The organism is Streptomyces sp. TN58 (assembly GCF_001941845.1).
GTDB lineage: Bacteria > Actinomycetota > Actinomycetes > Streptomycetales > Streptomycetaceae > Streptomyces.
In genome coordinates, this window is the sequence record NZ_CP018870.1 from 564,168 (window position 1) to 786,596 (window position 222,429).

Below are 222,429 nucleotides of genomic sequence, written 5' to 3' on the forward strand. Positions count from 1 at the left end.
GTTGGACGGGGCCCGACGACGAGCGGCCGGCCGGCCGCCGACGGGCGCCCTGAGGAGGCGGGCGTGAACCGGAGTCCCAGGCCGCCGACGGGCCGCGCGCCCACCTTCCTGGCGATCTACCTCAACGACCACCTCACCGGTGCCGGCGGTGGCGTCGAGCTCCTCCGCCGGGCCGCCGCGGCCCATCAGGGCGGGGTCCTCGGCACCTCCCTGCGGTCGCTGGGCGAGCAGGCGGCACAGGACCGGCAGAGCCTGCTCACCCTGATGGCCGATCTCGACGTGCCCGTCATGCGGACGAGGGCCGCTCTCGGCCGGATCGCCGAGAAGATGGGCCGGCTCAAACTGAACGGCCGGGTGCTGTCCCGGTCCCCGCTCAGTGACGTGCTGGAACTCGAAGCGATACGTCTGGCCGTGGAGGCCAAGGCGGCCTGCTGGCGTTCGCTGCGGAGCCTGGCGCGCACCGACCCGCGGATCGACATCGCCCGGATCGAGGAGCTCATCGGCCGGGCCGAGCAGCAGATCCGCGCCCTGGAGGCGCTGCGCAGCGCCTGCGCCTCCCAGCTGTTCTCGCGGGAGGCGCGCGGCCGGGCCGCGACGCCCCACGCCGCGGAGGCCGTCTGGCGCCGCGGCCACCCGCGCGGGCTGCCCCGGACCCGCCCGACCTGACCGCTTCGGTGCTGTGTGTGACCCGCCTCAGGGCCGCCTGCGGGACCGCGCGAAGCGGCGGGTGGCCTTCGGGTCCGAGGCGAGCGGCGCGGTGTCCATGCCCGCGCCCGTGCGGAGGCCGTCGAGGAACTCCTCGACGGCCTCGACCGAGGTGTGGCGCGGCTCCCAGGCCAGTTCCCGGCGCGCCCGGGAGGAGTCCATCAGCGGGAGCCGGAGGACGGCGTCGAACAGGTCCGGCGAGGCGGGCACCAGGTGCAGCCGCCACGCTGCGGCGAGGGCGGCCCGCACGGGTGCCGTCGGGACCGGCAGGCTGCGCGCGTCGAGCATCCCGGACAGGACCTCGGCGTCCAGCGGAGGGTCCGCGGCCAGGTTGAAGGGCCCGCGGACGGGGAGGGCCGCGGCGGCCCGGTAGGCCTCGGCGGCGTCGTCGGTGTGCAGGGCCTGGAAGCGCAGCCCGGCCAGGTCGGGCACGGCGGGGAGCAGTTCGGGGCGCAGGAACCGGCTCGGGAGCAGCCGGCCCGCGAAGATGCGGCGCTGCTCGGAGGCGGACTGCCGTTTGAAGAGGAAGCCCGGCCGCATCCGCACGACCCGGATGTCGGGGTGGGTGCGCTCGAAGGTGTCGAGGACCCGTTCGAGATAGGCCTTCTCGCGGGTGTAGGCGGCCTGCGGCCAGCCGTGGGTGGGCCACGACTCGTCGACCGTGCGGTCCTTCGGTCCGGGTGAGTAGGCGCCGACCGACGACGCGTGGACGAGGGCGGGCACGCCTGCGGCGGCCACGGCGTCGAACACGCGGATGCTGCCCAGGATGTTGGTGCGCCAGGTCTCGGCGGGGTGGTGGGTGGGCTGGAACTTCCACGCGAGGTGGATGACGGCGTCGGCCCCGGTGAAGAGCGCGGCCAGGTCCGCGCCGCCCGGTTCCACATCCACGGCGTGCCAGCGTGTCTTCGGCGGCCGCCACAGGGGCATCCTGCGGGCCAGGCCGAGCACGGAGCCGACGGAGGGGTCGCCGGCGAGGGCGAGGACGACGCTGGTCCCGACGTTTCCCGTGGCCCCGACCACCACGACGCGGGTCCCCTCGTCTCGCCGTTCGGCTGCGCTTTCGGCGTTCCTGTCCGCCGGTGCGTGCTGCGTCATCGTGTCGGCTCCTCTGCGCGGAGGGCGGTCCGGGAGGCGTGTCCCGCCGGTCGTGCCGGGCGCATGCGATCGGGCGGATGAGCGGACGTGCCCGCGCGCGGCGCCCCCGGGGTCTCAGGGCGCCTACCCGTGCCGCCGCGCGGCATGCGCGGGCCGGCGCGGCCGCTCCGGCATCCTGGGCGTGAGCCGGTCTTTTGCGGGGAGGTGCCTGAGTGCCGTTCCGTCCCGCTCACGGGGCGGGCGCGGGCGACTGCACACGTACGGTCACAGAGAGGCGAGAGCCGTGAGCGAGAAGGACATCTGGGGATACCACGAGGACGCCGGCCACGTCAGCGGCATCGATCTCGTCGGTTACAAGGTCGAGGCCACCGACGGCCACATCGGGAAGGTCGACAAGCACTCCGCCGACTTCCGGGCGTCCCACATCGTCGTCGACACGGGCGTCTGGATCTTCGGCAAGCACGTCCTCCTGCCGGCGGGCACGATCGAACGCATCGACACGGCCGAGGAGAAGGTCTACCTGGGCCTGACCAAGGAGCAGATCAAGAACGCGCCCGACTACGACGAGGCCAAGTACGCGGGTGAGCCCAACTTCATGGACCGGTTCGGCCACTACTACGGCCAGTCCCACATGTAGGGGCGCACATGGGATACGTGAGCCCCGGCCGGGAGTACGCGCGCGACAGCCGCTACCTCACCACCCGGATCACCGCCGACGGGCGGGACGGGTACCCCGTGGAGCCCGGCCGCTACCGGCTGGTGGTGGCCCGGGCCTGCCCGTGGGCGAGCCGGGCCGTCATCGTGCGGCGCCTCCTCGGGCTGGAGGAGGCGCTGCCGATGGCCGTGGCGGCTCCGACGCACGACGACCGCAGCTGGAACTTCGACCTGGACCCGGGCGGCCGCGACCCCGTGCTCGGCATCGAGCGCCTCCAGGAGGCCTACCTCGCCCGCGACCCCGGCTACGACCGGGGCGTCACGGTACCGGCGATCGTCGACGTGCCGACCGGGCAGGTGGTCACCAACGACTTCGCGCGGATCACGCTCGACCTGTCGCTGGAGTGGACGGCGTACCACCGCAGGGGTGCCCCCGACCTCTACCCGCGGGCACTGCGGCCGGAGATCGACGCCGTCAACGAGGCGGTCTACGAGGACGTGAACAACGGCGTCTACCGGGCCGGCTTCGCCGGCTCCCAGGAGGCCTACACGTCGGCGTACGAGCGCCTGTTCGCACGCCTGGACCGGCTCGCCGAGCGGCTTGCCGCGTCCCGCTACCTGGTGGGCGACACCATCACCGAGGCGGACGTCCGGCTGTTCACCACCCTCGTGCGCTTCGACGCCGTCTACCACGGGCACTTCAAGTGCAACCGGCGCAAGCTGTCCGAGATGCCGGTCCTGTGGGCGTACGCCCGGGATCTGTTCCGGACACCCGGCTTCGGCGACACCGTGGACTTCGACCACATCAAGCGGCACTACTACCTCGTCCACGACGACATCAACCCGACCGGGATCGTGCCGGCCGGCCCGGACCTGTCGGGCTGGCTCGCGCCCCACGGGCGGGAGGCGCTCGGCGGACGGCCCTTCGGTGACGGCACCGCGCCCCCACCGGTAAGCGCCGGGGAGAGCGTGCCGGCCGGCCACACGCCGCTGCCCTCCTGACGCCTCACGGTGATCACCCGTTACCCTTCTGTTCGACCTGGCCTTCCTTTTCGATCTTGCCGGGCCCGCCTGTGGATCATGGAGGAAGTCACGTGCCCGAACCGCGTTCCGGCAGCCGTCCCACTCTGGAGGCCGTCGCGGCGCTCGCGGGCGTGTCGAGAGCCACGGTCTCCCGTGTGGTCAACGGCGGCGACGGGGTCCGCCCGCATCTGGCCGACCGGGTGCGCACGGCGATCCAGGAGCTGGGATACATCCCGAACCACGCGGCGCGCACCCTGGTCACGCGGCGCACCGGCGCCGTCGCGGTGATCATCCCCGAGCCCGAGGCCCGGGTCTTCTCCGACCCCTTCTTCTCCCGCCAGATACGGGGCATCAGCAAGGAGTTGACCGCTCACGACACCCAGCTGGTGCTGCTGCTGGTGGAGGACCACGGCGACTACGAGCGCATCGAGCGGTACCTGGCCGGCGGCCACGTCGACGGGGCGCTTGCCTTCTCCCTGCACACCGACGATCCGCTGCCCGCCATAGCCGGCCGCCTCGGCATGCCCACGGTCTACGGCGGCCGTCCCGGCTGGACCGCCGGGCCGGGCGAGCAGGACAGGGTGACGTACGTCGACGCGGACAACCGCGAGGGCGCCCGGGAGGCCGTACGGCACCTGCTGGCGCAGGGGCGGCGGCGGATCGCACACATCTGCGGCCCGCTCGACCAGACCTCGGCGGCCGACCGGCTGAGCGGCTACCGGGACGTGCTGCCGGCCGCCGGGCAGGAACTGGTCGCCCCGGGGGACTTCACCGCCGCGGGCGGGGCGCGCGCGATGGCCGAACTGCTGGACCGGGACCCCTCGATCGACGGGGTGTTCGCCGGAAACGACCTGATGGCGACCGGTGCGCTGCGCGTGCTGCGGGAGCGGGGCCGGACGGTTCCCGGTGACGTGGCGGTGGTGGGCTTCGACGACGCCGAGCCGGTGGCGGAGAGTGCCGACCCGCCGCTGACGACGGTGCGTCAGGACATCGAGGGCATGGGCCGGATGATGGCGCGGCTGCTGATGGAGCGGCTGGGCGGCGACCACGAGGGCCGCAGCGTACCGGGCCCGGTGATAACCGAGACGGCGCTGGTGCGGCGGGCGTCGGCCTGACGCGGGGCCCGCGCGGTGGGCGCGGGCCCCGGTCCCCGGTCCCGTCCGGTCAGTGCGCGGGGCACTGCTTCCAGGAGAAGTGGTAGACGCTGTTGATGCTGCCGTCCGTGGAGTCGAGTGCCATGAAGCTGGTCTTCGACGGGTCGGAGGTACCCACCTCCGCACGCAGTTCGGTGTTGATGTTGAAGTTGCGCTGCTCACCACAGGGCGACCAGACCAGGGCCTCGATGCCGGTGGTGTCGGTGGCCTGCCAGTTGTCGTCGAGGGCACCGTCGAACCGGTGGGTCCGGTAGGCGGTCTGGCTCATGCCCTGGAAGTAGTAGCTGGCCTTCTGCGTGCCGACCGCGCCCGGCTGGAGGCTGCCGAAGCCCCGGTAGTCGACCTGCGCGATGGCGTAGGTGTAGCCCTGCGGGACGTGCACGACGAGGGACAGCAGACAGTTCTTGCGGCCTTCGACGGCGGGGGCCCCGCCGCCCGCCTGGGCCAGGTACTCGCTGTAGGTGACGGTGAAGGCCGAGTTGTCCGGTGACACGGCGACGGCGGCGCTGCCGGGGCGGCAGCCCGATCCGTTGACCGTGGCGACGTCGACGGTCACCTGGTCGAGGGGGGCCGAGGGGGAGGCCCCTGCGGAGGGGCTGAGCGTGAGGAGCGTCGCGGTGGCGGCGGCTGCGGTGATTCCGGTACGGAGGGATCTGATCACACCGACATGGATAGCGGGCTCCTGCGGGCGGGGCGGGCCGACGGGTGCGCGGGCTCACCTCGACGGCCGAAACGATTCACCGCAGAAACGATAAATCGCCCTGTACCGAGCGGCCGAACGGCCCCAAGGCGCCCCCGGCGAGGGCCGATCAGGCCGGGTCACAGCCGCCTCCGATGACCTTTTGCCCTAATATCGCCGGGTTCCTTCAGGTCATCAGCGGGCTCGGCACCGGCCTCGGCGCGGGCCTCCTGCGGCGAGGAGTCCCATGTCCCGCGCATCCCGGCCGGCCGTCCTGTCGGTGCTGGCCCTCGCCGCCGCCCTGGCCGTGCCGGCGGCCGGGCCCGCACCGGCCCGTGCGGCGGTGCACCACGCCGGCGACGAGGCCGCGGTGCTGGGCGAGGACCACGCCCGCGCACACGCCCGGCTGCGCCAGGCCGCCCGGGGCACCCGGGGATATCCCCAGTCGAAGCGGACGGCCGGCCTGACGGCGCTGGAGAAGTCCCAGCGCGAGACCAACGCCCGCTTCGACGCCGCCCGGTTCGGCCGCTTCACGCAGTTCTTCCCCTCACCCGACTTCGGCGTCCACGTGGCCCTGCTGCCCACGGGCAAGGTGCTGCTGTTCTCCTTCGAACGCGTCGAGGCCGACCCCACGAAGGAGACCGGCCCGACGAACACCGTCGGCCGCGCCAACGCCGGCCGCGCCTGGCTCTGGGACCCCGCCCGGGGGACGGGGGCCCGCGCCTTCGAGAACGTACCGCCGCCGGTGGTGCTGATGCCCGACGGCACCTACTCCCCCCGCCCGGCGCCGTTCTTCTGCGCCGGGCACTCCTACCTGCCCAACGGGATGGTCGGCGTCTTCGGCGGCAACGTCGGCGGCAAGGGCGGCAGTGGAGCCAAGCTGTCCTTCGTCTTCGACCCGTGGACCGAGAAGTGGTTCCGCAACCGCGACATGTCCGTCGGCCGCTGGTACCCCTCCGTCGTGACCGGGGCCGACGGACGGCAGATCATCATGTCCGGCCAGTCCGAACGCGGCACGGGCACCCCCACCCCGGTGGTGGAGCGCTTCCCCGCGCTCGGGCAGCGCGTGCCCTGGCGGCCGTACGACATCCCGGCGGGCGTCCCCGCCGAGCGCCTCCGCACGGACGCCCCCTTCCGCAACGACTACCCGCACCTCTTCTCGCTGCGCGACGGGATGATCTACGGCCTCGGGCGCGACGCCGACCAGCAGTGGCGCTTCGACCCGGTCAGGGAGGTACGCGGCGACCTGCCCCGGCGGCCCGCGGACTTCCGCGGCTACGGCTCGGCGGTGCCGCTGCCGGCCGGGTTCCGGGGTCCGGACTCCGTGCTGGTCCTCGGCGGGGACCCGCGCGACCCGCACACCTACCGTCTGTCCGGCGGGCGCTGGACCACCGAGGCGCCCAGGGCCTTCGGCCGCACCCAGGACGGCACCCTGATCCTGCCGGACGGCACGCTGATCACCGTGAACGGCGCCCTGGACACCCGGGACTACGGCAACGGCCCGTTCAACCCGAAGGCGGACCTCAAGTACCGGCAGATCGAGCTGCGGGACGCGCACGGCCGGTGGAAGCTGGGGCCCGCCCAGCGGCTGCCGCGCGGCTACCACTCCAACGCCCTGATCCTGCCGGACGGCCGGATGATGGTCACCGGCGACGAACTCCAGCAGATCGCCAACGACCCCGACATCAGGGACGGGATGGACGGCAGCATCGAGCTGTACGAGCCGGCCTACCTGCACCGGGGCGCCCGGCCGGCTCTCGACCGGGTCCCGGCGGGCGACCTGCCGTACGGCGCGGCCTTCGAGGTGTCCAGCTCGACGGCGCGGGACGTGAAGCGAGCCGTCCTGCTGGCGCCGACCACCGTCACCCACTCGGTGAACACCAGCCAGCGCCACCTCGACCTGCGCCTCACCGGCGTCCGGGGCGACCGGATCGCGCTGCGGACCCCGCCGGGCGCCGCCGACGCCCCGCCCGGCTACTACATGCTCTTCCTGCTCGACGCGAAGGGGGTGCCCAGCACCGCCAAGTGGATCAAGCTCGGCTGACTTCGCAGGGCACCGCCTAACGCAGGCGCACCACGGCCGCGCGTCCGCCGGTGTGGACGAGGCCGGTGAAGGTGCCCCGGACCAGGGCGGCGTCGTACCGGCCCAGGGTGTGGCCCGAGCCGGACGCTTCGAGCTTCGCCGGGCCCTCCAGGGCGACGACCAGCAGGGTCTCACCGGGCTCGACGGCCACGGTGAGGCGGCCCCGGACGACGGCGGTCTCGGCCGTCGCCGCGCCCCGGCGGTACATCACGTTGAAGTTCACGACGGGGCCGCGGACGAGCCGGCAGTCGGTGGGCTCGTCGCCCGCGAAGTCCTGCGGCGCGAAGCGTTCGTCCAGGAGCCGGCGCTCGCCGCCCACCACGAGGTCCATGCCTGCGCCCTCGGCGAGCGTGAGCGTGCGGTCGATCCCGGTGAAGGCCGAGAAGGGGCCGTCGGCGGCCACCTCGGCCAGGCTCACCCGCCAGCGGAAGGAGTCCATGTCCGCTTCCGGGGGCCACGCGGCGATCTCCCGCGTCACTCCCCCGCCGTTCTTCCAGACCGTCGCGGGACGGTCGGCCGCGCGCAGGACGCGGACGTCGCCGGCGTTCACGCTCCCGTCCCGGCGCCGGTCGCGGTGCTCGCGCCGGCCCCGGGCCCGGCCAGCCGCTCGCGCAGTTCCCCGGCGTCGGCGAGGAACCACGTCTGGCGGCCCCGGTTGCACTCGCGGACGAAGTCCCGCAGCGCGGCGCTGGCCGCCGTGTGTCGGGAGATGTCGCCGAGGACGACGACGCCCACCCGGTACTGGACGAACTTCTGGATGATGTCGCCCGCGACCCTGGTGGTCAGCCGGAAGAACGACTCGTCGAGGCGTTCCACCGGAATGACGGCCCACTGGGCGCCCTGGTAGGAGGCGTTGCCGATGCAGTCCAGGGCCTGGCGTTCGCCCGCGATGGTCTCGCCCTCGGCCCCGCACATCAGTACGGGCACGTCGTTGATCGTCTGAAGAATGTCCACGGGGGTCGAGGCTAGCTCTTCTCCATCGAGGGGCGCAGGCGGGCCAGCAGGGCGTAGAGCGTGGCGCTCTCCGTCTCGTCGAGGGTGTCGAGCGCCCCGTGCGCCGCCTGCATCTCCTCGCGGACGCGGCGGATGACCTGCCGGCCCGCCTCCGTCGCCACCACGTTCTTGACGCGCCGGTCGGCGGGGTCCGGCTCCCGCCGCACCAGCTCGCGGGCCTCCAGCCGGTCCACGATCCCGGTCACGTTGGACGCGTCGCAGACCAGCAGGACGGCCAGGCCCCGCATGGGCACGGGGCCGTCCAGCTGGGCGAGCACCCGGGCCTGGGTGGGGGTGAGGCCGTGCTGGGCCGCGGCCGCGGCGAACTCGCGCCACTGGGCCGTGCCGATGGCGGCGAGCAGCTCCAGCAGCTGGACCTTCGTGGGGGCGTGTGTGGCGGTCTCGCTCATGCTCCGAGCCTACTCAGAATGCTTGACATTATCAATTGTTTACTTGACTACCTCAAATATCGACCTCTACCTTCGTTCGAGTTACTTGATGACGTCAACCATCGCCGTTCGGAAGCTCCGCAGAGCCGTGCAGCTCCGAAACCCGAAGAAGGTCCCCGCAGCCATGAGCACCCCCTCCCCAGCCGCCCCGGCCTCCGGACAGCGCAGCGAGACGGTCGTCGTCCTCGCCCTGAGCCTGGCCGCGATGGTCGTGTCGATGATGCAGACCCTGCCGGTCCCGATCCTCGGCCTGATCCGTGACGACCTGGGCGTCTCGACCGCCGCCGTGAGCTGGGTGACCACCGCCACCCTGCTGTCGGCGGCCGTCTTCACGCCGCTCCTCGGCCGGTTCGGCGACCAGCACGGCAAGAAGCCCACGCTGGTGGCCGTCCTCGGCGTGATGGTCGCCGGCTCCGTCCTCACGGCGGTCGCCTCCTCGCTCCCGCTCCTGATCGTGGGCCGCGTCCTCCAGGGCGCCGCCACCGCGATCTTCCCGCTGGCGCTGTCGGTGCTGCGCGAGGAAGTACGCCCACAGAAGCTGCCCGGTGCGATGGCGCTGGTCAGCGGCACGCTCGCGTTCGGCAGCGGCCTCGCGCTCGTCGCGACCGGGCTGCTCACCTCCGGGCCCGGCTCGGACTACCGCGACGCCTTCTGGATGGCGACCGGCCTCGCGGTCCTCGCCCTCCTCGCCGTGGCCGTGCTGGTCCCCGCCACCCGCACCAGGACCGGCGGGCGCACCGACGTCCTCGGCGCGCTGACCCTCGGTGCCGCGCTGCTGCTGCTCCTGCTGGCGATCTCGCAGGGTCACGAGTGGGGCTGGGCCTCCGGCCGCACGCTGGGCGGCTTCGCCGGCGCCGCCGTCATGGCCGCCGTGTGGGTCGTCACCGAGCTCAAGGTCCACGACCCGCTGGTCGACATGAAGATGTTCGTGCACCGCCCCGTCCTCATGGCCAACCTGTCCGGTCTCCTCGTCGGCTTCGGCATGTTCGCGAGCTTCCTCGGCGTCTCGTACCTCGTGCAGATGCCCGAGGCGCTCACCGGCTACGGATTCGACGCGTCGATCCTGCGCGCCTCCGTGGAGTTCCTGCTGCCGAGCGCGATCGTCTCCCTGCTCGCCTCGCCCCTGGGCGGCCGGATCGTGCGCCGCCGCGGGCCGCGAGTGGCACTGGGCACGGCTGCCGTGCTGGGCGCGCTCGGCTTCGCCTGGCTCGTCGTGGACCACGGCCACGCCTTCTCGGTGATCGGCTCCGGCCTGGTCGTCGGCGCGGCTGTCAGCTTCGGCTACGCCGCCATGCCCGCCGTGATCATGTCGAGCGTCCCGCCGCACCAGAGCGGCATCGCCAACGGCATCAACTCGATCTCCCGGTCGACGGGCAGTGCGATCGGCAGCGCCGTGGTGACCACGATCCTGGCGTCCCACACCATCGGGCACCTGCCCGCGGGGATTCCGCCGCTGCCCGCCGAGTCCGGCTTCACCCTCACCTTCGTGATCGGCGCCGTGGCCTTCGCCCTGGTCGGGGTCATCGGCTGGCTGGGTCTGCGCGGCGGACCCCGGCCGGCCGGTGCGGCGGCCGAGCGGCCCGCCGAGCCGGAGGAGGCCGCGGTCGCCGAGCCGTCGAAGGCCGACGCCGTCGGCTGACCGGTGCCCGCCCGGCCCGGCGGCCCGCCCCGCGTGTCGCTCGCGCCGGGCGGGCCGCCGCGCCTTGCATGGTGGGTGCATGAAGGCTACGGACGTCATCGCGGACGGGTTCGGTCGGATCCGGGAGGTGGTGCACGAGGCGGTGGGCGGGGCGCCGGCGGAGCTCCTGGACGCCCGCGTCGACCCGGAGGCGAACTCGATCACCTGGCTGGTCTGGCACCTGACCCGGATCCAGGACGACCACATCGCGTCCGCCGCGGGCCTGGAGCAGGTGTGGCTGACCGGTGGCTGGGCCGACCGGTTCGGCCTCCCGCTGCCCGCCGCGGCCACCGGCTACGGCCACTCCGCGCGGCAGGCGGGCACCGTCCGCGTGGCCTCGGGCGAGCTGCTGCTGGGGTACTTCGACGAGGTGCACCAGCAGACCCTGGGCTTCGTTCGGGGGCTTTCGGCCGCCGACCTGGACCGGGTGGTCGACGAGCGCTGGGATCCCCCCGTCACCCTCGGGGTGCGCCTGGTCAGCGTGCTCGCCGACGACCTCCAGCACGCCGGTCAGGCGGCCTACGTACGCGGCGTGCTGGAACGGGGCCGCGGATCCTGAGCCGCCCGAGGACACGGGAATCAGGACTCCAGGACTGAAGGACCGAGGGCCCTGCGGACTCGGAAGGGGTCGATCTCCATGCGGCCATGCGGCCCGTGGAGGCCGCGCAGACGTCCCGGCGGTCCCCCGTGCGGCGCAGTGGGGTGCGCGTGTCAGCCGCGGAACTCCTCCGTGCGGACGGGGGAGGCCGCGGCGAGCGCCCGGGTGACGCCTTCGACGCCGTCGCGCAGTCCGTAGACCGGGGTGCCGGGCTGCTGGCGCCAGGATTCGTCGAGGCCGCCCGCGTCGACGGTGTCGAAGCCCAGCTCCTCGATGAGGTCCTGTACGGCCTTCTTCGCGGTCTCGTCGTCGCCCGCGACGGGCAGCGCGATGCGGTCCGGTGCGCCGGCCGGGCGGTGCCGGTCGAGGATGTCCTGCGCGTAGGTGCCGTTGAAGGCCTTGACGACCGGGTGCCCGAGCTGCCGCTCGGTCCAGCGGCTCTCCGTCAGCCCGTCGTCCTCCACGCCGGAGATCCGGCCGTCGCGCCGGCGCGGGTAGTAGTTGCCGGTGTCGATGACGACGAGGCCGGGGGCGGCCCCGTCGAAGAGGTCCGCGGGCAGGTCGGGCACCTTCCCGAACGGGATCGTGACGACGGCGATCTCCGCGTCGCGCGCCGCCTCGGCCACGGGTACGGCGGTGGCACCGGTCTCCCGCGCGAGGGCGGTCAGGGTCTCGGGGCCGCGTGAGTTGGCCACCGCGACCTCGTGGCCGAGCGCGGTGAGCCGGCGCGTGAGGTTGCCGCCGATGTTGCCTGCGCCGATGATGCCGATCTTCATGAGCTCTCCAGTGCCTGCGGGTCGGTGTCCTGTTCGGCTCCAACTCCGCTCGACGGCACGGCATTCCGCTCCGGAGGACGCGAAAGGGCGGCCACCCGTTCGGGTGGCCGCCCCCTCGCGGGCGTCAGGCTCCGCTCGCGTCGAGCAGCTCCTCGCGCTCCACGATCTTCACGCGCGCACGGCCCTGGGGCTCGCCGAGGGCCTTCTCTGCCGCGTCCAGCCGGTACCAGCCCTCCCACGTCGTGTAGCGGACGCTGCGCTCGGCGAGGAAGGTCTCCACCGCGGCCGGCTCGGGGGACGCCGGCGTGCCCAGGCGGCCCTCGGCGTGGTCGGCGAGGAGGTTCGCGACGGTCTCGTTCGCGTCGCCCTTGGTGTGGCCGATCAGGCCGATCGGGCCGCGCCGGATCCAGCCGGTGACGTACGTCGACTGCATGTGGCCGCCGGCGTCGATGACGCGGCCGCCCTCGTCCGGGACCGTGCCGGACTCGACGTCCCAGGGGAGCTTGGGCAGCTCGTCGGAGAGGTAGCCGACCGCGCGGTACACGGACTGCACGTCCCAGTCGGTGAACCGGCCGGTGCCCTTGACGTTGCCGGTGCCGTCCAGCTCGGTGCGCTCGGTACGCAGACCCACGACCTTGCCGTCCTCGCCGAGGATCTCGGAGGGCGACTCGAAGAAGTGCAGGAACAGCTTGTGCGGCCGGTCGCCGATGTCGCGGATGGCCCAGTTCTCCAGGGTCTTGGCGACCATGTCGGTCTGCTTGTTCCCGCGCCGCTCGGCGATCGAGCCGTCGTCGTAGTCGATGTCCTCGGGGTTGACGATGACCTCGATGTTGGGCGAGTGGTCCAGCTCGCGCAGCTCCATGGGGCTGAACTTGGCCTGCGCCGGGCCGCGACGGCCGAAGACGTGCACTTCAAGGGCCTTGTTGGCCTTGAGGCCATCGTAGACGTTGGCCGGGATCTCGGTGGGCAGCAGCTCGTCGGCCGTCTTCGCGAGGATGCGCGCGACGTCCAGGGCGACGTTGCCGACGCCGAGCACGGCGACCTTCTCGGCCTCCAGCGGCCAGGTGCGGGGCACGTCCGGGTGGCCGTCGTACCAGGAGACGAAGTCGGCGGCGCCGTAGGAGCCGTCGAGGTCGACACCGGGGATGTCGAGGGAGCGGTCGGCCGTGGCGCCGGTGGAGAAGATCACGGCGTCGTAGAAGGAGCGCAGCTCGTCGAGGCTGATGTCGCCCGGGTAGTCGACGTTGCCGAAGAGGCGGACCTGCGGCTTGTCGAGCACCTGGTGCAGGGCGGTGATGATGCCCTTGATGCGCGGGTGGTCGGGGGCGACGCCGTAGCGGATCAGGCCGAAGGGGGCGGGCATGCGCTCGAAGATGTCTATGGACACACCGGGCTCGACGGCGGCCTCGGACTTCAGCAGCGCGTCGGCGGCGTAGATGCCGGCCGGGCCGGCTCCGACGATTGCTACCCGCAGAGGGCGAGGCATGGCAGGGGTTCCCTTCGAGCGACGGCAAGGTGGATCAAGGTGGATCAAAGGGAACCCTAAACGAAGGTAAGCCTAACCCAGCACCCGGTGTCGCTTTATGACCCCATAACCCAATCTTATGACTCCCCCAAGCCATCCTTGGGTCTCCAGGAACTCGCTGGTCAGTGCGTACGGCGACTGACAGACTGGGTCGGCTTGATCACTCCAGGAGGACGAATGGCTGACGAAGCAGGCACCCCGCAGGACGAGTCCCCGGCCGAAGCGGCCAAGCGCCGGTTCCGGGAGGCCCTGGAGCGCAACGCCGCGAAGGCGCACGCACAGCAGTCCCACCAGAACCGGGCCAAGGTCCAGGGCTCCAGCAGCGCCGCGAGCGGCAAGAACAAGAAGGTCCGCCGCAAGAGCGGCTGACCCTCCGGCGCCGGGAGCCCGGCCCGGGTGCCAGGGGCGCCCGGGCCGGATCCCGCCGGTCGGCCCGGCGGATCGTTGGGCCACTCGGGTGAGGGGGCATAACCCGCTGCACCGTCGGCAGTTGATCAGCGCGTCCCGCCGTGGGCAGCTATCTCACGCGACAGTGCGACCGAAGGATCCCCCAGATGCTCAAGAAGTTCATGGCCACCGCCGCCGCCACCGCCGCCGTGCTCGGCGCGGGTGCCGCCGTCGCCTCGCCCGCGATGGCGATCGGCAACGACAACGGCGTCAACACCGTGAACGGCAACGACTCGGCGCAGATCTACGGCAACCAGGAGACCCACGGCAAGATGAGCCCGCAGCTCGCCCCGATCCAGGGCTCGCTCAACAAGCTCTGCGTCGGCCTGCCGGCCAAGATCAACGCCCAGTCCCTGCTCGCGGTCATCGCCAACGTCGGCGTCCAGGACGTCAACGTCCTGTCCAACCCGCAGAACCAGCAGTGTGCCGAGAACTCCACCCAGGCCAAGGGCGACGAGTCCCTCTCGCACATCGCCAGCAACATCCCGGTCCTCTCCGGCAACCTCTCCGCCGGCAGCTGATCGATCTTCCGCGCCGGTGTCACGCGTCACGCGTGGCACCGGCGCTTTCACTTGGTCTAGACCTTGACAGGTTCAGACCATTCCGTTTCAGTGGGCGTCGTGGTCTCCACCCCAAGTCCCCCCACTGAAGGAGCAGTTACGTGATACGTGCGCTTCGACGCCGTACCCTCGGCCTGGTCGCGGCCGCGGCCGTCACGGCCGGCATCGCCCTCGCCCTCCCCTCGTCCCACGCCTCCGCGGCGGCTCCCTGCTCCTCCCCCTGGGCCTCGTCGGCCGTCTACACCAACGGCATGAGCGCCTCGTACGGCGGCCGCAACTGGCAGGCCAAGTGGTGGACCCAGGGCGAGACCCCCGGCAGCACCGGCCAGTGGGGCGTCTGGTCCGACCAGGGTGTCTGCGGCGGGGGCCAGGACCCGGACCCGGACCCCACGCCCGACCCGTCCGGATTCGTGGTCTCCGAGGCACAGTTCAACCAGATGTTCCCGAACCGGAACCCCTTCTACACCTACAACGGCCTGGTCGCGGCACTGTCCGCCTACCCCGGCTTCGCCAACACCGGAGACATCACCGTGAAGCGGCGCGAGGCCGCCGCCTTCCTCGCGAACGTCTCCCACGAGACCGGCGGCCTCGTCCACATCGTGGAGCAGAACACCGCCAACTACCCCCACTACTGCGACGCGGGCCGGCCGTACGGCTGTCCGGCCGGACAGGCCGCCTACTACGGCCGCGGCCCCATCCAGCTCAGCTGGAACTTCAACTACAAGGCGGCCGGTGACGCTCTCGGCATCAACCTCCTGGCCAACCCCTACCTCGTGGAGCGGGACCCGGCCGTCGCCATGAAGACGGCGCTGTGGTACTGGAACACCCAGAACGGCCCCGGCACGATGACCGCGCACGCCGCCATGGTGAACGGCGCGGGCTTCGGCGAGACGATCCGCTCGATCAACGGCTCCCTGGAGTGCAACGGCGGCAACCCCGCGCAGGTCCAGAGCCGCATCTCGAAGTACCAGAGCTTCACCCAGCTGCTCGGCGTCACCCCGGGCAACAACCTCAGCTGCTGACCGGCGGCCCGGCCGCGGTCACCGCGTGCGCAGCGCGGTGGCCAGCTGGGCCCGCGACCGCACGTCGAGCTTCTGGTAGATGCGGGTCAGCCGGGCCTCCACGGTCTTGACGCTGAGGAACAGCTTGGCCGCCGCCTCCTGGTTGCTGGCGCCCTGGCTGACCAGCAGCGCGAGGCGCGTCTCGGCGTCCGTCAGCGAACCCGCGGCCGTGGCCGCGGAAGTCCGGGAGCCTGCCCCGTCACCCGGGGCGGGCTCCCGCGCCAGTTCGCTCCAGGGCCCGGCTCCGGCTCGCTCGAACACCTCGGCCGCGGCCCGGAGCGCCGCGCGGGCCGGTGCCCGGCGCCGGCGGCGGCGCTCCACGCGGGCGAGGGCTAGCAGGGTGCGCCCGCGTTCCAGCGGCAGGCCGAGGGCTTCGAAGCGGTGCGCCGTGTCCTCCAGGAGCCGGACGGCCGCCTCCGCGTCGCCCTGGGCGGAGAGGCGGAGCGCGTCGGCCCGGTCGAGGGCGGCGACGACGCCGGTACGGCCGAGGCCGACGGCGACCGCACGGACGGACTCGATCAGCTCGGCGGCCTCACCGGGCGCGTCGGCGGCGATCAGGGCCTCGGCGAGTTCCCCGTGCCAGCGCAGGATCGAGGGGTCCACCACCTGCTGGGCGGCCTCCAGTTCGGCGACGCGGCGCAGGGTGGCGACCGCCTTCGCCGCCTCCCCGGTGGCCAGTTCGACGAGTCCGAGCGCGTGCAGGCTGCGGGAGAGGAAGACCTGGTCGTGTTCCTCCTGGGAGGCCTGGACACCGCGGCGCGCGTAACCCTCGGCGCGTGCGAAGCTGCCGCCCATGGTCTCGGCCGTCGCCGCGACGTACCAGGCGGGGCCGGGTGACAGGCCCGCCTCGATGGTCAGTTCCAGGGCGCGGCGGGCGTGCGCCGAGGCGGATTCGCACCGGCCGCTGCGCAGTTCCACCTCGGTGAGGCTGCGCAGGACCTCGAAGACGTCCTCGGCGGAGCCGGTGCGCCGGACGGCCGGCAGCAGCACCATCAGCTGACGGCGGGCGTCGTCGAGACGGTCGTCGAAGAGGGCGTGCCGTACGGCGAGGTACTGGGGCGCGTTGCGCATGCCGAGCGGCACCTCGGGCGCGGGCAGGGCGAGCGCCTCGGCGAGGATTTCCTCGGCTCCGGCGTCTCCGAGGATGCGGCCCATGCGGGCCCGTACGGTCAGGGCCATGGCCTCGGCGGTCTGGTCGCCGCCGAGGGCCGCGAGGGCGCCGGCCGCGGCCGCCGCGTCCCGGGAGCGTACGGGGTCCCCGTCGCTGAGGTTGTGCTTCCAGGCGACCCGGAGCTGGACGGCCGCCTGCAGGGCGGGATCGCCGGCCGCCTCGTCCATGGCGTACGCGAAGGTCTCGTCGAGGGCTCCGAGGGCCTGCCCGGCGGCGTCGATGACGGCGAGCCGGGCCCGCACCCGGTCGGCGGGCGAGGCGTCGCGGGCCAGGACGGCGCGGGTCGCGCGGCGGGCGAGGTCCGCGCGGCCGGCCCAGCCGGCGTCCTCGGCGGCGGTGACGAGGCGGGCCAGTTCCTCGCCGGGCAGCGAGGCCGGGGTGCGTTCGGCGGCGAGCAGGCCCAGTTCGGCGGCGAGGGCCCGCTGGCCGCGGCCTCGGCAGACCGCGGCGGCCTCGGTGATCTCGGCCGCGAGCCACTGGTCGGGGGTGTCGACGGCCAGCGCCCGGTGGCGTACGGCCTGGACGGGGTCGTCGACGGCGGAGGCCAGTGCCGCGTGCCCGGCGGCGCGCTCGGGCCAGCCGGCGTCGGCGGCGAGCGCGGCGGGCAGGGCTCCGGCGGTGAACTCGACGGTGCCGTCCTCGCCGACCCGGACGAGCGCGGCCCGCTCCGCTTCGGCCAGCTCGGCCTCGGCGTCGGGACGGCCGGCCCGCCGCAGCAGGGGGATGGTGGGGCGGGAGGCGAGGGCGGCGAGCAGCAGGGTGCGGCGGGCCTGGGCGGGGGCCGCGGCGAGGAGCCGGCGGGCGACCTCGCGGGCCTGTCCGGAGATGGGCAGGGGGTCGGCGTGGTGGGCGTTGCCGTCCCGGGCCTCGGCGGCTTCCGCGAGGGAGTGGCCGAGGGCGAGCGCGAGGCGCGGGTTCCCGCCGCTGGCCTGGTGGATGCGGCCGGCGAGGCGGGCGGGCAGGCCGTGGCGCAGCAGGAGTTCGGCGACCTCGTCGGCGCCGAGCGGCGGCACCCGTACGGCGGGGACGCCCGGTCCCCAGAGGGGTTCGCCGACCGGTGCTCCGCCCTGGACGCGCTCGGCGGCCAGGACCCGCACGCGGGGCGGGGTCAGGCGCAGGGCGAAGCGGAGCAGGTCGGTGCTCTCGGCGTCGAGCCACTGGGCGTTGTCGATCACGAGGAGGACGGGCTGGCGGACGGCGAGGGTGCGGAGCACCTCGACGACGGCCAGGCGGAGTGCGACGTGGTCGCGGCCGGCGCGGGGGGCGTCCGCCTCGCGGCGCAGGAGGGCGATGGCGGTGCGCTGGGGGCCGGAGAGTTCTTCGAGGGCGGCGGCGGGCACGGAGGCGAGGAGGGCGGCGGCCGAGGCCTCGGGTATCCACTGGTCGGCGGCCTCGGGAGCCAGGCGCAGCACGGACTCGCCGCGGGATCCGGCCGCGTCCGCGACGGCGCGGACCACTTCGGTCTTGCCGGCGCCGGCGGGTCCGGTCAGGAGTGCCCGGCCGTGCGCGGTCAGGGCACGGTCGACCGCCTTGATCAGTTCTCCGTGTCCGACACTTGTGTCAGCGTGCCCCGTCGCCGCCACCACGCACAGCCACCAGCCTTCCAGTCCCCAGCTCCTGTGCCCTTCCTGTGAGGAGCGAGAATACGAGGTCGGGCGGCTGGTGGACCCGCATTGTGACGCAGAAATCAGTCACAGGGCGCGGAAAACCCGGCGGACCTGCCGATACCCGGAGTATCGGCAGGCCCGGGGATTCTGTTGGTCCGTACTATCGCTCCGTCAGGCGGAGTTGTACCGGACCCCGAGTCGGCGGGAGCCGTCTCAGAAGGTGAGATTCCAGGAGTCGATCTTGCCGGTGTCGCCGCCGGCGTTGTCGTTGACCCGGAGCTTCCAGGTGCCGTTGGCCGCCTCGGAGGAGGCGTTGACGGTGTAGACCTGGTTGATGTTGTCGGTGCTGCCGCCGGAGCGGTTGTGCAGCGTGTAGACGGAGCCGTCCGGGGCGACCAGGTCGACCTTCAGGTCACCGATGTAGGTGTGCACGATCTTCACACCGACCTTGAGGGTGGCCGGGGCGTTGCCGGTCTTCCCGGTGACGGTGATCGGGCTCTCCACGGTGGTGTTGTCACCGATGGCGTAGTCCGTGGTGTTCTCAAGGGCCGGGGCGGGCGGGTTCGAGGTCACGGCGGCGACGGTCGCGGCGGCGTCGGCGAGGCCGGCGCCGCAGCCGCCGGTGCAGGTGCCGGCGAGCGGGCGGGCGTTGCTCTTGATCGCCGACTCGATCTGGGCCGGGGTCAGCGCGGAGTTCGCCGACTTCAGCAGCGCGGCGAGGCCCGCGACGTGCGGGGCGGCCATGCTGGTGCCCTGGTAGGGCTTGTAGTTCTCGGCGCCCGGGGTGGTGGTGCCCGCGTTCAGGGTCGAGAGGATGGCGTTCTCGGGGGTGGTGACGGTGCCGGGCGTGTCGGTGGCGCGGCGGGTCTCACCGCCCGGGGCGGCGATGTCGATGATCGCGCCGTAGTTCGAGTAGTAGGAGCGGTCGCCGGCGCGGTTGCTGGCGGCGACGTTGATGACGTTGTTGCAGCTGGCAGGCGAGTAGCCGGCCGCGTCGGCGTTGCTGTTGCCGGCGGCGACGACGACGGTCGTGCCACGGGCGACGGCCGCGTTGATCGCGTTCTGGTAGCTGGTGCCGCAGGCGCCGGGGCCGCCGAGGCTCATGTTGATGACCTTGGCCGGGGTGGCGTTGGCCGGCACGCCGGCGACGGAGCCGCCGGAGGCCCAGGTGATGGCGTCGACGATGTCCGAGGTGGAGCCACCGCACTTGCCGAGCACGCGGACGGGCTGGATCTTCGCGCCGTAGGCGATGCCCGAGATGCCCTTGGAGTTGTTCGTGGCCGCGGCGATGGTGCCGGCGACGTGGGTGCCGTGCCAGGACGAGCTGCTCGCCTTGGAGTTGAGGCCGCACTCGCCGTCGGTGGCGATCCAGTCGCCCTCGTCGGCGGGGTTGCCGTCGCGTCCGCCGCCGTCACGGGCGTAGGTGGCGCTGCTGATGAAGTCGTAGCCGGAGACGATGTTCGGCGCGAGGTCCGAGTGGGCGACGTAGCCGGTGTCGATCACGGCGACGGTGACGCCGGAGCCGGTGGTCTTGTCCCAGGCGGCCGGCACGTTCATGCCCGCGGTGGACTCGAAGAGGTCCCACTGCTTGGCGTAGTCGGTGTCGTTCGGGGTCACGGCCGTGGGGTAGGCGCGGGTGTCGGGCTCGACGTAGGCGACGTCCGGGTCGGCACGGAACTGGGCCATCACGTCGGCCGCCGCGGCGGGAGCGACGGTACCGCCGAGGTTGACCAGCGCGGCACCGGTGCCCAGGCGGCGGTCGAACTTCGCCTTCTTGCCGGCCTTCTTGCCCTTGGCGGCGGCGTCGTCGGCGGCGGCGGTGTTCGAGCTGGCCTCGGCGGCGGACGACTTGTAGCCGACGATGAGGTTCTCGACGGGCGCCGTCGGGGCGAGCGCGGCGGCCGGGGCCGCGGCGGGGCCCTCGGAGGCCACGGCCACGGAAGCGGTGGCGGTGCCGGCGAGCAGGGTGACGGACATGGCCACGACGGATATGAGCCTGCGTCTCGTTGCGTGCACGTGATCCCTTTCGAGGGCCGTTTCCGGGCAGGCCGGAGCGGCCGGTCGGTGCAGTGTGGGGGTGTTCGGCGGCCGCGGGGCCGGAAGCGAGTTGGTCGGTCTCGCCCCGGCTGCCGCCGCACGCCACGTTGTCCCGGCCGCAACGGCGAGGCAGGGGCAACGGCGGTCCCGGCGCGCTCCCCCGGCCGGTCGGCCTACACGCCATGTGGGGTTGGCGTGTGAACCGTCCGGCCCGGGAAGATCGCCGGTGGCCAGACAGTAGGCAACGCGGGGGTCGGCCGGATACGGGGAAAACCCTTGTCCACCCCCTGCGGCTCCCCCCGCGGGTCCCTCGGCAGGTGGTGTGACCAGGGCTTTCGCCGCAGCTGCCGGGCACCGGCCGCGAGGGTGGGACGGCAGGGTCGGGAGTGCTCAGAGCGCGTCGCGGTCCGGCGGGTAGAGCCTGCGGAAGTACGTCCAGCTCGTCTCGTTCGGCTCGCTCCACTTCCGTGGTGCGCGGGCGAACCGGGGGTGGTGGCCGGCGATGTACGCGCGGGTGCGTTCGGGGACCTGCTCGTAGGAGTCGAGCTTGCGGCCGCGGCAGTGGAAGACGAGTCCACCGGGGCGCGCCCCCTGCTCCATCCACGGCAGCCACGGAGACATACGGGTCCAGGACATCGTCGCCGGGACGCTCACCCGGTCGGTGCCCAGCACGGTAGCGGGTGCGAAGAACTGGAAGAGTTCCAGCGCCCGGTAGGTGTCGTCGGCCGAGTGGTCCGGGTACTGCTCGACCTTCAGCGGGGAGGGGTAGGCGAGCGGGATCTCCAGGCTGAAGCAGATCTGGTCGCCCAGTTCGGTCACGGGGATCGGGAAGGGGCGCCACTTCTGGTTGGCCGGGTCGTTCCAGACGTGGACCACGGGCTTGCCCTGCCAGGTCTCCATGATCTCCCGGGTGACCGGGTCGAGGTAGAACGCCGCCTCCCGGGACAGCAGCCGGTAGCCGCCGCCCTCCCCGTCGGCGGCGAGGCGGGAGACGTTGAGCCCTTCGAAGCCGAAGAGCCGCCGGTAGGGCTCGCCCGGGGCCCAGGAGTGGACGTCGCCGGTCCACCAGTAGGTGACCTCGCCGCCGTCGAGCCGGGCGCGGGTGCGGGCGAAGGCGTCCAGGAGCTCGGCGGGTGTCACCGGGGTCCCGGCGGGTCCCGCGGGGTGTGTCATGCGCCCACTGTGCCGGGTCGACGCGAGGCCGGACAAGCGGCTCCACGGACAACCATGGCCAGTTCACGACCGGTTGTGGCTCCCGGTCGGCGCTTCGGGGCCCTCCCGCCGCCGCACCCGTCCGGACGCGGTGGCGCCGTCCGGTGCCCGCGCCGCGGATGCCGGGTTGACGGCGGGGTCGCCACCGGCAACGGTGACCGCCATGGGGAAAGAACACCGGCTGCCCACTCTGCTGATCTGCCTGGTCCTGGGCGGGGTACTGGCCGCCGCGGTGCTCGGTGCCACGCGCGCCGCCGGACCGCACGCGGGAGCGGCGGCCGGCGCCCCCGCTCCGTCCGACTACGTGGACATACGCGATGTTCCGCCCGCCCCCGCCCCGGCTCCGGCCCGGCCCGCCGAGGCGGGCGGCGGATCGCCGGGGACGATGGCGGTGGATTGCGGCCGCAACGAGCAACGGCACTACAACGAGGACAACGTGGTGGTGTCGCCTGGCCTGCCGGCCGGCGCCCACCACACGCACTCCTACGTCGGCAACCTGTCCACGGACGCCACGTCCACCGAGGCCTCGCTGGCCCGCGCCGCCACCAGCTGTGCGGGCGGCGACCGGTCGGCGTACTACTGGCCCGTGCTGCGCCGGCTGGACCGGCCGGGCCTGCGCCCGTACGAGAGGGCCGCGGGGCACGGGAACAGCGGCGAGATCGTGCCCGAGTCCTCGGTCCGGCTGGAGTTCCGGGGCAATCCCGTCAGCAAGGTCGTGGCGATGCCGCCGTTCCTGCACGCGCTGACGGGCGACGCGGTCGCCCGGACCGCGGGCGCCGACGCCCGCGTCCGCGCACGCTGGGGGTGCTCCGGCTCACCCGACCGCACCACCACCAGCTACCCGCGCTGCCCCGAGGGCGACCTGGTCACCCGCAGCCTGGTCTTCCCCAGCTGCTGGAACGGGCTCGACACCACGAGCCCCGGGCACCGCTCGCACCTGCTGTTCCCCGGCGGCAACGGCGTCTGCCCCGCGAACACCTTCCCCGTACCCGAACTGCGCGTCTCGCTCTCCTACGAACTCCCCGCCGGGGTGCCCGTGGCCGTCGACTCCTTCCCCGAGCAGCGGCACAGCCCCACGACGGACCACGCGATGTTCGTGAACGCCATGACCGAGCGCCAGATGGCCGCGGTCGTCGACTGCCTCAACGAGGGCCGCTCCTGCCGGACTTGACCACCCGCCAGCCCGGGTGACGCAGATCACATGAACCGGATCGCCCCCGCCGGCGTGTTCCGACCGCACCACGCAAGCGAGGAAGACGGAGAGGGTGAGATGGCCGGACCACTGTGGCCCCGCACTCGGCGGGGGTCGACCGATGAGGCACTGATCAAGTCGGTGTACGAGGAGCACGGCCAGGCCCTGCTCGCGTACGCCACCCGGCTGACGGGGGACCGCGCCACCGCCGAGGACGTCGTACAGGAGACGCTGATCCGTGCCTGGCGGCACTCCGAGGTCCTGGTCAACGGAAAGGGCTCGGTGCGCGGCTGGCTGCTCACCGTGGCCCGGAACATCATCACCGACCGGTACCGGGCCAGGGCCGCCCGGCCGCCGGAGGTCTCCGGCTCGTCGGCCGCTCCCCCGGTGGAGGCGGACCACGCCGACTCCGTGGTGGACAGCATGACGGTGCTGGGCGCTCTGGACCGGCTGTCCCCGGAACACCGGGACGTGCTGAAGGAGTTGTACTACCGGCAGCTCAGCGTGGCGGAGGCCGCCGACACCCTCGGTATCCCGGCGGGTACGGTCAAGTCGCGCTCGCACTACGCGCTCAAGGCCCTGCGCGACGTCTTCAGGGACGACGGCTTCCGGGAGAGCGGCACAAGAGACGGAAAACGATCGGGCAGGCCGCCCCAGCAGCCGGCCGGACTGCGTGAGGTGGTGGCATGAACCGGCAGCGGCACGAGGAGGAACTGCTCGGTCCGTACGTGCTCGGCGTCCTGGACGCCGAGGAGGTCCGCCGGGTCGAGGGACACATGAGCGGATGCGTGCAGTGCCGGGAGGAGGTGGCCGCGTTGCGCGAGATGGAGGCGGCACTGGGCGAGGTGCCCGAGGAGGCGTTCCTCGACGGACCGCCGCAGGGTGGCGACCTGCTGCTCCAGCGCACCCTGCGCCAGATGCGGAACGAGCGCGCCGGGGCGGCACGCCGTCGCGCGGCGTTCACGGGCCTGGCCGTCGCGGCTTCGCTGGCCGCCGTGTTCTGGGCCGGCACCCAGCTGGGCTCGGCCGAACCGGGAGGCGTCGCGCTGCCCGCTCCCCCGTCCCCGACCGCTTCGGCGGACCCCTCGCCCCCGCCCAAGGGGACCACGCTGCACTCGGCGACCGATGCGGGCACGGGGGCCCGGATGACGGTGCAGATGACGCCTGCCACGAAGTGGGTGCGGCTGCGGGCGGCCGTCACGGGACTGCCTCCGGGCGAGCGCTGCCGCCTGGTCGTGGTCTCCAAGGACGGTACGCGCACCACCGCGGGCAGCTGGGTCGTGGGCAGCCAGGAGAACGGCGAGGCCAAGGGAGCCGGGCTGGACGGCTCGGCGGCCGTCGACCGGTCGGACGTCAAGGCCGTCGTGGTCGAGAACGAGGCCGGCCGGAAGTTCGTGACGGTGCCCGTCTGACCGGTGGGACAGCGTGACGGAGCCCGGGAGCATATCCAGCTCCCGGGCTCCTGTTTGCCACCCAATTGCGCACACCGGCACGTTTAAGAGTCGCGGATCATTCTGAGATCGACGTGTTCTACCTTTGAACTACCGCGCCATGGGAGAGGCGCAGGAGGGACTTGAACCCCCGTCCATCGATGGTCGTCCACGCTCGGTCGATCCGGTGTTCGGCGGCGAATACTGAGACTGGAGCGAGAATCTGAGATTCAAGGGGCCGCCTCTACCAGCTTGGGCCACCCCGGCACGCAATGCCGGGGGAGGGATTCGAACCCCCAACTGACACCCCTGTTCAGCTTCAACATCAGTTTCAGCTTGCGCTCTCGCGCACCTCCCGCAGACATACGGGAGGGGTTCTGAGGGCTACCTGAACAGGTAGCCGAACACCGCGTCCCCGACCCGCTGGTCGGTGACCTCGGCGCTGTTGGCCTCCTCGCGGGCGAACTTGACGGCCTGCTGGAGCTTCTCGACGCGGTCGAGCAGCTCGTTCACCCGGCGGGCGGGCAGCGCGCCGGAGAACTTCACGGTCGTCCAGTACCCGACCGGCACGTCCTCGTAGTACACCTCGACCTGGGCCGGGTGCTTCTCGGTGGCCTCCGCCTTGACGTGGTTGCGCGGCACCTTCTTGGTGCGGATCGTGCGCACCGGGTCCGTCTTCCAGGAGTCCGTCGACGGGTCCAGGTTCCAGGACTCCGAGGCGTCCAGCACCGGCAGCTTCCGTACGAAGGTGTGCAGGTCGGTGAGCTGCTTCTCCAGGAAGAGCAGGTACGGCACGGGCACCTGCGCCAGCAGGACGTTGCCGTCGACGACCACGTCCGCGGCCGCGCTGCGGTTCGCCCAGTCCTTGGTGGCGGTCACGTCGAAGAGCCGCGTGAGCGTACCGGCCGTCGCGCGCAGCACGTCCTCCGCCTTGACCTGCACCCGGGTGGACTCGGGCGGCAGCTGCTCGCCCTCCTCGTCCTTGGGCTGGTACGTCCGCGAGATGCCGGCCAGCAGGGCGGGCTTCTGCACGTCGTGGTGGGCCTGGGTGAGTTCCTGGAGCGACTTGGACTTGACGCCCTTTTCGACTGCGATGATCTGATTCAGCTTCGGCACGTGATCAACCTAGCAGCCTCTTGTCCGATCATTCACCCGGATTTCCGGCGCCCCGGGGCATGCGGGGGCCGCGAAGTCCCCGCCCTCGCGGGCGGGGAGAGCCGCCCCGGAGGGCCGGACGCCGCGTTGCACAGGAGGCCAGACGCGGACCGATCATCACATTGCGGTTCATGACATCCTGTGATGTCACAACTCGCCGGGCGGATTCGGCGGACGTCCGGGATTTGGGGAAGGTCGATGAGGCTCTGCTTCCTGGTGGAGGAGCACTACCGCCACGACGGTATGCCGAACGAGGTGATCGGCCGGCTGACCGCGTGGGGCCACCGTGTCGACGTCGTGCGGCCGGGCGGCTCCCTTCTCCGTATGACCGAGGCGGTCGACGCGGGAGCCCACGACGCCTGGGTGCTCAAGACGGTGTCGGGCGGCCCCGGGCTGACCGTCCTCGAAGCCGCCGCCGCGGCCGGGTTGACCACCGTCAACGACGCCCGGTCGATCCGGGGCGTGCGGGACAAGGCACTGGCCGCCGCCCTCGGGCGGCTGCGCGGACTCCCGCTGCCGCCCACGTACGCGGTCGCCCGCCCCGAACTGCTGAGGGAGATACCGGCGGCCGAGTACCCCCTCGTCGTCAAGCCCTCCGACGGCAGCTCCGGACGGGCCGTGCACCTGGTGTCCTCGCCCGGGCGGCTGGAGGCGCTGCTGCCCGCGCTCGCGGGCGAGGGCATGCTCATCGCCCAGCCGTACGTGCCCAACCCGGGTACGGACATGAAGGTGTACGCGGTCGGCGGGGAGCTGTTCGCGACCGAGCGCTGCTCCCCCCTGCGCCCGGACCCCTCGGTCCGGGAGCGCCGGGTGCCGCTGTCGGCGGAGGTGGCGGCCATCGCCGCCCGGGTGGGTGAGGTCTACGGGCTCGATCTGTACGGGGTGGACGTGCTGCTGGGTCCCGACGGGCCGGTGGTCGTCGACGTGAACGACTTCCCGAGCTTCCGCCAGGTACCGGACGCTGCGGCGCGGGTGGCCCGGGCCGTACTGGGGCTGGCCCGGGCCGGCGGCGCACCGGTGGCGGCGGCCGTGGCAGCGCCCGTGGCGGCGCCGGTGGGGCTGCCGTACACCGTCCCCGTGTCGATCCCGTCCCAGTCGCCGGCCCAGATCACCGCGCAGATCACCGCCGCCGCGGGTGACGCCGTATGAAGATCGGCCTGATCACCCCGGAACCGGGGCATCCGCTGCTGGCGGACACCACCGCCCTGCTCACTGCGGAGCACGAGGTGGAAGCGCTCGATCCGGTCACCCTCGGAGACGTGCCCCTGCCCCTGGCCGACGTCTACCTGCTGAAGTCGCGGACCCCGCACGCGTTGGGACTCGCCCGGTACCTGGAGCGGCGCGGGGCCCCGGTGGTCAACTCCGCCGCGGCCACGGCACTGTGCCAGGACCGGACGGAGATGGCCGGGCTCGCCCTGCGGGCCGGGCTGCCGTTCGCGGCGACCCGTACCGTCGGCGCCCTGGGGGTGTGGGCGCGGGAGGCACCGGCGTCCGGGCCCCTGGTGGTCAAGAGCAGGCGCAGCCGGCGCGGCGACCTGGTCGCCCTCGCCGACGACAGCGCGCGGCTGCGGGAGTTGGCCCGGCAGTGGCCGCAGGAGCCGGTCGTGGTGCAGGAGTACGCGCCCAACAACGGCTGGGACCACAAGCTGTGGGCCATCGGCGACCGGGTCTTCTCGGCCCTGCGCCGATCCGAGCTCTCCCCCGGCGGACGCGGCCCCACCCGCTCCCTGGCACCGGGTGAACTGCCCGCCGGATGGGCCGATCTGGTGCGCCGGGTCGGAACGGTGTTCGCGCTGGACGTCTACGGCGTGGACATCATCGACACCGGCGGCGGGAACCCCCTGATCGTGGACGTCAACGCCTTCCCCGGCATCCGCGGCCAGGCCGGCGCCCCCCAGGCCCTCGCCGCCCTGGCCCTGCGGCGGGCGGCGGCCGGCCGCGCCTGACACGGCTCTCCGGCAGGTCCGGACGGGGGAATGCGGGCGCCGCGACGCCCGCGGCCCGGTGTCGCGGCGCGGCCGGGCGGCGGGCCCGGTGAGGATCGGGGGCATGGGCGTCGTCCTGCCGGTCCTCTTCGCGCTGTTCGCGGCCTTCAGCAACGCGCTGGCCACCGTGCTCCAGCGGCGGGCCGCGCTCACCGTGCCGCAGAGCGAGGGCTTCCGCCCCGGTCTGGTCCTGGACCTGCTGCGCCGGCCCGTATGGGTCGCGGGCATCCTGGCGGTGATCGCCGCCGGGGTCGGGCAGGCCGCTGCGCTGGCCACGGGCGCGCTGGCGCTCGTACAGCCCCTGTTCGTGCTGGAGCTGCCGCTGGCGCTGCTGATCGCCTCCCTGCTGACCCGGCAGCGGCTGCCGGGGGCGCTGTGGCTGGCCGTGGCCGGGGTGGTGGCCGGGCTCGGGCTCGCGCTGGTGGCCGCCTCGCCGGCCGGGAACCGTACCGACGTGCCGCCGGAGCGGTGGGTGGTGGTGCTGCCGGCCTGCGCGGTGATCGTCGTGCTGCTCGCCGTCGCGGGCCTGCGGCGTCCGCCCGGCCGTTCGCGGGCCGGCTGCCTGGGCGCCGCCACCGCCGTCTGCTACGCGCTCACCGCCGCCCTGATGAAGTCCTCCGTGCACGTCCTCGACGACCACGGCGTCGGCGGGTTCCTGACCAGCTGGGAGACGTACGCCTTCGGCGCGGCCGGCGTCTGCGCCCTGCTGCTGCTCGAACACGCCATGCAGGGCGGCCCGCTCGTGGCCTCGCAGCCCGCGCTGACCCTCGGCGACGCGTGCGTCAGCATCGCGCTGGGGGTGGTGCTGTACGAGGAGCACCTGCGGTCGGGCTGGTGGCTGCTCCCCCAACTGCTGGGTGTGGGCGTGGTCTGCGCCGGGGTCCTCGCCCTGGCCCGCGCGGGCCAGGGCGCACCCTGACCTCGGGGCCCCTGTGCCGCTACCGCGAAGGCCAGATGTGATCCTGCGGTCCCGGCGCCCCGGGGTGCGACGCCCATGCGGGGTCGGTGTCGTGGCCGCCGTACGGGTCTGCCGGCTCCGCCAGGGGTTCGGTCCAGGGCGCCCCGGCGTCCGCCCGGGCACCGGGCGCGTACTGCGCCGCCGCGGGCGGCCCGGCCGGGGTGACGGGCACCTGAAGGCTGCCGTACCTCTCCATCCGCTGCCAGCGCAGGCGGGAGCCGGCGACGGCGGTGAAGACGGACTGGATGACGACCAGGTACATGAGCTGGCGGTGGACGAACTGCTGGAGCGGCAGGCTCCACAGCGGCCCGGGACGCTCACCGTCCAGGCGGAAGGCGTAGAGGGCCATCAGGACCTGGAGCAGGAGGAAGGCCCCCCACAGGCCGATGATGCGCAGCGGGTCGAGGAAGACCAGGCCGTAGACGGCGAAGACGTCCACGACCGGCGCGAGCAGCGGCAGCAGGACCTGGAACGTCAGGAGGTAGACCAGGCCCCGTCGGCCGAGCTTGCCGGCCTGCCCGCGCTGGGCCAGGGCCCCGCGGTGCTTCCACATGGCCTGGAGGGTGCCGTAGCACCATCGGTAGCGCTGCTTCCACAGGGCGCCGAGGGAGGCGGGCGCTTCCGTCCAGGCCTTGGCCCGCTCTTCGTAGACCACGCGCCAGCCGTCCCTGCACAGGGCCATGGTGAGATCGGTGTCCTCGGCCAGGGTGGTGTCGCTGACGCCGCCGACTCGCAGCAGGGCTTCGCGCCGGAACGCGCCGACGGCGCCGGGGACGGTGGGCATGCACTCGGCGAGGTCGAACAGACGGCGGTCGAGGTTGAATCCGACGACGTACTCGATGTGCTGCCAGCGGCCGAGCAGACCGCCCCGGTTGACCACCTTGGCGTTGCCGGAGACCGCGCCCACACGGCGGTGGGCGAAAGGCTGGACGATCATGCGGACCGCGTCGGGTTCGAAGACGGTGTCTCCGTCGACCATGACGAGCAGTTCGCAGGAGGCCGCGGCGATCCCTGTGTTGAGCGCGGCGGGCTTGCCGGCGTTCTGCTGCCGGATGACCCGTACGCCCGGCAGCCGGAGCGCCTCGACGATGTCGGCCGTGCCGTCGGTGGATCCGTCGTCCACCACGATGACCTCGACGGGGTGGTCGGACGCCAGCAGCGAGCGGACGGCCGCCTCGATTCCGGCGCTCTCGTTGTAGGCGGGGACGATCACGCTCACCGGCTGGGTGACCGGAGCTCCCCACGGCTTGCGCCGCATCCGCACGTGCCGGCGCGCGGCCACGAACACGGCGACCGCGCGGAGCAGGCTGATCGCGCCCGCCGCCCACAGCAGCCAGGACAGCACGTCGAGGATCCAGCCGCTGGTGCGGATCGCGGTGATCAACGCCATCCCCTGCCACCGGTCGGCGGTGCCGGCGTCCTGTACGACGGCCGGAAGGGCGACCGCGTCACCCACGGTGGCGAACGTCCAGCCGGACGCCTTCAGCCGCGGGACGAGCTGTTCGAGGGCGGCGACCGTCTGGGTGCGGTCCCCTCCCGCGTCGTGCAGCAGCACGATCTGCCCGGCGGAGTCCGAGGGGGTGGATCCGGCGACGATCGCCTCGACGCCGGGGCGCCTCCAGTCCTGGCTGTCGAGGGTCGTCAGGACGGTCAGGTACCCCTCCTGTCCGGCCTGCACGGCCGCGTCCCAGTCGGAGTCGCCGAGTGCCTTGGCGGTGGAGGAGTAGGGCGGGCGCAGCAGGGGCGTGGTGACCCCGGTGGCGCCGGCGATGACGAGCTGGGTCTGGCGCAGTTCGAGGGAGCGGCGCCAGGCGGATGCGGTGCCCAGGTCGGTGTGGGTGAAGCTGTGCAGGCCGATCTGGTGCCCCTCGGCGACGATCCGGCGGGCCAGGTCAGGATTCTCGGTGACGCGGGTGCCGACGGTGAAGAAGGTCGCGTGCACGTCGTGGCGGCGCAGCACGTCGAGGATCTTCGGGGTCCAGACGGGGTCGGGGCCGTCGTCGAAGGTCAGGGCGATCGTGCGGGGCGCAGGGGTGGCGGTGCGGCCGGCCGGCCCCTCGATCACGGGGCCGCCGGAGCTGATCGCGGGCGGTACCGACGAGCCGGCCCGCTGCTCACGCGCTGCGCCGTCGGGGCGGGAGTCGAAGAGGTGCTGGGTGTAGCCCTTGAGGAGCAGCGCCGCCGAGAGCGTGAGCACGAGGGTGGTGAGCAGCAGCCAGTGGGTGCGCAGAGGGACGTTGCGTACGGAGGTGTGCCGGCCCTGCGAGCGGCGGCGGCGGTTCTTCGACACGGGGGTGGGGCTTCCTGCCTGCTGCGTCGGGTGGTGCGGTACGTGGAGTGCGCTGCGTGTGCGCGGTGCGTGTGGTGCGGGCGGTGTCGGCCGACGGGGCTCAGGGGCGGCCGGTGGGCTTGACCCCGCCCTGGCCGGGGGGCGTGGAGAAGCGGCCCCGGCCGCCGCCGGGCGGCGACGGAGCGGGGTCCGCCGGTCCCCCGGTGGCCCTGGTCGCACCCGTGCCGGGTGCGGCGGTGGGGCCGGTCCCGGCAGTGGCGGCCGGTACGGGCGCGCCGGTGCGTGCGGCCGCCGGAGTGGCCCGGGGTCCGGCGCCTGCCGTGCCGCGGGGCGACGGGCCGGTCGTCGCCGCCCTGGACGGCTCCCCGGACGCCGGGGCCTGCGGGGCCTGGGCGGAGGGGAGGAACGGCGATCGGAAGGTGGGGCCGCCCATCAGCGTGCTCAGCAGGAGGACGACGTAGGCGGCGGCCGGTATCACCAGCAGCAAGCCCCATCGGCGTACGCGGCGCTGCCTGCGCCCCGAGCTGTCCACAAAGACCGGTGCGTCGGGCCCGGGAGGGGCCTTCGGTCCCCGCGCCGCGCCGATGTCACCGAGGAAGAGCTCCACCGTGTCCGGGTCGGACGTGCCGGGTGAGGGGTTCATGCGTGGTGGCCTCTGCGGATCGGGCGACGGGTGTCGGCGGGCGGGGCAGGATCGCGGCCGTCGGTGGACGACCCGTGCCCTTCAGCGCTGGAGCCGCCGCTGGTGTCACTCCCGGCAGCGCGAATCGGGCCCTTTCCACCCGTTGCGGTACGACCGGGGGCGCGCGGCCCGGTCCGCGCGCCTGCCCCGGCTGCGGCCGCCGGTGTCGCGCACACACCGCCGCGACCCTGCCTGCGGGGCCTCCTCCCCCGAGCTGCCTCAGTCGGTGGCCGGACGGCGGCTGCGACGGCGGATCATGGCGTAGGCGGTGGCGGCGACGGCCGCGGCGGCTGCGGGGACCGTCAGGAGCCAGACCGGGATGCCGTCCCCCACCGTGAGCAGCTTGTCGCGGTAGACCGCCCGGCGGTAGGGGGTGTCCTCGGGCGCCGCGCGCAGTTCGTGGTCGGAGTCGATCCGGCCGGGGTGCGGGAACTCCTGGTCGATCGCCGTGAGGAACACCGGCTTTCCGCCCGCGAGGGCGGCGAGCGGGCCGTCCTTCGGCACGATGGTGCCCGCGAAGGTCACCTCGGGTGCGGAGCCTCCGATGGCGGTGGCGGGTTCCATACGGTGGTCCGCCAGGACGTACAGGCCGAGCGACTGCGGGGTCTTCGCCATGCGGGAGAGCCGCATCGGATAGACCAGCCGGTCGCTGTCGAAGCGGATCTTCAGCGGGTCCAGGTCGCCGCGCAGCACCTTGCCCTTTCCGCCGTCGCGCGGGGCGAGGCGTACCGCCACGTACTCCCACTTCTGGTCGACGTACGGCTTGACCTCGGTGGCGAGGCGGTCGGGGAACTCGAAGCCGTTGCCCTCCAGCCAGTTCCTGAGGGCGTCGGGGTCGGTGGCGGTCAGCCGGGCCACGTCGAAGTCGCCGAGCCGCTCGCGGCCGACGACCCCGACGGGCGGCATGGTTTCGGGCGGCCGGGCGCCCGCACCGGCGCCGTCGACCTCGTCGAAGGGCCAGTCGCCGGACCGCGGCCAGAAGTGGGTGCGGGTCCGGCGCTCCGGCCGGGTCAGCTCGCGCAGCTCGTCGAACATGGCACGGTCGCCCAGCTCCACGGTGGCGCGTCCCGGTACGGGCATGATCCAGGCGGCCCGTTCCGCGTTCCCGCCGACGGTGAAGCGCATGACGATCTGTTCCGTACGGCCGTCCCAGCGCACGACGGAGGTCTCGCGGCTGACGCCGACGGCGGTCTTGCCGTCGGGGATCATCGCCCCGCAGCCGCAGGCGTAGGCGGGGTTGACGAGGGCGCCCACCTGGGTCGCGAGCAGGGCGAACAGCAGAAAAAGTACTCTTCGTTTCATCCACACGGCGTCTCAGACGGCCGTCCGTGTGATCCGGTTCCGCCCCCTGTCGCTGCCCGGTCCGGCCTGGCCCATACTGTGGCGCATGAGGGGGAGTGAGAAGCAGCCGCACGCTCTGCGGCGCCGGAGCGCGCCACCGCGCAGCCCGATGGTTCCGGACTCCGTGGTGGCGGAGATCGCGCGGCACGACTGGGAGGGCATCGAGTGCGGCTGCGGCCGGACCGCGGGCCATCTGGTGGACGCCGTGCACGACGCGGCGGAGGGGCATCCCGCCGCGTTTCACGCGCTGGAGGGCCATGCCTTCTTCGCTCAGCACCTGAAACCTCCGGCTCCCGCGGTCTGCGCCGTGCTGATGGCGGTGTGGTCGGCGCGGCCGCCGCGGCGGGCGACCCGCGAGGCGCTGCTGTGGACGCTGCTGGCGCTGCTGTGCACGGTGGACGACGGCGGCACCCACGAGGCCGGGCTGCACGGGCAGTGTGCCGCCTTCATCCGTACCGGTGTGGACGGCTTCCGCCGGGAGCTGGCCGCCGTCCCCGGCTCCGGTACGGCGGCGTACGCGGAGGGCATCCTGGAGATCCTCGGCCTGCCGGCGTCCTGACACCCCAGCCGATACAGGGGTGGCCGGCCTCGGGTCGTGACGGCCGGTCAGGCGCCCCCTTCCGGGCGCCGCGGGGTTGCCGTTCCCGGCGTCACGAGGCCGGTCTCGTAGGCGAGGACCACGGCCTGGGCCCGGTCGCGCAGCGACAGCTTCGCGAAGATGCGGGCCACATGGGTCTTCACCGTGGCTTCGCTGAGCGTCAGCTCCTGTGCCAGTTCGGCGTTGGAGCGTCCGTGGCCCATCAGGGTCAGCACCTCGCGCTCGCGCGGGGTCAGGGCGGCGAGTTCGCGGTGGGTGTCCGCGGTCGTGACCCGGTCCCGGGCGGCGGCGGCCGGGGCGCAGCGCTCCACCAGGCGGCGGGTGATCGACGGGGCGAGCAGTGCGTCGCCGGTGCCGACGAGGCGGACGGCGGCGGCGAGGTGTTCGGGGGTGACGTCCTTGAGGAGGAAGCCGCTGGCTCCCGCGGCGAGGGCCGCGTACACGTACTGGTCGAGGTCGAAGGTGGTCAGCATGATCACCCGGCAGTCCGGGGCGTGCGCGAGGATGCGCCGGGCGGCCTCCAGGCCGTCCATGACGGGCATGCGGATGTCGAGGAGGACGACGTCGGGGCGCAGCCGGCGTACCTGCGCGACGGCCTGCGCGCCGTCGGCGGCCACGCCCACCACGTCGATCCCGCGGGCCGTCAGGATCAGCCGGAAGCCGGTGCGGACCAGGTCCTGGTCGTCCGCGATCACGACGCGGGGCGCCGGCCCGTCCCCCGTGGCGGGCGCGCCGTCGGCCGTGCCGGGGGTCCCGGGGGCGGTCACGGCCGGTCCAGGGGGAGGCGGGCGCGTACCCGGTAGCCGCCGCCGAGGCGCCGGCGGGCGTCGAGGTCTCCCCCGTAGACGGCGACCCGTTCCCGCAGGCCGATCAGGCCGCGGCCGGTCCCCTCGGCCTTCGGTCCGGCGCCGTCCGCGGGCCCCTGCCGCGGTCCGGCCGCACCTCCCCCGAGCACGCTCGCTCCGCCGCTCAGCACCTCCACGCGCAGCGCGTGTTCCGCGTACCGCACCGACACCTGGGTCCTGCCTCCCTCTCCGTGTTTGAGCGCGTTCGTGAGCGCCTCCTGGATGATCCGGTACGCCGTGACGTCGATGCCCGCCGGCAGCGGGCGCGGGTCGCCGGACATGCGTACCTCCACCGGCAGGCCCGCGAAGGCGAACCGGTCGACGAGCGCGCTGAGCCGGGCCAGGCTCGGTTGCGGCGAGAGCCGGGTGGCCGCGGCGACCTGCGCCTCGTACGGGGCGTCCGCGCCGTCCTGCGCGGGCGCGAGCAGCCCCAGCAGGTGCCGCAGTTCGGTCATGGTGTTCCGCCCGGCCTGCTCGACGGCGGCCATCGCCGCCGCGGCCTCCTCCGGCAGGGTGGTGAGCACCTCGCGGGCGGCCCCGGCCTGGACCACCATCAGGCTGACGTTGTGGCTGACGATGTCGTGGAGTTCGGCCGCGATCCTGGCCCGCTCGGCGTCGACCGCGCTGCGGGCCGCGCTCTCGCGCTCGCGCTCCAGCAGCCAGCCGCGCTCCTCCAGTGCCGCCCGGTGGCCGCGCCGGGCGCGGAGCAGCGCCATGCCCAGTACGCCGGCCGCGGCCGCGGACAGGCATGCCGCGATCGCGGCGGTGATCAGCTCCACCCTCAACTCCCCACCCGTTCAAGCCCCGACGGCTTCGTGATCAAGACCATTGTGCCGGACGGGCCCTCGTACATCCCCAGGATGACCTGGCCCGGCCTTTACATCCGGGGGCGGACGTCCCGCCCCGGGGTCCCGCCTTAGGTTCGGGGCATGACAACCGATCACGACAGTGCAGGCCAGGTCGTCGTACGACTCGACGACGTACACAAGGAGTACGGCGACGCGAAGGCCCTGGACGGGGTCAGCCTGGAGATCCGCGCGGGTGAGGCGGTGGCCGTGATGGGCCCCTCCGGCTGCGGGAAGTCCACCCTGCTCAACATGGTGGCCGGGCTGGACCGGCCGACGTCGGGCACCGTCGAGGTGCGGGGGCAGGACCTGGGGCGGCTCAACGAGACGGGGCTGGCGCTGTTCCGGCGCCGCCACGTCGGCATGGTCTTCCAGTTCTTCAACCTCATCGACGATCTGCCGGCCCTGGACAACGTGGCGCTGGCGGCCCAGTTGACGGGGACCCCGGCCCGGCAGGCCCGGCGCCGGGCCCTGGAACTCCTCGACGAGCTCGGCATCGCCGATCGCAGGAACAACTATCCGGGGACCCTGAGCGGCGGTGAGCGCCAACGGGTGGCCGTCGCACGGGCGTTGATGAACCGTCCGGCGCTGCTCCTCGCGGACGAGCCGACGGGTGCACTCGACAGCCGGTCGGGGGAGCAGGTGATGGATCTCCTCATCGACCTCAACCAGATCGGCCAGACGCTGCTGATCGTCACGCACGACCCGGAGCTGGCCACCCGCTGCGCCGGCCGCCTGGTGGAGGTCGCGGACGGCCGGATCGCCCGGCAGAGCGCTCTGGAGGCGACCGCGTGAGCGCCGTGTGGCGGGCCTCGCGCGCGGCGGTGAAGCGCCGCAGGCTCCAGACGTTCGTCATCGGACTGGTCGTGCTCTGCTCCGCCACGACCGTCCTGCTCGCGCTGGGGCTGCTCAACGCCGCTTCCAGCCCCTTCGACAGGGCGCACTCCGCCCAGCGCGGCGCGCACACCGTGGCGACCTTCGACACCTCGAAGGTCACCCCGGAACAGCTGGCCCTGACCGCGCGGCGCCCGGGTGTGGAGGCGGCGGCGGGGCCGTTCGGGCAGGGCGTCGTGGACGTTCCCGACGGCCGGCTGTGGATGCCCGGCGGCTCCCTGACGGTGGTGGGCCGGGCCGACCCGTCCGGCCCGGTCGACCGGGTGGAGGTCCTGGAGGGCCGGTGGGCGACCGCGCCCGGCGAGATCGTCGTGGCCTGGCCGTCCGGGGGCACGCCCGGCCCGGAGCTGCTGGGGGCGGAGCTGGCGGTGCCGGGGGGCGGGCCGCTGCGCGTCGTGGGATTCGGCGCCACCATGTCGAAGTCGGCGGAAGGCTGGGTGACGCCCGAGCAGATGGCGTCGATGCGGCCGGCTGCCGCGCAGATGCTGTACCGCTTCACGGACTCCTCGACCGAGGCGGAGCTGCGGTCCTCGCTGGCCGCGGCGACGGCCGGTCTGCCCGAGGGGGCGCTGGCCGACCGGCAGACCCACCTCACCCTGAAGCGGGCCTTCTCGGCGCTGGCCGACAGCTATCTCCCGTTCATGACGCTGTTCGGCGTCCTCGGCCTCCTGGTGTCCGCCCTGATCGTCGGGAACGTCGTCAGCGGGGCGGTGGTCTCCGGCTACCGGCACATCGGCGTGCTCAAGGCCCTGGGGTTCACCCCGAACCAGGTGGTCGCCGTGTACCTGACGATGATGGCCGTACCGGCCGTCGTCGGCTCCGCACTGGGCACTCTGCTCGGCAACGCGCTGGCCGAGCCGATCCTGAAGGTCGCCTTCTCCGGCATCGAGACCGGCCGGGCCTCCGTCGGCGGCGTGGCCGGCTGGGTGTCGGCCGTCTGCCTGCTGGGCATGCCCGCCCTGGTGCTGCTCGCCGCGCTGGTTCCCGCCCTGCGGGCCCACCGGCTGTCCGCCGCCCGGGCGATCAGCGCCGGCGGCGCCCCCGGGACCGGCCGCGGACTGCGCGTGCAGCGCGTCCTCGGTGGCAGCCCGCTCCCACGCGCCGTCAGCCTTGGCCTGGGGCAGCCGTTCGCCCGCCCCGGCCGCACGGTGCTGACCCTGGCCGCCATCGTTCTGGGGGTGACCACGGTGACCCTGGCGACCGGGCTGACCGGCACCATGCTCGCCTTCGACGAGGCCGGCCGGGGCGAGGGCGGTCCCCGGGTCCGGGTGGAGGCGGGAGCCCCGGGCAACGGCCGGCCCGCCCCCGCGCTCAGCGACGACCAGATCGAGGAACGGCTGCGGTCACTGCCCGGTGCGACGCACGTCCGGGCTCGCGCTCTGGCCCAGGTCGGTGTGGGCGGGCAGTCCCAGTCGGTGTTCGCCACCTTCTACCGCGGGGACGACTCCGCGCAGGACGGCCGGATCGCCAGGGGCAGGCCGGCGCGGGCGGCGGGCGAGATCACGGCCGGCCCCTCGTTCCTGACGCAGCGCGGCCTGCAGCTGGGTGACCGGGTCACCCTGGTGCTGGAGGGCAGGCAGGTCACGGCGACCGTCGTCGGCGTACTCGTCGACGGCAACGCAAGGGCACTGGACGCCACCTGGCAGACCCTCGCCCAGCTGTCACCGGACGCCCGCGCCGTCGAGTACGAGGTACGGCTCGCCCCGGGCACCGACGCGCAGGCGTACGCCGCGGAGGCCGAGGCCGCCGACCCGGGGCTGCGCGCGACGGTGCCGGACACGGGCAACGCCGGCACCACCACCGTCGTCGCGTTCTCCTCGGTGTTCACCGTCCTGTTGAGCGTGGTCGCCGCCCTCGGCGTCCTCAACACCGTCCTCTTGGGCACCCGGGAGCGCCGGCGGGACCTCGGCATGCTCAAGTCGATCGGGATGACACCCCGGCAGGTCGTGGCGATGACCGTGACGTCGGTGGCGGGGATCGGGGCGGTCGGCGGGCTGCTGGGCATCCCGCTCGGGATGTTCGCGCACCGGCTGGTCGTGGACAACGTCGGGGTGGTCGCCTTCCCGGACTCGATGAAGAACATATGGGACGTGCCCCAGTTGTCGATCCTGCTGCTCGCCGGCGTCGCGATCGCCGTCATGGGCGCGCTGGTTCCGGCCCGGTCGGCGGCGCGGATGACGATCGCGGCCGCCCTGCACACCGAGTAGCGGGGCGAATTGCGGATGCGCCGGGCGAGCGGGGCTTCGTAAACTCTCCCGGCGCACGAGCGCGGGGCCCCGGCTCCGCCGGACCCCGTGGGAAGGAGACTCGGATGCCCCGCAGTCCGAAGAAGGCCCGACGCCTCGTCGTGGACGGGGACACCTACACGCGGTCGGTGCGCCACCGGCACGGCAGACCGGGCGGCGGCGCCGGCGACTGCAGCGAGTCCCTGACCCTCCACCTGGCCGGGGCGCGCGGACACCTGCGCATCGTGTTCCGGGAGGGGCCCGGCAGGCTGGTCCCGCAAGGCTACCCGTTGGTCTCCGGGGAGGTGTCCCTCGCCGGCACCGAGTCCCTGTACCTGCACGAACCCGGCACGGTCCGGGCCCTGTTGGAGGAGGCCCGGGCTCGCGGGTGGCGTCCCGACGGCCCGTCGGGCATGGAGATCGACGGCTGGACCCTCTTCGAGGCCGCCCTGTGCAGGCGGAACGCGGGCGCCGCCAGGGCGTGACTCCGTCACCTCACCGGGCCGGGGGTCGTTAGGGCCTGGGGGTTGACTCGGGGGGCGAAGGGATGGCGGTATGCGGCAGTTTCCTCTGGAGATGCACCACGTGGCACCCGGCAGGGTGGTCGAGTGGCGGCTCAGGACCACCGCGGCGGAGGCCGGCGGAGCGGAGGCCGGCAGGCCGGGTTCCGGCGGAGCGGAGGCCGGCGGGCCGGGTTCCGGCAGGCCGGATGCCGCCGCGCCGGACGCCGGGAGGCCGGATGCCGCCGGGCCGGCCGACCCGGCGAGCCGGAAAGCGTCCTTCAACCAGGACAAGCACTTCACCGTCGCCGAGGAGAGCCGGGCCGCCGACGACCCCGTCGCGTCGTGGGTCGCGGTCACCTTCGAGGTGACCGGCCCGCTGGACGAGCAGGCTCTGTCCCGGGCCCTGCTCTCCTTCGTCCAGCGGCACGAGGTACTGCGCTGCGCGTTCCGCCGGCTGGCCGGGGAGGTGGCCTGCGAGCCCTTCGCCCCGGCCTCGCTCACCCTCGACCCCGAGCACGTGGGCACGTTCGACGACGCCGGGGTGCTGTCCGACTTCCTCGTCGAACGGTTCAAGCGGAGCATCGACACGCTGTCCTGGCCGCTGTTCATCATGGGCGCCGTGGTCCGCGAGGATTCGGCGACGGTCTACCTCGCCTTCGACCACATCGTCTGCGACGGCATGTCGATGCCGATCGTCGCCCGCGAGGTGCTGACCGCCTACGAGGGCCTGTGCCGCGGGGAGGCGGCCGAACTGCCGCCGGCGCCCAGCTATCTCGACTTCGCCGAGGAGCAGCGCCGCCGCTACCTGTCCATCGACGTCCGCGACAGCCGGCTGGACCACTGGAAGGCCTTCATGGGGCCCGCCGGCGAGTTCTTCCCGCGCTTCCCCCTGGATCTCGGCGTCGAGCCGGGGCGGATGTACCCCATCGTCAACGAGGCCTCGATGCTGCTGGACGCCGGTGAGGCGGAGGTCTTCGAGAAGACCTGCCTGGCGGTCGGCGGGAAGCCGTTCATGGGCGTGCTCGGCTCTGTGGCCGTGTGTCTGCGCGATGCCGGCGGTCCTGGCGTCTACCGGGGCCTGATGCCGGTCAGCGAGCGCGGCCGGAGCACCTGGACGAACTCGGTCGGCTGGTTCGTCAACACCCTGCCGATCGAGTTCGACGCCTCGCCGGGCCGGGACTTCGCCCAGGTGACGGCCTCCGTCCGGGCCGGGTTCGCCGAGATGATCGCCCATGGCGACGTGCCGTTCGTGCGGGCGTGGGAGCTGCTGGCGCCCGAGGAGTTCGCCGCCCGCTCCTGGCCGTACCCGGTGAACTTCTTCTCGTACATCGACATGCGCAAGTGCCCGGGCGCCGAGCGCCACGACGAGTGGCGGCCCACCACGCACGTGTGGTCGGCGCGGGCCAACGGTGCCTGCTCGTGGTTCCAGCGCGACACGGAGGGGCTGCACATGAACTCCATCTACGTCGACACCCGCGCGGCCCGCCGGACCATGGGCGACTTCCAGGAGGCACTGCGACTGACGGTTCAGGAGGTCGCCCGCTCCGGCGGCTTCCGCCGGCCCGTCGCCCTCACGCCGCAGCGCCGGCCGGTGCGGGGGGCCCCGCTGGACGTGGCCGGGTTGGCACGGCGCGGCTGAGCGCCGCTCGGGGGCTCGGCTCAGAGGCGCGGCCCGGGGGCTCGGCTCAGAGGTGCGGCCCGGGGGCTCGGCTCAGAGGCGGGCCGCGCGCCGCAGGAGCAGGGCGCGTTCGCGCTGGTTACGGGTGAGCGAGGCCGCGCGTTCGAACTCTGCCCGGGCCTCGCTCGGCCGGCCGAGGCGCTCCAGCAGGTCGCCCCGGACGCTCGGCAGCAGGTGGTAGGCGCCGAGGGCCGGTTCCCGCGCCAGGGCGTCGACGAGCGGCAGGGCGGCCGCCGGGCCCTGGGCCATCGAGACGGCCACCGCCCGGTTGAGCTCCACCACGGGTGAGGGGGTCAGCTGGACCAGCCGCCCGTAGAGGGCGGCGATCGCGGTCCAGTCCGTGTCCTCGTAGCGGACGGCGGCCGCGTGGCAGCCGGCGATGGCGGCCTGGAGGGCGTAGGGGCCGCTGCCGGCGCGGCTCATCGCCCGGGCGCCCCTGGCGATGAGCATGCGGTTCCACCGGGCCCGGTTCTGGTCGGCGAGCAGCACCGGTTCGCCGTCGGGGCCGGTGCGGGCGGCGATCCGGGACGCCTGGAACTCCAGCAGCGCGGCGAGGCCGTGCGCCTCGCCCTCCTCGGGCATGAGGGCGGCCAGTACGCGGGCCAGGCGCAGGGCGTCCTCGCAGAGGGCGGGCCGGACCAGGTCGTCGCCCGAGGTGGCCGAGTAGCCCTCGTTGAAGATCAGGTAGATGACCTCCAGGACCGAGGAGAGCCGCGCCTCGCGGTCGGCTCCGTACGGGACCTCGAAGGGCACCCCGGCCTTGGCGAGGGCGCGCTTCGCCCGCACGATGCGCTGGGCGACCGTGCTCTCGGAGGCGAGGAAGGCGCGGGCGATCTCCTGGGTCGTCAGCCCGCCGATCAGGCGCAGGGTGAGCGCGATGCGGGCTTCGGTGGCGAGGACGGGGTGGCAGGCCGTGAACACCAGGCGCAGCAGGTCGTCGTCGATGTCGTCGGGCTCGGACGGTTCTGCGGGTGGCGGCTCGTCCTCCAGGGTCCGGCCGACTTCGGCGAGCTTGCGCGCGTAGGTCTCCTTGCGGCGGACGAGGTCGATCGCGCGGTGCTTGGCCGTCGCCATGAGCCAGGCGCCCGGGCGGTCCGGGACACCCGACCCGGGCCACTGCTCCAGTGCGGTGACGAGGGCGTCCTGTGCGATCTCCTCGGCGATGCCGACGTCCCGCACGATACGGGTGACTCCCGCGATGATCCGCGCCGACTCGATCCTGAACACCGCTTCGACCGCCTGGGCCGTGTCCGCTGCCGTCACGGCCACCCATGAGAGCAGCCGCGACGGTGCAGGGCAAACACGGCACGAGCGGTCGGGCGCACGAGCGTGCGGGCGTCCGGGATCACATCTCCTGGATCTCACGGACCTCGGCGCTGACGTTCCATTCAGCCGGGTGGATCTCCAGGAACCGCCGGGTCCACTCGATGGCCTCGGCCTTGTCCTTGCACTGGCAGAGGGAGTAGCCGCCGACGACCTCCTTGGTCTCGGTGAAGGGGCCGTCGGTGTAGCTGATCTTCCCGCCGGACCAGCTGAGACGGGTCGCCTCGGAGGTGGGGAGCAGGCCCGCGGTGTCGAGCATCACGCCGGCCTTGGTGATCTCCTCCAGCAGGGCGCCCATGCGCTGCTCGAACTCCGGCGGGAACTCGTTCGGGGGAAGGTCCTGCTCGTTGATGCGGATCATCGTCAGGAAGCGCGGCATGGTGACTCCTCGGTCGCGGGGGCGGGGTCCTTCCCCGCCTCTCACCCTTGCGTCGAACGGGAGGCGCCCGGATCGACAGCCCTGCGGAAATTCTTCGAAGAACTTTCGGCGGCGACCACCGGCGGCTCCGCCGGGGCGCCCGGCGGCGGAGTGCCGGGGCTGCCTCCGCCCACCCGTCAGCCGGCCGGGCAGCCCGCCGGCCGGTCAGCGGCTGTCGCCGGTCCAGTCCCAGTGGCCCGGATCCCCCGCCCTGCGCCGGTAGTGGGCCCGGCCGCCCGCTCCGTAGCGTCCTATCTCGGTGGGGAGGCGGGCTTCCTCGTCGAGCTGGGACGCGCTCCAGCCCGTGATGTCCAGGAGGAGTCCGTCGAGTGGGCCCCCGACCAGTTCGCCGTATACGCGGCCGGAGCGTGGGCCGGGGTCGGGGTCCTCGTGGTCGGCGCCGTAGACCCGGCGCCGGAGCATCCTGTCGTCCATACTGATCAGCTTCACAGGCGGCACTGACAGCGGCCCGGCGGACGCCCGCCCGGCGGCGATGATGGGTGCGGCGCTCCCGGTGGAGGAGCGCACGAGCGAGGAGCGACAACGCATGGCACGTGGGGTGCACCGGCCGCAGGAGGACGAGGAGTTCGACTTCGTGCTGTCGATGACGACGGGACCCGTTCTCGCCTACTTCTGCGGCACCTGGCCCAAGGCCGTGCAGGCCTGCCGTGCGATGGACGCGGTCGTCCGCGAGCTGGCACAGGAGTACGGGACCAGGTTCACGGCCGTCCGCACCGACATGACCCGCTGCCCCGGGGCGACGAAGCGCTACGGCGTGACGAGCGCGCCGACCGCCGTGCTCATCGAGCAGGGCGAGGCGGTCGCGAGCCAGGCGGGCCCGATGAGCCGGGAGGAGTTCCGGGCGTTCCTCGACGCCCGTCTCTGACCGGCGGGGCCCGGCACGCACGCCCTCACGGGCGGCCGACGCTACTTCGACGACACCCCCGGGCGGCTCAGAGGAGGGTGACGGCCCTGCGTTCCAGGGCCACCGACTGCTCCACCAGGGTGGCGAACTCGTCGAGGAGCGCACGCCGCACGGCGGGGTCGGGGGCGGCGTCGGCTTCCGGCGCGGCGTCCGCTGCGGCGGCGCGGGCCAGGCCCGCGAGCCGGGACCAGTGCCCGCCCGACTCGCGGAACAGCTCTGCCGCCCGCTGCCGCCCGGCCAGGTCGAGGAAGTCCGCGTACAGCGGCCGGGTGGCCCCCGGGGCGGTCCACTCCTCCTCCAGGCAGGCGTACAGCCGGCGGGTTCCCGCGCGGAAGGCGTCCGGCGCGGCGAAGCGGCGCTCCCAGCCGGCCTTCGTGCGGGTGTCGCGCAGCTGCGCGGCGAACTTCTCCATGCCGCTGAAGCCGAAGTTGACGTCGAACTTGTTGCCGAGCACCGGCCCGGTGAGCCGTGCGGCAGTGGCGGCGAGGGCTCCCTCGACGTCGGGCTCCCCGTCGGCGGGGCCGGTGGGCACGATCATCTCGTGGCGCCCCTTGCGGTGCCCTGACCAGGCGGCGCCGAACTCCTCCGCGGCGATCCGGTACGGCGACCCGGCGCCGTCCTCGACGTACAGGGAATCGCCCTCGTACCCGGCGAGGACCACGGTGTACGGATCGGCTCCGGCCATCTCGTCCGGGGCGCCGTGCCACGGGAGCCCGGACCGGTCGACGGTGCAGAACACAGGGCGCCCGGCGTCGAGGGCGGCGTGTACGCGGTCCCAGCGCGGGGCGGCGCTGTGGGCCGCCTCGTAGGGGACGCGGAGCCGGTCGAGGGCGGAGCGGACCCAGGAGACCGGGTGGGCCTGGGCGACGATCGTGAGCTGGGGCGGCCGTCCGGTGTACTCGAAGACGAAGTACATGAAGCCCACGCCGCCGGCGAGGCCCGCGACGAGCGGCTCGTCGTGGGTGCTGCCGAGGGCGTGCCGGATGAGGGAGCTCTCGCGGTGGCGCCCCGGGCCGAAGTCCTCGTACACGAGCATGCGGTCAGGGTACGTCGCGGCCGGTCGGAAGCCGCGGTAAACCACTTCCTGTACAGTTGTCCAGGAAATCGCCCCGCGCTCTCATCCCCAGAAGTGGAGACGGCCATGCAGACGGTCGCTCAGATACTGATCGGCCTCGTGGCCGCGCTGCACGCGTACTTCCTGGTCCTGGAGATGTTCCTGTGGCAGCGGCCGCCGGGCCGGGCCCTGTCGGGCTTCGACGCGGACACCGCCCGGCTGACCGCGCCGCTCGCCGCCAACCAGGGCCTGTACAACGGTTTCCTCGCCGCCGGACTGGTGTGGGGGCTCGCCAGCGGCTCGCTCGCCACGCAGGTCTTCTTCCTCTCCTGCGTGATCGTGGCCGGCGTGTTCGGGGCCGCGACGGCCAACCGCCGGATCCTCGTCGCCCAGGCGGTGCCGGGGGCTCTGGCGCTCGGCGCCGCGCTGCTGGCCGCATGAGCCCACAGGCACCGGGCCAGGCACCTGACCCAGGGGAACAGGATCCGCGGCCCCGTCCGGAGGACCCCCGTACCGCCCGTACCAGGGCGCGGCTGCGCGAGAGCCTGCTGGCGCAGTGTGCCGGCCGGCCGCTCGCCGAGATCAGCGTCTCGGCGGTGGCCCGCAGGGCCGGCGTCGGCCGCGCCACCTTCTACCTGCACTACGACGACCTCACCGCGCTCGCCGTCGACGCGTGCGCGGACGTCGTGCACGCGGCGGTCGACGCCCTGCACGCCTGGCAGGCCGACCCCTCGCCCCTCCCCCCGGCCCGCCCTCCGGCGGCGCTGGCCGAGTTCCTGACCGGGGCGGCCGAGCGGGCGCCGCTCTACCGGGGCCTGCTACTGCCGGGCGGCAGCGGCCCCCTGGGCGACCGCCTGCACCGGGAGCTACGCGCCCGCGCCCGCGCCGAACGCGCGGCGGTGGGCGCTCCTCAGCCCGAGCTCGTCGCCTCGGCGGTCGCCGCCACCTTCACCGGGGTGCTCGCGGACTGGCTGCACGGGGAGGTCCCGGCGGATCCGGCCGCACTGGCCGACCACCTGTGGCCCCTGCTCCTGGCCCTGCACCGGGCGGTCCGGCCGCAATAGTGCCGGCACCGGCGCACGGAGAACCCCGCCGGCGAAACCGGCGGGGCTGCGTTCTCCGCGACACGGCGCGTGGTGGCGGCTACCCGATGGGGACCACGTTCTCGGCCTGGGGGCCCTTGGGCCCCTGGGTGACGGTGTAGTCGACCCGCGCGTTCTCCTCCAGCGACTTGAACCCCGTCGTCTGGATCGCGGAGAAGTGCACGAACACATCAGGACCGCCGTCGTCCTGCTGGATGAAGCCGAACCCCTTCTCCGAGTTGAACCACTTCACGACACCTGTTGCCATCTTGCTGATCCTTCACAACGGTCCACTGCGGGCCGCACACGCGGCCGTCTCGATCGTGCCCAACGGTCCCCCACAGCACACGCCGAACGCGGCCAACCGGGGCGCGTCGCACATTCGAACTTGCGGTCGACCTGTCCGCGATACGAGCACCCACCCCGCCCCCACGGCCCCACGCCGCCTCTTCGGCGGTCGGCAGCGCCGCCGGGGAGCGGGAACCGGCGACGGCCGCCGTGGCGCGGCGGCGGGGTCCCGCGGCGCGGCAGCCCAGGCAGTCGGCGTGCCCGGTACGCGCCGCGATGTCCCGGACACGCCAGTCCCACTCGGCTTCCGGCCGCGGGCCGCTCGGCTTGCCCCAGCCGGCGAGGTGCAGCACCCAGGTGACGAGACCGGCCAGGACTACGGTGCCGAGACCGATCAGGATCCCGGACGGCCAGGCCGCACGCACGGCGGCCCCCGCTCCGGCGAAGCCCAGTAAGGCGGTTCCAAATCAGAAACACGTACCCACGGACATGCCGATCGGGGTCCTGGGTCGGCTCAGGTCAGGCCTGGTGATGCGCAAGCCGGTCCCCGCCCCGTGGATCTGCCCACCGCAGGGCGACCGTTCCCGAAGCACGGCGGCGCGTTCGTGTTCGGCGATTTGGCCACCTGTGGCGAGGCGTCAACCGCCACCTCCACGACCACGGAGCGGTACGGGACCGCGAACCCGCAGGCGGGTGTCCCCCTCCACCCCCACTGATCCGCCGGGCCGCGTGACGGGTCACGGTTTGGCGCCTCGGGTGCGGTCGTTGGGCAGCGTCACAGGGCGCCCGTTCTCGTCGTAGAGGCGGGTCATAAAGATGCGGAAGCCGAGCTCACGGAACTTCACCTCTGCGTCATTGGTGTTGTGGGGGTCTCGGTCGCCGAGGACTGCGCGCATCAGGGTGACCACAGGGATGAGGCGGCCGCCGATGTCGGCCATGACCCAGAAGTCGTTGCGCCCGTGGGCGGTGTAGTCGGGTGTGTCGAGGGCGGCGACGGCGACATCGGCGCGGGTGATGGTGACGATCTCGCCCGTCTTGGTCCTGATAACAGTCTCGGTTGCGGCCGTCGTCATGGGTCCCCTCAAGGCACTGGCACAACAACTTGAAACGTGCAGGATCCTACCGGGCGGGAACGGCCGGTGTCCCAGATACGCCGAGAAGGTTCTGCGGCCGCAGCGGAGCCGTAGGGTCCGGCGGTGCGAATCGGCGGTGCTGCCACCGGGCAGCCCGTTGTCGGTGACAGAGAACAACTCGGGGCAGGACAGGGGGCGGGACCCATGAAGTGCCTGTCGTCCTGCGCCAGCAACAGTGCCTGCGCCCAGCTGGGGTGATGCAGGAAACAGTCAACACCCGGGTGGTCTTTCCACGCGCGGTAAACGACGTGGCAGGAGTGCTCGGCGGCCGGAGGGACGGTGAAGGCCGGCCACTTCGCCCGCTCCCGCAGTTCCCTGTGGAATGCCTCGGCCGCCTCGTAGTCCTCACCGAAGACGAGCTCTTCCGTGTCCGCCGTCGTGAGTGCACGAGTACAGGTGGCCGAGCCAGAAAAGATCCATCATGCCGATCAGCCTGCCGCCTACCCGGCCGCGCCCTTACACGGTCGGCCCTCGATGCTCCGAGGCCAGCCCGCGAGACCTCGGCTGCGCCATCACGACGATGCGCACTACGCATCCTCGGTGCATCTTGACCGCCTGTGCCTTAAGTGTCTTCACCACCGTCTACGCCGGTTCCGTGCTTCTCATGCTGCCCAGCCATGCCGGAGCCGGAATGATCGGCGCTTAGCATCTCCTGTCATGAGCGATTCAGAGGATCTTCTAGCCTGGCTGCAGGACTGGTACGCGCGGCAATGCAACGGCGACTGGGAGCACGAGTGGGGTGTGAAGGTCGCCACGATCGACAACCCAGGCTGGACCGTCGAAATCGATCTGGAGGAGACGGACCTGGAAGGCCGCGAGTGCCCCCGTCAGGACGTCAATCGCAGCGCGCAGGACTGGGTCTGGGCCTGGACCGCTGAGAACACGTTCCACGCCGCGTGCGGCCCCGGGAACCTCAGCGAGGCACTTGCGCTTTTCCGTACCTGGGCCACCGCTCACGTTTGCTGAGCCAGTGCACAGCCGGAGACAGGGAACCGGTGAACCCATGCGAGAAACGCGCTAATTACCGAGTCGGAAGAGCACTTCTGGAAACAGAGTTCCAGCCACACAGTCTTTGCCTGGCACCAGAGAGGGCAGGCCCCGGCCGGGCGGCCGGGGCCTCGGTGATCCACCGAAAGATCTCTAACTCAGGTTGTTAAGGGTTGTCCCGTAACCCACCGGCGGGAGGCAGCCGGACTGTACCTCGACCAGGCCCGCCCCGGCGAACCATCCTTCTGCCCACGATCCCCGCTCCACCTCTCGTGCGGACAGCGCTCCTCTGATCCGCCAAGCCGCCATTCTGAAGCCCCGGCCGAGTGTCGGCCAGACGGTTCCTTTGGGGGCTTGTCACAGGGATCTCGCTGACGTCAGGGGTGCCCATACCAGCCCGTTGCCTTACGGGCACGAAGACGACCACGTAGTCCTCGAACCCTTCATGCAGGCCGAAGTCCTTGCGGGTCATGGCGGCTTCAAACCTGGCTCGGGAGTCCTTGCGTCCCCTGGCATAGACGTGGACCGCGTACTTCGTACCCGGGCTGAGTTTCAGGGGCCTCGGGTGGTCGTGGCCGCCTGGAAGCCAACCCACGGCTGGTCGGGCCGGGCCGGTGGTGGGTCCGTGGAGGATCATCCGCCCACTGGCAGCCGGCTCGTAGGACCACACACCGAGCAACGGCCACTGCTCCGACTGCTCGACCGGCGCGCAGTCGGCGAGCATGAGGGTCACCCAGGCGTCGTGGGACTGGACGCAGCTTCGGACAGTGACTTTTCCAGGGGTGATGATCACGGGCTGCTCAGTACGGAAGTCCGGCATCTGGTCGACGCCCACCAACGCGCCCTCGATGGGCTCGCCGATGAAGAAGTGCGAGTACTCGATGCCGACAACGCCGCAGACGATCTCCATCCCTGAACCGTATGCGTCCCCGCAGCGCCGCCGAGTCGATCTGCGCGGAATCGGGGCAGGCCCGCCTCTCGGCGGCGCCACCAGACCGCCCAGCCGCTTTGGACTGCAGCCGTCCTGGACCAGTTCAAACACCGACTGCCGTTTCCCTGCGACAGACGGCACTTGTGCCGTCTGTCGCAGGTACGTCTCCCCCGGACCGCTCGACGTCTCGAAGCTCCACGTGCAACCTGCGGCTTCTTCCCGGGTGATCGGATCCCTGCAGTGCGGGAGTCAGCGCTGACAGTTCGAGACTCCAGGCGATGCTGGTGCGGTCGAAGAGGGCCAGGAACGTCGCCATGCCGGTTGTCTATGAGGCCCGTGCATGGTGGTCCCAGTCGTGCCTCGCTTTGGTTGGCGAGCAACTACCGGTTGGTCAGCTCCAGTCACCGTGGCGAGGCTGCGAATGCTCGCCGAAAGGTGAGTCGTACACCTCGCCGTCCCCGTCAGTCACCGCATGGCCCGCCTCAGTTCTCGAAGCGGCTTCCCAAAGGCGGATGACAAGGTCGGCGACAGGCACAACACGAAGCCGCAGGGCCGCGGCTACGAGGGCGCGCTCCTTGGCGATCTCCGGGTTGCCCCGGGCCGCGTACCGGTCGAGGTGCCGAGCAGAGACCTGCATGGTCTCCAAATCGCCGCCGCCGGAGAACCCTAGACAGTCGCGCCATTCGATCCCGATGATGATCTCCAGCGCATCCGCCAGGTCGTCGGCGATCAGTCCTGCCTCTCCTTCGGAACTAGCGAACACCACCGGTCGACGGCCATCCTGCTCAGCACACAGGAAATAGGTCCCGCCTGCGGGCTCCCCGGCTATCGGCTCCAGCGGAGCACCCGAGGCAAGCCTCAGCCCCTCGCCGTGATGCTTCCGCCCGATGTCGAAGCCGAACGACGTCCGCAGCAGCAGATCAACCTCCGGGGTGTTCCGGATCAGGTCGAGCAGATACTCACTTGAGGTCATGGCTGGACGCTATCGAGCGCCCCCTCGTCGAGCCGCATACGGGCGACTTTGAGCCGGTGCAGAGACGGAGATCACGGCTGTGGCGCCGACGTGCGGCCCAGACGGCGAAGTCCGCGAGCGTGCTAGGTCCTGTCTGGAGTTCGGATCAGGAGTTCAGTAGATCGCCTGCGCGCGGAGGCTCGGTCTTGATAGACCGTCAGTCATGGCGCGAGGCGATCTCACCGACGAGCAGTGGGCCCTGATCGAGCCCCATCTGCCGATTGCCGCGGTTGGGCCCATCCCTGACCTGCGGAAGCACTTCAACGCGGTGATGTGGCGGTTCCGGACCGGTAGCCCCTGGCGTGACCTTCCGGGCGAGTTCGGGCCCTGGCAGAGCGCGTACGACCGCTTCCAGATCTGGGCGACGCAGGGCGTCTTCCAGCACCTCATGCAGGCAGTGATCGCCGAGGCCGCCACCCGCGGCCAGGCCGACTTGGGCCTGGTCAGCGTGGACTCGGCGACCGCCCGGGCCCACCATCACGCCGCCGGAATGGCCTTGGACCCCGAGCAGTTGGCGGCCTTGGAGATGGTCGTCGAGGTCGAAAAGGGGGCGAGGCGACTGGGCAAAGGCCGCAGGACGGACAGGTCGAGGATGAGGCGCGCATCGAGCGGCGACGGGCCCGTCGGCGACACAGGGCCCGCTTGAAAGCCGCCGAGCTGGGGCGTTCCCGAGGCGGGCTGACCAGCAAGATCCATGTGGCAGCCGACCGGCGCTGCCGCCCGCTTGCGTTCGTCCTCACGCCCGGGCAGGCCGGCGACAGCCCGCAGTTCGCCCCGGTCCTGGAGCGGGTCAAGGTACGCGGCCCGATCGGGCGTCCGCGGACCCGGCCGGACGCGGTGGCCGCGGACAAGGCGTACTCGTCCCGGCGCAACCGCCGCTACCTGCGACGACGCGGTATCCGAGCGGTGATCCCGGAGAAGGTCGACCAGGCCGCGAACCGCAAGAAGCGTGGCAGCGTCGGCGGTCGGCCGGTCTCGCACGACACGGCGCTCTACAAGGAGCGCAACACCGTGGAACGGTGCATCAACCGACTGCGGAACTGGCGCGGTATCGCTACCCGGTACGACAAGACCCCGAAGAGCTACGAGGCCGGACTGCACCTGTGCGGTGCGATGCTCTGGCTCCGCAGCATCGCACCACACTCATGATCCGGACTCCAGACAGGACCTAGGCCGGTGGGACCGGGGGCGGACATCTCCGCACGCGGTTAGGATCCGAGATGTACTTGGGTGGCGAGGATGCGCTCGGGTGCGGCCCAGGCGGACGGGGGCATGCCCGCAACGAGTCGGGCGCCACCACAAGGGACAGCCCGCACCTCGATCGGGTCAGCCCGGGGAACAGTAGAAAATCCAGCGCAGGGCGGCAGGCGTCTCGATCGAGAGCCTGTGCGGGCCGGCACCGGGCCCTCGCACCCGGTCGCCTGCGGCTGCCTTTCCCCTCACCACGGTCACCGCAGAACTCCCGCGGGAAGACCCCGAAGGGGCAGATGAGGTCGCCGGGCTCGACGACAGTCCTCAGGTCGGAGTCCGTCGGCGTGGTTGGAGTGGCGCGCGTGGCAGAGCATCGGTGATTCGTTGGCCGGGTGGTGCCCGTGCCGGCCCGAGGCCTGACGCCCGACCCCGCCGCCCGCTGTCGGCGCGGACGCGGCGAAGCCGGGGTGCCCGTGGGGCCTCCCGGCTTCGCCGTCGACGGCGAGGAAAGCGGGGGGACTAGTTCAGTGGAGTGGTGAGAAGGAAGTCCGCCCATGGCCTCGCCGGCGCCAACGGTAGCAGTCAGGCCGGGATCAGTGCGCGCAGGTTTTCCGGGGTGATCACCACTGACTGCGGGTGGAGTCCTTCCGGACGCTCCAGGCCGACGTACGTGACCGGGCCGTTCGGGACCTGGGTGCCGTCCCACCACGTGATGGCCGTGGACCGGTCGGCCGACCGGTCGGCCATCAGGCCGATCAGGTGCCGGACCGTCAGGTGGTCGCGTTCGACGATGCCGCGCACCAGGGTGGCGACCGACACCCTGTTGCCCTCGACCCGGTTGGCGCTCGGGCTGCCCTTCAGGTACAGGTGCAGCCACTTGGCGTACCACCTGCCGTCGTCCCCTCGCAGGAACACCAGTGGCAGGGCGACCCTGCCCGTCCCCCGCATCTGCGACTTCATGCGGACCGTTCGCGGCTCGAAGGGGCGGCCCTTCTGATCGGCGTCGCGCAGCATGAAGCCGAAGAACGACTCGGCGACCTCCTCGAAGCCCTCCCCGGCGAAGATGTTGACCTGCGGGACGATGAAATCGCCGCGTACGGCGTCCAGGCGCAGGTTGATGAACTCCGAGGCACCGTCGGGCGCCGGGGCGTCGGTGATGTCCCCCGAGTGTTCGCCTTCGAGGTTCTGCAGGGCCGTGTACGACAGCCAGGTCAGCGTTTCGTACGACCCGTCCAGCATGAGCGCCGACAGGTCGAAGTCGGTGCTGCGCTGCGCCTGCCGCCAGTGGACGAAGAACCGCAGCAGCTCCCCGTCGACGGGCGAGACGGAGCCCCTGGGCAGTACGCCGAGTCCGGCGGCCGTCGCCTTGCCGCTGAGCGGCAGTGCGACGTCGAGGACGGCGGGGTCGACCAGCAGGTGCTCCGGCTCCGGGAGCCGGCGCCGCGTCTCGGCGTCGAGGGCCGCGGCGAGGCGCTTGGTCTCGGGTTCCGGCACGGGCGGGCGGGTGTCCGTGGTGACCCAGGCGCGGCCCCCGCGGTTGACGAAGAACCGGCGCGCGGGGTGCGCCTGCGCCTGGGTCCGGTTGTGGAGGTGTTCGCGTACGGACAGCAGGACCCGGCCGGAGACCTGCGGGGCCGCCTCCTCGGCGGCGGCCGTGACCGCGTCGCGCTCCGCCTGCCCGGGGCAGGCGCGCAGCAGCCGGTCCAGGGAGCGCAGCAGCTTGCCCGGGGCGGCGGACGCCAGCAGCCGTGCCGCGCCCGTGACGTCGTCGGCGCCGAGCAGTTCCTCGACGCGGCTGTCGAGGGTCCGGGCGTCCTTCTCGCCGCGGGCGACGGCGAACACGTCGGCGGCGTGCGGCCAGCGCGGGTACTCGTGCGGGTGGAGGCGCTCGCCGAGGCGCTTGAACGCCTCGCGGTGCGCGCTGACGTCGGCGAGCTTGGCGGGGGACGCGGCGACGACCGCGTCCAGGCCGGCGAGGAGGGCGCGGCGGACCGGTCGGGTCAGCGACCGGAAGCGGGTCGGTTCGGCGAGGGACACGTCGCCGTCCGACAGGGCGCAGGCCAGGCGCAGGGCGTCGGTGACGGTGTCCAGCAGGAGGTGTGCGCCGCGGTCGAGGCGGGCGCGGTTGACGACGGCGCGGTTCTCCCGGACCGGGATCTGCGCGGGCTGGGGGCCGTCGGCGCAGTGCTCGGCGAGCACCGCGAGGTCGCGCAAGTCCTCCTCGCCCAACGGCGTGGCACTGCCTGCCAGGCCCAGGTACAGGGCGGTGACCTCGGCTTCGGGGGCGCCGCCCGCGTGCAGGACCGTCATGCGGTCGCCGAGGGCGGCGATCAGCTCGTCGTGCGCGGTGAGCATCTCTTCGTACGTGTGCCGGTAGGTGCCGTACGTCGGGAGGCTCAGCAGGTCGACGACACCGGACCGGAGCTGGTCGAGGATGCCGGCCCGGGAGTCGTCGCGGTCGAGCGCCTCGCGGATGCACTGCGTCCAGAAGTCGAGCGTGTCCGGCACGTTGGCGGGGAAGTCGACGAAGTAGGCGTTGTGCCGGACGTGGTCCCCGACCATCGCGCGAACGGTGTCCAGCGTGCGTGACGCGGTGTCGAGGACGCTCTCCTCGGCCAGGCCCGACAGGCGCTCCAGCAGTTCCCCCGAGAGCTTGAAGCCCAGGGACATCAGCGCTGCGTCGAACTGCCGCGCCGCGGCACCGCCTTGCCCTGCCGGCCCGGAGGGGGCGGGGAGGTGGTGGGTGTGTCGGATGACCAGGGATTCGAGAGGATGGGCCATCCGGGCATGGTCCCAGACCGCCCGACCCGGCCGCACTCGCGTTTTCGCACACCGGAGCGACGAAGCGGGTACCGGTCCGCTCCCGGGGAGAGGGGCGCACACCGCGTACGCCTGCCGGACCGCCTACGCCGACACGACGTTGCCGTCGAGGTACGCCGGTCCGAGATCGACGTCCGCAGGGCTGCCGCACGGGCGGGATTCCGGTGAGGTACCCTCCGCTCGATCATCCACACCGCGCCGCCCGGGGACGAACCATGCCCATACGCTTTGCATCACGGACCTCCGGCGTGCCGGCTCTCGTGGCCGTCGCCACACTGGCCGTCGCCGGCTGCGGGGCGGATCCTGCAAAGCCTGCCTCCGAGCCCGCGCGCCCCGAGCCCGTCGCCGCCTCCGTCTCCCCTTCCGCCGTGGCCTCCGCGAGCCGCCCGCTGACCGCCGAGCAGCTGGTGGCCGCCGCACTGCCGCAGGAGAGCCCGGACGCGGACTGGCATCCCGTCTCCGTCCGCGAGCCCCGGGTCGTCGACTGGAAGGACCAGATCTCCGATCCTGCCTGCCGGCAGCTGCTGGCCGCCGCCCATGCCCGGCGTCCCTCCCAGCCGGCTCCGGCCGTGGTGGACCAGACGTTCAACTGGGAGAACGACAACGGCGGCAGATCCACCCTCGCCTCGTACGGGAACTCCGGCGCTGTGGCGGTGTTCGAGGAGGTTCGCGAGGGGCTGAGCACCTGCCGGTACTACGAGAGCCCGGCCCCCACCACGCCCTACAAGGGCACGGTCACAGTCGACACCGCCCCGAAGCTCGGGGACGAAGCGGTGCAGTTCGAGATCACCGCCCCCACCGAGGTGGGCCCGCACGTCACCCGGTACACCGTGGTCCGCACCGGAAGCGTCATCGCCACGTTCACCAAACTGTCGGTCGGCGGCCGCGACATACGTACCTTCCCGCCTTCCGTGATCGCCCAGCAGATCTCTCTCCTGCAGCAGGCACAGCGCTGAGATACGGGCCTCCGCGACGCCGGAGGCTGATGCTCGTATGCTCAGGCGCCCTTGAGGCAGCTGAGCGCGGACATGGCCTCGCGCTCGATACGTGCCAGATCGCCCATGACCGCGCCGGCCTGGACGAGGCACTGGGCATCGCCCCTCTCACCGGCCTCATTGATCAAGGCCGCTGCCTCCGTCCAGAGGACGGCTGCCTCGGCGTACAGCCTGTGGCCGGTACGCAGGTGGCTGCTGTCCAGCAGTTCGGTGCACTCAGCGAGGAAGTCGCGGTAGACGTTGCGGAACAGGGCGCCGCCGGTACCGGCCTTCTCCATGAGCGATGCCGCCTGGGGCAGGTCCCGTTGCGGGTCGTCGGTGCACTGGAGCCAGGTCCGCACCAGCCTGCCGGCCTTCTCGATGCCGCGGTGGCCCAGGTTGGCGATGGGCGGGTTGAGGAAGGCGTCGGCGCAGGCGGTGATCGCCGGGACGATCTGTCCGTGCGGGGCGGGCATGTTCTTCGGAGTGGTGAGGGTGAAGGACCGGTGCTTGGCAGTCATCGGGCCCCGCGCGGCCCTGGCCCGCGCCAGGCTGGACAGGCTGGTGGAGACCGCTCCGCCCTGCTGGTCGGTGTCCACCAGGTAGGCGGTGTGATCGTCGTAGCCGTACAAGGCGACGATGTGGCCGCCGAAGTGGACCTTGGAGCCGAAGTAGTCAAGGTGGTGGCTGTCGAGCTGGAGTCCGACGGGGTGGCCGGCGTCGATCGAGGCCGCGACGTTGTCCCATGCCTTGCGTGGGGAGGTGGTCTCCTGGACCTGGAGTCGCAGCCGAAGCCTGGCGGCCAGGTTCCGGGTGAGGTCGAAGGGTTTGACGCGCCCTCCGAGGAAGGGAAAGTCCATTTTCTTGCTGTTCCAGTAGAGGAAGGACAGGCCTGAGGCGAGACCGAACAGCATGGGTTCGGAGAGATCGAGTCCTTGGTGCCGGAGCAACAGCCCCAGGGTGGTCGTCTCGCAGTGCTGCGTGCCGCGCGCGTCGATGTCTTTCACCGTGGTCATGCGGTGCCCCCTGGACAAGGTGATCGGTCGGGTGATCGGTGCATTCTCGCCCTGCCGTTGCCGCTGCCGTTGCCGGTCCACCGGCCCGCTGTCGGCTGCGACCAGGCGTGGCCCGCCGGTTCGGGAACGGCCACGCTCTTGCCGGACCCGGCCCGCGGGTGGGGCCATGATGGAGGCATGGCCGATCACGACGATTTCCTGGCGTGGGTACGGACCACGTTGTACGAGGCGGAGGTCGCGCTGCACAACGGCGACGCGGCGCCACGGCGTGCCCTCTGGTCGCACACCGAGCCCGTGAGCGTCCTCGGAGCGTGGCGCAGTGCGGTCGGCCGCGACGAGCTCGACAGCCTCTTCACCGACCTGGCGCAGGGCTTCAGCGACTGCACGTCCTACGAGTACGAGCTGCAGGCCTACGACGTCAGCGGGGACATGGCCTACACGGTCGGTCTGGAGCACACGTCCGCCTCCGTGGAGGGGCAGCCCCGTACCTACACGCTGCGGGCCACCCAGGTCTACCGCAGGGAGGACGGCGCGTGGAAGGTGGCACACCGCCACGCGGACACCGTGACCCTGACTCCCTGACTTCCTGCCGATGGCGGCTGACCCGGCCCATCCCGCTCGCGTCGAGCCCGCCGCCGATCTCCCGGCCGTCGACGATCACAGCGAGTGCCACCGCGATCGGCGGCCAGAGCGCATACACGGTCCAGGAGCCGGGGACCGTGGCGGCGTATCCCAGGGCCCGGCACCCGGCTCCCAGTTCTGGACCAGGCGCTTACGGGCGCATGGGGCAGCTGGTGCCAGGGACCCCCAGCCCCGAATCGGGTCGGCGGCCGGGCATGGGCGGTGGTGGTGGGGGTAGGTGTGTAGTAGCCGTTGGCGATATCCGTGCCGCCGCGTCCTGCCCTCAGAAGCCATTCGCGGGGTGGGGGTGTTCCTGGTCCGGGCCTCCTCGACCGCGCGGCCGCCGAATGCCGCGCACTTCTTTCCCGCTGTAGCGCGCGGAAAGGGAGGGCTCCGATCCGACAGGACGGCCCAGCATGCAACCGCACTCCGGTCAGAGCTTGTCCCCCACCCTCGGTCTCCGCGTGGCCGTGCGCCCCGGCCGGACGGTTCTGACCGTGGCCGGCGAGCTCGACATGGACACCGCGCCGCACCTCGCCGAGGCCACCGGCACCATCGACCTGCACCGTCGGACCCTCACCCTGGACCTGTCGGCCGTCACGTTCATCGACTCCAGCGGCCTCAACGCCCTCCTCGCCCTGCGCCACCGCGTCGGCCTGGCGGGCGGAGCGCTGGAACTCACCGGTCTACGCGACCAGCCTCTGCACCTGCTGGACCTCACGGAAACCCGCCCCCTGTTCACCCTCCGTCTCGGGCACTGACCCGCTGCCGCGCGGAGGGGTACCGGGGCGCGGGGGCGTACCGTACCGTCACGGTGTGTAGATCCACTCGTGTTCCAGGAGGCCGTGTGATTGCGCCCAAGGTGACGGTCCGCACCGACGTCGACAGCGTGCGGGTCGTCGTGTGCTCCGGCGAGTTCGACCTCGACACCACCGGACTCCTGGTGGACGCGTGCGACGTCCAGACGCTCCCGGCCGGTCTCCTGGTCGTCGATGTGCGGCAGGTGGAGTTCGGCGACTCCAGCTTCCTCAACGCGCTCATCCGGCTGCGCAACACCCGTCCTCTCGCCCTCCAGGGCCCGCTCCCGTCCCAGTTGCGGAGGATGCTGGAGATGACCGGTGCCCTGGCGCTGTTCGAAATCCGCGACACCCCAGACCGTGCCGGCTGAGCCGCTCGGGGCAGGCAGCCGGAATCTCTGGCGGCGCCTGGGGCAGGCGCTCCGTATGAGGCCTCGATCAGGCAGGACGGGTCTCCCGGCCAAGGTGAACTGTGCGCAGGCCCGGGAGACCGCCCGCCGCGTCCTCGCCGAACACGACGCACCCCCTGCTCTGGTCGCAGACGTGCTGACCGTGGTCAGCGAACTCGTCTCCAACGCCATCCGCCACGGCGGAGGCCTCACCGGCTTCCGCATCGCCGTCTCGGCCGGCCAGGTCACCATCGAGGTCTCCGACCGCTCACCCCTCCCACCGCACCTGCGCCCGCCCTCCCCCGACACACCGGGCGGCTTCGGGTGGCGCGTGGTGAGAACCCTCGCCCCCGGCACCTTCATCCGCTTCCACCGCGGCGGCAAAACCATCACCGCCACCCTCCCCACCCCCGGCAGCCCTCCCCCGACGCCCTGAGGAAGCCGCCGCCCGAGCAGCACGCGCCCCGGACCCGGCCGCTCACCGTGACGTACGCGGGTGCAGCGTGCGGCGGGCAGGCCGATGGATGAGCAGCATGGGTCATTCGCACGGCTCCGGCCTTTGCCGCGGTCGATCCGTCCGCGGTTCCGCGGTGCGGGGAGCCCCTTCGCCCGTACGGGCTCAGGCCGTCTCTTCGGCGGTCGGCAGCGCCGCCGGGGAGCGGGAACCGGCGACGGCCGCCGTGGCGCGGCGGCGGGGTCCCGCGGCGCGGCAGCCCAGGCAGTCGGCGTGCCCGGTACGCCCCGCGGTGTCCCGGACCCGCCAGTCCCACTCGGCTTCCGGCCGCGGGCCGCTCGGCTTGCCCCAGCCGGCGAGGTGCAGCGCCCAGGTGACGAGACCGGCCAGGGCCACGGTGCCGAGGCCGATCAGGATCCCGGGCGTCCAGGCCGCGCATACGGCGGCCCCCGCTCCGGCGAAGCCGAGTAGGGCCAAGGTGGTTCCGGTCCAGCCGGCCACCGTGTGGCCGAGGTCGACGTGACCGTGCGCGCTCATGGTTCTCCCTGGTCGGAGGGGACAGCAGTAGGCTCGGACAAGGAGATGCTTATTTAGCGAGGTAAGTATCTCACAAGCTAAGTAACTTAGATGCTAAGGAGTATTTGCGTGCAGGGCAAGCCCCGCCCCGCGGCCACGGCCGCGGAGGCGCTTTCGCGCATGGACCAGTTCGTCGCCCTCGGCATCGTCGGCCAGCAGGAGGTGGCGCAGCGGCTCGGCCTCAACGTCACCGATCTGACCTGCCTCGGGCACATCCTGGGCGCCGGGGAGACCCCGCTCGCGGCCGGCGACCTGGCCGAACTGGTGGACCTGACCACCGGCGCGGTCACCGGCGTGCTCAACCGCCTCGAAAAGGCCGGATACGCGCGGCGCCGCCCCGATCCCGCCGACCGGCGCAGGGTGCGGGTGGTCGCGGAGCCGGCCGCCGCGGCCCGGGTCTTCGCCGTCTACCAGCCCTTCTACGACCGGCTCGGCGCGCTGTTCGCCGACTACACCCCCGACGAGGTCGCCGTGATCGCCGACTGGTTCGAGCGTGCGGCGGCCGAGGTCCGCGCCCACTGCGCCCAGGTGCGCTCGGGCGAACTGGACGCCCCGGCGGGTCCGCCCCCCGCTGGTACCATGGGCGGTTGACCATCTTCTTTCCTGCTTCTCCCCGTACTTCGAAAGGTCCTGCATGAGGAACCCGTCAGCTCATGGGCGCTTCGGTGTGAAGGGCGGTGCCAAGGCCGGTTCCAGGACCGCAGCCAAGGCCCCCCGGAGCCTCGGGCCGCAGGGTGAGTTCGCGATGCCCGAGCCGAAGTCGCCGGCGCTGGCACCGGTGGACTCGTTCTCCGAGCTCGACCTGCCCGTCGAGCTGACGCAGACCATGGCCTCCCTGTCGGTGACGCAGCCGTTCCCGATCCAGGCGGCGACCCTCCCCAACGCCCTCGCCGGGCGTGACGTGCTCGGGCGCGGCCGGACCGGCTCCGGCAAGACCCTCGCCTTCGGCCTGGCGCTGCTCGCGCGGACGGCGGGCCGGCAGGCCGATCCGAAGCGCCCGCTGGCGCTGGTCCTCGTACCGACGCGTGAGCTGGCGCAGCAGGTGACCGAGGCGCTGGAGCCGTACGCGGCGGCCCTGCGGCTGCGGATGGCCACCGTGGTCGGCGGCCTGTCCATCGGCCGCCAGGTGAGTGCCCTGCGGGCCGGTGCCGAGGTCGTCGTGGCCACCCCGGGGCGGCTGAGCGACCTGGTCGGACGGCGCGACGTGCACCTGGAGCGGGTACGGATCACCGTGCTCGACGAGGCGGACCAGATGTGCGACATGGGCTTCATGCCGCAGGTCACGGAGATCCTGGACCAGGTGCACCACGCGGGGCAGCGGATGCTGTTCTCGGCGACCCTGGACCGCAACGTCGACCAGCTGGTGCGCAGGTACCTGAAGGACCCGGTCTCCTCGTCCGTGGACCCGCAGGCGGGTGCGGTGACGACGATGGACCACCACGTGCTGCACATCCACGCCGCCGACAAGGTCTCGGCGGCGACCGAGATCGCGGCGCGCGACAACCGGGTGCTGATGTTCCTCGACACCAAGCACGGGGTCGACCAGTTCGTGAAGCACCTGCGCGCCATGGGCGTACGGGCGGAGGGGCTGCACAGCGGCAAGTCGCAGCCGCAGCGCACCCGGACCCTGGCCCAGTTCAAGTCCGGGGCGGTGACGGTGCTGGTCGCGACGAACGTCGCGGCGCGCGGCATCCACATCGACGACCTCGACCTCGTGGTCAACGTCGACCCGCCGGCCGACCACAAGGACTACCTGCACCGCGGCGGGCGCACCGCCCGGGCCGGGGAGTCGGGCCGGGTCGTCACGCTCGTCACGCCGAACCAGCGCCGGGACATGGTCCGGCTGCTGTCCGACGCCCGGATCCGGCCGACGATCACGCAGGTGCGCTCGGGTGAGGCGGCGCTCAGCAGGATCACCGGCGCGAAGGCTCCCTCGGGGGTGCCGCTGTCCGGCTCGGCGCCGACCGACGCCAAGGGCAGGCCGTCGGGGACGGAGCTCGGTTTCCGCGGCATCGGCACCCGGCCCGGCCGGTCCGGCAAGGGCAAGGAGTCCCGCAAGACGCTGGAGGCCCGGCAGCAGGCCGAGGCCCGCCGCGCCGCCCGGGTCCGCCGCGGCATCTGAGGCCACAGTCGGGGCCGGCCCACCGGAGGCCCCTCACGGCCCGGGCCGGCGGCGGCCCGGTCACGGCCCCGCGGCGGCCCGGTCAGGGGCCCGCCGGTGGCTTCGGTGGTCACTCGCGTTCGAAGGCGTGGGAGTGGCCGATGACGCGGAACCCGCGGCGCTCGTACCACCGGCGCGGCCAGTCAGCCGCGTCGGCGGTCAGGAAGCGGGTGCCGCAGCCCGCCTCGCCGGCCAGGTGCAGGGCGGTGGCCAGAACGGCGTCGGCGTGGCCGCGGCGGAAGTGGGCCTCGGCGGTCATCAGGTCCTCTATCTGGGCCGTTCCGGCCGCTGGGTCGAGATAGAGGTCGGCCCAGGAGGCGACCTCGCCGTCCTGCGCGCGGGAGCCGATGAAGCGGACGTCGTCGGCGCCGCGCAGGCGGGCCTCGCGCCGGTCGACGAGCTGGCGTACGACCTCGTCGTCCACGTCCGGGAGGATGCCGCGCCAGCGGGTGGTCAGCGGGCCGCGCAGTGCGTCGAGGCCGACCTCGTGCGCGGCCGCGCGGGCCGGCACCGGGCCGGTGTGGAGCATCACCAGGTAGGTGGAGTGGGTGTAGCCGGCGCTGACCAGCGGGGCGGCGCACGCCCGCGCGGTCTCGTCGTCGAGCACGCTCACCAGGCGGTGCGACAGATGGCCCAGGGCCTCGTCCGCGAGGGCGGGGAGGGCCTCGGGGTCGACGTCCCCGTCGATGACGACCTGGTTGTTCGCGCGGGACTCCGCGAAGGTGTCGTCGTAGGCGGCGAAGCCACCGGGCAGTGGGACGGTACGGACCGCCTGGCGGCGGGCGAAGTCCGCCATGAAGCGGTTGACGCGGGAGAGTTGTGTGCTGGTCACCCGGGCAGCCTAAGGGCTGTAAGCGGGCGGGCGGCGGGTCATTCGGAGCGCGGGAGGACGGGCCGCCTGCGCAGGCGCTCGGCCGCGGCGTTGCGGACGCGGCGGGTGCGGGCGTCGGCGGCGAGCAGTTCCAGGGCCCGGTACGAGCCGAGCAGCCGGACCGCGGTGCGCTGGCACCAGTCGGACGCGCCGGTCAGATCGGCGGCGGACCACGGCTCGCCGCGGGTGACGGCCTTGAGCAGGCTCCACTCGCGCAGCCGGCGCTCGGGGAACTCCCGACCGGCCAGGACAGCGGACATGGCCCGCGCCCAGGCGGTGAACGCGTCGTCGGCGAGCAGGACCGCCGCCCGTCGGTCGAGGTGGGTGACGGCCGCGCTCTCGGCCATCACGCGGTCGGGGTCGCGCAGGACGGCCGCCATGGCCTCGGCCTCGGCGCTCGGGCCGGGCGTCGCGGCGAGGGTTTCGAGGTGGCGGGTGTAGCGCCGGTGCTCGGGGGGCGCGTCGGGGTCGAGATCGGGGTCGAGGTCGGGCAGGCTCATCGGGCGGCCGCCTCGCGGACGTGCCCCGACCGGGCGCCGCCCACCGGTGGCGTGCAGTCGGTCCGCACGCTCCGTCCGTGGCGGCGGGACGCGGTGTCGGCGGCCGCGGTCGCGGCGGCGGTGCCCTCGGCCTGTGCCGCGTCGGCGGACGGGTCGGGCCGTCCGAAGCCGACACCCGTGATCGGCGTCGCCGAGCACTCCGCCACCGGCAGGACCGGCGCTCCCGTCGGCATGCCTATGACAGGTCGCCGTTGTTTCTTGCCACTCCGCATGGGCTCCATTCCACACGACCGTTGTCGGGGACCCGTGGCCAGGGTGCCGTCAAGTGGTGCCAGGGCCGTCAGCCCGGAGGCTGCCTACGAGGGACGAACATTCCCCCCGTCGGCCGGCCGGACCCGTACGCCGTGTCGGCGGCGCGGCGCCCTGCGTACGCGTTCTCGCCCGGGTCAGGCCGTGCGGGCGCCGGGCGGGCGCTCGGGTCCGGGGAGGGGCGCGCCGGTCTCCAGGAGGGTTTTCAGGCTCGACGCGAGCATCGGCCAGGCCTGTCCGCACATGGCGATCAGGGTGCCGCCGGGCTGGAAGCCCTCGTGGCGGATCGTCAGCCGGGCGAGGGCCCCGCCGACCGGCTCGATCTCGTACGTCACCTTCGTGCGGGGCTCCTTCGCCAGCTCGGACCGGATCTCCTCGTCGATCCCGGCCGCGGCCGCCCACTGCGGGCTGAAGGTGTGCCAGGTGTAGGACAGCAGCCGATCCGGGACGCAGCCGAGGACGAGCTGGCCGGGGTCGCTGGTGCGGGCCCCCCGCTCCACCCAGTCCATCGCCGAGCCCACGGCCCAGTCGGTCTCGAAGCTCAGCCCCCAGTACCGGCGGGTGAGGGCGGGGTCGGTGAGGGCCTGCCAGACCCGCGACGGATCGGCCTGGATGTAGAGGGTGTAGGTGATCGCGCTGTCGCTCATGGCCCCATGCTGCGGGACCGTGCACCGCGGACGGCGGATTTCCCGGTCACGGCCCCGGCGGCCGGTTCCGGCGGACGGCCCCGTCGGCCGGTCCCGCCGGCCGGTCCCGCCGCCCCGTCACCAGCGCAGGCCCTCGTCGGGGAGCTCGGTGAGCGGGGTGCGGGCCGGGACGGGGAGCCCCAGGCGGGCGCGGGCGGCGTGGACCGCGGCGAGCTCGTCCTCGCCGGCCGGGCCCCAGTCGCTCAGCTCGCGGACCTGTTCGGGGGTGGCCAGCAGGCGGGCGTACGCCGGGTCCGCGGCCGGCGGGAGGCCGGTGAGGCGGGCCGCGACGCGGACGTGTACCCCCGCCTCACCGTCGCGGTAGCCGAGCGGGGCGGATCCCGTGGCGGCCGCGGCGTCCGGGTGCGGGAGGCGGGCGGCGCCGGTGGCCCGGGCGATCAGTACGAGGACCCGGCCGTCGGGGGCGAACAGCCATCCGGTCAGGTCGGACACGGGCCGCTGCGCGGGGACCGTGCCGCCGCGCCACGCACCGCGCTGCGGGGTCCGTGGGGCGCGGAGCACGCCGAGCCGGTCGAGGGCGGTCGGTGCGGTGGGGCGGCCGCCTTCGAGGAGGGCGGCGCCGGAGCCGTTGGGTATCCGCTGGCCACGTACTTCCCGTACGTCCTGGCCGGGATGGCCCTCGCCCGCCTGTGCGACATACGGGAGCGGGTGATGGCCTGGCGGATGGCCGTGTGGGGCACGGCGGCCGCGGTCGCCGGCTACGGCGGCGCCTGGCTGGCCGGCCACGTCTTCGGGACCCGGCAGCGGCTGCTGGAGGCGATAGCGGTCCACCACCCGGAGGCGATGGCCGCCGCCGACCCCGTACGGGAGGTGCTGAACAGCCAGTTCGGCGCCGTGCCGAGCACTTCCTGGGACTGGCTGCTGCTGGCCGACCCCTACAGCCAGACCCCGCTGGAGACCCTGGGCAACGCGGGGGTGGGGTGCGCCCTCATCGGCCTGTGCGCACTCGCCGCGCGGCACGCGGTGGGCGCCCGCCTGCTGCGGCCGCTCACGGTGCTGGGGGCGATGGCGCTGAGTGCGTACGTCGTCCACGCGCTGGTCCTGGCCGGCCCGGCGCACGGCGCCGCGTCCTGGTCGGCGTGGCTCGCCTTCAGCGGCGCGGCGCTGGCGCTGACCTGGGTCTGGCAGCGGGTCTGGGCGGACAGCCCGCTGCGCCGCGGCCCGGTGGAGCACGCCCTGCGGGTGGCCACGCGGGTGGGCGCCCGGGCGTGATGGGGCCTGCCGTGGCCGGCGCGGGTGTCAGCCGTCCAGGCGGACGGGCATCAGGATCGAGAAGGTCCCGTCGGTGTCGGTGCGGCGGATCGCCAGCGGCGCCGTGGGGGCGCCCACCTCGACGACCAGCTCGTCTCGGCCGGCGGCGGCCAGGGCCTCCAGGAGGTAGGCACGGTTGACGGCGACCTGGTCCGGGCCGGCGGGGCCGTCCCCGCAGACGGTCACCGCGCCGTCCGCCACCCGGAGCACGCTGAGGTCGCAGGGTACGCCGCCCGGCTCGCGCACCTCGCTCTCGCGGACGGGCCCGGTCTCCACCGCGTGCCGGAACGCCGGCACGTCGACGCGGGCGCGGCGCCCCGCGGGCAGGACCACGAGGCGGCGGTAGTCGGGGAAGTCGTGGTCGAGGCACTGGCCGGCCGTCTCGTGGCCCTCCGTCCGCAGGGCCACGCGGTCGCCGTCCACCGTCAGCCGGACGGTGTCCTCGTCCCCCAGCAGGGCGCGCATGGCATCGGTGAGCCGGGACGGTACGACGACCTGGACCCGGGGTCCTTCGTACCCGGCGGTCTCGGCCCGGGCGACGGCCATCCGGTACCGGTCGGTGGCCACGATCCGCAGGCCGTCACCTTCGATGTCGAAGAGCAGGCCGCCGAGCACCGGCAGCTCGGGGTCGTTGCCGGCGGCGAAGCGCACGCTGTCCAGTGCCCGGGCTAGGGCCTGTATCGAGTTGCCCCGTGGAGCAAGGAGCGGCGTTCGGTGCGTGCCCTCGGCGTGCGGGACGAATGCCCTCGTAGCGGAGCTACCAGGGCATCGGCTCGTGCGCCGAGGGTGCGTGCCGGGCGTCGCGACGCCGCGGGGCAACTCGATACAGGCCCTGGTTCCGGTGCGCGGACGGTGAGAACGACGGTGGCGGTGCGGAGCGATGTCATGGGGTTCTCCCTGCGTTCGAGTAGCGCTCGGACCGTGGAGAACTCGCTGCGGGCTTCGGCCAGTCCGGTCTCCAGCCGGCGCAGATGCGCCTGGAGCAGGCCGCGTACCAGGTCGGTGTCCGCGCCGGACCAGCCGGCGAGCACCAGCCGGATGTCCGCCAGCGGCATGCCCGCTCGGCGCAGCCGGGCCAGCACCCGCGCCTCGTCGAGCTGCTCGGGCCCGTACCAGCGGTAGCCGCTGGCCGGATCCACCCGGGCCGGTACCAGCACGCCCGCCCCGTCGTAGAACCGGAGAGCACTCACGCTCAGTCCGCTGTCCCTGGCCATCTCGCCGATGCTGCGCATCTCGTTCTCCACACCCGGAACTCTGCGCCCTCCACCAGGTAGAGGGTCAAACGGCGGTCCGGACCGGGGAGGTGGTGTGGCCCGCGTCCGGGGATCCCGAGCCCCCCACCCCCGTGGGGGAGCTCCGATCCGGACGGGACCTCCCGTGCGCCTCCGGTGCCGGGGCACCTTGCGAGGACGACCACCACGCTAGGGCCGTGCGGGCCGGTTGACCCATGGCAGCAGGCGTCAGCAAGGGGACCGAACGCGCCACCCGGGGGCCGTCCGCGCCGCATCGGGGACCTCAGGCACCGCACTGCGGCCTGCGCCGGTGTTTCACGCTGCGTCTATGCTCACCCCCTGTGGTCTCGCATGCGCACCAGGGGACAACGTCCTCCGCCCTCACCCGTCTGAACGTCAATGCCGCGCGGGCGCTCGGCATACCCCCGACCGCGTACACGCACCTGCTGGGCACGGCGCCCGAGCACCTCGACGACGACCTGTGCCGGCCCCCCGTCGTCACGAGTGTGCGGATCACCGAACTCGCGATCGTCCGCGCGCCCTGGACCGAGGTGTCCCTGGTGCTCGCCCGGGAGGCACCCGTCGGGAGTCTCGGGGTGTGGGACTACCTGATCACCTCCGCGCCCACTCCCCTCGAAGGGATCCGGGACGCCGAGGCCTACCTCGGCACCGTCCTGGACACCAGTACGGACGACCTCCGGATCAGCGAGGACGGCGGTCTCGTCACCCTCAGCCACCTCAACCGGGGTGATCTGGCACACGAGGCGGCCTGCGCCGTGCTCGCCTGTGCGCTCGGCCTGTACCTGCGCCGCCTGAGCGAAGCCGCGCAACGGTGCCTCGTCCCCCTGCGCGTGACGCTGGCCGCCGAGGCACCCCGCCGGCACGACGCGCTGATCGAGCTCTACGGCACCCGCAGCATCGAGTTCGGTGCCCCGGTCAGCTCCCTCGTCTTCCGCGGCTCCGACCTGACCGCCGCGGCGCCGCACGCCCAGCCCGGGCTGTCGGCCGTCCTGCGACGGCACGCCGACCAGACCCTCGCGGCCGCGGTCCCGCTGCGCGACTGGCTGGATCTGTTCCGCGGCGCCCTGGCCTGCGTCCAGGACGAAGGCGCCCCGGTACTGGCCGCTGTCGCACGGCGCATGGCCGTGAGTCCGCGGACCCTCCAGCGCCGCCTCGACGAACACGGCACGACGTGGAGCGCCGAGGTCGAGACGGTGCGCCGGAACCACATTTCGCGGCTGCTGCACACCACGGACCTGAGCATCGAGGCGATCGCCGCCCGCAGCGGCTACGCCGACGCCCGCGCCCTGCGCCGGGCCGTCCAGCGCTGGTACGGAACCACACCCGCGGCGCTGCGCCGGGAGCCCGTCCTCCGCTGACGGCTGCGCCCGGGGTGGCCGGTCAGCGGGGCCGCCGGTTCAGCGGGTCGGCTGCTCATCGGTGCAGGCGGCGCGTCCAGTCCTCCGGTACCCGGCCCGCCGGCCCGGGGGCCGGTTGGTCGGCCGGGTGGTCGTCCGGCGGGGCCAGCCGGGGTCCGGACTCGTACATCTCGCCGCCGTCGTAGTCCCAGAACCACTGCTCGCCGGGCTCGAAGCTCTGCACCAGCGGATGGCCGGTGGCCTTCCAGTGGGCGGTGGCGTGCTGGGCGGGCGAGGAGTCGCAGCAGCCGACGTGGCCGCATTGGGCGCAGCGGCGCAGGTGGAACCACCAGCCGCCCACGGCGTCGCAGTCGGCGCAGCCGGTGCCGGTCGGCGGGACGCTGGGGTCGATTCCCTTGATGTCGGTCATGCGGGCTCCTCGACTGTCTCGGTTCCGGGCTCGTCCCCGGCCCTCTCGGCGTCCGGTCCGTCGTCGGGTTCGGGTCCGTCCTCGGGTCCGGGTGCGGTCAACGGCAGCAGTACCTGGAAGCGGGTGTCGCCGGGGGCGGACTCGACCTGGAGGCTGCCGTGGTGCTTGTCGACGACGATCCGCCAGGAGATGTCCAGGCCGAGGCCGGTCCCCTCGCCGACCGGCTTGGTGGTGAAGAACGGGTCGAAGATGCGGTTGCGGATGTCGGCGGGGATGCCGGGCCCGGTGTCGCGGAACTCCACCAGCAGCCGCTCCCCCTCCCGTGCCGTGCGGACGGTCAGCGTGCCGTCGCCGCCGGTACTCGCGACGGCGAAGACGGCGTTGTCGATGAGGTTGGTCCACACCTGGTTGAGCTCCGCCGGGTAGGCGGGCACCTTCGGCAGGGAGCGGTCGTAGTCCTTGACCACCCGCACCCGGGGGCCGATCTTGCCGGACAGCATCAGCAGGGTGCTGTCGAGGAGTTCGTGCACGTCCACGACCCGGTGGGGGGCCCGGTCGAGCTGCGAGTACTGCCTGGCGGCGTCGACGAGGTGGGAGATGCGGGCGGTGGAGTCGTCGATCTCGTCCATCAACAGCTCTGTCTCGACCGTGTAGTTGAGCCAGCCGATGGCGCCCGGGAGGATGTCCTCCGGCACGGCGGCGGCGACCTGGTCCAGCCAGTCCGCGTCCAGCCCGGCCTGGACGAAGGTCGGTGCGGCCCGCCAGCCCTCGGCGATGCCGTGGTCGTCGAGCCAGTCCGTGAGCTCGTCCTCCCGGTCGGACGCCTCCAGCGGACTGAGCGCCGTCGCCTTCGCGACGCGTTCCACCGTGCGCTCCTGGATCTCGATCAGGTCGGCGATCGCCTCGCGGGAGTAGTCGCCCCGGGCGATGACGGCCAGCTTGTGCCGCATCCTCCCGACGCGCTCCCGCAGGGTCGCGGTGGCCCGGACGGCCGCCGCGGCCGGGTTGTTCAGTTCGTGGGTGAGGCCGGCGGACAGCGAGCCGAGGGCCAGCAGCCGTTCGCGCTGGCCGATGGCCCGCTGGGTGTTCTTCGCCCCGAAGAAGAGGCCTTCCAGCAGGTGCGCGGCCATCGGGAACCACTCCTGCATGAAGTCCGAGAACGCCTGCCCGGGCAACACGAAGAAGCGGGTCGGCTCGGTCACCCGCATCGAGTTGGTGTAGGTCTGCGGCACCCGGTCGCCCAGGTAGGCCTGCATGGCTCCGGCGTACACACCGCGCTGGGAGGTCCGGCTCACCTCGACGTCGTCGCCGCCGACCCGGCGGGACAGTACGACGGTGCCTTCGATCATCACGTAGAAGCAGGTCGCCGGCGCGCCCTCGGTGTACACCGGTCCCGGTTCGAAGCGCTCGACCCGGCCCTCGGCGCACAACTGGCCGAGCTGCCGCGGCGTCAGCTTCTCGAACAGGAACAGCGAGGCGATCTCCTGCGGGTCGCAGTGCGCGTACGTGCCGCTCATGACTGCTCCAGGTAGCGGTGGACGAGCATGACGGCCATCGCTCCCTCTCCGACCGCGGAGGCGACGCGTTTCGCGGACTGGGCGCGGGCGTCGCCGGCGACGAACACGCCGGGGATGTTGGTCTCCAGGTGGTAGGGGGGCCGGTCCAGCGGCCAGTCGGCGGGCGGCCGCCCGTCGGGCGTGAGATCGGGGCCTGCCAGGATGAAGCCGCGTTCGTCGCGCAGCACCGTGCCGTCCAGCCAGTCGGTCAGCGGGGCCGCGCCGATGAAGACGAACATCCACTGGGCGTCGACGATTTCGCTCGCGCCGCTGTCGACGTCCCGCAGGGCCAGCCGCTCCAGGTGCTCCTCGCCGTGGGCCGACTCGACGACGGTCCGGGTCCGCACGGAGATGTTCGGCGCCTCCTCGATCTGCTGGACCAGGTAGTACGACATCGACGCCGTCAGGGACGCCCCGCGTACCAGCAGGGTCACCGACTTGGCGCCCCGGGAGAGGTACATGGCCGCCTGTCCGGCGGAGTTGGCGCCGCCGACGATGTACACGTCGTGGCCCTGGCAGGAGGCGGCCTCGGTCAGCGAGGAGCCGTAGTAGACGCCGCGGCCGGTGAGGTCGTCGCAGCCCGGCGCCATGAGCTGCCGGTAGGACACGCCCGTCGCCAGGATGACGCTGTGTGCGGCGACGGACGAGCCGTCGGAGAAGCGGACGACCCGCGCGGGGCCGTGGACCTCCAGTCCCGTGACCTCCCGCGCCGTGAGGATCTCGGCGCCGAACCGGCCGGCCTGGCGGCGGGCGCGTTCGGTGAGCTGTGCTCCGGACACGCCGTCTGGGAAGCCGAGGTAGTTCTCGATGCGGGAGCTCTGCCCGGCCTGTCCGCCGGTCGCCGACCGCTCGACCAGTACGGTGCGCAGCCCCTCGGAGGCCCCGTACACGGCCGCGCCGAGCCCGGCCGGACCGCCGCCGATCACGACGAGGTCGTAGAAGTCGGCGGCCGGTGTCGTGGCGAGCCCCACGTGGGCGGCGAGGTCGGCCGGCTCGGGCTCGATCAGCACGGTGCACTCGGGGGTGACGACCAGGGGCAGCCGCCGCCCGTCGGCCCCGGCCGCCTCCAGCAGCCGGCGTCCCTCGGGCTCGTCGGATGCGTACCAGCGGTACGGCACCTGGTTGCGGGCGAGGAACTCGCGTACCTGCGAGGACCGCGCCGACCAGCGGTGCCCGACGACCTTGGTGGCGGGGACCGGCCGGTAATCGCTGGAGCGCCAGGCCGTGAGGAGGTCGTCGACGACCGGGTAGAGCTTTTCCTCGGGCGGGTCCCAGGGCTTGAGCAGATAGTGGTCGAGGTCGACGACGTTGATCGCGTCGATCGCCGCGCCGGTGTCGGCGTAGGCGGTCAGCAGCACGCGCCGGGCGCCCGGGTACACGTTCAGGGCCTGTTCGAGGAACTCGATGCCGTTCATCTGCGGCATGCGGTAGTCGGCCAGGATCACCGCCACCAGGTCGCCCCGCAGTTTCAGCTCGCGCAGTGCCTCCAGCGCGGACTCGCCGGACTCGGCGCGTACGATCCGGTAGCCGGCCCCGTAGTGGCGCCGCAGGTCACGGGCGACGGCACGGGAGACTCCTGGATCGTCGTCCACGGTCAGGATGACGGTCCGAGCTGGTTCGGCGCCCTGTGCCATGCGTCTCCCACGAGCGGCCCGGTCCGGCGGTGCGGCGAGCCGCCCGCGCCGGTTCCCGCCCATCGTATGTTCGATCGACCGGATCCGCTCCGGTTCGCCACGGAGCGTGCGCCCCCGGTGCTCTCCGTGCGCCCGCCCCTCCTCGTCACCCGACCGTGTGATCGGCAGGGCCGGCGCGGCGCCGGTGCGGCAGGGTGGTCGGATGCAGCTGCGCCGGGCCCTGCCCCTGACACTTGCCGCCTTCGTCATGGCTTCCGGATGCGTGACGGTCCACCCCGCTTCCGTGCCGGACGCATCGCCACCCGCGCCGGCGCCCGCCCCGGCCGGGACGCCCGGTCAGCCGGGTGAACCCTCGGCTGCCGCGCGGCCGTTGGTGGGTCTTCCGGCCGTGGGTGCCGAGGAAGGCGCGGCGGAGCCGCCCGGGCCCCGGTCCGTGCCGGATGCGGCGCCACGCGGGGCGGCGGCGGCCGGCGTGCAGCCGCGCCGGCCGGCGCGCCCACCGCGCGGGGCCAAGCCGCCCAGGGCCGTGAAGCAGGCACCCCGGGCGAATCCGGCACCCCGGGCGAAGGCGCGGCGGCAGGCGGCGGCTCCGGCGAAACCCCGTCCGGCGCCCGGGCGTTCGTACGACATGACTCCCCTGTGCGAGGCGGCCGAGGGCACGGTGTCGCCGGCCATCGTGGCCCTCTGCCGCTGAAATGGGTGGATCCGCCCGCTCCCGATACCTACAGTGACGACCTACCCGTCGTCGACCCGGAGCGGATCATGCGCACCCACTATCCCCGTACGCCGCATCTGCCCTGGTCGCCCGGGGCGTCGGCGGACGACGTGCGGGCCGCCGGCCTGGCCGGGCTGGCCGGACGCGAGGTCGTGGTCACCGAGAAGCTCGACGGCGAGAACACCACCCTCTACGCGGACGGGCTGCACGCCCGCTCGCTCGACTCCGGGCACCACCCCTCCCGGGCCTGGGTCAAGGGCCTCCAGGGACGGATCGGCCCCGGCATTCCGGCCGGGTGGCGGGTGTGCGGGGAGAACCTGTACGCCCGGCACTCGATCCCGTACGAGGATCTGGACAGCTGGTTCTACGGGTTCTCGGTGTGGGAAGGGGAGCACTGCCTGGACTGGGACCGGACGGTGTCGTTCCTGCGGCGCCTGGGGGTGCCCGCCCCGCCCGTGCTGTGGCGCGGCACCTTCGACGAGCGGGCGCTGCGCAAGCTGAAGCTCGACACCGCCCGGCAGGAGGGGTACGTCGTGCGGACGGCCGCCGGATTCTCCCGTGCGGACTTCGCGCGGTGCGTGGCCAAGTGGGTGCGGGGCGGCCACGTGCAGACCGACACGCACTGGATGTACGCGGAGGTCGTGCCCAACCGGCTCGGTCCGGCGGCCCCGTTGTGGGCGGTGCGCTCGGGTGCGGAGCCCGATGCCGCGGCCCTGTCGGCCGCCGTCGGCGCGGACCCGTCGGAGCACGGGAGCGGGGAGCTCTCCGAGGGCGGGGGCGGGGAGACCGCCCACGACCGGGGCGGGGACGCCCCCGACGACCGGGGCGGGGACGCGGTCGCCGAGGTCACCGCACGCATCGACGCGTCGGGCCGGACCGGCGACGACCGGCTGGCCGGGGTTCTCGCCGCCGTGCTGCGCCGCGAGCCGCGCGCCCGGGTCGCCGCGCGGCTCGCGGCCGGCCCGGCCGGGATGCCACTCGCCCGGCGGGTCGGCGACCTGCTGGGGCTGTACCCGTACCTCCAGCGGCCGTTCCCCGACGCTGACCGGCGGGCCGGGCTGGTCCGGATGTCCGCGGCGGCCGATCTCGGCGTGCTGCACGCGCTCGCCGGGGCGCTGGCGGACGGCCCCGAGGCGCGGGGGTACGTCGAGTGGTCCGCTCTGTGGGCCGAGGAGGCCGGGCTGCTCGGCGGACCCGATCCGCTGGAGTCCCTGCGCGGCGCGCTGCGGGAGCCCCTCGCCGGGCTGGACGCGGCCGCGGCCGACCGCTGCTGGGCGGAGGCCCGGCGTGCCTTCGCGCACGGGCGGATCTCCGGGTCCTCGGTGGAGGAGGCGGTGGCGGCCACGTGGCAGTGGCGCGACGGATCGTTTCCCCGGCTGGTGCAGCTGTGCGGGCCCTCGGGCAGCGGCAAGAGCACCTTCGGCCGCGGGCTGCCCGGCGTGGACACGTACATCGGTCTCGACGACCTGCGCGCCGCCCGCGGTTCGCGTACGGACCAGCGGGCCAACGGAGAGGTGCTCGGCGAGGGTCTGGCACGGCTCGACGCTGCCCTGGCCCGCGGCGGGACGGTGGTGTGGGACGCCACCTCGCTCACCGGCCCGCAGCGCGACCTGGCCGGTGCGGTGGCCCGTCGCCGCGACGCGCTGGTCACGCACGCCGTGGTGCTGGTGCAGGAGGCCGAGCTGGTGCGACGCAACGGGGTGCGCCCGCATTCGGTGCCGCCGCGGGTGCTCGCCTCGCAGCTGCACCGGTTCAGCCCGCCGTACGCGGGCCAGGCCCACCGTACGTGGTACGTCGGCGCGGGCGGGCACGTGGAGGACACGGCGGGCGCGCTCGCGCCCGGCGCGGCGACGGCGGGCGGAGGCGGCGGCGATGCGCACCAGTGAGCAGCTCTACCACCAGGTTCGCTGGGACCCGCGGTTCGATCCGGCGCGGTTCGTCCTCGGCCTGCTCCAGCGCGGGGCGGCGCCCAAGCGGGTTCCGCTGCCCTCCTTCGTACCGGGCGGGGACATCCCCTGGCACCGGGTGCTGTTCGTCGAGGCCGACGGCGAGCTGGTGTGGGACCGGGCCACCGGCGTGGACCTGATCGACGTGACGGCGGCGGGCCGGGTCCGTGAACGGCGCCTGCTGCGGGCGCCGTTCTTCACCGCGCGGAGCCCGTACGCCTGGGATCCCGCGGGCGGAGGGGCGTGGCGCCCCGCGCAGGCCGGGCCCGTGGACGCGGCGGCGGCGCCGTCCTCGGTGCGGCTGCTGACCTGGAACACGCTCTGGGACCGCTACGACGCCCCGCGGATCGCCACCGCCCGGCGCAGGCCGCTCCTGCTGGAGGACCTGGCGGGCGCGGACGCCGACGTCATCGCGCTGCAGGAGGTCGAACCGGCGCTGCTCGCCATGCTGCTGGCGGCTCCGTGGGTGCGGGACGGCTACACCGTGGGCACGGATCCCGGCGGCCGGGACGTCGCCGAGTGCGGGCTGCTGGTGCTGAGCCGGCTGCCGGTGCGGGAGGCCGGCCTGCACATGTTCCGCGCGCACAAGGCGGTCACCGCCGTGACGGTGGACACCGCCGCCGGGCCGCTGATCGTCGCCGCCACCCACCTGACCAGTGACCACACCGAGAACGGGCACGAGCGGCGGGAGGCCGAACTGGCCCGGCTCGCCGAGGGCCTGGGCGGCGCCGGAGCCGGTGTGGCTCTGATGGGCGACTTCAACGACGGCCGGCACGGTGCCGAGGGGCCCGCGCCCGCGCTGGGCATGCGGGATGCCTGGTGCGAGGTGTACGGGGCGGCGGACGCCACGCCGACCTTCGACCCGGCGTCCAACCCGCTGGCCGCGGTGGGTTCGCTGACGGGGCGGGCCGCCCGGCTGGACCGGATCCTGCTGGGCTCCACCCCGGCCCGGGTGACGGGGGCGGCACTGCGCGGCGACTCCCCCGCTCCCGACGGCCTGTTCGTCTCCGACCACTTCGGGGTGGAGGCGACGGTGGAGTTCGGGCCGCCCGCCGCCGGCCCGGCACGGCTCGACGTACCGGCGACCGTCCGGACGGCGGTGGCGTGGCTGCCGCCGGATCTGCCGGACGCGGTGGGGGAACTGCGCCGCGCGCACGACCCGGCGCACGGCCGCTGGCCCGCGCACGTGAACCTGCTCTTCGGCTTCGTCCCGGAGTCCTCCTTCACCGAGGCCGTACCGCTGCTGGCCGAAGTGGCCGCCGCAACGGCGCCGTTCGAGGCCCGGCTGGAGGGCGTGCACAGTTTCGGGCACCGCGAGGAGGCCACGCTCTGGCTGGACCCGGCGGCGGCGGGCGAGGAGCCGTGGCAGGAGCTGCGGCGCGCGCTGGCGGACCGGTTCCCCGGATGCGGGGGGCGTGGTGGCGAGCACCGGGGATACACCCCGCACCTGACGCTGGGGCGCAGCGGCGACCCGCAGCGGGCGGTCCACGCGTTCGCGGCGCGCCTCGGTGGGGCGGTGCCGGTCCGGGTCGGGGAACTCGCCGTGCTCTCGCGGCGCGGGGACGGGCCGATGCGGGTCCGTGCGACGGTGGCGCTCGGCACGGGCGAGGTGTGCTGGGCGCCTGAGCCCCTGCCCGAAGCGGAGCCCGGGGGGTCTGGGGACGATCACGCCGAGTCGGTCACCGCGCGCGTTCGCGCCGCGCTGCCCGGCGCCCGGGTGCACGTGGCCGGCTCGCGCCGGATGGGCTGCGCGCTGCCGGGCGCCGATCTGGATTTGGTGGCGGCGCTGCCGGGACCGGTCGATGTCGACCGGGTGCGCGAGCGGGTGGCGGGCGCGCTGCCGCAGGCGCGGGGGCTGCGCGAGGTGTCGGGGGCCCGGGTGCCGGGCCTGTGCCTGCGTGTCGGGGCGCTGTCCGTGGACCTGGTCGTGGTCGCCGCCGGCGGACCCGGTCCGGCGCGGGTGGTGGAGCGGCGGGCCGAGCTGGGTGAGGCGGCCGCCGTCGCGCTGAGCGCGGTGAGCGACGCCGAGGCGGTACGGGAGGCGGTGGGGGCGGAGCATGCCGCGTTCGCCGGGCTCGCGCGGCGGGTGAAGGCGTGGGCGCGGGCCAGGGGGCTGGACTCGGCGCCGTTCGGGGGCTTGCCGGGACTGGCCTGGTCGGTCCTCGCGGCGCGCACGGTCCGGGAGGCGGGGGCGCTGCCCCCCGATGCCCTGCTGCGGGAGTTCTTCGGGCGGTGGGCCGCCTGGGACTGGCGCGAGCCGGTCGCCCTGACGGCCTCGGACCATGGGCGGGATCCGCATCCGCATCCGCATCCGCATCCGCATCCGGTCACGATCCTCACCCCGTCGGAGCCGGTTCGCAGTTGCACCGCCCAGGTGACATCGGGGCTGCGGGACCTGCTGGTGCAGGAGCTGTACGGGGCGTGGGAGCTGCTGGAGTCGGGAGTCGGGGCGGAAGCCCTGGCCGCGGCCGCGCCGGCGCCGCACCGGCGGCACGCCGCCTGGGCGGTGGTGAGCGTACGGGCGGCGGAGGCGGAGTTCGAGGAGGTGCGGGGCCGGGTGCGCGGGCGCCTGCGGGCGCTGCTCGGCGTGCTGGAGGAGGCCGGTGTCACCGACGCGCATGCCTGGCCCCGCCCGTTCGAGTCGGAACCGGGTCTCGCCCGGTACGCGATCGGTCTGGGTGCCGTGCCGCCGGACGCTGCGCGGCTGGCCGTCGCGGCCGGCCCGTGGCGGGCCGGCCTGCGGGGCGTCGAGGTGGCCTGGGCGGCGGGTGGTGAGGTGCCGGACCTGGGTGCCTGAACCGCCGCCAACCGGCGGAGGGTCGGCGGGAGGGCCGGCGGGACGGGAGGGGTCAGATCTCGATGATGATCTTTCCGGCGGTGTGGCCGCCCTGGCTGAGTTCGAAGGCGGCCGCCAGCTCGGCCAGCGGGAAGGTCTCGGCGACGGGCACCTTCAGCAGGCCGCTGTCGGCGAGCCGGCCCAGTTCGGCCAGGTCGCTGCCGACGGGGCGGACCCACATCCATTCACCGCCCGAGCCGAGGACGCTGGGGTCGGCGATGGACGCGTGCCGCCCGTCGTCGTGGAGGACCTCCCGGGTGACGCCGCCGACCCCGCCGACGAAGTCCGCGACGACGGTGGGCCCGTCGGGCACGAGGGCGCGGACGCGCTCGGCGAGCCCGTCGCCGTATTCGACGGGCTCCGCGCCGAGTTCACGCACCCGGTCGTGGTTGCGGGGCGAGGCCGTGCCGATGACGCGGGCGCCCAGCGCGCGGGCGATCTGCACCCCGAAGGAGCCGACGCCGCCGGCGGCGCCGTGGATGAGGACGGTGTCGTCCTTGCCGGTGCCCAGGCGGGTGAGCAGCTGGTAGGCGGTGAGCCCGGCGAGCGGGAGCCCGGCGGCCTCGGCCCAGCTCAGCGAAGCCGGCTTGTGCGCGAGGGCCCGTACGGGCACCGTGACGAACTCGGCGAACGTCCCGCCGTGCACGTAGTCCTTGCGGGCGTAGGCGACGACCTCGTCGCCCTCGGCGTATTCGGGCACGTCGATGCCGACCTTCTCGACCGTGCCGGCGACGTCCCAGCCGGGGACGACGGGGAAGACGACGTCCATGAGGGGGTCGAGACCGCCCGCCATGATCTTCCAGTCGACGGGGTTGACCGCGGCGCACTTGACCCGGACGAGGACCTCGCCGGGGCCGAACTTGGGCAGCGGCAGCCGGGCCTCGGAGAGCACCTCCGTCCCGCCGTACGTCTCGTACGCCATCGCCCGCATGGTTTCCTGGCCGCCCCGGTCCGACTCGGACATGTCCCCGACCTCTCCGTGTGACTGTGCTGATGGGATCCACCTGCCCTCCATCCCACCACGCACACGGCGCCCCGGCCGGTCGGACACGACCGGCCCAGCCGGGACCGCCCGGTCAGGGGTGCACGGGAAAGGCGGCCTGGAAGGCCAGCCGGCCGTCCGCCCCTTCGGCGATCCGCCCGAGCACGCCGTCGAGATCCAGGTACGCGGCCCAGCGCTCGGCACCGGTGGCCGCGGCCAGCCGGTCCACCAGCAAGTCCTCCAGATCCGGGACCCGCTTGCCCTTCCACACCTTGTCGGCGGTGCTGACCAGCAGCTCCTCGACGCTCACGCCGTCCCTGTGCCAGGCGGCGTGGGTCGCGGCGAATCGGGCCAGGTGTTCGGCGACGCCGTGCGCGAGCAGCAGTTCCCGCCCGGCGGGCTCGTGGGCGGAGCCCGGGCCGCTGAGCTCGGCGGTGTGCACCGCCTTGCCCACGTCGTGCGTGGCCGCGCCGAACAGCACTGCCTCCCGGTCGAACCGCAGGCCCGGGCAGTGCACGGCCAGCCCGTCGGCCAGTTCGTGCGCGACGTCGTGCACGAGCCGCAGGTGTGCGGCCAGCCGGGGCGGCGCCGCCAGCGTGCGCAGCAGGGCTGACACGGCCGGCGGCAGCGGCCGCACGGGTGGCTCGCCCGGGGTGTCGAGCGCCCGGGTCAGGGCATCGGTGGGAGGCATCGGACCACCCTACGCCGCCATGGCGGGCGGTCACTCGTACTCCGTGCCGCCCTTGCGGGTCAGGTAGGCCGGGCTGACCGCCTTGGCGATGGCGCGGCCGCCCACGACCGGGCTGTACCGCTCGGTGGCCGGGCGGATGACGACGCCCTCCCGCAGGTGGACGGCGCGCCCGGACACCGTTTCGCGGCCGCCGGCGTGCTCCAGCACGGTGTCCAGGTCGTACGGGCCCTCGTACAGCCGTGGCACCAGCGGGAGTTCGCCGTCCGGCAGGACGGCGGACGGGTCCAGCCAGCGGACCTGGCCGCCGATCTCCGCGCAGACGTCGAAGACGGCGTATCCGGGCGGGGTGTCGGCGGTGCGCGCGTCGGTGCCGTAGGCCAGGTCCTGCACGCCCGCGCCGTACACCTCGGCGAAGATCCCGACCCGGGTCGCGCCGAGCCGGCCGGCCAGCGCCTCGGCGACGGCGGGTACCCCGTGTCCGCGCACCGCGCGCCAGTAGAGGTTGCGCTCGTCCTCCTTGAGGGCGAGGCCCTTCGCACCGAATCCCTTGGAGGAGACGATGGAGCGTCCGCCTTCGACGACGTAGGTGTACAGGCTGGCCGTTCCGTGCAGCTTCTCGGTGAGGACGACGGGCTCGCCGGGCTCGAAGATGTGCGGATACCTCTGGAGGTTCTCGATGTCCACCCACGGCAGCAGGTCGGCGGCGGCCTCGACGTCGCCGCTCATCGTGGTGGGCACGGGCGGGGCCCATTTGGTGATGCCCAGCAGCTCCGTGAAGTCCGTGCCCTCCTTGGCGGCCTGTACGAGGTCGACGTCGGCCAGCGCACGCGGCCGGCACACCAGGCCCTGCGAGAGCTCGCCGCGCAGCCGGACCGCCTTGACCCGGTCGGCGGAGCTGCCGGCGAGCCGCCCGGTGAGGCCCAGCTCCTCGATCAGCGCGGCGGGCAGCACGGCCTGTTCCGGTATGTAGAGCGCGAAGTCACCGGTGCGGTAGGCCCCCTTGGCGATCACCGCGCGGTAGAGGCCCACCTGGGCCAGTTCCAACGCGTCGGCGTTCGGGTGCTCGTGGACGGTCAGCTCTTCGGCTGTGACACGCAAGGTCGACATGGCGGGCTCCAACGGTTCGTCATGGATGGCACCTCACTCGGACTCGCGGTCGGCAAGCCGTGCGGCGCATCGGTGAAGACACTGTCCGTCTCGGCATTTGCGCTGGTCCAGCGATTATCCCGGTGTTAGCCTGCCGCACCGGGCGACGGGCCGGCGTCCCCGCGCGCGCCCGTTCCGCCTCGCGCCGCCAGTTCCGCGTCTCCCCAGGAGGTCCCATGTCACGTCGTCCGGTCACCGTCGTCACCGGCGGCAGCAGGGGCATCGGGGCTGCGACCTGTCTGCGGCTGGCCGCCGACGGGCACGACCTGGTGCTGGGGTACGTCCGCGACGAGGTGTCCGCCGACGCCGTCGCCGGGCGGGTGCGGGCCGCCGGGGTCCGCTGCGTGACCGTGCGGGTGGACACCGCCGAGGAGTGCGCGGTCGAGCGGCTCTTCGACATCGCCGGCTCCGAACTCGGCACGGTGACGGGCCTGGTCAACAACGCGGGGGTGACGGGGCTGCTGGGTCCGCTCGCCGACGCCCGGACCGAGGACCTGCGCCGGGTGGTCGAGGTCAACCTCCTCGGGTACCTGCTGTGCTGCCGCCGGGCCGCCCGCGACATGACGGAGTCCGGGGGCGGGGCGATCGTGAACGTCTCGTCGGCGGCCGCCACCCTGGGCAGCCCCGGAGAGTACGTGCACTACGCGGCGACCAAGGCCGCCACCGACGCGCTGACCGTGGGGCTCGCCAAGGAGCTCGGCCCGCACGGGATCCGGGTGAACGCCGTGGCCCCCGGGACGATCGAAACCGACATGCACGCCGCCATGGGCGACCCCGACCGCCCGGCACGCATCGGGGCCGAGACCCCGCTCCGGCGGCCCGGCCGGCCCGAGGAGATCGCGGGGGCGATCTCGTGGCTGCTCTCGCCGGACGCCTCGTACACGTCGGGAACCGTCCTGCGGGTCGCGGGCGGCCGCTGACCCACGGGTGGCGGGGGGGCGAGGCCCGTCCGCCGCTACCCCATGGCCGCCTGGGTGTTCGGTCCGTAGACGCCCTGGGGGTCGCCCTTGACGGACCGGTCGCGCTGGAGCTGGCCGACGCCGCGCTTGGTCTGGCCGTCGTAGACGCCGGTGACGGAGACATAGGTGAAGCCCTGGCCCCGGAGCATCTCCTGTAGGGCTCGCACCTCGGGTCCGCTGTCGCCCATGCGCAGGGTCACGTACCCATGCGACGGCCGCGGGGCGGACGTGCTGGGGATGGTGGGCGGTTTCGGCCCCGGGCCCGTCGTCGCGTCCGACGCGGCGCCGGCCGAGGTCCGGGCGGACGGGCCGGCGGACCGGGCGGACGGCGTGACAGGGGACGACTCGGTACCGGCGTGCGCGCCGCCCGGGAGCGCCGGCACGGTCAGGTCGGCCGGCGGCTCCGCCCGGGGCGGCTCCGGGTCGGGCCCGGTCAGCAGGAGCACGAGAGCACCGACGGCCGCGAGCGCGAACACGGCGGTCACGGCCTGCGGGAGCCGGCTTCGGCGGTCGGCCGCGCCGGAACGCCGGGAACCGCGCGGGGCGGACGCGATCACCGGTGCGGGGGCGATCACCGGTGCCGCGACTGCGGCGTCCTGGTCCTGCCAAGGGCCGTGCGTGGGGCCCGGGGAGGCGAAGGCGCCGCTCTGCGGCCAGGCAGGAGCTGCCGCGTGCGGCGGGGGGCCGGAGGGGACGACGTACGGGCGTACGGCGAGGGCGTCGTCGGATACGACGAGGCCGTTCTCATCAGGTTCCTGGGACATGGCTGTCTCCCGGCGGGGCGCGGGTCGGCGCGGCGGTGCTGCGCCGGCCCCGCCCGGCCGGTCAGGCTCTGCGCCGCCGGGCGGCCGGAGCCTGGGCCGCGCCGCCGTGGGCGCGGGGCGTACCGAGTGCCGGTGAACCGCCGATCGCGGGCGGGGCGAGCGGTGAGCGAACCGGTATCGACATCTGGGGTATCTCCGGGGTGCGGCTCGAACTGTGGTTCTGATCGGGCGCACTCTCGCCGTACCGGCCGGGCCGGGTCAAGCCTGAGACTCGATCTGCCCCCGTTGTCCCGGTCTGTCGGGGACGATCGGCCGACGGAGCGTTCGCACCGGCGTCTGATCGCCGTGACCCGGAAGAGTGACGGCAGACCGTCCTCCGGCCGCCGCGGCCGCCGCCGGCGTCCGCTGTCACCCGGACGCGTGAGGCGGACAGCGGGACTCGGCGGCCGGTACGGCAAGGTGGTCGGATGCAGTTACGCCGGGCCCTGCCCCTCTCCCTCGTCGCGCTCATGGCCAGCGCCGGCTGTGTCTCCGTCGCCCCGCAGGACCCGGCCCGGGCCGCGGCCCCCTCCCCCGTACGGGAATCCGTTCCCTCCGCCGACGCGTCCGCACCGCCGCCCGCGCGGCCGGCGCTCCCCCTGGGAGAACTGCCCGCGCCCGCCCCGCCCGAGCAGGCCCGGGACGCCGACCGGGGCCCGGCCGGGGACACCGGCCGGGCCCCGGCCGCACCCGCCGCGCCCCGGGAGCGGGCGCACGAGAAGCAGGCGGCGCCGCCCCGGCGGACGCGGGTGCCCGGATCCGCGACCGCCCACCCGCGCCGGCGCCCGAAGCCGCCGCCCCGCCTGGACGAGCTGTGCGCGGCCGCCGACGGCGTCGTACCGCCGTCCATCGTCGACCTCTGCCTGCGGCAGTACGGCCGCTGACCTCACCCGCCGTGGACCCGGCCCCGGGGGCGGGAGCCGCAGGCGAGGGCGCACCGGCGGACCGTGTCGCGGCGGGCGGTACGCAGCCGGTGCATTGTGTCGTGGCCGCGCCGCTTCCACTCGCCGCGCGGCAGCGCGGCCCGCTGCCCGCCGCCGGCGATGAGGGCGTTGACGGGGGTCATCGGGTCGGCGGCCATCGCCTTGGCGAACAGGACGCCGACCACGAGCGGGACCAGGGCCACGGCGAGGGCCGCGCCGGCGGTGGTCACGTGCTGCATGCGCGGGCGGACGGTCGCGCTGCGCGGGGCTTCGTTGTTCATGACCCCATTCGACCAGTGGCGGCGCCCGGGGGAATCAGGGCGGATACTCAGGCCGTTGGGTGCGGGGTACTCAGACGGGCGGGGCGGTGGGGTGATGGCGGATCCGGGGCAGGGCTTCGAGCCGGCGACCGGGGACGGCGGCGAGGCGTCGTCCGCGCGGCGGGAGGCGGAGTTGCGCACCGCGTACGAGGGGCTGCTGCAGATCCGCCGCCTGGTCAACGGCCCGGCGGGAGCGGCCGTTCCCGCACCGTGGGAGGTACGTCGGCTGCCGCGCGCGGTGGCCCTCGTACTGGAGGCGGCGGGGTTCCCGCCGTCGGCGCTGGACGCCGAGGGCCGGCGTACGCGTACGGGCTACCGTGTGGCCGCCGCCGGGTCGGGGCCCACGGCGGGGGCGGAACGGGTGGAGGTGACCTGGGTCGGCCCGCCGGGCGGGGGCGCGGCGGGCGAGGAGCGGGAGCGGCTGACGGCCTGCGCGGCCGTGCTGGAGGAGCTGGGCTGGGTGTGTCTGCTGTACCGGGGCCCGCGCGGGCGCCGGTTCCTGGAGGTGGAGCCCCCGCACTGACCCGACGCTGACCGGGCGCCCGGCTGCCGGGCGGCGCTCAGGCGTAGCGGTCGGCGAGGGCGGCCACCGTGGCGGCCAGGGGGTGTCGTCGAAGTGGCGTCGGCGGCCCGTGAGGGAGGGGGTGGCGGGGTCCGGTGCGTGCGCTCGCAAGGCGGATGCCTCCGCGCCCAGGCGGAGGAGGTCGCCGACGGCGACGGCCTCGGACTCGACGGCGAGGCAGACCCGGACCCAGCCGTCCTCGTCGGGCGGGCCGGCGTCGGCGAGGGCCCTGGTGTCGGCCGCCCCGAACTGCATCGGCAGCAGCTTGCGGCCGCGCGGGGAGAGGCGCAGGTGCGCGGTGTGCCGGTGGAGGGCCGCGTCCAGTCGGCGGGTGGACTCCTGCCAGTACGCGGCGAGTTCGAAGCCGGCCGGCCGTTCGAAGACCTGCTCGGCGGTGTCCACCGTGAGGAACCGGGCGACGCGGTAGGTCCGTACCACGCGCTCTTGGGCCTGACGGGCTCCGGCGGCTTCACGTACCGCCTGGGGACACCTCCGTCGAGTACGCCTTCACGTACGCGCCGGCCTGGTCCCGCACCGGCCCGGCACCTGCCAGGGGGCGCGGACCGGTGTGGTCCGCGCCCCCTGGTCTGGGTGTCCGGTCGGCCTGGGAGGTGTCCGGTGGATCAGTGCCGGACACCCCCGGTGTCACGGCGCGCCGAAGGTGAGCGTCAGCTGCGGCGTGCCCTCGTTGGCCTGCGCCTCGGAGGACCACAGCCACAGGGCGTCCGTACCGGAGCTGCTCAGCGCCAGGCCGAGGCTGCCGCCGAGTGCCGCCGCGACGGATCCCGTCGTCAGCGTGGCGGTGTGCACGGCCGAGCCGTCCGGGATCCCCGGGTAGGCGCCGAGGGCCGGACCGCCGAGGGCGGGGCGGTTGTTGTAGGTCGTCGTGCCCTCGCTCCACGAGCCGGTGACCGGGACGACCGAGACGGTGTCCGTCGTACCGGCGCCGCCCGCCGTGCTCGTCTTCACGCTGAGCGTGGCGGACTTCAGCACCGTGCCCGCGGGCGCCGCCGGCAGGTCGAAGCGCAGGTAGCTCGCGTAGAACGAGGTGCCGCGCACGGCCAGGGAGGACGAGGTGCCGTAATTGGTGCCGGGCGCTCCCGCGTTGGCGTAGGTGTCCTCCGCGGCGGTGACCTGCACCACCGAGTCGGCGGGGGCGGTGGCCAGGGCGTAGTGGTTCTGCACCTGGGCCGAGCTCAGCACGGTCGGGTAGACGGCGCTCTCGTCGAGCTGTCCCGCCCACATGTCGCTGGTCGGTCGGTTGGGCCAGCCGCCGAGGCTGTCGCCGCCCGCGTGCCAGTAGCCGGAGTAGTTCTCGTGCGCGGTGACGGCGAGGGTGCCCCGTTGGACGCCGTCCACGTAGAGGGTCATCCCGCCGGGGCCCTGGGTGGCGACGGCGTGGTGCCACTGGTTGTCGTTGTACGCGCCGGCGGTGGTGATGGTGCGGGTGGCCCCGGTGTAGACGCCGAAGACCAGTCGGCCGTCGTTGGTCATGTAGAGGTGCTTGTCGTACTGGTAGCTGCCCCGGTCCTGGTTGCTGCCGAATCCGAAGAGCTTGCCGCCGCGGGTGGTGTTCGTCCTGAACCAGGTCTCGACGGTGTAGGCATTGCCGATGGTCTGCCGCTTGTCCGCGTAGATCCGGGAGTCCGTGCCGTTGAAGCCGATCGCCGTGCTCGCGCCGGACACGGCGCCGGGCGTCTGCCGCAGGGCGGGGCCGTTCATGTGCACGCCGTTCTGGTTGCCGCCGGCCGAGGAGTCCGCGGCGTAGGGCTGGATCGCGTCGTCGTAGCGCCAGTACAGCTGGGCCCCGTCGGCGCGGACCTGGGTCGGGTAGCTCTCGGCCCGGGTCGGCACGGTCACGCTCGCCGTGGCGGACAGGGCGCTGGTGTTCCCGGCCGCGTCGGTGGCGGTCACCCGGTAGGTGTACGACTGGCCGGCGGTTACGGTGGTGTCGGTCCAGGCGGCCTGCGGCCGCCTGAAGAAGAGCGAGTCCGCCGCGACCGTGGCGATCGGCGAGGCCGAGCCGTTGCGGTAGATCCGGTAGGTCAGCGCACTGTCGTCGAGGTCGAGGCTGGTGCGCCAGCGCACCTGGACCTCGCCCGGCTCGAAGCTCGCGGCGCTCGCCACGGGCACGGTGGGCGCGCCGGTGTCGCCGGTGGAGGCGAACCGCGTCAGGCTCTGCTGCGCCGCACCGTTGACGGTGGTGAACTCGCCGCCCACCCACAGGTACTGCACGCCGCCCTTGGAGCCGACGGCCATCACGCGCGGGCCGATGCCCTCTCCGATGCCGTCGTTGGTGTCGGGGGACCAGCCGAGCTTGCCGATGGCGTTCGTGGGCTGGGCGAGCAGGTGGTGGCGTTGGCCGTCGGGGAACTCGCCGACGCCGGCGCAGTCGTGCGCGTGCGAGGCGCTGTAGAGGACGTTCTGGTACGGCAGCACCGCCTGGGTGGCGCCCAGGCAGGTGTCGCGCCAGCGCTGGCCGAAGCCGGGCAGGTCGAGCGCGATCCGGCCGTCGAAGACGCCGCCGCCGGTGCCCTCGTTGGCCGTGTAGAAGCCGGTGGCGTCGGTCGCGATGTCCTTGACGACGGAGTTGGTCTCGATGAAGCCGGGGTAGGGCTTGGTGAGTGCGCCGCTCGTGGCGTCGACGACGGCGAGCGCGTGGCTGTTCGTGCCGTTGACGGTGAAGAAGTCCCCGCCGAGGACCACGTTCTTGCCGTCGGGGGTGACCTCCACGGCGCGTCCGGGCTCGTCGGCGTCTGCTGTGAAGGCCTTCAGCGCCCCGTCGGCGGCGCCGACGGCGGCGAACCGTGCGCGCGGCTGCCCGGCGACGGTGAGGAAGTCGCCGCCGGCGTAGACCGTGTCACCGGTGACGGCGAGGGCGCGGACGGTGGCGGCGAAGGCCGGGCGAAACGCCGTCTTCACGGTGCAGCTGGCCACGTCGATGGCGGCGAGGCTGGAGACCGCGGTGCCGTTGACCGCGCCGAAGTACCCGCCGGCGTAGAGGGTCGACTTGTCCGGTGAGAGGGCGAGCGCCCGGACCGTCGCGGTGCCCGACCCGATGGTGAAGGACAGCTTGCAGGAGGTGGGGGCGCCGGTGGCGGCGTCCAGCGCCACGAAGTTCACGGCCTGCTGCTCGCTGCCGGCGCCGCCCGCGGGCGGGCGCACGGTGGAGAAGGTGCCGCCGGCGAAGACCTGTCCGCCGGCCTCGGCGAGGGCCCATACGACGCCGTTGGGCTGCCAGGTGGACAGTGCGTCGGCGGTGAAGGCCACGGGCGGCGTGAGCGCCGCCGCCTGTGGAGCGAGGGCGAGACCCAGCCCTGCTCCGGTTCCGGTCAGGGACAGGGCGAGAGAGAGCGCCAGCCCACGGGATCTGCGCATGAACCCCCCAGTTCGGTGTGCGGTACGACCGTGGGGCACGGTCGGCGGGTCATGGCCGGAAACCGCCGTACTTACGTACACGGCCATGCCTACGGCGCACCCTAGAGCGAAACGGCGGCCAGTTCACCCTTCTTGACGCATCGGATGAAGAACCGCGCAGAGCCGGGCGAGGACGCTCCGCAGCCGGCCGCCCCTCTTACCGGAGCACGTCCGGGCCCGGCAGGGGGCGGCAGAGCAGGGCGGCCGGCGACGGGCGCGAGGCGACCCGGGTCGTGAAGGCGACACCCGCCGCATACTCCGTGGGCAGGCACTGCCCCTTGTACCTTCCGGTGGCGAAGTCGGCGCCCGGGCCGCCGGCCGGACGGTTGTCGCCGCGGTCGAACCAGAGGGTCCGGCCGCCCGCCGGCAGGTCCGTACGGGCCGGTGCGCACAGCGCCGCCGAGACGCGTTCGCCCCGCAGGCTGTAACCGATCACGAACTGGCCGGCCGGGCACTGGAACTTCGTGTACCCGGTGGCCCAGTCTCCGCCCGCGGACACGTACCTCTCGTCCCGGACCACGGTGTGCCCGCCGCTCGGGGCGCGCAGGCCGGAGTCCGTGCACATGCCTCGGCCGCCGGTGTGGGCGAGGCCGGCGAGGCGGGCGCCGTCGGGGCAGACCGCTTTGCGGGCTCCGCTGTCCCAGTCTCCGCCGGCCCTGGTGAGCAGGGAGGCGCTGTGGTCGCGGTGGTCGGTGGTCAGCTGGTACCAGGAGGTGCCGGCGGCGACGGGACCGGTGCGGCCCGGAGCGGTGAGGAGCCCGGACCAGCGTGCGGTGCGCCAGTCCCCCGGGTCCAGGACGCCGGAGCGGCGCCCGGCCGTGTCGTAGCGGAGCAGGGCCCAGGTGTCCCCGCCGGGGGCTCCCTGGGCGGTGGTGCTCCAGCCGACGAGGGGCCAGTACGCGTAGTCAGCGTCGGTGCGGGCCAGGTGGCCGGTGAGGCGGTCGAACCAGGTGCGGGGAGCGGCGCCGCCCTCGTCGGCCCCGATGCCGAACTCGCTGATCCAGACGGGGGCTGTGAAGTGCGCGCCGGTCTCGGCGGAGACGAAGAAGGCCTGGTCGTAGAGGGTCTGTTCCAGTTCCGCCGCGGTCATGTCCTGGTAGCGGGCGTCGTGGGTCTCGCCGATGCCGGTGGCTCCGCTGTGCCGGGGGCCGGTGTACGCGTAGAAGTGGGCGGAGTAGACGAGCTTGTTCGAGACGACCAGGGTGTGCGAGAGGGTCCGTACGGGGGTGAGGGTGGGGCGGCCGTGCGGGAAGCCGTCCACGGGCAGACCGAACCAGTTGATGCCCTCGACCACGATCAGCAGGTTCGGGTTGGCCTCCGTGAGGATGCGGTCGGCGGCCTCCTGGGCGGCCGCGTGCCAGTCGTGGTTGTCGCCGAGGCCCCAGTTGGGGTCGTCCCAGACGTCGCGGCGGACCTCGTTGTACAGGTCGGCGCCGACGACGCGCGGGTTGTCGCGGTAGCGGCGGGTGAGGAAGACCCAGTCGTCGGCCCACTGGGCCGTGGACCGGCCGCTGTTCCAGCGTTCGTTGCCGTCGAGGCCGCAGCACCAACGGGTGGTGACGGTGTGGTTGTTGAGGATGACCGCGAAGCCGGCGCCGGTGAGGGCGGCGACCACGGCGTCGTAGACCTGGAGGGGGGTGCGGCCGCGCAGCGACGGGTTGGCGGCGACGGCCGCGTCGGGGACCGGGGTGGGGGTGCGCAGCATCTCGTTGGAGAAGGGCAGCCTGATGCTGTTCAGGCCGAGGGCGCGGAAGTCGGCGAGCAGGGCGGGCAGCGGGACCCGGTCCAGGCCGAGCGGGATGCCGTTGGCGTTCTGGCCGCTGTGGTGCGTGGCCGGGTCGTCGCGGTCGCCGGAGCCGTTCCAGGAGCCCTGGGCTCCGTCCCAGTTGCCGGAGCGCAGGCGGAACCGGTTCCCGTTCGCGTCGACGATGTACCGGCCGCGGGTGGAGAGCGGCGGCGTCCAGGCCTCGGCGCCGGCTGCCGGGGGCTCCTGCGGGGGCTGGGCTGCCTGCGCTGCCTGGGCGGGCAGGGTGCCGGCCGTCAGCAGGAGGACGCACAGGACGGCGCGTAAGAGGCTTCTCATCGTGCTCCCACCCGGTTCGGCCGCCCGGTCGGGCGGCTGCCGCGGGTCAAGTTACCGGCGGGTCCCGTCCGGGGGAAGCCGCGCGCCCGCACGCTTCCGGCGGTGCTCCGCGGCTGCCTCGGCCCGGCCGACCCACCGGACCCACCGGACGCGTCGGACCCACCGGACGCATCGGACGCATCGGACCCACCGAATCCGGCCGCCCGCGCCCGCCCGCGCGGAGGCACCCTGCGGAAACGGCCCCGCGTGGCGCCGCGCCCCTCTACCGTGCCCTGCATGGACGGGGCCGGCGGCGGAGGGCGGGACGGATGGACGAGCAAGAGGACATGCGGCTGGCGGGGATGACACCGGAGATCTTCCGCCGCACCCTCGCCATGCTGCGCGGCCTCGCGGGCCTGGAGCCACCCGAGCAGGTCCCGGAGGAGGCCATGCTCGTCGCCGACGCGGTCCTGGCCGAGCTCGGTACGGACGGACTGCGGGTGCTGGTGATGACACTGGCGGCCTGGGCCACGGCCCAGATCGAGAACGTCGCGGAACTGAGCGGGCGCAGCCACGAGGCCGTACTGGACGCGATGGAGCTGGCATGCATGGAGGCGAACGCGGACGACCAGGGGCGTCACCAGCGGGAGTGAGGGCACGCCGCCGGCGGAGATGAAAGGGGTGTCGCGGGCCGATCCGGATCGGGCCGCGTCAGCGACACTGGGAGCAGCAGGAGCGTCGCGGGGGGTCCGATCGGAGGCCGTCGTGAGCACACCTTCCCCCATCCGAATAGCCGCCGTGTTGTCCACGGAGCACCGTGGACGGCTGATGGCGCAGGCCCATGAGGTCAATTTCCCGGAGAACGCGCGGATCTTCGACGAGGGCCACCGGGCGGATTCCTTCTGGATCGTGCGCTCGGGCACGGTGACCCTGGAGGTGCCGGTGGCGGGCCGCCGGCCCGCGCAGGTGGAGAACCTCGGCCCCGGCGAGCTGGTGGGCTGGTCCTGGCTGTTCCCTCCGTACGTGTGGCAGCTCAGTGCGGAGGCGATGACGCCGGTGCGGGCGTACGAGTTCGACGCGGCGGCCGTACGGATGCTGATGGACGCCGATCCCGCCTTCGGATCCGCGGTCGGGCACTGGGTCGGTCGCGTGCTCGCGATGCGCCTCCAGCAGACGCGCACCCGGCTGCTGGACCTGTACGCCCCGCGCCTGGGCGCTGCCGGCTGAGGCCGGGGTACCACACGCGCCACCGCCGCGCGGGCGGCGTGGCATGCCGAGGGCTGCCCGCGGTCTCCGGCCCCGCCGGTGCCCCGGCGGCGGCGCCGCTCCTTGCCGTGCCCGGGGGGCCGGTAGGCCCCCCGGGCTCAGTTTCGGGCGGATGACCAGTGGGCCGCCGCATGTTTCGGGGAGGTCTTCCGGTCGGTGTTCGGCCGATTCGGCTGCCCGCTGCCGCACAGGTCACGCCCCCGCCACCGCTGCGGTCTGCACTCATCCGCACACGATCGGTGACGAAAAAGGGCGGCCCGAACGGGCGTTCGCGACTTCTGTCGGCAAGACTCTGTCCGCTATCCGCAACACCAACCCAAGGGAGTGTTCGAAATGCGGTCCATCGCAAGGGGTCTCGGACTCGGTTCCGCCGCCATGGCGCTCACCGCGCTCACCGCGCTGGCCTGGCCGGGGACGGCCGGCGCAGCCCCGACCGGTGCGCAGAGCCTGTACGCGCCGTCCGCGCTGGTGCTCAGTGTGACGGCCGGCCCGGACGCCGACACCGGCACGGTGCTGCGGGCGGTGACGCTCGTCTGCTCGCCCGGACCCGGCGGGACCCACCCGGACCCGGAAGCCGCCTGCGGCGAGTTACGCGCGGCCGGCTCGCAGCTCGACCCGCTCGCGGCGCCCGCCGCCGACGCCGTCTGCACCAGGGAGTGGAACCCGATGACGGTGACGGCCGACGGCGTGTGGCAGGGCCGCCGGCTCAACTACACGTACACCTTCGCCAATCCGTGCGGCCTGCGAAACACCGCGGGCACGCTCTTCGCCTTCTGATTCTGCTGGGCCCTGTCTGGCAAACAGCGCCGTCCGCCCGCAGGGCCGGGCGTCGCACGCCAGGCGGGATGTGTCCGGCACGGCCTTGGGGGGTGTCGTCAAAGTAGCGTCGGCCGCCCGTGAGGGCGGCCACCCAGACGGAACCTTGACGACACCCCCTTCAGCGGTGGGCCGGGCGACGCCGTGCGACCGCCGCCCGGTCCACCACACAACTCACAGGCACATCAGCCAAGTTCGAGGCTGGTCACGCCGAACAGCTCGGCCATGGGCAGGTCCGGGGCGGGGCCGGTGTACATCCGGGCCGCCTCGAAGGTCGAGACCAGGCCGAGGCCCTTGAAGAGCGCGGTCGCCTCAGGGTTCGCGTCGGGGACGTCCACGGCCACCGGCCCGCCGGACGCGTGCCGCGCCAGCCGCCGCAGCAGGGCCGCCGCCACGGCGGGAGTGGCCGCGTACAGGGGGCCGATCCGGTGGGCGGCGCTGCACGGGCGGATCACCCCCAGGCCCTCGATCCGGCCGTCGCGCACGGCAGCCAGGGCGGTCCGGCCGGGCAGAGCGGTCCAGGCGGAGAGGAAGGCGTCCCGCGGGGCGGGGAAGAACCGCCGGTCGTAGGCGGCGAGCAGGCCGAAGGGCAGCGTGGCGGCGTCCACGATCTCGACCCCGCCTCCGACTCCGTCCGTGTCGCCGTCCGCGTCGCCGCCTTGGGGCACGCCTTCGAGGCGGACGTTGTTCCAGGCCGAACGGAAGCCGGACTTCCGGTAGTTGTCCTGCTGCTCGACGACCCCGTCGAGGCCGACGAGCCGCCCGTCGAGCCGTTCCATCCCCGCACGCCAGAGCCTGATGCCGTAACCGCGTCCCCGGTGGGCGGGGCGGGCGATGTAGAAGCCGATGAAACCGAAGCCGGCTCCATAGCGGACGGCGGAGATGCAGGCCACCGGTTGCCCGTCGAGCCGCCCCACGAGGAAGCCGCCGGGATCGGCCACGGCGAAGGCGAAGCGGTCCGAGTCCCCCGGGTTCCAGCCCTCCTCGTCGGCCCAGCCGCGGATCATCTCCATGTCGGCGGCGCTCGCCCCGGTGATCTCGAATCCCGTCATAGCGGTGTTGTACCAGAACCCGAAGGTGCGCGCAGGGGTACCTGACCGGCCGCCAGAAGCCGGGCGAACGCGTCGAGATCGGCCCCGTGGTGCAGGTCGCTGACCTGCCCGTCGCCCACTTCGACGACGCGCCAGACGCCGTCGGCGCGCAGGGCCAGGTCGGTGGTCACGAAGGGGCATCCGAGTGCTTCGACGGCCTCGCGGACCGGTCCGAGGTCGGGGGTCACCACGTCGGCGACGGGGCTGTCCGGATGGGCGGTCACCAGCCGCGGCTCCGCGTCCCGCCACCACACGCGCACCTCCCCGGCAACCGGCTCACCCGCCCGCGTCCGCGGCGCGACGAAGTCCTCGAAGGCCCTCAGGACCACGCCGCCCGCCAGGAAGTCCTCCTGGAGCGTGACGAACCGGTCGACCACCCGGTGCAGAGCGGCCGCGTCGCCGAGGTCGGGCACGTAACAGGCGTCGTCCCACTCGTGCTTGCGGGACTTCACGTAGTCCTTGACCACGGCGGCGCCGGGCGGCAGGTCCGCGGCGAGGGCGGTGAGCCGCTGCGGATCCGGGGTCCGCCCCGGATCCGTCGGAAGCCAGGCGCTGGCCGGGGTGAGGCCGGCGAAGGTCCCGTACCAGCCGGGGAGTTCGTGCGCCCGGCGGTACTCCTCGGCGGTGACCGCCAGCCTGCCGCCGCGGCGGTGCAGGGCGGCGTCCAAGGCCCCGTACCGGTCGGCGGGCACCATCCAGCCCCGGTACCAGACGGGGCCCGCGCCGCCGGGCACCCGGGCGAGGGCCCCCTCGGCGTCCCCGGCGAGCAGCGCGTCGTGGTCCACGAGCAGCACCCTGCCTCCGGCGGCGCGCAACTGCCGTGCCTCCGCGGCGAAGTGGGCATCGACCCGGCGCTCGTTCAGCGGGTCGCGGCAGTACAAGACGGTGGCGGTCGCGTCGTCGGCCGTGGTGCGCATGCGGCCACCTTACGCAGGCCGGCGCGGAGCGCCGCGGCAGGGCGGGCTCAGCCCGCGCAGATCACGTCGTCGATCCGGATCGGCTTGGAGTCGAGGCGTACGTACGCGGTGAAGGTGTCGGTCCGGTCCCCCTCCCAGTGGGTGGTGACGGTGGCCCAGCCGACCGCGGCCGCCTGGGCGACGGTGACCGGGCCGATGCCGATGTCCAGCGGTTCGTTCTGCGCGCAGAGCAGGACGTCGGACTGCGTGTTCGCCTGTCTTTCCAGGAGCACCTGCGAGACGTGGTGGCGCCGGTCGTGCGCGGACGGCCCGTGCTTCCCGTAGAAGCGGGCGAGGAAACGGCCGATCTGGTCCGCGGTGTGTGCTCGGGGGGCGGCCGCGGACGCTCCGGCCGCGGTGACAGCGGCGACGGCTGGGGTGGCCACGGCAGGCGCGGCCAGGGCGGGGGCGGGCGCCGTGACCGGCAGGGCGGAAAGGGCCAGCAGCAGGGCACCAAGGCCGGGGGGCTTCAGCATCATGCCCGGTTTGTACCCGCCCGGCCGGTCCACCGGGAACGCCCGGCCCGGATCTCACTCCAGTGGGGGTCGGGATTCACCGCAGAAACGCCTCTGCCTCCCCCGTGCGGTCGGCGCGCGGTAATGGGGTCGCGCGCGGGCGGCGGTCTCCGTAGGGTCGCCCCATGGGAAAGCCGCTCGTCGCAGTGTTCAGTGGGGCCGGGATGTCCACCGATTCCGGAATCCCCGACTATCGGGGGCCGCAGGGGCTGTGGCGCCGTGAGCCGGACGCCGAGAAGCTCGTGACCTACGAGTACTACATGGCCGATCCGGAGATCCGGCGGCGGTCCTGGCTGATGCGGGCCGAGATCGGCGCGCTCGGAGCGCGGCCGAACGCCGCACACGTGGCCGTGGCCGAGCTGGAGCGCGGCGGCACCCCGGTCCGGGTCATCACCCAGAACGTCGACGGACTGCACCAGCTGGCCGGGATGCCCGGGCGGAAGGTGTTCGAGCTGCACGGAAACGCCCGGTCCGTGGTCTGCACGGCGTGCCACGCGCGGTCGGAGATGGACGCCGCGCTGGCCCGGGTCGCCGCCGGGGAACCGGATCCGGCCTGTCTGGCGTGCGGCGGGATCCTCAAGGCGGCGACCGTGATGTTCGGCCAGCGGCTCGACCCGGTGGTGCTGGGGCAGGCGATGGCCGTGGCCAAGGGGTGCCAGGTGTTCGTCGCCGTCGGGTCGACGCTGCAGGTGCAGCCGGCCGCCTCACTGGCCGGAATGGCCGCGGAGGCGGGTGCTCGGCTGATCATCGTGAACGCGGAGGAGACGCCGTACGACAGCCTCGCCGACGAGGTCGTCCGCGAACCGATCGGCACGGCCCTGCCGGCCCTCCTGGCCCGAATCGCCGCGGACGGGGCTCAGCCGGTGCCGTGACCGGACGGTTCACCGGGTCACGGCACTTCGGCAAACCCCTCCGGCCACGCCCGACCCGCTATCCCGCGTCGGCGGCGCGGCGCATCTCGGCCACGTCCAGCTTCTTCATCTTCAGCATCGCGGCCATGGCCCGGGCGGCACGGCCGGGGTCCGGGTCGCTGACGAGTTCGACGGCACCGGGCGGGACGACCTGCCAGGACACCCCGAACTTGTCCTTGACCCAGCCGCAGGCGGACTCCTGGCCGCCGTCCCGGGTCAGCGCGTCGTAGTAGTAGTCCGCCTCGGCCTCGTCGGCGCAGTCGATCTGGAAGGAGATCGCCTCGGTGAAGGGGAACTGCGGTCCGCCGTTGAGACCGACGAACCGCTGCCCGTTGATCTCGAACTCGACGGTCATGACCGAGCCCTCCTGCTCGGGGTTGGCCTGCGTGTAGCGCGCGATCCGCCCGATCCTGCCGTCCTTGAAGACGGACAGGTAGTAGTCGGCCGCCGCTTCCGCGTCGCCGTCGAACCACAGACACGTGGTGAAACCGTTGCCGCTCATCTCTGCCTCCAGGCCGGTGCGTGGACGGTGGATACCGCTTCCACACATAGAGACCGGCCCCGGGCCCGAAACTCATCGGTGGGCCCGGGGCCGGTCGTCATTCGGCCTGGATTTCGACCGTACGGCCTACTTCGCGGGCTCCGCGCCCTGGGCGAGCATCCGGTCGACGACCCGCTCGGCGGCGTCGCCCTGGTCCAGGTCGCAGAACTCCTCGCGGAACGCCGCCCGCGCCGCCGCGTACTCGGCTCCGACCGCGTCCGCGGTGCGCACGGCCTCGATCAGGCTCTCCGAGTCGGCCAGCAGCGGGCCGGGCGCCTTCTCCTCCAGGTCGAAGTTGAAGCCCCGCAGCGTGTCGCGGTAGTGCTCCAGGTCGTACGTGAAGAGCAGGATCGGCCGGTCGGTGAGGGCGAAGTCGAAGATCGCGGAGGAGTAGTCCGAGATCAGCACGTCGGCGACGAGGAGCAGGTCGGCGGCGTCGGGCCAGCGGGACACGTCGACGACGAAACCGTCGCGGACACCCTCGCGGACCTGCTCGGTGACGTGGTGGTGGCCGCGGACCAGCAGGACGTGGTCCTCACCCAGTTCGCGGCGGGCCCGGTCCAGGTCGATCCGCAGGTCGAGCTTGTAGCCACCCGACCAGCCCTCGCAGTTCTCACGCCAGGTGGGCATGTAGAGGACGACCTTCTTGCCCTCGGGCAGGCCGAGCCGGCGCCTGACCTCGGCGATCCGCTTCGCGTCGGGCCGCACCAGCGCGTCGGTGCGCGGGCTGCCGGCCTCGATGACCTCGCCCTCGTAGCCGAGGGCGCGCTTGAGCAGCGGCGTCGCGTAGGAGCTCGGGGAGGCGAGCAGGGTCCACTGGGCGCTGTCGTGCGCGAGGCCTTCCAGGATCTCCGGGCTCGTGTAGTAGTCGTGCACGAAGTCGTGGCCGATCTGCTTGATCGGCGTACCGTGCCAGGTCTGGACGACGACCTGGCCGGGGCGGCGCTGGAACAGTGCCGGCACGCTGTCGTTGGTCACGAAGTAGCGGGCGCGGGCGAGGACCTCCCAGGACTCCACGCTGCCGTGCTGCACGGCGCGGGCGGTCGCGGGGACCTCGGTACGCCCGTCGCGGACCAGCCAGATGTGCTCCAGCTTCTCGCCGCGGCGCAGCAGTTCCTCGTGGATGGCGCGGGGTGCGTCACCGGCGCCCTGCCCCTGGAAGGTGTCGTAGACGACGATGTCCTTGACCGGCAGGGCCCGCTGCGCCGGGTACGTCTCGAACCGGGCGACGCGCTGGGCGTAGCGGGAGCGGTCGTGCGGGCTCAGCAGCGGGTCGGCGACAAGCGCCATGCGGTCGTGGAAGCGGGTCTCGATCCGCATCCGGCGGCCTTGCACGGTGAGGGGGTGCGGGCCGGCGAAGAGGAGACCGGGGGACATCTGGACCGGGGCCCCGCGGTCCACGCCGAGCAGGCCCGCGGTGGTGCCGCCCTGGGCGGCCGGCCGCAGGGTGGGCCACCAGCGGCCCTCGGGAAGCGTGGTGCGGCCCGCGAACGGCTCGGGGAGCACGGGCTTGAAGGTGGTCTCGAAGCCGTCGCCGTCGCGGGTGACCGGGTAGCTGAACTCCATGCCGTGCGCGTTGTGCAGGACGAGCTCGTAGGGCTCGTCGGTCGGCGCGGCGAACCGGCCCCGCAGGGTCAGGGCGCCGTCCTCGACCTCGACGGCGTCCACGAGCGGCGGGGAGGGCTGCACGGAGAGGGTGAGGTGGCCGGTGTTGCCGCGCTTGACGAACAGGGCGCGGCCGGCGGTCGGGCCGGGCAGGGGCAGGACGAGGCCGTTGAAGCCGGCGCGTTCGTCGTGGGCCAGGCGGTGCTCGGTGCCGTCGGAGCCGATCACCGAGAGGCTCCACGGCTCGGGGGTCCATTCGCCGGGCTCGCACTCGGCGTCCGGGACGGCGGCCAGGTCGGCCAGCGCGACGCGGGCGGTGAAGGGCGTGCGGCCGGCGGCGGCGGTGCCCGTCTCCAGCGGGAAGTCGGCGGTGGTGCCGGTGGAGACGTGGACGGCCTTGAGGCGGACGGCCTCGACTCCGGCGGAGAGCTCGCCGGCGATCTCGACGGCGTCGTCGCCCGCGGGCCGGGCGTCCAGGGCGCGGGCGCGGGCGACCTCGACCTGGATGGTGAGGGCGCCGGAGACGGCCGGGATGATCCGGACGTCGGGGGCGACCCAGAAGGGGGGCGGGTTCTGGCCGGTGTCGTGCTCACCGCCGCGGAGGCGGGCGCGGTGCAGGCCGCCGGCGCCGGTGACGGCGATGGACGTGGTCCATATGCCGTCGTTCCACTTGCCGCCCGACTGGAAGATCGAGGGGTCGACGACGGCGGTGAAGCCGGCCCAGTCGGCGTGCCGCAGCGCGAGGTGCGGGGACTTCACGGTGGCCATCGGGGAGGCGACCGTACGGGTGCTGACGACGGAGCGGCGGCGCTTGCCTCCCTCGCGGAAGATCAGCATCTTGCGGGAGCCGAGCCGGCTCTCCGCGCCGAGGTGGCCGGGCAGGGCGTAGCCGCGCAGCAGCAGCTTGCCGTCGGACCAGGCGGCCTGCTCCAGGCGGCTGACGACGCGGCGCTCGCGCGTGCCGAGGGTGAGGATCTTGGCGGGGACGGGCGGGCGGCCCTGCAGGAAGGGGTAGTCGGCCTGCGGGCGGGCGAGGCCCTTGACCGGCACGCTGTAGTGGTAGTCGCGCTGGTGGTTCAGGAGCGCGATGAAGTCCTCGACGCGGCCCTCGCCGGCGAGGTAGGCCTTGAGGCGGTCCGCGACGGTCAGGTCGGGCCAGGGGCCGGTGCCGATCTCGCGGACGAGGCCGCCGACCTCCTTGACGAAGGCGGCGCGGAAGTCGGGGCCGCCCTCGGCGACGTACTTGTAGATGAGCGGGAGTTCCTCGCTCAGCACGTTGTAGTCGTAGTCCCGCAGGTAGCGCGCGTACTTGGGGCCCTGCTTGGCCTTGAGGGACTCGCGGACCAGGCGGACGGACTTCACGCGGTCGATGAGGGAGACCGGGTCGGTGGAGCGCTGGGTGATGGAGCGCTCTCCCGTCTCGCGGACGCGCCAGTGGTAGACGCAGTCGCTGAGGATGTCGACGCTGGAGGCGAAGTAGTGCGCGGGGATGCTGACGGGCGCGTCCTCGTAGAGGATGCCCTCCGGGTACTGGAAGCCGTGCTCGTCCCAGAAGGTGCGCCGGTAGACCTTGTTCCAGGCGGTCCGGTCGGTGACCAGCGCCGGGAACTTGGAGATGTGGGTCTTCAGCTGGGTCTTGGAGAAGGCGGCCCGGTGGCCCCACGACTGGTTCATGCCGACCGAGCGGAAGCGCTTGACGTTGCCTCCGGCGAAGTCGGAGCCCGTCTCGTCCAGGGCTTCGATCAGCCGCTGGTAGGCGTAGTCCGGCATGGTGTCGTCACTGTCGACGAAGGCCAGGTACTCACTGTCCGGGTGGATGTGGCGGGCGCCGGCGTTGCGGGCGGCGCCGAGGCCGGCGTTCTCCTGCATGACGACCCGGAAGCGCTTGTCACGCGCCGCGAAGGCTTTGGCTATGACGGCGCTGGTGTCCGTGGAGCCGTCGTCCACGAGGATGGCCTCGAAGTCGCCGAAGGTCTGAGCGGCGATGGATTCCAGGCACTCGTCGAGGTAGAGCTCGACGTTGTAGACGGGGACGACGATGCTCAGGCGCGGGGGCATGGGTGGCGGTTTCTCCAGCGTTTTTGCTTTTTCGATGATCAGCTCACAGCATCTTACTCTGTAACAGAGCTATAAACTCCAGCCATATCGGGCATAGGGCGCTGATCGCCGGGGCGGACGGCAAAGAATTCAGCCGTCCGCCACTTCGACGCTGTGGATGGGACGCGATCCGTCCCCACCGGCGACCCCGCTCAGATCTCCAGTTCGGCTTCGATCTTCTTCAGCTGATGGCGGGCCATGGCGAGGTTGGCCCGCTTCTTGTCGAGGGCCAGATAGAGGAAGAACCCCACGGAGCCCCGGCCCTTCATGAGCCGGATGAGGTGGTACTGGCTGCCGAGGGTGATCAGGATGTCCTCGATCTCGTCCTGGAGGCCGAGGAGCTCCATCGTGCGGACCTTGGCACGCACCACGTCCGTGTTGCCGGCGGCCGCGACCGCGAGGTCGAGGTCCTTGCCGCCGCCGATGGTGCCGAGGGCCATGCCGCTGCCGTAGTCCACCAGGGCCGCGCCCAGCGCGCCCTCGATGACGGTGGTGGCTTCCTTGAGCGCGGTCTCCACGTTGACCATGAGAGGTTCCCTTTCCGTTGGATGTAGCTCGATGCTGATGTGCAGTGACGGACTGTGGTTGTCCTGAAAGCGGCGGGACCGCCTCCGCGGCCGGTCCCGTTCGCGGATCAGGCGGGCGCTGAGCCGGAGCCCCGGCGCGCGAGGGTGTGTTCGATGAGTTCGGCTATGCGCAGGCTGGAGCGGCGGGCCTCCAGATGGAGGCGCCCGACGTTGACCCGTGGCTCGGCGGTGAGGGTGAGGACGGCAGCCGTGCCCGCGGCGTAGGTCGCGACGTATCCGTCGGCGCCCCGCACGAGCAGTTCGCGGAACGCGCCCTGGCCGGTGCTGTCGCTGAGCCGCTGGGCCACGCCGAGGGCGGCGGCGGTCAGGGCGGCGACCGCCTCGGCCTCGGCAGCGGCGCTGTCCTGGGCGAGGACGAAGCCGTCGGCGCTCGCGGCGAGGGCGCCGGTGAGCTGGGGCAGGCGGGCCCGCAGCCTGCGGAGCTCGGCGAGTATCTCGGCCTCCGTCTCGGGGGGCACCGTACTCATGTCCTTTCTCCTTTCGGGCTGCCTACGCTCGGAGCGGTCGGCACGCAAGGCCGGTCGCAGCGGGAGCCTCACAGGCTTGCCTCCAGTGCGTCGCGTAACCGGCGGAGCAGCGCCACGTCCGGGGATTGGGCCTGGGTCATCCAGTCGGGCAGGGCCACCTCGACCGGCGGAGGGGCCGGGCTGTGCGGCGTCTCGACCAGTCCGGCGGCCGCGAGGCGGCGTACGTCGAGCAGGGTGTGGAAGGCGGGCCTGCCCAGTGTCCAGGCCAGGTCCGCGGGGGTGCGTATGCCGTCGGCCCGGTCCAGCAGCATCCGCTGGCGGGCGGTGACCGTCTGGCCCGGCGCGGCCGCGCGGGGCACCACGGGGGCGGTGTCGAGCAGCGGGTACGGCCAGACCGCGTCGAGCAGTTCGCGTCGGCGCCGCGTCTCGCGTTCGACGGCGGCGGCGGCGACGGAGCGGACCGAGCCGATCCAGTGGGTGGCCCCGCGGCGGAAGCGGGAGGGTCCGCTGCCCGGGGACAGTGCGAAGAAGGCGGCGTCGAAGATGGCTGCGAGGTGGCATATCTCCAGCTCTCCGCCGGCGAGCCCGCCGCTGTCCACGAGGAAGCGGGCGACCTGTCGGCGGGCCCCGGCCCGGTCCACCGCCTCGCGCCACCTCTCGGGAGCGAGGCCGCCGCCGGCCGTGAGGAGGACGTCGAGGCCGGGGGTGGCGGGGCTCTCCGCGTGGACTATTCGTCCGTCTTCCAGGAAGAGGGTGCCCCGGTCGCGGAGCAGGGCGCCGGTGGCCCGCTCCGCGGCGAGCCGGGCCAGGAGGGGGGAGACGGCCGCGAGGGCGTTCGGGGCGGCCGTTGCCGGGACGGTCATCTGAGCACCAGCCCCTCGGCGAGGGCCCTGAGTCTGATGCGGGCGAAGGCGAGGTTCCCGTCCGCCCGGTCGAGCCAGACGTGGAGGAACACACTGCTGTCGAAGCTCGTCTCGACGAACCGCAGGAGGTGGAAGCCGCCTCGGGTCGTGACGATCAGGTCCTCGACAGCGGGGCCGGCGGGGCCCGCCCCGCCACCGGGACCCGCGTCCGCGCGGGCGAAGGACTCGTACTCGGCGGCCGCGCGGGCCAGCTCGGCGGTCTCGGCGGCGGTGGTCTCGTGGTCCCCCACGGGGGATTCCCCGATGGTGCCGAGAGCCAGCCCGCTGCTCCAGTCGACCAGCGCGGCCCCCCGCGCACCAGGCAGGGCCATGGCTTCGAGCAGGCATTCGTCGATCCCGGGCACGCGGGCTCCCCTCCCGGCCGGACGTGCGGTGTGCACGGTTGTGCGGCGCGACAGGAGGGAACTTACTCAAGTTCCGCAGGGCGAAAGGGCGTTCTGGCATTTTCCGCTGGAACATGCCATTCGGGGTGTAAGAGCTTGGCCGGAACGCGTCGGAATCTGATCACGAAGCCAGCGGAAGATCGTCCGCGAGACGGAACGACCCGCCCTCCCGCTCGACGTAGCCCTCGTGGCTGAGGGTACGCAGCAGGTGGTAGACGGTGGGCAGCGGGATCCCCGTGACCCGCGAGAGCCGTTTGGCGGTCGCCCCGCCTTCCGCGTACATCGCTTCCACGAGCCGCAGCGCGCGCTGCACGGAACCGATCAGGGTGGGTGTGCTGTCCTTCTGGATGCGGTCGGTTCCCATGAATGGTCCCCCTGCTCCGGTACGAGGCGTGGCAGACCCATCAAAGTCGCTCACCGCCCGCAAAACCAGCGGACGCGCGTAAACCCGAGCATAAGATCACCGGACCCGGCGAGGCGGTCCGCGGGCGAAGCCCGGTCATTCCGCGGTCAGTGCGCGGTCATGCGCGGTCGGTCCCCGGGCTTCCCGGGGCCGCGGCGGCCTGCGCCGACTCCAGCAGGTACGGTACGTCGATCACCGCGACCCCCGGGGTGAACAGCAGGCGCGCCTTGAGCCGGAGGGCGTTCTGGTTGTGCAGGGGCTGCTCCCACCAGTGCCCCACGACGTACTCCGGGATGACCACGGACAGCATGTCCGTCGCCGGTTCGGCGGCCAGCTCCTGCACGTGTTCCATGATCGGGCCGACGACCTCGCGGTAGGGCGAGTGGATGATCTTCAGGGGGAGGCCCGGGTCGTGTTCGTCCCACGCCTGGCGCAGCCGCGCCGCCTCCGCCTCGTCGGCGGCGACGGTCACCGCCGTCAGGGTGTCGGGGCGCAGCGCCTGCGCGTAGCCGATGGCCTTGAGCGTCGGGGCGTGCACGGCGGCGACCAGGACGAGCACGTGGTGGCGGGCCGGTCTGCGTGGCCTGGCCCCGGGGGCGACGCCGACCTGCACGGCGACCCGGTCGTAGTGGCGGCGCACACCCTTCATGCCGAGGAACAGCAGGGGCATGGCGATGACGACCAGCCAGGCCCCGTGCGTGAACTTGGTGACGAGGACGATGACGAGGACCAGCGCGGTCAGGGTGGCGCCGAGCGCGTTGACGGCGAGCCTGCGGTGGATGTGGCGGCGCTCCTCGCGCGGGGTGGCGGGTGAGGCGAGCGCTTTCCTCCAGTGCCGGACCATGCCCGACTGGGAGAGGGTGAAGGAGACGAACACGCCGATGATGTAGAGCTGGATGAGGCGGGTCAGTTCGGCGTCGAAGGCGACGATGAGGGCGACGGCGGCGAGCGCGAGGAGCACGACGCCGTTGGAGTAGACGAGCCGGTCGCCGCGGTTGTGGAGCTGGCGGGGCGCGTACCGGTCCCGGGCCAGGATCGAGGCGAGCGTCGGGAAGCCGTTGAAGGCGGTGTTCGCGGCGAGGATCAGCACCCCGGCGGTGACGGCCTGGAGCAGGTAGAAGAGGAAGTGCCAGCTGCCGAAGGTGGCCCGGCCGATCTGGGCGAGGGCGGTGGACGTGGCGGTGCCGGGGGGCAGGCCCAGTTCGGTGGGGTCGGCCGCGACGTGCACCTCGTAGGTCATGGCCAGCGCGGTGACGCCGGCGAACATCGTCACCGAGAGGAAGCCCATGGCGGCGAGTGTGGTGGCCGCGTTCCTGGCCTTGGGCTTGCGGAAGGCGGGGACGCCGTTGCTGATCGCCTCGACGCCCGTGAGGGCGGTGCAGCCGGAGGCGAAGGCGCGCATCGCGAGGAGCACCAGGGCGAGTCCGGTGTAGGTGCCGGTCGCGATGATCGGCAGGTCGGCGGACTCGGCGCGGATGGTCTGGCCGGTGCCGAGCCGTACGGCGGCGACGGCGAACATGAGGTAGACGACGAGGACGAAGCCGTAGGTGGGGATGGCGAAGAGGCGGCCGGACTCCCTGACGCCGCGCAGGTTCATGACGGTGAGCAGCGCCACGAAGGCGACGGACATGGCCACTTCGTGGTCGTCGAGGGCGGGGACGGCCGAGGTGATGGCGGAGACCCCGGAGACGACGGAGACGGCGACGGTCATCACGTAGTCGACGAGCAGGGCGCCGGCGGCGGTGAGGGCCGCGGTCTGCCCGAGGTTCTCGGCGCTGACGACGTACGCGCCGCCTCCGCCGGGGTAGGCGTGGCAGGTCTGGCGGTAGGAGGCGATGACGACGACGAGCAGGACGGCGATGGCGGCGGCCGCGTACCAGGTCAGGTGGAGCAGTGCGACGCCGCCGAGGGCGAGGACCAGCAGGATCTCCTCGGTGGCGTAGGCGACCGAGGAGAGAGGGTCGCTGCAGAAGATCGGCAGGGCGAGCCGCTTGGGGAGCAGGGTCTCGCCGAGCCGCGCGGTGTCGAGGGGTTCACCGACGAGCACCCGCTTCGCATGGATACGCCTCATTTGCGCATGATCGTGCATGTTCGCGCATTTCTTTCGGCGAACATCCCTTTCCGGGCTTGTGTCACCCGGCGAGCTCTTCGGCCCGGTGCGCCAGCCACAGGTCGTAGCGGGCGCTTGGGGACTGCAGCAGCGAACGCTCCAGCAGGGTTTCGATCCGGGCCAGCCGCTTGCGGACGCCGGGGACGGAGACCCCGAGGGCGGCGGCGGCCGGCACGAGGCGGGCATCGTGCGCCAGCCAGGCGCCGACCGTGCTCCGGGCGCCGGCCGGGGCGTCCGGACCGGTCAGTCGGCTCAGGTGGGCCCTGGCCCACTCGGCCAGCCGCGGGTCGCGCAGGACCGCGTCCAGGCCGGGGGCGGCAGCCGGGGAGGCAGCCGGGGCGGCGGCGCTCCCCCACCCCTCCGCCGGGGCCAGCCGGAGCGCCAGGGAGAGCGCCGCCTGGTCGCCGAGGCGGCCGAGGTCCAGCCCGAGCAGCGTCTCGACCAGCCGGACCCTCGCGGCCAGGGTGTTGCGGTGGACCTTCAGCAGCCGGGTGGCGTGCGGCCCGAAGTCCAGCCAGGCGTGGGCGGTGGCTCGCAGTTCCCGCCCGCCGGGGTCCTGGGGGCGGCGGGCCACGTACGAGTGGAGGGGCGCGAGCAGGGCTCCGGCCCAGTCGGCCCCGGCCTCGTGAGCCGCGAGCGCCAGCTCCGGGCCGGGGCCGAACCGGGCGTGCCGTTCGGCGTGTCCGCGGGCCACGGCCAGGGCGTGGAAGGCCTGGGTGTAGGCGGCGGGGGCCTGCCCCAGGGCCAGTTCGCCACTGACCCCGACCGCGCAGTCCGGGTCGGTCGCCGTCAGCGCCCCGGCCAGGGGGTCGTGATCGGCGGACGCCGGTTGCGCGTCGGCCGGGACCAGGATGATGAGGTGGCGCACATAGACCGGGCAGCGCACGACCCAGGCCCGTCCGCCGGTCAACTCCTGGCACAGCCGGGCCACTTCCGCCCGTCGGCCGGAGCGGCACTCGGCGACGTACATCCGCATCGGGTCGGGCAGCGGGGGCCGCAGCGCCTCGGCGATCTGGTGGGCGGTGGAGAGCCGGTCGTTCATCAGCAGGTGGAGCACGGCCTCGCGGGCGCGCGCCTCGGCGACCGCCGCCCGCTCCTCCCGCCGTCGGGCCTCCTCGGCACACAGCACCAGGGCCAGCGGTACGGCGGCGTCCGCCAGCAGCGCGGGCGCCTCGGGCGGGTGCGGCAGCGGCAGTACGGCGGCCAGTGCGCGCCCCGTGTCCGGGGCCCGGCCCGCGTCCAGCGCGAACAGCAGGGTGGCGGACCCGTCGCCGCGCAGTACGGCGGACCGTACACCGCGGGCCTTCATCTCGGCGGCGCCGCGGACGGCGGCCTCGGGCACGTCCCCGGCCTGCCCGCGGTCGGCCCCGGCAGCGCCGGGGTCTCCCGCGCGCACCACGCCGGTCCAGCCGCCGAGGCGGGCGGCGAGCCACCCCAGCAGCGCGGCCGACCCCCCGGTGTGGGCGAGCCGGTGGGCCTTGAGAACGTCGTCGGACCGTGACACCGGCGCATTCAACCACCCGCCGCACACTGTGCGCTGTGATACCGGTCTCGGCCGCTCACTGGGCACAGCGAACCCTGCGGACGGCGGCGCGCCCGCCTAGATTGGTCGACGAGCGGACGGATCCCGGCGCCATGAGTACGGATACGGGGGAGGCACCGGGATCCGCCGCTCGTGTCCCGGACCCGCCGGAGCGGGCCCTCCGGCGTTTCGCCGGCGCGCGGGTAGCGGCCGGGGCGCCTGCTGTGAAGGCCCGATCACGCCGCCGTACCGGGTACGGGGTCCTCCGTTCGGGGGTATCGCCGGGCGGGCCGTCAACCAGGCCCCCGCACGGGCGCGGACGGGCGGAGGGGCTCGTACACATCGGGCATCCGATCGAGCCGTGGTGGGCGGATGGCCCAATTCCGGTCACCGGTCGCCGACATGCCTCCCCGCCCCACCGGCGGGCCCGCGCATCACGGCACCACAGCGCGCTGACCGGTTTCGTTCGCACACGACAGCGGGCCCGTAAGGCCTCAGGCATATGCCATGAGCAAGAACGTAGCGGATGTTGCCAAACGCCTTACACACTGTCGCTGCCTGTGCAACAGTCGTTACCGGTCCTTCCTTCAGACTTGGCCGTGCCGCGCCTGTATCGGAGTTCTCATGCCGTCCCACCTGTTCGCGGACCGTCCCGCGCAGCCGCCCGAGCCGGGGTCGGTGGACGCACTGATCTCGCAGACCCGGCGCCTCCGGGGAGACGTGGACGCCGTCCGCCGCGACACCGTCGTGGACGACGACGACGCCCAGGGCCGCTGGCAGCGCGCCCTGTGCGACCTCGCCGTGCACCACCTCGACGACCTGCGCGAGCACCTCGGCCAGCTCAAGGAGGGACTGCCTCCGGTCCCCGACGCAGGAGCGTTCCCGCAGCAGGCGGCTCCCGAAGCCGCGCCCGAGGCCCAGACGCGGGTCGGCAGCGCCGAGTGGAACCTGCTGACCGACGAGGTCAGTTGGTCCGACGAGCTGTTCCAGATCTTCGGCCGGTCCCCCGAGGCGGGTGCGCTCCCCCTCGACGAACTGGGCTCCACCCTCTTCTCCGAGGACCAGCCGCTGCTCACCGCATGGGTCACGGCCTGCCTCGTGGACGGCAAGCCCATCGACGGGGAGTTCCGCATCGTGCGGGCCGACGGCCGGGTCCGGACGCTGCACATGAGGGGCGAGCCGGTGCTCGACTCCGACGGCTGCACGGCCTCCATGTGGGCCGTGCTGCGGGACGTGAGTGAACTGCGCCGCAGCCAGCGTGCGGTGCGGGAGTCCCGTGACTCGCTGCAGCGTCAGCGGGAGATCGCGCAGACCGAACACCGGCTGGCGGTCGAGCTGCAGGAAGCCGTACTCCCCCCGTGGCGCGGCTCCCTGCGGTTCCCGCACAGCGACGCCGGCTCGCTGGACGTGGCCGCGCACTACCTGCCTTCCGCGACCAGCGCACTGGTCGGCGGGGACTGGTACGACGCGCTCGAACTCCCGGACGGCTCATCGATGCTGACGGTCGGTGATCTGACCGGGCACGGCGTGACCGCCACGTCCGGAATGGCGATGATGCTGGGCGCCCTGCGCGGCATGGCCATGGCCGGTATCGCACCGGGGCCGCTGATGGGCTGGCTCAACCAGCTCCTGGAGACCTCCGTCCAGCCCGCCCTCGGCTCGGCCGTGTGCTGCAGTTACGACCCCGCCCGCCGGGTGCTCACCTGGGCCCAGGCGGGCCACCCCGCCCCCCTGCTCTTCCGCCGCGGATCGGGGCGCGCCCTGGCACCGCCGGAGGGCATCCTGCTGGGCGCGACCTCCGGGGCCACGTACGGGCAGGCCGAGGAACGGCTCGAAGTCGGCGACCTGCTGGTTCTGCACACGGACGGCCTGACGCCGCGCAGCATCGAGTTCAGCCGGGCGGACGGGACCGAGCGGCTGCTGGCACTCGCGCCGCGCTTGTCGGCGGCGCGGTCGGCGCAGGACTGCGTACGGCTGGTGGTCGAGGAGTTCGGCGAGGCGGAACGGGAGGACGACGCCTGCGTGCTCGTCGCACGGGTCGGCGGCTAGGGGGAGTCCGCTCCTGACCCGCCGGGCCGGTCGTACGCACTTCAGGGCCGCGCCGGAAGGCGCGGCCTCTCTCGTGTCTGCACTCTCGTCTGTGCGCGGGCGTGTCTGCGCTCGCGCCGTCGGCACGTCGGCGTACCGGACATGCGGAAGCCGTGGGCGACGCGGAAGCCGGGGACGGCGGTGGCCGGCCTGGGGTCCTACGCCCGGCCGGCCGGCCGGCCGCTCGGCGCCGGGCTGTCGGGGAGGGCCAGCTCGATCTCCTGCCGCAGGTCCTCGATGCGCGCGTAGCCGGCGTACTGGGCGGTGAGCCGGTACATCTCGCGGAGCCGGTCCCAGGTCCGGTGCGAGGAGGTCTCGTTCATCGAGACCAGCGCCAGGCGCGCGTAGCGGTCGGCCTGTTCCGGCTCGTCGGCGATGAAGCAGGCGGAGGCCATGGAGATGTAGTCGAAGATCTGCGAGCGCTGGTAGCCGTCGCCGCGCAGCCGTAGCGCTTCCTTGGCGTGACGCGCCGCGATCGGCGCCGCCGTGGCGTCGTGGTCGGCGAGGGTCCGGTAGGCGAGCGCCTGCATGCCGTGCAGGTCCGCCTCGTCGAAGTGCTGCATCCAACTCGGCGGCGGGACGTCGCCCTTGTCGGAGACGAACAGCTCCTCCGCCTCGCCCAGGGTGCGGCGCATGGCCTGGCCCTTGCCCATGGCGGCCTGCGCCCACGCCTCGATGGTGTGCAGCATGGCGCGGGTGCGCGGGAGGGTCTGCTCCCCGGAACCGGACTGGGCGAGCTTCATCAGGTCCAGGGCCTCGTTCGGCTTGCCGAGGTGGACCATCTGGCGGGCGGCGCGGGACAGCGCCTCACCCGCGCGCGGGCGGTCGCCGCCCTCGCGTGCCGCGTGGGCGGCGATGACGAAGTACTTCTGGGCGGTGGGTTCGAGGCCCACGTCGTGCGACATCCAGCCCGCGAGGACCGCCAGGTTGGCCGCCACCCCCCACAGCCGCCGCTGGAGGTGGTCGGGGTGGTGGTAGGCGAGCATCCCGCCCACCTCGTTCAGCTGCCCGACGACGGCCTTGCGCTGCAGCCCTCCGCCTCTGGAGGCGTCCCAGGCGCGGAACACCTCGACGGACCGCTCCAGCGCCTCGATCTCCTGGGAGCCGATCGGCGCGGCCTCGTAGCGGTCGTAGCCCGCCGGGTCGGCCTGGAAGGAGTCCCCGAAGTGCCCGGGGGCCGTCTTCGCCAGAGCGGGGTCGGTGTGCAGCCAGTCGTACATGGCGTTGCTGAGGGCGGAGCCGGCGGTGAGCACGGCACCCGCGCCCATCAGACCGCGTCGGTTGAGCATGAGGTCCATTCCCGTGAATTCGGTGAGGACCGCGGCTGTGCGTTCGGGCGCCCAGGGCATGCCGTCGGGGTTCTCGCGAGCCCCGTCCGGCTGCCGTCTGGAGGTGCGCCGCTGCCGTACGAACCCGAGGTCCTCGATGGTCACGACACGACCGAGCCGCTCGGTGAACAGTGCTGCCAGTACCGTGGGCACCGGCTCGCGGGGGCTCTCCCCCATGTCGATCCAGCGCCGTACCCGCGAGGTGTCGGTGGCCAGTTGGGGGTGGCCCATGGCCGCCGCCTGCCGGTTCACCATCCTCGCCAGTTCGCCCTTCGACCAGCCGGCCAGGCCGAACAGGTCGTTCAAGCGGGTGTTTGGACCTTTGCTCACGTCAAGCCCCCAGGTTCTCGGCTGAGTTGACAGTAGCCCCCCGTCAGATGCCCAGCGACTATTCGCCAGGCTTCGCCAGGGCACGCCCGATGGTTCGCCACCTTGCGCCGGGTGTCAGGTAGGAATGCGCCTCCCCGCCCCGGTCACCGGCGGAACTCCCCAGGGTGATGCACGGGATCGGCGGGGCGGCGTACGCAACTCGTCGGCGCACGAAGGGATCCGTATCACCATGTACGCAGCAACGTCCTCCGTGTCCGCACCGGTCCGGTCGCACCGCACGCTCCCGGTGGGTGGCGGCCCCTACCTCGAACCGGGCCGCGCGTCGGCCGCGGCGCAGGGCGCGGTCCGGGCGCGGCGGATGCCGAGCCCCGGGTCCCAGCCCGTCAGCGGAAGAATCGACCTCTCGGGGCCGCAGGGCGCGCAGCTGCGCACCGCGCTCGCCTCGGTGCAGCGGATCTGTCCGGAGTTCGCGCCGGTGCAGGTGCTGCGGCGCAGCGGCCGCTCGGTCCTCCTGGTGGGCACCACCGGGCGCTTGACCGCCGTGGCGAAGGTTTTACTGGACCACTCGCCGGAGTGGCGTGAGCGCTACCGGCACGAAATAGCGGCATACCGGGCGTTCGTCCGGCACCGCCCGCCGGTCCGGGTGCCGCGGCTGATCGCCGCCGACCCCGAGAACTGCACGCTGGTGGTCGAGCGGATGGCGGGCCGGGTCGCGGCGCTCCAGCGGCACCCGGTGGAGCCGCCGCCGCGGGTGGACCTCCGGGCGGCCCTGGGCGCGGTGTGCCGGGTCAACCAGTGGCAGCCGCCGGCCGAGCTGTTCGGCACCCCGATGAACTACGCCCGGCGGATCGCCCGCGACTACGAGCTGGGCCTGCTCACCGACCGGGACCTCGGCGACCTGCAGAAGCTGCTGCACGGGGTCAAGCTGTCGGGGGCCGGGCTGCAGTTCAACCACGGCGACGCGCTGCTGTCGAACCTGCTGCTGTCCCCCGCCGGTCCGGTGCTGCTCGACTGGGAACACGCGGGCTGGTACCTGCCGGGGTACGACCTCGCCACCCTGTGGACGGTGCTCGGTGACGCCCCCGCCGCCCGCGCCCAGATCAGCCGGCTGGCCCAGTCCGCCGGTCCGGTGGCCCGGGACGCCTTCCTGATCAACCTGATGCTGGTGCTGACGCGGGAGATCCGGATGTCCGAGACGGCGGTGCAGCGCTCGATGCTGGCGGCCGCCCCGGCCCAGCCGCTGCCGATGGGCGCCCTGTCCTCCGGGGAGGAGCAGCGGCTGCTGCTCCGCCGCCTGCACGACGACGCGGGCATGGCCCGCCGGGCGGTGCGCGCGGCGGTCGGCACGCGCTGACCGCCCCTGCTCCAGCCCCCTTCACGCGAAGTCCCGTGGCCCCCACCGCCGCGGGACTTCGCTCGTTCGCGGTCGGCAAGCGCGCGTGGCGGTGGGCGCGCCCGGCAGGCGCAGTGTCCGGTGCGGTGCATCGCAAGGCGGAGGGCCACGGCTCGTACCGGACGTACGTGCGTGGTCCGACAACGCGGCGAGGTGCCGTACCGGGCGCCGTGACCTGGTGAACCCTTACGGTCGCAGCACTGGCGTGGGGGCGGGTCGATCGACGGGAGGTGCCGCATGCGGTCCGGAGTGCACAAGTGGGAGGCGGTTCGGGAGTTCGCCCTCGGTCTGCCGGAGGCCTTCGAGGACCATCCCTGGGGTCCCGAGGACTGTGTGGTGAAGGTGAACAAGAAGATCTTCGTCTTCCTGGGCAACACCGACGGCCCGGGGCAGCCGGGGCTGTCGGTCAAGCTCAAGGACGAGGCGCTGCACGGACATGCGATGGCGGCGCCGGGGGCGGCGCCCACCGGATACGGTCTGGGCCGGTCCGGCTGGGTGTCGGTGCCGCTGGCGGGGAAGGGGGCGCCCTCCGTGCAGGTGCTGTGCGAGTGGGTGGAGGAGAGCTACCGCACGGTGGCGCTCAAGCGGCACGTGAAGGAGCTGGACGCGCGGATCCACGCGGAGGACTGAGGGGTCGTGTGCTCCGGGGGCGCCGGATGGCTTGACATCACATGATCCCCCGAACAGTTTTCTGACTCAGCATCAGAGATGTCGGCGTCCCTCGCCCCACCACACCGCTGGAGCCTGCCCATGTCCGCAAGCGCTTCGCGCACGCCCCCCGCTTCTCGCCCGTCCAGACGCGCGGTCCTCGCCGGTACCGGGGCGGGGGTGCTCGCCGCCGCCGCTCTGCCGTCCGGCGGGGCCCGGGCCGACAGTGTCCGGGCCTGGCCGCGGCTCGGTGAGTACGACGTGGTCGTGGTCGGGTCCGGGGCCGCCGGGATGACGGCCGCGCTCACCGCCGCGAAGCGCGGGCTGAGCGTGCTGGTGGTCGAGAAGGCACCTGCCTTCGGCGGTTCGGCGGCGCGTTCCGGAGCCGGTATCTGGCTGCCGAACAACTCGGTGATCCTGGCCGCGGGGGTACCGGACACCCCGCAGAAGGCGGCGGCGTACCTCTCGGCGGTCGTGGGGCCGGAGGTGCCGGCCGACCGGCAGGCCGCGTTCCTGGCCAACGGCCCCCGCATGCTGGACTTCGTGATGGCCAACAGCCCGTTGAGGTTCCGTTTCATGGAGGGGTACAGCGACTACTACCCCGACCTGCCGGGCGGGCTGCCGAACGGCCGGTCCATCGAGCCCGACCAGATCGACGGGAACGTCCTGGGTGGTGAACTGGCCCGCCTGAACCCGGCGTACATGCCGGTGCCGGCCGGGATGGTGGTCTTCAGCCAAGACTACAAGTGGCTGAACCTCGCGGCCGTGAGCGCGAGGGGCCTGGCCGTGTCCGCCGAGTGCCTTGCGCGCGGTACGGCGGCGGCGCTGCGCGGTGAGAAGCCGCTGACGATGGGGCAGGCCCTGGCGGCCGGCCTGCGGGCCGGGCTCCAGCGGGCCGGGGTGCCGGTGTGGCTGAACAGCCCGCTGGTGGACCTGGTCCAGGAGAACGGCTCCGTCACCGGCGTGGTGGTGGAAACGGAGGGTGCGCGGGGTGTCGTACGGGCCCGCAAGGGGGTGATCGTCGGGTCGGGCGGCTTCGAGCACAACGCGGCGATGCGGGCGCAGTACCAGCAGCAGCCGATCGGCACGCAGTGGTCGGTGGGTGCGAAGGAGAACACCGGGGACGGCATCCTGGCCGGTCAGCGGGCAGGGGCGGCTCTGGCGCTCATGGAGGACGCGTGGTGGGGGCCGTCGATCCCGCTGCCCGGGGAGCCGTACTTCTGCCTGGCCGAACGGACCCTGCCGGGCGGGTTGATCGTGAACGCGAACGGCACGCGTTTCGTCAACGAGGCGGCGCCGTACAGCGATGTGGTGCACGTGATGTACGAGAAGGACCGGGGCGCGGTCGGCTCGCACATTCCGGCGTGGCTGATCGTGGATCAGAACTACCGCAACAAGTACCTGTTCAAGGACGTCCTGCCGACGCTGCCGTTCCCGGACTCGTGGTATCAGGCGGGGGCGGCGGTGAAGGCGTGGACGTGGGACGCGCTGGCGGGCCGGATCGGCGTCCCTGCGGGCGCGCTGCGGGCGACGCTGAGCCGGTTCAACGCGCAGGCGGTGAGCGGTACTGACTCCGACTTCCACCGGGGCGACACCGCGTACGACCACTACTACACGGACCCGAACGTGCTGCCGAACTCGTGCCTGGCGCCGGTCTGGGTGCCGCCGTTCCACGCGTTCAGGATCGTGCCGGGGGATCTCGGTACGAAGGGCGGCATCGTCACGGACGCGCGGGCCCGGGCGCTGCGGGCGGACGGCTCGGTGATCCGCGGCCTGTACGCGGCCGGCAACGCCAGTGCGGCGGTGATGGGCCACAGCTACGCGGGGGCCGGATCGACGATCGGCCCCGCGATGACCTTCGGCTATGTGGCGGCCAACGACATCGCGGACGGGTGACGCGATCGTGCCGGGCTCGGGCGCGGGCCGGACGGCGTGCCCGGCCCCGGAGGCCGGGGGGCCCGTGGGGTGAGGGGGGTCAGCCCTGCTGGAAGAGCTCGGCGGGGAGCGGCTTCAGGAGCGCGTAGAGGTCGTCGGTGATCGGGCGGTCCCAGCTGGCGATGGTGACCAGCACGTTGTCGCTGCGGTCGAACTGCACGCAGGAGATGCGGGACTCCGACAGCTTGATCTTCCGGACGATGAGGAGGTTGTCACCCTGCATGACCGGGCAGTCCTCGACGCCCGTGACCTCGACGTCCTCGTCGTTCTCCAGCGCGTCCAGGAGCTGGGCCACCTCGAAGGGGACCTGGCCGTCGGTGAGGTCCCGGGCGGGGGACCCCTCGGGCAGGTTCCCGATGATCATCGCGGGGCCGCGTCCGCCGAACAGGTCGTAGCGGAGGAAGACGCCCTGGCAGCTGCCGTCGGGCGCGGGCAGCAGCCCGGCCCCGAGATTGCCCGGCCAGTCCCCCGGGTCCATGGCCAGGACATCGAAGTCCGGGCCGGCGGGTGTGGCGGCGCGGTGGCGGCGGAGGAAGGACATGCGGCCATGGTACGTGGCCGCGCGGGTTTTCCGGCCCGGGGGTCCGGGAAGCGGGACGTACGCGGGCGGGGTCGGGCGGCGCGTACCGTCAGACCGGCGGGACGAGGGTGAACCAGTGCGTGAGCAGGGTGGCGTCCCCTGTGGCGCGCAGGGCGGTGGGCGGTACCCGGCCCCAGAGGAACAGTGCGAGGTCGCAGGCCGTACCCGCGATCTCGACGTCCGCCGACGGGGTGGGGGCGGGCGCGGTGCGGAGATCGTCAGCCGGGTAGGCGCGGACATCGTCACCCGAGAGGAGGACCGTCCAGGATTCCGGACCGTCGGTACGCCGGAAGCGGTACGTCTCCCCTGTCCCCGGCGGTGCCTGGCGCCATCCGCGGCGCGCCGGGGCCATCACCTCGATCGACTGGGTCACGGCGTCCGCGGCGATGCCTGGGGCGAGGGGGGCGGGGGCGCCCGTTGCGGATTCGGCGTCCCAGCGGTGGACGGCCAGTTCGATGAGCTGCATCCGCAGCCAGAAGCCCGAGGTCTGCTCGACCGACCAGGTCCACACGGGGGTGTCCGGCCCCAGCTCGCTCAGGAGCTCTGCCAGCTCCCGTGCGCCCCGGGCGAACCAGTCGGTGAGCGCGTCCGGGCCGTCGGGGGTCTCGGGGAGCGTGAGGTCGGCCGGGTCCGGCGGGGCCGTGATCCGTTCGCGCAGGATGTGGGCCACGAAGCGGTGGACTCCGCCGAGGTGGCGGACGAGGTCGGTCACCGTCCACTCGGGGCAGGAGGGGACCGACGGCACCGGATCACCCCGGTCGTAGGCCCGGCGGACCGCCTTCTCGAAGGCCGCCGCCTCGCTTCGGAACAGGGGGATTCTGTCGATGTGGTCCATCGTGGGATCCTGCCCGCCAGGCGGCGGCGCCGGTCACGTTGAGCTACGGGCAAACGACTCCAGTGCGGCGCGCAGCCCGGACCGGTCGGTGCCGAGTTTGCGGCAGGCGGCCGACAGCACCCAGTCGGGGGACGCCGGCCCGGGCTCCTTCTCGGACCGTACGGCCAGGTCGGCGGCCCGGATCTCCTCCTCGGTGACCCGGTCCGCGCGCGGCGGCGCGGCGGGCACGGCTCCGCCCATGCCGGTCAGGGTCTCGGTCGCCTCTTCCACGAGCCCGTCGGCACCGCATTCCCGGGCCGTGGCCACGGCCGCGGTCAGCAGGCCGGCATCGCGCAGTCCGTAGCCGAGGGCGGCCAGGGCGCGGGCGAGCTCGTAGCCCGCGGGCGAGGCCGAGAGCAGGGTGACGGCCTCCCGTAGGAGGGCGGTGCGGTCCTGTGGCGCGGCGACCTCGGCCGCCACCCGGAGTGCCTGGCCGATGGCGGACGGGGCCCCGAAGGCCCTGGCCCGGCGGACGGCGTCGGCGGCGAGGGCGCGGGCCCGCTGCGGATCCTCGGCGGCGACGGCCCGCGCGAGGTGCAGCTGCCAGGGGCACCAGGCCGGGTTCTGGATGCCGCGCGGGGTGAGCCGCCGGTCCACCGCCTCCAGTTCGGCGACGGCCGCGCGCACCTCGCCGCGGGCGAGCAGCAGTTCGGCGTAGACGGTCTGCGAGTCGGGGAAGACCACGGCGGCCGGGAAGGGGGCGCCGAACTCGTGTTCCTGTGCGAGTTCCCAGGCCTCGTCGACGCGGCCCCGGGCGAGCAGGGTCGTGAGGAGGATCGCTATGGCGTACCAGTGCACGGGGGTGCGCCGGCCCACGCGTTCGGCGAGGCGCAGTCCGGAGCGGGCCAGTTCCTCGGCATCCACGAGCCGTCCGCGCCGGTAGCGGATGTAGGCGCGCAGGCTGTACGCGAAGGACAGGTGAGCACCGTGCCAGCCCTGGCGCTCGAATTCGGCGGTGCCCTCCTCGAACAGCTCCTCCGCCCGGCCGGGGCGGTCGGCGTACATGTGGACCATGGCGGCCAGCACCGGGACCTCGAAGCCCCGGTCCTCCTGGGCCCAGCTGAAGGGGCGCTCCAGGACCCGGCCGGCGTGGTGCAGGACCACCTCCACCGGTTCGCCCCGCAGGCAGGCGTCCCAGGCGCGCAGTGCGATCACGTACCGCTCGGTGAGGTCGCGGCCCGTGAGGCGGTCGGCGAGCCGGGCGAGCCGGCGGGAGCGGGCCGGGGAGTCCGTCTCGGCGGCGTTGAAGGCGTCCCACATGAACTGCTCGGACTGCAGGCGCAGGCGGGCGCGTACGTCCGGGGTCCGGGCGATCTCGCGGGCGAGTGATTCCGAGGCCTCGGCGAGGCGGTCGCTGTGCGCGAGGACCTGGGCGAGCCGGATGACGATGCCCTGGCGCAGGGCCGGGTCGTCGAAGGGCTCGGCGAGGGCCGCCCTCAGGTGGTTGACCGTGTTGGCGGGTTCGGTCAGCAGGGAGGCGCAGCCCAGTTCGTACAGGACGGCGGCGCGTTCGTCGAAGTCGGGTGGCTCGCGCAGGGCGCGGGCGAGCTGGCGGCGGGCGGCTTCGGGGGCTCCGGCGCGCAGGTTCTCCGCGGCCGCCTCGCGCAGGGTGCGCACCACCCAGGGGTCGTTCTCGGGGTGGGTCTCCAGCAGGTGGCGGGCGGCGGCGGAGGAGCCGAGGCCCGCGTCGACGACGGCCGCCGCGGCCTTGCCGTGCAGGGCGACGCGCAGTGCGTCGGGGATGGCCCGGTAGATGGCGGTGGCGATGAGCGGGTGGACGAACTCCAGCCCGGTTTCCGGTTCGTGGTCGGACGCGGATCCGGTGGCCGACAGGATGCGGGCGGCCCGCAGGCGCGTGGTGGCGCCCGCGGCCTCCTCGGTGCCGAGTGCGGCGACCCGCGCGGCGATGTCCTGGGGGATGGCGGTGCCGAGGACGGCGCAGGCCCAGGCGAAGCGGACGGTGGAGGGGCCGAGGCGTTCGAGGCGTTCGACGAGGCCGCTGCCGCGCTGGGCGGCGGCGAGGTCGGCCAGCTGCGGGGCGTTCTCCGCGACCGGCCGCAGTCCCTTGCCGCGGATCTTGGCGGTGAGCTCGACGGCTTCGAAGGGGTTGCCGGCGGTGACGGCCCAGGCCTCCTCGCAGAAGGTGTCGTCTGCGTCGTCGCCGACGGCCTCGCGGACCAGGGCGGCGACGGCGGCCGAGGTGAGCGGGGCGAGGGGCAGCGGGGCCTGTCCCGCCCGGCCGGGCAGCGTACGGAAGGCGTCGGCGTGCGCGGGCAGTTCGTCGGGCCGGTAGGCGACGACGAGGAGCAGCGGGAGGTGTTCGGCGCGCGGGGCGAAGGCGGCGAGCCAGCTGAGGGATTCGGGGTCGGCCCAGTGCGCGTCGTCGAGGACGAGGGTGACGGGGGCGCGTTTGACGACGAGGTGGGTGAGGACCCAGTCGAGGCCGTCGCGCAGGCCCTGGGGGTCGGGCGGGGCGCCCTGTTCGGGGGCGCAGAGTCCGAGGGCCGGGCCGACGATGGAGTACCAGCTGCCGAGCGCGGCGCGTAGTTCCTGCTCCGAGGTGCCGGCCAGTTGGGGTTGGATGAGTTGGCGGGCGACGTGGAAGGGCTGGCTCTGCTCCTGTTCGCCGCCGCGGGCGGCGAGGACGGTGCAGGAGCGTGCGTGGGCGCGGCGGCGCACTTCGGCGAGCAGGGTGGTCTTGCCGAGGCCGGCGGGGCCGGAGAAGGCCAGCAGGGCGCCGCCGGCGTCCGGCCCGGGACCGGTGAGCTGGTCCAGGGCCTCGTCGACGATCGCGAGTTCGGCTTCGCGTTCGACCATGGTGCGCCGCATGCGCGTCCGGTGGTCCGTCATGGCTGGTACCCCCCAGGCCTGTTCTGGGAGATCAGCGTACGCCCGCGCACAACGCGGGGTGCCCCACTGTCGGAAAGAATCCGATCTTCTTTTCCGACGGGGTTCCGGAAGGGATCCGAGGGCGACCGGTCCTGCCCGGAACGTGTCGCGAGGCGTTCGGGGACGCGACGGTCCCTGCGGCCAGGCAGGCCCCGCCGGGGCCCGCTGCGGCCCGCTCCGGCAGGAGGGCGGGGCCGCGGCGGGGCGGGGGCCGGGCGGGCGCTCAGGTCAGGTCGAACTCCCCGCCCCGGGCGTTCCGTACGAACTGGTGCCACTCGTCCGGCGAGAAGATCAGAGAGGGGCTTTCGGGGCGCTCGCTGTTGCGCATCGCGATGAAGCCCTCGACGAAGGCGATCTGGACGTCGCCCGCTCCCCGGCTGCTCGACCGCCAGTCCGCGTCGGTGAGATCGAGGTCCGGCTTCCCCCAGCCGGCGAGGGGCTGTGAAGTCATGCTCTCGGCCACGTGCGTGCTCCTCCCGGTACGTCGTCCGGGGCCAGGTTAACCATCGCGGCGGGCACCGCACAGACCGCCGTGAGTCAGCCGGGACCGCTCCGGCACCCGTGCGGCGCCGCCGGCTGCCGTCAGGAGGCGGGCTCCCGCGCCCCCACCAGCCACATGGCGAAGAACTGCGCTCCCCCGCCGTAGGCGTGCCCCAGTGCCCGGCGGGCTCCCGGCACCTGGTGCTCCCCGGCCTGGCCGCGTACCTGGAGGGCCGCCTCGGCGAAGCGGATCATGCCGGACGCGCCGATCGGGTTGGTGGACAGCACACCCCCGGACGGGTTGACCGGGAGGTCCCCGTCGATCTCGGTGACCCCGGCCTCGGTGAGCTTCCAGCCCTCGCCCTCCTCGGCGAAGCCGAGGTTCTCCAGCCACATCGGCTCGTACCAGGAGAACGGCACGTACATCTCGACGGCGTCGATCTCCCGGCGCGGGTCGGTGATCCCGGCCTGCCGGTAGACGTCGGCGGCGCAGTCCTTGCCGGCCTGGGGGGAGACGAAGTCCTTGCCGGCGAAGAGGGTGGGTTCGCTGCGCATCGCCCCGCCGTGCACCCAGGCCGGCGGTTTGGGCGAACGGGCGGCGCCCGCCCGGTCGGTGAGGACCATCGCGCAGGCGCCGTCGGAGGACGGGCAGGTCTCGGAGTAGCGGATCGGGTCCCACAGCATCGGCGACGCCTGGATCCTTTCCAGGGTGATGCCGTGCTCGTGCAGGTGCGCGTAGGGGTTCTTCAGCGCGTTGCGCCGGTCCTTGTACGCCACCAGCGAGCCCACCGCGTCGGGCGCGCCGGTGCGCCGCATGTACGCGCGCACGTGCGGGGCGAAGAAGCCGCCGGCGCCGGCGAGCAGCGGCTGTTGGAAGGGCACGGGGAGGGAGAGCCCCCACATGGCGTTCGATTCGGACTGTTTCTCGAAGGCGAGGGTGAGGACGGTGCGGTGGACGCGGGCGGCCACGAGGTTGGCGGCGACGAGCGCGGTGGACCCGCCGACCGAGCCGGCCGTGTGGACGCGCAGCATCGGTTTTCCGACAGCGCCGAGTGCGTCCGCCAGGTACAGCTCGGGCATCATCACCCCCTCGAAGAAGTCGGGGGCCTTGCCGATGACGACGGCGTCGATGTCGGCCCAGGCCAGTTCGGCGTCGGCGAGGGCGCGGGCGGCGGCCTCGCGGACGAGTCCGGCGATGGACACGTCGTGGCGGGCGGCCACGTGTTTGGTCTGGCCGATGCCGACGACTGCGACGGGCTCTTTACTCACCTTGCGTCCCCTTCCAGGACGGCGACCAGGTTCTGCTGGAGGCAGGGGCCGGAGGTGGCGTGGGCGACGGCCCGGTCGGATGCGCCGCGGTGGATGCGGGCGGCGGCCTCGCCGATGCGGATGAGGCCGGCGGCCATCATGGGGTTGGCGGCGAGCGGCCCGCCGGAGGGGTTGACGGCGACGGTGTCACCGAGCCCGAGGGCCTTGCGGAGCACCACCTCCTGGGAGGAGAAGGGCGCGTGGAGTTCCGCCGTGTCCACGGGGGCGTCGAAGAGCCCGGCGTGCCGGGCCGCGATCCGGGTGGACGGTGAGTCGGTGAGGTCGCGCAGGCCCAGGCCGTGGGCCTCGATGCGGTGGTCGATGCCGGTGATCCAGGCGGGGCGCTCGCACAGCCGGCGCGCGAGGTCTCCGGCGGCCAGGATCACCGCGGCCGCGCCGTCGCCGACGGGCGGGCAGTCCCCGGTTCGCAGCGGCCGGACCTGGTAGTCGCCCTGCGGGACGTCGCCGCGGAGCTGGGCGTGCGGGTTGGCCGCGGCGTCGGCCCGGCTGCGCGCCGCGATGGCGGCGAGGGCGGGTTCGTCGGTCTCGCCCGCGTCGAGGAGGGCCTGGGCCTGGAGGGCGGCGAGGGCCACCGAGTCGGGCCAGAGCGGGGCGAGGTAGTACGGGTCGAGCTGGCGGGTGAGCACGTCGCGGACGGATCCGGGCGAGGACTTCCCGTACGCGTAGACGAGCGCGGTGTCCGCCTCGCCGGTCTGCAGCTTCACCCAGGCCTCGTGGAGGGCCCAGGCCCCGTCCGTCTCGACGTGGGACTCGGAGATCGGCGGCCAGGCGCCGACCCCGTCGAGGGTCATGGTGAAGGAGAAGGCGCGGCCGGCCAGGTAGTCGCTGGAGCCGGAGCAGGTGAAGCCGATCTCGCCGGCCTTCAGTCCGGTGGCGGCGAGCACCCGGTGCAGGACCGGCATGACCATTTCGACTTCGCTGAGCTCGTCGGTGCGGCGCCGGTGGTCGCTCTGCGCGAACGCGACGACGGCCACGTCGCGTGCGTACCTGCTCGTCCTGGGCCCGGTCATCAGATGAGCTCCTTGTACGCGTCGTAGTCCGCGTCCGGTTCGCCGGTGGGGCGGTAGTGGTCGGGGTGGCGGCCGCCTTCCGTCCAGACGGGCTCGACGCGCAGGCCCATGCGGACCTGGTCGTACGGGATGCCCCCGATCCTGCCGTGGAGGGCGAGGCCGGCGCCGTCGAGGGCGATGTGTGCGTAGACGTAGGGGACTTCGATGTCGAGGTTCCTGGCTTTGATGTTGACGATGCAGAAGGTGGTGACGGTGCCGGCCGGGCCGACCTCCACCTGGTCGGTGGTGGCGACCCCGCAGGTGGGGCAGGCGCCGCGCGGTGGGACGTACACCTTGTGGCAGGAGGGGCAGCGCTCGCCGACGGTCCGCTGTTCGGAGAGGGCGTTGATGTAGGCGGTCTGGGCGCGGCCGGGGCTGTAGGTGTAGTCCAGGCGGGCCTCGGCGACGATGCCGGTGACGGGGTCCTGGAAGACGCCGTCGTGCGGGGCGGGCGCGGCTGCGGCGGCGGGGCCGTCGTACGGTTCGAAGCAGGCGATGTCGGTGATGGCGCCGGTGCGTTCGGCGGCCCAGCGGACGCGTACGCGCATGCCGGTGCTCACGGCTTCGGGGCCGGGGGCGTCGAGGGCGTGCAGGAGGGCGGTGTCGGCGCCGTCGAGCTTGACCAGGACCCAGGCGAAGGGGGTGTCCAGGGGCTGGTGGGGCCGGGGCCGTTCGTTCCAGGCCCAGGTGGTGACGGTGCCGGTGGCGGCGACCTCGACGAGGTCGCGTATCTCCTCGGAGGTGACGGGGTCGTATTCGACGGGCGGGACCAGCACCCTGCCGTCCGCGGTCTTCACGCCGAGGACGACGCTGTCGCGCAGGCCGGTGAGAAAGGCGCTCTGCACGGGCCCGAGGGAGCGGGTGAAGGGGAACTCGACGACGAGAGGCGCGCGGAGCACCTCAGGTGGGGAGGCAGCTGTCATGGTGGCTCTCCGTTTGCGGTTGATTCCGGGGACGGGCGGGGTTCGGCGACCGGGCCCCTGGCCGCTCTTTCAGTCCCGCCGGCGTTTGAGGCGCGGGGGCCGGGGCGGAGCCCCGCTCTTTTCAGCCCCGCCGGCGTTTGAGGCGCGGGCGCGGGGTCCGGGGCGGAGCACCCGGCAGCTGCGCCGCACCCGGGTGTGGACAGGGCCACCGCTCGGCCACGGGTTCGGGCCCGGTCAGGCCCGAGCTACTCCCTCCGGTACACCGCCGGCCGCTTCTCGGCGAAGGCCCGCGCCCCCTCCTTGGCGTCCGCGGTGTCGAAGACCGGCCAGCCGCGCAGGAGTTCGGAGGCCAGGCCCTCCGCCTCCGTCAGCCCGGCGGTCTCGTAGACCGACGCCTTGACCGCCTCGACCGCGAGCGGCCCGCACGCGTTGACCTGTTCGGCGATCTCCAGGGCCGCGTCGAGCGCCGTGCCGTCCGGGACGACCCGTCCGACGAGCCCGATCCGTGCGGCCTCCTGCGCGGAGTACGGGCGTCCGGTCAGCAGCATCTCCAGGGCGTGCGTACGCGGGATCTGCCGGGGCAGCCGTACGGTGGAGCCGCCGATCGGGAAGAGCCCGCGCCGGACCTCGAAGAGTCCGAAGGTGGCGCTTTCGGCCGCCACCCGGATGTCGGTGCCCTGGAGAATTTCGGTGCCGCCGGCCACGCAGTGGCCCTCCACCGCCGCGATCACCGGCTTGCGCGGACGGTGGTGGCGGAGCATGGCCTTCCAGTGCAGGTCGGGGTCGGCCTTGAGGCGGTCCCGGTACTGGTCGCCCGCCATTCCCTTGCCGGCCAGGGCCTTGAGGTCCATGCCGGCGCAGAAGTCGCCGCCCGCGCCGGTCAGCACCACGGAGCGGATCCCGTGGTCGGCGTCCGCCTCCAGCCAGCCGTCGTACAGCCCCACCAGCAGCGGCAGCGAGAGCGCGTTCTTCGCCTCGGGCCTGTTCATGGTGAGCACCAGCGTGGCGCCGCGGCGTTCCACGGTCAGGTGTTCCGTCCCACCCATTGCCGTCCTCCCGTCTCAAGACCTAGAACAGGTTGCAGTAGGGGAGGGTGCAGTTCAATAGTTTTCTGACACTCAGTCAGATTTCCTCAGTGGCGCCCCTTCCCACTTGCCGGCCACGGCGCTCTAATGACCGCCGAGCAGCCGGCCGCGGAGCCGCCATCGGAAACAACGGGGTCAGGAGGAACGGTGGAGTACAACCTTGCCGACCTGTTCGAGTCGGTCGTGGACGTGGTCCCGGACCGCGAGGCCCTGGTGTACGTGGACCACCCCGGTACGGGCGCCGAGCGCCGCCTCACCTACGCGGAACTGGACACGGCGGCGAACCGGATCGCACACCACCTGCTGGACAGCGGCCTGACGGCCGGCGAGCACCTGGGGCTGCACCTCTACAACGGGATCGAGTACCTCCAGACGGTACTGGCCTGCCTGAAGGCCCGGCTGGTACCGGTGAACGTCAACTACCGCTATGTGGAGGAGGAGCTGGTCTACCTCTACAACGACGCCGACCTCGCCGCCCTCGTCTTCGAGGGCGAGTTCACCGGGCGGGTGGCGGCCGCGCTGCCGAAGGCTCCGAAGCTGCGTGACCTCGTCCGGGTCGGTGAGGCGCCCGAGGGGGCTGCGGAGCCTGCGATCACGCCGGTCCCGTACGCGGACGCGGAGGCGGCCGGGGCGCCCGGGCGCGGGTTTCCGCCGCGCAGTGCCGACGACCTGTTCATCATCTACACCGGCGGGACGACGGGCATGCCCAAGGGTGTGATGTGGCGGGCCGAGGACCTCTTCTTCGCGGGGCTCTTCGGCGGTGAGCCCTCGGGCGAGCCGGTGAAGCGGCCGGAGGAGCTGGCGGAGCGGGTGGCGGCGCGCGGCTCCGGCCTGACGTTCTTCCCCGCTCCCCCGCTGATGCACGGGACGTCGACGCTGACGTCGTTCATCGCCTTCAACTACGGCCAGCGGGTGGTCATCCACCGCAAGTACGTGCCCGAGGAGGTGCTGCGCACGATCGAGAAGGAGAGGGTGTCAAGCGTGTCGCTGGTGGGCGACGCGATGCTCCGGCCGCTCGTCGACGCGCTGAACGGCCCGCTGCGGGGGACGGACCTGTCGTCGCTGTTCAGCGTCTCCTCGTCCGGGGCGATCATGTCCGAGACGGTGCGCGCCGAGTTTCAGAGGCTGGTCCCGAACGTTCTGCTCCTGAACAACTTCGGCTCCTCCGAGTCCGGCTCCAACGGCCGGGCCACGGACGACTCGGGCCCCGAGAGGGGATTCCGGCTGGAGGTCAACGACCGTACGCGGGTGGTGGATCCGGTGACGCACGAGCCGGTGGCGGTCGGCGAGCCGGGGCGCCTCGCGCAGCGCGGCCATGTGCCGCTCGGCTACTACAACGACCCGGAGAAGACCGCCGAGACCTTCTTCCGGAAGGACGGGGAGCGCTGGGTGCTCCTCGGCGACATGGCGACGGTCGACGAGCAGGGCATCGTCACGGTGCTGGGCCGGGGCTCGCAGTGCATCAACACGGGCGGCGAGAAGGTCTATCCGGAGGAGGTCGAACAGGCGCTGAAGTCGCATCCCGACGTGTACGACGCCCTGGTGGCCGGGGTCCCGGACCCGACCTGGGGGAACCACGTGGCGGCGGTGGTACAGGTGCGGCCGGGCGCCGAGACGCCGACGCTGGAGGGGATCCAGATCCACTGCCGGACGAGACTGGCGGGCTACAAGATCCCGCGGCAGCTGGTCGTCACACCGGCCATACAGCGCTCCCCGAGCGGCAAGGCGGACTACCGCTGGGCGAAGGCGGTCGCGACGGAAGCGGACGCCGGCGGCGCGGGCACCGGCGGGGGCGCGGGCACCGCGCCCTGAACGAGGCCGTGGTTCGACGCCGCAGTGCGCGGGGCGTCGTACCGGACCCCTCGCCTTCGTCAGGTCCCGGTGGCCAGGAAGCGCTCGACGCGCCCGGCGAAGCGGGCGGGGTCGTCCAGCCACGGGTAGTGCACGGAATCCGGCTGGACGTCGAGGAGCCCGGCGGGCAGCGCGGCCGCGATCCGCTCCGCGAGGCCGGGGAACGGGTTGCCGTCCAGTTCACCCGCCAGCACCAGCACCTCCCCCGCCAGCCGGCGCAGGGCCGCGCGGGTGGCGAGCGGGTCGCAGGCCCCCGGATCCACGTATGCCTCGGCCGCCTTCTCGTTCTGCTCGTGCTCGCCGGCGGCGTAGTGGGCCCGGGCGGCGCCGTCCCAGCGCCGGTAGAAGAGGGGCGCAGCCCGATCCCACTCCTCGTCCGTGTCGGCGCCGCCGAGGATGCGCCCGTAGGCCTCGACGGCGCTGTCGTACGGCTCGGCGCCCGCCCGGAGGCGGGCCGCGGCCAGCCGGTCGGCCGCGGTGCTCGCGAGGTCGAGCACCCAGGCGGTCGGGGTGACCAGGACGGTCCGGCCCAGCCGCTGCGGATGCGCGGCCGCGTACAGCAGGGCGAGGTTGCCGCCGGCCGAGTGGGCCAGCAGGTCCATGCGCTCCAGGCCCAGGTGGACGCGGAGCGCCTCGACGTCGGCGACCTGGCGGTCCACGCGGTACGTCGCCTCGTCGGCCGGAACCGCGGAGTCGCCGGTGCCGCGCAGGTCGAGGAGGATCAGAGTGCGGCCGGCGGCCAGTCCCCCCAGATCGCCCAGGTAGCGCGAGGCGCGCATGGCACCGCCGGGGAGGCAGACCAGCGGCGGCCCCTCCCCCAGGGTGCGGTAGGCGAGTTCGGTCCCGTCGTACGTGGAGAAAGTCGGCATGGAGGCCATCAGATCAGACGATCACTCGTTCGAGTCATTGATTTAACCTGCGAAGCCCTGGCAATCTACCGAATGATCGGTCGGTTTCCAGGGCACTCACGATGAGGTGGCGACATGGCGGCGCAGGCGGGGTTCCAGGACGACGGCGAGCGGCTGAGCCGTGACGAGTTGGCGGCTCTGCAGCTCACCCGGCTGCGGGCGACCCTGCACCGCGCGTACGAGCGGGTGCCCTTCTACCGGAAGGCCTTCGACCAGGCCGGGGTGCACCCCGACGACTGCCGCTCCCTGGCCGATCTCCCCCTTTTCCCCCTCACCACCAAGGCCGATCTACGCGACCAGTACCCCTTCGGGATGTTCGCGGTGCCCCGTTCCGAGGTGCGCCGCATCCATGCCTCCAGCGGCACCACCGGGCGTCCGACCGTCGTCGGCTACACCGACGGGGACCTCTCCACCTGGTCCGACGTCGTGGCCCGTTCGATACGCGCGGCCGGCGGCAGACCGGGGCAGATCGTCCACATCGCCTACGGCTACGGCCTCTTCACGGGTGGCCTGGGCGCGCACTACGGAGCCGAGCGCCTCGGCTGTACGGTCGTGCCCGCGTCGGGCGGTATGACGGACCGCCAGGTCCGCCTCATCGAGGACTTCCGGCCGGAGGTCATCATGGTGACGCCCTCCTACATGCTGACCCTGCTGGACGAGATGGAGCGCCAGGGCATCGACCCGCGCACCACCTCGCTGAGGACGGGGATCTTCGGTGCGGAACCGTGGACGGAGGAGATGCGCCGGGAGATCGAGGAGCGCCTCGGCATGGACGCGGTGGACATCTACGGCCTGTCCGAGGTCATCGGGCCCGGCGTGGCACAGGAGTGCGTCGAGACCAAGGACGGCCTGCACATCTGGGAGGACCACTTCTATCCCGAGGTGATCGATCCCCTGACGGGCGCGGTGCTGCCGGAGGGCGAGCTCGGGGAGCTGGTCTTCACCTCTCTCACGAAGGAGGCCATGCCGGTCGTCCGCTACCGCACCCGGGACCTGACCCGGCTGCTGCCGGGCACGGCACGGCCGGCCTTCCGCCGGATGGAGAAGATCACCGGTCGCAGCGACGACATGATCATCCTGCGCGGGGTGAACCTGTACCCGACACAGATCGAGGAGATCCTCCTGCGGATACCCGGGCTGGCCCCCCACTTCCAGCTCAGGCTGACCCGGGAGGGCCGAATGGACACCTTGACGGTCCGGGTGGAGGCCCGCCGGGAGTCGGACGCCGCCGTGCGGGAGGCAGCGGCGGCCGACGTGGTCCAGGCGGTGAAGGCGGGGATCGGCGTCTCCGTCCGGGTCGAGGTGGTGGACCCGGAGACCCTGGAACGCTCCGTTGGCAAGATCAAAAGGCTCGTCGACCTCCGCGGCGTGGACCGGCCCCCGACCCGCTGACGACCGCCCCGCTGCCCGGGTGCCCCTGCGGGCCGGCCGCACGGCCCTGCCCCCTCGGCACGAGTCGGGTCGACGCCGGGACGGTGCAAGGCCTGGGCTGACCGCTACCGGCTCCGCTCAGCCGGCGGGCGGGCAGGGCCGGGCGGGCGAAACCACCCCTTCGGACCCACTTCGGTCCGGCTCCCGGGAGCCGGCGGGCCTGCCCGGGTAGTGCATGAGGCGTGACCTCGACCCTCCGGCAGCTCCACGACCGGCTCCTGGGCTCCTACGTCGGGCTCGCCTGGAGCCGCGGCCGGGAGATGGAGCTGATGCACCGGGCGATGGGCTTCGCGGCCCTCGGGTTCCTCACGCTGGTGCCGCTGCTGGTGGTCGTGGCGGCCGCGGTGCCCGGGAGCGGTTCCGGCTTCGGCCGCTGGCTCGGCCAGGCCCTCGGGGTCACGGAGGCCTCGCGCACCAGGATCGAGATGGTCTTCGGCGCTGCCGACCTGGCGCTGGAGCGGACGACGGCCTTCGGGCTGGCCGCCCTCGCCGTGTTCGGCCTGACCTTCGGCTCGGCCGTGCAGACCGGCTACGAGAAGGTGTGGGACCTGCCGACCGCGCGCTGGCACACCATGTGGCGGCACGTGGTCTGGCTCGCCCTCCTGGTCTGCTACCTCGCACTGCTGGTGGAGATCCCCGCGCCGTCCGACGACACCCTCGGCTCGGTCCTCGGCACGCTGGGCGACCTCTTCGGCACCTGTCTCTTCTTCGTCGGCTCGCAGCGTCTCCTGCTCGGCGGCCGGGTCCGCTGGCGGGCCCTGGTACCGGGAGCTGTCACCACCAGCATCGGGCTGCTCGGGCTGCGGGTCTTCTCGCAGCTGGTGTTCTCGCCGCTCATCGCGTCCAACGCCGTGACGTACGGCCCCTTCGGGACTCTGCTCGTCGTCCAGTCCTGGCTCGTCGGCGTCGGGTTCGTCGTCTACGGCGGCGCGCTCGTCGGCCGCCTCGTGCACGAGCACCTCACCCTGCGGCGCCTGCGGCGAAACGGCCTCCTGCCCGAGCACGACTCCCGTCACCCTCCGGATCGCGGGAGTCCGCCTCAGCTGTGACCGCGGCCGTGGTGGTCGGTGTGTCCGCCGTCGAACCAGTAGTCGCCGGCCGCCAGGTAGCGGAAGGGATGCGCGTTGTGGGCGGGCTGGGACACCTGGCCGGCGCGGGCGCGGTCACCGCGGGCTCCGCAGGGGTGCGCGGCGGGGCTGTCCCCGGGCAGGACGAAGGGGACGTGGGGCCGGCCCGTGAGCCGCTTGCGTTCGAGCACGATGATCTCCAGCCTTGGATGTCGGTGGGGGCCGGGCACGGTCGCCTGTACGGCGTCAGACGCCGGCGTGACACGCCCGCGAGCCCGGCCGTCGGCCGCCCGGTCGGTCTCCCGCGACGGCCGCACGGGCGGACAGCTGCCTGCGACCGGCGAGAGGGGCGACGGGGCCCGGCCGGGGATTTCGCCGACCGGCCGGGCCCGCTTCCGTGGACCTTCTCGCCGCCCTGCCACCGTGACACGGCCCGGCCCGGCCCGCCCCACCGGAGCCTGCGGGAGTAGGCCGGTCGGGCGACCCCGGCGGTTCGGCGCCGGCGGGATCCGCGTACCCGACAGGGCGTTTGGGCCACCCGCCCGTCACGGGCTGACGGCCAGGAAGAGGTAGGCGGCGAGTACGACGATGTGCACCCCGCCCTGGAGCAGGGTGGCGCGGCCGGGGGCGAGAGTGAGTGCGCTGACGACGACGGTCAGGGCGAGCAGCACCATGTGGACCGGGCCGAGACCGAGCAGGAGGGGGCCGGAGAGCCAGATCGAGGCCAGTGCGATCGCCGGAATGGTCAGCCCGATGCTGGCGATGGCGGATCCGTAGGCGAGGTTGAGGCTGGTCTGCACACGGTGTCGGCGGGCGGCGCGGACGGCGGCGAGGGTCTCGGGCAGCAGGACGAGCAGGGCGATGATCACACCGACGACGGCCTGGGGCAGGCCGGCCTTGGCCACCGCCGCCTCGATGGTCGGGGAGACGGCCTTGGCGTCGCCGACCACCGCGACGAGGGCGACCAGCAGCAGGCCGAGGCTGGTCAGGGCGGCGCGGGCGGTGGGCGGCGCCGCGTGGTCCTCCTGCCGGTCCGGGTCCGCGCTGGGACCCGCGCCGCGGCCCGTGGCCGGGTCCGGCTCGATGCCCACGGGCAGGAAGTAGTCGCGGTGGCGGACCGTCTGGACGGCGATGAACAGGCCGTAGAGGGCGAGCGACGCCACTGCGGCGAAGGTCAGCTGTGCGGTGGAGAACTCCGGGCCGGGCTTGCTCGTGGTGAAGGTCGGCAGGACCAGGCTGAGGGTGGCCAGGGTGGCGACGGTGGCCAGTGCCGCGCCGGACCCCTCGGGGTTGAAGACGGCCACCCGGTTGCGCAGGGCGCCGACGAGCAGGGACACACCGACGATGCCGTTGCAGGTGATCATGACGGCGGCGAAGACGGTGTCCCGGGCGAGAGAGGCGGTCTTGTCGCCGCCGTCGGCCATCAGGGTGACGATGAGGGCCACTTCGATGACGGTGACCGCGACCGCGAGGATGAGGGAGCCGAAGGGTTCGCCCACGCGGTGGGCGACGACCTCCGCGTGGTGGACGGCCGCCAGCACCGCGCCGGCCAGGCACAGGGCGACGAGCACCACCACGGGGCCCGGTAGGTCCCTGCCCCAGCTGAAGACCAGCGCGACCAGCGCCACCACGGGGACCAGGACGGTCCAGTCGACCAGAGGGGATCTGCGCGTCTTCGTACCCATATCGGCCAACTTGCCAGACGTACCCCTTCGGTGCGTCGCACGGCGCGCCCCCGCCTCGGCCGGTGCTCGGCGGGTCCCTGCCGGTCGGCCCGGCACCGCACGGCCGTACGGGACCCGGCGGGTGGCGCGGGCGGGGCGCGCAGACGCCCGTGAGCTACATGGCGCGCTCGTGGCCCTCCCAGTACGGGTCGCGCAGCCGCCGCTTGTAGAGCTTGCCGTTCGGATCGCGCGGCATGGTCTCGATGAAGTCGACCGTCTTGGGCCGCTTGTACCCGGCGAGGTGCCGCTCGCAGTGGTGCAGGATCTCCGCGGCCAGGGCGTCGCCCGCCGCGAAGCCCTCCGCCGGTTCGACGACGGCCTTGACCTCCTCGCCCCAGTCGGCGTGCGGGATGCCGAAGGCTGCGGCGTCCGCGACGGCCGGGTGGGTGAGCAGCGCCGACTCGATCTCGGCCGGGTAGATGTTGACCCCGCCGGAGATGATCATGTCGATCTTGCGGTCGCGGAGGAAGAGGTAGCCCTCCTCGTCCATCAGCCCGAGGTCGCCGACGGTGAAGTAGTCCCCGATGCGGTTCTTCTTCGTCTTGCCCTCGTCCTTGTGGTAGCTGAAGCCGCCGGTGTTCATCTTCATGTAGACGGTGCCCAGTTCGCCCGGGGGCAGCCGGTTGCCGTCGTCGTCGAAGACGGCCAGTTCGCTGATCGGCCAGGCCCTGCCCACGGTTCCCGGTTTCTTCAGCCAGTCCTCGGCGGTCGCGAAGGCGCCGCCGCCCTCGCTCGCCGCGTAGTACTCCTCCACGCAGCCGCCCCACCAGTCGATCATCGCCCGCTTGACGTGGTCGGGGCAGGGCGCGGCGCCGTGGATGGCGTGCCGCATCGAGGAGACGTCGTAGGCGTCCTTCGTCTCCTGCGGGAGGGCGAGGAGCCGGTGGAACTGGGTCGGCACCATGTGGGTGTGGGTGCAGCCGTGGCCGTCGATCAGGCGCAGCATCTCCTGGGGCGTCCACTTGTCCATGAGGACGAGGGGGTGCCCGATGTGCAGGGCGGCGCCCGCGAACTGCAGGACGGCCGTGTGGTAGAGCGGCGAGCAGACCAGGTGGACGTTGCCGTCGAAGGGCCGGATCCCGAAGATGCCGAGGAAGCCGCCGAGGTACGTCTCCTCCGGGAGCTTGCCGGGCAGGGGGCGGCGGATGCCGCGCGGCCGGCCGGTGGTGCCGGAGGTGTAGTTCATGACCCAGCCGAGGGTGCGCCCCGCCGGGGGTGTCGGCGGCTGCCCGCGGAGGAGTTCGCCGTACGGCCGGAAGCCCGGGACCGCTCCGACCGCGTAGCGGTGGCTCGCGGGCAGGGCGGCCTCGTCGGCCGCGGCGGTGGCGGCGTCGGCGAAGCGCTCGTGGGCGATCAGGACCTTGGCGCCGGAGTCGGAGACGATCCACGCGATCTCGGGGCCCACGAGGTGGTGGTTGACGGGGACGAGGTAGAAGCCGGCCTGGGAGGCGGCGAGGTAGGCGGTGAGGAACTCGACGCCGTTGGGGAGGACGACGGCGAAGACGTCGCCCTTCTCCATTCCGGCGGCGCGCAGCCCGTGGACGAGCCGGTTGGCGTCGGCGTGCAGCCGGCCGGCGCTCCACTCCTCGCCGCCGGGGGTGGTCAGGACGGTGCGGCCGGGGTCGGCGGCGGCCTGGGCCCAGAAGCCGTTGGGGGGCTGCTGGCCGGCGGCGGGGGGCGTGGAGGTGGTGGCGGTCATGGCGGTCACGCCTCTCGGACTCGGCCGGCGATGCGGTTGATGCGGTCGATGGCCTTCTCGAAGCCGCCGGTGAGGTCGTCGAAGACGGCCTGGACGCTGCGTTCGGTGTTCATCCGGCCGACGATCTGGCCTACGGGGGTACCGAGCAGCGGCTGGACCTCGTACTTCTGGATGCGGGAGACGGCGTCTGCGACGAGGAGGCCCTGGAGCGGCATGGGCAGTGGGCCGGGGCCCGCCGGGTCGTCCCAGGCGTCGGTCCACTCGGTGCGCAGCTGGCGGGCGGGCTTGCCGGTGAGCGCGCGGGAGCGGACGGTGTCGCCGGAGCCGGCGGCGAGGAGTTTTTCGGTGAGGGCGCGCGAGTGGAGTTCGGCCTCGGTGGTGGTGAGCCAGAGCGAGCCGAGCCAGGCGCCCTGGGCGCCGAGGGCGAGGCCGGCGGCGATCTGCTCGCCGCTGCCGATGCCGCCGGCGGCGAGGACCGGAAGCGGTGCGACGGCCTCCGTGATCTCCGGGACCAGGACCATGGTGGCGATGTCACCGGTGTGGCCGCCCGCCTCGTAGCCCTGGGCGACGACGACGTCGATGCCGGCTTCGGCGTGGCGGCGTGCGTGCTTGGCGCTGCCTGCGAGGGCGGCGACGAGGATGCCGTGGTCGTGGGCGCGGGCGATGACGTCGGGCGGGGGGGAACCAAGGGCGTTCGCCAGGAGTTTGATGGGGTAGTCGAAGGCGACGTCGAGCTGGTTGCGGGCGACCTGCTCCAGCCAGCCGGTGATGCGCCAGCCGGACGCCTCGCCCTCGGGGAGCTCGGGGACGTGGTGCTTGGCGAGGGTGTCCCGGACGAAGGCGCGGTGCCCGGCCGGGATCATCGCCTCGATGTCGGCTTCGCTGATGCCGTCGACGGCCTTCTTGGCGGGCATGACGACGTCCAGGCCGTAGGGCTTGCCGCCGGTGTGCGCCTGCATCCAGTCGAGGTCGCGCCCCAGGTCGTCGGGCGCGGTGTAGCGGACCGCGCCGAGTACGCCGAAACCACCCGCCCGGGTGATCGCGGCGGCGACCGCCGGGAAGGGCGTGAAGCCGAAGATGGCGTGCTCGATGCCCAGTTTCCTGCTCAGCTCCGTCTCCATGGGCGGCAGGATGCCGCAGCCCGGCGGCCGAGGGAAGAGGTTTCCTGATGCAGTGTCAGATTCTTTACGGCCCGGTCGGTGGGGCGGGTGGCCGGGGGACGGGCAGATACCCAATAGCCTGCGGCACCTCAGCGGATCCGGGAGCCGGGAGGGTCCGGGAGGGCGGGCGGCCGGGAGGGACCGCGGGCGCGAAGTGCGGTCTACGGGTTGCGGATTGTCGGGTGCGGGTTGCGGGTTGCGGACGAGGAGGGCCGGACATGGCAGTGGACACGGGGGCCGAGGCGGTGGCGGAGGCCGGTACGGCAGCAACGGGCGGCACCGGCCGTGGACACCCGCACGCGCACGGGAGCGCCCCGGAGGCCGCACTCCGACAGCTTCGGCGGGGGCTGAGCCGGCGCCGACTCGGGGCGCGGCTGCTCGCGCTCGGCGGGGTGCTCGTCCTGCACGCCGCGCTGCCGGGGGCGGCGGGGGCGGCCGGCGCGGGGAGTCCGGCCGAGCGGCGCGCCCTGCAGGGGCTGCGCCTGCGGTACGGGTCCGCGCGCCAGGCCGGGCTGCTGGAGCGGCACCTGGAGGCGGTGGCCGACGAGGCCCGGCGGTTCCTGGGCCCCTCCCCCGAGCACCCCTACTACGCGGGGGCGGTGGTCCTCGCCGGGCGGGGCCGGACCGTGGCCCTGCACCGGGCCATGGGCCACGCCGTCCGGTACGCGGACTACGACGGACGGACCGACCGGGTCCGGGAGTTCCCCGCGGCCGAGCGGATCGCGATGGCCGAGGACACCGTCTTCGACCTGGCCTCACTCACCAAACTGTTCACGTCGATCCTGGCCGTGCAGCAGATGGAGCGGGGCCGCCTGGAGCTGGAGGCCCAGGTGCGCCGCTACCTGCCGGAGTTCACCGGCGGCGGCAAGGAGGCCATCACGGTCCGCCAGCTGCTCACGCACACGTCGGGGCTGCGCTCATGGGCGCCGTTCTACCAGGAGTCCACGCGCGAGGGGCGGCTGCGGCTGCTGTGGTCGGTCAGGCCGCAGGAGCCCCCGGGGTCCGTCTACCGCTACTCCGACCTCAACCTCATCGCCCTGCAACTGCTCCTGGAACGGATCACCGGTCGCACTCTGGACGTCCTGCTCCATGACGAGATCACCGCTCCGCTCGGCATGCACCGCACGCGGTACAACCCACCGCTCTCCTGGCGCCGCGTCACCGCCGCCACCGAGGTGCAGCGACCGCCCTGGTCCGGCCTGGACCGCGGCCTGGTGTGGGGCGAGGTCCACGACGAGAACGCCTACGCGCTCGGCGGCGTCGCGGGCCACGCCGGGGTGTTCGGCACCGCCTGGGACCTGGCCGTCCTGGCCCGCGCCCTCCTCGACGGCGGCGCCTACGCCGGCCGCCGGATCCTGCGCCCGGCCTCCGTGGAACTGCTCTTCACCGACTACAACACGGCCTTCCCGGGCGACGACCACGGCCTCGGCTTCGAGCTCTACCAGCACTGGTACATGGGCGCCATGGCCACCCCGCACTCGGCCGGCCACACCGGCTTCACCGGCACCTCCCTCGTCCTCGACCCCTCCACCGACTCCTTCCTGGTCCTGCTGGGCAACTCCGTCCACCCGGTGCGCACCTGGCGGGCCGGCAGCGCCCCGCGGGTCGCCGTCGGCAACCGCTTCGCCCGCGCCGTCCCGGTCCGTACCCGGCACGGCGGCGCGGCCTGGTTCTCCGGGACCGATCCCGGCGGCTCGGGCACCCTCACGCTGCCGCCGCTCACCCCGGCCACCGGCGCCGCCCGGCTGCGCTGCGCCGTGTGGTGGGACACCGTGCCCGGCGCGGGCGCCCTGCACCTGGAGGCGTCGGCGGACGGTGCGGACTGGGCGCCGCTGCCGTTCACCACGGTGCGGTCCACCGGCGGAGCCCCCGAGGAGTGGCCGCAGGGTTCGGTGGGCGGCTGGTCCGGGCGCATCTGGCACCGCCTGGAGGCCCCGCTGACGGCCGCCTGGGCGGGCCGCGAGGTACGGCTGCGATTCCGCCACATTGCCACCGGCCGCTATGTCGGCCGCGGGGTGTACGTGGACGTCGTACGCGTGGCGGAACCGGCCGGGCTGCTGTTCGCGGAGGACCGGCCGGACGACGCGGCCCGCGTCGAGGCCGTCGGCTGGACCCGGTCGGCGGACTGAAACCGTCCGGCGGGGGTCAGTCGCGCACCAGGCAGAAGGGGTGCCCCGCCGGATCCGCGTAGACCCGCCAGCCGCGCCCTTCTCCGCCGTCCGCCCCGCCCTCGCCGTCCGCTCCGTCCAGCAGGGTCCCGCCGGCCGCGAGCACCTGCTCCTGTGCGCGGTCCAGGTCCGGGACCGCGAGGTCGAGGTGGAACTGCTGCGGCCGGCTGGGGTCGGGCCAGTTGGGCGGCACGTGGTCCCTCGCGCGCTGGAAGGCGAGCACCGGTCCCGTCGGCGTGTGCAGCGTCGCCCAGTCCTCGTCGAGCGACCAACGCCGGTCCGGCTGGTCCACGTTGCCGCCCAGCAGCGACCGGTAGAACTCGGCGAGCACCCGCGGCTCGGGACAGTCCAGGACCACACACTGCAGTTCAGCGATCATGCCGGAATCCTAGGCGCCCGGATCGGACCCGTCGGCGAACTCCCGTATGGCGGCGGGGTCCAACAGAAAATCGTGCCCCCGGAGGGCGTACGAATCAAGCCGCGCGGAGGGGTGTATTTTCAGCCACGCCGGGCGTAGCGTGAGCGCACTCCACCAGGAGGAACGCGCCGGCCCTCCCGCCTTGATCCCGCCGGCGCGTACCGATGGAAGAGCCCCGCCGCCACTCCCCCGGTGCGGCGGGGCTCTTTCGCGTTCAGGCCGGGTCCGCCAGGGCCGCGGCGAGCATGCGGCGGGCCACGGCGGTCAGTTCGGCGAGGTCCGGGGCCGGGCGGGAGCGGGCCAGGGCGCCGGCCAGGCGGTCGTAGAGGAGCCCTTCCGTCCAGGCGACGAGCAGTTCGGCGGCCTCCTCCGGCCGGTCGGAGCCGAGCGCGGCGACGATGCCCGCCGCCCGCGCCCGGGCGCCCCGCCCCGCCCGGTGCAGGTCCGCCTCCAACTCCGGGTTGCGGGCCGCCTCCAGGCTGAGTTCGAAGCGGGCCAGCTGGCGCTCGCGCCCCACCGTCAGCCAGCGGTACAGCAGCCCGGCCAGCGCCGCCGCGGCCGCCTCCCGGTCCGGCGCCGCGCCCGCGCGGGCCGGCGGGGCGGCGGCCTGCGGGGGGCTGCCCTCGTCCACGTCCGCGAGGTCCAGCTCGGCCAGGCGCTGGTAGCAGGCTCCGATCAGGGCCGTCCTCGTACGGAAGTAGTACGAGGTGCTGCCCGCGGGCAGCACGGCGGCGGCGTCGACCGCGCGGTGGGTCAGGCCCCGGAGGCCGACGGCGGCCACGAGGCCGATCGCGGTGTCGGCGATCAGCGTTCTGCGATCGGCGGAGGGCGCGGAGGGAGGGGTGGACATCGGGCCACTCTACAGCTGTAGAGTGAACCTCGCCCTCTACAGATGTAGAGGCTGAGGGGAAGGCAGGGATCCGTCATGTCGGCAGTTCAGCTTCACGCGCTCGTCGCGGGCGCGGGGATCGGCGGGCTCACCGCGGCCCTGGCGCTGCACCGCAAGGGCTGGCGGGTGACCGTGTGCGAGCGGGCGACCGGCCCGGCCGCCGTCGGCGCCGGGATCGTCCTCGCCCCCAATGCCCTGCGCGCCTTCGACGCCATCGGCTTCGACCCCGCACGCGCCGCGGGCCGCGCCCTGCCGGCGGCCATGGGCCTGCGCCGTCCCGACGGCCGCTGGCTGAGCCGCGCCGACACCGCGGCCCTGGTCGCCCGCTATGGCGGCCCGCCGCTCGCCGTGCACCGCTCGGCCCTCGCCGACGCCCTCGCCGACGCGCTCCCCGGCGGGACGATCCGCTACGGCGTCACGGTCACCTCCGTGGACGGCGCCGACGGCTTCCCCGTCGTGCGCACCTCGGCCGGCGACCTCGACGGCTGCGCCGATCTCGTGATCGCCGCGGACGGGATCCACAGCCCGCTGCGCCGCCGGTACTTCCCGGACCACCCTGGCCTGCGCCACAGCGGGGAGACCGCCTGGCGCACCGTCCTGCCGGCCGGCGCGATCCCCGCCGGGGCGGCGACGGCCGAGACCTGGGGTCGCGGCGAGCGCTTCGGGGTGGTCCCGCTCGCCGACGGAAGGACGTACGTCTACGCCACCGCCGTCGCACCCGAGGGATACCGTCCCTCCGACCTCCGCGCCGAACTCCTGCGCCGCTACGGCGACTGGCACGACCCGATCCCGTCCCTGCTGGAGCGGATCGACCCGGCGGCCGTGCTCCGCCACGACCTCTACGACCTGGCGGCCCCGCTCCCCCGCTTCCACCACGGCCGCCTGGCCTGGCTCGGCGACGCCGCCCACGCCATGACGCCCAACCTGGGCCAGGGCGGGTGCCAGGCCGTCGAGGACGCGGTGGTCCTCGCCTACCTGCTGGACGGGGCCGGGTCCGCCGGGGTGCCGGCGGCCCTGGCCGCCTACAGCGCGGCCCGCTGCGCCCGCACCGACGCCATCCGCGTCCGCGCCCGACGCGCGGGCCGGGTCGCCGCCGTCAGCCATCCCCTGGCCGTGGCCCTGCGCGACCTCGCCGTGCGCGCCACGCCCGCCCGGGCCGCGCACCGGGCGCTGGACGAAGTCTTCGACGGGTTCGCCCTTCCGGCCTGAACGGGCGGCCCGCCCGGCGGCGTCGACCCTCTCGGGGCGGCGGGGCCGCTCTCGGGGCGGCGGGGGCGTCGCTCAGCGGCAGGTGCGCGCCACGCGCTCCAGCTCGTCCGCCCACACGGCCGGATCCAGCGGGCCGACGTGCGGTGCGGCCAGCGCCCGTACGCGGAAGCGGTTGCGCGGGGTCACCTCGTCCGCCTCACGGATCATCAGGTCCTGGAGGGCGGGCGGGATGGCCCGGTCCTCGCCGAACCGCAGGAAGGTGCGGGGCACCCGCCCCCACCGGTCGGGCAGGCCGCGGGCGTCGGCGGCCCCGATGGCCGCGGACTCGTCCGGTTCGAGGATGTTCAGCAGGGCCCGGACCTGCGTGTCGGGCCAGTCGGCCGCCAGCGCGTCCTTGGCCGCCGCGAAGAAGGCCGGGTCGGCGGACCGCCAGTTGAGCCGGTTGACGCCGAGCTCGGGAGGCGTCTTGACGGAGGGGATCCGGAACAGGGCGCTGGTGGCGGCTTCCGGGGTCGTCATCAGCTCCAGCACCGAGCGGTGCCGCGTCGGGCAGAACGCCGACGCGTACACCAGGTGGGAGATCAGCTCGGGAACCTGGTTGGCGACCGCGTTCAGCGTGGCGCCGCCCAGGCTCTGGCCGACCAGGACCACCGGCCCGTTGCGGTGCGCCTTGCGCACGGCCTCGACGACGTGGGCGGCGAAGTCCGCCAGCGTGACCGACCCGATCGGTGAGGGCTCCACGGCCAGCCGCTCCAGGTCCTGCGGGGCCTGGTAGGAGACGGGGAAGTAGGCGTCCGGCCCGTGTCCCGGCAGGTCCACCGCGATGGCCCGGTGGCCGCGCAGGCCCAGCTCCCGCAGGACCGGCACCCAGCCGTAGGAGTTGCTTCCGGAGCCGTGGACGAGGACGAAGACGGGTGCGCCGCGCCTGCGTGTCTCCGCGTGCGCGGCAGAGGTTCCCGCCCCCGCCGCCGCCACCGCTCCGGCTCCGGCCACGGCCGCCTTCAGCACACCGCGCCTGGTGCGCCCGGCGGGACGCCGCGTGCCGCCGATGTCACTCGTGCCGCTCACATCACTCGCGTTACTCATGGGTAACACCCTAGACCAGGGCGCCAGTTGACCGACCGGTTCCGGTCAGCCGCCCGTACCGGCCGCCCGTCCGGACGCCGCCCCGCGCCTAGCGGGTGTCGTCGAAGTCCCGTCTGGGTGGCGAGGTCCGGCACGCACGCCCTCACGGGCGGCCGACGCCGCTTTGGCAACACCCCCTAGCGGCCCAGTACCGCCATCGCCGCGTTGTGCCCGGGGATCCCGCTGACGCCGCCGCCGCGGACCGCGCCCGCGCCGCACAGCAGGACGTTGCGGTGGGCGGTCTCCACGCCCCACCGCCCGCCGTCGGGGTCCGCGTACGGCCAGGAGAGGTCGCGGTGGAAGATGTGGCCGCCGGGCAGCCGCAGTTCGCGTTCCAGGTCCAGCGGGGTCTTCGCCTCGATGCACGGGCGCCCGTCCGCGTCGAAGGCCAGGCAGTCGGTGAGCGGTTCGGCCAGGTGCGCGTCGAGCTGCGCGAGGGTGGCGGTCAGCAGCACCTCGCGGGCCTGCTGGTTGTCGTGCCCGAACAGGCGGGCCGGGGCGTGCAGCCCGAAGAGGGTGAGCGTCTGGTAGCCCTGCTCGACCAGTTCGGGTCCCAGGATCGTCGGGTCGGCCAGCGAGTGGCAGTAGATCTCCGAGGGCGGTACGGACGGCAGTTCCCCGGCCGCCGCCTCCGCGTAGGCCCGGGCGAGCTGGGCGTACCCCTCGGCGATGTGGAAGGTCCCTCCGAAGGCCTCACGGGGGTCGACGCCGGTGTCCCGCAGCCGGGGCAGCCTGCGCAGCAGCATGTTGACCTTGAGCTGGGCGCCCTCGGGCGCCGTCGCCGGGCCCTGGGGCGCCTCCTCGCCGAGGAGTTCGGCCAGCGCCCGCGGCGATGCGTTGACCAGCACCGTACGGCCGACGACGCGGCCCTCGCCCGCCGCGGTACGGAACACCACCTCGGCCGGAGCGACCCCGTCCGTGTCGATCCGCAGCACCTCGTGGCCGGTGGCGATCTCAGCGCCGGCCTTGGTGGCCGCTGCGGCGAGGGCGTCCGTGAGGGCGCCCATGCCGCCGACGGGGACGTCCCAGTCGCCGGTCCCGCCCCCGATGACGTGGTACAGGAAGCACCGGTTCTGGGCGAGTGAGGGGTCGTGGGCATCCGCGAAGGTGCCGATGAGGCCGTCCGTCAGGACCACCCCGCGGACCAGGTCGTCGGTGAAGTGCCGTTCCACCGCCTGCCCCAGGGGCTCTTCGAACAGCATCCGCCACGCGGCCTCGTCGTCGATCCGGGCCCGCAGCTCCGCCCGGGTGGGCAGCGGCTCGGTCAGCGTCGGGAACACCCTGCGGGCCATCCGCCCGGTGGTCGCGTAGAAGGCGCGCCAGCTGTCGTACTCCCGGTCCGAGCCGGTCAGCCGGGCGAAGGACTCCCGGGTGCGCTCCTCGCCCCCGCCGACGAGCAGTCCGCCGGGCCGCCCTTCGCGTTCGGTCGGGGTGTACGAGGAGACCGTGCGCCGGCGTACGGCGAAGCTCAGTTCCAGGTCGCGCACGATCTTGTCGGGCAGCAGGGAGACCAGGTACGAGTAACGCGAGAGACGGGCGTCGACGCCCGCGAAGGGTCTGCTGGAGATCGCCGCCCCGCCGGTGTTGCCGAGCCGCTCCAGGACCAGCACCGAGCGGCCCGCCCGGGCCAGATAGGCGGCGGCCACCAGCCCGTTGTGCCCGCCGCCCACGATCACGTCGTCGTACACGTCCCGCCCGAAGGTCGTCATGGCTCTTGGTAGCACACCTGGCCGAGCCGCTCCAGACAGTGGGCCTCGTCGGCGTGGGCCAGCACCGTCTCGGGATGCTCGTCGCCCAGGGACCGTTCGCGGATGCCGGACAGGTCGCGGTAGATCGGCAGGGCCTCGTCCCAGCGGCCCAGCCGGCCCAGCCCGACGGCCAGTTCGCGGCGGCTGACCAGGGTGTCCGCGTGCTCGGCGCCGAGCGTCCGGGCCCGGGCCGCGGCAACCTGGCGGGCCTCGGCCACCGCCTCCTCCCACCGCTCCAGGCGGCCCAGGTTGACGCCGAGGACGTGCCGGGCGCGCAGGGTCTCGGGGTCGGCTGCCCCGTAGGCGCGGGTGCGGTCGCGGACCAGGGCGCGGAAGAGGTCGAGGGCTTGGGCGCTGCTGCCGGTGCGGCCGAGGGCGATGCCGACCTCGTAGCGGGCGGCCAGGGTGTCGGGGTGGTCGTGGCCGAGGACGCGTTCGCGTGCGGCGGCGACCTCGCGGAAGCCGGCCAGGGCCTCCCGCCAGCGGTCGAGGCGGCCGAGTACGTACGCCGCCTCGTAGCGGGTCAGCAGCGTGTCGGCGTGCTCGGCGCCGAGGACGGCCGCCCGGTCCGCGGCGACCGCGACGGCGGTGGTGTGGGCCTCGGCGTACCGGCCCAGGGCCCGCAGTGCGCAGGCCAGGTTGTGGCGGCAGCGCAGGGTGTCGGGGTGGAGCTGTCCCATGGTCCGCTCGCGGGCGGCGAGGACGGCGCGGTAGACGTCGTGCGCTTCCTGGTGGCGGCCGAGCCGGCCCATCTCGTACGCCGCCTCCTGGCGTGCGGCGAGGGTGTCGGGGTGGTCCGGGCCGAGAACCCGGGCGCGCCCGTCGGCCACGGCGGCGTACACGGACAGCGCCTCCTCGCTGCGACCCGCACGGCTGAGGGCGTAGGCGCGGGCGTGGCCGGCCGCGAGGGCGTCGGGGCCGGTCTCGCGCGGACCGGCGGGGCGCGGGAAGCCGTAGGCGGCGGTGAGGCGGGGGTCCTCGGCCGGCGCGGGCCGCACGATGGTTCCGCCCGGGCGGACCGCGTACGGCGTGCCGCCCGGGCGCGGGACCGGCTGTTCCCCGCTCGGGCGCACGGCCGTCCAGGAGCCGGTGAGCACGGCCCAGGCGCCGCTCGCGGGACGCGCGTCGACGCCTGCCATGCGGCCGGCGGTCATACCGCGGGCCCAGGCCGGGAGCGGGGCGGGGCCGCCGGCCGGGCCTCCGTGGCCGAGCCGGGAGCCGACGAGGCCGCGGTGCACGTCGCGGGCGTCCTGGGGACGGTCGTCGGGGCACTTGGCGAGCAGGTGCAGGACGACCTGCTCGAAGTAGCCGGGCAGCTCGGGGCGGTGCTCGCGCAGCGGCACGGGCGGGGTGTCGCGGTGGCCGATCAGGACCGACCAGGAGTCGCCGAGGTCGAAGGGCGGGGCACCGGTGGCGATCTCGTACAGGACGCAGCCGAGGGAGTACAGGTCGCTGCGGTGGTCGACCTCGCCGCCCGCGATCTGCTCCGGCGACATGTAGTGCGGGGTGCCCATGGCCATGCCGCCGCCGGTGAGCTTGGCGGTGAAGCCGATGTCGTGCGCGAGCCGGGCGATGCCGAAGTCGCAGATCTTCACGGTGCCGTCGACGAGCCGCATGATGTTGGCCGGCTTCAGGTCGCGGTGGACGACGCCCTGGTCGTGGGTGTAGCCGAGGGCGGCGGCCATCTGCTCGGCGATGTCGACGACCACGTCCACGGGCAGCGGACGGGTCTGGTTGTCCTCCATGAGCTGGCTGAGGTTGCGGCCTTCGAGCAGCTCCATCACGAGGTAGAGGGGGCCGCCGGCCGCGCTGTCGTCGCCGAAGTCGTGGACGACGGTGACGCCGCGGTGCTGGAGGGACGCGGCCACGCGCGCCTCGCGCCGGAAGCGCTCGCGCAGTACCTGCGTGAAGTGGGCGTCCTGTTCGGCGCCGAGGGGTTTCAGGCATTTGACGGCGACGTGCCGGCCCAGCGATTCGTCCCGGGCGCGCCATACCTCGCCCATGCCGCCGCGCCCGATCAGATCGAGCGACCGGTACCGGCCCTGGATCAGTCTGGACTCCGCCATGTCTTGAAATCGCCCCCGTCGTCGCGCTACGCCCTCCCCGGCCGGTCCAGTATGGCCGCTGATGTACGCAGTGTGTACGGGGAGGGGCGGCTCGCGGGGCCCATGCGGCGCATCGCTTTCAAGATGTGACCTGGCGGCAGCTGCCACCGCAGACCTGCGGGAATGCTGCGCAGCACGCGTCCGGTGAGGCGCAGGCGCCGGGTGACGCTGAGGGGGGAGGGAGCGGGCCGGCCGTACAGCTGGTGCGCCCATCCGGGGAGGGAGCCGTACGCGAGGCCGGCGAGCGGGCGCCACAGCAGGTTTCGGCCAGGCACCAGGAGGGGATGGACGGGCGGGCCGCGCAGGAAGTCGTCCACGGCGAGGGCGTCGGGCCCGGCGGCGAGCTCGGGGCGGACGGTGTCGAAGTAGGCGGCGAGCTGGGCGGTGGTGGCGGGGACTCCGGCCGGGTCGAGGCCGACGAGGCGGGCGTTGACGCGGTTCTCGTCGACGTATCGGTCGGCCTGGGCGGCGGTGAGGACGACGCCCGAGCGGCGCAGGACGTGCAGGAAGCTGTCGATCTGCGCGCAGTGGATCCACAGCAGCAGCGCGGGGTCGTCCACGGGGAAGGTACGGCCGGTGGCCGGGTCGGTGGCGGAGAGCCTGCGGTGGATGGCGCGGACCCGGCCGCCGGCGCGCTCCGCGGCCTCGGTGGTGCCGTAGGTGAGGGTGCCGACGAAGTCGGCGGTGCGCATCAGCCGGCCCCACGCGTCGCGCCGGAAGTCGGAATTCTCCATGACCCCGCGGACGGCGCGCGGGTGGAGGGCCTGGAGGTAGAGGGCGCGGACCCCGGCGATCCACATCATCGGGTCGCCGTGGCACTGCCAGGTGACGGACGCGGGGCCGTAGAGGCCCGGGTCGGGGCCTGGCGGCGTGGCAGCAGCGGGCCCGGGTCCGTGGTCCTGCCCCTGCCCCCTTCCGGGCCGGGGCTCCGGTCCGGTCGCGGTGTTCCCCATCCCGTACCTCCCGTAGCAGGCGCCCGGCGCCTCCAGCCTAGGGGGTGTCCGGTACCCCCGGGTGTCCCCCGCCCCGGAGCGGGCAGGTGCCTGGCGTGAAGGTCATACCCGGGCGGTACGGACGCAAGCGGCGGCGCCGTCGGGCGCTCGCCCGTCTGCGGCCCCGCGCCGTCCTCCTGCGGATCGGCCGGCGGCTGACGGTGTGGAGTCTGCGCCTCGCGGTATGGGGTGCGCGCAAGGCACTGCGCCGCATGCTGCGTGTCCTGCTTCCCGGTCTCGCGGCCGTGTGACGGGCCCGACGGGACGGCACGGTGCACTCGTGGGCGGCGTCCCGGTCCGATCGGCGAGCCGCCCCCCGGAGCAGGGGCCGGGCGGCATAGTGGTGGGGTGAGCACCGAACACGACGACGGCGGCGACGGCGCCCCTGCCACCCGTTCTCCGGAGCCGGGAGGCGGGGAGGGCGAAGAGGCGCACGTCATCGTGGTGGGGGCCGGACCGGCCGGTTCCGCCGCGGCGGTCCACCTGGCCCGGGCGGGCCTGGAGGTGCTGCTGCTGGAGAAGAGCGGCTTCCCCCGGGAGAAGGTGTGCGGCGACGGCCTGACACCGCGGGCCGTTCACCAGCTCGTACGCCTCGGCGTCGACGTCAACGCTGCGGGCTGGATGCGCAACAGGGGCATGCGGTGGGTGTGTGAGGGAAACCAGGTCGAGCTGGACTGGCCGCTGCTGGGCAGCCTCCCCGATTTCGGTCTGACCCGCAGCCGCCACGACTTCGACGATCTCCTCGCCGCCCATGCCCGGGCGGCCGGTGCCCGACTGCGGACCCATGTGAAGGTGACGGGCCCCCTCACCGACCGGTCCGGGCGCATCACCGGGGTGGCGGCCATTCGCGGCCCGGAGAAGCAGCCCGTCACCTACCGGGCGCCGCTGGTCGTCGCCGCCGACGGCGCGTCCGCGCGGATCGCGGTCGCCCTGGGCCTCGCGCGCGACGCGGGCCGCCCGGTCGCCGCGGCGGCCCGCCGCTACTACCGCAGCGAAGCCCGCACCCATGACCCGTACCTCGAACTCTGGGCCGATCTGCGCTGTCCGCAGACGGGGCTGGACCTCCCCGGCTACGGCTGGGTGTTCCCCCTCGGTGACGGACGCGTCAACGTCGGCCTCGGCGCCCTGCCGCAGCGGCGCAGCCGGCCTGTGGACCTTCGAGCCGCCATGGAGCACTGGCTCCCCCGCCTCCCCTCGGGCTGGGGCGTACGCGAGGACAACGCGGCGTCGCCGCTGCGCAGCTCGCCCCTGCCGATGGGGATGAACCGGCGGCCGCAGTACCGCCGCGGTCTGCTGCTGGTCGGCGACAGCGCGGGCATGGTCAGCCCGTGGAGCGGCGAGGGCATCGGCCAGGCCATGGAGGCCGCGGAGGTGGCGGCGGAGACCTGCGCACTGGCCTTGGCCCGGCCGGCCGGGCCGAGGCGCGAGCACGCACTGCACCAGTACCCCGCGGAGATCCACCGCCGATGGGGACGCTATTACCGGCTGGGCAACCTCGCCAGTGACCTCGTCTTCTCCCGCTACGGCTTCCGGGCGCTCCTGCACCCTCGCGTCATGGCCTCGCCGGTACTCGTACGGACCCTGGCCCGGCTGCTCACCGACGTGAGCGCCGATCCGGGTCGGGACACCATCGACGCCGTCCTGCACACGCTCCTGCGTCTCGTTCCGGCGCCTCGGCCCTGACGGGTGCCGGACCGTCCGGATCGGGCGGATCGGGCGGATCGGGCGGATCGGGCGGGGCCGGTAGAGGTGTGCGCGCTGCCGGAACGGGCACCCGCTGAGTGGCGGGATGCGACCCCGTCTTCGAAGGCAGGTTCTGGAGGTGTCGAGGATGGCCGCAGGGAAGAAGGCCAAGAACATCGGCAAGTCCGTCAAGGGAAAGACGAAGGAGGTCACCGGCAAGGCCGTCGGCAACGAGAGCCTGGAGATGAAGGGGCGTGCCGAGCAGGCGGCGGGTGATGCGAAGCAGGCCGCGCAGAAGGCGAAGGACGCCCTCAAGCACTGACGAACGCGCGGCAGGCACAGGACGAGAGGCCGACGGCCGAGCCGCCGGCCTCTCACCGGTCCGGATGCGCCGCTCTCAGCGCCGCCGGGACCGCCGGGGCGGTGCTTCCTCCTCCGGTTCCTCCTCCTCGCCCTCGTCGTCTGCGTCGTCCTCGTAGTCGGCTTCGTCGTCGTACTCCTCGCCGCCGTCGTCGGGCTCGTCACCCGCCCCTTCCTCGTCCTCCTCGTCCTCGTACTCCTCGTCGTCGGCGTAGCCGTCCTCGTCCCGGTCGGCTTCCCCCTCGCCCTCGTCGTCCTCGGAGTCCTCGTCGGCGCCCTCCTGGCCCTCCCCGCCCTCTTCCGGCTCCTCCTCGGACGCCGCCTCCTCCTCTTCCATGGCCTCTTCGTGCGTGACGACGACCTCGCCGTCCTGGATCTCTCCGCGCCAGCCCTCCGGCTCCTCGTTGGAGAGGGTGACGAAGCGGTTGAAGTTCTTCAGGTCGAGCCGCATGCGCCGGCCCTGGGCCCGCCAGATGTTCCCGGTCTTCTCGAAGAAGCCGGCGGGGTAGTACTCGACGACGAGGACGATCCGGGTGAGCGACGGGGCCAGCTCGTGGAAGCTCACGCAGCCGCGCGTGGTTCCCTTGGCGCCCTCCGAGGACCAGACGATCCTGTCGTCCGGCACCTGTTCCTGGATCGTGGCCTTCCAACTGCGGGTGGACGGTCCGACCTTGACCTTCCAGTCCGTGGTCGTGTCGTCGTTCTGCGAGACGCTGCGCACACCTTTGGCGAAGCTGCTGAAGTTCTCGTACTGGGTCCAGTGGTCGTAGACGGTGCGCAGCGGCAGTCCCACGTCCATGGTCTCCATGATGTGCATGGCCTTGGTGCCGCCCTTGCGCCCCTTGCCCTTGCTCTTGCCTCCGAACAGGCTGCCGGCCGTTTCACCGACCTTGTCCTTCAGCCCGCTCACCGTCTGCCCGAGCACGGCTTTCACCGGTGAGTCGCCCTGGAGGATCTTGCCGCCGATGCCGGCGAGGGAGCCTCCGTTCTCCGCGACGTCGGAGAGGCGGTCGGTGAGGTCTCCGACCTTGTCCACGGCCTTGTCCGCCAGGTCCTCGGCCTGGGCGGAGACGTAGGCACCGAGTTCTCCGAGCAGCTTGTCGAAACCGGACTGTCCGTCCTTGGAGCCCTGCTGTGTGGTGGCCATGGTTCACCTCCGCGCCGTCGGCTTGCGGCCGGACGTCTTCTTCGCCGCGGTGGTCTTGGCGGCACTCTTGGACGCGGCCTGGCGGCCGGGGGTCTTCTTCGCCGTGGTCTTCCTCGCGGGGGCCTTCTTCGCGGCGGGCCTGCTCGCCGGCTTCTTCGCCGCCGCCTTCTTTGCCGGTGCCCTGGGTGCCGAGCGTCCGCCCGCGGACTTCTTGGCCGTTGCCTTCTTGGCCGGGGCGGACTTCTTCGCGGAAGCCGCCTTCTTGGCCGGAGCCGGCTTCCCGGCGGGCGCGGCCTTCTTGGCTGGAGCCGGCTTCTTGGCGGGCGCGGCCTTCTTGGCCGGAGCCGGCTTCTTCGCCGGGGCGGACTTCCGGGCGGGAGTCGACTTCTTCGCCGGAGCGGACGACTTCCCGGCTGCGCGCTTGCCGGCGGGTGCGCTGCGCCGTCCCGCCTCGGCCGTACGGCCGGACGCCGGGCGGCGGCGGGAGGGACGCCGGCGGGCCTCGGGCTCTTCCTCGCCCTCTTCGCCCTCTTCACCCTCTTCTTCAGGCTCGTCCTCGTCCTCCGGCTCACGGGCGGACGCCGCGCGGCGGCGGGCCGACCGCCGGCGGGGAGCGGGCTCCTCCTCTTCCGGCTCCTCCTCTTCCGCCTCCTCCTCAGACGCCTCGTCGTCCTGCTCGGCCTCCTCGTCCTCTTCCTCGTACTCCCCTTCCGGTTCCTGCTCCTCGTCGCCTTCGGCGTCCTGGTAGGGCTCCTCGTCGTAGCCCTCCTCGCCTTCGCCCTCGCCCTCGTCCTCGTCCTCGTAGGCGTCCTCGTACTCCTCCTCGTCGGCGTCCTCGTCGTCCCCCCTGCCGACGGCGAGCGTCCGCTGGTGCAGCGAGTCGGCGAGCTGGGACAGCTGACGGTTGGCAGCGGCCGTCAGCGCCTTGCGGCCGGCGTCCAGGGCCTCGCCCCTGATTTGCTCACTGAGCTCGGCGACCTGTGGCATCTCGCCCAGCTTCTTCAGGCCTTGCGCCGCAAGTTCCTTCGGTTCCAGGCCGAGGCGGCGGCCGGCGACGAACGTCGCCAGGCTGAGGGCCATACGACCCTTTTTCGCCCGCCCCAGCACGTAGCCGCCGACGATGGCGGCTCCCAGGGCGATCTTGGTCGTGTCGTCCATGAGCCCTTTCCCTTCACCAGGTGCGCCCGGGGCCTCCGCCTACGCACTCCACGTGCCGCCGCTGTCGCTGCCGCGGGTGCACGCCGGGGTGACGGGGCGCGCTGATCGCTCGGTTACTAAGTGGCTGCCCCGCTGGTGTCAGATATGCCTGGTATGCCACGGAAATATGGGTTTGCCGCGATCTGATGTGTTTGATCTTCATATGAGCGGGCAGCCCTAGAGGCGGCAGTTCGCGAGGAGAGTGGGTTTATGGCCCCAGCAGAGCCCGCGCGCCGTCGGCGCTCGCCGGCGGACGACGGTGAACGCGACGACGCCCGTACGACCGGGCCGGCCCGCAAGGCCCCGCCCCGGAAGACGGACGCGCGCCGCGGCACCCCCGGGGCGGCGGCCGCGATGCGCCTGGCGGCCCAGCAGCTGTCGGAGCTGCTCGGGCGCCCGCCCGAGTCGGTGTCGGCCCTGAAACCCACCGAGGGCGGCTGGGAGGCCCAGGTCGAGGTCGTGGAGCTGGAACGCATCCCCGACACGACCAGTGTCCTGGCCAGCTACAAGGTCACGATCGACGAGGAAGGGGAGCTGGTCTCCTACGAGAGGACGCGGCGGTACAGCAGGGGAATGATCGATCGGCCGACGTGAGGGGTCCGCCGGCACCGGTGAAGGGAAGCGGCCATGACCGTCATGCCGCAGGGTGGCAGCAGCATCAGCAGAGGCGGGGGCGGCGGCACGAGCCTCTACGACGTCCTGGAACTGATCCTCGACCGTGGGCTGGTCATCGACGTGTTCGTCCGGGTCTCCCTGGTCGGGATCGAGATCCTGAAGATCGACGCGCGGATCGTCGTGGCCAGCGTCGACACCTACTTGCGCTTCGCCGAGGCGTGCAACCGGCTCGACCTGGAAGCCGGACGCAAGGCGCCGGCGCAGCTGACGGACGTCGTCGGCGACATGGTCGAGAGCGGCGCGCACGGCAAGTCCAAGGGCGCGCTCGGCGGGGCGGTGGACGCGGTGACGCAGTCCCTGACCGGCAAGTCCGGAGCCTCCGAGAAGGAGGAGCCGGAGGAGGAAGCCGAGGAGGAAGAGGCCCCGCGGCGCCGTCGGCCCGCACGCCGCCCGGTGCGCCGTGAGAGGGAGTAGGGGGTCAGGCGATGGCTCTGTACGTGTATGCGATCACAGGGGCCGGGCACCCTTGCCGCCTGGAGGGCCTGACCGGCGTCGGCGCGCAGCCCGGGGCGCTGCGAAGCGTCACCGCTGACCAGCTGTGCGCGGTCGTCAGCGACGTGGACGAGGAGGTCCGGCCCAAGCGCCGGGACCTGACCGCCCACCAGGAGGTCCAGACGAGCCTGATGGCGGACGGCGCGGTCCTGCCCCTGCAGTTCGGGTACATCGCCGCCGACGAGCAGACCGTACGGGAAGCGCTGCTGCAGCGCGCGGACCTCTACCTCGATTCCCTGGAGCGGGTCGACGGCTGCGCCGAGTACAACATCAAAGCCTCCCAGGACGAGGAGGCGCTGCTGCGCGAGATCCTGGCGGAGTTCCCCGACGCACGGAAGCTCAACGACCGGATCCGGGAGGGCGACACCGACCCGCGGCTGCCCCTCCAGCTGGGAGAACTCGTCGCCACGGAGGTGCGCGGACGACAGGAGGCGCTGGCTTCCGGCCTCGTCCAGGCGCTGGTCGGGTTCGCCCGCGACCACGCCGTCCGGGCCCCGGTCGACGGCGACGTGCTCAACCTCTCGCTCCTGGTCCACGGCGACCGGAAGGACGAGTTCCTTGACGCGGCGGCGGGGCTCGCCGAGCAGGTCGACGGCGTCGAGTTCCGTATCGGTGGGCCGCTGCCGCCGTACAGCTTCGTCTAGGGCGCTCAGGAGGAGGAGACATGGGGCTGCTGACCGGACTGCTGACCTCGCCGCTGGCGCCTGTGCGGGGCGTGGTGTGGGTGGCGCAGCGCGTCGCCGACAAGGCGAACGAGGAGTACTACGACCCGGCACCCGTCTGGGCGGCCCTCGCCGATCTGGAGGGCAGGCTCCAGCGGGGCGAGATCGATGCCGACACCTTCGAGGCCATGGAGGACGAACTCCTGGACCGGCTGGACGAGATCACGAGATACCGGCAGCAGGGCCTGCCGTGACCTGGGAGGTCGGGGACCGTGACTGACCCGCTCGCCAACCGGCTGGGCCCCTTGCCGTCCCGCGCGACGCCGATGTCCTATCCCCCCGGTTCTTCTTCCGCCAGCCTGGCCGACATCCTCGAACGCGTGCTGGACAAGGGCATCGTCATCGCCGGCGACATCCGCATCAACCTTCTCGACATCGAGCTGCTGACCATCAAGCTGCGGATCCTGATCGCCTCGGTGGACAAGGCCAAGGAGATGGGCATCGACTGGTGGGAGTACGACCCGTCGCTCTCCTCCCGGCACAGCGGCAGTCCGCTGGCCGAGGAGAACCGCCGCCTGCGGGCCGAGGTGGAGGCACTGCGGCGCGAGCGGCTGGGCACCGGGGAGCCCGGTGCGCGGTACGCGGGCGAGGCGGAGGGCGAGACCGCCCGGGAAGAGGACCGGCCGGCTCGAAGCGCCGCCGAGCGGAACAGGCCCGCGCCATGACCTGGGAGGCGACCCTCACCTACGTGTACGCGGTCGCCGTGCCCACGCCTGATCTCGCCCGGGCAGCGGCTTCCCTGCGGGGGGTGGGCGGCGCCGCGCTGTCCTTTCTGCCGCCCCTCGACGAGGCCGATCCGGCGGCCCCCGCGTTCGTCACCAGCCAGGTGCCCCAGGGCGACTGGCGGGAGGAGGCGCTTCGGGCGCACTTCGAGGACCTGGGCTGGCTGGAGAGCACCGCCCGGGCCCACCACCGGGTCATCCAGGCCCTCGGGGACCGGGCGACCGTGCTGCCCCTGCGGATGGCGACGCTGTACCAGGACGAGGAGCGGGCGCTGGCGGCGCTGCGCGAGCAGCGGCCCGCTTTCGCCGAACGCCTGGCCCTCCTGGCCCACCACGCCGAGTACGGTGTGAAGGTCTACGTACGCCCCGGCGCAGGCGGCGACACGGGGCCGGACGCGCCCGGTGCGGAGCCCGCGGCCGTTGTACGCGCTCCCGCGGCCGGCAGTCCGGGGAAGGCCTACCTTCAGGCCCGCAAGCGCCAGCACCACGCCCGGGAGGACCGCTACCAGCAGGCCTCGGCGGCGGCGGAGCGCATCGCCGCGGCGGCGGCTCCGCATGCGACCCACGCGGTGCGCCACCCCGCCCAGTCGGGCCCGCTGACCCGCGGTGAGGCGGGCGGAGACGGTGAGAACGTCCTCAACGACGCGTACCTCGTACCCGAGGAGCGGGCCGAGGCCTTTCGCAGGGCCGTCGAGCGGGCGGGCGAGGGCCTGCCCGGTGTACGTGTCGAGGTCACCGGCCCCTGGGCCCCCTACTCCTTCGCCATGCCGCCCCCGCCGACCGGGGGCTCAGGTACCGGCGGCGCGGCCTCCGGTGGCGCGCCATGACGATCGGCCCGCGAGACGAGTCACTGCCGGGCCGGCAGGTCGCCCTCGTCGACCTCCTCGACCGGCTGCTGGCCGGCGGCGTCGTGATCACCGGGGACGTCGTCCTGTCCATCGCGGACATCGACCTGGTACGGATCTCCCTGCGCGCCCTCGTCACCTCGGTGGCCGGCGGCCCCGATGCGCCCTCGGTCGGCGGCGGTGAGCGGCCGTGAGCGGCGACGTACCGGCCGAGGGCCCCGGCCGGCGCCCGCCGGCTCCGGACCTCCGCGCCGTCGGCGACACCATGGCGGACGCCTTCCGGCTGCTCCAGGCACCGCCCACCGCACCCGGGGACGGCCCGCCCCGGCCAGCGCGCCGGCTGCACACCGACCCCGACACCGTCGGCGAGGACCTGCTCAAGCTCGTCCTCACCCTCGTGGAGCTCCTGCGCCAGCTCATCGAGCGCCAGGCCCTGCGCCGCGTCGACGCGGGCGATCTGACCGACGCGCAGGAGGAGGAGCTGGGGGCGACGCTCCTCGCGCTCCACGACCGGATGGCCGAGCTGTGCGCGGAGCACGGCTACACGCTGGAGGACCTCAATCTCGACCTCGGCCCGCTGGGGCCGCTCCTTCCGCCGTGACCGACGAGAACGGCGCCGCCCTCGCGGGGAGGGCGGCGCCGTTCCGTTCCGCGGTTGTCCGGCCTTCGCCCCCCTATCGCGAGGCGCGACTGAACAAGCGGAAGAGGAGCAGGAGGATGAGAGAGCCGACGATGGCGGCGATCCAGGTCGAGAGCTCGAAGAAGCCGTCGACGGAGTCGACGCCGAAGATCACCTTGCCCAGCCATCCCCCGAGCAGACCACCGGCGATGCCGATCAGTATGGTGACGATGATGCCACCCGGGTCCTTACCGGGCATCAGCATCTTCGCGATGATGCCCGCGAGCAGACCGAGCAGGATCCAAGCAAGTATGCCCATGCTTCCTTCTCGCTTTCAAAATACCCGTGGAAATTCCGGTCAGCGCAGCGTGTCCTTTCCCTTTTCCTTGGCACTCCGCGCCTTGCCCCTGGCCTCAAGGGCCGCACCCTTGGCGGCGAGGGTTTCCTTGCCCATGGCATGGGCCGCCTTGCGCACGGCCTTGCCGGCGACCTGTTCCATTTCGGCCTTCGCCTTCTCACCGACGCCCATGTCGTTCCTTTCGCAGTCCAGCCGTTACGCGTCTGTCCGGATATTTGACTCCGAAACAAAATTCACCTGCGGTGCGGGAATGACGCGCGCTGCCGCAGCGGGCCGTCAGCGGCGGGACACCCGGGTCACGGCCCGGTCGGTGTTGTCGCCCCGCCGCGGGTCGGGCGTGCGGGCGCGTACGGTGGCGCTCGCCACGACGACGGGCCGCTGGGCGGCGCGGACCGTGACGTGGAAGACCCGCAGCTGTCCGGCCCCCAGGGCGTCGATCCGCCGGCTCACCCGGTGGGAGCCGGGGTCGGCGGCGGGGGCCGCGCCCGTGACCTGCGCGCCGCGCGGCAGGTTCAGGGTGACCACCGCGTCCGCCGCGCCGAAGGGCCCCTTGTCGGTCACTGTGACGGTGTAGGTGTACTCCTCGCCTTCGCGTACGGTGGCCGGCGCGCTCAGGCGCACCGCCAGGTCGGCCTTGGGCCGGCCGGCGCCGACCTCGATGCGTCCGATGCGGTCGCCGGCGATCTCGGTGAACCACATACCGCCGTCGGGTCCCGCGGTGATACGGGTCGGGAAGCTGTCCGCCACGGGCAGCGGATAGCGCGCGAACTCGCCCTCGGGGGTGATGCGGCCGATGGCGTTTCCGATCTGCTCGGTGAACCACAGGTTGCCGTCGGGGCCGGTGGCGATTCCGTCGGGGCCGCTGTCCGCGGCCGGCAGGTCGTATTCGGTGACGACTCCCGCGGTGGTGATCCTCCCGATCCGGTTGCCGAAGAGCTCCGTGAACCACAGCGCGCCGTCGGGCCCGGTCACGATGCTCTCCGGGCCGCTGTCCGGGTGGGGCAGGGCGTACTCGGTGACGACTCCCGCGGTGGTGATCCTCCCGATGCGGTCGCCGGGGTCCTCGGTGAACCACAGGTTGCCGTCGGGACCGGTCGTGATGGCGAAGGGCTGGCGCCCGCCGGGGTCCGGCAGGTCGTACTCGGTGACGGCGCCGGCCGTGGTGATCCGCCCGATCCGGCCGGTGACGTCGGTGAACCACAGGTTGCCGTCGGGTCCCGCGGTGATCCCGAGCGCGTCGGCGGTGTCGCCGGGCAGCGGGAACTCGGTCAGTTGCCCGGCAGGGGTGATCCGGCCGATCTTCCTCGTGCCGTTCTCGCTGAACCAGAGGTTGCCGTCCGGTCCCGCGGTGATGCCGCCGGGGGCGCTGCCGGGTGCGGGAAGGGGGTACTCGGTGATCCGCCCGGTCTCGGCACCCGCAGGGACGGGTACGGGGGCCGGGGCGGCGGCCGAGGGCGGTCCGGCCAGCCCGAGGAGCAGCGCGGCGGCCAGGGGGAGGGTCCAGCGGGCGCGGCGGCGTCGGGCCGTGGCGGGCGGGGGCCCGCCCGGGGTTCGGGGGGTCATCGGCGGCGGACCTTTCGGTCGGGGTTCGAGGGCGGGCCCCGTCATCGGGCTCGACCTCTCCGACGGGACCGGCGCTGTCGGGCGGCGCGTGGGGTCGCGACAGCGGCGCGCTCCGGCATGCCGGGGTCGTGCGCGTACTGCAGCGTAGGACGCCGGGTGACGACGCGTCAGTCCGCGGTGGGCCAAGGGGCTGACGCCCAGGGGAGTGCTCGTGCCGCACACCGGGCGGGCCCTGGCCCGGGCCGGTGCGCACCGGGCCGGCCCGGCCGGCGCCCTCAGACCCGGTCGGGGCGCAGTTCGATGTGGTCCTGTGCCAGGTCGACCGCCACCCGGTGCTCCATGCCCAGGGCCTCCAGGAACTTCACGGGGAGCTGGACGCGTCCCGAGCGGTCCAGGACGACGTACTCGCGTTCGCTGATCGATTCCTCGCCGTGCTCGTCGGTGACCAGGCGGCGCAGCACCTCGCTGCTGGTGCGGCCGTCGCGGATCGCCACCGTGCGGCGGACCTCGCCCGCCACCATGGGGTCGTGTGTCACGATGACCACGGTCACGCCGAGTTCCTTGTTGACCGTACGGAAGGCCTCGAACACGGCCGCGGCCGTTTCGGAGTCGAGTTCACCGGTGGGTTCGTCGGCCAGCAGGACCCGGGGGTCGTTGGCCATCGCCACCGCGATCGCGACGCGCTGCTGCTGACCGCCGGACAGTTCCGCGGGGCGCCGGTGCGCCAGGTCGCCGATTCCGAGGGCGTCCAGGATCTCCGCGACCCGGGCCGAGCGGCGCGTGGCCGCGCCGCGCCGTGGGCCTCCGCCCTTCAACTGCATCGGCAGGGCCACGTTCTGGGCGGCCGTCAGGAACGGCAGCAGGTTGCGGGCGGTCTGCTGGAAGACGAACCCGACCGCTTCGCGCCGGTAGCGCAGCCGGTCCCGCGCCGTCAGTTCCAGCAGGTCGTACCCCGCGACCGCGGCGCTGCCCGCCGTGGGGACGTCCAGTCCCGCGAGGATGTTCAGGAGGGTGGACTTGCCGCTGCCCGAGGCGCCCACGAGGGCCACCAGGTCGCCTTGCTCGACCGTCAGCTCCAGACCCTGGAGGGCCTGGACCTCTATGCCGTCGGTGCTGAAGATGCGGACCAGGCGGTCGCAGGCGATGGCGGCGTCCGTCGCCCGGGTGCGGGGTTCCGCGGCGGCCGTCGCCCGGCGGCGCAGCTCCTCGTACGTCGGCTGGTCGCTGTTCAACGCTGGTCTCCCGCTCTCAACTCGGTGGTGATCTGCCGTCGCCCGGATGTCGCCGCCTCGACGAGCACGGCCGCGGCGACCAGGGCGGCCAGGCCCAGGGCCTGGGTCAGTACGGGACCGGCCGTGACCCGTACGCCGGTCGGCACGGTCGCGCCGACCAGGGTGGACAGGTCCATCGCCGGTCCCAGCAGCGCCACCGCGGCGGCCGCCACCAGGGCCCCGCCCAGCGCCGCCGCCAGGGTCTGCGGCAGCGTCTCGGCGAGGATCAGCGCGACGCCCTGCCGGCGGCGGAGCCCCATCGTGCGCAGCCGGGCCAGCAGCGCCGCGCGTTCGGGGACGCTCCGCATCAGCGTCAGCAGCACGGCCAGCAGTGCGAAGCCGGCCGCTGCGGCCACCGAGGCCCAGAAGAGGCGCTGCGCGGACTTCTGCAGTGGATCCGAGCCCAGTTCGGCGACCGCGTCGGCGCTGGTGCGTACGGGATACACCTCGTCGGCCGGCTGCGCCCCCGCGGCCGGGGCCGCGGCCCCGGCGGGGACCGCGGGCGAGGGGGACGCGGAGGCCGGAGCGCTAGGCGTCGCGGAGGCCGACGGGGAGGCGGACTCGGCCGGGAGTGCGCCGCGGACCAGTGCGCGCAGCCGGTCCTCGTCGACGGGGCCGAGGCCGAACCACCGGTTCGGGCGGTCGGCGCCCGCGATCAGGGCCGCCGCGCGGCCTGTGGGCAGGACGACGGTCGCGGCGTCCGCGGCCGGGGCCGCCGGAGTGCAGTCGACCACGGCGGCGCCGCGGACCTGCAGCTCGCCGCCGCTGGCGGGCTGCAGCGTGAGGGGTCCGGAGCCGCCGAGCCGTGCCAGGCCGGAGCTGAACAGTGCGGGGACCGGGGTGTCCGCGGGCTCCCCGCCGGCCGTGGCGAGCAGGGCCGGGTCGAAGGCGCCGCAGCCGAGGGCACGGGACAGTTCCGCGTAGGCGCGCGGCTCGACGACGATCAGGTTGACGTGGCCGGCGCGCTGGGCGGTGCCGCGGACGGAGGAGTCGTGGTCGAGCCACAGCGGCACGGAGGTCCGTACGCCCGGGAGTTCTCCCGCTGCCTTCGCGAGGCCGTCCGGGAGCTCGGCCTTGCCGAGGGCGGAGATCGCCGCGTCGCCCCCGACGGCCAGCCGGGCGACGCCGAGCCGGTTGGATTCGACGGACTGCAGGACGGCGGCGCCGAACCCCCCGGTGGTGATGGCGAGGAGCAGGGCGACCATCGGCAGGACGGAGGGCCCGGAGCGGCCGGCGCCCCCGCCCCCGCTGCCGCGCGCGGCCCGGGCCAGTCCGAGGAAGCCGACCAGGCCGGACCGGCGGCCCGCCGCCCGGGCGAACCATCCCGTCACCACCGGCTGGACCCGCGCCAGCAGCAGCGCGCCGCACAGCGCGAGGAGCAGCGGGGAGGCGACGAGCAGCGGGTCCGGGTCGCCGCCGGCCGGGGCGACCCCGCGGCGGCGGACCTCCAGCACGGCGGCCGCGGTGGCGGCGAGGGCGAGCAGCTCGGCCACGGGCCGCCGCCAGCGCCCGGCGGGGCGGGGCGGGGTCAGCAGCACGGCCGCCCGTACGGGGAAGGCCAGCAGCGCGAGCAGGGCGACGGTCGCGGCCGAGATCAGCGCGGGGGCGAGCCGGGGGGTGGGCAGTAGCAGCAGGGCGAGCGCGGTGGCGGCCGCGGCGGCCGGGAGGACCGTGACGGCGCCCTCGCGCAGGAGCCGGCCGACGATGGCCGAGCGGGAGCCGCCGCGGGCCAGCAGCAGGCGCAGTTCGGCGTCCCGCCGGTCAGCGGCGAGTGCGCCGGCGAGGCAGAGGACGACGAAGGCGACCCCTGCGACCCCGGCGGGTCCGATCAGCGCGAGGGGCGCCGCCGCCTGTCGGCGGTCGTGGGCCTGCCCGAGCAGTTCGGGCAGCCACGAGGTGGTCTGTATCCGCTCGCGCCGGGTGTCGAAGGCGATGGCGGCCGCGGTGGGGCCGGCCACGTACGAGGCGATCTCCTCCCTCGTGGCGTCCAGCCGGTCGGCGCGCAGCCTGTCGACGTCCACCGGGATGCGCCAGAAGTCCTCGGCGTTGTGGCCCCACAGGTCCATCCGGTCGAGGTCGCCGGCCCCGATGAAGGCGTCGGCCTCCCACAGGTAGCTCTCGCCGACGAAGGTCTTGCAGGCGCGCGGGAGGCAGTCCAGGTTCACCCAGAAGTCGTCGGCCTCGTCGGAAACCGTGTAGAGGCCGACGACCTCCACGGAGGGGGTGCCTTCGGTCAGGGGCTCGCTTGCGAGGACGGAGCCCACGCCGGCGCCGATGGTGTCGGCGGCGTTGCGTGACAGGGCGACCTGGAGGGGTGGGTCGTAGGAGGCGGCTCCGGCGGACCGGGGGGTGTCCCCCGGCCAGCGGCCCTCCACCAGTTTCACGTGGTCCTGTGCCTGCTCGATGTACAGCAGGGACATCTTGGGCGGGAGGCCGTGCGGTCGGGCCAGTTCGGGATTGGCCAGCGGCTGGCGTTTGGTGGTGCGCGTGCCGTGGACGACCTTGTCGGCGTCGGCGTGGAAGGTGTTCCCGGTATGAGCGAGGAGGCTCTTCAGCGTCCGGTCCAGGGCTTCGGCGCTCTGTCCGGTCGCCGGTGCCGGCGCGGCCACCTGGAGGGCGGCCCGGGTCGGCCCGCTGTTGTGCAGGAAGGACCGCAGGGCCTGGTCGGCGCCCCGGTCCTGGGCCCGGGGCAGGGCGGCGGCGAGCAGCACGGCGACGAAGGCCAGCGCTGCGGCGAGCAGGGTGCCGAGCGGGGCCGCGCGCAGCCGGGTCCGGACCCACGGCGCGGGCCGCGGCCCGGGCTTCGGGGCGGCGGACGGGCGCGGGGCGGACGGGCGCGGGGCGGACGGGCGCGGGGCGGACGGCGGCGGGGTGGACGGCGGCTGGGTGGTCACATCTCCTCCACGGGGCGCAGCCGGGCGGCGATGTCGCGGCCCCGGGGGCCGCTGAAGACGGCCGACAGCAGGGGAACGGCGGCGATGGCGGAGGCCGTCAGCAGGATCTGCCAGGACGACATGTCCACCTGTACGGGCGGGAACGGCCGGCCGGCCGAGGGGGTGAGCACGACCAGGGGCGCCATCAGGTGGACGAGGGCGACGCCGAGCCCCGCTCCGACGGCGGTGCCCACGGCGATCAGGACCCCGCCCTCGGCCGCTGCCGCCAGGGCCAGCGTCCGGCGCGGTGTGCCGAGCGCGAGCAGGACGGAGAACTCCCGTCCGCGCACCCTTCGTTCGGCGGCTGTGGCGGTCGCGAAGCCGATGGCGGCCAGGACCGCGCAGGCGACGGCGAGGGCGGCCAGCGCGCTCTGCGGGCCGGCGCTCAGCGGGTCGTCGAGCAGGCGGTCGGTGATCTCCTCACGGAGTTGGACGCGCTCGGTCCTGACGCCCGCCCGCAGTTCGGCGGCCGCGCGGGCCGGGACCGGGTCGGCGGCCGAGGCGGCGGGCAGCCACCACTCGGCGGGTACGGGAGGCTGCCGCCCGGCGGATTCCACCAGGAAGCGGCCGAGGACGCGCAGGTCGGCGGCGATCGCCGTGCGTCCGGCGACGGGGAGGGAGTCCACGGCGGCGGTGATCCGCATGGAGACGGTCGTTCCGTCGATCGGGACCGGGACGGTGTCCCCGACGGAGGCGCCCACACCGCTCAGGTAGCGGGTGGTGGCGACCGCCGGGACCGCGGCCGGGGCCGGCCCGTCGGGTGCGGGGAACAGCACGGTGGTGGCACCGGCGTCGGTACCGAACCCGCCCCAGTAGCGCAGCCGGGTCAGGTCCGAGGAGCCGGCCGGGGCCGCGGACGCCTCGGGGGCCCGCTGGATCCGCTTCTCCTGTGAGGGCGAGGCCCGCCAGCCGGCTGGGCCGCCGGCGCCGGCTCCCGGTACGGGGACGGCTGCGGCGGCGCCGTCCACGGTGTCGGAGACGCCGATCCGGCGCAGGGCCAGCTCGCTGCCGTCGCCCGGCGGGCCGCCGTCCCCTGCGTAGGAGAGGCGGATGCCGGCCAGGGTCAGCGGCGTCGCAGGCGAACCGACCGGGGCGCCGGTCAGGGTGTCCAGGGGGAAGGTGAGGGTGGCGTCGCCTTGGGCGGGCAGGGTCGCGGACTGCGTGCCGTGGACGGCGCCGAAGCGGTCGCGCAGCAGGACGCTGACGGCTGCCCAGCTCGTACCGGCGGTCCGTACGGTCACGTCCAGGTCGATCCGGCGGGGGGAGCCGGGCAGGGCGACTCCGGGGGCCCGGGCCCCGGCGTCGGCGAGCGGGGCGAACAGTTCGCCCATGTCCCGGCCGCCGCGCAGGTCGGCGCGGAGCGGTACCTGGCCGCCCGCTTTCACGGCGTCCAGTGCGAGGACGTCGGCGACGACCCCGCCGGGCAGTTGCTGCTCCCGGCGCGCCACGGGGTTGAGGCGGTCGCCGCCCGGCAGTGCCCCGTAGCGGCCGCCCTGGCCCATCGCGGTCATGCTGCTCGCGGAGATCCGCAGGCCGCCGGCGGTCGCGAAGTCCGCCTGGTCGCGCTGGGACGCGGACCACGCGGCGTCCTGGCCGAGGGCCAGGATGCCGCTGGAGACGGCCAGTACGAGGAGCAGTACGGGCCCCGTGGCGCGTTCGGGGCGCCGGGCGAGCTGCCAGCCGAACAGGGCGGGGGCCAGGCTCCGGCCGCGTGCGGCGAGCCGTCCCCCGGCGCGCGCCGCGAAGGGCAGCAGGCGCAGGACGAGCAGGGTGCCTCCGCACAGGGCGAGGGCGGGGGCGGCGACGAGGACGGGGTCCACACCGAGCCCGCCGGAGCCGGTGGCGGGCGGCGGTGAGTCCGCGGCCGCGTACTGCGACAGCTGCTGGTAGCCGAGGACGGCGAGGGCCACGACGGCCAGGTCCAGGCCGGAGCGGGCGGCGCCGGCCACCACCGCCTGCCGGCTGCCCGCGCGGCGCAGGACGGCGGCCGAGGCGCCGCGCAGGACGGAGGGCAGCGTCGTCAGCAGGACGCAGGCCAGGGCGCAGCCGGCCGCCACGGGCCAGACCAGCCAGGTGTCCGGGATCTCCAGGTGGACCCGTTCGAGCGGTCCGAACCGGCTGAACAGGCTCAGTAGGGGTGGTGTCAGCAGCGGTGCCAGGACGGCGGCGGGCAGGGCCAGCAGCAGGGACTCGGCCGCGCTCAGGGCGCCGAGCCGCCTTCGCGAGGCGCCGCGCGCGGTGAGCAGGACGCGCTCCGGCTCCTGGCGGGTCGTCACGATGTGGGAGACGAGGAGCAGTGCGGCCGTGGCGAGGACGGCGAGCTGGAGGGCGCCCATCATCAGGGTCGAGCGGGCGACGCGCATGCCGGAGTCCAGCTCGGCGAGGACCTTCGGCAGGTCGGTGGCGGCCCTCAGCGAGGTGGTGCGTTCGAGGTCGGCCGCGGCGGGGGCGGCGGCGCCGCGGACGGCTTCGGCCTCGGGGGTGCGGATGCCGCGCAGGTCCGGGGTGAGGAGGGTGAGGCGGTAGTTCTGCAGGAGCGTGCCGGTCGTGAAGGCGGTGTCGTCCACGAGCAGCGGGCCGTAGGTGGCCAGGGTGCTGGACTGGACTTCGCGCCCGCCGAGGGGGTCGAGCCGCCAGTAGCCGGCGTCCGGGTCGGCGGCCCGGTACACGCCGGTGACCAGCACGGTCAGCGGGGGTCCGCCGAAGCGGTCGTCGAGCCGGACCTCTGCGGGCAGTGCGGACTCGGCGAGGCCGAGCCGGGAGAGCACGGCGCGCGGCACGGCGACCTGGGTCGGCGCCGGGGCGCCGGCAGCGGTACCGGGGGCGGGTGCGGCGGCCGGGGCGGGTGCGGCGGCCGGGGTGGTCGCGGTGGCGGCGACCGGTCCGGGCCACTGGCCGGCGGTCAGCCGTACGTGTTCCCGGCCGAGGGCGGCCAGCAGGGTCAGGTCGGCGTCCTGACCCGAGGCGGCTGCGCCGGGGAGCCCGTACGAGCGGCTGCGGGCCACGCTCTCGGCGGTCACGGGAAGCCGCCCGAAGACCTGGTCCGCGTAGGCCCGGACGGCGGCGTCGTCCTTGGCGCGGTCGGTGGCGGGACGGCCGCTGGTGACGACGACGGTGGTCCGGGGCTGTTCCGGGCCGGTCAGGGCGCGCCGCAGCCCCTCCTCGCCGACGCCACGGGTGAACGCCGTCAGGGCGGTCAGAGCGGTCGCGGTGATGAGTACGGTGAGCAGCACGGCCACGGCGAGCGGCCAACGCCCGCGCAACCGGCGCACGACGAAGCCGAGCACGTGGTGAGTTCCTCCCCCATCCGGACCCCAAATACCGGATAGCGGACGATGTTGTCAGATTCGATCCGAGTACGGAAGGGGCTTGCGTGATTGGTGCGACAGATGCGCAAATGCGATCAGAAAGCTGCAGCGGCAGCGTCCGGCTGCCGCGACACACGGAGCCGGACGCTCCACTCGGACGACCCAACGGGGGGGCACAGGCGATGACGGACCACCAGGACGAAACGGCCACCGCGACGACCACGACGACCACGACGGCCACGGCGGCGCGGCGGGCCGACGGCACACCGATCGTGGTCGTGGACGACGTACGCCACAGCTTCGGCAGCGGGGCGCAGGCGGTCCACGCCCTGCGCGGCGTCTCGTTCGAGGTCCGCCGGGGCGAACTGACCGCCCTCAGGGGCCGGTCCGGCTCCGGCAAGACCACCCTGCTGAACCTCGTCGGCGGCCTCGACACCCCGACCGGCGGCCGGATCGTCGTCGACGGCACCGACCTGGCCACACTGGGCGAGTCCGACCTGCTCGCCCTGCGCCGCGACCGCATCGGCTTCGTCTTCCAGTCGTTCGGCCTGATACCCGTCCTCACCGCCGCCGAGAACGTCGGCGTACCGATGCGGCTGCGCCGCGTCCCCGCCCGGGAGCGCGAGGAGCGCGCCCGGACCCTCCTCGCCATGGTCGGCCTCGCCGACCACGCCGAGCAGCGCCCCGGCGAGCTGTCCGGCGGCCAGCAGCAGCGCGTGGCGGTGGCCCGCGCCCTGGCCAACGACCCCGACCTGATCATCGCCGACGAGCCGACGGGCCAGCTCGACTCGGAGACCGGCCGGTCGATCATGGAGCTGCTGCGGGCGGTGGTGCGCAGCGAGTCGGTCACCATCCTCGTCGCCACCCACGACCCCAATCTGATCGAACTCGCCGACCGGGTCGTGGAACTGCGCGACGGCCGCATCGTCGAGCCCGCCGCGACCGCTGCCGAGGCGTAACCGGCGGACCTGTACGCCGGACCGGAGCGGCGGCCCGGAGCGGCGGCCCGGCGGCCCATCCGCGCACCCGGCCTCAGGCCCCCGCCGGTGAATCCTTTTCCCAGTACGACTGTTCCCCCCGCACGAGTGGTCCGCCCTGCGGCTCGCGGCCCGGCGGTCGGGCGGCACCTCTATAAACGGGGGTGCCCCCTCCCCCACATCTCGACTGATGGGTCGCCACATCATGCTGAAGGCCGCTCTGCGGGTCCTTGCCGCCACCTTCCTCCTCTCCGTCGTCGTCACCCCGACCGCCACGGCCGCGCCGGCGGCTGCCGACGACGACACCACCGCGCCCTGCGGCCCGGTCGTCGAGTACCGGGCCGCTGACTGGTGGCGCACCACCACCGTCGAGCACATCGCCCCCGCGGTGGCCGCGACCGCCTCCGACGAGCGCTGGCAGTGGCGCGAGGACGTCAACACCCTGTGGCGCGGCGACACGAGGGAGAACGTCGAGGAGATCTTCCGGACCGGCTTCACCCCGCGCGGTGACCAGCTCATCCCCCTCGCCGAGTACATCGTCAAGGGCGGCGGGCAGCTCAGCGCCCACCTCAGCACCAGTTGCGACCAGTCGGTGGCCAAGAGGTTCGCGACCTACGGCGCGGAGCAGACCGGCTGGGTGTACGAGATCTACGCGCCCGGCGGCATCGACGTCAACGCGACGGCCCGCGTGAACAACTACCAGTCGCCGTACCTGTGGAACAAGGAGATCGACTTCCCCGGCGGCGTGCGGGGCAACTTCATCAAGGGCGCGTGCAAGTACCGGCTGACGGGCACCGACCCGGTCACCAACGACAAGACCTGGGAGCAGCTCGGCTGCAAGGACAACGGCGGCTTCGCCCCCTACCGGACCGCGCCCGCCGCCGCGCTCGCGCCTCTCGCGCACTGAACCACGGCGGCGGCGGGGAAGCGCCCTGAGACCGGTCGAAGCCCACACCGACGACGATCACGCGGGGGTGAGCAGGCAGAACTCGTTGCCCTCCGGGTCGGCCAGGATGGTCCAGTGGATCTCGGACTGGTCGATACCGGGGTCGGTGGCGCCCAGGGCGCGCAGTCGGGCAGCCTCCGCGGCGAGGTCGGCCCCGGGGTAGGGGCGGACGTCGAGGTGGACCCGGTTCCACACGGTCTTGGTGTCGGGTGTGCGGACGAACTCCAGGTACGGGCCGACGCCCTGGGCGGAGCGCAGGGACGCCTGGTCGCCGGTGACCCCGTGCACCGTCCAGTCCGTCGCCCGGCCCCAGAACCGGGCCATCTCGCGCGGGTCCGCACAGTCCACCACGACCGCGGCGACCGGCCCGGTGTCCCGGTAGACCGGGCGGGGCTCCAGGACGCAGAACTCGTTGCCCTCGGGGTCGGCCATGACCGTCCAGGGGACGTCGCCCTGCCCCACGTCGGCGAGCGTCGCGCCGAGGTCCTTCAACCGCGCCACCAGCTCCGCCTGATGGGCGGTGGAGGTGGTGGCCAGGTCCAGGTGCACCCGGTTCTTCACCGTCTTGGGCTCCGGGCGGGCGATGATGTCGATGCAGACGGCCACGGGGTCCGGGTAGGAGAAGCCCACGGGTTCGAGGTTGGTCACGCCCGGCCCCTCGCTGTCGACACCCCAGCCGAGCGCCTCCGCCCAGAACCGGCCGAGCGCGGAGTCGTCGTGGGCCTTCATGTTGATCTGCACGAGTCGTGTCGCCATGGCCCGATCCTAGGCCGTGTCTGACAAATCCCGCCTGGCGCTCGACGCCCGGCACGCACACTCGCTGCGTTGTCGGAGTCATCCACGTACGCCAGTACAAGGATGATCCTCCGCCTTGCGATCGCACGCACCGGACGCCGCGCGCCCCGCCCTGCGGGCGGACGGCGCAATTTGTCAGACACCGCCCTATGCCCTGGCCACAGGGGTTCGCCAGGTCACGGAACCGCCCTCTCAGCGGCGGACGCGGGGCATGCCCAGGCCGATCCACGAGATGATCTCGCGCTGGATCTCGTTGTTGCCGCCGCCGAAGGTGAAGATGACCGCGCTGCGGTAGCCGCGTTCGAGCTCGCCGTGCAGGACCGCGCCGGCGGAGCCGTCCTTGAGCGGGCCGGCCGCGCCGACGACCTCCATCAGCCAGGCGTACGCGTCGCGGCGGGCCTCGGAGCCGTACACCTTGACCGCGGAGGCGTCCTGCGGGGTCAGGGTGCCGGCCTGTACCGCTTTCACCATCTGCCAGTTGAGGAGCTTCATCGCGTCGAGGCGGGCGTGGGTGCGGGCGAGCCTGCCCCGGACCCAGGACAGGTCGACGACCCGGCGGCCGTCGGCGAGCTTGGTGGACGCGGCCCAGCGCTGGACGTCGTGGAGGGCCCGGATCGCCATCGTGCCGTGCGCGGCCAGGGTGACGCGCTCGTGGTTGAGCTGGTTGGTGATCAGACGCCAGCCCTGGTTCTCCCGGCCGACGCGGCGGGCGGCGGGAACCCGGATGTCCTCGTAGTAGCTGGCGGTGGTGTCGTGGGAGGCGAGGGTGTTGATGAGGGTGCAGGAGTAGCCGGGGTCGGAGGTCGGGACGAGGAGCATGGTGATGCCCTTGTGCGCTGGGGCGTCCGGGTCGGTGCGCACGGCGAGCCAGACCCAGTCGGCGGTGTCGCCGTTGGTGGTCCAGATCTTCTGCCCGTTGACCACGTAGGTGCCGGTCTCCTCGTCGCCCTCGCGGACCGCCCGGCACTTGAGTGCGGCGAGGTCGGTGCCCGCGTCGGGCTCGCTGTAGCCGATGGCGAAGTCGATCTCCCCGGAGAGGATTCCGGGCAGGAAGTACGCCTTCTGCTCGTCGGTGCCGAACTGCATGATGGTCGGCCCTACCGTGTTGAGCGCCATCAGGGGAAGCGGGACGACCGCCTGCGCGGCCTCGTCGAAGAAGATGAACTGGTCCATCGGGGTCATCCCGCGGCCCCCGTACTCCTTCGGCCAGCCGACGCCGAGCCAGCCGTCCGCGCCGAGCCTGCGGAGGGTCTCGCGGTAGAACCGCTTCTGGGCCGCCGGGTCCTCGTAGCGGGCGTAGACGTCCGCGGGGACCAGCTCGGCGAAGTAGGCGCGCAGCTCGGTGCGCAACTGCTGCTGCTCAGGCGTGTATTCGAGGTGCACGGGCCCCTCCGGGAATCTCGCGGCCACAGCGGGTCGCTGCGATGGCGGCGGTCAGATTAGAACCTGTTGCAAGAATCCGGAAGGACCTTCGCGCCGGCCGTTCGGCTCCGGTGGGCATGTTCGCCACGCCGGCCTGCTCCGCGAGCGGATCGACGGGGCCGTGGGTATCCGACGCCCGCCCTCCGCCCGTCAGGTGTAGAGGTACAAGAGGTCGAAGCGGACCAGGTCCCGGGCCGGGTCGAAGTGGTACCGGCCCGACGGGTTCCCCTCGGACTGTCCCTTGTTGGCGTGGGCGTCGAAGCGCGGGCTGTGCTGCCAGGCCGCGCCCGCCGGGGCGTACGGCTCCAGCTCCGCCGGCAGGGCGGACGGCGCGGCGCCGCCGGACGTGAACGCGTACTCCGCCCTGCCCGTGACGGCCGCGGCCCCGCCGGCCGCCAGGCGGGCGATGCCGACCAGGCGGATCCTGGAGTCGGGGCCCGGGACCGTGCGGCTGCCGCCGGACGGTTCGTCGATGTCGTAGCCGAGCCAGTGCGCCTCGACGAGGGTCCCCACGTACGGTCCGAAGCGCGCGTTCAGCGGTTCCGGATCGGTCCGCACCCGCACCCGCGGCCCGGACGGGGCCGGTCCGGGCCATACGGCGTACGCCGTACCCGCGCAGGCGGCCAGCAGCGGGACAGCGGCGAACAGCAGGAAGCGCCTGCGGTCGGCAGGTGCCCGCCGTCCCCGCTGCTCGCGCTGTCCCGGCTGCTCCCGCCGTACCTCCACGACCGCCCCCGATGCCTGCTCAGTTGAGGGCGCCGATCATAGCCGTGGCCGTCGCCGCCATCGCCGTACGGGCCGCCGTCAGATACGGCCGGGGGTCCGCCGGGGTGAGGTGGGTGCGGATGGCCTCCGTCATGGCCAGGTTCAGAGCGGTACCGATGTTGACCTTGCGGATGCCGCCCGCGACGGCCGCCGCGAGCTCGGAGTCCGGCAGCCCGGAGGAGCCGTGCAGGACGAGCGGTACGTCCACCGCCTTGGCGAGCCTGGCCAGCAGCACGTGGTCGAGGGCGGCCGTCCGGCTGGTCATCGCGTGGCTGCTGCCGATGGCGACGGCCAGGGCGTCGACCCCGGAGTCGGCGACGAACCGCCGTGCCTCGTCGGGGTCCGTACGGGCGCCCGGCGCGTGCGGGTCAGGCGGGGCGGCGCCGTTCTTGCCGCCGACCTCGCCGAGTTCGGCCTCGATCCACAGCCCGTTGGCGTGCGCCCAGTCGGCGGCCGATCGGGTGGCCTCCAGGTTCTCGGCGTAGGGGAGCTGCGCGGCGTCGTACATCACCGAGCTGTATCCGGCGTCGCAGGCCTGCCGCAGCAGCTCGGGGCTCTTGACGTGGTCGAGGTGCAGGCCGACCGGGACTCCTGCCGCCTCCGCGCACGCGACCGCGGCGCGGGAGATCGGCAGCAGCCGCCCGCCGCGGAACCTCACGGCGTTCTCGCTCAGTTGGAGGATGACGGGCCGCCCGGCCGCCTCGGCGCCGGCGACGACGGCTTCGGCGTGCTCCAGCGTGATGATGTTGAAGGCGGCGACGGCACGGCCCGCCCCGGAGGCCTCGCGGACCAGCGCGCCCGCCTGGACGAGGGTCATCGGACCGCCTCCTCGCCGGTGGAGAGGACCACCGAGCGGGTCAGGTTGCGGGGCGCGTCGGGGTCCAGGCCGCGGCCGGCCGCGACGGAGAGGGCGAGGCGGTGCACGCGGACCAGTTCGGCGAGCGGATCGAGCCGCCCGGCCACCCAGTGGCCGCCCGTCCGGCGGACCTGTTCGGCGAGCCCGTCGGGGGCCTCGTCGAGGGACCAGGTGACGGTGCCGGGCCCGGAGATGCTGACCGGCCCGTGCCGGTACTCCATCGCCGGGTAGGACTCGGCCCAGGACAGCGACGCCTCCCGCATCTTCAGGGCCGCCTCGTGGGCGAGCCCGACGCTCCAGCCGCGGCCGAGGAAGGTGAACTGGCCCCGGCTCGCGAGCTCCGCGGGGAGCGGCTCGTCGAGGGCGGTGCGGGCATCGGCGACGGCCTCGGCGCGGTGCAGCCCGACGTGGGCCCTCAGCAGGGTCAGGGCGGTGGTCGCGAAGCGGGTCTGCACGACGGACCGCTCGTCGGCGAAGTCGAGGACGACGAGCTCGTCCGCCAGTGCCGCCACCGGGGTCGCCGGGTCGCCGACGACGGCGGTCGTGGGCACACCCGCGTCCCGCAGTGCGGCCAGCAGGTCCAGGACCTCGGTGGTGGTGCCGGAGCGGGTCAGGGCGAGGACCCGGTCGTAGCGGCGGTGGCGCGGGAACTCCGAGGCGGGGAAGGCGTCGGTCTCGCCCTGCCCGGCCTGCTCCCGCAGCGCGGCCGCCGCCTGGGCCATGTAGTACGAGGTTCCGCACCCGGTGATCGCGGTGCGCTCTCCCGGCTGCGGCAGCACCGCCCGCCGGGCCGGGGCCAGTTCGGCGGCCCGCTCCCAGCATGCGGGCTGTGTGCCCAACTCGTACGCGACGTGACTCATGCAGGCTCCCTCGTGCGACAGACGGGTCTGAATGCGTTGGACGTGCCGGCCGTGCGTGCGCCTTCCTGCGCCCTTGCTGCGCTTTCCTGCAACTTATCGAGCAGTTTCACGCAACTTCAAGCAACCACGGGCTGATCGACTGGGTTAATGTCGCCGGGCGGCCCGAAGGAAGCGAACCGGACGGCCGCGGGACGGACACGGGACGAGCACGGTGAGGGGCCGGTCGATGACCCGCAAGGAGCGCTGGCAGACACTGCTGGACCTGCTGGTGGAACGGGGCGAGCTGGAGGTGGAGCCGGCGGCCGAGGCCCTCGGGGTGTCCGCCGCGACCGTCCGCCGCGACCTCGACCGGCTCGCCGAGCAGCAGCTGCTGGTCCGCACGCGCGGCGGGGCGGTGGTGCACGGCGTCTCCTACGAACTCCCGCTGCGCTACCGGACGTCACGGCGCGCGGCCGAGAAGGGCCGGATCAGCAGGGCCGTCGCCGCGCTGGTCGCCCCGGGTGAGGTGGTCGGTCTGACGGGCGGCACCACGACCACGGAGGTGGCGCGCACCCTGGCCGGCCGGCCGGACCTGGCCCAGGGCTCGCCGGCCCTCACCGTGGTCACCAACGCCCTCAACATCGCGAGCGAGCTGGTGATCAGGCCGCAGTTCAAGATCGTGCTGACGGGCGGCGTCGCCCGGCCCCGTTCGTACGAGCTGACGGGACCGCTCGCCGAACAGGTCCTCGGGCAGCTCGCCGTGGACACGGCGGTGCTCGGTGTGGACGGCTTCGACCCGCAGGACGGTGCGGCGACCCGGCACGAGGACGAGGCCTCGGTCAACCGCCTGCTGTGCGAACGCGCCCGCCGGGTGGTCGTGGCGGCGGACTCCAGCAAGCTGGGTGTCCGGGCCTTCGCCCGCATCTGCCCGACCTCGGCCGTGGACCTCCTGGTGACGGACACGGACCTCGCGCCCGCGGTGGCCCGCGCCTTCACCGCGGCGGGCGTCGAGGTGGTCACGGTGTGACCGGGCGGGCAGCCGGCCGCGGCCGCCGGTCAGTGGGCGGGCAGCCGCTCCGACTCCCGGACCAGCGCCGCCAGTACGGGGGCGATCAGCGGGTGCGTCTCGGCGCCGCGGCGGGTCGCCGCGAAGACGCGGCGGGTGGCGGCCGGCCCGGTGACCGGGCGGACCTGCACTTCCTTGAGGTCCATGCCGCGCAGCGCGGAGCGCGGTACGAGGGCCACCCCGGCCCCGGCTCCGACCAGCGCCGTCACGGCGCGGAAGTCGTCGGAGGAGTGCGCGAACCGCGGCTGGAACCCGGCCAGTTCGCACGCGAGCAGGGTCACGTCGTGGCACGGGTTGCCGGGGTACTGGCCCACCCAGTCCGAGTCCGACAGGTCCGCCAGCGACACCGCGGGCAGGTCGGCCAGCGGGTGCCCCGCGGGCAGCACCGCGTCGAAGGGCTCCGCGTAGAGCGGGAGGACCGAGAGCCGGCCGTCGTCCGCGCCCGGCGCGCCCCGGTACTCGACCGCGAGCGCGACGTCCGCCTCGCCGTCAAGGAGCAGCGGCAGGCTCTGGTCGCCCTCCGCGTCCCGCACCCGCAGCCGGATCCCCGGGTGGTCGAGCGCGAGCCGGGCGATCGCGGGCGCGAGGACCTCGGCGATGCCCGTCGCGAAGGCGGCGACCGTGACCTCGCCGCCGGCGCCTTCCGCGTACGCGGCGAGTTCGGCCTCCGCCCGCTCCAGCTGCGCGAACACCTCGTGGGCGTGGCCCAACAGGATCTCCCCGGCCGTGGTCAGCCGTACGCCGCGGCCGCTGCGGGTGAGCAGCACGTGGCCCGTCTCCTGTTCCAGCGCCGCGAGCTGCTGGGAGACGGCGGAGGGGGTGAGGTACAGGGCTGCGGCCGCGGCGGTCACCGTACGGTGGTCCGCCACGGCCCGCAGGATGCGCAGCCGGCGGGGGTCGATCACCCCTCCATGATGTCAGCCCTGAGCAGCGGAAAGCGCCGCGCGGGCGTCGGTGAAGGCGGCCACCGCGCGCTCCACGTCGGCCGTGGAGTGGGCGGCGGAGAGCTGGACGCGGATGCGCGCCGCACCCATCGGCACCACCGGGTAGGAGAAGCCGATCACGTAGACGCCGCGCTCCAGGAGCAGCTCGGCCATGCGGCCGGCCTCCGCCGCGTCGCCGATCATCACGGGGGCGATGGCGTGGTCGCCGGGCAGGATCTCGAAGCCGGCCTCGGTCATCCTGCTGCGGAAGAGCGCGGTGTTGGCGGCGAGGCGTTCGCGCAGGTCGCCGGCCGATTCCAGCAGGTCGAGGACCTTGAGGGAGGCGGCCGCGATGACCGGGGCGAGGGAGTTGGAGAAGAGGTACGGGCGCGAGCGCTGGCGCAGCAGCTCGACGATCTCGGCACGCGCGGCGACGTAGCCGCCGGAGGCGCCGCCGAGGGCCTTGCCGAGGGTGCCGGTGATGATGTCGACGCGGTCCATGACACCGTGCAGCTCGGGGGTGCCGCGGCCGCCGGGGCCGACGAATCCGACGGCGTGGGAGTCGTCGACCATGACCATGGCGTCGTATCGCTCGGCCAGGTCGCAGATCTCCTGGAGCGGGGCGACGTAGCCGTCCATGGAGAAGACGCCGTCGGTGACGATCAGCTTGCGGCGGGCGCCGCCCTCGGCGGCCTCCTTCAGGCGCGTCTCCAGCTCGGCCATGTCGCGGTTGGCGTAGCGGAAGCGGCGGGCCTTGGAGAGGCGGATGCCGTCGATGATGGAGGCGTGGTTGAGGGCGTCGGAGATGACCGCGTCCTCGGCGCCGAGAAGGGTCTCGAAGACGCCGCCGTTGGCGTCGAAGCAGGAGGAGTAGAGGATGGTGTCCTCCTGGCCGAGGAAGGCCGAGAGCCGCGCCTCCAGCTCCTTGTGCACCTCCTGGGTGCCGCAGATGAAGCGGACGGAGGCCATGCCGTAGCCCCAGCGGTCCAGGGCGTCCTTGGCCGCGGCGACGACCTCGGGGTGGTCGGCCAGCCCCAGGTAGTTGTTGGCGCAGAAGTTGAGCACCTCACCGGCAGCGCTGCCGGCGCCGCCCGAGGTGACGGCGACGGCCGCGCTCTGCGGGGTGCCGATGACGCGCTCGGGCTTGTGCAGACCGGCGGAGCGGATCTCGTCGAGGGTGGTGCGGAGGTCGTCGCGGACGGTCTCGAACATGCTGCGTTCTCCTTGTGCGGCGGAGGGGCCGGGCCCCGCGGAGGGGGGAGGGTTTGCGGGGCCCGGCCGGAGGGAGATGGTTCGTGGGGGGTGGGGCGGTTACGCCGTCCAGTCCAGGATGATCTTGCCGCTGCGGGCGGTCGCCGCCTCGTCGAAGGCGGCCTCGAAGTCGCGGTGGGAGTAGCGGCCGGTGATGACGGGGCTGAGGTCGAGCCCGCCCTCCAGGAGCACCGTCATCGCGTACCAGGTCTCGAACATCTCACGCCCGTAGATGCCCTTGATCGTGATCATCGAGGTGACGACCTTCGCCCAGTCGACGGGGAACTCCGTCGCGGGCAGGCCCAGCATGGCGATCCGGCCGCCGTGCGTCATGTTGTCGATCATGTCCCGCATGGCCTCGCCGCGCCCGGACATCTCCAGGCCGATGTCGAAGCCCTCGCGCAGGCCGAGCTGCGCCTGGGCCTCGGCGATGGAGGACTCGGCGACGTTCACGGCGAGCGTGGCACCCGCCTTGCGGGCGATCTCCAGCCGCTCGGGGCTCACGTCGGTGATGACGACGTTGCGCGCGCCGGCGTGCCGGGCGACGGCGGCCGCCATGATGCCGATCGGGCCGGCGCCGGTGATCAGCACGTCCTCGCCGACCAGCGGGAAGGACAGCGCCGTGTGCACGGCGTTGCCGAAGGGGTCGAAGATCGCGGCGACGTCCAGGTCCACGGCCGTGCGGTGCACCCACACGTTCTGCGCGGGCAGGACCACGTACTCGGCGAAGGCGCCGTCCCGGCCCACGCCGAGGCCGATGGTGCTGCGGCACAGGTGGCGGCGGCCGGCGAGGCAGTTGCGGCACTTGCCGCACACCAGGTGGCCCTCTCCGCTGACCAGTGCGCCGGGCTCGATGTCCGCCACGTCCGCGCCGACCGCCGCGACCTCGCCGACGAACTCGTGGCCGAGGACGAGGGGCGTCCTGACGGCGCCCTGCGCCCAGCCGTCCCAGGAGCGGATGTGCAGGTCGGTTCCGCAGATGCCGGTGCGCAGCACCTTGATCAGCACGTCGCCGGGGCCGTACTCGGGCTCCGGGACGTCCATGAGCCACAGGCCGGGTTCGGCTTTGTGCTTGACGAGTGCCTTCATGGGTGGCTCCAGGCATGCGGAAGGGGGCGCCGTGGGCGTGCGGGGCCCGCGTGGCGTCGGTGACGGGCACCAATCTGCCGATCGCCGTGGTGATCAGTCCATCTAGACTTTCTTAAACGGGCCGACAGCGCAGCTTCACGAGCGTGTCTTCACCCCTATGCTCCTCCCTTGACGGGGCAGGGAAAAGGGGAGGTGAGGGGCGTGCCGAGTCTGCGCAGCAGGGCTTTTTCGGTCGCCATGGTCGCGGCGGGGCGGCGCAGACGGTTCGCGAGCGCCGACGCGGTGCGGGCCCGGGTGGCGTCGGCGGCCCGCCGGCCCCCCTCGCATCTGCCGCCGCGCCGGGTGGGCCGCGTCGCGGACGTCTCCCGGACCTTCGTCGGCGCGTGGCCGGTGTACGACGTCTGCCCGCCGGGGGCGGAGCCGTCGGCACAGGTGCTGTACGTGCACGGCGGCGGCTATGTGGGCGAGCTGGAGCGCCGGCACTGGGAGCTGGTGCGGGCCCTGGTGACGCGGGCCCGGGCCCGCGTCGTCGTGCCCGCGTACATCCTGGCGCCGCGCGGTACCGCGGACCGGACCGTCCCGGTCGCCACCGACCTGCTGAGCGGGCTGATCGCGGGCGGCGGTGACGGCGGGACGGTGCTCATCGGCGACTCGGCCGGGGCCGGGATGGCGCTGGCGGCGGCGCAGCGCCTGCGCGACCGTGACGGCGAGCAGCCCTCGCGGATCGTGCTGGTCTCGCCCTGGCTGGACGTGACGATGAGCCATCCGGACCAGGCCGCGATCGAGCCGGCCGATCCGGTGCTCGCCCGTGCGGGCCTGGCCGAGGCCGGGCGGCTGTACGCGGGGACGCTGGCGGCCGAGGATCCGCTGGTGAGCCCGCTGCGCGGGACGTTCGGGGGCCTCGCGCCACTGACGGTCTTCAGCGGGACCCGGGACGTGCTCGCGACGGACAGCCGGGAACTGGTGCGGCGGGCGCGTGCCGAGGGGACCGAGGTGGAGTTCCACGAGGCGGCGGGGCTCCCCCACGGATACCCGCTGCTGCCGGTGCCGGAGGGGCGGGCGGCCCGGGACAGGATCGTCGAGCTGGTCAGGTCGGCGGCCGAGCTGTGAGGCCCGCTACGCCGTGCAGGTCATGAGGGAGCTGATCGGCCAGGCGCGGTAGGCCGTCCAGAAGGCTTCGTCGCGGACGGTGTCGGCGGGCGGCGTCCGGTTCGGCTGCCAGCCCACCGTGACGAAGCCCGCCTCGACGGCCGCCTCGGCGAGGTCGGAGTGGGCCCACTCGCGGAACTCGAACGGCACCGGCGGCTCGGTCAGGAAGTGGGCCTTCAGCAGCGGCGCGTCGCCGTCGCGGACCCGGTCGAGGATGCGGACCCCGTACGGCGACCAGTCCACCCGCGGGAACGCTCCGGCGTTGGGGACGATGGCCAGCAGCCGGCCGCCGGCGCGCAGGTTGGCGCGGACGGACCGGAACATCGCGTGCAGGGTCCGGCGGTCGGGCGCGTAGCTGAACACGTACGCGGCGGTGGCGAGGTCGAAGGGGCCCAGGTCGGGCAGGCCGGCCGCGTCGGCGACGAGGTATTCGACGTCGGGGCGGTCCTTGGTCGCCTCGTGTTCGCGGGCCAGGCGGATCATCTCCTCGGAGACGTCCACGCCGACGGTGCGCCGGGCTCCGCCGCGGGCCAGCAGCCGGGTGTTGTAGCCGTATCCGCAGGCCAGGTCGAGGGCGTCGAGGCCGCGCAGTCCGCCGAGCGCGTCGAGGGCCCCGTGCAGGGTGTAGGTGTCGGCCGCGGAGAAGGCGGCCGTGCTGGTGGACTGCGCGTAGCGCTCGCCGATGGTGTCGTACTGGAACCGCATGCTCTGCCTTCCGGGGGCCGGCCGGGGTGTGGGACGCGTGCGTATCGCGCCCGTATCGTGCCCCGCGGCGTGGGCGGACGGCCGCCCGCACACCCGTACCTCCCCCGGACGAGGGAAGCGGTCGGCCTATCGCGGCGGCGTCGGGCGGGGGCCCGCGGGGACACGCCGCCGCGGCTTCGGAGCCGGGATGCCGATGCCGCCGCCGAGGGCGCATGCTGACTGTGTGATGGCGAGAGCGGGCAGCGTCGGCGCCGCCGCCGACGCCTTGGTCCAGGCACTCGCGCGGGCCGCCGTGAGCGCCGGGGAGGCCGTGGGTGGGTACGCGGCCGGGGTCTACCTGCGCTCGGGCTCCGGCGATCTGCTGCAGCTGGCCCTGTTCACGGGACTGCCGCTGCCGCTGTTCCGGCCGTGGTGGCGGATGCAGGTCAACCGGCCCTTTCCGGTCGCCGAGGCCTACCGCTCGGGGCAGGCCGTACACCTGCCCGACGCCGCGTCGGCCATGAGCCGCTTCCCGCAGCTGGTCGCGGGACTGCCCTTCCCCTTCGCCTCGCTGTACGAGCCGGTGGTCGCGGGCGCGGAGCGGTTCGGCGTGCTGCTGGTGCTGCGGCCCGCCACGCCCGGTGTCCCGGTCGGCGCCCGCGACCGCAGACGGCTCCGGGAGGCCGCGGAGAGGCTGGCGGGCGAGCTGGCGAAGCTGTCGGCGGCCGGGGAGCCGGTGGCGTGGGAAGGGGACCCGGTCGCGGTGCCGCCTCCGCCGCCCGGGGCCGGGGCGGTGGCGGCGGACGCCCGCCGCGCCGTGGACCGGCTCGCGCAGGCGGTGCTCTCCCTGGACCGGCAGGGCCGAATCGGCTTCGTCAACTCCGCGGCGGAGCACCTGCTGGGCACCGGCGCGGGGCAGTTGCAGGGGCGGCTGCTGTGGGAGGCTCTGCCGTGGCTCGGGCACCCCTCGTACGACGATCACTTCCGGGCCGTCTTCATGTCCTCGGAGCCGGTGCACTTCTCCGCCCGGCGCGGCCGCCATCCGCCGGGCGAGTGGCTGTCGGTGGGCCTCTATCCGGCCCCGGACGGCGTGACCGTGACGATCGGCACGGCCGACCCGCCCGCCTATCCGGCCTCGGCCGCCGACACCGGCGCGGACGGGGGCTCGCCCACGGACGGGGCGTCCACGCTGTACCGCCCGGTGGCGCTCGCCATCGCGCTGACCGAGGCGGTCACGGCCCGGCAGGTGTCGGCGGTGGTCACCGAGGAGCTGCTGCCCGCCTTCGGCGGCCGCCAGCTCGCGATCTACCTGCTCGACGAACGGCATCTGCACCTGGCCTGGGAGACCGGCTTCCCGCGGGGTTTCCTGAACCGGTTCGACGGGGTGGCCCTCGACGTCCGGCTGCCGGGCGTGGAGACGCTGACGACGGGCCGCCCGCTGTTCTTCGAGTCGATGCAGCGGCTGGCCGCTGCCTATCCGGGCATTCCGCTGGACGCGGACGTCGGTGCGCGCGCCTTCCTGCCGCTGATCGCGTCCGGCCGTCCGGTCGGCTCGTGCATCCTCGGTTTCGACGCGCCGCGCGGCTTCAGCCCGGAGGAGCGTACGGTGCTCACCGCGCTGGCCGGCCTGATCGCGCAGGCCCTGGCGCGGGCCCGGCGCTACGACAGCGAGGCGGCGCTCGCCCACGGGCTCCAGGCGGCGCTGCTGCCGCACCGGCTGCCGGTGCGGCGGCACGTGGAGACGGTCGGCCGCTATCTGCCCGGTTCCGCCGGCATGGACGTGGGCGGCGACTGGTACGACGTCGTGGAGACCGGCTCGGGCCGACTGGCCCTGGTCATCGGCGACGTCCAGGGGCACGGGGTGGCCGCCGCCGCGACCATGGGGCAGCTCCGCAGCGCCGTACGGGCCTTCGCGCTCGCCGGGAGCACACCGGAGCAGGTGGTGCGCGGCACCAACCGGCTGCTCATCGACCTCGATCCGGGCCAGTTCGCCAGCTGCTGCTACGTGGTGCTCGACCCGGCGTCGGGCTCGGCCCAGGCCGTCCGGGCCGGACACCCGCAGCCGCTGCTGCGCCGCCCCGACGGCCGGACGGAGGTGCTGGACCTGGCGGGCGGGGTGGTCCTCGGCGTCGACCCGGAGGCGGCGTACCCGGTGACGGAGCTCCGGCTGGCGCCGGGCGCGGTGCTCGCGCTGTACACGGACGGGCTGGTGGAGCTGCCCGGTGTGGACATCGACGAGGGGGTGGAGCGGCTGCGGGCGGCGCTGGCGTCGGGGCCGCCGGTTCCGCTGGCCGAGGCCGCCGACCGGCTGATCGGCGACGCCGCCGACCGGCCGGACGACATCGCGCTGCTGCTGGCGTCCCTCACGGGCGGCGGCGAGCGGCCCGCGCCACGCTGACCGGGTGCCCTTCACGGCCGTTCGAAGGCCTGGAGGATCCCGCCGGCCGAGAAGCACAGGGCGCCGCACAGCGTCCCCCAGTTCGCGACTCCGGCGTCGACCGGGCTTCCGGTGGCGGGCCGGGTGAAGGCGGCCAGGGCGGAGACCATGAACAGCACCGATCCGAACTGGTTCACGGCGACGATCCACCAGCCGAGGCTGCGCGAGCGCAGGCAGGGCCAGGGGCGGTGGCAGAGCTCGACGAACGCCAGGTGTCCGGAGAGCAGGAAGAGCAGGCAGCCGATCAGGTCGGGGGTCCAGATCAGCCGGTTGGTCTGCTGGGTGGTGAGTCCCTGGAGGAAGGAGTCCAGGAGGTTGATCCCGAACACGAGCGTCCCGGCGAACAGCACGAACGTGCTCAGCCAGTCCAGGCGCATCGGCTCGTAGCCCCACCACTTCCAGGCGGTGACGACCAGCCGGCCGCCTCCGGGTGTGTGGCGCGGCCCGTTGAGGACCTGGAGGAGGGAGACGTAGCCGCCGGTGTTGAAGAACAGGCCGCCCGCGAAGTAGATCGCGGCGCTCTCGGCGGTGTCGCCCCACCCGAACTGGGCCACGGCGGCGCCGAGGGCGAAGAGGGCGCCGCCGATGACGAAGGCGGCCGATGCGATGCCGTTCAGCCGCCGAAGGCGGCCGAGGGCCTCGGCGTCGGCGGTCGTCGTGCGGGCGGCCGTCCCTCCCGGACCGCTGACCGCGAGCGTGCCGCGCCTGCGGGCGGATCGCGACTCCCAGACGACCGTGTCCCCTTCGGGGCGCTGCCAGGTGAGCCGGGTGGTGAAGGGTCCGGCGCCTTCGGCGCGCTGCCGGGGCGGCTCCACGCCGGTCAGCCCGCCTCGGTCGTGCGCTTTTCCAGACCGGCCAGGGTGAGCGCGGTGTTGACCAGGCCTACGTGGCTGAACGCCTGCGGGAAGTTGCCGAGTTGGCGTCCGGAGACGGGGTCGTACTCCTCGGCGAGGAGGCCCACGTCGTTGCGGACCGTCAGCAGCCGTTCGAAGAGGGCACGGGCCTCGTCCTCCCGGCCGGTCAGCTGCAGGGCGTCGGCCAGCCAGAACGAGCAGGCGAGGAAGGCCCCCTCGTCGCCGGGCAGTCCGTCGACGGAGTCGGCGGTGCTGTAGCGGCGTACCAGTCCGCTGCGGCCGAGTTCCGCGCGTACGGCGTCGACGGTTCCGGTGACGCGGGGGTCGTCGGGCGGGAGGAATCCGACTCTGGGGATGAGCAGGGTCGCCGCGTCGAGTTCGCGGGAGCCGTAGTACTGGGTGAAGGTCCCCCGCTCGGGGTCGAACCCCTTGTCGCACACGTCGCGGTGGACCTCGTCGCGCATCGCGCGCCATCGGGCCACCTCGCCGGGCAGTGAGGGGTCGCTCTCCAGGGTCCGCACGGCGCGGTCCGCGGCCACCCAGGCCATCACCTTGGAGTGCACGAAGTGCCGTCGGGGGCCGCGGACCTCCCACAGGCCCTCGTCGGGGCGGCGCCAGTTCTGCTCCAGGAAGTCCAGGAGTGCGAGCTGGATCCGCCAGGAGTGCGCTTCGGCGGGGAGGCCGGCGGACCTGGCCAGGTGCAGGGCGTCCATGACCTCTCCGTACACGTCGAGCTGGAGCTGGTCGACGGCCGCGTTGCCGACGCGGACGGGTGCGGAGGAGGCGTAGCCGGGCAGCCAGGGCAGTTCGGTCTCGGGGATCCGCCGCTCGCCGGCGATGCCGTACATGATCTGCAGGTCGGCGGGGGCTCCGGCGACGGCGCGCAGGAGCCATTCGCGCCAGGCCCGGGCCTCGTCGAGGAAGCCGGTGGTGAGGAGGGAGCCGAGGGTGAGGGTGGCGTCGCGCAGCCAGCAGTAGCGGTAGTCCCAGTTGCGGACGCCGCCGATCTCCTCGGGCAGGGAGGTGGTGGCGGCGGCTGCGATACCGCCGGTGGGGGCGTAGGTGAGGGCTTTGAGGGTGATCAGGGAGCGGGTGACGGCTTCCTTGTAGGGGCCTTCGTAGCGGCATTGGGAGGCCCACTCGCGCCAGTCGGAGAGGCTGCACTCCAGGGCCTCGAAGGGGTCGGTGGGTTCGGGGCGCGGCTGGTGCGAGGGGTGCCAGGTCAGGACGAAGGCGACGCGGCGGCCGGCGGTGACGGGGAACTGCGAGCGGGTGCTGTTGTCCTGGCCCCAGGTGCGGACGGGGGGCTCGCTGCGGAACCAGGCGGAGTCGGGTCCGGCGACGGCGACGCGTTCGCCGTCGCTGCGGCGCACCCAGGGCACGACGTGGCCGTAGTCGAAGCGCATGCGCAGGGTGCTGAGCATCCGGACGGTGCCGCTGATGCCCTCGACGATGCGGACGACGTCGGGCGCGACGTCGCGCTGGGGCATGAAGTCGATGACCTTCACGGTGCCGGTGTCGGTCTCCCAGTACGACTCCAGGACCAGTGAGCCGTCGATGTAGGCGCGGCGGGTGCAGCGCTCGCCGTCGGCGGCGCCGAGGGGTGCGATGCGCCAGTGGCCGTTCTCCTCGTCGCCGAGGAGTTTGGCGAAGCACGCCCCCGAGTCGAAGCGTGGCAGGCACAGCCAGTCGATGGACCCGTCGCGACCGACGAGTCCGCTGGTCATGAGGTCGCCGATGAGTGCGTAGTCCTCGATGGGTTGTGTCATTTGAGCGCTCTTCCCCTGAATGTCCGGGGCCAATCAGGCTGGGCCCCGGACACCCCGGGACGGCGCCTCCGTGGCTGCCCGCGGGTCGGGCGTCAGTTGCGTACGAGGAGCAGTACGGCGGCGAGGACGATGCCGAGGGTGAGGGCCATGGCCCCGTGGGCGAGGCGGTGGGTGCGCAGGACGGGAAGGAGGCGGTCGACGGCGTACCGGCCGGGGCCGGTGAGGGTGAGGGCCGCGGCGCCGGCGGTCAGCAGGAGCTCGTACTCGATGCCGGCCGGGGCGAAGAAGGAGCCCGTTCCGTGGACGGCGATGGCGTTGACGAGGGTGCCGACGAGGGCGGCGCCGGCGAGCGGGGTGAGGAGGCCGGCGGCGAGGCCGAGTCCGCCGAGGGTTTCGGTCAGTCCGGCGAGGACGGCCATGGCGTCGCCGGCTGGGTAGCCGCTCGCGGTGAAGAACCGGCCGGTTCCGTCGATGCCGCCGCCGCCGAACCAGCCGAAGAGCTTCTGGGTGCCGTGTGCGGCCATGGTGAGGCCGAGGACGATGCGCAGGAGCAGCAGGCCGGCGTCGTGGCCGGGGGTGGAGGGGGTGGACCGGGTGGCGGGCCGGGGGTGCGGGGCGGTGGCGGAGGGGCTGGTCATCGCGTCGCGATTCCTTCCGATGGATTGCGAGTTGTTCAAATTCGAACCGTGACCATGGACCCTAACCGGTGATTCAAATTCGAACAACTCGTGTAGGGTGGGGCCATGGCTGAACCGCGATGGCTGGACGAGCGCGAGATGCGCGCCTGGAACGGCTTCCTGGCCGCTTCGGCCCTGGTGAACCGGCGCCTCGACCAGCAGCTCAAGGACGACGCCGGGCTGTCGCACCCGCAGTACGAGATCCTCGTACGGCTCGCCGCGGCCCCCGGGCGTGAGCTGCGGATGACCGAGCTCGCCAACGGCCTGATCAACTCCAAGAGCGGGCTGACGTACCAGGTCACCCAGATGGAGAAGGCCGGGCTGGTCCGCCGCCGCAGCTGCCCCTCGGATGTGCGCGGCGTCTTCGCGGTGCTCACCGACGCCGGCAGCGCCAAGCTGGAGGAGGCCGCGCCGGGCCACGTGGCGACGGTCCGGGAGGTTCTGGTCGACGTCCTGACCCCGGCGCAGCTCGACGCGCTCGCCGAGGGACTGGGCGAGGTGGGGCGCCGCCTGCGCGGGCAGGGCACCTGAGCGGCTTCGGTCGCGGGGCAGGCATCACCGCCCGAAATCGGGGTATAGGGGCGCCATGGACGGAAAGGTCTGGCTCATCGTCGGCACGGTCCTCACGGTGGGTGTCGCGATCGCCGCGGCCGTGCTGTTCGTACGCGTGCTCAGGGCGCGGCGGCTGCTGGCCGACGCGGGTATCCCGCTGCACGACAAGGCCCTGTTCTGGGCCGCCCTGATCTACACCGTCTCCCCCGTCGACCTGATCCCGGACCCGGTGTACCTGGACGACATCGGGATCCTCATGCTGGCGCTGCGTTCGCTGCACGCGGCGGCGGCGGCCGCACGGCCGTCGAAGGATCCAGGTGTCGACGTGCGGGCGACCCGCGTCTGACGCGTGCGGGCGCGGAACGCACCGGTGCCTGAGGTCAGCGCACGCCCGTGGTACGGAACTGGATGCTGATGCGGGGCCCGACGGCCCGCGCCGACTTCGGCACGGCGTGCTCCATGGTGCGCTGGCAGGAGCCGCCCATGACGACGAGGTCGCCGTGGCCGAGCGGCAGCCGCAGCAGGGTGGGCCCACCGTCGCGGGGGCGGATGGCGAGGTCGCGCGGGTCGCCGACGGAGACGATGGCGACCATGGTGTCCTCGGTGGAGGAACGGCCCGTCCGGTCGCCGTGCCAGGCAACGCTGTCCCGGCCGTCGCGGTACAGGCACAGCCCGGCGGTGGTGAACGGCTCACCCAGCTCGGCGGCGTAGTGGCCGCCCAGCGCATCGCGGGCCTCCACCAGCGAGGGGTGCGGCAGGGCGTCGCCCTCGCCGTAGAAGGCGAGCAGCCGGGGCACCTCGACCTCCCGCTCGTACATCTGCCGCCGCTCGGCGCGCCAGGGCACGTCGGCGGCCAGCCGCTCGAACAGCTCGTCCGCCCCGTGCAGCCACCCGGGCAGGTGGTCGACCCACGCCCCGGCACCGAGCTCGGTCCGCCGCAGCCCGCCGAGAGGGCCGAGACCGATCTCGTCACCCTGGTCGAAAAGGGAGCCCTGCAGACCCCGGACCGCGTGCATACCCCCAGCCTAGCCCCCCAACCGAACATGTGCACGATTTACCAGCGCCCCACGCGCCGCTGTCAGAGCGACGGGCCGCCGGACGGGTGGCGTGGTCTGCGGGTGAGGAGGGTGACGGTGAGAGAGGCCGCGGCGGCGAGGGCGATCGCCGGGCCGGGGCCGACGCACTGGGCCAGACCGCCGGCGATCGCCGCGCCCAGCCCCTGCCAAGTCATCCGCCCCGCCGACTCGACCCCCTGGACCTGTCCGCGGATCGCCTGCGGGGACAGGTCCAGCAGCTGTTCCTGGAGGGGCAGCGTGGCGGCGAACCCGGCACTGGCGAGGAACACCGCGACCGCCAGGACGGGCGCGGGCGGGTGGAGCGCGAAGAGCACAAAGGGGGCGGCGAGCAGCAGCCGCAGGGTGAGGGCGTGGCGGCGGCGGCTCTCGGCGGTGAGCAGCCGGCCGACGGCCAGGTCGCCGAGGAGCATGCCGGCGGCTCCGGCGGCCAGGAAGGTCCCGGCGTGGCCGGGGTCGTAGGAGATGAAAAGCGCCTCGCAGCCGACGATCAGGCCGTTGGGGACCCACAGGGCCAGCAGCAGGACCCGCCGGCCGGGGTGGGAGAACAGCTCGGCGTTGGCCCGCCATGTCTGCCGCAGGCCCGGTCGGCGGGTGAGCCGGACCGAGTGCTCGCGGACGGTGGCCGCGACCACGGCCGCGCCGAGGGCGGTCAGGCAGGCGGCGACGGCGAAGACGGTCTGCGGGTTCGTGTGGCGCAGCAGTACGGCACCCGTCGCGTAGCCGAGGATCGCCGTACCGCCCGAGGTGATGTTCATCAGGGAGCGGGCCCGCGCGTAGGCGGACACCGGCACGACCTCGGACAGCAGCCCGAGCCGTGCGCCCGTGCCCAGGGACTGGAAGAAGCCGAGGAGCAGCAGCAGTGCGAAGCGTGCGGCCAGCGGCAGTCCCGGGACGGCCTGCGCGGCGACCCCGGCCAGCGAGGCGAGTTGGAGCAGGACGACGGTGCGGCGCGGGTGGCCCGCGTCCGCGACCGACATCAGCGTCAGCGCGCCGAGGACGGTCGCGAAGGTGGCGCCGTACATGCTCACGGCCGTCAGGAAGGGGGAACCGGTCTGTGCGTCGACGAGCGTGCCGAGCGCGAAGCCCGACAGGGTGCCCGCCGCGACGGTCAGGGTGAAGCCGGCGTACAGCCCGGTGAACTCCCGGCTGCGCAGCAGGCCGAGATAGCCGCCGGGGGTGGGCTGGGGGTCGGGGGCGGGAGTCGTGTCCGGGCGGGAGTCGTGTCCGGGCCGGGGCGAGGGGTGGTGGGAGGGGCTTGAAGAGGAGTGGGGAGAAGGGTCTGAAGGCATGAAAAAAGCCTCCGGACGCATGCACGGGGCACGCACGCCGAAGGCCAACACCGGGGATTCTAGCAGGAGTCCCGGCCCGCTCGCCGCGCACCGCCGGCCCCACGATCGTAGGGAGAGCGTATTACCGCAGCGTAACTGTGTGATCAGGGACTCACGGTCTTGGCCGCGCGTCCGCCACGCGGTAGCGTCAACGCGACATAAAGACATAGCGACGACGGCGAGACGGAAGTCCGGTGAGAATCCGGCATGGTCGCGCCACTGTGTGCTGCGGTGACCTCCCCAGGGGGCCCTCGCGGCGAGTCAGACCCGAGGACCGTCGTCCTGCACCACCGTATGGGACGCGTTGTTCCCCAAGGAGGTTCCATCATGGCCGAGGCCGTCGCTTCCGCTGCCGTTCACACCCCTGCCGTCTCGCCGTCGGCTCCGCTGCCCGTGCGCGCCGTCCTGCCCTGGGCGCTCTTCGTCGGTCTTCTGATGCTCGTGGCCCTGTACTTCGTCGGAGCCGAGCAGGGCGCCACCGCCCTGTTCGCCGGTGAGGGCGTGCACGAGTGGGTGCACGACGGCCGCCACCTGCTCGGCTTCCCCTGCCACTGAGAGGCCGTGCCATGTACGCCTCTACTGTCAGGGGTCTGCTGGTCCGCGGCATGCTCGCGGGCCTGATCGCCGGGCTGTTCGCCTTCGCGGTCGCCTATGTGGTGGGTGAGCCTCCGGTTCGGGGTTCCATCGCCGTGGAGGAGGCGGCCGCCGCCCAGGACGCCGCGAGCGCCCCGAGCGGCCACGCCGGCCACGGGGGTGACGCCGCGTCGGGCGGGGCCGCCGAGGAGGAGGAAGAACTCGTCAGCCGGCCCGTCCAGTCGACCCTCGGACTGGCCACCGGTGTGCTGGTCTACGGGGTCGCGCTGGGCGGTATCGCCTCGCTCGCGTTCGCGTTCGCCCTCGGCCGTGTCGGCGGGTTCAGCCCGCGGGCGACGGCCGCGCTCACCGGTGCGGGCGCGTTCGCCCTGGTCTACCTGGTGCCGTTCCTCAAGTACCCGGCCACCCCGCCGGCGGTCGGCAACCCGGACACCATCGGGCAGCGCACCACGCTGTTCTTCCTGATGATCCTGCTGAGCGTGCTGCTCGGCGTCGGCGCGATCATCCTCGGGCGGCGGCTGGCACCGCGCCTGGGCAACTGGAACGCGACACTGACGGCGGCCGGCGGCTTCGTCGCCGCCACCGCCGTGGCGTTCGTGTTCCTGCCGGACAACAGCGACGCGGTGCAGCCCGGGTTCCCCGCGGCCCTGCTGTGGGAGTTCAGGCTCGCCTCGCTGGCCGTCCAGCTCGTGCTGTGGGCGGTGTTCGCCGTCGTCTTCGGTGTCCTGGCCCAGCGGCTGCTGGCGTCGCGCACCGACGAAACGGAAGTGACGGCCCGGCAGCAGGCGCCCGCCCTCGGCTGACGCCCGCCCCGTCCGCGTACGGGCCCCGCGACCCCTTGGAGGGCGCGGGGCCCTTTCGCGTCCGCATGCGTGCGTGGAAGCGCACGCTTCACCCCACGGCCCGGGGCGTGTCGCGCAGACGGCGCCGTCGCCCGGAGCGAGCCGGACGGGACTCTCACAGCACCCCCTAGAGCTGCGACCGCAGGGGTTCACCGGGTCGCGGCACTAGGATGTCCGGATGAGCCGAGGCACGCACGTGGCAGGTGCGCATGACGCGCGGGAGCGGGGCGACGACCGGCTTGAGGCCGCCGCGGCCGTCCTGGCCCTGCTCGCGGACCGCACGCGCCTGGCGCTGATGGAGCGGCTCGGCCGGGGCGAGGCGGACGTCACCACGCTCACCGAGGCGTGCGGGGCGGCCCGGCCTTCCGTCAGCCAGCACCTGGCCAAGCTCCGGCTCGCCGGCCTGGTCACCGCACGCAAGGACGGCCGCCGCGTGGTCTACGCCCTGCGTCACGGACACCTGCGCCGGCTGGTGGACGAGGCCATGAACGTCGCGGACCACCAGCTCGGCTCCCTGCCGCCGCACGACTGAGCCCGCCGGCGGAAACCGCCCGCCGCCTCCCCCGCCGCCTCCCCCCTCGCCGCTTTGCGCCTCCCCTTCCCGGCGACCAACAGGTGCACGCGTGCGCACATGCTGGCTACGCTGGTCCCGCGTCATCGATCCGCCGACCGGAACGGGGGCCGCCCTTGCCGTCCGTGCTCCGCAACAGGACCTACCGCCACCTGTTCACCGCCCAGGTCGTCGCCCTGGTCGGCACCGGGCTCGCCACCGTCGCGCTGAGCCTGCTCGCGTACGACCTCGCCGGCGGCGGGGCCCCGGCGGTCCTCGGCACCGCCCTGGCGATCAAGATGACCGCCTACGTGACCGTCGCACCGCTGGCCACGGCCGTCGCCGCACGGGTGCCGCGACGGACCCTCATGGCGGCGACGGACCTCGTCCGCGCCGGGGTGGCCGCGGCCCTCCCCCTCGTCAGCGAGGTGTGGCAGGTCTACGTCCTCGTCTTCCTGCTCCAGGCGGCCTCCGCCGCCTTCACCCCTGTCTTCCAGGCCACGATCCCCCAGGTCCTGCCGGACGAACAGGACTACACCCGGGCCCTGTCGGCGAGTCGGCTCGCCTATGACCTGGAGAGCCTGTGCAGCCCGGTGCTGGCCGCGGCGCTGCTCACCGTCGTCTCCTACGACCGGCTGTTCGCCGGCACCGCCGCCGGCTTCCTCGCCTCCGCCGCGCTCGTGGCCGCCACGGCGCTGCCCGGGCCCGCCGCCCCCGCCGAGGAAACGGGCGGGGTCCACGCCAGATCCGCCTTCGGGACCCGCCTGTTCCGCGCCACACCGCGGCTGCGGGCCCTGCTCGCCCTCGACCTGGCGGTCGCCGCCGCCGGATCCTTGGTCTTCGTGGACACCGTGGCCCTCGTCCGCGGCCATCTGGGCCGGGCGGAAGGCGCGGTCTCCGTCGCCCTCGGCGCGTACGGTGCCGGGTCCGTGCTGGCCGCGCTCGCCCTGCCCCGGCTGCTGCGGCGCACCACCGACCGCGCGGTGATGCTCTCGGCAGCCGCCTGCCTTCCGGCCGTGCTCGCCGCCGTGGCCGTGCTCACCGCGACCACCCCCGGGCCCTGGTCCTGGCCCGCTCTCCTGGCGGCGTGGGCGGCGATCGGAGCGGCCTGCTCGGCCGTGCTGACCCCCGGGGGCCGTGTGATCCGCCGCTCCGCGGCCGACACCGACCTGCCCGCCGCCTTCGCCGCCCGCTTCTCCCTCTCCCACGGCTGCTGGCTGCTCACCTACCCGCTGGCCGGGTGGCTCGCCCCGTGGGCCGGCCTTGCGCTGACGGCCTCGGTCCTGGGGGCGGCCGCCCTGGCCGCCACCGCCGCGGCGGCGGCGATGTGGCCGGTCCGCGACCCGGACCGGCTCGAACACGTACACCCGGACCTGCCGCCCGGTCACCCGCACCTCGCCGACGCCCGTGCCGCCGGGGGCGGTTGGCTGCACGGCCACCACTACGTCATCGACCAGCACCACCACCGCTGGCCCGGGCGGGCCGGCCCGCGCCGGAAAACACCTCGCCGGTCGCGGCCGGGATCGCTACGATCACCGCGATGACCACTTCCTCCCTTCACGGATCGGAGGTCCCCACCGCGCAAGGTGAGTGCTGATGCTCACTCAGACCGCGCCCCGGGACCCCCGCCTCGCCCTCTGGCTCCGCGTACGCGAGTACGCCGTGCCGGCGTCCATGATCGAGACTGCGACCGCCCGCCGCCACGCCGGCGACTGGGCCGCGGCATGTGCCGCCGCAGGCGTCGACGTCGATTTCAACCTGCGTTCCCTGGCCCGCTCACACGGCCGCGACCTCGCGGACCGGATCCGGGCCGATCTACGCCACCTGGCCCCCGACCTCCTCCGCTGGCACATGCCGCGCGTCGCTCCCGACGGGCTGCTGCGCCCCGGCCTGACCCTCACCCTGGCCCGGTACGACACCGCCGGACCCGGGGACACCGCACCCCCGGTGCACCTCGTGGCCCGTACCCCGCCCGCCTGGGCGGACGGCGGGCAGCGCATCAGCCTCGCCCTGTGGGACGGTGTCCGCACCGAGACCGGGGTCGCCGCCCGTGATCCGCACCGCAGGTCCCACCCCGACCGGCGGTTCCGCCTCGACCTGCACCGCCATTTGTGGGACGCGCGCAGGTCGGACGAGCTGCGGGCCCGCTCCGGGGCCGACCGGCCGGCCGGCGACCGCCCGAGCGGCCCGGAACCGGAGCTGACGCGAACGCTGCCGCCGGAACACCGCCGGGCCGCCGGCCGGTGGGCGGTCGACCGGTGGGCCGCGGAGGCGGCGATCGTGCTCCGGGCCGAGGGCCGGACCGCCGGCCGCGTCACCGTCCGGCTCGGGACCCGGCAGCGGCTGCTTCTGGACCTGGCCGTGGACGGACCCGCACCCGGCCCGCGGCCCGCGCTACGGATCGCAGCCGCCCCCGCGGACGGCAGCGCCCGCACCCTGCCGGTCCTGCCCGATGCGGCGGCATGGATACTGCCCGACCTGGAACTTCTCCGCGCGGGCGCCGTCGAGGCCGACCGGCTGCACCCCCTGGTCGCGGCCGCCCTGGCACCGGACCGTGCTCCGGCCGGGACGGGCCGGACCGGGGCACCGGGGCCGGGGACCGGCCCCGGGCAGCCGCGCTTCGTCGAATGCCGCGGAGCCCGGCACCGCATCGGCCTGGTCGACGGGGTGCTGGCGGCGCTGGACCACGACCCGGCCGAGGTCCGGCGCGAGGAACTGCTCGCCGCCCTGTCCGGCACCCCCCTGCCCTGCCTCCAGGCCATCGAGACGGCCCACCGCCGGCCGGACTGCCTCACCGGCGTCCGCGAACGCCTGGACCACGGCGACACCGCCGGGGCGCTCGCCGTCGTCGAAGGCCTCCTGGGCCCGGGCGCGCTGCTGCGCCCCGGTGCCCTGCGCGACGAACTGGAGGCGGCCGCCCGACGGCGGGTCACCTACGGGCTGTTCCGCGCCGGGCTGGCCGGACCGGGCCCCAAGCGCCTGCCTCCGCAGGCCCGCCGCCCCCGGCAGGACCGCCGGGCCGCCTGAGGCCGCGCCCTGCGGCTCCCGCCGGGCCCGCTCCCGAACCCGCTCGTCTTCCCCCTTTCCACCCACATCCCTGCACGCATCCCTTCACGCATCCCTTCACGCATCCCTTCACGCATCCCACAGGTGATCACCATGACCGTGAACCCGCCCGTCCCCTCTCAACTCGACGTCGCAGGCGAGCTGCTGGCCCTGCTCCGCGAGACCACCACCGAACCGCGCCCCGACAACCAGCTGGAAGCCCTCACCCTGGCCGTCGCCGCGGACCTGCCCGTACTGCTGTGGGGTGAGCCGGGCATCGGCAAGACCGCCGCCCTGACCCAGCTGGCCGCCGCTCTGGACCTGCCGCTCACCACGGTGATCGCCAGCGTGCACGAGCCGTCCGACTTCTCCGGGCTGCCCGTCGTCGGCGACGATCCCGCGGAGCAGGGCGTCCCCATGGCCCCGCCGGACTGGGCGGTGCGCCTGGTACGGGCCGGGCGGGGGCTGCTCTTCCTCGACGAGCTGTCCACCGCGCCGCCGGCCGTGCAGGCCGCGCTGCTGCGCCTCGTACTCGAACGGCGGGTCGGAGCCCTGCAACTGCCGCCCGGCGTACGGATCGTGGCGGCCGCCAACCCGCGGTCCTCGGCGGCCGACGGCTGGGAGCTGAGCCCGCCGCTGGCGAACCGGTTCGTCCACCTCCAGTGGGCCCATGACCACGAGGTCGTCGTGCGCGGTCTGGGCGGGACCTGGCCGCGGGCCACGCTGCCGCGCCTCGACGCGCGGGCGCTGCCGGCGGCCGTGGAACACGCCCGCCGCGCGGTGTGCGAGTTCCTGACGGTGCGGCCTCCGCTCGTGCACCGCCTGCCCAGCGGCGAGACGAGGCGCGGCGGCGCCTGGCCGTCGCCCCGCAGCTGGGACATGACGCTGCGTCTGATCGCGTTCGCCACCGCGGCCGGATCCTCCAGGGAGGTGCTGTCCATGCTGGTCAGGGGGACGGTGGGGGACGGTCCGGCGTTGGAGCTGCTGGCCGCCCTGGACCGGATGGAACTCCCCGACCCGGAAGTGCTGTTGGCCGACCCGGCCGGCGCCGAGCTGCCGGAACGGGGTGATCGGCGCCAGGCCGTCCTCGACGGGATCGTGTCGGCGGTGTGCCGCCGCCCGGAGAAGTCCCGCTGGGACGCGGCATGGACGATCATGGTCCGGGCTCTGGAGACGGGGGCTCCCGACCTGGTTGTGGTCCCCGCGACCTCGCTGGCCGCGCTCCGCCGGGAGGAGTGGGACGTTCCGGCCGCGATCGAGCGGCTCGCCGGGGTGGTGGACCTGTCCCGGCGTGCGGATCTGGCCGCCGAACGGACCGCGGACCGTACGGGTGCCCGCGTCGGGGCCGGCCGGTGAGCGCCGCTGTGCCGGGGGCGCCGGTGAGCGCCGTCGCGCCGGGGACACTGGACCTCGGCAAGCTCTTCGCGGCGCGGCTGCACGCCGCGCGGGTCCGGCCGTACCTGGCGACGGCCCTGTTCGCCCTGCACACCGTGGAGTCGCGGCGGGTGCCGACGATGGCCGTCGACAGGTACTGGCGCTGCTACGTCTCGCCGGCGTTCGTGGACCGCACCCCGGTGGAGGAGCTGGCCGGGGTGTGGGTCCACGAGGTGTCGCACCTGCTGCGCGACCACCACGGGCGCGGTGACCGGGCGGCGCGGCTGCAGGGGCTGAACGGCCCGGGGGCGCGGCTGCGGATGAACATCGCCGCGGACTGCGAGATCAACGACGACGTGTTCGGCGACGGCCTGGTGATGCCGGAGGGCGCCGTCACTCCGGAAGCCCTGGGCCTGTGCGGCGGTGAGCTGATGGAGGACTACCTGCGCCGCTTCGGGCTCGGGCCGCTGACGCACAACCTTGTCTGGCTGGACTGCGGCAGCGGGGCGGACGGGATGGAACGTGACTGGGACCTCGGGCCGGACGGCGCGCACGGCCTCAGCGAGCAGGAGCAGGACGCGGTCCGCTTCCGGGTCGCGCAGGGGATCAACGGGCGGCCCGGGCACACCCCGAAGGGGTGGAAGCGGTGGGCGGAGGACGCCTTTCACCCGCCGCAGCCGTGGCGGGAGCTGCTGGGAGCCGCCGTCCGGTCGGCGGCCTCCGGCGCGGGCGCCGGCGAGGACTACAGCTACGGCCGGCCCTCCCGGCGCTCAGCCTGCCTGCCGGGCGTCGTCCTGCCGAGCCTGCGGCGCCGGCCGCCGCGGGTGTCCGTGGTGATCGACACCTCGGGGTCGGTGAGCGACGCCGAACTGGGCAGTGCGCTCCTGGAGGTCGCCGCGATCGCGCAGGCCCTGGGCGGCCGCCGCGACCTGGTCACCGTGGTGCCGTGCGACGCGGCCGCCCGGATCGTGCATCCGCTGTGCGAGGGCGAGGGCATTCCACTGCTGGGCGGTGGCGGTACGGACCTGCGTGCCGGTTTCGCCAGGGCGCTGGGGCAGGGTCCCCGGCCGGACGTGATCGTGGTCCTCACGGACGGGCAGACGGCCTGGCCCGCCGTACGGCCGCCCTGCCGGACGGTGGTGGGTGTCTTCGACCGTCCGGAGCGCGCGCGGTGGGACGAGGACGATCCCGACTACGTGCCGGACCCCACCCCTGCATGGGCCCGCGTGGTGTCCGTCGGCTCGTCCGCCTCCTCCCGGTGAGCCGGGCCGCCCGCGCGGCGCCGACGGCCGCGGGGGCTCCTCGTGCCCGCGGTGCGGTCAGGCCTCCGCCGGCCGGCCGGCCCGGTCCGCGGGCTCCGCGGGCTCTGCGGTGTCCGCCGGGCTGAGGCGCTGTACGCCGTGGGCGGTGGCCAGCCTGGCGATCAGCAGGCAGTACACCGGCGCCGCCACGAGTTCCAGGACGAGTGCCTGCCAGGGGGCGTCCGCGGCGCTGCCCGACTCGGCCAGCTCCCCGAAGGCGACGGTGAGGCCGTAGGCGGTGACGTTGTTCGCCACATGGATCGCGATGGCCGCTTCGAGTCCTCCCGTACGGACGGTCAGCCAGCCCCACCACAGGGCGGAGTAGAAGAGCAGGGCGAATCCCGACAGCCGGCCGAAGCCGTGGGCGAGGGCGAAGAGGGCGGACCCGATGACGATGCCGGGCCAGGGGGAGGCGAGGAAGCCGCCGAAGAACTGGGTGATCCAGCCCCGGAAGACGAACTCCTCGGCGGCGGCCTGGAAGGGGATCAGCGCCCACAGCACGACGAGGCCGAGTACGAACCCGGACCAGCCGGGGAAGTCGCCCGCAAGGCTCTCCTCGCCCTCGCTGAGGTAGCCCCACAGCGCGAGGCCGCCCATCTGGAGCACGATCAGGGGGAAGGCGACCGCCGAGCAGCGGACCAGCCAGCGCAGGCGGACCCGCCCCAGGACGGAGGCGACGGTGCCGGCGGGGCGGCTGCCGCACCAGCGGACCGCGAGCAGTACGACGGGGATGCCGACGGCTATGGAGAGCAGGGCGAGTGCCTCGTCGGCGAGCGGGTCCTGAAGTATCCGCTCGCCGTCCCGCGGGGCGAAGTCCAAGCCCAGGACGTACCAGACGAGGGCGCCGAACGCGATCACCAGCAGCGGTCCGAGCAGGTTCCCGACGAGGACGAGAGCGAACTCCCCGATGCGCCGCGGTGCCTTCTGGCGGCCGTTGCGGGCCTGTTCGTGATAGGCGCTCCCGGGCGGCGCGGTCTGGGGCCGCGGCCGCGGAACGGGCGGGAAACCGTAAGGCGGGGCACCGAAGGGCGGACCCCCATGGGCGGGGGTCGGCCACACCTGCGCGGGGACCGGCCGGTGCGGAGCGCTTCCGGCCGGCGCGGCCCAGACGTCGGGCGGCGGGGGCGTATCTGACACAGCGGGACCCTTTCCGTCACGGCCGTTCACCCGCCCATTCGATCACGTGACCGACCGCGGCTCAGCCGGATTCCGCGCGGGTCTGCGCCGGGGCCCGGCCCGGCGGACCGGGGCGTGGGCCGGTTCGGGGGGCGGGCAGGGGCAGGGAGAACCAGACGGCCTTGCCCTCGGCCGTCGGCAGCGTCCCCCAGGAGGTGGCGAGGGAGTCGACGAGGAGCAGACCGCGGCCGGATTCGGCGTCGGGTTCGGCGAAGCGGGCCTGGGGCAGGACCGGGCTGCCGTCGCAGACCTCGACGCTCAGTTCACGGCCGGCCTGGCGCAGGCGCAGGCGGACCGGGCCGCGGCTGTGGTTCACGGCGTTGGAGAGCAGCTCGGAGGTGAGCAGGCAGGCGGTGTCGCGAAGCTGCTCGTCGTCCCTGCCCCACTGGGCCAGGGTGGAGCGCAGGAACCGCCGCCCGGCACCGACGCTGCTCGGGTCGGCGGCGAGGAGCATGCTCTGAGAGGTCACCGGCTCGTCGGGGATCCGGACGAGGAGGAGGGTGACGTCGTCGGGGTTGTCGTCGGCGTCGGGCAGCAGGTCGGCCAGCAGCCGGTCGGCGGCCGCCTCCAGGCCGTTCGTCGTCGCGACGGCCTTCTCCAACGCCGCCGCGAGACCGTCCACCTGGCCCTCAATGTCGCCGTCGGGCGTCTCCACCAGGCCGTCCGTGTAGAGCGCGAGGACCGAGCCGGGCAGCACGGTGTGCCGGGTCTCGTGGTGGGGCACCTCCCCCACCCCGAGGGGCACGCTCACCTCGACGGGCAGCCGGGTGACCTCGCCGCCCGGGCTGACGAGGAGGACCGGCAGGTGGCCGGCCGAGCACATGGTGATCTCGGCCGCGTCGGCATCGACGACGAGGTAGCAGCAGGTGACGAACTGGTCCGGCAGTTCGGTCACGACGGCGTCCAGGGCGCGCATGAGCTGCCAGGGCGGCATCCCGGTCTTGGCCAGGGCATGCGAGGCCGACCGGAGCTGGCCCATGACGGCGGCGGCGTCCAGGCCGCGCCCCATCACGTCGCCGACCATCACCCCGACCCGGCCGCCTCCCAGCGGGATGAGGTCGAACCAGTCACCGCCCACGCCGGCACCCTGCCGGGCCGGGAAGTAGCGGCTCGCCGTGGGCATCCCCGGTACGTCCGGCGGCGATCCCATGAGGCTGCGCTGGAGGGTGAGCGCGACGTGGCGCTGCTGCTCGTAGAGCTTCGCGAGCATCTCCTCGGCGGACTTGCGCTCGGTGACGTCGCGGATGGCCGCGGAGACCAGGGTGCCGTCGGGGGTCTCCAGCGGGCTCAGGCTGATCTCGACCGGGAACTCGCCCCCGTCTCGGCGCAGGCCGTACAGCTCCAGGCCCGCACCCATGGGGCGGGTCCTGCGGTTGCCGAAGTAGCCGTTCCGGAAGCCGGAGTGGCGCCCGCGGAACCGTTCCGGGACGAGTACCTCGACCGGTCTTCCCAGCAGGTCCTCGCGGGCGTACCCGAAGAGCGCCTCGGTCTGGGCGTTGACGAGCTGGATCGCGCCCCGCTCGTCGACGATCACCATCGCGTCCGGTGCCGCCTCCAGCAGCGCCCGGAAGCGCTCCTCGGCGGCCCGGCGCTCGCTCACGTCGCGCACGGCCGCCGAGATCAGCAGGCCCTCCGGGGTCTCCAGCGGGCTCAGGCTGATCTCCACGGGGAACTCTCGCCCGTCCCGGCGCAGGCCGCGGAGTTCCAGGCCCGCGCCCATCGGGCGGACCTGGCGGCTGGCCGCGTAGCCGAGCCGGTGGCCCGGGTGCTGGCCGCGGAACCGTTCGGGGACGAGGATCTCGATGTGCCGGCCCAGGAGTTCCCCGCGGGGATGGCCGAACAGGGCCTCGGTCTGCGCGTTCACCAGCCGGATCAAGCCGGCGTCGTCCACGATCACCATCGCGTCCGGTGCCGCTTCCAGCAGAGCCCGGAAGGGCTCCTCAGATGTCGCTGCCACGCTGCGCCTCGCAGTCGTCGAATCCCGCAGAAGCAGACATCCGACCACGTGGCCGAATCTCACGCTTCCGGTTGACCGCATGCGGCGGCAATTGACCGATTCTGCGCACCGGGCGCGCCCGGCCCGGGCGCGGGTGGGCGCACTCGGGCGCGGTGGGCAGGGGGTTGACGCGGCCCGGCGGTCGGCGGAGCCGTGGCGGCAGCGCTGATCTATGGTGGCGGGAGGACCGGCCAGGGCGGACCCGAGGCGAGGAGATCCGGTGCGTGACGCAGAGTTCTTCCGGAGCTGGATGGCGGCCACCGCGGCGGCCGTGGAGCGTGAGGCGGACCGGCTCACCGAGCTCGACTCCCCCATCGGGGACGCCGACCACGGGAGCAATCTGCTGCGCGGGTTCACGGCAGTGCGCGGCGCGCTGGAATCGGAGGCCCCGGCGGCGCCCGGCGCGGTGCTCCAGCTCGCCGGGCGGACGCTGATCTCGACGGTCGGCGGCGCGTCGGGGCCGCTGTACGGGATGCTGCTGCGGCGGACCGGCAAGGAGCTCGGCGAGGCGGCGGAGGTGTCCGACGCCGAGCTGCGCGAGGCCCTGGGCCGGGGGGTCGCCGCGGTGGCGCAGCTGGGCGGCGCCGCGCCGGGCGACAAGACGATGCTGGACGCGCTGCTGCCGGGCGTGGCCGCGCTGGGCACCTCGTACCGGGCGGCCGCGGAGGCGGCGGAGAGCGGGGCGCTCGCCACCGTGCCGATGCAGGCGCGCAAGGGGCGGGCCAGCTACCTGGGCGAGCGGAGCATCGGACACCAGGATCCGGGGGCGACCTCGTCGGCGCTGCTGCTGGGGGCGCTCGCGGACGTGGCGGAGCGGGCGGAGGGCACGCGGTGACGGCCGGACGGGGCGCCGGGGCCGCTGCCGGGCAGCCCGCCCTCGTCGGGGTGGTGCTGGTCTCGCACAGCGCGCCCGTCGCCGAGTCGGTGGCGGAGCTGGCGCGGGGCCTGGCGGCGGGCGGGCCGGTGGCGCCGGTGGCCGCGGCGGGCGGCACGTCCGCGGGCGGGCTGGGTACGAGCGCGGAACTGGTCGTCGCGGCCGCCCGGGAGGTGGACCGGGGTGCCGGAGTCGCGCTGCTGGCGGACCTGGGGAGTTCGGTGCTGACGGTGAAGGCGCTGCTGCTGGAGGACGAACTGCCGCCTGGTTCACGGCTGGTGGACGCCCCGTTCGTCGAGGGCGCGGTGGCGGCGGTGGTCGCCTCGTCGGCGGGAGCCCCGCTGGAACAGGTCGCGGAGGCCGCCGCCGAGGCGTACGCGTACCGCAAGGCCTGAGGACCCGGGCGGGCGGCGGGAGCCGTCCCGGCCGGGCCTCGCGGTGGCGGTCGCGCTCGGCGTCAGCGTCCGCGCAGCGACTGGATCTCGCGGCGGTCGCGCTTGGTGGGGCGGCCCGTGCCGCGGTCGCGGATGCCGACGACCGCGGCCTCCACGGGGGTCGGCGGCGGCGGGCTCTTGTCGATCAGGCACTCGGCGGCGACGGGCGCGCCCACCCTCTTCGACACCGGCCGTCTGACGACGACGATCCGCTCGCGGCCGGCGTGGAAGAGGCGTACCTCGTCACCCGCGCGGATCGGCTGCGCCGGCTTGGCGCGTTCCCCGTTGACCTTCACATGGCCCGCCCGGCAGGCGGTCGCCGCGATCGAGCGGGTCTTGGTCAGACGCACGGACCAGATCCACGCATCGACCCGCACCGTGCCCGTTTCCGTTCCCGATACCTCATCAGCCATGCCCCGACTCTAATGCCGTGCCGTTTCGCCGCGCCGTGGCTTTTCGGCGGATGCACCAACACGCTCGGCATCTGCCATGGTGTTCCGCCAAAGAAGGTTGCACCTGCGCGGTATATGCGCCTACGTTGTCGCACATGCAGTCCTACACCATCGGCCAGGCCGCGCGTCTGCTGGCCGTCAGCCCGGACACGGTGCGGCGCTGGGCGGACGCCGGCCGGGTCGTGACCCGTCGCGACGAGGCCGGCCGGCGGATGATCGACGGCCGTGACCTGGCCGCGTTCTCCGTGGAGGTGGGCCAGGGTGGCCACGCCGAGGACAGGGAGCCGTACACGTCGGCACGCAACGCCTTCCCCGGCATCGTCACGGCCGTCCGGCTCGGCGAGGTGTCCGCCCAGGTCGACATCCAGGCCGGTCCCCACCGCCTGGTCTCCCTGCTCACCCGCGAGGCCGTCGAGGAACTCGGGCTGGAGGTCGGCATGCGGGCCACCGCCCGCGTGAAGTCCACGAGCGTCCACATCGACCGGGACTGAACCACGCACGCCGCCCGGCGTCCAGCACCGCCACCGCTGCCCACACCGCTCAGCACCGACGCACCCATCCCCACCCGCTCCGCCGTCACCGGCGCGGGCAACCAGCGCGGATCCGGCACCGGCCGGCCGCCGGCCCGACCGAGGAGCCAGCGCTCATGTCCCCGACCCCGACCCGCACCCGTCGTCGTACCGTCGTCTCCGCGGCCGCCCTGTCCGCCGCCCTGCTCGCCGGGCTGACCGCCTGCGGAGGGGGCGAGGAGCCCGCCGCGCCGTCGGCCTCCGGCGCGCCACCGGCGAACCTCACCGTCCTGGCCGCCTCCTCCCTGACCGACGTCTTCAGGACGGCGGGGGCCGCGTACGAGAAGGCCCACCCCGGTACGAAGGTCACCTTCTCCTTCGCCGGTTCGCAGGAGCTCGCGGCGCAGGTCAAGCAGGGTGCCCCGGCCGACGCACTGGTCACCGCCGACACCAGGACCATGGACGGGCTGAGGGCCGAGACCGGCGAGCCCAGGGTCGTCGCGAAGAACCGCCTGGTCATCGCGACCGGCAAGGGCAACCCCTTCAAGGTCGACGAGCTGAAGGACCTCGCCGATCCCGGACTCAAGGTCGTGCTCGCCGCGCCCGAGGTACCGGTCGGCCGCTACAGCAGGCAGATCCTCGACGCCCAGAAGGTGGCGGTGAAGCCGGTCTCCCAGGAGCCCAGCGTCCGCGCCGTCCTGGGCAAGGTCGAGATGGGCGAGGCCGACGCCGGCCTCGTCTACCGGACGGACGCCGCCAGGTCGGGCGGCAAGGTCGTCACCGTGGAGATCCCGGACGGGCAGAACGCCGTGGCCTCCTACCCCGCCGCCACGCTGAGGCACTCCCGGAACGCCGGGGCCGCCGCCGCGTTCACGGCGTGGCTGAGCGGCCCCGAGGCACAGAAGATCTTCCAGGAGGCGGGTTTCCAGCAGCCGTAGGGCGTGTTGCGAAAGTGGCGTCGTCCGCCCGCAGGGCGGTGCTCGCCGTGTCTGGTGCCGTGCCTCGCAAGGCGGAGGGTCGCCCGCGTACCGGTCCGTGCGCGGGTAACCCCGACAACGCGGCGGGATGCCGTGCCAGGCACCGCCGGCCCGACGAGACTTGCGCAACACGCCTTGGCCGGCGGGGCCTGCGCACCGGTCGGGTCCGTCGGTTCGGGGTGGAACGTCCCGCCCCGCATACGCTGCACCCCTGCACCCACCCATGCACCCACCCCTGCACCCCGCGCCCGTGCCCGCCCGCGTCCCCGCCGCCGGCCCCGCCCCGTCCGGCCACGCCCGCCCGAGCCAGGAAGTCCCGTGAGCAGACTCCGTACCCGCACCCGGCCCCCGGCGGCCCTGGCGCTCCCCGCGCTGCTCGCCGTCGCGTTCCTGCTGATGCCGCTTCTCGGGATCCTGGTACGCACTCCGTGGGGCGAGCTCGTGGAACACCTCGGCAGCCCAGGTGTGGTCCAGGCTCTGAAGCTCTCCCTCGTGGTGTCCCTGTGGGCGCTGGGCCTCTCGCTCCTCCTCGGCGTGCCCCTGGCCTGGCTGCTGGCCCGTGTGGACTTCAGGGGCAAGGCCCTGGTCCGCTCGCTGGTGCTGCTCCCCATGGTGCTGCCGCCGACCGTGGGCGGTGTCGCCCTCCTCCTCGGCTTCGGCCGGCGCGGTCTGCTGGGGCCGTGGCTGGAGGACGTCTTCGGGATCACCCTGCCGTTCCACACCTCGGGGGCCGTCGTCGCGGCGACCTTCGTCGCCATGCCGTTCCTGGTCATCAGTTTGGAAGGCGCCCTCGGCGGTCTCAGGCGGAGTTACGAGGAGACGGCGGCCTCGCTCGGCGCGTCGCCGGTCCGTGTGTTCGCCACCGTGACCCTGCCCATGGTGGCGCCCGGTCTGATCGCCGGAGCCGCCCTCACCTGGGCCCGCGCACTGGGTGAGTTCGGCGCGACCATCACCTTCGCGGGAAACCTGCCCGGCACCACGCAGACCCTGCCGCTCCAGGTGTACCTGCTGCTCCAGGACCAGCCCGAGGCGGCCACCTCCGTCTCCCTGCTGCTGCTGGCGATCGCCATGGCCGTACTGATCGCACTGCGCGGCCGCTGGACGGGCACCCCGGCCGACCGCGGCGCGGTGACGGCGCCGCGGTCCGGCCGGGAGGACGGCCCGGACCCCGGGCGGATGGCCGGCCGGGAACCGGAAGCGGACGCGGCGGCCGCCGCACCGGCGCCGTCCGGGGAGACCGGGCACTGGCCGCTGCACGCCACCGTCACGGGCTTCGACCGCCTCACCCTCGAAGCGGAACCGGGCACCACCATCGCCGTCGTCGGCGAGAACGGGGCCGGCAAGACCACCCTGCTGCGCGCCCTGCTCGGCCTGACCCCGCGGGCCCACGCCGACCTGCGGCTTGGGGACACCGACGTCACCGCCCTGCCGCCGCACCAGCGGCAGGTGGCCTGGGTGCCCCAGGACGGGGCGCTGTTCCCGCACCTGAGCGCCCTGGCGAACACCTCGTACGGGCTGCGGGCCCGCCGGGTGCCGCGTGCCGACGCCCGCCGGGAGGCGCAGGCCTGGCTGGACCGGCTGGGCGTGGGCCACCTCGCCCGGCGCAGGCCCGCCCAGCTCTCCGGCGGCCAGGCCCAGCGGGTCGCGCTCGCGCGCGCCCTTGCGGCGCGCCCGCGGCTCCTGCTGCTGGACGAACCGCTCGCCGCCCTCGACCAGACCACGCGGGCCCGGGTCCGGCACACCCTGCGCACGCACCTGGCCGGCTTCGGCGGGGTCTGCCTCATCGTCACCCACGACCCGGTCGAGGCGGTGTCCCTGGCGGACCGGGTCCTCGTACTGGCCGACGGCCGGGCCCTGCAGGACGCGCCGCCCGCCGAGGTCACCCGGCACCCGCGCTCCCCGTGGGTGGCCCGGATGCTGGGTCGCAACGCCTGGCCGGGCATCGCCGTCGCAGACGGCCTCGCCCTCGCGGGGGGCGGCCGCCTGGTGGTCGCCGAGACCCTGCCCGAGGGAGCCGAGGCCCTGGCGGTCGTCGCCCCGGAGGCGGTTTCGGTGCACCGGGACCGGCCGAGCGGCAGCCCCCGCAACGTGTGGCGGGGCACCGTCCGGGAGATCACCGCGGTGGGCAGCCGCCTGCGCGTGCTGATCGAGTCGCCCGACGCGCCCGAGCTGGTCGCCGAGATCACCCCGGCCGCGGCGGCCGAACTGGGCCTGGCCGACGGGTCCGAGGTCTGGACGAGCGTGAAGGCCACCGAGGTCACCCTCGTCCGCCTGTAGTCCCGCCGGGCGGGTGGGCCGGACTCCGTGTGCGCGACCTGGCGGGCGGCCAGGACCGGCCCCGGCGCGTGAAGTCAGGCCACGCCGTCGGGGCTCTCCGGCCGCGGCGGGGCGAATTCGCACCAGACGCACTTGCCGCCGCCGCGCGGTTCCACACCCCACGCGTCCGCGAGCTGTTCCACCAGCATCAGTCCGCGCCCCGACACCGCCCAGTCCCCCGCCTCGCGCCGCCGCGGCAGCGCGCTGCTGGTGTCCTCGACCTCGATCCGGATCCGCCCCTGGGGCGTGATCCGCATGTTGACGTGGCCGCCGCCGTCCGTGTGGACGAGGGCGTTGGTCATCAGCTCGTCCGCCGCCAGCTCGATCTCGTCGGCGCGGTCCTCGGCGCCCCAGGCCGCCACCGCCGCTCGGATGAGGTGGCGGGCCATGGCCGGACCCCGGGTGTCCCCCGGCTCCAGGCGCTGGCGCAGCGGGCCGCCGCCCCGCCCGGTGGGGTTGCCGCGGCGGCGCAGGACGAGCAGGGCCATGTCGTCGCCCCCGCCCGCGTCGCCGACGAGGTCGCACAGCACGTCGGCGAGCTCCTCGACGTCCGTGGGGCCGCTGTGGACCGCCGCCGTCAGCTCCCGCATGCCGGTGTCGGGATCGGCGCCGGGTCTTTCGACGAGGCCGTCCGTGCACAGCACCAGGGTGTCGCCCGGGTGCAGTTCCAGACTGGTGACCGGATAGCCGGAGCCCGCCGCCGCGGACGGTTCGGGAGGCGGCAGCCCGAGCGGCAGCCCGCCCGCCACCTGGACCCGGTGGCAGCTGCCGTCCCCGCGCCGCACGACCGGGTCGAGGTGCCCGGCGCGGACGATCTGGAGCATGCCGCTGTTGAGGTCGACCTCGGCGTACGTGCAGGTGGCGAAGCGCTCCGTCTCCAGTTCCCGCAGGAAGGCGGAGGCTCGGGCCATCGCCGCGCCCGGTGTGTGCCCCTCGACCACGTACGCCCGCATCACGATGCGCAGCTGCCCCATGACGGCGGCCGCGTCCGTGTCGTGGCCCTCGACGTCGCCGATCATCACCCCGACGCGGCCGCCGCCGAGCGGCACCACGTCGTACCAGTCCCCGCCGATGTCCCGCCCGATCCGGGCGGAGCGGTAGCGTACGGCGATCAGCGCTCCGGGCACCGCGGGGATCCGGCGGGGCAGCATGGCCCGCTGGAGGCCCTCGGCCAGGTCGTGCTCCTGCTCGAAGAGGATGGCGCGCTGGAGGCTCTGGGCGACGCCGCTGCCGAGCGCCATGAGCAGGTTGCGTTCCTCGGCGGTGAAGTCGCCGTCCCGTTTGTAGAGCAGCCCCAGCGCTCCGACGGCCCGCCCCTGGGCGATCAGCGGCAGGTAGACGCCGCTGCGGACGGCCAGCGGCTCGATGTACGGCCACAGTTCGGGGTAGCCCTGCTGGAACTCCTCCCGCGAGAGGATGAAGACGGGCTGCATGGTGCGTACGGCCACACTCATCGGGAACTGCGCGTCGATCCGGGTGTACTCGATCTCGGGGACGTACGTGCCGAGCTGTCCCTCCGCGACGAGGTGGATGCGGCCTCCGTCGACGACGCCCAGCATCACGCTCACGGCGCCGAGGTGGCCGAGGGCCTGGGGGTCCTTGAGGATGTCGGTCACGTCGTTGACGGTGCGGGCGTGGGCGAGGATGGCGGTCGTCCGCTCGACGACGCCGGTCATCCGGCGGCGCCCCTCGTCCTGCTCGCCGGCGGCGCCCGGCTCGCCGGGGTCGTGGGCGGCGTCGCGGAGGATGCCGATGACGCGGTACGGGCGGCCGCCCGGGTCCCTCAGGATGTGGCCCTGGATGTGGGTCCAGGCGGGTGTGCCGTCGCGGCGGCGGCTGCGGACGTAGGCGCCGTAGTGGCTCCGCCCGTCCTTGATCGCCTGGGCGACCCTGGCGTCGAGCCGGGCCTCCTCGGCGGGCGCTATCCGCGCGCGGAGCCCGGCGGGGGTGCCGTCGTACTCGTCCGGGCGCAGGTCGAGCACGTCGAGGGCGGTGGGATCCAGGTGCATCCGCCCACTGTCGAGGTCCCAGTCGAAGGTGCCCATCCGGTTGAGCGCAAGGCTCGTGTCCGGCCGCGCGGGCCAGTCGACCTCGGGAACGTCTCCCCTACGGGCCATGCAGCCAGGGTCTCACTGTCCCCCGCCGGTGTCCCCGTGGAGCGGCCGGCGGGGGCCCGGTCGGGGGTGGGGCCTGGGTGCGTACACAGCACTGTGCGGCCCGTCGCGCGGGCCGCACAGCATGCCGGGGTCAGCAGCCCTTGCCGTGGCCTCCGCCACGGTAGTGGTCGTTGTCATTGTCGTGCCAGCCGTGGTGGTGGCCGCCCCTGTCGTGGTCCCAGCCGCCGCCGCTCACGTACGTGACGGACTGTGAGGGGGTCGCCGCCGAGGCGGTACCCGCGGCTCCCAGGGCGCCGCCTGCCATCAGAACGCCGATGGCGGACACCGCGAAGAGGCGCTTGACTCTCGTTGCTCGCATGGTTGAGAACCCTTCTCGTTGCTACGGCACGAAAATTTGTTCTTCCTCCTCAGGCGAGGGGTTTTCATGGCTGCACCTGCGGCCGTACAGATGTCATGAATGCGCGTCACCCCCGTCAACGCGGCCTCATCGGGCCACGGACCTTCGGGGCCGGTGCGATATGTCGCACGCCTCGCGCTCCGGCGTATCACCGCGGGTAAAGGGTTGCGATCCCGGCGGTCGCCGCAGTTACCTACGGATGATATTAGTCACCGCCTCGGCGATCGGCATCTCGGGCGGGTATGGAATGGGCCCGCGATTCACCGCATTTCCGGTGTAGCGGGCAACTATGCAGGGATCGGCTGGTCACCGCAACGGGCCAAGGGCTGTCCCGTAAAGTCCTGGCGGATCAGTGCGCGGTGTCGGATGCGGTGCACCGCAAGGCGGAGGAGCGTCCTCGTACTGGGCGTATGCGGGCGCTTTGCGACAACGCGGCGAGGCGCCGTAGCCGGCGCCGCGCGCCCGCCGGGGAACACGGGACAGCCCTTGGGCTCACCGCCGCGCGTAGGGACAGCAGGAGAGATGAGGCCGGGATGGCAGAGGTGACCGGGACGGCACTGGCCGACGTGATGGCCGAACTGGCCGGGCTGGAGGATCCGAAGGCCCGCGCCGTGAACGAGAAGCACGGCGACGACCACGGGGTGAACCTCGGAAAACTGCGTGCGGTCGCGAAACGGCTGAAGACGCAGCAGGAACTGGCGCGCGAACTCTGGGGCACGCAGGACACCGCGGCGAGGCTGCTGGCGCTCCTGATCTGCCGCCCGAAGGCTTTCGGGCGGGACGAGTTGGACGCCATGCTGCGCGGGGCGCGAGCGCCCAAGGTGCAGGACTGGCTCGTGAACTACGTGGTGAAGAAGAGCCCGCACGCGGAGGATCTGCGCCTGGCCTGGTCGGCCGACCCGGATCCGCTCGTCGCGAGCGCGGGCTGGGCGCTGACCACGGAGCGCGTGGCGAAGCGGCCGGAGGGCCTGGATCTGCCGGGGCTGCTCGACGTCGTGGAGGCGGAGATGAAGGACGCCCCGGATCGCCTGCAGTGGGCGATGAACCACTGCCTGGCGCAGATCGGCATCGAGCATCCGGAGCACCGCGCCCGCGCGGTCGCCGTCGGCGAGCGCCTGGAGGTGCTGAAGGACTATCCGACGTCCCCCGGCTGCACGTCCCCGTACGCCCCGGTCTGGATCGCCGAGATGGTCCGCCGCCGGTCGGCTCAGCCGGGGGCGTGAGGCCGGTTCCCCACCGTCGGGGGCGGCCCGCCGCGACCGGTCACCGGTTCCCGCCGTTGCCGCCGTCGTTCCCGCCGTCGTTCCCGCCGCCGTCCTCGCGGGGCTGGTCCGCCGGCGGCTCGACGGCCGTACGGGCCGGTTCCGGCTCCGGCTGCGGGGCGACCGGTGACTGCGGAGCCGCGGACCTGGTCGGCAGGGACGGCGTGCGGTCGGTCGGCGGCGGCGTCCGCGTCGGCAGGGGCGGCGTGCGGTCGGTCGGCTGGGGCGAACGCGCCTCAGAGGGCGACGGTGACGGCCTGGGCGAGGGCGATGCCGCCGGGGACCCCGAGGGGGAGCCCGACGGCGACGGAGGTTCCGACGGGGACCCCGGCGGCGTCTCGGACGGCGACGGCGACGCCGGAGGAGTCGGCGAAACCGCAGGCGATCCGGAAGGCGTCGCCGACGGCGAGGGCGACGGCGAGACCGACGGGGATCCCGACGGCGAGGGCGACGGGGATCCCGACGGCGAGACCGACGGGGCCGGCGTCCCCGACGGCGATGTCGAGGGGGACTTCGACGGTGATTCGGAGCCGGACGGCTTGCCCGTCGGGGACGTCGAGGGCGACTTCGAGGGCGACTTCGACGGCGCCTTGGACGGCGGCTTGGACGGCGGCTTGGACGGCGACTTCGAGCCCGTGTGCGAAGGCGACTTCGACGGCGGTCCCGACGGCTTCGGCCCGGTGTGCGTCGGCGTGACTCCCGGGCTCGGCGTGGTCGGCGGCGTCGGGAACACGGGCGGCGGGACCGGCCGGTCGGGCCGCCGGTCCGGGTGGTGGCCCTTCTCGCGCTCGAACCAGTGCCGGTTCTTGTGGTCGTAGATCACGATCTTCTTGACGGGCTCCACCGCCGGTGCGATGACGACCACCTTCGCCGGCTGGTACGAGGGCCACGTCTGCCCGTAGCGCTTCGGAGCGGCCTTCAGCGGGACCGGCTGACCGAGCGGGTTCCCGCACGCGCAGCGCACCCGGGGCACGCCCCGGTCGTCGACGAGCACGGCCGTCCCGGCCTGCAGGACGGCCTGGTAGCTCGTGACCTTGCCGTTCTGGAAGCCGTGGTTGGTGACCCGGGTGTCCATGCGCAGTTGCACGGGGGTGAGCGAGCGCAGGTACTCGGGAACGGCCGCCGGCTGGATGCCCAGCGTCGCGGCGAAGGCCTGGTTCTTGGCGGGTTCCGCGGCCAGCACCTTGATCTGCTTCTCGACGTCGCAACTCGCCACGTCCTGGGTGCCCCCGTACACGCCCGGTGCGGAACCGCTGACGCTCCTGGTGCCCGTGGTGGTGCCCTGGGTGGTGGGAGCGGCGCCGGTCCCGCTGGGGGACGGCGCCGGGCTCTGCGGCGCCGGGCTCTGCGGGGGCGGCGCGTCCTCCTTCACCACGGTGGACTCGGTGAAGGGGTCGGGGCCCGCGGCGGCGGCCGGCTGGAGGAACACCTCACCCCCGGCGCCGGGCGTGCCGCTGGGCCGGGTCAGCACCACCGCCAGGGCCACGACCGCGACCACCGCGACGAGCGCGGTGGCGAGCCGTGGAACGGACCGCCACCAGGGACCCTTGCCCGGGCCCGGGCCAGCGGGGCCCACGGGTCCGGCGGGACCGCCGGGCGGCCCGGTCGGCGGCGGGGGCGGCGGTACCTGCCGCCCTCCCGACAGCGGACCGGAAGGCGGGCCGGTGGGTCGCTCTGACGACGGCTGCCCACCGGAGGGATGTGTGCTCACGGGCTCTTCTTCCCAGGAGGAGGGAGTTCCCATCGGACCATTGTGTGCGCCGTCCGGGTGGTGGCCGCAAGCCGGGAGTGCCACGGTTGCATGGTGAGCCAGACGCCGAGAGCAGCACCGACCGGGGGCTCCGCGAGGGCTTGGCGCGACGCCCTCGCCACCGTCGTCGCGGGTTTCGCCGCGATGACGGTGGTCGCCGCGGCCGGCCTGGCGTGCGCCGGCGCCGGCGACCTCCCGGAGGGGGCGTTCCCGCACGTGGTCGCCGCGGTCGTGGTGATGGCGGCCGGCGGTGCCGTGGAGGTGTCCGGCGACGCCGGTCCGCTGGCGGGCGCGGAAGCGACCCTGGAGGTGCTCCCGCTCTCGGTGAGCCTGGCGGGCGCACTCGCCGCCGGCTACTTCTTCCTGCGCCCGCTGCACAACCGTGCCGTGGCCCGGCCCCGGGAACTCCTGGGCCGGGCCGTTCCGTCGGTCGTCCTGTGGCTGCTCGCGCTGCTCGGCTCGGCGCTCCTGGCCCGGCAGGACTTCGGCGTCTCCACCGGCGACCCCGCCGTCGCGGTGATCGGTGAACTCCTCGACGCCGCGCCGACGGTGGGCTTCCGCGCCGACGTGCCCGCCACCCTCCTGTTCGGTCTGCTGTGGATCCTGGGCCTGTTGCTGATCGCCCTGCTGGTGTCGCGCCGGGCACCGCTCCCGGCCGGACTGGTCCGCTTCCACACGGCGGTGCGGCCGGCCGCCTTCGCCACGCTGCTGCTCCTCCTGTCGTACGTCGTGATCGGCGTCGTCGTCGGGCTGGTGGCGGCCGCGACCCAGGGGGACGCCGGCCGGACCCTGGCGGTGGTCCTGCTCGGGCTGCCCAACCTCGTCTGGATCGCGCTCACCCTCGGCTTCGGCGGATCCTGGGAGGCCCGTGTCGAAGGGGCCTTCGGGCTGCCGATGCCGCAGCTGCTGGACGAGGTGCTGCGTGACGCCGACGGGGCCCCGGTCGACGTGGCGTCGTTCGCGGCGCGCGACCCGCGGGCGTGGTGGATGGTGGTGGCGGCCGCGGTCCTGCTGCTGGCCACGGGCGTACTGGCGGCCGTACGGTCGCCCGCGCACGTCCGGCCCTGGCAGCACGCCCTGCATCTCGGCGCGGCCCTCGCCCTGGCCACCCTCGCGGTCTGCCTGCTGTGCCGGGTCCAGGCCGCGTACGGGCTGTCCCTGCTCGGCATCGGCGAGGTGGAGGGCCTCGGCGGGGAGCTCGTCCTGGACCCGGTGCTGTGGCGGACGGTCGGCCTCGGCCTCCTCTGGGGCGCCGTGGCCGGCTTCCTCGGCGGCCTCCTGGCCCGGCCGCTGCACCGCCGCCGCGGGCCGGCCGGCGCGCCCGCCGGGACGGCCGCTCACGGCTGAGCCGCACCCGTCAGCGGGGCGCGCCTCCCTCACACGCTTCCTTCACGCGCCTGTCTCACTCCGCTTCGGGGTCGTGGGTGTCCACGATCCGGGTCGGGCCGGCCTGCCGGCCGTGTCCGCCCGCCTCCGGGCCGGCAGGCGGCTCGCCGGGCCCCGCGCCGGCGCCGTCCGCACCGGCGCCGTCCCGTTCGGCCGGCGGCGCCTGGGGCCCGTGGGCGATCCCGGGTCCCTCGGTGACCGCGTACGTAGCCAGTCGGGTCCCGTCGCCGTACATCCACCGTCCCGAGGCCTCGTCGTAGAGCCACACCGACTCCCCGTCGACGACGACGCCCGCCCGCAGTCCGCGCAGGGACCGCCGGAAGGCGTCGCTGTCGGCCCGGCCGGAGGCGAGTTCGTCCACGGCGTGCCGGTAGCGTTCGACGGCGTCGGCGCCTCGTGCGAGCAGCGGCCTCGGGTCCTCGGCCCGTACGGAGGGCCGCTCTCCCGTGGTGGGCGGCGGCTGCGGGACCGCGATGAGGAGCCGCCCGTCGACCCAGGCGCTCCATCCGTTGGCGCAGAGGATCTCCCCCCACTCGCCCCGCCGGGACAGCAGCTGCACGGGCAGGAAGGCGTCCAGGGCGGCGGTCGGCCGGGAGACGTCGGGGGCTTCCCAGGCGGACAGTCCGGGGGGCGGCACCACATGGGTGGGCCGGAAGTCGGCCACGGCGATCCCAGGATCCATCGAGCTGCTCATGGCGCCTACTTCCGCATGACCGCGGGCTCGTGCCGGCGCAGCAGCCTGGCCACCAGCACCCCGAAGAGGACCGACAGGACCACCAGCATGCCCAGGTTCAGCAGCCACACCGCGGGGGTGTGCGCGAAGAGCGGGTCGTCGGCGAGGGTACCGGGCAGGATCGCGCCGAGGTCGATGGTGCCCGCCATGGCGCCGAGGGCCCAGCGGGAGGGGACGAGCCAGGCCAGTTGCTCGATCACCGGCACGCCGTCCAGCCGTAGCAGCGCGCCGCAGAAGACCACCTGCACGATGGCGAGGAGGACCAGCAGCGGCATGGTGACCTCCTCCTTGCCGACCAGTGCGGAGATGAGCAGGCCGAGCATCATGGCGGTGAACGCGAGCAGGGCCACGGCGACGGTGATCTCGACGAGGGGTCCCGTGATCACGCCGTGGCCGCCGGGGGCGCTCAGGTCCACGCCGTAGAGCGCCACCAGGGTGAGCACCACGGCCTGTGCCGTGGTGACGGCGCCCAGCACCACCACCTTCGACATCAGGTACGCGGAGCGGGACAGCCCCACGGCCCGCTCCCGCCGGTGGATGGCCCGTTCCTTGACCAGCTCGCGTACGGCGTTCGCGGCGCCGGTGAGTACGGCGCCGACGGACAGGATGAGCAGGGCGTTGACCGCGGTCTCCTGGGTGAGTCTGCTTCCGGCCAGGGCCCGGGCCATGGCGCCCATGACGAAGGGGAGCGCGATCATGATGGCGAGGAAGGTCCGGTCCGCGGAGAGTGCGGCCGTGTAGCGCCGGACGAGGGTGGACAGCTGGGAGCCCCAGCTCTGCGCCTTGTGCGGCGGGGGGACGGGCCCGGCCGGTGCGGCCGGTGCGGCCCCCGGGGCCGCCGCGCGGCGGCCGCCGTGCCACGGTTGGCGGGTGGCGCCCAGGACGTACGTGCGGTAGGCCGCCGAGGCGGCGTACTCCCCCGCCCAGTCGCGGCCCCGCTGGTTCTCGAAGGCCTCGAAGGCCTCCGGCCACTGGGTGGCGCCGAAGTGGCGGAGGGTTTCTCCGGGCGGTCCGTAGTAGGCGATGCGGCCGCCCGGGGCGAGGACCAGCAGCCGGTCGCAGACGTCGAGGCTGAGGACGCTGTGGGTGACGACGATGACGGTGCGGCCGTCGTCGGCGAGGGCGCGCAGCATGTGCATCACCGAGCGGTCCATGCCCGGGTCGAGGCCGGAGGTGGGCTCGTCCAGGAAGAGCAGGGAGGGCTTGGTGAGCAGTTCCAGGGCGACGGAGACGCGTTTGCGCTGGCCGCCGGAGAGGCTGTGGACGGGCTGGGCGGCGCGCTCCTGGAGGCCGAGTTCGCGGATGACCTCGTCCACCCGCGCCTGGCGTTCGGCCTTCGCGGTGTCCTGGGGGAAGCGCAGTTCGGCGGCGTAGGTGAGGGCGCGCCGGACGGTGAGCTGGGAGTGCAGGATGTCGTCCTGCGGTACGAGGCCGATGCGGCTGCGCAGTTCGGCGTAGTCGCGGTAGAGGTCGCGGCCGTCGTAGAGGACGGTGCCGCGGTCGGCCGGGCGCAGGCCGGTGAGGGCGCCGAGCAGGGTGGACTTGCCGGCTCCGCTGGGGCCGATGACGGCGAGCAGGCATTTGGCGCCGACCGGGAAGGACACCTCGTCGAGGAGGGTCTTGCGGCCCCGGTCGACGGCGACGGTGAGGCCCTGGACGTCGAGGGTGACCTCGCCGGTGTCCTCGTACTCCTGGAGGCGGTCGCCGACGAGGCAGAAGGCCAGGTGGCCGATGCCGACGATGTCGCCCTCGGCCAGGGGGGCTGCGCCGGTGACGGGGGCGCCGTTGAGGTAGGTGCCGTTGTGGCTGCCGAGGTCGGCGATCTCGTAGCCGCCGTCCGGGAGGGCGCGCAGTTCGGCGTGCCGGCGCGACACGTCGAGCTCGTCGACGACGAGGTCGTTGTCGGTGGCGCGGCCGATGCGCAGGGCGGTGCGGGCGGGCAGCGCAAGGACGGCGCTGGGGCGGCGGAAGGTGCTGGTCATCGACGGGTTGGAGATCCGGGCCGGCCCGGGGCCGGGGCTTGCGGGGCCGGTCCGGGGGGTGTTGAGGACGGCCCGGGGGCCGTCCTGTGCGTCGCCGAAGCGCAGTTCGCTGCCGGCGCCGACGCTCCACTCGTGGACGCGGTGGCCGTCGGCCCAGGTGCCGTTGGTGCTGTGCTCGTCCTCCACCGTCCAGTGGTCTCCCTCGGGGCGCAGGACCGCGTGGTGCCAGGAGACGCGGGCGTCCTCGAAGCAGATCTCGCAGAGCGGGTCCCTGCCGACGTGGTAGGTCCGGCCCGGGCTCATCGGTGTGGAGCCCGTGTCGGTTTCCAGGACGAGCTCGGGCGCGGTCGGCACACCGGGGCGCTGGACCATGAGCAGATTTTCCCACGATCGCACCACGCTGGCAGCGGCCCACTGAAACCGCAGGTCAGAGGCCTGTTATGGGTAATGACAACGGTCCCCGTTGCAGCCTTTGCCAGTCTCGCCGCGGTGCGCTTCACTTCACGCGACGGCACCGGACGAACGGCTGCCGCGACGAGACGGGGGATGCCATGAGCGGGCACGACGACCACGGCCACGGGCCCGGGGGCGGCGGCCACGGCCACGATCACGGCCATGGGCCGGGGGGCCACAGCCACGGCGTGGCCGCCGACGCCGACCGCCGCTGGCTGGCCATCGCGCTCGGCCTGATCGGCGGGTTCATGGCCGTCGAGGTCGTCATCGGCGTCATGGCCCACTCCCTGGCCCTGATCTCCGACGCCGCCCACATGCTGACGGACGCCGTCTCGATCGTCCTCGCGCTGATCGCGATGCGGCTGGCGGCCCGCCCCGCCCGCGGCGGATTCACGTACGGCCTCAAGCGCGCGGAGATACTGTCCGCCCAGGCCAACGGTCTGACGCTGCTCCTGCTGGCCGTGTGGCTGGCGTACGAGGCGGTGCGCCGGCTGGTGGACCCGCCGCCGGTGGAGGGCGGGCTGGTGCTGGTGACGGCGCTCGCGGGCATCGTCGTCAACGTGGCCGCGGCCTGGTGCATCTCGCGGGCGAACCGGTCGTCGCTGGCGGTCGAGGGCGCCTACCAGCACGTCCTGAACGACCTGTTCGCCTTCATCGGGACGGCCGTCGCCGGTCTGGTCGTCATGACGACCGGGTTCCGGCAGGCCGACGCCATCGCCACGCTGGTGGTGGTCGTCCTGATGGTGAAGGCGGGCTACGGCCTGGTCCGCGACTCCGGCCGGATCTTCCTGGAGGCGGCGCCCGCGCACGTGGACCCGGACGCGGTCGGGGACCGGCTCGTCGGGCACCCGCCGGTCACCGAGGTCCACGACCTGCACATATGGACGATCACCTCGGGGCAGGCCGCGCTCTCCGCGCACGTGCTGGTCGAGCCCGCCGGCGACTGCCACGCCGTCCGCCGGGAGCTGGAGCGGATGCTGGAGAAGGAGTACGGCATCACGCACACCACCCTGCAGGTGGACCACGTCCAGGACTCCCTCCTCTCGGTCGGCCGGCGGGGCGAGGCCCCGTACGACCCGCACTGCGCGGACGCGCACGGTCCGGTCCACCGCGAGGGCCCGCACGACCACTGACGGGCGCGGGGCCCCATCACTGACCGGCGCCCTGGCTGGGCATGTATGGGCCCATGACGTACAAGCGCAGCGCCGGACTGCTCCTCTTCCGGCGGACGGCGGCCGGGGTCGAGGTCCTGCTCGGGCACATGGGCGGCCCGCTGTGGTCGGGCCGGAGGGCCGGGGACTGGGCCATCCCCAAGGGCGAGTACGGGCCGGAGGAGACTCCGCGCGACGCGGCCCGGCGGGAGTTCACAGAGGAGATCGGGCTGCCGCCGCCGGACGGCGAGTACCTTCCGCTGGGCGACGTACGGCTGTCCAGCGGGAAGCTGGTGACCATCTGGGCGGTGGAGGCGGACCTCGATCCGGCGCTCATGGTGCCGGGGACCTTCACCATGGAGTGGCCGCCGCGCTCCGGGAACGTGCAGGAGTTCCCGGAGCTGGACCGGGTGGCGTGGTGCACGCCCGAGATGGCCCGGACGATGCTGATCCCCTCGCAACTCCCGTTCCTGGAACGGCTGTCCGAGCTCCTGAAGGCCTGACCAGAGCTCGTACTTGCCAACGTCCCCTCCTGCCTGGACATTGCATCCATGACCAACGTCGTGCTGGTGGGAACCCTGGACACCAAGGGTGTGGAGTACGGCTGGCTGCGCGAGAGGCTGCTGCGCGCCGGCGTCGAAGTGACAGTGGTCGACACGGGAATCATGGGTGAGCCCCGGGTGGCCGCGGACGTGCCGCGCGCCGAGGTGGCCCGGGCCGCCGGGGCCGAGCTGTCCCTGCTGCGGTCGGACGCCGACCGGGGCGCGGCCGTGACCACGATGGCCCGGGGCGCCGAGGCGACCCTGTTGCGCCTGTACGCCGAGGGCCGGCTGCACGGGGTCCTCGCGATAGGCGGCAGCGGCGGCACCTCCATCGCCACCCGGGCGATGCGCGCCCTGCCGCTGGGCGTTCCGAAGGTGATGGTCTCGTCGATGGCGTCCGGGGACACCGCCCCGTACGTGGGCTCCTCGGACATCACGATGATGTACAGCGTCGTGGACATCGCGGGCATCAACAGCGTGTCCGAGCCGATCCTGGCGAACGCCGCGGCGGCCGTCGCGGGGATGGCCCGGTGCTTCGGCCGCGCCGGGGCGGACCGGCCGCCCCGGCTGGGGGCAGGCCCCCGTCCGCTGGTGGCGGCGAGCATGGCGGGCGTGACCACGTCCGGTGTGGACGCGGCGCGCGAGCGGCTGACCGAGCTGGGCTACGAGGTGCTGGTCTTCCACGTCAGCGGCACCGGCGGCCGCACCCTGGAGACCCTGGCCGGCCAGGGGGTGTTCGCCGGGGTCCTCGACCTGACCCTCAGCGAGCTGGCCGACGACCTGTGCGGGGGGATCCTGACCGCGGGGCCCGACCGGCTCAGCGCGGCCGGGCGGGCGGGCGTGCCGCAGGTGGTGAGCCTGGGTGCGCTGGACATGGTGAAGTTCGGCCCGCTGGAGTCCCTGCCCCAGCGGGTCCTGGACCGGGGTGTCCACGTCCACAACCCGTCGATCACGGTGATCCGCACGAGCGAGGCGGAGTGCGCGGAGCTGGGCCGCCGGGTGGCCGCCAAACTCCGTGCGGCGACCGGCCCCACGGCCGTGTGCGTTCCGCTCCGTGGACTGTCCACGCTCGGCGCGCCGGGCGGCCCGTACCATGACCCCCGTGCGGACCGGGCGCTGTTCTCGGCGCTGCGCGAGGGCTTGCACGGCAGTGCCGCGCGGCTCTACGACTACGACACGCACATCAACGATCCGGCCTTCGGGCGGGCGGCCGCCGACCGGCTGCACGCCATGATCGGCACGGTGTCGGCCGCGGCCTGAGACACCCGCCGCGGTCGGGAACCGGCCGTGGCCGGAACCACGTCCCATGGGGAGTCCGGTGCGGGGCGGCCGGTGAGCGGCCGGCCCCGTACCGGCCGCTGACATGGGCGGTTCGGCGCGAGACGGCAGGCAGCAGGCAGGGGGCAGGAACGATGAACGACACTCGGGCGGCATGGTCGGTCCCCGGTTACACGCAGGTGCGCGAGCTCGGCTCGGGCGCCAGTGGGCGCGTGGTACTCGCCGTGCACGAGGCGACGGGTACGGCGGTCGCGGTGAAGTACCTCACCGACCGGCTGCGCGAGGACCCCGCCTTCGTCGGGGAGTTCAGGGCCGAGGCCCGGCTCCTCGGCGGACTGGAGTCCCCCTACGTGGTGCGGCTGTACGAGTACGTCGAGGCGCCGGGCGGCGCCGCCATCGTGATGGAGCTGGTCGACGGCATCTCCCTGCAGGCCCTGCTCAAGGAGGCCGGGCAGACCGACCCCGAGGCCGCGCTCGTGGTGTTGAAGGGCTCGCTGCTGGGTCTCGCCCACGCGCACCGGGCGGGAGTCGTCCACCGTGACTACAAGCCGGCGAACGTGCTGGTGGCGGCGGACGGCTCGTCGCGGTTGGTGGACTTCGGGATCGCCGCCCGCCGCGGCACGACGCCCGGTGTCGCCGGCACGCCCGCCTACATGGCGCCGGAGCAGTGGCAGGGCCGGCCGGCGTCGCCCGCCGCCGACGTGTACGCGGCGACGGCGACCTTCTTCGAGTGCCTGACCGGGCGCAAGCCGTTCGACGGGGAGAACTTCGCCGAACTCGCGGTGCAGCACATCGAGGCTCCGGTGCCGGAGACCGAGGCCCCCGAGCCCGTGCGTCCGCTGATCCGGCGCGGCCTCGCCAAGGCACCCGAGCAGCGGCCGGAGAACGCCGAGGCGTTCGTGGCCGAGCTGGAGGACGTGGCGCTGGCCGCGTACGGGCCCGAGTGGGAGGAGCGCGGGCAGCGCAAGCTGGCGGCGCTGGCCGCGCTGCTGCCGCTGTTGTTCCCCTCGGCGGGCGCGTCGGCGGCGGGCACCACCGCGGTGGCGACGACCACGCTGGCGCCGCCGCCCCGCAGTTGGCTGCCCGACCGGCGCGGAGCGGTGGCCGCCGGTGTGGCCCTCGTCGTCGGCGCGATGATCGTGTTCTCGGCGCAGGCGGCCGGTGACCAGCGAGGCGGCGCGTCGGCCCTGAGCGCGTTCGCGACGACCAGCGCGGCGCCGGGCGGCGGCTTCCCCTCCCCGGTGGCCACCGCGTCGGCTTCACCTTCGGCGACGGCGTCGGCGTCCGCGTCTCCTTCCGCGTCGCCGTCCACGTCCGCGTCCGCCTCCCCCTCGCCGTCGCTGTCGCCCTCCGCGAGCCCGGGTACGTCGGCGACGCCGACCGTGACGGCCACGCCGACGACGACCTCGCCGACGACCAGCCGGCCGCCGTCCCCGCGGCCGACGGTCGTGGTCGGGGCGGTCAGGGTGGATCTCCGGCAGGTCGACTTCACCACGGGTGAGGCCGCCATCTCCATCGACGCCAAGGGCACTGCGCCGGTGAGCGTCACCGTGCAGTGGTTCAGCAGCAACCAGTCCGGTGTGCTGGGTACCGCCGACGGCCGGGCGGAGACGCTGACGTACCAGCCGGGCAGCGGTGCGGTCGTCCGGCGGCACGCCTTCTCCGGGAAGGGCTGCTACTGGGGCGTGCGGGTCACCACGACGCCCGCCGCCGGCAACGGTTCCCCGACCGACCAGGTCTGGCTGACGAGGTGCATGATCCGATGAGCGACGAAGAGTACAGCGCGACCGTCCTCGGCAGCCACTGGATCAGCGGCCCCCCGCAGCCGCGGGAGGCCGTGCCCGACCGTGTCGAGGGGTCCGTCATGCGGTTCGGGCCGGGCGTGACGGCCGCCCTGCCCGCGCCCTTCCCGGTGGTCGTCCCCGTCCTCGCACCGCGCCCGCGAAGGGGCGCCGGGCTGCGCCGGTACACGCTCGCCGCGGTGGTGCTGGCGGCGGTCCTCGCGTACCTCGGATGGCAGCGGTTCGGTCCGGAGATCGAGGTCCGCGAAGTGGCCGTGAGCACCGATCCGGCCGGCCCGGCCTGCGACGCGACCGCCGACGTGGTGGCCGTGGTGGGCACGAACGGCCGCCCGGGGACGCTGACCTACCGCTGGGTCCGCAGTGACGGCACCAGGTCCGAGGAGCTGACCGAGCGGGTGCCGCGCGGGCAGAAGGAGGCCCGGCTGCACCTGCTGTGGACCTTCAAGGGCACGGGCAGCTACCCGGCGAAGGCCGAGCTCCAGCTGCTGTCGCCCGGACAGCGCACGGCCGCGGTGGAGTTCACGTACCGCTGTACCCCGTAGCGGGCATCCGGATCACGGCGAGGCCGCCTTCGAGGTCGACGCGGGAGCGCGGCGGCGCGCCGTCCTCCTCGTCGTCGCGCATGACGAGGGCGCTCTGGCGTTCCTTCAGCTCGTTCTGCTTGCCCGGCGAGAAACTGGCGTGCAGCTGCTCGAAGCCGGTGGAGGAGATCTGCCCCTGGCGCCCGTTCCACCGCCAGGGGAGCAGGCCGGCGCGGCCCGCGCGCACCAGCGCGAGGTCGAGGAAGGCCATCGCGGTGAGCAGGATGGCCAGCCCCGGGAGGGTCATGAAGACGACGAAGCCCATGGCGTGACCGTAACCGACCCGGCCGGTCGCGGACCAGGCCGGTCGCGGGCCGCGCCCGGCCTGGGGTCAGAACCGTGCGTGCGCGGTGATGTCGGCCTCGAACTCGCCCGTCATCGCCGGGGTCACCGTGGGCCGGCACTGCCGGACGGCCTCCAGGTAGTCCCGCGTGGTCGCGCCGAGCCGGGCGGTCGCCGCGCCGCGCGCGCCCACCGCCTCCAGGTCCCGTTCGAAGGACACCTGCGCCGCGATCCTCGCCGCGTGCTCGATGTCGGCGGGCGTGAACAGTTCGGTCGCCGCGACCAGGGCGCCGAGGTCGACGTCTGCGCGACCCTCCGTGTAGCGGGCCCATATCGCGGCGCGCGCCCCGGCGTCGGGGGTGCCGATCGGGATGAGGTAGTCGAAGCGCCCCGGGCGCAGGAAGGCCGGGTCGAGGGAGCGGATGGAGTTGGTGGCGCAGACGAGCAGCCGTTCACCGCCCTCCCGGAAGCCCGGTATCAGCTTGAGCAGTTCGTTGGTGACGCCGTGGATGCCGCCCGGCTGTGCGGGCTCGGTGCGCACGGGCGCGATCTCCTCCACCTCGTCGATGAAGACGAGTACGCGCTCCAGTTCCGCGATCCGGGCGAAGGCGTCGCGCAGCGCCGCGGCCAGGTTGCCCTCGTCGGCGAGGCGCGAGGGCAGCAGTTCGACGAAGGGCCAGCCGAGCCGGGAGGCGATGGCCCGCGCGAAGGTGGTCTTGCCGGTGCCGGGCGGGCCGAAGAGGGTGACGGCGCGTGGCGGCCGCACTCCGTGGGCGGCTGCCCGTTCGGGTTCGGCGAGCGGCAGCACCACGCGACGCTCGATGAGGTCCTTCTCCTTCTCCATGCCGGCGACCCCGGCCCACAGGCCGGTCGGCAGGAACCGGCCGCCGAGGTCGTCGAGGAGGCCGGCGGCCGGTCCGTGGAGCGGCTCGGTCTTCTCGAAGTAGGCGACGGCGGGCTGCCGGGTGTAGCCGGCGTTGAGCAGGCCCTCGCCGAGCAGGTCCTCCTCGGGAAGGACATAGGCGATGCGGCCGACACGGGCGGCGATGAGCCGCCGTTCCAGCTCGACGAGCAGGGCGCTGGCCAAGCCCCGGCCGCGCCAGCCGGCGGCGATGGCGATGCGCATGACCCAGGCGCGCTCGCCGGTGACGCAGGCGAGGGCCGCGCCGATGGGGACGCCCTGGTGGACGGCGACGACGCAGGGCTGCCGGCCGGTCAGTGCGCTGATGCACTCGGCGAGCGAGAAGACGGACTCCTGGCCGAGTTCGGCCGTGGTGTCGATCAGGTGGACCACCGCGGCGAGATCGCTCTCGCGGTAGTCGTGGATGAGCCAGTTCACCGGGTACCGCCCCTCGTTCGTGCTCCTTGCGGCCAAGGCCAGGGTCTGTATCGAGTTGCCTCGTGGAGCAAGGAGCGGCGTTCGGTGCGTGCCCTCGGCGTGCGGGACGAATGCCCTCGTAGCGGAGCTACTAGGACATTCGGCTCGTGCGCCGAGGGTGCGTTGCCGAACGCCGCGACGCCGCGGGGCAACTCGATACGGACCCTAGGGGCGGGCGGCCCCGGCGATCCCGCTCCGCGGTGCACAACAGGCGGTCCGGAAACCCTCCGTGGCGTCCATAGACTGGTGCCTTCCGCCCGAACGCCAGAGCGAGGATGCCAGCATTTTCATGCGTTGCCACATACCCGCGGCCCGACGCGGGCTCCTCCTCTGCCTGATCCCCTTCCTCTGGACCCTGGCGTTCGGCCTGTGGGGGCTCTCCCGGCAGGACAGCGTGTGGCGGGACGAGGCGGCGACCTGGCAGGTGGCCGGCCGGCCGGCGGGTGAGATCTGGCGGATGCTAGGGAACGTCGACGCCGTCCACGGCCTCTACTACCTGCTGATGCACGGCCTCTTCGAGGTCTTCGGTGCGAGTACGACGACCCTGCGGCTGCCGTCCGTGCTGGCGATCGCGGCCGCCGCGGTGTGCGTGGCGGTGATCGGGCGGCGGCTGGCCGGCTTCTGGGCGGGGCTGGGGGGCGGTCTGGCGCTCGGGCTGCTGCCCGCGGTGCAGTTCTACCTCCAGGAGGGCAGGCCCTACGCGCTGGTCGCGGCGGGCGCCGGGCTGTCGGCCCTGCTGCTGGTGTCGCTCCTCGACGACCGGCCCGGACGGCCCGGCCGGCCCGACGGCCCCGGCCGCCGCGCGTGGCCGCGCTGGACGGCGTACGCGGTGGTCGTGCTGGTGTGCGCGCTGCTGAACTGGCTGTCGCTGCTGGTGCTGCCCGCGCACGCGGCGACGCTGTGGTGGGTGCGGGCGCGGCGCGGCGTGTGGCTGCGCTGGGCGGCGTACGGCTCGGCGGCGGTCGCCGGTGCGCTGCCGCTGGTGCTGTTCAGCCGGGGCCAGTCCGACCAGGTGTCCTGGATCCCGCCGCTGACCTGGCACATGATGATCGGCCCGGGGATCCTGCTGGCGGTCGGCGCGCTCGGGGCGTGGGCGGACGGGCCGGACCGGTCGCGGGTTTCGGCGGCGGCGGTGGGGCTGCCGCTGCTGGCGGTGCCTCAGCTCGGCCTGGCGGGGCTGTCGGTGGTCCAGCCGCTGTTCCTGGACCGGTACGTGCTGTTCTCCATGGTGGGGCTCGCGCTGCTGATCGGTGCGGCTCTGGGGGCGGCCGTACGGGCCTGCGCGCCCCGGTTCCCGCGGGCGTCGGCCGTGCTGGTGCCGGGGGTGGTCGGGGTCTCGGTGCTGGCGCTGCTGCCGGTGGAGCTGGGCAAGCGGGCCCCGGCCAGCCGGGTCGACGACGTGCTGGCGGTGGCGGGCGAGGTGGCCCGGCTGAAGCGGGACGGGGACGCCGTGCTGTTCGTGCCGGCGGCGCGGCGGGACACGGCACTGGTCTCCCCGCACGCCTTCACGGGTCTGGCGGACGTGGCGCTGGCCGAGAGCCCGCTGGCGTCGGCCACCCTCAAGGGCGAGGAGGCGCGGCCGGACCGGATCCGGGAGGCGCTGCTGGAGCGGCGGCGGGTGCTGCTGGTGACGGACTCGGCGAAGGTCGCGAAGGCCCCGTCGGCGGAGCGGGACAAGGCGAAGGCCGCCGTGCTGCGGGAGCGGTTCACGGCGGTGGAGGACCGCCAGGTACGGGGCCGCAGGGTGACGGTGTACGAGCGCCGCGACTGATCCCGCGGCGGTGCGGGCCGCGGGCGTCTCGTCCGGGGCTGGGCGGTTCGCTGCCGTCTCGTCCGATCATGGCCCGGATTCCACAGGGCCTTCACGGGATTCACAGGAGATTCATACGGAACTCCGCCCTCCGGTCATAGGTTCGGGGGGCAGGGTGGCATTCATGATCCTCGACGTGCTCCCCCGAACGGCCCGGCGCTCCCGTGCGCGGCGGGCATCACGGATCCTGCTCTCGCTGACCGCGATGGCCGCCCTGATCGGCGTGGACCTCCCGGACGGCGCCTCCGGCCCACCGCTCGGCGTCACGGCGTGGGCACAACCCGGCGCCGAGGCCGACCGGGTGGGCGCGCTCTTCGCGAACGGCCTGGACGGCGGGCACTCATGCACCGCCGCGGTGGTGCGCAGCGCCGACCGCGACGTGATCGCCACGGCGGCGCACTGCCTGGCGAAGACGGGCAACGCCGTCTTCGCCCCGGGATACCGGGACGGAGAGACCCCGTACGGCCTGTGGCGGATCACCGGCGTGTTCGTGGCTCCGGAGTGGACCGCGGGCCAGGACCCGGACGCCGACATCGCCTTCGCGACGGTGGCCCCGGTGGACGCCGGGCGGAACCGCCGGATCGAGGACCTGGTGGGCGGCTACCCGATCGCCCCCGAGCAGGCCCCCCGGGCTCGGGCGACGGTCATCGGCTACCCGAGCACGATGGAGGCCCCGCTGCGCTGCGCCAACCGTACCGGCCTGCACTCCCCGACCCAGCGCCGCATCGCCTGCCCCGATCTCAGCGGCGGCACCAGTGGCAGCCCCTGGCTGGTGGACGGCGCACTGGCCGGGGTGCTCGGAGGGTTCGAGGGCGGTGGGACCGTACCGGAGATCTCGTACAGCGCGGTGATGGGCGGCCGGGCGCTGGAGCTGTACCGGGCGGCCGCCGCCGTCGGCTGACGGACGGCGGGGGCCGTGTGGGGTGGCCGTCGGGACCTCAGGAGCGGGCGGCCGGGATGCGTTCCGCCTCGGGCGCGGAGGGCTGGGCGGGCAGCCGGCCGAGCGTCGCCGGGTACGGCGTGCCGGAGCGGATGTCCTGCACTCCGCGTCGCAGGCTGTCGCGCAGCCGGCGGCCCAGCGGGCGTTCGACGAGGCGGTGGACGAGCCAGGCGAGGGCGACCATCGCGGCGGTCACGCCGAGGGCCAGCGGGACGGGCGGGACGTCGCCGCGGAAGTGGTGGATGGCGGTCATCCCGGCCATCATGTGGATCAGGTAGAGCGGGTAGGTGACCGCTCCGGCGTGCGGGAGCCAGCGCCACCGGACGCCGTCGAGGGCGCCGAGGGCGATGGCCGCCATGACGGCGAAGCCGAGGGCGATGATCACGTGGGCGGGCCAGGCGGGCGTCTGCTGGGCGGCGCTGCGGCCCAGGCTGGAGATCATGCGGGCGTGCACGTGGTGCTGCGCGAGGAGGAACTGCACGCCGACGACGGCCCACAGCACGGCGTTCGGCCGGAAGCGGCGCATCAGGTGGAAGGCGATGCCGGCGATGAAGTACGGGGACGCCGACGACACCGCGAAGAAGGACAGCAGGCCGCTGTCGGCGGTCGGTGCCACGACGCCGGCGAGGGTCCAGGCCCCGCAGAAGAGGACGCAGTTGCGGTACGTCACACCGCGCATGACGACCAGCGCGAACAGCACGTAGAACTTGAGCTCGACGAAGAGGGTCCAGTACGCGTCGTCGACGTGCGGGACCCCGATACCGGCCTGGAGCATCGACAGGTTCACCACGACGTCACTGAACGACGCGACCTCGCGCACCTCGGGCCAGTTGAACAGCACGAGCGAGGTGAAGACCACGGCCGCCCAGTAGGCGGGAAAGAGCCGGGAGACCCGGGAGACCGCGAAGTCGCCGACGGTGCGGCCCCAGGCGCTCATGCAGATCACGAAGCCGCTGACCAGGAAGAAGATCTCGACGCCGAGCCAGCCGTAGACGGCCACCGCGTGCGCGGCCGGGAAGACGTCCTTGGCCGGCTCGCCCCAGGCGCTGTCGAGGGCGGCGTAGTGGTAGAAGAGGACGGAGAACGCGGCGAGGACCCGGACGGCGTCGAGGGCGGCGAGGCGCGGAGAGGGTCCTCCGGCGCGCGTGGCGCCGCCCCTCGGATGGCCGCCCGTTGCCGGTATGCCGGCCTTTCCACCTGCGCTCATCGCTCGACCCCGTGCGTGTGTGACGGTGACGGTCCCGGTCGGACCCGTCGGATCTGCGGAACCTTACAGCGCACCCGTGGCGGATCAGGCCGACGCCCGCCCTGCCCCGGGGGACGCGGCCTGCGCCGTGCCGGCGATCGCGGCGGGGACCTCGAACCAGGTGGGTTCGTCGCGCAGGGCCCGATGGATGCGGTCCAGGGCGAAGGGCTCCAGCGGCGGCAGGGCGTCCACCCCGAACCAGGCCACTTCGAGGGACTCGTGGTCGTTGGCCCGCGCCTCACCGCCGGTGGCCCGGCATCGGAAGGTGATGTCCTGGAACTGGCAGACGTCCCCGTTGGGGTAGGTGATCGGCTCCAGCATCTGGACGAGGACCACGCGCTCCGGCACGCAGTGCACGGCCGTCTCCTCGTACACCTCGCGCACGGCGGTCTCCGCCGGCTGCTCGCCCGGCTCGGCGATGCCGCCGACCACGGACCACCGCCCGGTGTCGGTGCGCCGGCCGAGCAGCACCCTGCCGCGGTCGTCGAGCACGATGGCCGTGACCCCGGGCAGCAGGAGCAGCTGGTGCCCGGCGGATTCGCGGATCCGCCGGATGAAATCGGGTGTGGTCATCCTCCGACCCTACGAGACGGTGCCCGGGCCCGGATCAGGCGGTGCGGCGGGCGCGGATCCGGCGGGCGGCGAGGACGCCGAACCCGCCCGCGGCGAGCAGCAGCAGGGCGTACTCGGGGAGCGGTCCGAGGACGGTGGCCGGGGTACGGCCGGAGCGCAGCGGGATCTCGGCGACGAGGGCGTCCGCGGTGAACATCTCCGTCTGCGACACGATCCGGCCGTCGGGGCGGATGACGGCGCTCACCCCGCTGGTGACGGGCACGAGGACGGTACGGCTGTGCTCGACCGCGCGGACCCGGTCCATGGCGAGCTGCTGGTAGGTCATCTGGGTGCGGCCGAAGGTGGCGTTGTTGCTGGGCACGGCGATCACCTGGGCGCCGTCCTGGACGGTCGAGCGGACGGCGTCGTCGAAGGCGGCCTCGAAACAGGTGACCATGCCGACGCCGCTGCCGGCCATGTCGAAGACGCCGGGGTCCCTGCCGGGGCCGAAGTCGCGGCGGACCCGGTCCACGTCGGAGCTGAAGAGCCGGACGAAGGAGCGCATCGGGATGCGCTCGCCGAAGGGCTGGATCTTCCGCTTGTCGTAGTTCTCGGTGGGTCCCTCGACGGGGTCCCAGAGGATCATCGTGTTGCGCAGCGGGCCCGTCTCCGGGGCGACGACCGCGCCGATCGCGACGGGTACGCCGATGGCCTTGACCGCCTCGTCGATGACGGCGCGGGCGTCGGGTTCGGCGTACGGGTCGAGGTCGGAGGAGTTCTCGGGCCAGACGACGAAGTCGGGCTTGGGGGTCTTGCCGGCCTTGACGTCCTGGGCGAGCTGGATGGTGCGCTTGGCGTGGTTGTCGAGGACGGCGCGGCGCTGGGAGTTGAAGTCGAGGCCGAGGCGGGGCACGTTGCCCTGGATGACGGCGGCGACGACGGTGCCGTCCTCGGCGGCGTCGGAGACCAGCGGGCGGGCGGCGAGGGCGGCCCCGATCGGGGCGGCGACGGTGAGGGCGGTCAGCGCGGCGGTGGTGCGGGCGGGGTGGCGGCGGGCGGTGCGCACGGCCTCGTACAGGCCGAATCCGCAGAGGGCCACGCCGAAGGAGAGCAGCGGTGTGCCGCCGAGGGCGGCGAGCGGGGTGAAGACGCCGTCGGCCTGTCCGAAGGCGAGCTTGCCCCAGGGGAACCCGCCGAAGGGGGCCCGGGCGCGCAGGGCCTCGCCGGCGACCCAGACGGCGGCGGCGAACACCGGCCAGGCCGGGAGGCGGCTCACGAGGGCGATGCCGAGGCCGGTGAGGCCGATGAAGAGGGCTTCGAGGGAGGCCAGAGCCAGCCAGGGCACCGGGCCGACCTCCTCACCGGTCCACACCAGCAGCGGCAGCAGGTAGCCGAGCCCCGCGAGGGTGGCGAGCCCGAAACCCGCCCGCGGACGGCGCCCGTGCAGGCAGCCTGCGAGCAGGGCGAGGGCGAGCGGGGCCAGCCACCACAGGGGGCGGGGCGGGAAGCTGAGGTAGAGCAGCACGCCGGACAGTGCGGCCAGTACGCACCTGACCAGGAGCGTTCCGCGCCGCCGCGGCGGCGCGGCCGGGCCGTCGGGGGGCGTCACGGAGGGCGTCCTGGGCTCGGCCGGGCGGTCGGCGGGCCGCGGGGGCTCGCCGCTTCCGGCGGCCTGGCGCGTCACACTGCTGCTCATCTGGCGGAGTGTACGTCCCCTCGCCCTCGGATCCCGTAAGCGCCTCGGCCCCGGCGGCGCCCGCAAGCGGAGGGGCGGGGCTCAGGGGGCGAGGCTCCGCTGCGCGCTCAGCGGGCGCTGCTCAGCGGGCGAGGGAGCGCAGGTGGGCGCGGATGACGCGGACCGCGTCCGCGGCGTCGTCGACGGTCACCGTGAAGAGCTTGCCGTCGTCCAGTGTCAGCTCGAAGCCCTCGCCGCGCCGCACGATCACGGCGGTGCCCTTCTCGGGGCGCCAGCGGTAGCCCCAGCCGCCCCAGTGCTGCGGGGTGATCCGGGGGAGGAACTGGACCGAGGCCACCTCGGCGAGCGCGATCCTGCGCCGTGGGAACCCGACGTGTCCGCAGCGCACCAGCAGGGCCTCCGGGTCGATGGTGACGGAGACGTGCACGAAGGCGACCGTGCCGTAGACCATGAGCAGTCCGGCGGCGAGACAGCCGGTCACGGCCATGAGGAGCGGGACGAAGCCGGAGGACCAGGCGTTGTCGACGGCGAGCTCGACCCCGAGCGCCACGCAGGCCGCGCCGGCCACCGCGAGCAGCCACTGCATGGGGTTGGAGGCCCGGCCCGTCCAGAGCGGACCAGGGGGGTGACCCGTCATACGTAGCAGCGTACCCACGCATCGCCCCGGCACCACCGGCGCGCGCCCGGTCGGCCCACAGCGCGCCGCGCCGCCCCTGTGCTCCCCTCCCCTCCCCGGAGGTGCGTCACCCGGGGAGCATCCCCACGAGCGCGTCGCGCAGGGCCGGACGGCGGCCGGTCATGAAGCGGTGCAGGGTGCGGGAGCAGAAGGCGACCCGCTGGGCGCTGCGACGGCGCTCGGCGTCGTACGCGCGCAGGGCGCCGGTCAGCCCGCCCGGCGGGGCGGCGGCCACGGCGCGGGTCAGGGCCTCGGCGTCGAGGAGGGCGGTGCAGGCGCCCTGGCCGAGGTTGGGCGTCATGGCGTGGGCGGCGTCGCCGACGAGGGCGATCCGGCCGTCGGCGACGAAGGCGGGGAGCGCGGGGTGGAGGTGGCGCATCTCGTACCGGATCCAGGTCTCGGGGTCGGTGCCGGCCAGCACGCGCGGTATCGGGTCGTGCCAGCCGGCGAAGGCCTCCCGCACGTCCGGCGCGGTGGTGGCCGCCGGCACGGTGGCGTACCAGTTGGTGCGGCCGGGCTCGACCGGGGTCATGCCGAAGAAGCGGCCTTCGCCCCAGGTCTCGCCGTACAGGCCGGTCTCGAATCCGGCGGCGCCGATCCAGGCGACCGTGCCGATCGCGCGGGGGCGGCTGCGGGTGCCGAAGTACGCCGTCCGCACCGCGCTGTTGATGCCGTCGGCGCCGACGACGAGGTCGGCGCCGAGTGTGGCCGGGTCGGTCAGGTGGCGCCCGTACGCGATGGGCGCGCCGCCGAGGCGGTCGAGTTCGGCGAGCAGCGCGTCGATCAGGTGGGGCCGTGAGATGAGCAGTTCGGGCCGGCCCGCCTTGCGCTCGATCCGCTCCAGCGGGAGGGCGGCGAGGATCCTGCCGTCGGGGCGCCGGATGCGGGCGTCGCGGTACGGCACGGCGCGCGCCCGCAGCGCGTCGCCGATGCCGAGCCGGTCGAGGGCGGTCTGGGCGGTGGGGTGGATGCCGAAGGCGGTTCCGTAGCGGTCGGATGCCGGCCGCCGTTCCAGGACGGTCACCGTCCAGCCGGCCCGGCGCAGGCCGATGGCGGTGGCGAGCCCGCCGACCCCCGCACCGACCACCACGGCCTTGGATGCCGTGCCGGGCCCGTCCGCGGTCTCCTCACGCATGGCTCACCCCTTCTTGTTGCGACTCAGACATCACCACAGCCGTGGTACTACATCTGCGGTACCACGGCTGTGGTTATGCTGGCAAGGTGAATCAGGACCGGAGGGACCGGCTGCGGGACGCGGCCGTCGCAGTACTGGCGGAGTCGGGCGGGCGGGGGCTGACCCACCGGGCCGTGGACGCGGCGGCCGACGTGCCGACGGGCACGGCGAAGAACTACTTCCCCACGCGCGACGCGCTGCTGCGGGCGGTCGCGGAACGCTGCCTGGAGCAGTACCGGGCGCTGGCCGCGTCCCTGGCGGGGGCCGGGCCCGGACCGGCAGACGCGGACGGCCTCGCGGCGCTGCTCGCCGGGCTGTTGCGGGATGTGGCGGGGCCCGGCCG

At 73.7% G+C, this 222,429-nt stretch carries 203 protein-coding genes and 6 pseudogenes (2 of these 209 running past the window's edge); 94 read left to right on the top strand and 115 right to left on the bottom strand.

Annotated features, from left to right (window positions below; all coding sequences use genetic code 11):
• Together BSL84_RS02660 and BSL84_RS02665 are read left to right on the top strand one after the other, a co-directional pair.
• Window positions 1-53, top strand: partial view of a hypothetical protein gene (locus BSL84_RS02660; RefSeq protein ID WP_045323002.1) — the end only. Its footprint begins 193 nt before the window's first position; the window shows 53 of its 246 coding nt (coding positions 194-246); its start codon lies off the left edge, out of view; its stop codon occupies window positions 51-53.
• A 10-nt stretch (window positions 54-63) separates the two neighbouring features.
• A complete protein-coding gene (locus BSL84_RS02665) occupies window positions 64-666 on the top strand; it encodes a hypothetical protein (RefSeq protein ID WP_075969704.1) in 603 nt (200 codons plus the stop codon).
• 27 nt (window positions 667-693) lie between these two features.
• On the opposite strand, the gene BSL84_RS02670 is transcribed toward BSL84_RS02665, so the two are convergent.
• On the bottom strand, window positions 694-1,800 hold the full coding sequence (locus BSL84_RS02670; RefSeq protein ID WP_075969705.1) for an NAD-dependent epimerase/dehydratase family protein: 1,107 nt from the start codon (window positions 1,798-1,800) through the stop codon (window positions 694-696).
• A 283-nt stretch (window positions 1,801-2,083) separates the two neighbouring features.
• Between BSL84_RS02670 and BSL84_RS02675 the strand changes: the two genes are divergently transcribed.
• The 3 genes from BSL84_RS02675 (at window position 2,084) to BSL84_RS02685 (ending at window position 4,592) form a co-directional block, all read left to right on the top strand.
• Complete coding sequence (locus tag BSL84_RS02675) at window positions 2,084-2,437, top strand: hypothetical protein (RefSeq protein ID WP_030029490.1); 354 nt, start codon at window positions 2,084-2,086, stop codon at window positions 2,435-2,437.
• 8 nt (window positions 2,438-2,445) lie between these two features.
• A complete protein-coding gene (locus BSL84_RS02680; RefSeq protein ID WP_030029488.1) occupies window positions 2,446-3,456 on the top strand; it encodes a glutathione S-transferase family protein in 1,011 nt (336 codons plus the stop codon).
• A 92-nt stretch (window positions 3,457-3,548) separates the two neighbouring features.
• A complete protein-coding gene (locus BSL84_RS02685; RefSeq protein ID WP_030029486.1) occupies window positions 3,549-4,592 on the top strand; it encodes a LacI family DNA-binding transcriptional regulator in 1,044 nt (347 codons plus the stop codon).
• 49 nt (window positions 4,593-4,641) lie between these two features.
• On the opposite strand, the gene BSL84_RS02690 is transcribed toward BSL84_RS02685, so the two are convergent.
• A complete protein-coding gene (locus tag BSL84_RS02690; protein WP_030029484.1) occupies window positions 4,642-5,292 on the bottom strand; it encodes a DUF4360 domain-containing protein in 651 nt (216 codons plus the stop codon).
• 265 nt (window positions 5,293-5,557) lie between these two features.
• Between BSL84_RS02690 and BSL84_RS02695 the strand changes: the two genes are divergently transcribed.
• Window positions 5,558-7,354, top strand: coding sequence for a glyoxal oxidase (locus tag BSL84_RS02695; RefSeq protein WP_030029483.1), 1,797 nt, complete (start codon window positions 5,558-5,560; stop codon window positions 7,352-7,354).
• A 16-nt stretch (window positions 7,355-7,370) separates the two neighbouring features.
• On the opposite strand, the gene BSL84_RS02700 is transcribed toward BSL84_RS02695, so the two are convergent.
• From BSL84_RS02700 to BSL84_RS02710, 3 genes are read right to left on the bottom strand one after another with little or no spacing between them, the layout of a single operon-like run.
• Window positions 7,371-7,943, bottom strand: a complete 573-nt coding sequence (locus BSL84_RS02700; protein ID WP_030029482.1) for a HutD family protein — start codon at window positions 7,941-7,943, stop codon at window positions 7,371-7,373.
• Window positions 7,940-8,347: a DUF4180 domain-containing protein gene (locus tag BSL84_RS02705; RefSeq protein WP_107484723.1), complete on the bottom strand. Its 408-nt coding sequence runs from the start codon at window positions 8,345-8,347 to the stop codon at window positions 7,940-7,942. Before BSL84_RS02705 ends, BSL84_RS02700 begins: the two co-directional genes overlap by 4 nt.
• A gap of 11 nt (window positions 8,348-8,358) precedes the next feature.
• Window positions 8,359-8,796, bottom strand: coding sequence for a MarR family winged helix-turn-helix transcriptional regulator (locus BSL84_RS02710; RefSeq protein ID WP_075969706.1), 438 nt, complete (start codon window positions 8,794-8,796; stop codon window positions 8,359-8,361).
• Window positions 8,797-8,959: 163 nt separating this feature from the next.
• Here BSL84_RS02710 and BSL84_RS02715 point away from each other — a divergent pair, with 163 nt between their 5' ends.
• Together BSL84_RS02715 and BSL84_RS02720 are read left to right on the top strand one after the other, a co-directional pair.
• Window positions 8,960-10,474, top strand: coding sequence for an MFS transporter (locus BSL84_RS02715; RefSeq protein WP_045322995.1), 1,515 nt, complete (start codon window positions 8,960-8,962; stop codon window positions 10,472-10,474).
• Window positions 10,475-10,553: 79 nt separating this feature from the next.
• The gene (locus BSL84_RS02720) at window positions 10,554-11,072 is read left to right on the top strand and encodes a mycothiol transferase (RefSeq protein ID WP_075969707.1); all 519 of its coding nucleotides are present in this window, start codon (window positions 10,554-10,556) and stop codon (window positions 11,070-11,072) included.
• A gap of 152 nt (window positions 11,073-11,224) precedes the next feature.
• Here BSL84_RS02720 and BSL84_RS02725 read toward each other — a convergent pair.
• Together BSL84_RS02725 and BSL84_RS02730 are read right to left on the bottom strand one after the other, a co-directional pair.
• A pseudogene (locus BSL84_RS02725) lies at window positions 11,225-11,926 on the bottom strand (NADPH-dependent F420 reductase); the annotation flags it as partial.
• An 85-nt stretch (window positions 11,927-12,011) separates the two neighbouring features.
• Window positions 12,012-13,373 carry an FAD-dependent oxidoreductase gene (locus BSL84_RS02730; RefSeq protein WP_075969708.1) on the bottom strand — a complete coding sequence of 454 codons (1,362 nt, stop codon included), beginning with the start codon at window positions 13,371-13,373 and terminating at the stop codon, window positions 12,012-12,014.
• A gap of 216 nt (window positions 13,374-13,589) precedes the next feature.
• Here BSL84_RS02730 and BSL84_RS02735 point away from each other — a divergent pair, with 216 nt between their 5' ends.
• The 3 genes from BSL84_RS02735 (at window position 13,590) to BSL84_RS02745 (ending at window position 15,441) form a co-directional block, all read left to right on the top strand.
• On the top strand, window positions 13,590-13,781 hold the full coding sequence (locus BSL84_RS02735) for a DUF5302 domain-containing protein (RefSeq protein ID WP_030030119.1): 192 nt from the start codon (window positions 13,590-13,592) through the stop codon (window positions 13,779-13,781).
• A gap of 185 nt (window positions 13,782-13,966) precedes the next feature.
• Complete coding sequence (locus BSL84_RS02740) at window positions 13,967-14,380, top strand: rodlin (protein ID WP_030030121.1); 414 nt, start codon at window positions 13,967-13,969, stop codon at window positions 14,378-14,380.
• Window positions 14,381-14,520: 140 nt separating this feature from the next.
• Entirely contained in the window at window positions 14,521-15,441 is a 921-nt protein-coding gene (locus tag BSL84_RS02745; RefSeq protein ID WP_045322992.1) for a glycoside hydrolase family 19 protein, read from the top strand.
• Window positions 15,442-15,459: 18 nt separating this feature from the next.
• Here the strand turns inward: BSL84_RS02745 and BSL84_RS02750 are convergent, their stop codons facing one another.
• From BSL84_RS02750 to BSL84_RS02760, 3 genes are all read right to left on the bottom strand, one after another.
• Window positions 15,460-18,237 carry a helix-turn-helix transcriptional regulator gene (locus BSL84_RS02750; RefSeq protein WP_234308484.1) on the bottom strand — a complete coding sequence of 926 codons (2,778 nt, stop codon included), beginning with the start codon at window positions 18,235-18,237 and terminating at the stop codon, window positions 15,460-15,462.
• A gap of 234 nt (window positions 18,238-18,471) precedes the next feature.
• Window positions 18,472-20,235, bottom strand: a complete 1,764-nt coding sequence (locus tag BSL84_RS02755; RefSeq protein ID WP_030030870.1) for a S8 family peptidase — start codon at window positions 20,233-20,235, stop codon at window positions 18,472-18,474.
• Window positions 20,236-20,685: 450 nt separating this feature from the next.
• Window positions 20,686-21,468 carry a DUF1838 family protein gene (locus tag BSL84_RS02760; protein WP_075969709.1) on the bottom strand — a complete coding sequence of 261 codons (783 nt, stop codon included), beginning with the start codon at window positions 21,466-21,468 and terminating at the stop codon, window positions 20,686-20,688.
• 202 nt (window positions 21,469-21,670) lie between these two features.
• Between BSL84_RS02760 and BSL84_RS02765 the strand changes: the two genes are divergently transcribed.
• The 3 genes from BSL84_RS02765 to BSL84_RS02775 all read left to right on the top strand — a co-directional run bounded on the left by BSL84_RS02765 (window position 21,671) and on the right by BSL84_RS02775 (window position 24,111).
• Complete coding sequence (locus tag BSL84_RS02765) at window positions 21,671-22,678, top strand: DUF1996 domain-containing protein (RefSeq protein WP_075969710.1); 1,008 nt, start codon at window positions 21,671-21,673, stop codon at window positions 22,676-22,678.
• Window positions 22,679-22,777: 99 nt separating this feature from the next.
• A complete protein-coding gene (locus BSL84_RS02770; protein ID WP_030032794.1) occupies window positions 22,778-23,389 on the top strand; it encodes a sigma-70 family RNA polymerase sigma factor in 612 nt (203 codons plus the stop codon).
• Entirely contained in the window at window positions 23,386-24,111 is a 726-nt protein-coding gene (locus BSL84_RS02775; protein ID WP_045322983.1) for an anti-sigma factor, read from the top strand. Before BSL84_RS02770 ends, BSL84_RS02775 begins: the two co-directional genes overlap by 4 nt.
• 402 nt (window positions 24,112-24,513) lie before the next feature.
• Here the strand turns inward: BSL84_RS02775 and BSL84_RS02780 are convergent, their stop codons facing one another.
• Window positions 24,514-25,245 (bottom strand): hypothetical protein, encoded by a 732-nt coding sequence (locus BSL84_RS02780; RefSeq protein WP_030031943.1) that lies wholly within the window; start codon window positions 25,243-25,245, stop codon window positions 24,514-24,516.
• A gap of 237 nt (window positions 25,246-25,482) precedes the next feature.
• Between BSL84_RS02780 and BSL84_RS02785 the strand changes: the two genes are divergently transcribed.
• The 3 genes from BSL84_RS02785 to BSL84_RS02795 all read left to right on the top strand — a co-directional run bounded on the left by BSL84_RS02785 (window position 25,483) and on the right by BSL84_RS02795 (window position 28,188).
• Entirely contained in the window at window positions 25,483-26,433 is a 951-nt protein-coding gene (locus tag BSL84_RS02785) for an ATP-grasp domain-containing protein (protein ID WP_045322982.1), read from the top strand.
• Entirely contained in the window at window positions 26,430-27,230 is an 801-nt protein-coding gene (locus BSL84_RS02790) for an ATP-grasp domain-containing protein (protein ID WP_030034218.1), read from the top strand. The genes BSL84_RS02785 and BSL84_RS02790 overlap by 4 nt, the downstream gene beginning before the upstream one ends.
• A 103-nt stretch (window positions 27,231-27,333) precedes the next feature.
• A complete protein-coding gene (locus BSL84_RS02795) occupies window positions 27,334-28,188 on the top strand; it encodes a DMT family transporter (RefSeq protein ID WP_045322981.1) in 855 nt (284 codons plus the stop codon).
• Window positions 28,189-28,207: 19 nt separating this feature from the next.
• Here BSL84_RS02795 and BSL84_RS02800 read toward each other — a convergent pair whose 3' ends face one another.
• The 3 genes from BSL84_RS02800 to BSL84_RS02810 all read right to left on the bottom strand — a co-directional run bounded on the left by BSL84_RS02800 (window position 28,208) and on the right by BSL84_RS02810 (window position 32,501).
• Window positions 28,208-30,517: a bifunctional polysaccharide deacetylase/glycosyltransferase family 2 protein gene (locus BSL84_RS02800; RefSeq protein ID WP_234308482.1), complete on the bottom strand. Its 2,310-nt coding sequence runs from the start codon at window positions 30,515-30,517 to the stop codon at window positions 28,208-28,210.
• A gap of 100 nt (window positions 30,518-30,617) precedes the next feature.
• Entirely contained in the window at window positions 30,618-31,160 is a 543-nt protein-coding gene (locus BSL84_RS35250; protein WP_075969711.1) for a hypothetical protein, read from the bottom strand.
• A gap of 258 nt (window positions 31,161-31,418) precedes the next feature.
• A complete protein-coding gene (locus tag BSL84_RS02810) occupies window positions 31,419-32,501 on the bottom strand; it encodes a DUF2330 domain-containing protein (RefSeq protein ID WP_075969712.1) in 1,083 nt (360 codons plus the stop codon).
• Window positions 32,502-32,586: 85 nt separating this feature from the next.
• Here BSL84_RS02810 and BSL84_RS02815 point away from each other — a divergent pair, with 85 nt between their 5' ends.
• Complete coding sequence (locus BSL84_RS02815; RefSeq protein ID WP_158880042.1) at window positions 32,587-33,099, top strand: hypothetical protein; 513 nt, start codon at window positions 32,587-32,589, stop codon at window positions 33,097-33,099.
• Between the two features lie 47 nt (window positions 33,100-33,146).
• Here the strand turns inward: BSL84_RS02815 and BSL84_RS02820 are convergent, their stop codons facing one another.
• Window positions 33,147-33,833 carry a response regulator gene (locus BSL84_RS02820; protein WP_030031987.1) on the bottom strand — a complete coding sequence of 229 codons (687 nt, stop codon included), beginning with the start codon at window positions 33,831-33,833 and terminating at the stop codon, window positions 33,147-33,149.
• 68 nt (window positions 33,834-33,901) lie between these two features.
• Window positions 33,902-34,762: a sensor histidine kinase gene (locus BSL84_RS02825; RefSeq protein ID WP_045322980.1), complete on the bottom strand. Its 861-nt coding sequence runs from the start codon at window positions 34,760-34,762 to the stop codon at window positions 33,902-33,904.
• A gap of 150 nt (window positions 34,763-34,912) precedes the next feature.
• On the opposite strand from BSL84_RS02825, the gene BSL84_RS02830 reads away from it, so the two are divergent.
• From BSL84_RS02830 to BSL84_RS02845, 4 genes are all read left to right on the top strand, one after another.
• Window positions 34,913-35,623 (top strand): ABC transporter ATP-binding protein, encoded by a 711-nt coding sequence (locus BSL84_RS02830; protein ID WP_045322979.1) that lies wholly within the window; start codon window positions 34,913-34,915, stop codon window positions 35,621-35,623.
• Complete coding sequence (locus BSL84_RS02835; RefSeq protein ID WP_075969713.1) at window positions 35,620-37,929, top strand: ABC transporter permease; 2,310 nt, start codon at window positions 35,620-35,622, stop codon at window positions 37,927-37,929. The genes BSL84_RS02830 and BSL84_RS02835 overlap by 4 nt, the downstream gene beginning before the upstream one ends.
• A gap of 104 nt (window positions 37,930-38,033) precedes the next feature.
• Window positions 38,034-38,432 (top strand): hypothetical protein, encoded by a 399-nt coding sequence (locus tag BSL84_RS02840; protein WP_045322977.1) that lies wholly within the window; start codon window positions 38,034-38,036, stop codon window positions 38,430-38,432.
• A gap of 70 nt (window positions 38,433-38,502) precedes the next feature.
• A complete protein-coding gene (locus tag BSL84_RS02845; protein ID WP_075969714.1) occupies window positions 38,503-40,089 on the top strand; it encodes a condensation domain-containing protein in 1,587 nt (528 codons plus the stop codon).
• Window positions 40,090-40,161: 72 nt separating this feature from the next.
• On the opposite strand, the gene BSL84_RS02850 is transcribed toward BSL84_RS02845, so the two are convergent.
• From BSL84_RS02850 to BSL84_RS02860, 3 genes are all read right to left on the bottom strand, one after another.
• Entirely contained in the window at window positions 40,162-41,397 is a 1,236-nt protein-coding gene (locus BSL84_RS02850) for an RNA polymerase sigma factor (RefSeq protein WP_078849113.1), read from the bottom strand.
• Between the two features lie 76 nt (window positions 41,398-41,473).
• Window positions 41,474-41,830, bottom strand: a complete 357-nt coding sequence (locus tag BSL84_RS02855; protein ID WP_030037445.1) for a YciI family protein — start codon at window positions 41,828-41,830, stop codon at window positions 41,474-41,476.
• Window positions 41,831-42,034: 204 nt separating this feature from the next.
• Window positions 42,035-42,304: a hypothetical protein gene (locus BSL84_RS02860; RefSeq protein WP_030037444.1), complete on the bottom strand. Its 270-nt coding sequence runs from the start codon at window positions 42,302-42,304 to the stop codon at window positions 42,035-42,037.
• A 112-nt stretch (window positions 42,305-42,416) separates the two neighbouring features.
• On the opposite strand from BSL84_RS02860, the gene BSL84_RS02865 reads away from it, so the two are divergent.
• The gene (locus BSL84_RS02865; protein WP_075971950.1) at window positions 42,417-42,755 is read left to right on the top strand and encodes a thioredoxin family protein; all 339 of its coding nucleotides are present in this window, start codon (window positions 42,417-42,419) and stop codon (window positions 42,753-42,755) included.
• Between the two features lie 67 nt (window positions 42,756-42,822).
• On the opposite strand, the gene BSL84_RS02870 is transcribed toward BSL84_RS02865, so the two are convergent.
• Window positions 42,823-43,830 (bottom strand): BtrH N-terminal domain-containing protein, encoded by a 1,008-nt coding sequence (locus tag BSL84_RS02870; protein WP_045322972.1) that lies wholly within the window; start codon window positions 43,828-43,830, stop codon window positions 42,823-42,825.
• 105 nt (window positions 43,831-43,935) lie between these two features.
• Between BSL84_RS02870 and BSL84_RS02875 the strand changes: the two genes are divergently transcribed.
• Entirely contained in the window at window positions 43,936-44,289 is a 354-nt protein-coding gene (locus BSL84_RS02875; RefSeq protein ID WP_030033118.1) for a DUF1304 domain-containing protein, read from the top strand.
• Window positions 44,286-44,912 (top strand): TetR/AcrR family transcriptional regulator, encoded by a 627-nt coding sequence (locus tag BSL84_RS02880; protein ID WP_045322971.1) that lies wholly within the window; start codon window positions 44,286-44,288, stop codon window positions 44,910-44,912. The genes BSL84_RS02875 and BSL84_RS02880 overlap by 4 nt, the downstream gene beginning before the upstream one ends.
• A 79-nt stretch (window positions 44,913-44,991) precedes the next feature.
• Here the strand turns inward: BSL84_RS02880 and BSL84_RS02885 are convergent, their stop codons facing one another.
• From BSL84_RS02885 to BSL84_RS02890, 3 genes and pseudogenes are all read right to left on the bottom strand, one after another.
• Window positions 44,992-45,198 (bottom strand): cold-shock protein, encoded by a 207-nt coding sequence (locus BSL84_RS02885; protein WP_030032248.1) that lies wholly within the window; start codon window positions 45,196-45,198, stop codon window positions 44,992-44,994.
• Between the two features lie 172 nt (window positions 45,199-45,370).
• Window positions 45,371-45,670, bottom strand: a pseudogene (locus tag BSL84_RS36865) (HGxxPAAW family protein); the annotation flags it as partial.
• A 285-nt stretch (window positions 45,671-45,955) separates the two neighbouring features.
• Window positions 45,956-46,291, bottom strand: coding sequence for a hypothetical protein (locus tag BSL84_RS02890; protein ID WP_075969716.1), 336 nt, complete (start codon window positions 46,289-46,291; stop codon window positions 45,956-45,958).
• 717 nt (window positions 46,292-47,008) lie between these two features.
• On the opposite strand from BSL84_RS02890, the gene BSL84_RS02895 reads away from it, so the two are divergent.
• The gene (locus BSL84_RS02895) at window positions 47,009-47,317 is read left to right on the top strand and encodes an immunity 53 family protein (protein WP_075969717.1); all 309 of its coding nucleotides are present in this window, start codon (window positions 47,009-47,011) and stop codon (window positions 47,315-47,317) included.
• Window positions 47,318-47,504: 187 nt separating this feature from the next.
• Here the strand turns inward: BSL84_RS02895 and BSL84_RS02900 are convergent, their stop codons facing one another.
• Both BSL84_RS02900 and BSL84_RS02905 read right to left on the bottom strand, forming a co-directional pair.
• Window positions 47,505-48,248 carry a hypothetical protein gene (locus tag BSL84_RS02900; RefSeq protein WP_075969718.1) on the bottom strand — a complete coding sequence of 248 codons (744 nt, stop codon included), beginning with the start codon at window positions 48,246-48,248 and terminating at the stop codon, window positions 47,505-47,507.
• Between the two features lie 412 nt (window positions 48,249-48,660).
• A complete protein-coding gene (locus BSL84_RS02905) occupies window positions 48,661-49,242 on the bottom strand; it encodes a hypothetical protein (protein ID WP_075969719.1) in 582 nt (193 codons plus the stop codon).
• A gap of 202 nt (window positions 49,243-49,444) precedes the next feature.
• On the opposite strand from BSL84_RS02905, the gene BSL84_RS34575 reads away from it, so the two are divergent.
• Window positions 49,445-50,430, top strand: a protein-coding gene (locus BSL84_RS34575) for an IS5 family transposase (protein ID WP_420711141.1) whose coding sequence is annotated in 2 segments (ribosomal slippage) — window positions 49,445-49,846 and window positions 49,849-50,430 — 984 coding nt in all. Because the reading frame shifts where the segments join, the coding sequence is not laid out codon by codon here.
• Window positions 50,431-51,054: 624 nt separating this feature from the next.
• On the opposite strand, the gene BSL84_RS02920 is transcribed toward BSL84_RS34575, so the two are convergent.
• A complete protein-coding gene (locus tag BSL84_RS02920) occupies window positions 51,055-53,253 on the bottom strand; it encodes a TerD family protein (RefSeq protein ID WP_075969720.1) in 2,199 nt (732 codons plus the stop codon).
• Between the two features lie 287 nt (window positions 53,254-53,540).
• Here BSL84_RS02920 and BSL84_RS02925 point away from each other — a divergent pair, with 287 nt between their 5' ends.
• Window positions 53,541-54,248: a hypothetical protein gene (locus tag BSL84_RS02925; protein ID WP_075969721.1), complete on the top strand. Its 708-nt coding sequence runs from the start codon at window positions 53,541-53,543 to the stop codon at window positions 54,246-54,248.
• A gap of 41 nt (window positions 54,249-54,289) precedes the next feature.
• Here the strand turns inward: BSL84_RS02925 and BSL84_RS02930 are convergent, their stop codons facing one another.
• The gene (locus BSL84_RS02930) at window positions 54,290-55,282 is read right to left on the bottom strand and encodes a BtrH N-terminal domain-containing protein (RefSeq protein WP_075969722.1); all 993 of its coding nucleotides are present in this window, start codon (window positions 55,280-55,282) and stop codon (window positions 54,290-54,292) included.
• Window positions 55,283-55,459: 177 nt separating this feature from the next.
• Between BSL84_RS02930 and BSL84_RS02935 the strand changes: the two genes are divergently transcribed.
• From BSL84_RS02935 to BSL84_RS02950, 4 genes are all read left to right on the top strand, one after another.
• Complete coding sequence (locus BSL84_RS02935; protein ID WP_075969723.1) at window positions 55,460-55,864, top strand: nuclear transport factor 2 family protein; 405 nt, start codon at window positions 55,460-55,462, stop codon at window positions 55,862-55,864.
• A 479-nt stretch (window positions 55,865-56,343) separates the two neighbouring features.
• A complete protein-coding gene (locus BSL84_RS02940) occupies window positions 56,344-56,664 on the top strand; it encodes an STAS domain-containing protein (RefSeq protein ID WP_234363396.1) in 321 nt (106 codons plus the stop codon).
• A gap of 86 nt (window positions 56,665-56,750) precedes the next feature.
• A complete protein-coding gene (locus BSL84_RS02945) occupies window positions 56,751-57,071 on the top strand; it encodes an STAS domain-containing protein (protein WP_045322965.1) in 321 nt (106 codons plus the stop codon).
• A 94-nt stretch (window positions 57,072-57,165) separates the two neighbouring features.
• The gene (locus BSL84_RS02950; protein WP_051873252.1) at window positions 57,166-57,525 is read left to right on the top strand and encodes an ATP-binding protein; all 360 of its coding nucleotides are present in this window, start codon (window positions 57,166-57,168) and stop codon (window positions 57,523-57,525) included.
• A 183-nt stretch (window positions 57,526-57,708) separates the two neighbouring features.
• On the opposite strand, the gene BSL84_RS02955 is transcribed toward BSL84_RS02950, so the two are convergent.
• On the bottom strand, window positions 57,709-58,080 hold the full coding sequence (locus BSL84_RS02955; protein ID WP_075969725.1) for an HGxxPAAW family protein: 372 nt from the start codon (window positions 58,078-58,080) through the stop codon (window positions 57,709-57,711).
• Window positions 58,081-58,188: 108 nt separating this feature from the next.
• Between BSL84_RS02955 and BSL84_RS02960 the strand changes: the two genes are divergently transcribed.
• Together BSL84_RS02960 and BSL84_RS02965 are read left to right on the top strand one after the other, a co-directional pair.
• A complete protein-coding gene (locus BSL84_RS02960; protein ID WP_045322962.1) occupies window positions 58,189-58,710 on the top strand; it encodes a MarR family winged helix-turn-helix transcriptional regulator in 522 nt (173 codons plus the stop codon).
• Window positions 58,711-58,753: 43 nt separating this feature from the next.
• Window positions 58,754-60,241, top strand: a complete 1,488-nt coding sequence (locus BSL84_RS02965; protein ID WP_079273096.1) for a DEAD/DEAH box helicase — start codon at window positions 58,754-58,756, stop codon at window positions 60,239-60,241.
• A 109-nt stretch (window positions 60,242-60,350) separates the two neighbouring features.
• Here BSL84_RS02965 and BSL84_RS02970 read toward each other — a convergent pair whose 3' ends face one another.
• The 5 genes from BSL84_RS02970 to BSL84_RS35960 all read right to left on the bottom strand — a co-directional run bounded on the left by BSL84_RS02970 (window position 60,351) and on the right by BSL84_RS35960 (window position 63,099).
• Window positions 60,351-61,076, bottom strand: coding sequence for a GNAT family N-acetyltransferase (locus BSL84_RS02970; protein WP_075969726.1), 726 nt, complete (start codon window positions 61,074-61,076; stop codon window positions 60,351-60,353).
• A gap of 74 nt (window positions 61,077-61,150) precedes the next feature.
• Window positions 61,151-61,651 carry a hypothetical protein gene (locus tag BSL84_RS02975; RefSeq protein WP_075969727.1) on the bottom strand — a complete coding sequence of 167 codons (501 nt, stop codon included), beginning with the start codon at window positions 61,649-61,651 and terminating at the stop codon, window positions 61,151-61,153.
• Entirely contained in the window at window positions 61,648-61,884 is a 237-nt protein-coding gene (locus tag BSL84_RS02980) for a hypothetical protein (RefSeq protein ID WP_075969728.1), read from the bottom strand. Before BSL84_RS02980 ends, BSL84_RS02975 begins: the two co-directional genes overlap by 4 nt.
• Before the next feature lie 213 nt (window positions 61,885-62,097).
• Window positions 62,098-62,607, bottom strand: a complete 510-nt coding sequence (locus tag BSL84_RS02985; RefSeq protein ID WP_030034222.1) for an SRPBCC family protein — start codon at window positions 62,605-62,607, stop codon at window positions 62,098-62,100.
• A gap of 117 nt (window positions 62,608-62,724) precedes the next feature.
• Window positions 62,725-63,099 (bottom strand): hypothetical protein, encoded by a 375-nt coding sequence (locus tag BSL84_RS35960; RefSeq protein WP_234363398.1) that lies wholly within the window; start codon window positions 63,097-63,099, stop codon window positions 62,725-62,727.
• 180 nt (window positions 63,100-63,279) lie between these two features.
• On the opposite strand from BSL84_RS35960, the gene BSL84_RS35965 reads away from it, so the two are divergent.
• Window positions 63,280-63,879, top strand: coding sequence for a DUF418 domain-containing protein (locus BSL84_RS35965; RefSeq protein WP_079273098.1), 600 nt, complete (start codon window positions 63,280-63,282; stop codon window positions 63,877-63,879).
• A gap of 27 nt (window positions 63,880-63,906) precedes the next feature.
• Here BSL84_RS35965 and BSL84_RS03000 read toward each other — a convergent pair.
• Together BSL84_RS03000 and BSL84_RS03005 are read right to left on the bottom strand one after the other, a co-directional pair.
• A pseudogene (locus tag BSL84_RS03000) lies at window positions 63,907-64,590 on the bottom strand (DNA polymerase III subunit beta); the annotation flags it as partial.
• Window positions 64,591-64,754: 164 nt separating this feature from the next.
• A pseudogene (locus BSL84_RS03005) lies at window positions 64,755-65,150 on the bottom strand (MerR family transcriptional regulator); the annotation flags it as partial.
• Between the two features lie 341 nt (window positions 65,151-65,491).
• Here BSL84_RS03005 and BSL84_RS03010 point away from each other — a divergent pair.
• On the top strand, window positions 65,492-66,529 hold the full coding sequence (locus tag BSL84_RS03010) for an AraC family transcriptional regulator (RefSeq protein WP_075969730.1): 1,038 nt from the start codon (window positions 65,492-65,494) through the stop codon (window positions 66,527-66,529).
• Window positions 66,530-66,584: 55 nt separating this feature from the next.
• Here BSL84_RS03010 and BSL84_RS03015 read toward each other — a convergent pair whose 3' ends face one another.
• The 3 genes from BSL84_RS03015 to BSL84_RS03025 are packed head-to-tail and all read right to left on the bottom strand — an operon-like array spanning window position 66,585 to window position 70,128.
• The gene (locus tag BSL84_RS03015; protein WP_030028632.1) at window positions 66,585-66,938 is read right to left on the bottom strand and encodes a UBP-type zinc finger domain-containing protein; all 354 of its coding nucleotides are present in this window, start codon (window positions 66,936-66,938) and stop codon (window positions 66,585-66,587) included.
• Window positions 66,935-68,455: an ATP-binding protein gene (locus BSL84_RS03020; protein WP_045322953.1), complete on the bottom strand. Its 1,521-nt coding sequence runs from the start codon at window positions 68,453-68,455 to the stop codon at window positions 66,935-66,937. The genes BSL84_RS03015 and BSL84_RS03020 overlap by 4 nt, the downstream gene beginning before the upstream one ends.
• A complete protein-coding gene (locus BSL84_RS03025) occupies window positions 68,452-70,128 on the bottom strand; it encodes an FAD-dependent oxidoreductase (RefSeq protein WP_075969731.1) in 1,677 nt (558 codons plus the stop codon). Before BSL84_RS03025 ends, BSL84_RS03020 begins: the two co-directional genes overlap by 4 nt.
• Before the next feature lie 762 nt (window positions 70,129-70,890).
• On the opposite strand from BSL84_RS03025, the gene BSL84_RS03035 reads away from it, so the two are divergent.
• A complete protein-coding gene (locus BSL84_RS03035) occupies window positions 70,891-72,729 on the top strand; it encodes an RNA ligase family protein (RefSeq protein WP_075969732.1) in 1,839 nt (612 codons plus the stop codon).
• Window positions 72,716-75,586: a poly(A) polymerase gene (locus tag BSL84_RS03040; protein ID WP_075969733.1), complete on the top strand. Its 2,871-nt coding sequence runs from the start codon at window positions 72,716-72,718 to the stop codon at window positions 75,584-75,586. Before BSL84_RS03035 ends, BSL84_RS03040 begins: the two co-directional genes overlap by 14 nt.
• A 52-nt stretch (window positions 75,587-75,638) precedes the next feature.
• Here BSL84_RS03040 and BSL84_RS03045 read toward each other — a convergent pair whose 3' ends face one another.
• The 3 genes from BSL84_RS03045 to BSL84_RS03055 form a co-directional block, all read right to left on the bottom strand.
• Window positions 75,639-76,556 carry an NADP-dependent oxidoreductase gene (locus BSL84_RS03045; RefSeq protein WP_107069664.1) on the bottom strand — a complete coding sequence of 306 codons (918 nt, stop codon included), beginning with the start codon at window positions 76,554-76,556 and terminating at the stop codon, window positions 75,639-75,641.
• Window positions 76,557-76,701: 145 nt separating this feature from the next.
• Window positions 76,702-77,298 (bottom strand): HD domain-containing protein, encoded by a 597-nt coding sequence (locus BSL84_RS03050; protein ID WP_045322949.1) that lies wholly within the window; start codon window positions 77,296-77,298, stop codon window positions 76,702-76,704.
• A gap of 30 nt (window positions 77,299-77,328) precedes the next feature.
• Entirely contained in the window at window positions 77,329-78,405 is a 1,077-nt protein-coding gene (locus BSL84_RS03055) for an RNA ligase (ATP) (RefSeq protein WP_075969734.1), read from the bottom strand.
• A gap of 215 nt (window positions 78,406-78,620) precedes the next feature.
• Between BSL84_RS03055 and BSL84_RS03060 the strand changes: the two genes are divergently transcribed.
• Window positions 78,621-79,364 carry an SDR family NAD(P)-dependent oxidoreductase gene (locus BSL84_RS03060; protein WP_075969735.1) on the top strand — a complete coding sequence of 248 codons (744 nt, stop codon included), beginning with the start codon at window positions 78,621-78,623 and terminating at the stop codon, window positions 79,362-79,364.
• A 35-nt stretch (window positions 79,365-79,399) separates the two neighbouring features.
• Here the strand turns inward: BSL84_RS03060 and BSL84_RS03065 are convergent, their stop codons facing one another.
• Window positions 79,400-80,167 carry a peptidoglycan-binding domain-containing protein gene (locus tag BSL84_RS03065; protein WP_075969736.1) on the bottom strand — a complete coding sequence of 256 codons (768 nt, stop codon included), beginning with the start codon at window positions 80,165-80,167 and terminating at the stop codon, window positions 79,400-79,402.
• A gap of 467 nt (window positions 80,168-80,634) precedes the next feature.
• Between BSL84_RS03065 and BSL84_RS03070 the strand changes: the two genes are divergently transcribed.
• Window positions 80,635-81,090, top strand: a complete 456-nt coding sequence (locus tag BSL84_RS03070) for a hypothetical protein (RefSeq protein WP_075969737.1) — start codon at window positions 80,635-80,637, stop codon at window positions 81,088-81,090.
• Between the two features lie 2 nt (window positions 81,091-81,092).
• Here BSL84_RS03070 and BSL84_RS03075 read toward each other — a convergent pair whose 3' ends face one another.
• Window positions 81,093-81,410 carry a hypothetical protein gene (locus tag BSL84_RS03075; protein ID WP_075969738.1) on the bottom strand — a complete coding sequence of 106 codons (318 nt, stop codon included), beginning with the start codon at window positions 81,408-81,410 and terminating at the stop codon, window positions 81,093-81,095.
• Between the two features lie 91 nt (window positions 81,411-81,501).
• Here BSL84_RS03075 and BSL84_RS03080 point away from each other — a divergent pair, with 91 nt between their 5' ends.
• Window positions 81,502-81,972, top strand: a complete 471-nt coding sequence (locus BSL84_RS03080; protein WP_420711203.1) for a hypothetical protein — start codon at window positions 81,502-81,504, stop codon at window positions 81,970-81,972.
• A gap of 213 nt (window positions 81,973-82,185) precedes the next feature.
• Here BSL84_RS03080 and BSL84_RS37740 read toward each other — a convergent pair.
• The 3 genes and pseudogenes from BSL84_RS37740 to BSL84_RS03095 form a co-directional block, all read right to left on the bottom strand.
• Window positions 82,186-82,449: pseudogene (locus tag BSL84_RS37740) on the bottom strand (WYL domain-containing protein); the annotation flags it as partial.
• Between the two features lie 207 nt (window positions 82,450-82,656).
• Window positions 82,657-85,389 (bottom strand): DNRLRE domain-containing protein, encoded by a 2,733-nt coding sequence (locus tag BSL84_RS03090; RefSeq protein ID WP_075969739.1) that lies wholly within the window; start codon window positions 85,387-85,389, stop codon window positions 82,657-82,659.
• Between the two features lie 196 nt (window positions 85,390-85,585).
• Entirely contained in the window at window positions 85,586-87,511 is a 1,926-nt protein-coding gene (locus BSL84_RS03095) for a glycoside hydrolase family 5 protein (RefSeq protein WP_075969740.1), read from the bottom strand.
• A gap of 308 nt (window positions 87,512-87,819) precedes the next feature.
• Here BSL84_RS03095 and BSL84_RS03100 point away from each other — a divergent pair, with 308 nt between their 5' ends.
• The 3 genes from BSL84_RS03100 (at window position 87,820) to BSL84_RS03110 (ending at window position 89,533) form a co-directional block, all read left to right on the top strand.
• Window positions 87,820-88,143 (top strand): hypothetical protein, encoded by a 324-nt coding sequence (locus BSL84_RS03100; RefSeq protein ID WP_075969741.1) that lies wholly within the window; start codon window positions 87,820-87,822, stop codon window positions 88,141-88,143.
• 112 nt (window positions 88,144-88,255) lie between these two features.
• Entirely contained in the window at window positions 88,256-88,717 is a 462-nt protein-coding gene (locus tag BSL84_RS03105; protein ID WP_234308479.1) for a Crp/Fnr family transcriptional regulator, read from the top strand.
• Window positions 88,718-89,089: 372 nt separating this feature from the next.
• Complete coding sequence (locus tag BSL84_RS03110; RefSeq protein WP_045322938.1) at window positions 89,090-89,533, top strand: SSI family serine proteinase inhibitor; 444 nt, start codon at window positions 89,090-89,092, stop codon at window positions 89,531-89,533.
• A 224-nt stretch (window positions 89,534-89,757) separates the two neighbouring features.
• Here the strand turns inward: BSL84_RS03110 and BSL84_RS03115 are convergent, their stop codons facing one another.
• From BSL84_RS03115 to BSL84_RS03125, 3 genes are read right to left on the bottom strand one after another with little or no spacing between them, the layout of a single operon-like run.
• A complete protein-coding gene (locus BSL84_RS03115) occupies window positions 89,758-90,624 on the bottom strand; it encodes a GNAT family N-acetyltransferase (protein ID WP_075969742.1) in 867 nt (288 codons plus the stop codon).
• The gene (locus BSL84_RS03120) at window positions 90,621-91,580 is read right to left on the bottom strand and encodes an ATP-grasp domain-containing protein (protein WP_075969743.1); all 960 of its coding nucleotides are present in this window, start codon (window positions 91,578-91,580) and stop codon (window positions 90,621-90,623) included. The genes BSL84_RS03115 and BSL84_RS03120 overlap by 4 nt, the downstream gene beginning before the upstream one ends.
• 47 nt (window positions 91,581-91,627) lie before the next feature.
• Window positions 91,628-92,098, bottom strand: coding sequence for a hypothetical protein (locus BSL84_RS03125; RefSeq protein WP_107484886.1), 471 nt, complete (start codon window positions 92,096-92,098; stop codon window positions 91,628-91,630).
• 161 nt (window positions 92,099-92,259) lie between these two features.
• Here BSL84_RS03125 and BSL84_RS03130 point away from each other — a divergent pair, with 161 nt between their 5' ends.
• On the top strand, window positions 92,260-93,006 hold the full coding sequence (locus BSL84_RS03130; RefSeq protein WP_045322935.1) for an SIR2 family NAD-dependent protein deacylase: 747 nt from the start codon (window positions 92,260-92,262) through the stop codon (window positions 93,004-93,006).
• Window positions 93,007-93,064: 58 nt separating this feature from the next.
• On the opposite strand, the gene BSL84_RS03135 is transcribed toward BSL84_RS03130, so the two are convergent.
• The 9 genes from BSL84_RS03135 to BSL84_RS03175 form a co-directional block, all read right to left on the bottom strand.
• Window positions 93,065-93,547: a VOC family protein gene (locus BSL84_RS03135; protein ID WP_030028404.1), complete on the bottom strand. Its 483-nt coding sequence runs from the start codon at window positions 93,545-93,547 to the stop codon at window positions 93,065-93,067.
• A 126-nt stretch (window positions 93,548-93,673) separates the two neighbouring features.
• Window positions 93,674-97,249 (bottom strand): bifunctional glycosyltransferase/CDP-glycerol:glycerophosphate glycerophosphotransferase, encoded by a 3,576-nt coding sequence (locus BSL84_RS03140; protein ID WP_075969744.1) that lies wholly within the window; start codon window positions 97,247-97,249, stop codon window positions 93,674-93,676.
• Between the two features lie 191 nt (window positions 97,250-97,440).
• Complete coding sequence (locus BSL84_RS03145; protein ID WP_030028402.1) at window positions 97,441-97,815, bottom strand: hypothetical protein; 375 nt, start codon at window positions 97,813-97,815, stop codon at window positions 97,441-97,443.
• 107 nt (window positions 97,816-97,922) lie between these two features.
• Window positions 97,923-98,342: a roadblock/LC7 domain-containing protein gene (locus BSL84_RS03150; protein WP_045322932.1), complete on the bottom strand. Its 420-nt coding sequence runs from the start codon at window positions 98,340-98,342 to the stop codon at window positions 97,923-97,925.
• 68 nt (window positions 98,343-98,410) lie between these two features.
• The gene (locus BSL84_RS03155; protein ID WP_045322931.1) at window positions 98,411-99,205 is read right to left on the bottom strand and encodes a hypothetical protein; all 795 of its coding nucleotides are present in this window, start codon (window positions 99,203-99,205) and stop codon (window positions 98,411-98,413) included.
• Entirely contained in the window at window positions 99,202-99,609 is a 408-nt protein-coding gene (locus BSL84_RS03160; protein WP_030030263.1) for a hypothetical protein, read from the bottom strand. Before BSL84_RS03160 ends, BSL84_RS03155 begins: the two co-directional genes overlap by 4 nt.
• A gap of 160 nt (window positions 99,610-99,769) precedes the next feature.
• Window positions 99,770-100,012, bottom strand: a complete 243-nt coding sequence (locus BSL84_RS03165) for a helix-turn-helix domain-containing protein (protein ID WP_030030260.1) — start codon at window positions 100,010-100,012, stop codon at window positions 99,770-99,772.
• A 157-nt stretch (window positions 100,013-100,169) separates the two neighbouring features.
• On the bottom strand, window positions 100,170-102,122 hold the full coding sequence (locus tag BSL84_RS03170; protein ID WP_045322929.1) for an APC family permease: 1,953 nt from the start codon (window positions 102,120-102,122) through the stop codon (window positions 100,170-100,172).
• Between the two features lie 61 nt (window positions 102,123-102,183).
• Window positions 102,184-103,665 carry a helix-turn-helix domain-containing protein gene (locus tag BSL84_RS03175; RefSeq protein WP_075969746.1) on the bottom strand — a complete coding sequence of 494 codons (1,482 nt, stop codon included), beginning with the start codon at window positions 103,663-103,665 and terminating at the stop codon, window positions 102,184-102,186.
• 642 nt (window positions 103,666-104,307) lie between these two features.
• Between BSL84_RS03175 and BSL84_RS03180 the strand changes: the two genes are divergently transcribed.
• Window positions 104,308-105,732, top strand: a complete 1,425-nt coding sequence (locus tag BSL84_RS03180) for a PP2C family protein-serine/threonine phosphatase (RefSeq protein ID WP_030030136.1) — start codon at window positions 104,308-104,310, stop codon at window positions 105,730-105,732.
• Between the two features lie 197 nt (window positions 105,733-105,929).
• Here the strand turns inward: BSL84_RS03180 and BSL84_RS03185 are convergent, their stop codons facing one another.
• Complete coding sequence (locus BSL84_RS03185) at window positions 105,930-107,429, bottom strand: hypothetical protein (protein WP_045322927.1); 1,500 nt, start codon at window positions 107,427-107,429, stop codon at window positions 105,930-105,932.
• 229 nt (window positions 107,430-107,658) lie between these two features.
• Between BSL84_RS03185 and BSL84_RS03190 the strand changes: the two genes are divergently transcribed.
• From BSL84_RS03190 to kstD, 3 genes are all read left to right on the top strand, one after another.
• On the top strand, window positions 107,659-108,783 hold the full coding sequence (locus BSL84_RS03190; RefSeq protein WP_045322926.1) for an aminoglycoside phosphotransferase family protein: 1,125 nt from the start codon (window positions 107,659-107,661) through the stop codon (window positions 108,781-108,783).
• Between the two features lie 276 nt (window positions 108,784-109,059).
• The gene (locus tag BSL84_RS03195; protein ID WP_075969747.1) at window positions 109,060-109,452 is read left to right on the top strand and encodes an MmcQ/YjbR family DNA-binding protein; all 393 of its coding nucleotides are present in this window, start codon (window positions 109,060-109,062) and stop codon (window positions 109,450-109,452) included.
• A 120-nt stretch (window positions 109,453-109,572) separates the two neighbouring features.
• The gene (gene kstD, locus BSL84_RS03200) at window positions 109,573-111,366 is read left to right on the top strand and encodes a 3-oxosteroid 1-dehydrogenase (protein WP_075969748.1); all 1,794 of its coding nucleotides are present in this window, start codon (window positions 109,573-109,575) and stop codon (window positions 111,364-111,366) included.
• A 79-nt stretch (window positions 111,367-111,445) separates the two neighbouring features.
• Here the strand turns inward: kstD and BSL84_RS03205 are convergent, their stop codons facing one another.
• The 8 genes from BSL84_RS03205 to BSL84_RS03240 form a co-directional block, all read right to left on the bottom strand.
• Window positions 111,446-111,946 (bottom strand): hypothetical protein, encoded by a 501-nt coding sequence (locus BSL84_RS03205; protein WP_030030746.1) that lies wholly within the window; start codon window positions 111,944-111,946, stop codon window positions 111,446-111,448.
• 88 nt (window positions 111,947-112,034) lie between these two features.
• Entirely contained in the window at window positions 112,035-112,820 is a 786-nt protein-coding gene (locus BSL84_RS03210; RefSeq protein WP_075969749.1) for a maleylpyruvate isomerase family mycothiol-dependent enzyme, read from the bottom strand.
• Between the two features lie 33 nt (window positions 112,821-112,853).
• Window positions 112,854-115,709, bottom strand: a complete 2,856-nt coding sequence (locus tag BSL84_RS03215) for an ATP-binding protein (RefSeq protein WP_075969750.1) — start codon at window positions 115,707-115,709, stop codon at window positions 112,854-112,856.
• A gap of 262 nt (window positions 115,710-115,971) precedes the next feature.
• Window positions 115,972-116,199 carry a DUF397 domain-containing protein gene (locus BSL84_RS03220; RefSeq protein WP_376502069.1) on the bottom strand — a complete coding sequence of 76 codons (228 nt, stop codon included), beginning with the start codon at window positions 116,197-116,199 and terminating at the stop codon, window positions 115,972-115,974.
• A gap of 131 nt (window positions 116,200-116,330) precedes the next feature.
• On the bottom strand, window positions 116,331-117,497 hold the full coding sequence (locus BSL84_RS03225) for a thiolase domain-containing protein (protein WP_030032530.1): 1,167 nt from the start codon (window positions 117,495-117,497) through the stop codon (window positions 116,331-116,333).
• Window positions 117,494-118,567, bottom strand: a complete 1,074-nt coding sequence (locus BSL84_RS03230; RefSeq protein ID WP_045322923.1) for a thiolase domain-containing protein — start codon at window positions 118,565-118,567, stop codon at window positions 117,494-117,496. Before BSL84_RS03230 ends, BSL84_RS03225 begins: the two co-directional genes overlap by 4 nt.
• A complete protein-coding gene (locus BSL84_RS03235) occupies window positions 118,567-119,529 on the bottom strand; it encodes a Zn-ribbon domain-containing OB-fold protein (protein WP_030033199.1) in 963 nt (320 codons plus the stop codon). The genes BSL84_RS03230 and BSL84_RS03235 overlap by 1 nt, the downstream gene beginning before the upstream one ends.
• A gap of 245 nt (window positions 119,530-119,774) precedes the next feature.
• On the bottom strand, window positions 119,775-120,575 hold the full coding sequence (locus BSL84_RS03240; RefSeq protein WP_045322917.1) for a crotonase/enoyl-CoA hydratase family protein: 801 nt from the start codon (window positions 120,573-120,575) through the stop codon (window positions 119,775-119,777).
• 186 nt (window positions 120,576-120,761) lie between these two features.
• On the opposite strand from BSL84_RS03240, the gene BSL84_RS03245 reads away from it, so the two are divergent.
• Window positions 120,762-122,426 (top strand): acyl-CoA synthetase, encoded by a 1,665-nt coding sequence (locus BSL84_RS03245; RefSeq protein ID WP_075969751.1) that lies wholly within the window; start codon window positions 120,762-120,764, stop codon window positions 122,424-122,426.
• A 59-nt stretch (window positions 122,427-122,485) separates the two neighbouring features.
• Here BSL84_RS03245 and BSL84_RS03250 read toward each other — a convergent pair whose 3' ends face one another.
• Window positions 122,486-123,334 carry an alpha/beta fold hydrolase gene (locus BSL84_RS03250; protein WP_045322921.1) on the bottom strand — a complete coding sequence of 283 codons (849 nt, stop codon included), beginning with the start codon at window positions 123,332-123,334 and terminating at the stop codon, window positions 122,486-122,488.
• Window positions 123,335-123,448: 114 nt separating this feature from the next.
• Between BSL84_RS03250 and paaK the strand changes: the two genes are divergently transcribed.
• Both paaK and BSL84_RS03260 read left to right on the top strand, forming a co-directional pair.
• Window positions 123,449-124,765 (top strand): phenylacetate--CoA ligase PaaK, encoded by a 1,317-nt coding sequence (gene paaK / locus BSL84_RS03255; protein WP_075969752.1) that lies wholly within the window; start codon window positions 123,449-123,451, stop codon window positions 124,763-124,765.
• Between the two features lie 221 nt (window positions 124,766-124,986).
• Complete coding sequence (locus tag BSL84_RS03260) at window positions 124,987-125,853, top strand: YhjD/YihY/BrkB family envelope integrity protein (protein WP_075969753.1); 867 nt, start codon at window positions 124,987-124,989, stop codon at window positions 125,851-125,853.
• Here BSL84_RS03260 and BSL84_RS03265 read toward each other — a convergent pair.
• The 4 genes from BSL84_RS03265 to BSL84_RS03280 all read right to left on the bottom strand — a co-directional run bounded on the left by BSL84_RS03265 (window position 125,844) and on the right by BSL84_RS03280 (window position 130,415).
• Window positions 125,844-126,062: a hypothetical protein gene (locus BSL84_RS03265; RefSeq protein WP_075969754.1), complete on the bottom strand. Its 219-nt coding sequence runs from the start codon at window positions 126,060-126,062 to the stop codon at window positions 125,844-125,846. The two genes, BSL84_RS03260 and BSL84_RS03265, sit on opposite strands and share 10 nt — an antisense overlap.
• Before the next feature lie 354 nt (window positions 126,063-126,416).
• Complete coding sequence (locus BSL84_RS03270) at window positions 126,417-127,556, bottom strand: calcium:proton antiporter (protein ID WP_075969755.1); 1,140 nt, start codon at window positions 127,554-127,556, stop codon at window positions 126,417-126,419.
• A 154-nt stretch (window positions 127,557-127,710) separates the two neighbouring features.
• The gene (locus tag BSL84_RS03275; protein WP_045322920.1) at window positions 127,711-129,294 is read right to left on the bottom strand and encodes an acyl-CoA synthetase; all 1,584 of its coding nucleotides are present in this window, start codon (window positions 129,292-129,294) and stop codon (window positions 127,711-127,713) included.
• A gap of 5 nt (window positions 129,295-129,299) precedes the next feature.
• The gene (locus BSL84_RS03280) at window positions 129,300-130,415 is read right to left on the bottom strand and encodes a nitronate monooxygenase (protein ID WP_045322911.1); all 1,116 of its coding nucleotides are present in this window, start codon (window positions 130,413-130,415) and stop codon (window positions 129,300-129,302) included.
• A 257-nt stretch (window positions 130,416-130,672) separates the two neighbouring features.
• On the opposite strand from BSL84_RS03280, the gene BSL84_RS03285 reads away from it, so the two are divergent.
• Complete coding sequence (locus BSL84_RS03285) at window positions 130,673-132,583, top strand: serine hydrolase domain-containing protein (RefSeq protein ID WP_079273101.1); 1,911 nt, start codon at window positions 130,673-130,675, stop codon at window positions 132,581-132,583.
• A 16-nt stretch (window positions 132,584-132,599) separates the two neighbouring features.
• Here BSL84_RS03285 and BSL84_RS03290 read toward each other — a convergent pair whose 3' ends face one another.
• Window positions 132,600-133,001, bottom strand: a complete 402-nt coding sequence (locus tag BSL84_RS03290; protein WP_030033787.1) for a VOC family protein — start codon at window positions 132,999-133,001, stop codon at window positions 132,600-132,602.
• A gap of 253 nt (window positions 133,002-133,254) precedes the next feature.
• Complete coding sequence (locus BSL84_RS03295; protein WP_045322910.1) at window positions 133,255-133,890, bottom strand: TetR/AcrR family transcriptional regulator; 636 nt, start codon at window positions 133,888-133,890, stop codon at window positions 133,255-133,257.
• A 75-nt stretch (window positions 133,891-133,965) separates the two neighbouring features.
• Here BSL84_RS03295 and BSL84_RS03300 point away from each other — a divergent pair, with 75 nt between their 5' ends.
• Entirely contained in the window at window positions 133,966-135,138 is a 1,173-nt protein-coding gene (locus BSL84_RS03300; RefSeq protein WP_075969756.1) for an FAD-dependent monooxygenase, read from the top strand.
• 72 nt (window positions 135,139-135,210) lie between these two features.
• Here BSL84_RS03300 and BSL84_RS03305 read toward each other — a convergent pair whose 3' ends face one another.
• From BSL84_RS03305 to BSL84_RS03320, 4 genes are all read right to left on the bottom strand, one after another.
• Window positions 135,211-136,224 (bottom strand): alpha/beta fold hydrolase, encoded by a 1,014-nt coding sequence (locus BSL84_RS03305; RefSeq protein WP_078849105.1) that lies wholly within the window; start codon window positions 136,222-136,224, stop codon window positions 135,211-135,213.
• A gap of 176 nt (window positions 136,225-136,400) precedes the next feature.
• Window positions 136,401-137,972, bottom strand: coding sequence for a phytoene desaturase family protein (locus tag BSL84_RS03310; RefSeq protein ID WP_075969757.1), 1,572 nt, complete (start codon window positions 137,970-137,972; stop codon window positions 136,401-136,403).
• Complete coding sequence (locus tag BSL84_RS03315) at window positions 137,969-140,077, bottom strand: serine/threonine-protein kinase (protein WP_045322905.1); 2,109 nt, start codon at window positions 140,075-140,077, stop codon at window positions 137,969-137,971. Before BSL84_RS03315 ends, BSL84_RS03310 begins: the two co-directional genes overlap by 4 nt.
• A gap of 26 nt (window positions 140,078-140,103) precedes the next feature.
• The gene (locus BSL84_RS03320; protein ID WP_079273102.1) at window positions 140,104-141,069 is read right to left on the bottom strand and encodes an oxygenase MpaB family protein; all 966 of its coding nucleotides are present in this window, start codon (window positions 141,067-141,069) and stop codon (window positions 140,104-140,106) included.
• A gap of 95 nt (window positions 141,070-141,164) precedes the next feature.
• On the opposite strand from BSL84_RS03320, the gene BSL84_RS03325 reads away from it, so the two are divergent.
• The 3 genes from BSL84_RS03325 to BSL84_RS03335 all read left to right on the top strand — a co-directional run bounded on the left by BSL84_RS03325 (window position 141,165) and on the right by BSL84_RS03335 (window position 143,113).
• Window positions 141,165-141,359 carry a hypothetical protein gene (locus BSL84_RS03325; RefSeq protein ID WP_045322904.1) on the top strand — a complete coding sequence of 65 codons (195 nt, stop codon included), beginning with the start codon at window positions 141,165-141,167 and terminating at the stop codon, window positions 141,357-141,359.
• Window positions 141,360-141,456: 97 nt separating this feature from the next.
• Window positions 141,457-142,791, top strand: a complete 1,335-nt coding sequence (locus tag BSL84_RS03330; protein WP_078849102.1) for a geranylgeranyl reductase family protein — start codon at window positions 141,457-141,459, stop codon at window positions 142,789-142,791.
• Between the two features lie 148 nt (window positions 142,792-142,939).
• Complete coding sequence (locus tag BSL84_RS03335; protein ID WP_030031066.1) at window positions 142,940-143,113, top strand: CsbD family protein; 174 nt, start codon at window positions 142,940-142,942, stop codon at window positions 143,111-143,113.
• 75 nt (window positions 143,114-143,188) lie between these two features.
• Here the strand turns inward: BSL84_RS03335 and BSL84_RS03340 are convergent, their stop codons facing one another.
• Both BSL84_RS03340 and BSL84_RS03345 read right to left on the bottom strand, forming a co-directional pair.
• On the bottom strand, window positions 143,189-144,298 hold the full coding sequence (locus tag BSL84_RS03340; RefSeq protein WP_075969758.1) for an SRPBCC family protein: 1,110 nt from the start codon (window positions 144,296-144,298) through the stop codon (window positions 143,189-143,191).
• A 3-nt stretch (window positions 144,299-144,301) separates the two neighbouring features.
• Window positions 144,302-145,456, bottom strand: a complete 1,155-nt coding sequence (locus BSL84_RS03345; protein WP_075969759.1) for a hypothetical protein — start codon at window positions 145,454-145,456, stop codon at window positions 144,302-144,304.
• 249 nt (window positions 145,457-145,705) lie between these two features.
• Between BSL84_RS03345 and gvpO the strand changes: the two genes are divergently transcribed.
• From gvpO to BSL84_RS03385, 8 genes are all read left to right on the top strand, one after another.
• Window positions 145,706-146,089 (top strand): gas vesicle protein, encoded by a 384-nt coding sequence (gvpO, locus tag BSL84_RS03350; protein WP_075969760.1) that lies wholly within the window; start codon window positions 145,706-145,708, stop codon window positions 146,087-146,089.
• A gap of 33 nt (window positions 146,090-146,122) precedes the next feature.
• A complete protein-coding gene (locus BSL84_RS03355; protein WP_030029917.1) occupies window positions 146,123-146,584 on the top strand; it encodes a gas vesicle structural protein GvpA in 462 nt (153 codons plus the stop codon).
• Window positions 146,585-146,595: 11 nt separating this feature from the next.
• Window positions 146,596-147,306 carry a GvpL/GvpF family gas vesicle protein gene (locus tag BSL84_RS03360; protein ID WP_030029915.1) on the top strand — a complete coding sequence of 237 codons (711 nt, stop codon included), beginning with the start codon at window positions 146,596-146,598 and terminating at the stop codon, window positions 147,304-147,306.
• Window positions 147,307-147,326: 20 nt separating this feature from the next.
• Window positions 147,327-147,578, top strand: a complete 252-nt coding sequence (locus tag BSL84_RS03365; RefSeq protein WP_030029914.1) for a gas vesicle protein GvpG — start codon at window positions 147,327-147,329, stop codon at window positions 147,576-147,578.
• Window positions 147,579-147,596: 18 nt separating this feature from the next.
• Window positions 147,597-148,049, top strand: a complete 453-nt coding sequence (locus BSL84_RS03370) for a gas vesicle protein (RefSeq protein ID WP_045322901.1) — start codon at window positions 147,597-147,599, stop codon at window positions 148,047-148,049.
• A complete protein-coding gene (locus tag BSL84_RS03375; protein WP_045322900.1) occupies window positions 148,046-148,933 on the top strand; it encodes a GvpL/GvpF family gas vesicle protein in 888 nt (295 codons plus the stop codon). Before BSL84_RS03370 ends, BSL84_RS03375 begins: the two co-directional genes overlap by 4 nt.
• A complete protein-coding gene (locus tag BSL84_RS03380) occupies window positions 148,930-149,145 on the top strand; it encodes a gas vesicle protein (protein WP_030029908.1) in 216 nt (71 codons plus the stop codon). The genes BSL84_RS03375 and BSL84_RS03380 overlap by 4 nt, the downstream gene beginning before the upstream one ends.
• 71 nt (window positions 149,146-149,216) lie before the next feature.
• Entirely contained in the window at window positions 149,217-149,552 is a 336-nt protein-coding gene (locus BSL84_RS03385; protein WP_078849104.1) for a gas vesicle protein K, read from the top strand.
• 73 nt (window positions 149,553-149,625) lie between these two features.
• On the opposite strand, the gene BSL84_RS03390 is transcribed toward BSL84_RS03385, so the two are convergent.
• From BSL84_RS03390 to BSL84_RS03410, 6 genes are all read right to left on the bottom strand, one after another.
• Window positions 149,626-149,889, bottom strand: coding sequence for a GlsB/YeaQ/YmgE family stress response membrane protein (locus BSL84_RS03390; RefSeq protein WP_030029905.1), 264 nt, complete (start codon window positions 149,887-149,889; stop codon window positions 149,626-149,628).
• Between the two features lie 39 nt (window positions 149,890-149,928).
• Window positions 149,929-150,099: a hypothetical protein gene (locus tag BSL84_RS36400; RefSeq protein ID WP_199816239.1), complete on the bottom strand. Its 171-nt coding sequence runs from the start codon at window positions 150,097-150,099 to the stop codon at window positions 149,929-149,931.
• Between the two features lie 105 nt (window positions 150,100-150,204).
• On the bottom strand, window positions 150,205-151,491 hold the full coding sequence (locus tag BSL84_RS03395; RefSeq protein ID WP_075969761.1) for a DUF11 domain-containing protein: 1,287 nt from the start codon (window positions 151,489-151,491) through the stop codon (window positions 150,205-150,207).
• A gap of 275 nt (window positions 151,492-151,766) precedes the next feature.
• Window positions 151,767-152,723, bottom strand: a complete 957-nt coding sequence (locus BSL84_RS03400; protein ID WP_030032850.1) for an ABC transporter ATP-binding protein — start codon at window positions 152,721-152,723, stop codon at window positions 151,767-151,769.
• Complete coding sequence (locus BSL84_RS35970; protein ID WP_075969762.1) at window positions 152,720-155,656, bottom strand: hypothetical protein; 2,937 nt, start codon at window positions 155,654-155,656, stop codon at window positions 152,720-152,722. Before BSL84_RS35970 ends, BSL84_RS03400 begins: the two co-directional genes overlap by 4 nt.
• Window positions 155,653-158,982, bottom strand: a complete 3,330-nt coding sequence (locus BSL84_RS03410) for an ABC transporter permease (protein ID WP_075969763.1) — start codon at window positions 158,980-158,982, stop codon at window positions 155,653-155,655. Before BSL84_RS03410 ends, BSL84_RS35970 begins: the two co-directional genes overlap by 4 nt.
• A 203-nt stretch (window positions 158,983-159,185) precedes the next feature.
• On the opposite strand from BSL84_RS03410, the gene BSL84_RS03415 reads away from it, so the two are divergent.
• Window positions 159,186-159,962, top strand: coding sequence for an ABC transporter ATP-binding protein (locus BSL84_RS03415; protein WP_075969764.1), 777 nt, complete (start codon window positions 159,186-159,188; stop codon window positions 159,960-159,962).
• A 208-nt stretch (window positions 159,963-160,170) separates the two neighbouring features.
• A complete protein-coding gene (locus tag BSL84_RS03420) occupies window positions 160,171-160,887 on the top strand; it encodes a scabin-related ADP-ribosyltransferase (RefSeq protein WP_030029012.1) in 717 nt (238 codons plus the stop codon).
• 57 nt (window positions 160,888-160,944) lie between these two features.
• On the opposite strand, the gene BSL84_RS03425 is transcribed toward BSL84_RS03420, so the two are convergent.
• The 5 genes from BSL84_RS03425 to BSL84_RS03445 all read right to left on the bottom strand — a co-directional run bounded on the left by BSL84_RS03425 (window position 160,945) and on the right by BSL84_RS03445 (window position 165,624).
• Window positions 160,945-161,682 carry a VOC family protein gene (locus BSL84_RS03425; protein ID WP_075969765.1) on the bottom strand — a complete coding sequence of 246 codons (738 nt, stop codon included), beginning with the start codon at window positions 161,680-161,682 and terminating at the stop codon, window positions 160,945-160,947.
• A gap of 231 nt (window positions 161,683-161,913) precedes the next feature.
• Window positions 161,914-163,104: an acyl-CoA dehydrogenase family protein gene (locus BSL84_RS03430; protein WP_075969766.1), complete on the bottom strand. Its 1,191-nt coding sequence runs from the start codon at window positions 163,102-163,104 to the stop codon at window positions 161,914-161,916.
• A 189-nt stretch (window positions 163,105-163,293) separates the two neighbouring features.
• Entirely contained in the window at window positions 163,294-163,869 is a 576-nt protein-coding gene (locus BSL84_RS03435) for a hypothetical protein (RefSeq protein ID WP_075969767.1), read from the bottom strand.
• A gap of 19 nt (window positions 163,870-163,888) precedes the next feature.
• The gene (locus BSL84_RS03440; RefSeq protein WP_075969768.1) at window positions 163,889-164,725 is read right to left on the bottom strand and encodes a class II fructose-bisphosphate aldolase; all 837 of its coding nucleotides are present in this window, start codon (window positions 164,723-164,725) and stop codon (window positions 163,889-163,891) included.
• On the bottom strand, window positions 164,722-165,624 hold the full coding sequence (locus BSL84_RS03445; protein ID WP_075969769.1) for an SIS domain-containing protein: 903 nt from the start codon (window positions 165,622-165,624) through the stop codon (window positions 164,722-164,724). The genes BSL84_RS03440 and BSL84_RS03445 overlap by 4 nt, the downstream gene beginning before the upstream one ends.
• Before the next feature lie 226 nt (window positions 165,625-165,850).
• Here BSL84_RS03445 and BSL84_RS03450 point away from each other — a divergent pair, with 226 nt between their 5' ends.
• A complete protein-coding gene (locus BSL84_RS03450; protein ID WP_075969770.1) occupies window positions 165,851-166,630 on the top strand; it encodes a DeoR/GlpR family DNA-binding transcription regulator in 780 nt (259 codons plus the stop codon).
• 29 nt (window positions 166,631-166,659) lie between these two features.
• Here the strand turns inward: BSL84_RS03450 and BSL84_RS03455 are convergent, their stop codons facing one another.
• The 3 genes from BSL84_RS03455 to tdh form a co-directional block, all read right to left on the bottom strand.
• The gene (locus BSL84_RS03455) at window positions 166,660-167,574 is read right to left on the bottom strand and encodes a LysR family transcriptional regulator (protein WP_075969771.1); all 915 of its coding nucleotides are present in this window, start codon (window positions 167,572-167,574) and stop codon (window positions 166,660-166,662) included.
• A gap of 12 nt (window positions 167,575-167,586) precedes the next feature.
• Window positions 167,587-168,804 (bottom strand): glycine C-acetyltransferase, encoded by a 1,218-nt coding sequence (locus tag BSL84_RS03460; RefSeq protein ID WP_030031146.1) that lies wholly within the window; start codon window positions 168,802-168,804, stop codon window positions 167,587-167,589.
• A 99-nt stretch (window positions 168,805-168,903) separates the two neighbouring features.
• Window positions 168,904-169,932, bottom strand: coding sequence for an L-threonine 3-dehydrogenase (gene tdh / locus BSL84_RS03465; RefSeq protein WP_030031145.1), 1,029 nt, complete (start codon window positions 169,930-169,932; stop codon window positions 168,904-168,906).
• A 201-nt stretch (window positions 169,933-170,133) separates the two neighbouring features.
• On the opposite strand from tdh, the gene BSL84_RS03470 reads away from it, so the two are divergent.
• On the top strand, window positions 170,134-171,042 hold the full coding sequence (locus BSL84_RS03470) for an alpha/beta hydrolase fold domain-containing protein (RefSeq protein ID WP_075969772.1): 909 nt from the start codon (window positions 170,134-170,136) through the stop codon (window positions 171,040-171,042).
• 6 nt (window positions 171,043-171,048) lie between these two features.
• Here the strand turns inward: BSL84_RS03470 and BSL84_RS03475 are convergent, their stop codons facing one another.
• Complete coding sequence (locus BSL84_RS03475; RefSeq protein ID WP_030032418.1) at window positions 171,049-171,786, bottom strand: class I SAM-dependent methyltransferase; 738 nt, start codon at window positions 171,784-171,786, stop codon at window positions 171,049-171,051.
• A 226-nt stretch (window positions 171,787-172,012) separates the two neighbouring features.
• Here BSL84_RS03475 and BSL84_RS03480 point away from each other — a divergent pair, with 226 nt between their 5' ends.
• Window positions 172,013-174,163, top strand: coding sequence for a SpoIIE family protein phosphatase (locus BSL84_RS03480; RefSeq protein WP_234363607.1), 2,151 nt, complete (start codon window positions 172,013-172,015; stop codon window positions 174,161-174,163).
• Window positions 174,164-174,174: 11 nt separating this feature from the next.
• Here BSL84_RS03480 and BSL84_RS03485 read toward each other — a convergent pair whose 3' ends face one another.
• The 3 genes from BSL84_RS03485 to BSL84_RS03495 form a co-directional block, all read right to left on the bottom strand.
• Window positions 174,175-175,017: a hypothetical protein gene (locus BSL84_RS03485; protein WP_075969774.1), complete on the bottom strand. Its 843-nt coding sequence runs from the start codon at window positions 175,015-175,017 to the stop codon at window positions 174,175-174,177.
• 5 nt (window positions 175,018-175,022) lie between these two features.
• The gene (locus BSL84_RS03490) at window positions 175,023-176,825 is read right to left on the bottom strand and encodes a glycoside hydrolase family 15 protein (protein WP_075969775.1); all 1,803 of its coding nucleotides are present in this window, start codon (window positions 176,823-176,825) and stop codon (window positions 175,023-175,025) included.
• A gap of 92 nt (window positions 176,826-176,917) precedes the next feature.
• On the bottom strand, window positions 176,918-177,463 hold the full coding sequence (locus BSL84_RS03495; protein ID WP_030028014.1) for a DoxX family protein: 546 nt from the start codon (window positions 177,461-177,463) through the stop codon (window positions 176,918-176,920).
• Window positions 177,464-177,568: 105 nt separating this feature from the next.
• Between BSL84_RS03495 and BSL84_RS03500 the strand changes: the two genes are divergently transcribed.
• Window positions 177,569-178,033, top strand: a complete 465-nt coding sequence (locus tag BSL84_RS03500; protein WP_045323743.1) for a MarR family winged helix-turn-helix transcriptional regulator — start codon at window positions 177,569-177,571, stop codon at window positions 178,031-178,033.
• A 55-nt stretch (window positions 178,034-178,088) separates the two neighbouring features.
• Window positions 178,089-178,400 (top strand): YkvA family protein, encoded by a 312-nt coding sequence (locus BSL84_RS03505; RefSeq protein WP_030028016.1) that lies wholly within the window; start codon window positions 178,089-178,091, stop codon window positions 178,398-178,400.
• A gap of 34 nt (window positions 178,401-178,434) precedes the next feature.
• Here BSL84_RS03505 and BSL84_RS03510 read toward each other — a convergent pair whose 3' ends face one another.
• Entirely contained in the window at window positions 178,435-179,070 is a 636-nt protein-coding gene (locus BSL84_RS03510) for an alpha-ketoglutarate-dependent dioxygenase AlkB (protein ID WP_030028017.1), read from the bottom strand.
• A 62-nt stretch (window positions 179,071-179,132) separates the two neighbouring features.
• Window positions 179,133-180,419, bottom strand: coding sequence for an MFS transporter (locus BSL84_RS03515; RefSeq protein ID WP_234363399.1), 1,287 nt, complete (start codon window positions 180,417-180,419; stop codon window positions 179,133-179,135).
• 366 nt (window positions 180,420-180,785) lie between these two features.
• Here BSL84_RS03515 and BSL84_RS03520 point away from each other — a divergent pair, with 366 nt between their 5' ends.
• The 7 genes from BSL84_RS03520 (at window position 180,786) to BSL84_RS03550 (ending at window position 188,125) form a co-directional block, all read left to right on the top strand.
• Window positions 180,786-181,013, top strand: coding sequence for a CbtB domain-containing protein (locus BSL84_RS03520; RefSeq protein ID WP_030028019.1), 228 nt, complete (start codon window positions 180,786-180,788; stop codon window positions 181,011-181,013).
• A gap of 11 nt (window positions 181,014-181,024) precedes the next feature.
• On the top strand, window positions 181,025-181,855 hold the full coding sequence (locus BSL84_RS03525) for a CbtA family protein (RefSeq protein WP_030028020.1): 831 nt from the start codon (window positions 181,025-181,027) through the stop codon (window positions 181,853-181,855).
• A gap of 217 nt (window positions 181,856-182,072) precedes the next feature.
• A complete protein-coding gene (locus BSL84_RS03530) occupies window positions 182,073-182,426 on the top strand; it encodes an ArsR/SmtB family transcription factor (RefSeq protein ID WP_030028021.1) in 354 nt (117 codons plus the stop codon).
• Between the two features lie 155 nt (window positions 182,427-182,581).
• Window positions 182,582-183,988: an MFS transporter gene (locus BSL84_RS03535; protein WP_075969776.1), complete on the top strand. Its 1,407-nt coding sequence runs from the start codon at window positions 182,582-182,584 to the stop codon at window positions 183,986-183,988.
• Window positions 183,989-184,040: 52 nt separating this feature from the next.
• A complete protein-coding gene (locus BSL84_RS03540; RefSeq protein WP_075969777.1) occupies window positions 184,041-185,471 on the top strand; it encodes a hypothetical protein in 1,431 nt (476 codons plus the stop codon).
• Between the two features lie 132 nt (window positions 185,472-185,603).
• Window positions 185,604-186,845: an AAA family ATPase gene (locus tag BSL84_RS03545; protein WP_030031728.1), complete on the top strand. Its 1,242-nt coding sequence runs from the start codon at window positions 185,604-185,606 to the stop codon at window positions 186,843-186,845.
• Between the two features lie 23 nt (window positions 186,846-186,868).
• Window positions 186,869-188,125, top strand: a complete 1,257-nt coding sequence (locus BSL84_RS03550; RefSeq protein ID WP_075971955.1) for a DUF2201 family putative metallopeptidase — start codon at window positions 186,869-186,871, stop codon at window positions 188,123-188,125.
• Window positions 188,126-188,182: 57 nt separating this feature from the next.
• Here the strand turns inward: BSL84_RS03550 and BSL84_RS03555 are convergent, their stop codons facing one another.
• Together BSL84_RS03555 and BSL84_RS03560 are read right to left on the bottom strand one after the other, a co-directional pair.
• Entirely contained in the window at window positions 188,183-189,301 is a 1,119-nt protein-coding gene (locus tag BSL84_RS03555) for a CPBP family intramembrane glutamic endopeptidase (RefSeq protein WP_234363400.1), read from the bottom strand.
• A 61-nt stretch (window positions 189,302-189,362) separates the two neighbouring features.
• The gene (locus tag BSL84_RS03560) at window positions 189,363-191,240 is read right to left on the bottom strand and encodes a SpoIIE family protein phosphatase (RefSeq protein WP_420718798.1); all 1,878 of its coding nucleotides are present in this window, start codon (window positions 191,238-191,240) and stop codon (window positions 189,363-189,365) included.
• Window positions 191,241-191,556: 316 nt separating this feature from the next.
• Here BSL84_RS03560 and dhaL point away from each other — a divergent pair, with 316 nt between their 5' ends.
• On the top strand, window positions 191,557-192,171 hold the full coding sequence (gene dhaL / locus BSL84_RS03565; RefSeq protein WP_045323736.1) for a dihydroxyacetone kinase subunit DhaL: 615 nt from the start codon (window positions 191,557-191,559) through the stop codon (window positions 192,169-192,171).
• Window positions 192,168-192,605: a PTS-dependent dihydroxyacetone kinase phosphotransferase subunit DhaM gene (locus BSL84_RS03570; RefSeq protein WP_045323735.1), complete on the top strand. Its 438-nt coding sequence runs from the start codon at window positions 192,168-192,170 to the stop codon at window positions 192,603-192,605. Before dhaL ends, BSL84_RS03570 begins: the two co-directional genes overlap by 4 nt.
• 62 nt (window positions 192,606-192,667) lie before the next feature.
• On the opposite strand, the gene BSL84_RS03575 is transcribed toward BSL84_RS03570, so the two are convergent.
• A complete protein-coding gene (locus BSL84_RS03575; RefSeq protein ID WP_030032086.1) occupies window positions 192,668-193,057 on the bottom strand; it encodes an RNA-binding S4 domain-containing protein in 390 nt (129 codons plus the stop codon).
• A gap of 134 nt (window positions 193,058-193,191) precedes the next feature.
• On the opposite strand from BSL84_RS03575, the gene BSL84_RS03580 reads away from it, so the two are divergent.
• The 3 genes from BSL84_RS03580 to BSL84_RS03590 all read left to right on the top strand — a co-directional run bounded on the left by BSL84_RS03580 (window position 193,192) and on the right by BSL84_RS03590 (window position 196,859).
• The gene (locus BSL84_RS03580) at window positions 193,192-193,587 is read left to right on the top strand and encodes a TOBE domain-containing protein (RefSeq protein ID WP_075969780.1); all 396 of its coding nucleotides are present in this window, start codon (window positions 193,192-193,194) and stop codon (window positions 193,585-193,587) included.
• A gap of 155 nt (window positions 193,588-193,742) precedes the next feature.
• Window positions 193,743-194,543, top strand: a complete 801-nt coding sequence (gene modA / locus BSL84_RS03585) for a molybdate ABC transporter substrate-binding protein (RefSeq protein ID WP_075969781.1) — start codon at window positions 193,743-193,745, stop codon at window positions 194,541-194,543.
• A 435-nt stretch (window positions 194,544-194,978) separates the two neighbouring features.
• Entirely contained in the window at window positions 194,979-196,859 is a 1,881-nt protein-coding gene (locus BSL84_RS03590) for an ABC transporter permease (protein ID WP_199838778.1), read from the top strand.
• 74 nt (window positions 196,860-196,933) lie between these two features.
• On the opposite strand, the gene BSL84_RS03595 is transcribed toward BSL84_RS03590, so the two are convergent.
• Together BSL84_RS03595 and BSL84_RS03600 are read right to left on the bottom strand one after the other, a co-directional pair.
• Window positions 196,934-199,015 (bottom strand): SpoIIE family protein phosphatase, encoded by a 2,082-nt coding sequence (locus tag BSL84_RS03595; RefSeq protein ID WP_075969783.1) that lies wholly within the window; start codon window positions 199,013-199,015, stop codon window positions 196,934-196,936.
• 130 nt (window positions 199,016-199,145) lie between these two features.
• On the bottom strand, window positions 199,146-199,373 hold the full coding sequence (locus BSL84_RS03600; protein WP_037666497.1) for a hypothetical protein: 228 nt from the start codon (window positions 199,371-199,373) through the stop codon (window positions 199,146-199,148).
• Window positions 199,374-199,945: 572 nt separating this feature from the next.
• Here BSL84_RS03600 and BSL84_RS03605 point away from each other — a divergent pair.
• Entirely contained in the window at window positions 199,946-200,635 is a 690-nt protein-coding gene (locus BSL84_RS03605) for a DNA alkylation repair protein (protein ID WP_075969784.1), read from the top strand.
• Window positions 200,636-201,113: 478 nt separating this feature from the next.
• On the opposite strand, the pseudogene BSL84_RS34580 reads toward BSL84_RS03605, so the two are convergent.
• A pseudogene (locus BSL84_RS34580) lies at window positions 201,114-202,418 on the bottom strand (DUF6777 domain-containing protein); the annotation flags it as partial.
• Between the two features lie 57 nt (window positions 202,419-202,475).
• Between BSL84_RS34580 and BSL84_RS03615 the strand changes: the two are divergent.
• Entirely contained in the window at window positions 202,476-203,771 is a 1,296-nt protein-coding gene (locus BSL84_RS03615) for a streptophobe family protein (protein ID WP_075969786.1), read from the top strand.
• A gap of 55 nt (window positions 203,772-203,826) precedes the next feature.
• On the opposite strand, the gene BSL84_RS03620 is transcribed toward BSL84_RS03615, so the two are convergent.
• Both BSL84_RS03620 and BSL84_RS03625 read right to left on the bottom strand, forming a co-directional pair.
• Complete coding sequence (locus BSL84_RS03620; RefSeq protein WP_158880135.1) at window positions 203,827-204,504, bottom strand: hypothetical protein; 678 nt, start codon at window positions 204,502-204,504, stop codon at window positions 203,827-203,829.
• A 5-nt stretch (window positions 204,505-204,509) separates the two neighbouring features.
• Entirely contained in the window at window positions 204,510-206,897 is a 2,388-nt protein-coding gene (locus tag BSL84_RS03625) for an FHA domain-containing protein (protein WP_075969787.1), read from the bottom strand.
• A gap of 179 nt (window positions 206,898-207,076) precedes the next feature.
• Here BSL84_RS03625 and BSL84_RS03630 point away from each other — a divergent pair, with 179 nt between their 5' ends.
• The 5 genes from BSL84_RS03630 to BSL84_RS03650 all read left to right on the top strand — a co-directional run bounded on the left by BSL84_RS03630 (window position 207,077) and on the right by BSL84_RS03650 (window position 212,293).
• Window positions 207,077-208,111 (top strand): cation diffusion facilitator family transporter, encoded by a 1,035-nt coding sequence (locus BSL84_RS03630; RefSeq protein WP_075969788.1) that lies wholly within the window; start codon window positions 207,077-207,079, stop codon window positions 208,109-208,111.
• 53 nt (window positions 208,112-208,164) lie between these two features.
• The gene (locus BSL84_RS03635) at window positions 208,165-208,632 is read left to right on the top strand and encodes an NUDIX domain-containing protein (protein WP_030029780.1); all 468 of its coding nucleotides are present in this window, start codon (window positions 208,165-208,167) and stop codon (window positions 208,630-208,632) included.
• Window positions 208,633-208,680: 48 nt separating this feature from the next.
• Window positions 208,681-209,931: a Tm-1-like ATP-binding domain-containing protein gene (locus BSL84_RS03640; protein ID WP_045323537.1), complete on the top strand. Its 1,251-nt coding sequence runs from the start codon at window positions 208,681-208,683 to the stop codon at window positions 209,929-209,931.
• Window positions 209,932-210,083: 152 nt separating this feature from the next.
• Window positions 210,084-211,715: a serine/threonine-protein kinase gene (locus BSL84_RS03645; protein WP_075969789.1), complete on the top strand. Its 1,632-nt coding sequence runs from the start codon at window positions 210,084-210,086 to the stop codon at window positions 211,713-211,715.
• A complete protein-coding gene (locus BSL84_RS03650) occupies window positions 211,712-212,293 on the top strand; it encodes a hypothetical protein (protein ID WP_107484734.1) in 582 nt (193 codons plus the stop codon). The genes BSL84_RS03645 and BSL84_RS03650 overlap by 4 nt, the downstream gene beginning before the upstream one ends.
• Here BSL84_RS03650 and BSL84_RS03655 read toward each other — a convergent pair.
• Together BSL84_RS03655 and BSL84_RS03660 are read right to left on the bottom strand one after the other, a co-directional pair.
• Window positions 212,271-212,597 carry a DUF6191 domain-containing protein gene (locus tag BSL84_RS03655; RefSeq protein ID WP_030031563.1) on the bottom strand — a complete coding sequence of 109 codons (327 nt, stop codon included), beginning with the start codon at window positions 212,595-212,597 and terminating at the stop codon, window positions 212,271-212,273. The genes BSL84_RS03650 and BSL84_RS03655 overlap by 23 nt on opposite strands.
• A gap of 66 nt (window positions 212,598-212,663) precedes the next feature.
• On the bottom strand, window positions 212,664-213,953 hold the full coding sequence (locus tag BSL84_RS03660) for an ATP-binding protein (RefSeq protein WP_030031564.1): 1,290 nt from the start codon (window positions 213,951-213,953) through the stop codon (window positions 212,664-212,666).
• 328 nt (window positions 213,954-214,281) lie between these two features.
• Between BSL84_RS03660 and BSL84_RS03665 the strand changes: the two genes are divergently transcribed.
• Both BSL84_RS03665 and BSL84_RS03670 read left to right on the top strand, forming a co-directional pair.
• Window positions 214,282-215,763 (top strand): membrane protein, encoded by a 1,482-nt coding sequence (locus BSL84_RS03665; RefSeq protein ID WP_045323532.1) that lies wholly within the window; start codon window positions 214,282-214,284, stop codon window positions 215,761-215,763.
• A 163-nt stretch (window positions 215,764-215,926) separates the two neighbouring features.
• Entirely contained in the window at window positions 215,927-216,703 is a 777-nt protein-coding gene (locus BSL84_RS03670; RefSeq protein ID WP_045323531.1) for a trypsin-like serine peptidase, read from the top strand.
• A 37-nt stretch (window positions 216,704-216,740) separates the two neighbouring features.
• Here the strand turns inward: BSL84_RS03670 and BSL84_RS03675 are convergent, their stop codons facing one another.
• The 5 genes from BSL84_RS03675 to BSL84_RS03695 all read right to left on the bottom strand — a co-directional run bounded on the left by BSL84_RS03675 (window position 216,741) and on the right by BSL84_RS03695 (window position 222,047).
• Window positions 216,741-217,949 (bottom strand): acyltransferase family protein, encoded by a 1,209-nt coding sequence (locus tag BSL84_RS03675; RefSeq protein ID WP_075969790.1) that lies wholly within the window; start codon window positions 217,947-217,949, stop codon window positions 216,741-216,743.
• 84 nt (window positions 217,950-218,033) lie between these two features.
• The gene (locus BSL84_RS03680; protein ID WP_045323530.1) at window positions 218,034-218,561 is read right to left on the bottom strand and encodes an NUDIX hydrolase; all 528 of its coding nucleotides are present in this window, start codon (window positions 218,559-218,561) and stop codon (window positions 218,034-218,036) included.
• Window positions 218,562-218,595: 34 nt separating this feature from the next.
• Window positions 218,596-220,236, bottom strand: a complete 1,641-nt coding sequence (lnt, locus tag BSL84_RS03685; protein WP_079273106.1) for an apolipoprotein N-acyltransferase — start codon at window positions 220,234-220,236, stop codon at window positions 218,596-218,598.
• A 121-nt stretch (window positions 220,237-220,357) separates the two neighbouring features.
• A complete protein-coding gene (locus BSL84_RS03690; protein WP_030034308.1) occupies window positions 220,358-220,873 on the bottom strand; it encodes a hypothetical protein in 516 nt (171 codons plus the stop codon).
• Window positions 220,874-220,979: 106 nt separating this feature from the next.
• Complete coding sequence (locus BSL84_RS03695; protein WP_075969791.1) at window positions 220,980-222,047, bottom strand: FAD-dependent oxidoreductase; 1,068 nt, start codon at window positions 222,045-222,047, stop codon at window positions 220,980-220,982.
• An 86-nt stretch (window positions 222,048-222,133) separates the two neighbouring features.
• Here BSL84_RS03695 and BSL84_RS03700 point away from each other — a divergent pair, with 86 nt between their 5' ends.
• Window positions 222,134-222,429 carry the start of a TetR/AcrR family transcriptional regulator gene (locus BSL84_RS03700; RefSeq protein WP_075969792.1) on the top strand. 298 nt of this gene lie beyond the right edge of the window, so the window shows 296 of its 594 coding nt (coding positions 1-296); it begins with the start codon at window positions 222,134-222,136; its stop codon lies beyond the right edge, outside the window.

What these genes read in the sequence shown, in the direction of transcription:
- lnt (WP_079273106.1), bottom strand. Translation starts at nt 220,236, where the DNA reads ATGAGCAGCAGTGTGACGCGCCAGGCCGCCGGAAGCGGCGAGCCCCCG.
- BSL84_RS03635 (WP_030029780.1), top strand. Translation starts at nt 208,165, where the DNA reads ATGACGTACAAGCGCAGCGCCGGACTGCTCCTCTTCCGGCGGACGGCG.
- BSL84_RS03210 (WP_075969749.1), bottom strand. Translation starts at nt 112,820, where the DNA reads ATGGACCACATCGACAGAATCCCCCTGTTCCGAAGCGAGGCGGCGGCC.
- BSL84_RS03345 (WP_075969759.1), bottom strand. Translation starts at nt 145,456, where the DNA reads ATGGACGACACGACCAAGATCGCCCTGGGAGCCGCCATCGTCGGCGGC.
- BSL84_RS03135 (WP_030028404.1), bottom strand. Translation starts at nt 93,547, where the DNA reads ATGAGCGGCAACGGTTTCACCACGTGTCTGTGGTTCGACGGCGACGCG.
- BSL84_RS03120 (WP_075969743.1), bottom strand. Translation starts at nt 91,580, where the DNA reads ATGCGCACCACGGCCGACGACGCGACCGCCACCGTCTTGTACTGCCGC.
- BSL84_RS02975 (WP_075969727.1), bottom strand. Translation starts at nt 61,651, where the DNA reads ATGAGCCTGCCCGACCTCGACCCCGATCTCGACCCCGACGCGCCCCCC.
- BSL84_RS03375 (WP_045322900.1), top strand. Translation starts at nt 148,046, where the DNA reads ATGACCTGGGAGGCGACCCTCACCTACGTGTACGCGGTCGCCGTGCCC.
- BSL84_RS03300 (WP_075969756.1), top strand. Translation starts at nt 133,966, where the DNA reads ATGTCGGCAGTTCAGCTTCACGCGCTCGTCGCGGGCGCGGGGATCGGC.
- BSL84_RS03360 (WP_030029915.1), top strand. Translation starts at nt 146,596, where the DNA reads ATGGCTCTGTACGTGTATGCGATCACAGGGGCCGGGCACCCTTGCCGC.
- BSL84_RS03640 (WP_045323537.1), top strand. Translation starts at nt 208,681, where the DNA reads ATGACCAACGTCGTGCTGGTGGGAACCCTGGACACCAAGGGTGTGGAG.
- BSL84_RS03020 (WP_045322953.1), bottom strand. Translation starts at nt 68,455, where the DNA reads ATGAGCGGCACGTACGCGCACTGCGACCCGCAGGAGATCGCCTCGCTG.
- BSL84_RS03320 (WP_079273102.1), bottom strand. Translation starts at nt 141,069, where the DNA reads ATGGGGAACACCGCGACCGGACCGGAGCCCCGGCCCGGAAGGGGGCAG.
- BSL84_RS03180 (WP_030030136.1), top strand. Translation starts at nt 104,308, where the DNA reads ATGCCGTCCCACCTGTTCGCGGACCGTCCCGCGCAGCCGCCCGAGCCG.
- BSL84_RS03605 (WP_075969784.1), top strand. Translation starts at nt 199,946, where the DNA reads ATGGCAGAGGTGACCGGGACGGCACTGGCCGACGTGATGGCCGAACTG.
- BSL84_RS03170 (WP_045322929.1), bottom strand. Translation starts at nt 102,122, where the DNA reads ATGAGGCGTATCCATGCGAAGCGGGTGCTCGTCGGTGAACCCCTCGAC.
- BSL84_RS03035 (WP_075969732.1), top strand. Translation starts at nt 70,891, where the DNA reads ATGCGCACCCACTATCCCCGTACGCCGCATCTGCCCTGGTCGCCCGGG.
- BSL84_RS02900 (WP_075969718.1), bottom strand. Translation starts at nt 48,248, where the DNA reads ATGGAGATCGTCTGCGGCGTTGTCGGCATCGAGTACTCGCACTTCTTC.
- BSL84_RS03560 (WP_420718798.1), bottom strand. Translation starts at nt 191,240, where the DNA reads ATGGTGATCGTGGACGACGCCGGCTTGATCCGGCTGGTGAACGCGCAG.
- BSL84_RS03040 (WP_075969733.1), top strand. Translation starts at nt 72,716, where the DNA reads ATGCGCACCAGTGAGCAGCTCTACCACCAGGTTCGCTGGGACCCGCGG.
- BSL84_RS03390 (WP_030029905.1), bottom strand. Translation starts at nt 149,889, where the DNA reads ATGGGCATACTTGCTTGGATCCTGCTCGGTCTGCTCGCGGGCATCATC.
- BSL84_RS02880 (WP_045322971.1), top strand. Translation starts at nt 44,286, where the DNA reads ATGAGCCCACAGGCACCGGGCCAGGCACCTGACCCAGGGGAACAGGAT.
- BSL84_RS02760 (WP_075969709.1), bottom strand. Translation starts at nt 21,468, where the DNA reads ATGACACACCCCGCGGGACCCGCCGGGACCCCGGTGACACCCGCCGAG.
- BSL84_RS03100 (WP_075969741.1), top strand. Translation starts at nt 87,820, where the DNA reads ATGGACGAGCAAGAGGACATGCGGCTGGCGGGGATGACACCGGAGATC.
- BSL84_RS03310 (WP_075969757.1), bottom strand. Translation starts at nt 137,972, where the DNA reads ATGACGACCTTCGGGCGGGACGTGTACGACGACGTGATCGTGGGCGGC.
- BSL84_RS03655 (WP_030031563.1), bottom strand. Translation starts at nt 212,597, where the DNA reads ATGGGCTTCGTCGTCTTCATGACCCTCCCGGGGCTGGCCATCCTGCTC.
- BSL84_RS02955 (WP_075969725.1), bottom strand. Translation starts at nt 58,080, where the DNA reads ATGAGCGCGCACGGTCACGTCGACCTCGGCCACACGGTGGCCGGCTGG.
- BSL84_RS03580 (WP_075969780.1), top strand. Translation starts at nt 193,192, where the DNA reads ATGCAGTCCTACACCATCGGCCAGGCCGCGCGTCTGCTGGCCGTCAGC.
- BSL84_RS03235 (WP_030033199.1), bottom strand. Translation starts at nt 119,529, where the DNA reads ATGACAGCTGCCTCCCCACCTGAGGTGCTCCGCGCGCCTCTCGTCGTC.
- BSL84_RS02775 (WP_045322983.1), top strand. Translation starts at nt 23,386, where the DNA reads ATGAACCGGCAGCGGCACGAGGAGGAACTGCTCGGTCCGTACGTGCTC.
- BSL84_RS03290 (WP_030033787.1), bottom strand. Translation starts at nt 133,001, where the DNA reads ATGATCGCTGAACTGCAGTGTGTGGTCCTGGACTGTCCCGAGCCGCGG.
- BSL84_RS02715 (WP_045322995.1), top strand. Translation starts at nt 8,960, where the DNA reads ATGAGCACCCCCTCCCCAGCCGCCCCGGCCTCCGGACAGCGCAGCGAG.
- BSL84_RS03650 (WP_107484734.1), top strand. Translation starts at nt 211,712, where the DNA reads ATGAGCGACGAAGAGTACAGCGCGACCGTCCTCGGCAGCCACTGGATC.
- BSL84_RS03275 (WP_045322920.1), bottom strand. Translation starts at nt 129,294, where the DNA reads ATGACCGCCACCACCTCCACGCCCCCCGCCGCCGGCCAGCAGCCCCCC.
- BSL84_RS02790 (WP_030034218.1), top strand. Translation starts at nt 26,430, where the DNA reads ATGAAGATCGGCCTGATCACCCCGGAACCGGGGCATCCGCTGCTGGCG.
- BSL84_RS02680 (WP_030029488.1), top strand. Translation starts at nt 2,446, where the DNA reads ATGGGATACGTGAGCCCCGGCCGGGAGTACGCGCGCGACAGCCGCTAC.
- BSL84_RS03670 (WP_045323531.1), top strand. Translation starts at nt 215,927, where the DNA reads ATGATCCTCGACGTGCTCCCCCGAACGGCCCGGCGCTCCCGTGCGCGG.
- BSL84_RS02695 (WP_030029483.1), top strand. Translation starts at nt 5,558, where the DNA reads ATGTCCCGCGCATCCCGGCCGGCCGTCCTGTCGGTGCTGGCCCTCGCC.
- BSL84_RS02980 (WP_075969728.1), bottom strand. Translation starts at nt 61,884, where the DNA reads ATGCCGACGGGAGCGCCGGTCCTGCCGGTGGCGGAGTGCTCGGCGACG.
- BSL84_RS03575 (WP_030032086.1), bottom strand. Translation starts at nt 193,057, where the DNA reads ATGGCTGATGAGGTATCGGGAACGGAAACGGGCACGGTGCGGGTCGAT.
- BSL84_RS03665 (WP_045323532.1), top strand. Translation starts at nt 214,282, where the DNA reads ATGCGTTGCCACATACCCGCGGCCCGACGCGGGCTCCTCCTCTGCCTG.
- BSL84_RS03500 (WP_045323743.1), top strand. Translation starts at nt 177,569, where the DNA reads ATGGCTGAACCGCGATGGCTGGACGAGCGCGAGATGCGCGCCTGGAAC.
- BSL84_RS03495 (WP_030028014.1), bottom strand. Translation starts at nt 177,463, where the DNA reads ATGACCAGCCCCTCCGCCACCGCCCCGCACCCCCGGCCCGCCACCCGG.
- BSL84_RS03270 (WP_075969755.1), bottom strand. Translation starts at nt 127,556, where the DNA reads ATGGGTACGAAGACGCGCAGATCCCCTCTGGTCGACTGGACCGTCCTG.
- BSL84_RS02865 (WP_075971950.1), top strand. Translation starts at nt 42,417, where the DNA reads ATGGCACGTGGGGTGCACCGGCCGCAGGAGGACGAGGAGTTCGACTTC.
- BSL84_RS03215 (WP_075969750.1), bottom strand. Translation starts at nt 115,709, where the DNA reads ATGACGGACCACCGGACGCGCATGCGGCGCACCATGGTCGAACGCGAA.
- BSL84_RS03625 (WP_075969787.1), bottom strand. Translation starts at nt 206,897, where the DNA reads ATGGTCCAGCGCCCCGGTGTGCCGACCGCGCCCGAGCTCGTCCTGGAA.
- BSL84_RS03510 (WP_030028017.1), bottom strand. Translation starts at nt 179,070, where the DNA reads ATGCACGCGGTCCGGGGTCTGCAGGGCTCCCTTTTCGACCAGGGTGAC.
- BSL84_RS02845 (WP_075969714.1), top strand. Translation starts at nt 38,503, where the DNA reads ATGCGGCAGTTTCCTCTGGAGATGCACCACGTGGCACCCGGCAGGGTG.
- BSL84_RS03445 (WP_075969769.1), bottom strand. Translation starts at nt 165,624, where the DNA reads ATGAGTCACGTCGCGTACGAGTTGGGCACACAGCCCGCATGCTGGGAG.
- BSL84_RS02920 (WP_075969720.1), bottom strand. Translation starts at nt 53,253, where the DNA reads ATGGCCCATCCTCTCGAATCCCTGGTCATCCGACACACCCACCACCTC.
- BSL84_RS03415 (WP_075969764.1), top strand. Translation starts at nt 159,186, where the DNA reads ATGACGGACCACCAGGACGAAACGGCCACCGCGACGACCACGACGACC.
- BSL84_RS03195 (WP_075969747.1), top strand. Translation starts at nt 109,060, where the DNA reads ATGCGGTCCGGAGTGCACAAGTGGGAGGCGGTTCGGGAGTTCGCCCTC.
- paaK (WP_075969752.1), top strand. Translation starts at nt 123,449, where the DNA reads ATGGCGGCGCAGGCGGGGTTCCAGGACGACGGCGAGCGGCTGAGCCGT.
- BSL84_RS03680 (WP_045323530.1), bottom strand. Translation starts at nt 218,561, where the DNA reads ATGACCACACCCGATTTCATCCGGCGGATCCGCGAATCCGCCGGGCAC.
- BSL84_RS02765 (WP_075969710.1), top strand. Translation starts at nt 21,671, where the DNA reads ATGGGGAAAGAACACCGGCTGCCCACTCTGCTGATCTGCCTGGTCCTG.
- BSL84_RS35965 (WP_079273098.1), top strand. Translation starts at nt 63,280, where the DNA reads ATGGCCCTCGCCCGCCTGTGCGACATACGGGAGCGGGTGATGGCCTGG.
- BSL84_RS03395 (WP_075969761.1), bottom strand. Translation starts at nt 151,491, where the DNA reads ATGACCCCCCGAACCCCGGGCGGGCCCCCGCCCGCCACGGCCCGACGC.
- BSL84_RS03480 (WP_234363607.1), top strand. Translation starts at nt 172,013, where the DNA reads ATGGCGAGAGCGGGCAGCGTCGGCGCCGCCGCCGACGCCTTGGTCCAG.
- BSL84_RS03425 (WP_075969765.1), bottom strand. Translation starts at nt 161,682, where the DNA reads ATGGCGACACGACTCGTGCAGATCAACATGAAGGCCCACGACGACTCC.
- BSL84_RS03090 (WP_075969739.1), bottom strand. Translation starts at nt 85,389, where the DNA reads ATGCGCAGATCCCGTGGGCTGGCGCTCTCTCTCGCCCTGTCCCTGACC.
- BSL84_RS02860 (WP_030037444.1), bottom strand. Translation starts at nt 42,304, where the DNA reads ATGGACGACAGGATGCTCCGGCGCCGGGTCTACGGCGCCGACCACGAG.
- BSL84_RS03315 (WP_045322905.1), bottom strand. Translation starts at nt 140,077, where the DNA reads ATGGCGGAGTCCAGACTGATCCAGGGCCGGTACCGGTCGCTCGATCTG.
- BSL84_RS36400 (WP_199816239.1), bottom strand. Translation starts at nt 150,099, where the DNA reads ATGGGCGTCGGTGAGAAGGCGAAGGCCGAAATGGAACAGGTCGCCGGC.
- BSL84_RS03505 (WP_030028016.1), top strand. Translation starts at nt 178,089, where the DNA reads ATGGACGGAAAGGTCTGGCTCATCGTCGGCACGGTCCTCACGGTGGGT.
- BSL84_RS03475 (WP_030032418.1), bottom strand. Translation starts at nt 171,786, where the DNA reads ATGCGGTTCCAGTACGACACCATCGGCGAGCGCTACGCGCAGTCCACC.
- BSL84_RS02755 (WP_030030870.1), bottom strand. Translation starts at nt 20,235, where the DNA reads ATGTCCGTCACCCTGCTCGCCGGCACCGCCACCGCTTCCGTGGCCGTG.
- BSL84_RS02905 (WP_075969719.1), bottom strand. Translation starts at nt 49,242, where the DNA reads ATGACCTCAAGTGAGTATCTGCTCGACCTGATCCGGAACACCCCGGAG.
- BSL84_RS35250 (WP_075969711.1), bottom strand. Translation starts at nt 31,160, where the DNA reads ATGAACCCCTCACCCGGCACGTCCGACCCGGACACGGTGGAGCTCTTC.
- BSL84_RS03675 (WP_075969790.1), bottom strand. Translation starts at nt 217,949, where the DNA reads ATGAGCGCAGGTGGAAAGGCCGGCATACCGGCAACGGGCGGCCATCCG.
- BSL84_RS03190 (WP_045322926.1), top strand. Translation starts at nt 107,659, where the DNA reads ATGTACGCAGCAACGTCCTCCGTGTCCGCACCGGTCCGGTCGCACCGC.
- BSL84_RS03340 (WP_075969758.1), bottom strand. Translation starts at nt 144,298, where the DNA reads ATGGCCACCACACAGCAGGGCTCCAAGGACGGACAGTCCGGTTTCGAC.
- BSL84_RS03015 (WP_030028632.1), bottom strand. Translation starts at nt 66,938, where the DNA reads ATGACCGACATCAAGGGAATCGACCCCAGCGTCCCGCCGACCGGCACC.
- BSL84_RS02740 (WP_030030121.1), top strand. Translation starts at nt 13,967, where the DNA reads ATGCTCAAGAAGTTCATGGCCACCGCCGCCGCCACCGCCGCCGTGCTC.
- BSL84_RS02985 (WP_030034222.1), bottom strand. Translation starts at nt 62,607, where the DNA reads ATGAGCGACAGCGCGATCACCTACACCCTCTACATCCAGGCCGATCCG.
- BSL84_RS03060 (WP_075969735.1), top strand. Translation starts at nt 78,621, where the DNA reads ATGTCACGTCGTCCGGTCACCGTCGTCACCGGCGGCAGCAGGGGCATC.
- BSL84_RS03355 (WP_030029917.1), top strand. Translation starts at nt 146,123, where the DNA reads ATGACCGTCATGCCGCAGGGTGGCAGCAGCATCAGCAGAGGCGGGGGC.
- BSL84_RS02815 (WP_158880042.1), top strand. Translation starts at nt 32,587, where the DNA reads ATGAGGGGGAGTGAGAAGCAGCCGCACGCTCTGCGGCGCCGGAGCGCG.
- BSL84_RS03615 (WP_075969786.1), top strand. Translation starts at nt 202,476, where the DNA reads ATGGTGAGCCAGACGCCGAGAGCAGCACCGACCGGGGGCTCCGCGAGG.
- BSL84_RS03695 (WP_075969791.1), bottom strand. Translation starts at nt 222,047, where the DNA reads ATGCGTGAGGAGACCGCGGACGGGCCCGGCACGGCATCCAAGGCCGTG.
- BSL84_RS02810 (WP_075969712.1), bottom strand. Translation starts at nt 32,501, where the DNA reads ATGAAACGAAGAGTACTTTTTCTGCTGTTCGCCCTGCTCGCGACCCAG.
- BSL84_RS02965 (WP_079273096.1), top strand. Translation starts at nt 58,754, where the DNA reads ATGAGGAACCCGTCAGCTCATGGGCGCTTCGGTGTGAAGGGCGGTGCC.
- BSL84_RS03095 (WP_075969740.1), bottom strand. Translation starts at nt 87,511, where the DNA reads ATGAGAAGCCTCTTACGCGCCGTCCTGTGCGTCCTCCTGCTGACGGCC.
- BSL84_RS03590 (WP_199838778.1), top strand. Translation starts at nt 194,979, where the DNA reads ATGCCGCTTCTCGGGATCCTGGTACGCACTCCGTGGGGCGAGCTCGTG.
- BSL84_RS02970 (WP_075969726.1), bottom strand. Translation starts at nt 61,076, where the DNA reads ATGGCGGACTTCGCCCGCCGCCAGGCGGTCCGTACCGTCCCACTGCCC.
- BSL84_RS03165 (WP_030030260.1), bottom strand. Translation starts at nt 100,012, where the DNA reads ATGGGAACCGACCGCATCCAGAAGGACAGCACACCCACCCTGATCGGT.
- BSL84_RS03620 (WP_158880135.1), bottom strand. Translation starts at nt 204,504, where the DNA reads ATGAGCAGCTCGATGGATCCTGGGATCGCCGTGGCCGACTTCCGGCCC.
- BSL84_RS02885 (WP_030032248.1), bottom strand. Translation starts at nt 45,198, where the DNA reads ATGGCAACAGGTGTCGTGAAGTGGTTCAACTCGGAGAAGGGGTTCGGC.
- BSL84_RS03440 (WP_075969768.1), bottom strand. Translation starts at nt 164,725, where the DNA reads ATGACCCTCGTCCAGGCGGGCGCGCTGGTCCGCGAGGCCTCCGGGGCG.
- BSL84_RS03645 (WP_075969789.1), top strand. Translation starts at nt 210,084, where the DNA reads ATGAACGACACTCGGGCGGCATGGTCGGTCCCCGGTTACACGCAGGTG.
- BSL84_RS02720 (WP_075969707.1), top strand. Translation starts at nt 10,554, where the DNA reads ATGAAGGCTACGGACGTCATCGCGGACGGGTTCGGTCGGATCCGGGAG.
- BSL84_RS03145 (WP_030028402.1), bottom strand. Translation starts at nt 97,815, where the DNA reads ATGGTCAACGTGGAGACCGCGCTCAAGGAAGCCACCACCGTCATCGAG.
- BSL84_RS02830 (WP_045322979.1), top strand. Translation starts at nt 34,913, where the DNA reads ATGACAACCGATCACGACAGTGCAGGCCAGGTCGTCGTACGACTCGAC.
- BSL84_RS03075 (WP_075969738.1), bottom strand. Translation starts at nt 81,410, where the DNA reads ATGAACAACGAAGCCCCGCGCAGCGCGACCGTCCGCCCGCGCATGCAG.
- BSL84_RS03280 (WP_045322911.1), bottom strand. Translation starts at nt 130,415, where the DNA reads ATGGAGACGGAGCTGAGCAGGAAACTGGGCATCGAGCACGCCATCTTC.
- BSL84_RS03055 (WP_075969734.1), bottom strand. Translation starts at nt 78,405, where the DNA reads ATGTCGACCTTGCGTGTCACAGCCGAAGAGCTGACCGTCCACGAGCAC.
- BSL84_RS03540 (WP_075969777.1), top strand. Translation starts at nt 184,041, where the DNA reads ATGCTCACTCAGACCGCGCCCCGGGACCCCCGCCTCGCCCTCTGGCTC.
- BSL84_RS03240 (WP_045322917.1), bottom strand. Translation starts at nt 120,575, where the DNA reads ATGGGTGGGACGGAACACCTGACCGTGGAACGCCGCGGCGCCACGCTG.
- BSL84_RS02870 (WP_045322972.1), bottom strand. Translation starts at nt 43,830, where the DNA reads ATGCTCGTGTACGAGGACTTCGGCCCGGGGCGCCACCGCGAGAGCTCC.
- BSL84_RS03305 (WP_078849105.1), bottom strand. Translation starts at nt 136,224, where the DNA reads ATGAGTAACGCGAGTGATGTGAGCGGCACGAGTGACATCGGCGGCACG.
- BSL84_RS03155 (WP_045322931.1), bottom strand. Translation starts at nt 99,205, where the DNA reads ATGACCGTCCCGGCAACGGCCGCCCCGAACGCCCTCGCGGCCGTCTCC.
- modA (WP_075969781.1), top strand. Translation starts at nt 193,743, where the DNA reads ATGTCCCCGACCCCGACCCGCACCCGTCGTCGTACCGTCGTCTCCGCG.
- BSL84_RS03045 (WP_107069664.1), bottom strand. Translation starts at nt 76,556, where the DNA reads ATGCGGGCGATGGCGTACGAGACGTACGGCGGGACGGAGGTGCTCTCC.
- BSL84_RS03150 (WP_045322932.1), bottom strand. Translation starts at nt 98,342, where the DNA reads ATGAGTACGGTGCCCCCCGAGACGGAGGCCGAGATACTCGCCGAGCTC.
- BSL84_RS03420 (WP_030029012.1), top strand. Translation starts at nt 160,171, where the DNA reads ATGGGTCGCCACATCATGCTGAAGGCCGCTCTGCGGGTCCTTGCCGCC.
- BSL84_RS03490 (WP_075969775.1), bottom strand. Translation starts at nt 176,825, where the DNA reads ATGACACAACCCATCGAGGACTACGCACTCATCGGCGACCTCATGACC.
- BSL84_RS02785 (WP_045322982.1), top strand. Translation starts at nt 25,483, where the DNA reads ATGAGGCTCTGCTTCCTGGTGGAGGAGCACTACCGCCACGACGGTATG.
- BSL84_RS02795 (WP_045322981.1), top strand. Translation starts at nt 27,334, where the DNA reads ATGGGCGTCGTCCTGCCGGTCCTCTTCGCGCTGTTCGCGGCCTTCAGC.
- BSL84_RS02855 (WP_030037445.1), bottom strand. Translation starts at nt 41,830, where the DNA reads ATGCCGCGCTTCCTGACGATGATCCGCATCAACGAGCAGGACCTTCCC.
- BSL84_RS02935 (WP_075969723.1), top strand. Translation starts at nt 55,460, where the DNA reads ATGGCCGATCACGACGATTTCCTGGCGTGGGTACGGACCACGTTGTAC.
- kstD (WP_075969748.1), top strand. Translation starts at nt 109,573, where the DNA reads ATGTCCGCAAGCGCTTCGCGCACGCCCCCCGCTTCTCGCCCGTCCAGA.
- BSL84_RS03365 (WP_030029914.1), top strand. Translation starts at nt 147,327, where the DNA reads ATGGGGCTGCTGACCGGACTGCTGACCTCGCCGCTGGCGCCTGTGCGG.
- BSL84_RS02875 (WP_030033118.1), top strand. Translation starts at nt 43,936, where the DNA reads ATGCAGACGGTCGCTCAGATACTGATCGGCCTCGTGGCCGCGCTGCAC.
- BSL84_RS02735 (WP_030030119.1), top strand. Translation starts at nt 13,590, where the DNA reads ATGGCTGACGAAGCAGGCACCCCGCAGGACGAGTCCCCGGCCGAAGCG.
- BSL84_RS03525 (WP_030028020.1), top strand. Translation starts at nt 181,025, where the DNA reads ATGTACGCCTCTACTGTCAGGGGTCTGCTGGTCCGCGGCATGCTCGCG.
- BSL84_RS03335 (WP_030031066.1), top strand. Translation starts at nt 142,940, where the DNA reads ATGGCCGCAGGGAAGAAGGCCAAGAACATCGGCAAGTCCGTCAAGGGA.
- BSL84_RS03110 (WP_045322938.1), top strand. Translation starts at nt 89,090, where the DNA reads ATGCGGTCCATCGCAAGGGGTCTCGGACTCGGTTCCGCCGCCATGGCG.
- BSL84_RS03130 (WP_045322935.1), top strand. Translation starts at nt 92,260, where the DNA reads ATGGGAAAGCCGCTCGTCGCAGTGTTCAGTGGGGCCGGGATGTCCACC.
- BSL84_RS03515 (WP_234363399.1), bottom strand. Translation starts at nt 180,419, where the DNA reads ATGCCTTCAGACCCTTCTCCCCACTCCTCTTCAAGCCCCTCCCACCAC.
- BSL84_RS03115 (WP_075969742.1), bottom strand. Translation starts at nt 90,624, where the DNA reads ATGACGGGATTCGAGATCACCGGGGCGAGCGCCGCCGACATGGAGATG.
- BSL84_RS03065 (WP_075969736.1), bottom strand. Translation starts at nt 80,167, where the DNA reads ATGTCCCAGGAACCTGATGAGAACGGCCTCGTCGTATCCGACGACGCC.
- BSL84_RS03230 (WP_045322923.1), bottom strand. Translation starts at nt 118,567, where the DNA reads ATGACCGGGCCCAGGACGAGCAGGTACGCACGCGACGTGGCCGTCGTC.
- BSL84_RS02730 (WP_075969708.1), bottom strand. Translation starts at nt 13,373, where the DNA reads ATGCCTCGCCCTCTGCGGGTAGCAATCGTCGGAGCCGGCCCGGCCGGC.
- BSL84_RS03220 (WP_376502069.1), bottom strand. Translation starts at nt 116,199, where the DNA reads ATGACTTCACAGCCCCTCGCCGGCTGGGGGAAGCCGGACCTCGATCTC.
- BSL84_RS03050 (WP_045322949.1), bottom strand. Translation starts at nt 77,298, where the DNA reads ATGCCTCCCACCGATGCCCTGACCCGGGCGCTCGACACCCCGGGCGAG.
- BSL84_RS03070 (WP_075969737.1), top strand. Translation starts at nt 80,635, where the DNA reads ATGCAGTTACGCCGGGCCCTGCCCCTCTCCCTCGTCGCGCTCATGGCC.
- BSL84_RS02670 (WP_075969705.1), bottom strand. Translation starts at nt 1,800, where the DNA reads ATGACGCAGCACGCACCGGCGGACAGGAACGCCGAAAGCGCAGCCGAA.
- BSL84_RS03595 (WP_075969783.1), bottom strand. Translation starts at nt 199,015, where the DNA reads ATGGCCCGTAGGGGAGACGTTCCCGAGGTCGACTGGCCCGCGCGGCCG.
- tdh (WP_030031145.1), bottom strand. Translation starts at nt 169,932, where the DNA reads ATGAAGGCACTCGTCAAGCACAAAGCCGAACCCGGCCTGTGGCTCATG.
- BSL84_RS02770 (WP_030032794.1), top strand. Translation starts at nt 22,778, where the DNA reads ATGGCCGGACCACTGTGGCCCCGCACTCGGCGGGGGTCGACCGATGAG.
- BSL84_RS03285 (WP_079273101.1), top strand. Translation starts at nt 130,673, where the DNA reads ATGGCAGTGGACACGGGGGCCGAGGCGGTGGCGGAGGCCGGTACGGCA.
- BSL84_RS03380 (WP_030029908.1), top strand. Translation starts at nt 148,930, where the DNA reads ATGACGATCGGCCCGCGAGACGAGTCACTGCCGGGCCGGCAGGTCGCC.
- gvpO (WP_075969760.1), top strand. Translation starts at nt 145,706, where the DNA reads ATGGCCCCAGCAGAGCCCGCGCGCCGTCGGCGCTCGCCGGCGGACGAC.
- BSL84_RS03450 (WP_075969770.1), top strand. Translation starts at nt 165,851, where the DNA reads ATGACCCGCAAGGAGCGCTGGCAGACACTGCTGGACCTGCTGGTGGAA.
- BSL84_RS03025 (WP_075969731.1), bottom strand. Translation starts at nt 70,128, where the DNA reads ATGGCACAGGGCGCCGAACCAGCTCGGACCGTCATCCTGACCGTGGAC.
- BSL84_RS03460 (WP_030031146.1), bottom strand. Translation starts at nt 168,804, where the DNA reads ATGTTCGAGACCGTCCGCGACGACCTCCGCACCACCCTCGACGAGATC.
- BSL84_RS03125 (WP_107484886.1), bottom strand. Translation starts at nt 92,098, where the DNA reads ATGATGCTGAAGCCCCCCGGCCTTGGTGCCCTGCTGCTGGCCCTTTCC.
- BSL84_RS03690 (WP_030034308.1), bottom strand. Translation starts at nt 220,873, where the DNA reads ATGACGGGTCACCCCCCTGGTCCGCTCTGGACGGGCCGGGCCTCCAAC.
- BSL84_RS02710 (WP_075969706.1), bottom strand. Translation starts at nt 8,796, where the DNA reads ATGAGCGAGACCGCCACACACGCCCCCACGAAGGTCCAGCTGCTGGAG.
- BSL84_RS03250 (WP_045322921.1), bottom strand. Translation starts at nt 123,334, where the DNA reads ATGCCGACTTTCTCCACGTACGACGGGACCGAACTCGCCTACCGCACC.
- BSL84_RS03630 (WP_075969788.1), top strand. Translation starts at nt 207,077, where the DNA reads ATGAGCGGGCACGACGACCACGGCCACGGGCCCGGGGGCGGCGGCCAC.
- BSL84_RS03545 (WP_030031728.1), top strand. Translation starts at nt 185,604, where the DNA reads ATGACCGTGAACCCGCCCGTCCCCTCTCAACTCGACGTCGCAGGCGAG.
- BSL84_RS03600 (WP_037666497.1), bottom strand. Translation starts at nt 199,373, where the DNA reads ATGCGAGCAACGAGAGTCAAGCGCCTCTTCGCGGTGTCCGCCATCGGC.
- BSL84_RS03520 (WP_030028019.1), top strand. Translation starts at nt 180,786, where the DNA reads ATGGCCGAGGCCGTCGCTTCCGCTGCCGTTCACACCCCTGCCGTCTCG.
- BSL84_RS02930 (WP_075969722.1), bottom strand. Translation starts at nt 55,282, where the DNA reads ATGACCACGGTGAAAGACATCGACGCGCGCGGCACGCAGCACTGCGAG.
- BSL84_RS03295 (WP_045322910.1), bottom strand. Translation starts at nt 133,890, where the DNA reads ATGTCCACCCCTCCCTCCGCGCCCTCCGCCGATCGCAGAACGCTGATC.
- BSL84_RS02895 (WP_075969717.1), top strand. Translation starts at nt 47,009, where the DNA reads ATGAGCGATTCAGAGGATCTTCTAGCCTGGCTGCAGGACTGGTACGCG.
- BSL84_RS02890 (WP_075969716.1), bottom strand. Translation starts at nt 46,291, where the DNA reads ATGACGACGGCCGCAACCGAGACTGTTATCAGGACCAAGACGGGCGAG.
- BSL84_RS03385 (WP_078849104.1), top strand. Translation starts at nt 149,217, where the DNA reads ATGGCGGACGCCTTCCGGCTGCTCCAGGCACCGCCCACCGCACCCGGG.
- BSL84_RS02840 (WP_045322977.1), top strand. Translation starts at nt 38,034, where the DNA reads ATGCCCCGCAGTCCGAAGAAGGCCCGACGCCTCGTCGTGGACGGGGAC.
- BSL84_RS03140 (WP_075969744.1), bottom strand. Translation starts at nt 97,249, where the DNA reads ATGCCCCCGCGCCTGAGCATCGTCGTCCCCGTCTACAACGTCGAGCTC.
- BSL84_RS03530 (WP_030028021.1), top strand. Translation starts at nt 182,073, where the DNA reads ATGAGCCGAGGCACGCACGTGGCAGGTGCGCATGACGCGCGGGAGCGG.
- BSL84_RS03205 (WP_030030746.1), bottom strand. Translation starts at nt 111,946, where the DNA reads ATGTCCTTCCTCCGCCGCCACCGCGCCGCCACACCCGCCGGCCCGGAC.